Origin of the sequence: Methanofollis fontis, assembly GCF_004297185.1 — an archaeon.
GTDB classification, from domain to species: domain Archaea; phylum Halobacteriota; class Methanomicrobia; order Methanomicrobiales; family Methanofollaceae; genus Methanofollis; species Methanofollis fontis.
In genome coordinates this window covers 111,316-342,001 of sequence record NZ_PGCL01000003.1, presented here as the reverse complement: position 1 = coordinate 342,001, position 230,686 = coordinate 111,316, and the positions used below count along the sequence as shown (strand labels likewise).

Genomic DNA, 230,686 nt, shown 5'->3' with positions numbered 1-230,686 from the left:
CCGACGAAGAGTGTATCGCCCGGGAAGATGGCAAAGGGCTCATTGCCCCTGGAGAGGTCGGTGGCCACATAGGTCACGCCCTCAGGCGTATGCCCGGGGGTGTCGAGCACATCCATCCTGATCCCCCCGATAGAGAATTGTGCACCTTCGGCCACCGGTTCGTGCGCAAACGCACAGGCCCCGGCCTTCGGTGCATAGATCCGTGCACCCGTCGCTTCTGCAAGGTCCAGGTGGCCGGAGACGAAATCTGCATGCAGATGCGTCTCAAGGATATGCGTGATCGCAAGACCGAGGTCTGATGCGGCATCGATATAGCGCCCGACGTCCCGTGCGGGATCGACAATGGCGCATGTCTGCTCGGCGCCGATAAGATACGAACTGTGCGCAATGCCCGGAATAAAAAACTGCTGAACAACCATTTTTCCCCTTCACCCCATCTGTCTCTGGAGCAGGTAATCATACGAAGACCAGATAAATCCATCCTGAGACGATGATGAGATAGAGGATCGTCAGGATGCCGCCGGCCTTCAGATAATCCCGGTTGTGATAGCCCCCAGGAGACATGAGAAAGGCGTTCACCTGGTGGGTTGGCAGAATGAACGAGTTCGAGGCGGAGATTCCCACAAGAAGGGCCAGACCTCTGGGATCGATCCCGGTTTCGGCGCCGACCAGCAGCACGATCGGGACCAGGATGACGACGGCCCCCATATTGGACATGAACAGGGTAAATATGGTCGTCAGTGCACCGATGCCGATGAAGAGCAGGACCGGGTGGGCGCCCCCGATGAGCGAGAGCAGACTGGCCGCGATCAGTGACGCCGTGCCTGTATTGATCATCGCAATCCCGAGCGGGATGAGTCCGGCCAGCAAAAACACGGTCTTCCAGTCGATCGAGCGGTAGGCCTCATCGATCCCGAGCACACCGGTGAGAATCATCGCCAGGGCACCGGTAAGCAGCCCCATGGCGATGGGTATCCCGGTCAGGGTGAGGGCGATCCCGCCGATAAAACAGAGAAGGGCGATCGGCGCCTTCTCTTTCTGGACCGCCGGTTCATCGACCGGGGTGGAGAGCACGAAACTCGGGTCGCCGGCCAGAGCACGGATGTTGTTCCACGGGCCGAAGACCACGATGATATCGCCGGCCGAGAGGGGGACGTCAAAGAAGTCCATGCGCATCTCGGCGTCCCGGGAGGAGAGCAGGATGGGTTCCACGCCATAGGTCTTCCTGAAGGTGATCTCGCGGAGGCTTTTCCCGGCCAGCGGGGCGTGCGGCCTCACCAGCACCTCGGCAAAACCGGCGTTCTCTCCCCCCACCTCTGCGGAGAGGCGGGCCTGGTCGGGTCTGCGCACCAGGGAGAAGTCGGACGCAAACCTGGCGGCATCCTCCGTCTTTCCGAGGAGCGTGATGGACTGTCCGGCACGCAGGGGGGTGTGCCGCCACGGTGCATAGAACACATCCCTCTTGTCGGTGATGGCCAGGAGATGCAGGGCGTATTCGGCCTTCAGGCGCACTTCCTCACGTTCTTTTCCGTTGAGGGAGCTGTCAGGGGGGATATGGTAGTGGTGCATGCCGGTGGGGAGCTGCCAGGTTTCCACCAGGTCCTCCTGGCTTCCCGGCCTTCGCCCCTCCGGGCGGCCACCGGGGAGGACGTAGTCCCCGAGCAGGAGAAAATACAGGATTCCCGAAACCAGGAGGATGAGGCCCACGGGCGTCACGGCAAAGAACCCGAACGGTTCCAGACCGCTGGCGGCCAGAAGGTCGTTCTGGATGATGAGTGCGCTGGAGCCGATCATGGTGAGGGTGCCGCCCAGGATGGCGGAAAACCCCATCGGCATGACGAGCCGCGAGGGCGGAATTTTTGTCCTCTTTGATATCCGCATCAGGGCGGGAAGAAACAGGGCGACCGATCCGATGTTCTGCATGAATGCGGAGAGACCGCCCACGACAGCAGAAAATGTTGCCAGCAGCCGTTTTTCGTCTGTCCCGGCCACACCCACGATCGACCTGCTCAGGCGCCCCATTATCCCCGTGCGTTCGATGCCGCGGCCGAGTATCATGATCGAGATGACGGCGATCACCGCATTGCTGGCAAACCCCGAGAACGCCTCCACGGGAGTGACAAGCCCGAACCAGAAGAGCATAACCAGTACGAGAAGGGCGACGACGTCGACCCTGATCGCTTCGGTGATAAAGAGCAGGACCGTGACCCCGAGCACAAGGAGCATCAGAATGATCTCGGTCTCCATCCCCCCCTCCCCGGCATGCGGTCTACCCCTCCACCCCCGATTGATGCGGCCCTGACATTAAAGTGATCGGTGCCGGCGCCACCAGGGTGGGGGGAGACAGGTCCACCGGTCCACCCCCATCCGGGTGGGGTCTGAAGATTTCAGGGGCGATGATCACCCGAGCGTCCGGGTGAAGAAGTCCACCATCTCCCTGTATGCATCGTGCGCCACGGCACTCTCAGAAAGCATCCCCTCCTCGATCATGAAGCCGTGCGGTTCACCCTGGTAGACCTTCAGCTCAAAGTACACGTCTGCGGCATCCAGTTCTGTCGCATACCGGTAGATCTCCGCCACCGGGCTTGGCTGGTCGCGTGTGCCGTGGATGATCAGCATCGGGTCGGTGATCGTGCTGAGGAGGGTGGCGGGGACGGTCTCGTTGTTGAACCCGCCGGAATAGGGAAAGCCGTACCAGGCGACACCCGACGAAAACTCCTCAATTTGCGGTAGAAAGAGCATCGTATACCGGCCCCCGGCGCAGAAGCCGGTCAATCCGAGACGTTCGGTGTCGACATCCGTGCGAGTGCCCAGGTAGGCAACAGAATCACGGACAAGCTGCTCCACCACATCGTCGGACGGCGACTGCTCAAATGTCTGCCACTCCGGGGCGATCACCACAAATCCCTCGCCTGCAAAACGGTCCGTCATCTCCCTGTAGCCGGGTTCAAGCCCGTTGAACGAATGGATGAGCACGATGCCGGGATTTTGGCCGGTTTCCTGTGGTGCAGCGAGATACGCAGGGAAGGTCTGGCCCCCGCTGGTGATATTGACTGATGTATTCACCGACGCTCCCTCCTCCATGCCGTCGCCTGCTGCACCGCCTGAATTAACACATCCGGCCAGACAGACCAGCAGCACGATCATGCCGATACACAGTACCGATCTCATCTCTCCCTCCAGGGGGGGATGCGTCCCCCTCTCTCCTCCCCTGATAAATAGGTTCTCCGGAAGATTCCTGATAGGCGGATATGCCCTGGTGCCGGTCCTCGCGCTCTTCGCCCCTCTCCCCGGACCGCTGAGATTCAGGGCGGTTTCATACGGAATCGCGGGCACCTGCCCTTTGGGCGGGATTAATCCCCATTACCGCCATACTCGTATAGGGATGAGTTCGAGCATGAAAAAAACCATCATCACTGTCGTGGGAAAGGATGCGGTCGGGATCATCGCCAGGGTCTGCACCTACCTTGCAGACAACCAGGTCAATGTCGAGGACATCTCCCAGACCATCGTGCAGGGCTACTTCAATATGATGATGATCGTCGACACCGGCAGGTCACCCCGACCGTTCGGTGAGATGGTGCGTGATCTCGAGGAACTCGGTGATGAGATCGGCGTGCGGATCAGATGCCAGCATGAGGACATTTTTACAAAAATGCACCGTATCTGAGAGGAATCCGGATGATCAACATCTTTGAGGTGAACGAGACAAATACGATGATCGAGCAGGAAAACCTGGATGTCCGCACCATCACCCTGGGCATCAGCCTGCTGGACTGCTGTGACGCCGACCTGGACGTCCTGAACCGGAATATCTATGATAAGATCACCCGCCTTGCACATGACCTCGTCTCCACCGGCCGCGAGATCGAATGCGAATATGGGCTCCCGATCGTCAATACACGCATCTCCGTCACCCCGATAGCACTGGTGGGGGGTCGGGCCTGCCGGTGCCCGGAGGATTTCGTGACGATTGCACGGACGCTGGATGAGGCTGCACGGGACACCGGGGTGAATTTTCTCGGAGGCTACTCCGCTCTCGTCTCAAAGGGGATGACGAAGGCCGATCGAGACCTCATCCGCTCCATCCCGGGGGCCCTCTCGTCCACCGAACGGGTGTGCAGTTCGGTGAATGTCGGTTCCACCAGGACCGGCATCAACATGGATGCCGTCAAATTGATGGGCGAGATCATCAGGGAGACCGCAGAGGCGACACAGGAGAACAATTCCCTGGGGTGTGCAAAACTGGTCGTCTTCTGCAACGCCCCGGACGACAACCCCTTTATGGCCGGGGCCTTTCATGGCGTGACTGAGGCGGATGCGGTGATCAATGTGGGTGTCAGCGGTCCGGGTGTCGTCAAGCATGCCCTCGAGGGGGTCAGGGGGGAGAACTTCGAGGTGCTCTGCGAGACCGTTAAGAAAACGGCCTTCAAGGTCACTCGGGTCGGGCAGCTGGTGGCGCAGGAGGCCTCGGAACGGCTGGGTGTCCCCTTCGGCATCGTCGATCTCTCCCTGGCGCCGACGCCTGCCGTGGGCGACAGCGTGGCGGAGATCCTGGAGGAGATGGGGCTTGAGTCCGCGGGAGCGCCCGGGACCACCGCCGCCCTCGCCCTGCTCAACGACCAGGTCAAGAAGGGGGGTGTCATGGCAAGTTCGTTTGTCGGCGGACTCAGCGGCGCCTTTATCCCGGTCAGCGAGGACCAGGGGATGATCGATGCCGTCAACCGCGGCGCCCTGACGATCGAGAAGTTGGAGGCGATGACCTGCGTCTGCTCGGTCGGGCTGGATATGATTGCCATCCCGGGCACGACGTCCGCTGCCACGATCTCCGGCATCATCGCCGATGAGGCGGCGATCGGCATGGTGAACCAGAAGACCACCGCCGTCCGCCTGATCCCGGTGATCGGAAAAGATGTCGGGGATACGGTGGAGTTCGGCGGACTGCTTGGTCATGCGCCCGTCCAGCGGGTGAACCCGTTTGGCTGCGAGGATTTCGTCAACCGCGGCGGCAGGATCCCCGCGCCGATCCACAGCTTCAAGAACTGATGAGAGGGGACGGGCCGGTGCCCCTCTTATTCCAGCATCTCTGTTTTTTCCTCGGTCCATGCCGGATCGACGAAGGAGAGGATGGCCGATGTCGATTCTGCCGCATTCCGGTAATTTTTGACCTGATCGGATGGGATATAGGCGGCGCTCCCTGCCGGGACCAGAATGGATCCGTTCTCCGGCCAGAACACCTCGACCTCGCCGTGGATCACATAGATCACCTCTGACGAACCGTTGAGGCGGTTGTATCCGACCGAGCCATCGGTCTGGAGTTCTGCATATGCGAGGCTGTAGCCGATCGGGAGGTCCATCTCCGGCATCAGCACCGGGTTTGCCAGGGTATAGATCATCACCGTTCCATAGTCCCACTCGATCCCCTGCCCGGGATCGGGGATGACAATCGGCCTGCCGTCAGTCGCCGCCAGATCGTCCCCGGGCACCTCGATCGCCGGTGTGAAGGGGGGCTGGACCACATCGATGTACCGGAGGTCGTCATCGCCGGCGGCGGCGATCGACTGGAGCGCCCCTTCGGGCAGGATCACGGTCTCGCCCATCCGGGCGGTGAGCGTGCTGTTGTCGCACCGGATCGTCGCCTCGCCGCCGATCACGTGGAGCAGTTCCGTGCTCCCCAGAAGTCGGTGCGGGGGTGTCGCATTGCCCGCTTGAATGGTGATGATTGCCAGGCTGTAGTTTGCCGGGGCGCCCGGGCTATCCTTCCCGATGATCTCGGCACAGGTCGCCTGACCGTCAAAGATGGAAAATGGGTCCGCAGGCGTGAGCAGGCGGATGCCCGTATCCTCTGCCTTAGGGGAATCCGCCGAGATGCATCCGGCGGAGAGGAGGATGAGCATGATGGTAAAAAACAGGTGGGGAATCCTGTGCATGGATAGGAATCGGCGGAAGGAAAAATAAATCCGATTCTCTCCTGCCTGATGCATCGAAAGACGGCATCACCCGGCAGGATCGCCGTCCAGCCGCCTCCTGCACGCGGCAAGGAGCATCTCAATCTCCGTATAATGCGGCTCTTCCATCCCCCGTTTCTCGATCCCGCACGAGGTGGCGACGACATGCAGGTCCGGTTCAACGCCGAGCGCCTGCACCCTTTTCATCCCGCAACAGTCGCCGCAGCCGTCCAGCACAAAGATTTTTTCGGCGTTGTGCAGGCTATCTTCCAGCGACACCTTAGGTCGGGTCGCCGGGACGCACGCCTCGATTATCCGGCCGCAACGGTGCAGGAGCACCGCCCCGGTCTGCGCCGTCAGTCGCCCGGTGCTCGATACCCCGGAACAGACGACAAGGGTGAACCCCATTACACCGCCCCGAAGGTGCCGTCGATCCAGGCGGCGATTGCATCTCGGATCCGCCGCACCCCCTCCATGATCTCCTCCTCGCTGCCGCTGAGGCGGGCGGGGTCAGGGAAACTCCGTTGGACCGTTTCTTTCGCCCAGGGGAAGAGCGGGCAGGTACCGGCCTCGCAGACCGCCACCAGCACGTCCATCTCCTCTCCGGCAAAGGTCGAGATGTGCTTTGAGCGCTGTGCGGAGATGTCGATCCCGATCTCGGCCATTGCCCGGACGGCGCAGGAGTTCAGCCCTTCCCGCGGTTCGGTCCCGGCGGAACAGGCCTCATAACGCTCGCCGTAGCGGGCGTTCAGGTAGCCTTCCGCCATCTGGGAGCGGCCGGCATTGTGGGTGCAGACAAAGAGCACACGTTTTTTCACGTCTCTTCACTCCACCGCCCGCAGCGCCGCCCGCCTGATCAGGTCGGCGGGCACGGCCTCATGGCTCTCCTCCCCGCAGACGACCGCCCGGCACTCTGCATCGGTCCCGGTGATGCAGGAGCAGGAGACGCAGGGCGTCATCTCCACCCGCACCTCGTCGAGGAGGTCCTCGATGGGCACACCGTTGAAGAGGATGGTGTTGGACTCATCGATCCGCTCAGGCGGGAGCACCGTCTCTGTCACCCGCACCCGGATCCGCCGGGCCGAGAGCATGGGGCGGATCTCCTCCACCACCTCTGCAAGGGTCCGTCCGGTGGCGGCGCACCGCTCGCAGGTCGCCTCGACGCTCTCGCCGATATGCCGCCATTCAACAACAAGGGTACCGGGCATTCTCCCCTCCTTTCAGCAGCCCCCGCCGCATCCGCATCCACAGCCGCCTGTTCCCGGCTTCTTTCTCTCAGGAGCAGGCATTTTCCTGCCCTGCCCCTCCCAGGCCGCCGAGACGACCGTCTCGAGGTCGTCCTCGTCGACGGTCATATCGCCGATCTTTTCGATCCCGAGGTCGGTGATCACGATGTGCTGGTCGGGTTCGATGCCCGCCTCCGCGGCGATCTTTCCGGTGCATTCGACCGGGCATCCATCGATGACGACGATCTCGTCGGCGTCCCCGACCTTCTTCATCACGGAAGGGGTTATGATGGCCAGGGAGGCGGTGCAGGCCTTGCTCCCGAAGCCCTCCGCCGTGAGGGCGACCGCCGCAGCATTCGAGAGTTCGCCGACGTTTGAGGCGCCAGAGCAGGCGAAGATGATCCGCCTGGTCTCGATCTGGCTGCAGGTGCAGGTGCAGGTATCCGCCATTCCCATCACCCCTGCAGGATCTCCCTGATCTCCTTCACGTCGGCCACGCGGCCCGAGACCTTCAACTCGCCGTCGACGATCAGCGCCGGCGTCAGCATCACGCCCCTGTCCATGATGGCGGTGATATCCTCCACCTTCTCGATCTCGGCCGGGATCCCGAGTTCAGCAACTGCCTTCTCGACGTTCTTTGCCAGGCGCCTGCATTTCATGCAGCCTGTTCCAAGCACTTCAATCTTCATGATAGTCACCTCATTTCATATTCCCTGAGCAGGGCCGCGCGGTAGGCCGCTTCGGCCGCACCAGGGACGTAATTGTAGATTTTTATCTGTTTCAGGAGTTCGTCGGCGATCGAATCGGCGCTGTGGAGGTCCATCTCCCGCACCCCGTCGATGGTGTCGTCGAGCATGGCGAGGCCGACGACGATCCCGCCGACCTCGATCTGCCTGATACGCCGCATCGCTTCGGCGGCGCAGCATGGTCTGTTCTTTTCTGTCATGATCTGATCACCCGATAATCATGCCGTAGACAGAGCCGGCGAGGGCCGAGAAGAGGATCACGAGCACCGCATATACGGCGGTCTTCTTCGGGCCCATCACCCGCGATATCACCAGCAGGGAGGGGAGGCTGACGCTCGGCCCGGAGAGGAGGAGGGCGAGCGCCGGACCACCGGCCATCACGCCCGAGGTGTAGCCGAAGGTCGTCCCGATCACCGGCACCTCCAGCAGGGTGGGCATGTAGAGGACCGTCCCGACGACCGAGGCGAGCAGGGCCGACTGGAGAGAGTTCGTCCCGAAGAAGGGGCCGAAGGTCTCGGGCGGGAGGAAGAAGGCGAGCATGCCGAGCAGGAAGGTGCCGACCACGAGGATCGGGAAGATCTTCTTCGTGAGGTCCCAGGTCTCCCATCCCCACTCGGTCACCTCGTCCCGCTCGAAGAAGTAGATGAGCAGGACGGTGATCCCCAGGGTGAGGGCGTAGATGACCGGGAACTTGATCATCCAGTCGGCCTGGGCGGTGCCGGCGATCAGGATGCCGACCAGGAGAGCGAAGAAGAGCGGGAAGACCCAGCGCGGCCGCTCCTCGTCGCTCCCGGCAGGAGTCTGCGGCATCGCCGCCATCTTCTGTTTTGTCTCGGCGTCGTGGGAGCGGAAGAGCGTCGCCATGACCAGACCGATCACGATGGCCAGGACGATCGCAAACAGCGCCCTGGCGAGCCCGAGGTCGAAGCCGAGCACCTTTGCCGTATAGACGATCGCAAGGATGTTGATCGCCGGTCCGGCGTAGAGGAAGGTCGTGGCCGGCCCGATGCCGCTGCCCCGCTTGAAGAGCCCGGCGAACATCGGGAGGATCGTGCAGGAGCAGACGGCGAGCACTGTTCCCGAGACCGATGCGAGCCCATAGGCAACGCTCTTCTTTGCATCAGGGCTGAAGTACTTGAGGATCGCTTCCTTCCGGATGAACGCCGCAATGGCGCCGGCGATGAAGAACGCCGGGATCAGGCAGGTGAGCACGTGCTCGGCGAGATAGTCGAGCAGGGTATCCCAGCCCAGGAGGAGGGATCCGATGAGCATCTCGATCATGCTTTTTCTCCGTGTGTTGCTGGTGGTCGTTGTTCGTCTCTCTATTCATCGTTATGCCGGGAGAAGGATCCCGAATGCACACCCCGCAATGACGGCGATCCCGAGCACAGTGGCGACGAACGCCGCCACCAGCCGCCGCTCGAAGATCGCCGAGAGCAGGGTGATCTCAGGGATGCTCGCACCGGCACCGCCGATGATCAGGGCCATCACCGCCCCGACGCCCATCCCCTTCTGGAGGAGGACGGCGCTGATCGGGATGATCGTCTCTGCCCTGATGTACATGGGGACACCGATTGCCGCCGCTGCCGGGATGGCGAGGGGGTTCTCCGGCCCGGCAACCGATATGATGAGATTGGCGGGGACGAAACCGTAGATGAAGGCACCGATGCCGGCGCCCAGGAGGAGGTAGGGCAGGACCTGGCGGAAGAGGGAGATGGCGAAGTGCAGGGCCGACCGGAACCGCGGGGCGTGGCGCTCTCTGAACCCTCCGCCGGCGCAATCACAGGTAGAAGGCGCCTTCATACCCTCTATGGTTACCTCTCTGACATATTTCTCAAAGCCGAACCTGCTGAGGAGGATGGCAAGCAGTATGGCCGCACAGAAGGTGATGACGGCATATACCGCCGTCGGCACCGGTCCGATGAGGGCGGCGAGGAGGGAGAGGATCACCGGGTTGAGGAGCGGGGACGCGAGCAGGAATGCCATGCAGGCGGCGAAGGGGATCCCGGCGTTCAGCAGCCCCACCAGGATCGGGATGGTGGAGCAGGAGCAGAACGGGGTGAGCGCCCCGAAGAACCCGCCGAGCACGGTGGCCGTGCCCTCGCCCTGCCCGGCGAGGGTCCGCCGGATCCGTTCCTCCGGGACGTAGGCGTGGAGCAGTCCGACGAGAAAACTGATCCCCACAAAGAGCAGGAGCAGTTCGCCGGCGATCACGGCGAAGAACTGCCCGGCGGAGAGAAGCATCTCAGTGATTGCCATCGCCCTCCCTCCGCTCCGGTCCCGCCCTGCCGGTGTGCCGTCGCATTGCCATTACCCGGGCGTTGTCCGCTCAATCCTTCTCTTCAGGCTTCTTCTCTTTCGGGACGATCCGTACGCCCCCGCAGCAGCCGCATTCGCATTCCTTTCCGCCCATCGCGCGCAGGCGGGAGAGGAACCCGCCTTTTTTCTTCTCACACTCTTTTTCTGTCAATTTCATCACCGTGCCGCATTGTTTCAACTTTATTTGAACTAATGTGAGCGGCAATCGGATATATAGGTTTCCATTTCATCATTTTTTGAAATGCCCTTCCCGTGCGGTCGTGGAGGCAGACGCCATCGGACCGATGCTTATATACCCACAGCCATTTCACGACTGGATGAAACAGAGGAGGTCAGTCCCGTTTGGAAGAGTACACGAGATGCAGGGAGGAGGCCATGATCCTCCCCGAGGGGATCGAGGAGTCGCTCTGCCGGTGCGGCGGCATCGATGGGCTGGTCGAGCGCCTGCCCGGCGACGCGGAGATCGAGGCGAGGTGCATCCTCCACCGTGCGCTCGCCGATCCGAATCGGCAGAAGATCCTCTCCATGCTCGCCGTCCAGCCCCTCTGTGTCTGCGTGATCAAGGCCGTGCTCGAAATCGCTGACTCCAGGCTCTCCTACCATCTCTCGGTTCTGAAAAAGGCCGGGCTGATCCAGGGAGAGCAGCAGGGCAACTGGATCATCTACCGCCTCACTATTGAGGGGGAGCGGTGGATGTCGGAGAATCGGGATTAGCCCTGCAGGATGGATGGGGGCGCCCCTTCCGGTTAAGCAATCCTTATATCAGTAATTTTCGCCCGATCAGTCGATACATCGACCCCCACAGATGCCCTCAGACCGCCGATCTCGAGGTGGGCCTGCACGAACATCCTGTATAATTCCTGCCCCTCATATCGCCGCAATGGCCCCGTGATCCTGTCGTTTTGCAGTGATCGAAGCGACATTCTCCGTTTTATTTCATGGCCGAAATCCGCCCCTGGAAAAATCGGTTGAAATCAAAAAAGAACACTGATGTGCCCTTTTTTCAGGGCCGGGAGGGGGTGCCCCCTCACCCGCTCATTCCCATCCGGTCGTCGAGCCAATCGAACTTGGCGGCAAACGATTGGGCAAACGCCCCGAGCTGGCAGTGCGATCCGGCACCGTAGTCGTCGGAGAATACCATGAGGTCGCGCTCGCAGGTGAGGTGGTCATAGAGTGCCTGTGCCTGCACCCCGTCCGGGTCGAAGTGATCGGCCGCACCGGCGCAGACCAGCGTGGGGCACCGTATCTCTTCGGCGATTCCGGCGAGGGAAAACTCCATCCACTTCGCCCAGAACTCTGCCGGCGAGGCGGCACTGAAGACGAACATCCCGTTCTCGTTCAGCCAGCGGGTGCCGGTATCATGCGCCATGGCACCGAGGATGGCATCATTGAACTCCGCCGGATCTGTCTGCAGCCATTCCTGCAGGTCGTCTTCCGTCAGGTTCGCGGGCGCTCCGCCGCCTTCCTGCAGGTTCTGAAGCAGGTTCTGTCCGACGTCGTAGGTGCCTCCGTCCGCCACTAGCGCCGTGATCCGGGGCTCATATGCGGCACCGCGGGGGGCGAGGTAGCCCCCGAGCGATATTCCCCAGAGTGCGATCCGGTCCTCGTCGACGTCGGGCCGACCCGCCGCATAGTCCACGACAGGGGCGATCACGTTCTCCCAGTCGGCACGGAACGGGATGTGCTGGACCCGGATCACTTCGCCCTGGCCCGGACCCTCGAATGTCAGGACGTTGTAGCCGCGTCTGATCCCTTCCATTGCATATGGGTGGAGCTCCTCCTGGCAGCCGTCAAAGCCGGTCTGGACGATGAGGAGCGGCCTGGAAATGCCAGAGTCGTCGACGGTGTAGAAGTAACCCGGCAGCGTCGTGTTCTCGTACGGGATGGCGACGATCTCGTACGGGACGACATCGAGGGCGATGGCGTCTCGGAATGCGTCCCGGCTCTTGCTCCAGGTCTCCACGATGCGGGGGTCGGCGGGATTGCCGTGCAGGAAGAACTCGGCCGTGCGGTAATATGTTGCGGCCCGGTAGTATGCCTCCATTGCGGAAACCCTGTGCCCGGCCGCGAGGCTCCCGTCACCCGCGGCCCTGAAGGCGTCCGCCGTCCTGTTCCATTCGGTGTACCAGCTCTCGAAGTCTCCTTCCTGGATCCTGGATGCAGTGGCGAGGCACTCGCCGATATCGGCCTCTCCCGCATACGAGGCGCCGATCGTCCGCCTGAGCTCGAAGGCGAACTCCTGGTCCGTAAACACGAGTGAAGAGCCGTCAGCGGCAGGCGCGGTGACGGCAGGGGAAGCCGAAGGTTGCTGAACAGGGCCGGTGCAGCCTGCAGAAACGGCAAACAAAACAGTGATGAGAAGAGTGATCGTGATGGTGAGGGCTCTCCCGTGTTTCATGATGGTTCATGGAAACGTAGCGTAACAGGAATGATAACGGTTGCGGAAGTCCCGGGGGATTTTTATCTCATCGGACGCACTCATTCCAGGTGCCAGATATGTTGGCTGAGATGGAATTTTCTTAAAATCTTCTTCTCATCATATAATTCCATCTAGGTTCTGGTTTTGAACCTTCATGAATAATCATTCGTCACCAAGCATTTTCATAAAGGCCCTTATTGTGTATACGAGCTGCGGTGACTGCGCAATCACTCCTGTAACCGTTCCCTGCGTTTTTCCTATAAAAAAGCCCGTTGACTCATCTATTAACAGATTCATCTTGGCTTCGTGGACACCATAAACATTTTTTTCCATAGAGGTGACCTTTTCCATCATGGAGTACATTTTTTCTGGATATTCGGTCACTCTCAAATTGGTTCCTGCAAAATCATCTTTGTTTTTCGCATAGATCTCGATATTTACTCTCCGTTTAATTTTTTTTAATTCCGGCAGGATCCATCCGAGAAGGGAAGGGTCATAAACAAGAATAATAATCTCTCGGTCTGCACCCTGGATAAGTGTCTTTATTCTGTTTTTAATGCCCCATTCCGAGGAAATAGCCCATATGGGAGAGGGCGGTTTCGAGTTGAGATGAAGATTTGAAAGATATTCTATCGATTCATTTATTGAGTTATTCATCTCTGTCTTTAGTTTGTTGAGTATTGCGCCGGGATTATCGGCATAGAAATATGAAGGATTTCCGTTCTGGATTTCGATATAATTTTTGTCAGAGAGACTTCGTAATACCGAATAAATTCGTCCCTGCGGAACACCGCTGGTTTCATGAATTTCACGGGCGGTTGCCATTCCAAAACCCACGAGTGATATGTACGCCCTTGCTTCATATTCGGTAAATCCAAGCCTTCTAAGGGTTTTAATTGTCGTCTCTCGCATTTACAACTCCAAGAGTTTTAATAATCGTATTGGATCCGTATTGATATATAATTTCAGCAGCAGGACATTTGAAAAAGCGAAACGTTGCGATAGGCCCTTTGATTGGATTTTTAATTGATTTCCCCGGGGAAGTACAGAGGTGAACTATACTGCAATACCTGCTTTTATTAAAAAAATCCCTTTTTTACGATTTTTGGATCATAACTTCAGGAGTTGGACATCTATTATCATCTGACGGGTTGATTTTATGATGAAGTCCAGAGAAATCTGTTAGATTACAACTGGAATATATTTAATGTCGCAATTATGACGTTGAATGTTTATTCTGGTTATTTGTCAGGTTCTGGAAAACCGGATACGTTTTCGGCTTCTAAAATTGCGTTTTGGCTTAATGAGGTTTGTAATGAACACAGAAATGAGCGTCTGTAGCTGTCACCGTCACAGAGATGAAAAAGATCTGGAGACCAGAGGCATCTGGGATGATGCTGGCTTTAAACCTCCGCAGTTTTATGTGCAGCTTATTGAGTTCCTTCATCTTTCGTTTTTACATGGGGGATATGTCCCTTTCTCTTGCTTCGAAGCGACATTTGAGGATAAAGGTTCACAAACTGATACTGGCTTATTTCTAATCAACGACAGAAAAAGAATGTTCCGTTTTGCAGAAAGTATGGGTATTGACGGTTTCAAAGGCGATGATGACCTTGTTGCCGCCAGGATTACCCTGAACATAATCTCTGATTATATTCTGCCCGGAGATATCCCCTCTGCCACAGAGAGCATGAATTTTTCCAATTAATGACAGAATGACACGGGAATATTCTATTTTGAAGGTTTGAGACATGACGCCGGAATATGTACGATTCAGGTTGGAGGATGACACCATTGAAATCACCGCTTGAGTATATTGCAGAATCGATAAACAATAGGCCGTTTGTCGTTGTAGGTCTGATAATCACAGTGTTATTGCTGGGAGTATATGGCGCTACGATGATAACAATGGAGACGGGAACCGAGACGTACCTTGATACAGATAAGCCGGTCGGTTCTCTTCTCATGCATTACAGCGATGTATTTGGATCAGATGCTGTAGTATTGATGGTTGAAGGAGAAGATGTAACACGACCTGATGTATTGAATTATCTTGAGACCCTTGAAGAAGATCTCAGCGATGAAAGATATGTCACAGGTGCCTCGGGAATTGTTGATCTTATAAAAGCGTTTAACAATGGAGTTATTCCGAAGAATCAGGCAGAGATCGATGCTATTCTTAATTCGCTGCCTTCTGAGTATTTAGATGCTCTTCTTCCTTCAAAGATGATGACTCTTGTCAGTATTCCTCTTGAAGCAGGTATTCCTGATGCGGCACAGGAGGGAATTGTCAACAATGTGGATAATATCATCACTTCCTCGAATCCTCCGGCAGGAATCAAGGTGACTGCTACCGGGAGTCCTGCATTCAGTGTAGAGATGGAGGAGGACATGCAGAACAGCATGGGGACTCTCATCGCTCTTGCAATGATCTTTATGGTGATTGCAATGTTTCTCCTGTTTGGCCATGTCAGATACAGGCTCCTCCCTGTTTTTATCGTGTTCTGCGGTATTCTTTTAACATTCGGGGTAATGGGATTTGCAGGAATACCTGTCACTTCGATTGTCATTGCAGCATTTCCTGTGCTGATAGGTGTAGGAGTGGACTATGCAATTCAGTTCCAGTCCAGATTTGATGAAGAGATAAAAAAATCCTCAATGAAAGAGGCTGTATTTACAACAGTCACGAATTCCGGGCCTGCAATATTTTTTGCCATGTGTGCAACTGCCCTTGGGTTTGTTTCATTAATCATTCTTGCACCGTCACCGATGATTTCAGGCTTTGGAACAACATGTATCATTGGAATTGCATGCTGTTATCTTTCGGCAATGGTCGTCATTCCTACTTTTGCAACAGTCGTTAAATATAAGCCCAAGACGGGCGGGTTGAATCCTCTTGATCAGGCAGAGTCCTGTCAGCTCGACTGGAAGGGATGTGATCATGAGCCTGTTGTTACGCCTGGAACAAAAGGCTCTTTTATGGAGAAATATGATGTCGCAATCGGGAAACTTGCCGGGAAGATTGCACGAAATCCGGTCCCCCTTCTCGTTGCTCTCCTGATGCTTACTGCAGTCGGAATACAGCTTGATGAAACGATTATCATCGATACGGATGAGGATGCAATGGTACCGCAGGATATGCCCGCGATGATATCGATGAATAAGCTGAGAAGTTTCTTAGGTTCAACAAATACCATTACAACATTCGTCAAGACAGATTCTGTGCTGGACCCTGATACGTTGCGCTGGATAAATGATTTTGGAGAATATGAACTGTCGAAACAGGATCAACTTTCGGGTGTTAAAAGTATTGCATCATATCTGAAACTATACAACAACGGGGTTCTCCCGACAGAAGTTACTGAGATAGAAAGAGTCTGGAATCTTATTCCCGAGAGTACAAGAGAAAGATACGTAAACGGGAATATGGAGACTGTCATGGAATTTTCGATGGAGGATATCTCCATCCCTGCAGCCCAGGCACTCATCGCGAATATGCAGAAAGATCTGGATTGGTACACTCAGCATCCAGGCATGAGCGTCTCATATACCGGTCAGATGGTGATGTTTGCTGATCTTATCGATGGAATAGAAGAAACCAAGAACCCGATGACAGTTGTTGGATTTGGCCTGATTCTCCTGTTTTTAATATTATTGTACAGGAGATTCACCGCGGTCACGCCGCTTGTTCCGATTATAATGATTGTAGGCTGGAATGGGATTATCATGTACTCATTGGGACTTACATACACGCTTCTTACGGCATGTCTTGGTGCGATGACCATAGGTGTTGCGTCAGAGTACACGATTGTTATGATGGAGAGGTACCTGGAGGAAAAAGAGAAGGGACTGGATACGATAACAGCAATTCAGACATCTGTACAGAAGATTGGAGCAGCAGTTTCCGTATCTGGTCTTGCAACAGTCTGCGGTTTCTCTGCACTCACTCTGTCTTCGTCCCCGATTATCCTGAACTTTGGAATAGTCACTGTTATTGCAGTCGGGTTTTCGATTATGGGTGCAATTATTGTAATGCCTGCCGCAATATCATTATTTGAGTCGATAAATGAATTAATCGGAAATAGAAGCCTCAATCGAGCAGGGGACTCTCTCAGGCAGAATAATTGAGATTCCTGAGATGCAGCGGTGACTTGAACAAAATAATAATTATTTGATGTTAAATATCAATTTATTGTCCCTTCACGTTTTTTTTGAACTCAACCTTAAACAACTGACTTTTTCCCTCCAGGCGAGTGTGCCGCGACACATAGTCCTGTGATGAATATGTGTACGCCCGGTTAGTAGAGCGGCAATTTTTTGGGGTTTCTATAACCTGTGAAATGGGTGCGAGAGGCGGAGCCTGGCCCATGGGTGGCGAGCGAGGGGGCCGGCGAAGCCGTGGATTCCTGGACGGGCCCGGTGCAGCCTGCAGAAACGGCAAAAAATATGGTGATGAGAGGAGTGGCCGCAATGGTGAGGGCTCTCCCGTGTTTCACGGAAACGTAGCGTATCAGGAGTGATAACGGTTGCCAGGAGCATGAACAGCAGCAATCCAATCGGAAGGCGTGAATATGATGGTTCGCGCCCTCGGGTCTCACCGGAGAGACATGCATCCAGAGCAGGGCGGTCCAGATGTTCTTCAGGAGAAATATCGAGTTTTTTGCATGCTGCATGCGGGCAAGATATCCCGTGAACACATCATTAAGTTAGAAAAATGTGTGACTGGTACACAAAATACGTTGGAAAAATGTGTACCTGGGACACATAATGAGCATATCCCAAAAGTAAGTGCGGCAACCATCTTCTTCAGTACGCCTGATTTCATCAGGGTGTCGGGTATTCCAAAGGAGAGCGGGACGAAGATCCTTAAGGAACTGGCAGACAACGGCATTGTGGATATACTTCAACAAGGAAAAGGGAGAAAACCAAATATCTACGCATTTTATCGGCTCATGGCTATCTCTGAGGGGGGGCGGTTGTGAGTATTCTGGTACAGGTAAATCTGTTTGTGCGTATCAGGATGCCTATCCAATACGTGCAAGAGATGTTGTGCATACCACCATCCGCACAAAAGAGGTTGGAGGAACGGTTGTGAGACCTCCATGTCTCATAAAAAATCGTGTGCGACAGCGATGAGGGACAACGGCGTGCAGGAGAATGCCCGCCCCACACCCTCGCCAACGCCCTGGACCGGCGAGCCCGCCGGAAGGCCGGGATCGATCCTTTCGGACCAGGCACAGCGGTTCGACTTCGCCAGGGACACGATCGCCCGCGAGAGCGTGCGGATCACCTCGTATGAGGACGACGCCATCCTCGCCACCGTCGAGGCCCTGAACTGAGGGGGATCTTTCCCCTTCTTCTCCCGTGCCGCAATCTCTCTATTTTGGGCGTATTTTCCGATTTTGAGCGCTTTGATCTCGACAGTGCAGGCGGATTTTTGGATCCGGGAGTTCTGGCGATATTTTTGGATTTGAGGAGAAATTTGGGCATTTCATGTGGAGTTCTAGGGGCAGATAGTTGGTGTCAGGATCGATGGGTTGGAATGGTGGGGAGAGGGGACGAAAAGGGCGGGAAATCGGGCGGAAATAGGCCGGATCAGGGGGTGCATCAGGACGTTTGCGCCCGGGTTTCCGGGAAGATGTGTGCACCCCTGATGGTTGTCACGGTCTTCGGTGGGTTTCTGGCGTTGTCGTCCTTGTTTTGGTGGAACTGTTCTGCAACCAAACTTAACCCGGACGAAGGAGTTCGGGGCACTGGTGTTGCAATCCTTTTTTCGTGGAACCTTTCTGCAACCAGGGCAATTAGGGCTGCGAAAGAGGAGTATAGTATCGTTGCAATCCTTTTTTTCGTGGAACCTTTCTGCAACCAGGGGCGGGCGCTACCCCGTCCTCCCCACCGTCTCCACCGATCCGTCCCGCCCATAGCGGCGGACAAAGGAGGGGGAGCAGACCTCGACCTCCATCGGGTAGCGCTCGATCACCGGGAGCTGACTGAGCACCGAGGAGCCCTGGAAGGCCGAGAGGATGAGCTTGGGCCAGTTCTCGACCTGCCGGCAGCGCCCCCGGATCTCCTCCAGGCAATCGTCACTGGCAGCGTCCAGGGAGAGGCGTTCGCCGCCGATCCCGCCGATAGAGTCGTCGGCCAGCGCCACCACCCCCGGGTCCCTGATGACATGGTAGGCGATCATGACGAGGGCGTCCTCCAGGATATGGCCGGGCCCGCCGGGGATCCAGGTGATCCGGCGGTGCGGGTGTCGGCGGGGCCCCTCCTCCCCCCTGGGCGGGCGTGTGTGGAGGGGCGGTGCGAGCCCCGGGCGGGTGAGCACCCATGCGGGGCGGCTATTCTCGGAGAGGAAGACCTGGTGCGTCGGCATGAGCCCGTCGTGGTAGGGGTGGGGGCTCCCGACCAGGATCTGTGCGGTGATCGTTCCCATAGAGGAGGGAGGTGGGAGAGAGAGGATAAGGGTTGCGTTCTGGTGGTGCGGATGTTTCAGGGACGGCCCGGTTCTGCCCGCCGAATAGTCACATTAATCACGACATTCACAATATTCACGCAATTATATTCACATCTGTATCGGTAGACTGATCCATGCACTAGGAGAGAGATGCATGAGGACAACACTCCAGGGTTTGAATGGTAGAAAGGCCGGCTTCACCGCCGTGTTCTGGGCGTATGGCACCTTCCGGAGGGGCGGGACCACCGGGAAGACCATCCTGCTCAGGGACCTCCTCGGCCTGGACGGCCACCCCCTCGCCGACCACACGTGGATCAACTACACCGCCGGCTTCGACGCCGCCGGCACCTTCCGTCAGGGTGACATCGTGCAGTTCACCGCCACCGTCGGCGAGTATGTGCGGGGCTATCTCGGGCCGAGGATCGAGGACCGCCTGGCACGACCGCTCAGGACCGACTACCGGCTGAAGTATCCCCGGAATGTGCGGCGGATCGGCACCATCGACATCAGGGAGGTTCCGGCCTGATGGCAGGCCTCCCGGGTGCGACCATCGCCGGGATCGACCGTCTCCTCGCCGGGGTGGACCTGGCCAGGGAGTACCGGACCTACCGCTGGAAGGGCGACTCCTGGAAAGACGGGTTTGTGCAGATCTGCACCCTGGAGCGGAGACTCTCTGATGCGGCCCGGAAGAACAGCCTCGGCCAGTCCCACGCCATCAACGTAGCGGCATGGGGCGGCCTCCCCAATACCGCCGGGATCCAGTGCAGAGAACCACTCAACCTCCCGCTCTACAAACGCGGCCTGCCCGCCCCCTGGCTCCGGGACGGGGCAGAGAATGTGATGAGGATGCTGGAGGGCCAGATCCGGGGGTTCGGGCCGACCTATTGCAGCAAAATGCTGAGGTTCGCTGTCCCCTCGGTCTTCGGAGCCATCGACACCCGGATTGTCCGGGTCTTCGGCGCCGACGCCGAACACTACCGTCTCCTCGACCTCCAGGCCACCCGGTCCGGCCCGAGGTGGGCGATCCTCTCCGCCCAGGAGGCCTGGCCCGCCGACTTCGGCACCTGGACAATGGCCCTCCACCAGATCGCCGACCGCCTGAATGGCGAGGGCACCGCATGCCCGCACCCGCCCCTGATGGTCGGGCTGGGCCTGCGTGAACCCGGCGTCTGGCTCCCGGCCGATGTTGAAATGGCGATGTTTTCCTATGCCCTGGCACAAACGGGAGGGAAGTAACCGATGGAAGAGCAGAAAGAGCCCTGCCGCCCTCGGGAAGAGGAAAAAACCGGAAGATGTATGAATTGCAGAATATGAAATGCAACGTATACTGACAGAAGGCATGCACGATGAAGAATGAAAATGGAAACCCCCGGAACAGGCGTGAAGACAACCAGCACGGCACAGACGCCCCCATGCAGGGGAAGAAGGCCGGGGTGTGCCCTCATGCCGCTCCGACCTCGTATGGAGGGTGGCACAACAAACCGGAGAACTCTACCGGGGCTGCACCAACTATGACGGCGGCTGCAGGTACAATGACCGGAGCTATTGAGGGCAGACTGAGGGAGTGATTCGATGGCCCATAACGAGCGGTGCAGGGACTGCAAACAGACCGTGAGGGCAATGCTCGAACGGATCTACGGCACGGTCATATCAGAACATCGGGTGCATTGTGCAACCCTGCTGGAGGAATACCGGGACACGCCATTCTACCCGGCCCTCTCTGGCATTTACCGGTCGCTTCAGCACTACCGGAATGCTGAGGACTTTGTACGGGCGGGGTATGTGGATGTCGACTTCTATGTGCCGGAACCGGGTTTCGCCGTCGAGTTTGATGAGTCGCAGCACTTCACCCGGCCGCGGCACATCGCACTGGAGGCCTATCCCCCCCACCTGAAGGTCGGCTATCCGGTTCACCGGTGGAAGACCCTCTGTGAGGAGATCGATGCGCACGACAGCGACCCGCCCTACCGGGACGAGCAGCGTGCCTGGTATGACACGCTCCGTGATTTCCTGCCCGAGATCAAAGGATTTCTGCCGACTGTGAGGCTGTATGCGGGAGAGATGGCCTGGTGCGACCTCGACCCGGAGGACCCGGCAGATGTGGAGAGGTTCAAGGACCTGATGGCGAAGAAAAGCGGCTCATTGAAGATGGTTCAGGCAGTTGAGTCAATGAACAGGAACAGAAACAATGACTGGATTGCGACAGTCATCCTCAAGTCAGACCGGACCTTACAGGACGAAAAAGACCCAAAATACAACGATGTAAGAATCGCTGAACTGAAACCAATCATCAGCGAAATACTTGCTCAAACTAAAGGAGATGGTGTCATCCTCTTCCCCGCGGGGTGGATTCACACCGGCTTTGAACCTGCTGAATCGATTTATTCGGTGATCGAGCATGAAATCCAACCGGTGCTCAACCTGGATGATCGAAACGTTATCGTCTGTATCGGTGTCGATGGAAGGTTCGACCGGCCTCTGGCAGATAACCCATTTGATAAGGATCAGATCGCGGTCGCGATTGGTAAGGCTGGCGTCGTCGCAGCCGCTCGAAAATTCCATCCCACTAACGATGATGAACGAAACCACATCACGCTTGCAGATTCCTATATCAAGGAAGAGAATGGTTTTCCTAGAATCTTCAATCTGAACGGGACCAGATATTTCCTCTTTGTCTGTTATGATGTCTATGGTCCCAGAGCAGATCCCAAGAGATATCCCAATCCCGATGTCGACGTCGGCCTCAACCTTATCCACAGGTTCTGCCCTCCAAACGAAGGCCCCACTCAAGAAAATTACTTCCCGAGGAAGGGGTTTGCAGGTGCTTCAAAGACATGGGGAATCCCGATTTTCGGCACCGGCATCTTCTATCGTCGAGACATACCTTCTGCCTGGCCAACAGGGATCTACTGGAAACTCGGGGAACAGGCACACTGCACCTATGATGATATCGCGTTGCCGATGGATCGAAGCATCAGTCATATTCCCGTACCGGAGGGCCATGCTGAAGTCAGGCTGTTCACCGACATCTGGAATTCAATCGACGCAATGCGAGTTCCTGTACGTGCTAACACAGAAAAAAATCCGCAGAAACCAACCAAGAATAGGGTTAACACCCCTCAGCGAAACAAGAGAGATGAATTTGCGAATGCCCTGGTGGCATTTGAAGATGGAAATCATTTTCCCGGGGGTTTAAAGCGTGTGTTCTGCCGCAAGGATCAGTGTCGCTACTCCTTCCCGGCGTGGCATCGCATCGAGGGCACACCGAAAAAATATGTCTGCTATGAGTTTGACGACTGGATCAAATTTGGAACACCAGAAATCTCGGTCGAAGTTCATTTCGGCCTTGATGCGTTCAGGGACATCGCAGAAATTGTCCAGGCACATAAATTGGAAATCCTCGGGAAATTGACCGCCCCTGCCAGATTGAACTGGGACACCTCCACCAGCGGGTGGCTTCGGCTGCAGTATTATTTTCCAGATTCTGAAGCGCCAGAGACCTTTGCCCACTCAATGGCCATCCTCATCGAAGAAACCCGGGGGATAATAAATGACTGGCTAAAAGAGGAGGGCATGGATCACTATTAACCCAATGATTTGAGTAAATGCGGATCCTAAAAGTAATGATGGACATAACACCTCAAAATCTCCAGATCTGCATAAAATCCAATTTTTGATTAATTTTCACCACGAAACCCGTGTTGACGCACTGTGCTCCAAGAGATCTGAGATCTACAGTCGGGAGCGATCTGTATCGATCCCACACATCGCACACAGGAAGACCGCCCCCCTCCAGCAGGTGAGTTCGTGGAAGAGGGCGGCATAATAGGCCTCTCAGGAGGTGAAGCGCTCCGCCGGGGACATCCCGGGGTCAATGCTCAACCGGGCAGTGGGGGTGCTTGCCAGAGTGTTGCTTGATTATTGATGACGTACCCTATCCCGGCTCCTGAACGATTGTGATACGCTTTCACCGTTCTTCGATGAAATCCTTGATATACGCAGCCCGTGCAGGGCAGATTGTTGAGAAGTCCAACTGCAGTCCTCGAATGTATTTTTGAGGGCTTATTAGAGAGATAGGTCTTGTGGTGCTACCCCACACCCCATGTTTTAAAGTATTCAGGATTTTTCCCAGAAACTCTGCATGCTCTTCATCCTCTGTGTCGATGATTGCCTGTACCAGTTCTACCGGACCCCATCCAATGGTATACTTATTGAAAACAAAACAGAGCAGGCTGCAGAAGTGATTATGGAACTTCTTCAAATCAAATACCGCTATCTCGGACATATAGTGGCTCTGGTACTGTTGAACAACATCCTTCACCAAGTAGTAACTATCGGGATCGGTAAAATCGGTGCAAGAGAAGACATTTTTTAGAAACTGGGGGAGGCAATGCATATCGTAGCAGTAGTTTATCGTCAAGATATGGGCGAATAATGTGACCGTAGAAGATTGTGAACAATCCTCTCGCTTTACATGCTGGAGGTTATTCTCAAGAATATCCATGACCTGGTTCAGCTGCGGTTTCCCGATGAGCTGTGGGAATGATTTCATTGCCAGATTGATGAATGCTGACTGTGCCTCCACGAGGATATCATCGAGATTGTCCTTATCAGACTGATGGACCAGATGGAGCAGAATGTCATTCGTCTGGTTGATACACTTCTCAAACAGTCGCCTCCTCTTCTTATCCTCGGAGATCAATGTTTTTCTGGCGTGATGCCCTACAAGATTTTCTTCGATTTCTTCGGGTGTTGTGCTCTCGGAGGCGTGTTCCTCCCAGCGCCGGAGAATCATTGAATGATACAGCCGTTGTAACTGGCCGAGTGAACCTGCCATCCCCAGGCCAGATGTGCTCTTGCTCGGTTTTGGGATATGGCTGCTTGATGCCCGTTTCTTTGCAGGAGAGCCATCTTCACTCGTTTTTCCATCCTCGGATTTCCCATCAATCCGCTTCGAAAGCCCGATGAGGATTGCATGGATATCCGTGGTGTCCAGAGTGGCATCATGGGTTAACCGGTCCGCCATTTCTTTAAGAGGTTCTTTCGATCCGGGAATCGCGCGGATGTAAGCTTTCCGATCATAATAGATCCTCCTTCGGCCGGATTTTCTGTTTGATGAGATAAGAAGTTCTGTGGGAATTCCTTTGGGCAACGAGGTGATCGTGCATGTTCCGCTGCTCAGGTCGGACATATAATCGACCGGATTGGGGATTCCCTCAACCCTACAGTGTACAGATGTGTGTTCGGAGAGAGGTTCGGTATGGACCTCAATTGAATGTGAAAGATCGTTATAGGCAGCGGAGTAGATCCGAAGCACGGGGGGAAAACTATGGGATGGTTCGAACCCCTCCCCAGATGCAAGAAGGGTGTCGATATCAGCGACGGGTTTCTTCTCGATCCGATCGAGGATCTTCTTCGCCTGGATTCCCTTAAAGAGTATGGCACATTCCACATTTCCGTGATCTGCTGGTTCGAGGAGGGCGCTCTGGGTCATGTTAGGCGACCCGATCAAAAGATGCTGTTCTTTGCCTTTCAGGGAGAGTATCTTTGAGTGGAAGGTCCGCGAATAATTGTCCTTGAATGCCGCTTCGACGACCTCGTAGGGTATCCCACGCCTCGTGGAAAACTCGGTATACGGTGTGAGGTCTATCAGGTTGTGGTTGCCGTTCTGAAGGGCTATCTGGATCCGACTGATTGTTGCCTGATCTGCAATCGTCTGGAGAACACGTGCATCAGGCGCAAAAAAGGGGGCCAATAGGAACACTTCAGAAAAGGAGTCCTGATCAAGATTTTCAAGCATCAATGGCAAAATCGGCGACCGCATATTATGCAGAATAATGCAGTCGGCATTGGAGGCCTCATCGGCGGGTGAGGGCAGACTACCAAGCAGGTGCTGAATCGTGCTGACTGCTCTGGGATCGTGAATGTATTTCTGGTGAATAAGTTGCTGGAAGAAATCCTTCACAGATTCGATGGTCGAATCAACGTTTTCAGGGGAGTATTCCACCTTTGCAACCATCTCAGCATTTCTGGTAAAACCAGTCATGGTGAGATTGGCACTTCCGATGTATACCGTTGCTGTACTTTTCTCCGTTGAACCGAAGAGGAAGATCTTGGGATGGAAAACACCATGAGGAAGGTATATAGGGATGAGATGATAGTTCCGGCCCGTATCATTGGTGCTTCTTTCCATTGACTGAACATACTGTTGTCCGTCGACGAGGACGATAATCTCGGAAAACGGATTGTTTGAACGGATTTTGTGGAAGAGAAACTTATCGAAAAAGTATGGGTCGAAACAGAAAGTTGTGAGAACGATGATATCATTATGACGTTGCCGCTCAGTGAATTCGGCAATGAGATTTATTGTATCTTCTCGAGCCATTCCAATCCCTTCTTCGTCACTCTCAGATTTCCTTCGTCAGTCTGCTCAATGAATGCAAGATCCTGGAGAAGCGTTCGTATACTCTGCCACCGGTTATCTCTGGGAGTCATGTGAACAGGATCTCTTGTCGAATAGAGGCGGCCCTCTTCTTCGGTGAAAAGCCAATTCTTTGTCCCATATGCAAACCTTGAGACAGATTCCAGCATGTGTCTGTTCACAATCAAACGGCTGACATGCGACAGAAATGAAATGATATGAATATCTGAACCATTTGCCTCAATGTGAGCAAACAATGTCTCCATGTTGATTAGGTCCGGATTTGAATCATCATCACTGCTGAGATGTGAGTTTAACGGCGGGGTATGGCTGTATCTACGAAAGAGGAGCGAAAGCATCACTACGAAATCTGCAAAGAACTCATCATGCTCTTGTGTCCGTAAACGATTATACAGATCTGATTCGTTGATAGGGGAGTGAAGTGAGGACTTTACACCCGTCCCGTTCAGTTCGCCGGTTCTATCAATGACTTCTGCAAGTGTCGTCTCTTCATCAACCGGGAGGTGCAGCCAATCGCTGATATAAGAAAGGATTCCGCGGACATTCTGGCTATCAATGAGTCGGTTCTTCGGGATTCCCGCATTCTCAATTACAATTAGATGAATATGCTCGAGGAGCTTTTCCAGAGCAAAAACAAAGTACACCCGGAGTTGATGCTGTTCCCAGCAGTGCCGGATCTGGTCGAGTCTGCCAAAAGAAATCTCATCTTTTGTTTCATGGTCCTGGTTAAAGTACACTGCGTCCCAGAGATAGCGTCGCATCTCTCCCATAGGCGGAGAAGCTTCGTCTATGATTTTTAGGAAGAGTAAGAGGGTGTTTCTTCTCCGCAAGTTCTGCTGTCGTATTGTGTAATATTCTGGAGATGGCTCCTCTGTCAACCTATCAATGAAGGCAAGGTCCCCATTGCCCTGCACGTATGCCGCAAACTCTTCATCATCGATATCCCATGAGCACCCCTTCTCCGAAAAGAACCCGAAGAGCAGTTTGGACAGTATCTCCTGCTCGGCGGAGTTATGAGCGATCTGGTCGATACCGAATCCCTCGAAATACTCTCGAAGGTCTTCTTTTCGGAATTCGGTCCGCTTGAAATCGTTGGGATCCAGGAAAGAAAGTGTTCCAGCGAGCTTCTTATTTATGGGTGATATCTGAATCACGTCAAGTTCGTCGGTCCATGCGCATCTGAACACTTCCAGCTGCCGATTATAGTATGTCCGTCCAAATCCATTGATATCAAAATTCAGATTGAATGTCTGGATATCATCCCATGTGTCGGCAAATTTCTGATTATTGTACATGTGCCGGATATTTGGGGAATTGCAGTCTCCGTTGTTTTGGGTTAACTTGCCAGGATGAATATCTTCTCAAAATCGTAGGGATCGAAGTTGTCTTTGAACAGGTGTTGATAGTAATATGCCCAGATGGTGTAGTACCGGGCTCTCTGAGTGACCGATGTTATACCGCTGGTATGTTCGGCATCGAGGAAGATGTGGTGGCTCCATAAGCCGAGTGCATCACGGAGCATTGAGCTCGAAGGAACGCGCTCGGACCATGCAATGGATACCTTGTCAGTGTATTGCATGTCTAACGTGGGTATACTCGGTTATCATTAGTTAATTCTCCGAAAAGTGCCTGTAAATGACCCTGAAGCAAAAAAATAGATTATTGAAGGCTTTTTTCAATTTTTACTCAGTTATCCTTCGGAACACTATGAGTTGATTGAGCGGTAGAACCCCTCTGAGTATTCGTGTATGGGATGTGTTGACGGAGAGCGTTCAGCGGTCAGGAAATCCGCCGCCCCGCTGCGCATCCGTCGCCTCCCAACCCACCCCAGCGTTGGCAGGCCGCCTGGTTCTCCTGGAGCGGCGGCGTATCGGTCCCCCTGCTCGTTCACCTCCCGGCGGGACTCCTCCATCGACCAGAAGGCCACCATCCCGGCCGCACCTGGTCGTAGGTGCCCCACCAGGAGGATCCGGTTGATCCCCCGCCAAGACCCCCCCTCCATGGTGTAAAATGGAATGGTGCGGGGCGCAGATCCAGAATACCTTTTTTTTATCCGCCGCCTGAAATGTGTCCCTATGGCACCATCCGATATAGAAGAAAAAGGTCGGGAGTTCTTCGCCGCCGATTTATTCGCAAGGGAGAACGGTCTTGAACTTGTCGCCGTATCCTCCGGGCGGGCCACGGTCTCGATGCAGGTCGCTGACCGTCACAGGAACAGCCACGGGACGGTCCATGGCGGCGCCCTCTTCACGCTTGCCGATGTTGCGTTTGCACTTGCATCCAACTCCCACGGGATCGATGCTGCGGCGATAAATGCCCATATCACATATATGACCGCTGCAAAGGACGGAGTTCTTACGGCCGAAGCAGAGGAGTTCGGGCTCAACCCGAAACTTGCCTCTTACACCGTCACCATCACCGATGAGGAAGGAAGAAAGATCGCCATCTTCCAGGGTATGGTCTACCGGAGGACGCCCCGTCCCTCACCGGAATATCAATAGACCTGACATTTTTCGAATTGAACAGTCTCAATAGAATAGGGCGAGGGGTGGGATTCAGATCCACAGACCCCTTCGGGACGGGATCGAAAGCAATACACCTTCACCTGACGCGGTTTTCCATTCAATCCGGCGCGGAGGTAGTATCATGGACCAATATCTCGACCCAACCTCGACCCCGTCAACCGGGTCCATCTCAAACGCTACGTCCGGCATCTCGGACCCGGGCACCTCTCGCCGCGCCCCATCGAAAATTCGGCGGTCCTATTACTTCCTCCAGCCCAACGGCAGCCGGGCGCGTCTGACTTCGACCTGTCGCCGGACATGAGCCCGGTATATCCGGGCGGCAGGTCACGAAGACCCATTACGGCTTTACCATCAACCCCGCCACCGCCGAAGCCGCCAGTGGGCAAACCTCACTCTCCGACCTCTGGATCGACAACTCGCCCCAGGCACACGGCCAACCATGTGCCGAGGTCGAGATAATCAATCCCGCCACCGCTACCGCCCTGGACAATGGCCTCAAAACCATCATGGAATGGGGCCGGGGCAACCCTCCCCCCGCACAATCCGCCGCCCCATCCCCCATAGTCATCCAGCCCCTCGCACAAATCCAGGCTGAACTATCCGAAATCCGGCAGGCCCAAACACGGGTGCTATCCTCCGGTGGGGCGTAGGCCGCCCGCCCGTGAGTGGGGGTGAGGTTGCGCCCGCTACGGTGCTCACCGAGAAGTTGCATACACTCCGCCTTTTTTATCACATCTATGTCAATCGAACCTCAAGACGACTCAGCTGTACAGGAACATTCTGTATAAACACGGTGAAATGTCCCACGTAGTCTCAAGCAGGGTATCTTGAAATTCGGCTTTTCGGTATGGAATTGTTTCCAACAAAATTTGCGGCTTCTTTGGGTAAACGAGCCACTCCAATACGATAATGGTCCTCATTCCCCCCGTTTGGACACCCTTTTTAATTACAGTGATAAAATTTGATATGTCTGGCAAGAAATTGGATTGCGAACGTGGAAGGGATAAATCATGGACATGGATAAAGATGCTTTGCGATTAGAAGATTGGAAAATGACAAAGGACCGGATAAGCCATTTTGATGATGTAATTATACGGCTGAGAATTCAAGGAATCCCTATTGCATTATCCATAATGGTCTTGGGGGCGTTACTTTTACCTTTTTTGAGCAATGAAACAGTCCCCTTTCTCGGTTGGAATGCATCCAGTTTACCATTTCTAGCGGCTGCCTTGTATTTGTTTCCGATATGTCTTCTCGATATAGTTCACTATAAACTGCTTGTTCATGCCGTTCAACATGCACTTGACATCGAAAAGGAACCCCCATTTGAAGGCACCCTTCAAATAACCGGACAATTGACAAATCCGTGGTACACACGAATTCATACGACAGTTGCAATAATCATTTATCTAGGAGGTCATCCCAAAACCCGGTAGATCATGATGCCACATGCAAAAAGGACGAGTCCGATGAATGATCCCTCTTTTCGCTCATGCCTGGGGACTATTTTCTTAAACGCTTCAATCCAACTGAAAAATCGTTCAACAGCTCCCCTTTTCTTGTAAAGATCCAAATCGAACTGTTCCGCTCTTCTGTTCTCTGGATCTTTCGTGTTTCTTTTATTAATGGGAATGTTGGTTTGTATTCCGTTCTGGTTGTTGTATGTCCTTATTTCCAGCGTATCGTAGGCAGCATCTGCTGTTATCGTTTTTACCTTGAGTTCTTTTTCAGAAGGAGCAAATGCTTCGATGGTCGGTTTATAGAGCCTGGAATCATGAATATTTGCTGGAGATACAACACACGACAGGGGCGTACCGTTTTGATCGACCAGCACACTCAGTTTGTTCCCTTTTACTTTTTTATAGCCATCAAATCCGATGATCCCCCCTTTTTTGCAGGAATAGATTTTGTATCAACAAAACAATGAGAGAGATCAACTTTTCTTAGGTCGTATCCTTTTTGGAGGAGCTCTAGAAATATATCCTGGTAGATCCCATTTTCGCTAAGATAGTGATGAAATCTGTGTACCGTGGACTTTGTTCCATATTTTTTCGGAACATCGCTCCATGTACATCCTGTTGTAAGGACAAACAAAATTCCATTCATTAATTGACGAAGATCGGATCGCGGTCGTCCGGTATGAGGTTTCTGAGGCGGCAGATGGTTGCTGATGATCGCCCAGAGGTCGTCATCGATCTCGCTGAATGCCACGACACAAAGGTTTCATTGTAAATGTTTTATAATTATAGAATGAGACCCCAGCACTCACTTTTGGGATATGCTCTAGCAATAATTGTGATGGGTTTGAGTGTTTTTGGCTTTCTTTTGGACAGTCCCTCCGTCGAAGAGAACAGTGTAAATCTTACAGATTCAGGGAATTCAGATCTTCAAACTGTCTATTATCTTTCAGAGTCTTCCAAACCGATTGGCGATCAAAATGCGTCTGTGAATGTGGAAAACTACAAGAAAATCGTTCCAATTTTTCAGCAGTTTTTGCATAAGGGATGTTGAATCCCTACTCAGCATGAACTCGAATATGTTTTACAAAGAGTGGAATTCGGACATCCTCTATCCCGTGCCGGGCAGGTGGTGTGCCCACGGCTTGTCGTCCGTGGATTACCATCGCCCCACTGTTCACGAAAGCCATGAAGATTCGATTTAAGGCAGGATCACCTTTTTGTCGATATTCCCATAAGTTTTCTTAGAAAGTGCCGCAAATCGAATCTGTGAAGGTTATCGGTACCGTGCGGGTATGGATATCTCGCATTTTCGGACTTACTTTCAAAAATAGGTTAAATAATAGGGTTCTTTAAGCCCCAGGCGAGATTTGAACTCGCGACCTGCTGATTACAAGTCAGCCGCTATGCCTCTAAGCCACTGGGGCGCGATTGCATCACTCTGTTGGTTGTTTCTCATAAAAAATATGGCGATGGTGTTCTTCTTCTGCGACACCCGCCGGGAAGGATGGGCGCCAGAATCCTCACCGCTTTTTCCCCCGACCTGCCGGAACAGTCCCATATTCCGTGCACCTGACCGTCATCGGGTGGAACCCGCCCTTATAATACACCTGCACCTCGACCTCCTCTCCCCTGCCAAAGCGCAGGTTCTGCCGGTCGTATATCTTCTGAACATGCCTGAGATTGTTCTCCGAGAAATATGACCGGAGTCTCTCAAGAAATGCGATCTCCTGACCGAGAAATGCCTTTTCGTATTCAATCACGTCGTCGGCAATCGTTCGTGCCTCGCTGACATCGATCTCTCTTTCATATTCTCCGTGGAGGTTCAGACCGCTGATCTGTCTCCAGTCCACGTTCCCCTCTTCATCTGCCTCCCGGTGGAGCATATAGGGATAGATCCTGCAGATCTTCATCCGCCTCTCATAGATGGTGCAGCGGTTGTGCTGTAAAAAAACACATCCACCATCATCCCGGGTCCTGAGAGCATAACCCGGAGCGTAAAACCGACCATTCTGATCGCAGAACTCGAAATCCGGTGCAGGTACCAGTGCCCCCTCATCAATTGCCAGCACCCTCTCTGCATCATCATCAAGGAGAAAGACGTGATCATTGAATTCACGGGTGCAGCACCTGCCGCAACAGGTGCAGGAGAATCCGACATCCATTATAATGGCAATGAGTTCTTCCTCAGGGTAGGCTTCAAGCTCCTGGAGTTCAGAGGTATAGGATGCGATCAGAGAGGTGATCCTGTCGGCCTGCCGCACAACCATCCATTGTTCTTGTGTTTTGGATCACGTATTTGTATGCCTATGGTCATCTCTCCGGACCACACCGGGGATGATCCCGCTCCGCCGTATTGACCCGGTGGATGATCGTGAAGCGGAGAAGTATGTTGGAGCATTCTGACTCGCTTCCCGGCAGAAAGGTAACCGTTTTTCTTCAGTGCCTGAAGAGAGCCATATTCCTTTATCAACTCAGCAGATACGTTATCCATCTTCTATTTTCAGGTATGTTCTCCGGGCCGCAAGCAGGAAAAATATATATACTGGATAATCATTTAGGACATCCTGTAGTTGTCTGCATGACCCGGGGGGGAGAGACGGTCTCTGCACAAATGCGGTGAAATGGGGTTATCCTCCATTGGGTGTGCGTACTGGTACGAGTTTCCATAAATCCGGTTTATTGGGGGGGAAATACTATCATGAAGTCAGAAGCGGTTCTCTACCGCAATCCAGACTCACGGACACATTCACGTATCTTACTGAACCGGGCGGCGATCTGCAACGGAGGTCGTTCTCTTGCTGCCATCCCGTGTTTCAACGAATCCATCACAATCGGTACGCTGGTGATCAAGGCCCGACGGTATGTTGATGATGTCCTGGTTATCGATGATGGTTCAACCGACGATACCCAGAATATCGCCCGTGATGCAGGTGCTCTTGTGATCCGTCATCTGAATAATTCTGGAAAAGGGGATGCTGTCCGTTCAGCACTTGAATATGCACGGATTGAGGGCTACGATTATCTGATCCTTCTCGATGGTGACGGTCAGCACAACCCTGAAGAGATCCCTGACCTCCTGGCACCATTGAAATGCGGGCAGGCAGATGTGGTCATAGGGTCTCGTTTCCTCGATACAAAGAACGATATTCCAGTGTATCGGAGATTTGGACAGAGTATTCTCACTATGATGACGAATGTGAATTCTAATTCGACAATTACTGATTCACAGTCAGGTTTCAGGGCACTTGGAAAGAATGCAATCTCTCTCTGGGACGCCGACTCAGATGGATATAATATTGAATCAGATATGATTGCCTCAATTACCGGTCAGGGGCTATCAATCCGGGAGATCCCGATATCGGTAAAATATGACGTCCCGAACAAGCATAAAAAAAATCCTTTGACGCATGGACTCGGCGTATTCAAAAAAATTGTGTGTGATATCGGGTATCAGAGGCCACTATTTTCGTTTGGAATTGCCGGAGCCCTGCTTGTGGTTGCCGGTCTGTTCTCAGGCGTGATTGCATTGTCCTCGTACGTGGCACTGGACGCAATCCCGGTTGTGCCGTCGGTGTTCTGTGGACTGTGTATGGTCACCGGGCTGATGCTGCTGATTTCAGGGGTGACTCTGAATTATATCAGTCATCACTTCATCCAGAAATCACCGGTCGGACAGAAAAAAGTGTGAATAAGGACTCTTATACCGCTGCAAGGAGTGGTGAGTACCACTCCCTGTTCTTTGCATACCATGCGCAGGTCTGTTTTATGGCATCCATGAACGGGTAGTGCGGTTTCCAGCCCAGCTCCCTCATCCTGGAGCAGTCGAGGGCATATCTGAGATCGTGACCGGGCCTGTCCTCTACAAACCTGATGAGTGTTTCCGGTTTTCCCAGTATCTGGAGGATCGTCCGCGCGATCTCGAGGTTTGTACGTTCGTTGCCGCCCCCAATATTGTATATGCCGCCGTTTTTCCCCTTTTCAGCCGCACAGGCAATACCGTCGCAATTGTCCATGACATAGATCCAGTCCCGGACATTGAGGCCATTCCCGTAGATCGGCAGGGATTGATTCTGCATTGCCCGGAGGATCAGCACCGGTATGAGTTTTTCCGGGTACTGATATGGCCCGAAATTGTTGGAGCTCCGGGTAATGATGGTGTCCAGCCCATAGGTGGTATGATATGCCTGGACCAGCATCTCCGCCCCCGACTTGCTGGCCGAATAGGGGGAGGAGGGACTCATCGGGTCACCCTCTCGAGAAAACCCGATCCTGATGCTGCCGTAGACCTCATCGGTGCTCACCTGCACAAACCTTGACACCTCATGGTTCTGTGCATGTTCGAGGAGGGTATGGGTGCCGATGACATCGGTCCTGACGAACACCCCGGCATCGGTGATGGAACGGTCCACGTGCGTCTCGGCAGCAAAGTTGAAGAGGAGATCGCAGTCCCCGATCCGGGCCACATCCTCCTTTGAACAGATATCGCCTTTAATAAAGGAGATCCGGTCACTTACGTCTGCAAGATTCTCTTTTCTCCCGGCATAGGTCAGCTTGTCCAGCACCACGATCTCGCTGTCCGGACGGGTGTCAAGCATTTTCCGGACAAAATTACAGCCAATGAAGCCGGCGCCACCGGTAATAACTATTTTCATGGTCATTGTCTCCTGAATCAGATTATCACATTTGAATTGTCGCCGATAACGAACCGTCGTCCACCAGGAAGCCTTCCATCCCTCTCGATGGTCACATTCTTGCCGATCAGGCTCTCAACGATCCGGTCGGCATTCCTGATTACCGATCCCTCCATCACGATTGAGTCCTCGATCTCGGTATTCGAGAGAATTGAGCCGTTGCCGATGCTGGTATAGGGGCCAAGGTATGCGTTTGAGATGATACAGTCGTCTCCGATAATCACCGGCCCTTTAATGACGGAGTTGTCTTTAATCACGGTGTTTCGCCCGATCTTGCATCGGCCTGAGATGGTGCTGTTCTCCACGGTGCCGGGAGAGGATCCGTTTCCGTTCATCGATCCAAGGGTATCGAGGACAAGGCGGTTTGCATCGATAAGGTCTTCCGGTTTTCCGGTATCCTTCCACCACCCCTCCACAAGATCATAGGTGACCCTGTGTCCCTGCAGGATCAGCCAGTGGAGGGCATCGGTGATCTCCAGTTCCCCCCGCCATGAGGGGGCGATATTGTCAGATGCCTCGAATATTCTCGGAGACAACCCATAAATCCCGACAATACAGAGATTTGAAGGGGGGTTTTTCGGCTTCTCGAGAAGCTTGAGGATCACCTTCTTCTGTTCATCCACCAGAGCAACCCCATAATGTTCAGGGTTGTGGAGCTTTGTGAGCAGCAGACTGGCCTCTGCCGGGGATGTCCTGAAATCATCGACAAATCCCTGTATCCCTCCCCGGAGAATGTTGTCTCCGAGATACATGATAAAACGGTCATCGCCGATGAACGGTTGTGCGATCTTCACCGCGTGTGCAAGTCCCCTCGGTGAATCCTGTTCGATAAACTCGATATCCGCTTCAAAGCCATGGTTATTCACCTCATGCTGGATCTGCTCCTTGTTCGGGCCGACAACGATGCCGATGGAATGAATTCCGGCATCAATGAGATCCTGGATGCAGTAGAACAGGATCGGCTTGTTTGCTATCGGAATCAGTTGTTTCTGCTGCGAATAGGTCAGCGGCCGGAGTCTAACACCATGGCCGCCTGCAAGAATCAGGCCTTTCATGCGTCCCCCACTGCCAATACAGATCCATCTTATATATAATGTTATCTAATGGTGGCCGGTTTTGAAAGTCTGTTTCAACCGAATTTTTTTGAAAATAGACAGACTCTATAGATATCGTCCCTGGATGGTTTTTTTATACCCGGATGCACCGGGTGCTCTGAATCCCTCACCCTGAAATCAATTGACCAGGGATGAGTGTGACTAAAATAATAGCGATCCTTGAAAGCGGAAGTTCAAAAAAGGAGGCAAGTCAGTCTCAGAAAAAAGACACATGTTTACGGGGGGGACGTGTCGCTGAGACTCCTTTTTCCTCCTTACTATCAGTTGCATATACTGAAATATAAAGATTTGGGTTTGGCATGGATGGTTTAAAATAATAATTCCACCTATAATCGGTTTTCAGAAAAATTAGTTACTAAAATGATGAATATGTTATTTTCTTTCTCCTGCAGTTCTTCTACAGGATTATGCATACCCCGTAATCTCATAGTCAATTTCACTGCTGCTCCGTGCGCATCCCTCGCCATGTTTGAGGAACTCATCGATGTTTTTCTTGAGGAGTGCCGGAAATGCCGCTCCCACAAGTTCCTGAACCGGTTTTCCTGAACAGAAAAATTTGAACGTCGGTGTCTGACGGACGGCATAGCGTTCGACTGTCCAGGGATTGGTGGATACGTCCAGTCTGGCAAAAAGAATGCGTCCCGCATATTCTCCGGAAAAATCGCGGAAGTAGGGTTCAATCTGTTTGCAGAACGGGCATGTCGGGCTGTGAAACATCACAATCGAGGGGAGTTCACCCCTCTCGATCCGTGTCTCCCATGTGCTGTCTGTGAGGTCTTCTACAATCGTCGTCTCATCCATTGGGATCGAAAAATACAGTGCGCCGAATAATTTTAGTGTATCGGTGTCTCTTCGTGAATGAGATGATTGATGATACTCTCGCAGATATCTCCCGAATATTCCCCTATCCTGCGTATGCTGTCGGATATCGAGACCAGCGCCGTCGCCGTGGCGGCATCATAGTCGAGTGCATGGGTGTTGATCGCCCGCGCCTGTTCTTCGAGGTCTTCGACATGCTGGATGGTTGCGTTTGCCGTCTTGATATCCTGTGAGAAAAGCGATTCGATGGCCCGGTCAAATATGGAGGATGCAGTGGTGCTTGCATCGTCGATCATTGTGATGATATCACATTTCTGGTCTGTCATCGTAAGTCCGATGGAACTGCGTGCGATGCGGGTGCCGTGATCGCCGATCCGCTCGATGATCCGTGCAATCAAAAAATATGTCAGTGCCATCTGCGGACTGACGTTCATGCGCCGTGAGAGGTTGGCGTCGTTCAGCACCAGGTTCGCCTGCCGCGCAATCAACCACTGGAGGCGGTCGACATCATTGTCGCGCGCGATCACATCCTCGGCAAGCGCCGTATTGCCGGACTTCAATGCCTCCACGCTGTCCTGGTGCATCCCTCTCGCCAGTACCGCCATCCTGCGTATGGTGTTCTGGAAGGGCATCTCAGAGGGGTTGAGCAGGTCCTTGATCCGGATCGAGGTCTCGGTCTCCTCCACGACCTCCTGTCCAATTGCCATCTGGGTGAAATCGCGCACACGCATCCGGATTTTTGGGGGCAACCGCCCCTGTGCCGTCAGGGTGATCACCGTATAGCCCGCGATGTATGCGCTGATCAGGCATCGCAGAATGAATATCTGGTCGGTGGTTGCATTCACCTGAAACGTCTTTTCGCGTTGTACGGCTTCTACATCGATTTTGGGGGTGACCAGGAGTGTCCCGTCCTGCTGGACGATCAGTCCGACCGGATCGTTCTTCGCAATCTTCGAGGATTTTATCCATTCCTTGGGGAGAGAAACAATATATGATGAACCGCCCGTGATCTGAACCTTGCGGATTTCCATTACTACTCAATGGTGTGGTGCCGAGATATATACCTATTCAAAAACTATATACGAATCAATACTTTCTATCGAATATATTCCGAAACATAGTATAATTCGGTTTGAATTATACTGTCTCCGCCCGATTTTTACATGGTGAAAAACCGTGGAGAGTAGAAACCCCGGATTCCTTGCATTGCCAATACTTGCACTGGTAATTGTAGCCATTTTCTTTACCGGTTGCGTTGGAAACGGCGGTGACACGACACCGACGACTCAGAGTATCTCGGTCACCGGTTCGACCACCGTCCTCCCGATCGCCCAGATGGCCGCCGAGGCATTCATGGACGCCAACACCTACGCCGACATCCAGGTGAGCGGCGGCGGTTCGAGCGTCGGTGTCCAGGCCGTCGGTGAAGGCACCGCCGATATCGGTATGGCCTCCCGCGACCTGAAGGACTCTGAGAAGGAGAAGTACCCCGACCTTGTTCAGCACATCGTCGCCCGTGACGGTATTGCAATCATCGTCCACCCCTCCAACTCCGTCGATGTCCTCACCGAGGACCAGGTGAAGTCCATCTACCTCGGCGATATCACCCGCTGGAATGCGGTCGGCGGATCCGACCAGGCAATCGTTGTCGTCGGGCGTGACAGCGCCTCGGGCACCCGCGAATTCTTCCACGAGAGTGTCATGGACAGGGAAGACTTCACGCCCAACCAGCTCGAGAAGAACTCGAACGGCGCAATCCAGCAGACCATTGCCCAGACCCCCGGCGCCATCGGCTATGTCGGTCTCGGCTACATCGACGACACCATCAAGGCCGTGAAGATCGATGTCGACGGCACGCAGGTCACCCCCTCCGTCGAGACCGTTGTCGCCGGCGAATACCCGATCGCCCGCTCCCTGAACATGTTCACGAAGGGCCAGCCCACCGGGCTTGCACAGGACTACCTGGACTCCATCATGAGCGCCGGGGGACAGGCGATCGTCGCTGATGAGGGCTTTGTGCCGGTAAAATAGGTCTCCTGTCTATGGCAGAACATTTCAGGGGCCGGACGGGTTCTGGTCCAATGACACCCATTATTTTTCTTGTGCTGGTGAACGGTATATGACAGACGATTATCAGAACATATCCCGCTCCCTTGTGCCGACCTTCAGGAACGGGGGGATGAAGGAGACCATTATCCGTTCGATATGGTTTTTTACAGCTTCATTTGCCGTGCTTGCTGTGTTTTTCATCATCTTCTTCCTTCTGCGGGATGCGGTGCCGGCATTTGAGTCGATCGGGATATGGAACTTCATCAGCGGGAGCACCTGGAATCCGACCGGTGCCGAACCCGCATATGGTGTGTATCCCCTGATCGTCGGCACGGTACTGGTCACCATCGGGGCAATGGTGGTGGCGGTGCCGCTCGGCATCGGGAGTGCACTATTCATCGCAGAACTTGCGCCCTACCGGTTGCGTTTGATCGCTAAACCGGCGATTGAACTTCTGGCCGGCATTCCTTCTGTGGTCTATGGTTTTTTTGGCCTGATCGTCCTGACCAACTGGCTCCGCATCTCCTTTGATACCCCATCGGGCGAGAGCTGGCTTGCAGGTTCGATCCTTCTGGGCGTCATGGCGCTGCCGACGATCATCTCGGTATCCGAGGATGCCCTTTCGATGGTGCCGGCGGCCTTCAAGGAGGGCTCTCTGGCGCTCGGCGCCACCCACTGGCAGACGATCAGCCGTGTGCTCGTGCCGACGGCGCTCTCCGGGATCACCGCCTCGATCATCCTGGGGATGGGACGCGCCATCGGCGAGACGATGGCCGTGATCATGGTCTGCGGCAATGCGGCGATCATCCCCGACCCGATCACCAATGTGCTCTCGCCCGTGCGTACACTCACCGGCACCCTGGGTATCGAGATTGGTGAGGTGGCCGTCGGGAGCATGCACTATCATGCACTCTTCGGCGTGGCCGTCGTGCTCCTCGTGATCACCCTCATCGTCAATCTGGCCGCCGTCGCAATCATGAAGCATATCAGGTCTCGCCAGCAGGCGGTGAGCCGGGCAAAGAAGAAATCGGTCATGGATTCCGAGAACGTGCGCCTGGCGTTCCGGGCAGTCCTGGTGATTGCCGCCGTGCTGTTCGTCTTCCTGCTCCTGCCGCCGGCGGTCGCAGCTGCCGTTATCGTCCTGCTTGCCGGGATATACTTCGTCCGGGACCGCCTCCCGGCAAAACATTCACAGTCGGTTGCATTCGCCCTGATCGTGCTCTCGATCGGGCTGGTGCTCTGCGCCCTTGTGATCATACTCTCCTATATCATCGTCAACGGTCTGCCGGCCATCTCCTGGGAATTTTTGACCCAGCCCCCGCGTGACCTCGGGCGGTCAGGCGGCATCTTCCCGGCGATCGTCGGCACGCTCTATCTGGTCGCCGGTGCGATCGCCTTCGCCCTTCCCATCGGCATCGGGGCTGCGATCTATCTCTCCGAATATACCCGCGAGGGCCGGATCACCGGGATCATCAGGACCGGCATCGACCTCCTGAACGGCATGCCCTCGATCGTCTTTGGTCTCTTCGGGTTCGCCTTCCTGGTGCTCTTCCTGAACTTCGGCGTCTCGCTGCTGGCAGGCATGATCACCCTGGGGCTGATGATCCTCCCGACGGTGATCAGGACCACAGAGGAGGCCCTCAAGAACGTGCCCGGATCGATCCGTGAGGGAAGCCTGGCCCTCGGGGCGACGAAATGGCAGACGATCCGGCGTGTGGTGCTCCCGCCCGCCCTGCCCGGCATCCTCACCGGCACGATCCTCTCCATCGGCAGGGCGGCGGGCGAGACCGCTCCGATCCTCTTCACCGCCGTGGTCTTCTCAAAACGCTTCCTGCCGACATCGGTGTTTGAACCGGTGATGGCCCTGCCCTATCACCTGTTCATCCTCTCGACCAATGTGCCGGGAGCGCAGCAGAACCAGTACGGCACGGCCCTCGTCCTCCTGATCCTGGTGGTGGCCATCTATGCGATCGCCATCGGCGTCAGGAGTCGCTATCAGAAAAATATGAGGTGGTGATTTTCCAATGACCGAAACAGCAGTCATCAGCACACGAAACCTGAACCTGTATTACGGCGAGCATCATGCCCTGCAGGACGTCGATATCTCCTTCGCACGCAACCGGGTGACCGCACTCATCGGTCCGTCCGGGTGCGGCAAATCCACCCTCATCCGCTGCCTCAACCGGATGAACGACCTTGTGGACAATGTTCGTATCGAGGGCGAGATCCTCTTCGAAGGGGCGAACATCAATACCCCGCAGACCGATGTGGTCAGCCTCAGGAAAAAGGTCGGCATGGTCTTCCAGAAACCGAATCCCTTTCCAAAGTCCATCTATGAAAATATCGCATATGGACCGAGAATACATGGGATAAAGGATAAAAAAATCCTTGACGGGATCGTGGAGCAGAGTCTCCGCGATGCCGCTCTCTGGGATGAGGTCAGCGACCGACTCCATGCCTCGGCCCTCGGTCTTTCGGGCGGTCAGCAGCAGCGCCTCTGCATCGCCCGCACCCTTGCCGTCGGGCCCGAGGTGATCCTGATGGACGAACCCTGCTCGGCCCTGGACCCGATCGCAACCGCAAAGATCGAGAACCTGGTCGAGGAACTGAAGAAGACCTATACCGTGATCATGGTCACCCATAACATGCAGCAGGCGGCGCGGGTGAGCGATTATACCGGGTTTATGTACCTCGGAAAACTCATCGAGTTCGGGGAGACCACCGGGATCTTCGAGGCACCGCGGGAAGAACTGACAGAGAACTACGTGACGGGAAGATTCGGATAGGTGCAGAAAGCATGAGCGATAAATTCCACGAAGAACTCAAACTACTACGGCGAGAATTCACCGATTACAGCAAATTTGCGGCAGATATGCTGAAGGACGCCATGAGGGCGCTCCAGGACGCCGATAGCAATCTCGCCGCCGACGTCAACGCACGCAAGCGCAGACTCTCCGACCTCTCCGATCACTTCGACGAGCGTCTGCTCACCCTCATTGCCCTCTATCAGCCGATGGCGCACGACCTGCGGACGATCGTCTGCACCCTCAAAATGAACGTGGGCTTCTACCGGATCGGGCGTTATGGAAAGGACGTCGCCATCCTCGTGCCCGACTTCGCCTCCGGGCATCTCGGGCGGATGCTCAACCTGCCCCATATGGCCGAAATGGTGTTTTCAATGATCGATGACGTGATTGCCGCCTATGAGAGCGGGGATGTCGCACGCCTCGACGATTTTTCGACCAGGGACGACTGTGTCGACGATATGCGCTACTCGGCCTTCAGGGAGGGCGTCACCTACATGATGGAGGACCCGAGAAACATCAACCGCTGCATGGACTACGTGATGGTCGCCCGCTACCTGGAACGGTGCGGCGACCACTGCTGCACTATGGCCGAACGGATCCACTATATGGTCACCGGTGAGCGGGTGGAGATCAGCTGAGGCTTTGCCCTCCCTTTTTTGAACTCAGGTCTCTGACAACTATCCCGCCGGAACGGCAAGGAATATGCTGAGCACGAGCAGGATGGCGATGAGCACGATCACGAGCAGCGCCGTCCTGATGATGAAGCGCCGGGCCGCCACCTGCTCATAGTACTCCCTGGGCCCGATCTGAAGGGTGAGGGTGGCGATCAGCGCTCCGGCCACCATGCCGATGACGTTCTCCAGCACCAGCACCGTCGAGGGGAGGAGGAACTCCTGCATCATGACAAGGGCGATGCCCATCACGGCCGTCGGGGGAAGGAGGGCGGCGGCGATGGCGACGCCGGCGATGAGGTCAGACATCCCGCGGGCCAGGGCGAGCACCGATGCAAACCCCAGGAGGATCGCCATGATGATGTAGATCGGGCTGACCACCGTGCGTGAGAGGATCTCCGGTGTGATCACAAGGTCTGCAAACAGGCTGAACAGGAAGGTGCTGAGTGCCGAGAGGAGGAATACGCAGAACAGCAGTGTTGCGAGCACTCCAATGCTCTGTATGGCCTCTTTTACCTTCCCGATGGCGATATTGATCGCAAAACCGTAGATCGGTCCCAGGATGGGGGAGAGGAGCATCGCCCCGATGATGATCGCCACATTGTTCAGAAACAGCCCCGTCAGGGCGATGATCCCGGCAATCGAGGTCAGGATGATCTTACCGGTGTCCAGGCGCTGGTAGGGCTTTGTGCTGTCCAGAAGCTCTTCTATCGGTGTTTTTTCCGGTGTTTCGGTCTTCTGTTCGACGCGTTTGAGGTAGGGGGAGATCACGAAGTCAGGGGAGGAGACCTCGATGAGGTTGTCCCGGTAGCGGAGGTCGATCACCGAACGGATCTGATCGATAAAGGGGTCCAGGTCATTGTCAGGGAGGAAGAGTTTGATCTGGTAGATCGTGTCCTCGTGGACGACCACATGATAGACCTCTTCGAGCACCGGCGCAAGCCGTTCGTAATCGTCCTTCCGCGCATTGATCAGTACTTTCTTCATCGCTCTCTCTCCTTCTCCTCTCTCAGAGCCATCCCCTCCGCCTGAAATAGACGAGCATGCCGGCGGCGACCGCCGCCATCAGGAGCAGGGAACCGTAGTAGCCGTAGCCCCATTCGAGTTCGGGCATATGCCGGAAGTTCATGCCGAAGACGCCCGCAATAAAACTGAGCGGGATGAAGATGGTGGCGATGATCGTGAGCACCTTCATCACCTCGTTCATCCGGTTGCTCGTGGAGGAGAGGTAGATGTCCAGCATCCCGGCGGCCATATCGCGGTAGGTCTCCAGGGTGTCGATCACCTGGACGGTGTGGTCGTAGACGTCGCGGAGATAGAGGCGGGTCTGCGGCTGGATCAGGGAGTGTTCGGAGCGCTCGAGGGCCGAGGCCATCTCCCGCATCGGCCACGCATGCTTGCGCAGGGCGATGAGGTCGCGCCTGATGGAGCGGATCAGCCCGAGCACCTGTGGATCGCTTTCGTCCAGGATACGGTCGTCGATCTCCTCGATCCGCTCGCCGAAGGCCTCGATCACCACAAAATAGCCGTCGACCAGGGCATCGATCAGGGCGTAGGCGAGGTAATCGGCGTTCAGTCTGCGTGCCCGCCATTTCGGCTGCCGGATCCGCTCCCTCACCGGGTCGAAGAGGTCGCCGGGCTGCTCCTGAAAAGAGAGCACATAGTTCTCCCCGAGCACCAGACTCACCTGCTCATCCACCAGGTCCCCCGCCCCGTCATATCTGACCATCCGCAGGATGGCAAAGATCGTTTCGTCATAGTCCTCGAGTTTCGGGCGCTGCTCGGTGTTCAGGATGTCTTCGAGCACCAGGGGGTGGATGCCGAAGATGCCGCCGATCCGTTCGATGACCGCGGTCTCGTGCAGCCCGGTCACATTGATCCAGGTGATCGAGTCCCGGTCCCGGTATTCCTCAAGGGCGGTCGGATCAGATATCGTCCGCTCTTCCACGCTCTCCCAGGTGTAGTCGATGAGGTCGACGACGGTCCGTTCGGCGGTGACGTCGCCGACATACACCAGGGAACCGGGTGGCATCCCGGCCTTATCGGATCGCCGTGAAAAATGCCGGTTCATCGGCCCTCATCCCCCGCCCCTGAGTGCCGGTGCTCTTTCGCCGCCAGTGCGTGCCCCACCGCCCTGAAGGCGTCCTCGATCTCCGGGAAGTTCGGGATGGCGCGTGCCTTCAGGATCTTCACCGCCGCCGCCATGCTCTCGCCGCCGAGCATGCAGGAGACGATCATCTTTCCGGTCTTTCCGGAGAACCTCACGATCTCATGGGCGAGTTCCACGGGATTGAGGAGGGCGGAGGGGACGGTGACCACGAAGGCCACGTCCCATTCGTCCTGACGGTCGATCAGGATGTCGAAGACGCGTGCATACCGCCCCGCCCCGCCGTCGCCGATGATGTCCATCGGATTGGCATGGTTCCAGATGGGCGGCAGCACCAGGTCGAGGTCGGCACGCATCCCCTCAGGGAGTGGGATCAGCGAGACACCATATTTTTCGGCGTAATCGGATGCGAGGACGGCGTAGCCGCCGGCGCCGGAGACCACCACAGCCCGTTCTCCTGCCGGATACCCCTCGGATGCCAGGAGTTCGCCGATCTGGAAGGCCTCCTCCATGGACCCGGCCCCGATGATCCCGGCCCCCTCGAATGCGGCCGCATATATGGCGGCAGAGCCTGCAAGAGACCCGGTGTGCGAGGCCGCCGCCTGTTTGCCCCGTTCTGATACCCCGGACTTGACGGCGATCACCGGCACCCGCCACCCGATCTCCCGTGCCGCCGCCAGAAAACGTTCGCCGTCCCGGATCTCCTCGATGTAGAGGATCACCGCCCGTGTTCCCGGCACATCCGCCACGGCAGGGAGCAGGTCGGCAAAACCGAGATCGCTGCTGTTGCCGACACTCACCACGGCCGAAAAACCGATCCCGGTGCCGGCCGCCCAGTCAACGGCCGTGGTGATCACCGCACCGCTCTGGGAGAGAAATCCGATATGGCCCTTCAGGGGCGTGATCGTGTCGAAGGTGGCGTTGATGCGGTGCCCGGGGAGCATGATGCCCAGACAGTTCGGGCCCAGGATGCGGATCCCGTGACGGTGTGCGACCTCCAGCACCTCCGCCTCCAGTTTTTCCCCGTCGGCGCCGCTCTCCCGGAAACCAGCCGAGACGATGACGGCAAAACCGATCCCCGCCCGACCGCATTCCTCAAGGACGGCCGGAACGATTGGAGCGGGGACGGCGATGACGGCGCAGTCGATTGCACTGCCAATGGAGAGGACCGAGGGGTATGCCTGCAGCCCCAGGATCCTCCCCCGCTTCGGGTTCACCGGATAGACCGCACCGTTGAACGAGAGGAGGTTGCGGAGGACGGAGTATCCGACCTTCGTCGGATCGGCGGATGCACCGATGACGGCGACGGAGGTAATCTCGGGGAAGCGGAAGGGTGGGCGCTCAGGCGGACGCGGCTGCTGCGGCCGGGCCGCCACGAACCGGGCGTCGACGGCGCAGAGACCGTCTGGATAGAGGATGAGGGGGTTGATGTCGAATTCGGAGATTTCCTCATTCTCAAACAGGGCGGCGGCGGCACGGAGGGTTTGGATGAGCGCCTCCTCGTCGAGGGGCGGCAGATTGCGGTAGCCGCGGATGAGCGGATACCCCCGGATCCGCCTGACCATCCCCCTGATCTCCTCCTCATCGGCGGGCAGCACCGTGAAAATGGTGTCGTCGAGCAGCTCCACGAGCACGCCCCCGCTCCCGAATGCGAGCACCCGACCGAATGCGGGATCGGTGGTGCCGCCGACGATGAACTCCCGTCCGGGCGGGAGGTGCTCCTCGACGATCACGCCCTCGACCGCCGCCCCCGGATGGGCGGAGCGGACCGAGGCGACGATGGCGTCGTACGCCTCTTCGGCCTCTCTGATGTCGGCGATCCCGGTCCGCACCCCGCCGGCGTCCGACTTGTGGATGATGTCGGTGGATACGATCTTCATCACCACCGGAAACCCGATTTCTGTTGCTATCTGTCCTGCTTCCCCACGATCTCCGGCTATTTTGTATTTCGGGACACGTATCCCATATTTTTCCAGAAGAGCATACCCCTCCGCCTCGGAAAGCCGCCGGGACATCATCGCATCACAGCAGGATTTCAGGTTTCCGGCTATAAACACCTATCGCAGAGCGCCCGGATTTCCGCTTCTCCCCGAACCATTATCCCGCTGCCGGACAACTGATGATCATGGCAAACCTCACTGTGGCGGTAATCGGCCCCGCAGGGTATGCAAAGGACCTTGGCAAGAAAGGGACGAGCACCGATATCACCTTCTATAACCTGAAAAAAGGGCACAATACGGTGACGATCATCGAACCCACGCGGTATCCCGAGCGCCTTGCACCCCTGTTCTTTTCGGTGTCGCTCGCTGACGCTGCAATTGTCGTAGTGGATGAACTGAACGCCGCATTCGGCGAATGCCTCCTGATGCTCGGGGCAGCCGGCATCACGAAGGGCTATCTGGTGCTGCGGAATTACCTGAGCCCGGATCAGGTGAAACCGCTGCTGAAGGGCACCGCCCTCGAAGGCTACGCCTTTATCGAGGACGACGCAATCGCCCTCAGGGAGGAACTGCTCGGGGCTGTGGAGCAGATGGACCAGGCCCCCCCTGCCGACGGGAAGACCTGCATCGTCCCGATCGACCACTTCTTCAATGTCCGCGGCATCGGAACGGTGATCCTGGGATCGGTGGCCGCGGGTCGCCTGAAGAAACATGATTCGCTGACGATCCAGCCGATCGGGAAGACGGCCCTGGTGCGCTCCATCCAGAAGCACGACGACGATGTGGACGATGCATATGCCGGCGACCGCGTCGGACTCGCCCTGAAAAACGTGGATTACGAGGACCTCGACCGGGGATATGTGCTCACCAACGACCCGGCCATCGCCAGCGGAACGGCGATCACGGGCAGACTCGACCTGGTGCCCTTCTGGAAGGCCCCGATCACCGAAGGGATGGTGCTCCATATCGGATACTGGATGCAGTACCAGCCCTCCCGCGTCCTCTCGGTGGAGGGGAGCACGCTCACCATCGAGATGGAGAAGGACCTGGTCTACCTGCCGGGCACGACGGCGGTGGTCACCTACCTGGAGGGGGGAGCGCTCAGGATCGCCGGCACCCTCACCCTCTCCTGATCTCTTTATTTCAGGTGCGCCTGAACATTCCGGCCAGTTCGTCGGTTGAATAGGTGATGATCGTCGGTCTGCCGTGCGGGCAGGTATAGGGCTGTTTTGTATAGGAGAGCTGCTGTATGAGGCGGCGCATCTGTTCCATCGAGAGGTCTTCGCCGGCCTTGATCGCCGCCCTGCAGGCGACCCTCCGCCGGATCTCCTCCCTCTTCCCGACCGGGTCGGCCGGTCCCTCCCGCACGAGCGCCGAGACCAGGTCACGGATCACCTCGGCCTCCTCGAGTTTTCCGAGGATGACCGGGATGGCGTTGACGGCATAGGTGACGGGCCCGAACTCCTCGACCGCGAATCCTTCGTCGGACAGCGCCGGGAGGGCCTCGCGCATCAGTTCGTCCTCCTGCGGGGAGACGGTGATGAGCACCGGGATGATCAGTTCCTGCGACCGCCCTCCCCCGCTGTCGCGCTCGCTCACCTGCTCATACACAATCCGCTCGTGGGCGGCGTGCTGGTCGATGATCACCAGGGAGCGGTTTTCGGCCTCCCCGATGATATAGGTCCGGTCGACCTGTCCGATCACGGTGATCTCGGGAAGACGGTTGCGCTCTGCACCGGCGAGGGGGAGTTCGCTCTGCCTGAGTCGCCGGTCGTTGAGCACGAACGGGGCGGCTGGTTCCCGGAAACCGGGGATCTCCCGCTTTTTCTCTATGAAGTGGGAGATCGCCGTGGTCGCAGGTCCGCCATGGAAGGGCGCCGCTCCGCTCTGCCCGCCATTGTTCAGGGCCGTTTGCACCCCCTCCCGCACAATATCACAGATCTCGGCCTCGTTGCTGAACCGGACCTGCTTTTTTGTGGGGTGGACGTTGACGTCGATGCGGCCGCCGTCGATCTGCAGGTGGAGAAATGCGACCGGGAAACGGTCTTTCGGGAGGAGGGTGCCGTAACCGTCGCGGATCGCCCGCACGATCGGGAAGGACGAGATCGGACGCCCGTTGACCGAGAGGAAGATCTGGTAGGGGTCGGCACGCGAGAGGGCCGGGCCGGAGACGTAGCCGCCGATCCGAACGGCCGGTGAGGACGCCGAGACCGGGACAAGTTTTTCGGCCGTTGACGCCCCGAAGAGTTCGGTGACCGTCTCCTTCAGGTCGGTTGCGGGATGGGTTGCGATCCGTTCTCGACCGTTATGGATGAGGCGGAATGCGATATCCGGCCGGGAAAGAGCGGTGCGTTCGATCACGCCGCTGATATGGGCAAGTTCGGTGTGCAGGGACTTCAGGAACTTACTTCGGGCCGGGGTGTTATAGAAGAGGTCGTGCACCTCCACGCTCGTGCCCTCAGGTGCACCGGTCTCTGAGACCTCGGGCGCCGCACCGCCCCGGATCCTCACCCGCGTCCCGGCGATGACGTCTCCGCCCCGCGGCCGCGTGACCAGGGCGACCTCGGCGACCGATGCGATGCTCGGCAATGCCTCGCCGCGGAAACCGAGGCTGAGGACGCTGTCGAGGTCGTCGATCGCCCGGATCTTGCTGGTCGCATGCTCCTTAAAGGCGAGGACGGCATCCCCCCTTCCCATGCCGATACCGTCGTCGGTCACCCTGATGCCGGTGATGTGCCGGCGGTCGCTGTTCACCTCCACCCGGATCAGGTGCGCCCCGGCGTCGATGGCGTTCTCGACGAGTTCCTTGACCACCGATGCCGGTCGTTCGACCACCTCACCGGCGGCGATCTGGTTGATCGTCCGGGTGTCCAGCACGTGGATGGCCCCGTCGTCCCCGTTCATTCTGATCCCTCCTCGTTTCCGGCGAGTTTGCGCAGTTCATAGATCTTCTCGAGCGCCTGGCGCGGGCTCAGGGTGTCGGGATCGATCCGGCGCAATGCCTCGACCGCCGGATTGTGCACCGGGGGCGCCGGATTGTCGGATATCAGGAGCATCTGCGTGTATTTCGGCCCCCCCTTGCCCGAGGAGGCGGCGCCGTTCCCGATATCACGGATGATCCCTTCGGCACGCTTCGTCACCTTCGCCGGCACGCCGGCAAGACGGGCGACATGGACGCCATAACTCTTGTCGGTGGCGCCGGGGATGATCTTCCTGAGGAATATCACCTCAGATCCCGTCTCCTTGACGGCGAAATGGAAATTTCTCACCCTCTTCAGGCTCCCCTCCACCTCTATGAGCTGGTGGAAGTGGGTGGCGAAGAGGGTGCGGGGCCCCTGCCGCCCGCTCCCGTGCAGGTACTCGAGCACGGCCCTGGCGATCGCATACCCGTCGATGGTGCTCGTGCCCCGCCCGATCTCGTCCAGGACGACAAGACTCCGGTCGGTCACATTGTTCAGGATGTTGGCGCACTCCTGCATCTCGACCATGAAGGTGCTCCGACCGCTCGCAAGGTCGTCGGAGGCGCCGACCCGCGTGAACACCCGGTCCACGAGACCGATCGAGGCGTAGGAGGCGGGCACGAAACTCCCGATCTGCGCCATGATGGTGATCAGGGCGACGGCCCGCATGTAGGTGGATTTTCCGGCCATGTTGGCCCCGGTGATGATCAGCACCTGGTCGCCTCCCCCGTCGATGAGGGTGTCGTTCGGGACGAAGGCGCCGGGCGTCATCTCCTCGACGACCGGGTGGCGCCCGTCCCTGATGATGGTCTTTGTGTTGTCGGTGATCTCAGGGCGGGAATAGGCGTTGTGAAGGGCCACCCCGGCGAGCGCCGCATGGACGTCGAGCACGCCGACGGCCCGCCCGGTCTCCTGGAAGCCGCCGGTGTATCCGGCAAGGGTCTGGATCAGTCCGGCAAAGAGTTCGGCCTCCAGGGAGAGGAGGCGTTCGTCGGCATTGGTGATGATCGTCTCCTTCTCCCGCAGGGCGGGCGTGGTGAAGCGTTCGCCGTTTGCGGTCGTCTGCCGCCGCTCGTACTCCGGCGGGACGAGGTGGAGGTTGGGTTTTGTCACCTCGATGGAGTAGCCGAAGACCCGGTTGTACTTCACCTTCAGGGACTTGATGCCGGTCCGCTCCCGTTCCGACTGCTGGAATTCGGCGATCCATGAACGCCCGGAACCGGAGAGGCCACGCAGTTCGTCGAGGTCGGGGCTGTATCCCCCCCTGATCACCCCGCCGTTCTTGAGGTTTGCCGGGGGCTCATCGACGATGGCCCTCCCGATCAGGTCGATCACATCGGAAAAATCGCCGAGGGCGCCACAGGCGTCGGCGATCTCGGGCGGGACGTCGTCCGGGAGAAAGGTGCGGATCCCGGAGACGGCATCGAGCGAGGTCATCAGGTTGATCAGGTCCCTGGGCGTGGCATTGCCGTAGGCGATCCGCCCGGCAATCCGTTCGATATCGGCGCATCCGCGAAGGAGATCGCGAAGACCCGTGCGGACGGCGGTGTTGCCGCAGAAATATTCGACGGCATCGAGACGGCGGTTGATCCCGGCGACCGAGAGAAGGGGGTTGACGAGGCGGTCCCTGAGGGTCCGGCTTCCCATCGCCGTTTTTGTGCGGTCGAGCACATGCAGAAGGGTGCCCTCCTTTCCCTCGCCGCGGATGGTCGCCGTGACCTCCAGGTTTTTGAGGGTGATCGCATCAAGCGCCATCTGTTCTGCCGGCAGGCGGACCGAGAGGCCGGTGATATGGGAGAGGGCGGTGAACTGCGTCTCGGTGGCATAGATCAGCGCCGCACCGGCGGCGCGGACGGCGGTGTCCATGCCCTCCTCGCACCCGAACCCCTCGAGGGAATGGGTGCCGAAATGCTCGAGGAGGGCGGTGCGGGCCCGTGCAGGCTCAAACGCCTCCTCCCTGAAGGTGGTGACCACCACGCCCTCCTCTGAAAGGCGCCGCTCCAGGGCAGGGGGGACGGATACGGCAATGCACTCCTGCGGGCGGTAGCGCTCCACCTCGGAGAGCACGACGCCCATATCCTCCCCGTCGGCGTCCCGCTCCTCCACAAAAAATTCCCCGGTGGAGATGTCCAGGAATGCCATGCCGACCCGCCGCCGCCCACCATCCTGGCAGAGCGCCATCAGGTAGCGTGCATGCGCCGATCCGATCATCGATTCGTCGATGACGGTGCCGGGCGTGATCACCCGCACCACGTCCCGCTTCACGATCCCCTTCACCTTCTTCGGGTCCTCGATCTGCTCGCAGACCGCTACCCGGTGCCCCTTCGAGACGAGGCGGGAGATATAGGTCTCGGCCGCATGGTAGGGCACGCCGGCAAGGGGCATCCGGTTCCCCTCCCGGTCCTTGCCCCGGGCGGTCAGCACGATGTCGAGGTCCCGGGCCACCACCTCGGCGTCATGACCGAATGTCTCGTAAAAGTCTCCCATGCGGAAAAAAATGATGCAGTCCGGATGCTTCTCCTTCATCGTATAGAACTGCCGCATGGCGGGTGTCATCTTCCCGGTCATCCAGTATGAAATCCGCTGCCCGGGTATAAACCAGTTGTTTCCTGCCCGGTCAGGAGATCGGGAATGTCACCAAACAGCACGGAAATGCGGATCAGGGTGTGGCTAATGGAGACCTGGAGAGGTATGATTTCTGCCGGCGGGAGAAGAGGTCTGCACAGTCGCAATGTCGGAGCAGACAGATCCTCGATGTCTCCCTCTGCCGCCCCGCTTTCTCTCCCGACCCCAGGAATCCTCATTCCGGACCCCCCTCACAGTATCAACGGAACATCTTCTCCTTCAGGATCTCATATGCCTCGCCGGCGATCTCACGCACATTCTCGTCCGGATCCCTGAATGCCGCGAGCAGTGCCCGCTGCCCCCGTGCATCGCCGATCTGCCCGAGCGCCCATGCCGCCTTCTTGCGCACCCGTGGGTCGGGGTCATCCATGGCGGCGATCAGCGGGTCCACCGCACGGGCGTCCCGGAGTCTGCCGAGGGCGTCCGCCGCACCCCAGCGGTATTCCGGGCGTTCGTGGGAGAGTCGGGCGAGGAACTCCGCGAGCATCATCTCGTGCTGCTGTTTGCGCAGGTCGTCATCAGTCGTCATGGCACAGGGACGCATACGGTGCCGGCAGATGATGATGGTTGTGCAGAAGAACTATCCCTTCATCCATCGATGAAGAGATGATTTTTATGACAGACCATCCTGCAGGAACCGGGATCGTCCTCCACACCACGGCGGGCGACATCACCATCCAGCTCTATGGCGATATGCCGATCACCGCTGGCAACTTTGAGAAACTCGTCAGGGAAGGCTTCTACAACGGCGTGATCTTCCACCGCGTCATCGACGGCTTCATGATCCAGGGCGGCGACCCCTCCGGCGACGGCACCGGCGGACCGGGATACCACATCCCGGACGAGTTCACCGCTGCCAACAACAACCTGAGGGGGACGATCTCGATGGCGAATGCGGGCCCGAACACCGGCGGTTCGCAGTTCTTCATCAACCTGGTGGACAACACCTATCTCGACCGCAACCACCCGGTCTTCGGGAAGGTGATCGAGGGGATGGACGTCGTCGACGCCATCGGAAAGACCCGCACCACTCCCAGGGACCGCCCGGTCAAGGAGGTCAGGATCCTCTCGGCCGAAGCGGTCGAATAAACCTTTTTTTTTAAATTGGGCATCTGTTCGCGCCCCCTGCCGATCGGCAGGGATGATTGGAATTGAGAATAATTCGCATCCCTCTCCGCCTCCTTTGTGATGCTGGTGGGCCTGCCCGGATGTCCCCCATCCATGCCCTTATGAACCCGCCGACGAGAGAGTACTCCAGAGCTATGGATGTCAACTTCAAGCGCTACGGCCTCTACCTGATCCGCTGGCAGCTCTCCACCCCCATCCTTGCCGGGGTGCTGATCGTCCTCTCCTCCATGGACCCCCTGTATGCCACCATCATCGCCAACCTCATCGGCGGTCTCATCTTCTTCTGGGTGGACCGCTTCATCTTCACCTCAAAGGCGCTCGACGCCCAGTGGGAGGTGCGCGAGAACATCAGGTGCGTGGACTGCGGACGGATCTGCCGGGGTTACCGCCTGGTAAAAACCGACAACTACGACAAGACCGACGACAACGAACCCGAATTCCGGTGCGAGGAGTGCTCGCAGAAAAAATCCGAAGAGCTCAGGAAACGCGGCGTCAGGCACTGATGCCCACCCTTTATCTCCCCGCTCTTCCATTTTCGATCTGATGAGGCTTCTGTCATGGAACGTGAACGGCATCCGTTCGGTCCATAAGAAAGGGTTCTGCGAATGGTTCAGGGACGAAACATTCGATATTCTCTGTATTCAGGAGACGAAGGCGCAGGAAGAGCAGGTCCCGGATGACCTGCTCTCCCCTCCCGGGTATCATGCCCTCTTCTCCTCTGCCGAACGCCGCGGCTACAGCGGCGTCGCCCTCTACACCCGGGAAAAGCCGCTCTCCTACCGCCGTGATTTCGACGGACGCTTCGGCGAGGAGGGGCGGATCATCATCGCCGAATACCCCGGGTTCGTGCTCTTCGACATCTATTTCCCGAACGGCAAGATGTCCCAGGAGCGTCTTGCCTATAAGATGCACTTCTATGACGCCTTTCTCGAATCTGTCGGAGCCTGTATGGAGACCGGGCGCGGCGTCATCGTCTGCGGCGACGTAAACACCGCCCACCGCGCCATCGACCTGGCGCGGCCCGCCCCAAACCGCAAGGTCTCCGGATTTCTCCCTGAGGAATGCGCCGCCCTCGACCGCTGGATCGACCGCGGGCTTGTGGACACCTTCAGGCTCTTCGAGTCCGGCGGGGGCCACTACACCTACTGGGACCTGAAAAGCCGGGCGCGGGACCGGAATGTCGGATGGCGGATCGATTACTTCTTCGTGAGTTCGGACCTCGCCGGGCGGGTGAAGGACGCCTTCATCCTGCCTGAGGTGACGGGGTCTGACCACTGCCCCATCGGCATCGAGATCGACCTCTAATACCTCCCGGTGCGCGCCCGCGTGGTGCCCCCGGCGGAGCCGCACATATCCGCCCGGATCTGGCAACCGGCGCCATATCATCCTGCAAGCAGGAGATAGATTTATGAGCGGCCGGGAGAATCTCCGGATCATACAGATACGGAGGTGATTCATCTCATGCCATACGAAAACCAGAAGCGCACCCCGGCAAAGGGAAAGGAAGCCGGAGCCGAGAAGGTAAACGCAAAGGAAAAGAAGAGCACGAAGTCCAGCAGGCTGTGAAGGCGATAAACCCGCTTTCCCGTCCAATCAACCAGAGGGAACCAGGACCTCTCTCATTTTTTGTCTGCTGAATATTTACCTCCGCACCTCCCCTTCTGTTCATGGATTATTACGACCTCATCACCATCTCCACCCGGTTCATGGCGATCATGAACCCGACCACGCCCGAAAAGGTGGTCCGGGCCGGCGAGATGGCTGCCCTCACCGCGGGGGACCGGGTGATCGAGTTCGGGTGCGGCTACGGGACGATCCTCTCCCTCTGGGGGGAGCGTTTCGGTATCAGTGGTCGGGGCATCGACCTCAGGGAGGAGGCATGCCGCAGGGCGGCAGAAACAATTGCGAGTGGCGGACTTTCTGACAGGATCGCCATCACCCGCGGCGACGTCCTTGAGGAGATGCCCGACGCTTCCTATACCTGCGCCGCCTGCATCGGGTCCTCGCATATCTGGGGCGGGTTCTGCGGGGCGCTGGAGGCGATGGGGGAATGGATCGGCGATGCCGGCAGGATCGTGATCGGGGAGCGCTACTGGGAGCGGGCATCGGTCCCACCCGAGTTCAGCCGAGAATGGGGCGACGTGCTCACCGAATACGAGATCCTCTCGGCGGCGGGTGAGGCCGGATATGAGGTGAGGGGCGTTCTGAGGGCGACGGCAGACGACTGGGACGCCTACGAGTCCGGGAACTGGGGCGGACTCCTGGCATGGATGGCGGAAAACCCGGACGATCCCGCCCTGCCCGGGGTCAGGGACTACCTCCACCGCATCCAGGACGAATATGCCGGATATGGTCGGGAATATATGGGATTTGCCCTCTTTGTGCTCGTGCCGGCCTCTCCTGCACCATGAATTTATGTCGGCTCCGATCAAACCTTATTTCTGATATGGTGGCGCAGGACGAGAAATTCTCCTTTATTGCCCGTATGCCCGACAGTCCGGGCTCTCTCCAGCGTGCGGCAGCGATCATCAAGCGCTATGGGGGCAATATCAACCGGATTCAGTACAGCAGATGCATCGATCCCTCCACGGTCTTCTTCGAGGTGACGGCATCCTTTCCCGATTACCTCTCGATACAGGACGAACTCGCCGCCATTGGCTACCTCCAGCGTCGCCTTCCGGCGATCAGTTTTCTCCGCTTCAATGTCCAGCTCCCCCACCACCCCGGCGCCCTCGCCGATTTCCTCGAGATGACCACCGATGCCGGGGCAAATATCGCGCATGTCGATTTCGACGACTCCGGGAAGCACCCGGACCGTTTGACGGTGAGCCTCAGTCTCGAGGAGAGCGAGAACGTCGATGCCCTCCTGAACGCCCTGAAGTCCCGCTATCCCCTTGAGATCCTGGACTATGACACCACCGGCGAGAGGCTGGACGACACGGTCTTCTATGTCTGCTTTGCCCAGCGCCTCAGAACGCTGATCGGATCGGCGGAGGACCCCTTCCTGCTCCACCTCCTCCAGGAGATCAACCATATCGTCCAGGAGCTCACGAACCGCGGTGAAGACCCCCTGCAGGTGTTTGCGAGCATCACCGAGACCGGCGAGACCCTGAAAAGGACGTCAGGAGAGGAATTTTATGCCGACGTCCAGCGTATCGACGTCGGCGCCGGGATGACGCTGATCTGCTTCCAGCTGCCGGGCGGCGGGAACATCTATGTGTTCGAGACGGCAGACGAGGCGATGATGGTGGATACCGGTTACGGCATCTATTATCCGGACGTGATCGAGATGTTCCGCCATTACGGGGTGGCCGACGGCACAAAACTCCGCCGGGTTGTCATCACCCATGCCGACGCCGACCACTGCGGGGCCGGCGGCTTCTACCAGGCACCTGCCTTCCTGCACCGCGGCACCGAGGCGATCATCCAGAGCCAGAACCGCGCCACCGGTTCGCCGGTCGAGTCCTCCATCCTTGAATCGGTATATACGACGATCATCAACCTCTTCTCCCGGTTCACCCCGCCTGAGGACTACACCCTCTTCCCGGAACCCGATGGCGAGATGCGCGGGATCTTTCCGGTGCTCGATCGCTTCACCTTCGCGGGGATGGAGTTCGAGGTGCTCGAAAGCCTGGGCGGTCACCTCCATGGCCTGGTCTATCTCTTTTGCCCGGAGGCGGGGATACTGCTCACGAGCGACACCGTGATCAACTTCGGGAGCCTCACGGAGGCGCGGAGACGCTACAGTTCCCTGGCAGATTTCCTGGTCACATCGGTCAATGTGAATTCGGACGTGGCCAGGACGGAACGGCGGGCGCTGCTCGAGATTGCGGCAGATGTGGACCGGGCGCTCGCCCCCTCATCCCGCCGCTGTCTGGTCTGCGGCGGCCACGGGGCGGTTTCGGTGCTGGAAAACGGCAGGCTCTCGGCCTACGGCGAGATCGAGCACTACACGCGGGGAAAAAAAGAGGGCGGACCTATTTCTTGAGGTCCTCGATCATCTCCTCGACTTCACGGGCGCCTTTCTCGTAGTAGCCCGCTTCGTCAGGAGCGAGCTCCTTCAGCAGCCTGAGAAACTCGCCGGCATGGACGATCTCCTCCTCGGCGATGTCATAGAGCACGGCCTTTGCAAGGTCGTTATCGGTGGACTCGGCGAGCTGCTGGTAGAGCTGCACTGCCTCATATTCGGCAGCAATCTGGAACCTGATCGCACGTACAAGCTCGATATCGGTCAGCTTTCTGCTGTTGGCGTTTCCTGCAAAGGGATTGGTGAATTCGGGCATTTTAGTCACCTCATGTTTCCTCTCCTACGCTGTAGGATTTATAGTTTATCGACGCTTCGGGCAATGGTCCCATCGAACAGCGAACGGAGGGGGCCGGTTGAAGGCGCAGCACGATTGTGATCGGCAGGACCATAGTCCTGACCACCCATGCCGGTGTGAACCGGATGCTGTCCGAAACCGGCACGGAAGAGGCCTCCATCACCTCACTGATCGCCGCCGCCAGATCTATTCGTAGTTAATTATAAATATCGCGGCCTGTTTTTTCCCACCTGAAAGGGAGAGAGCATGAGAGCTGAAGCAGTCTGTGTGATTGTCCTCGTCCTGGGATGCATCTGTGCGGCAGGATGCACGGCGACATCCGGGGAGAGCGGGGCGACCGTGGTCGTCGGTGGAAAGACCTTTAACGAACAATATATTCTGGCGGAGATGATCGCCCTTCTCCTTGAGGACCGGGGCTATGACACCGAGGTAAAGACGAACCTCAACGACGCCACCCTGTTTGAGGGCATGAAAAAGGGGCAGATCGATGTCTATGTGGAGTACACCGGCACGGCCTATTCACAGCTCCTCAAACTGCCGCCGATGGATGTCTGGGAACCGGATGCGGTCTATGAACAGGTGAAGGAGGGGCTGGCGGGAGAGGGGATCACCGTGCTCTCCAGGATCGGCTTCAGGGACGATTACACCATCGCCGTGCCTGAAGCATGGGCGGTTGAGCGCAATGTGACGACGATCACCGATCTCGCCCCATATATCGGCGACATGACGCTCGGCACCGATTATGTCTTCCCGAACCGCGAGGACGGTCTGCCGCAGCTGCAGCGGGTCTATAACTTCACCTTCGCCGACTCCCGTCAGATGTCCCCCACCCTGATGTACGACGCCATCAGGAGCGGGGAGGTGGATGCGATCACTCCCTACACCACCGATACGCGGGTGGACCTCTACGACCTCCGCATACTGGAGGACGAACGCTCGGCCTTCCCGCCCTATCATGCGATCATGCTGGTGAACGACCGGATCGCCGGTGACCAGAAGGCGGTCGAGACCCTGGACCTCCTCTCCGACCGGATCGATACCGACCGGATGCGGGAGCTGAACGCCGAGTTCGACCTGGAAAAACGTGAGGCGAGAGAAATCGCACAGGAATATCTCGTTTCCGAAGGACTGATCCAGGGATAAATCCCCCTTTTTTTCCTGTCCATGAGCGAACAACGCCTATTCGAACGGATCGACCGGATCGCTCTCACCGGGGTCACCAAACGTTACGACGGTCGGGCGGCGGTCGAGGATCTCGACCTCAGTGTCGAAGGGGGCGAACTGCTGATCCTGATCGGCGCCAGCGGATCCGGGAAGACGACGACCCTCCGGATGATCAACCGGTTGATCGAACCGGACAGCGGCGAGATCCGGATCAACAACACCGCCATCGCATCGGTCGATCCGGTTGCACTGCGGCGGAACATCGGGTATGTCATCCAGCAGATCGGGCTCTTTCCCCATATGAGCGTGGGGGAGAATGTGGGTCTGGTGCCGCGGATCGAGGGATGGACGGGCGAACGCATCAGGGAGCGGGTCCAGTACCTGCTGGAACTCGTCGACCTCCCACCCGAGACCTATTATGACCGCTACCCGAGGGAACTCTCCGGCGGGCAGCAGCAACGGGTCGGTCTGGCCCGCGCCCTTGCAATGGACCCGCCGTTGCTGCTGATGGACGAACCCTTCGGCGCCCTGGATCCGATCCTCAGAAAACAGTTGCAGGACGAGTTCTGCCGGATCAAGGAGGAACTGGGCAGGACGATCGTCTTCGTCACCCATGACATCGACGAAGCCTTCAGGCTCGGCGACCGGATCGCCATCATGCATGACGCCCGCCTGGTACAGGTCGGGACACCGGAAGACCTGATCCTGCACCCGGTTTCCGGGATCGTGGCCAATATGGTCGATGCCGACCGAAAATTCCGGCACCTTGAGACATTGAGCGTCCGTGACCTGATGACGCCGGTTCTCAGACGCTACTTTTTTTCCGCCTCTGCCGGCGTGCAGGAGGGGTTGTGCACGATGATGGACGAGGATACGGGGGTGGCGATCGTCAAGGAGGGCGAACAGGTGCTCGGCACCGTCAGGCGTCGCGAGGCGTTTACACGCCGTCATGAAGCCCTGACGATGGGTGATATCGCCGCGCTCCCGCCGGTCTTCGCCCTCGACACTCCCGCCTCGGAGGCGCTTCAGGTCCTGAAGGAGTCAGGAGGTTCCTTTGCACTGGTGATGGACGGAGAAAAACCCGCAGGACTTTTTCTCTGCGATGAGGTCCTGAGAAGGCTGATCTGATGGACCTGATCGCCGAAACGGTCACACTCTGGCAGACCTACCAGATGACCGCCCGGACCGTCGAGCACCTGAGCATGTTCGCCGCCGCCCTGAGCGTCTCTGTCGTCATCGGGATCGGACTCGGCATCCTCCTCTACCGGCGGCAGCGGTATTCGGGGAGCGTGTTCGCACTGCTCAATGTGCTTGAGACCTTCCCCGACCTTGCACTCCTTGCCCTCCTGATCCCGTTTGTCGGCATCGGAGCCATGCCGACCGTCATCGCCTCCATCCTCTACTCGATCCTGCCAATCGCCCGCAATGCCTATACCGGGCTGATCAGTGTCGGCCGGGAGCAGATCGAGGTTGCAACGGCGATCGGACTGACTGAACATGAGGTGCTGACGCAGATCCGTATCCCGCTTGCCCTGCCCCTTGTGGCCGGGGGGATCCGGATCGCCGTGGTGTTCACGATGGGCATCGTCACGCTCGGCGGTCTCATCGGTGCCGGCGGACTGGGTGTGCCGCTCCAGACGGGCATCTTCAACAATATCCCCGAGATCATCCTGCTCGCCGGGGCATGGGTCGGTCTGCTCGCCGTCATCCTGGACGGTGTTGCAGGCCTCATCGAGAAACGCTTCCAGAGGAGGTACGGCGAATGGTAGCTGTCGAGGTGCTGCTCGGCGCCACCGCCCAGCATATCGTGCTTGCCTATGCAGCCCTGGTCATCTCGATTGCGATCGCCGTCCCCCTCGCGGTGCTCTCCCTCTCCTCGCGCCCGGTGGCGTCGGTGGTGATGACCGCCGCAAACCTCGTGCAGGCGATTCCGAGTCTTGCAGTCGTCGCATTCGTCGTCCCCCTCCTCGGGATCGGGTTTTATCCCGCTATCATCGTGCTCGTCTTCAGGGCGTTTCTCCCGATCGTCAAGAACACCTGGATCGGGCTCTCGACCACGGATCCGACCTCGGTAGAGGCGGCCCGGGGCATCGGCCTGACCAACGGACAGATCACCCGGTATATCCGGTTCCCCCACGCCTACCCGGCGATGTTTGCCGGGATCAGGTTTGCCGCCATCCTGACAAACAGCGTGGCCGTACTCACCGCCATCATCGGGAGCGGCGGACTCGGCACCCTGATCTTCGAGGGGATATCAGGGAGCAACATCGCAACGCTGCTCTCCGGTGCGGTGCCGGCGATCCTGATCGCCGTCTGTGTCGACCGGGCCCTTGGAGAGGTCGAGGCCCGGATACAGAAGTAAAAAAAAAGTCAGAGGTTTTTCAGCGCCACGATATCGACGACGCCGGTCAGTTTCCAGATGTTGGAACGCTCTTCAGAGGCGATTGACTCAACGGGGTCCTCAGGCTTATGCCCGAGGGCGGCAAGGATGTTCCTGGAGAGTTTGCGCTCCTTGATCATATTCACAAAACGTTCCCTGATGATCTTCTTCTGGATGGCGTCCTCCTCCTGCTGGAGATATCCCTGCATGGTCACGAAGGTGTAGCAGGAGAGGTCCTGGGTGTACTTCTCCACCTCCACCGAGACATGCGGACTCTGCCTGAAGAGATCGTTCTTTCTGCCGTATTTTGTGGAGAGGAAATACAGGAATTTTCCATCAAATACATACAGAAACGGAGCAATATAGGGATATTTGTCCCCCTGGAACGCAATGCGAGCGATATATCCCTCCGCAATGAGTGAATCGTATTCTTCCTTCTCCATTCTTGGAATCTTTACAATCTCCATGAATTACCTCCCATCTGCCTTTTTCTTATTCTTAATAAAATATTTTGCGATTTGAACCTGTTACTCTTTAAATTTTACCCCTTTCCAGAAGGCGATATAATTGCGAATCTGTTCTGCGGCAGGTTTTGGTTCAGGATAGTACCATGCGGCGTCCCTGTTCTCGTCCCCCTTCACCACAACCGAATAAAAGTGTGCCTCTCCCTTCCACGGGCAGGTGGTGCATGTGGACGACTCCCGCAGGTACTCATGATGGACGGATTCCGGAGGAAAATAGACATTTCCTTCGATCATCCGGACCTCACTGCTTTCTGCGAGAATTGTCCCCTTCCATTCTGCTTTCAGCATCCTCTCCCCGCACGTCCGCTTGACGCACCAAAATATAAGGTTTTCCTCCACACCAGAATGTCCCATTCTGGTGCCGGAGGTGCGATAGCATTATACCTCGATATTGGAAATAACAAATCGATAGATAAATAATTGCGATACTATTTTATAATATAAATCCAAGTGAGGGGTGGTGATGTCAATGGTGAAAAATATGTCTCGTTCATCTGCAGTTCTTGTGACGGGGCTTCTGGTGGTGTTGATCCTCTGCATGTCCATGGTTGCAGGGTGTTCTGACTCTTCAGAATCAGATGCGGTCCCGACCACGACCACCGCCCCGCAGGAGACAGAAAATGGTGGTGATGGGGAGACTGCTCCATCGTCGGTGTCTGCCGTTCACTACACCGAACTGATGGCGTTCCTGCCTTCTGCAACCGCAAACTGGGTGGAAGGAGAGAAGACCGGCATGATGATGGCGTCGGGTGGTCAGCAATGGAGCTGGGCTGAGGCCACCTATACCCAGACCACAAATCCGGATGTCGAGGTGACGGTGATCATCCAGGACACCGCAGGTATGAAGGAGGGCTACTGGGCGATCTGGGACACGGCCACCATGGTCGAAACACCTGAGTTTTCATGGAAGTCAACATCAGTCGAGGGATATCCTGCATGGGAGTTCACCGACAAGATCGATGAAGAATATATTCTGTACGTGGGCATCGATGACCGATTTATCGTTTATATCGATGTCGCAAATGGTAAAAAGGATATTCTGACCGTTTTCAGCAACATGATTGATTACGGTGGTATTGCGGCGCTCTGAAGGTGTCGCTCTCCAGATGTCCTTTTTTTATCCCCATCACAAGCGTTAATGCCCTCGCCCAACAGAGATGATTGCAGATGTTCATCAGGTGCGGTGCACCGGATGTGCGGGGGACGGTACATGAAACAGATACTGATAGTTCTAGCGTTCGCACTCCTGATCACGGTCCCGGCGGCGGCGATTGAAGACAGAAACGGATCTCTGGTGAATGTCGGCCTCGGGGGACGGGTGGTCACAACCTCGTTCAACGATGACGCCACGGTCATTGCTGCCGGTACGCAAGGAAAGGGCGGCGTCTCCATACTCTCGGAGAATGGTTCGCTCCTCTGGGAATATCCCACAGGGTGTCCGGTCTATCAGGTTGCCGTTTCAGGAGACGGGCAGAGCATTGCGGTGGCCTCAGATAAACTCCGTATATTCGGGCGGAACGGCGACCTGCTCCAGCAGTTTGAATCAGATTATTTTGCGTTCAGCACGGCCCTCTCTGCCGATGGCGAGTATATCGCCGGTGGGTATGACGATTCCACGCTCAGTCTCATGACAGCTGGCGGTCAGCGCCGGTGGACCCGGAGTCTTGAAGACGACGCCGTCAGTCTGTCGCTCTCATCAGACGGTTCTCTGCTTGCGGTCGGTTCAAAGGACGAGAAGGTTCACCTCTATAACGGGCAGGGAACCCTTCTCTGGTCGTATGAGACCGGAAACACCGTCTGCAGTGTGTCCATATCGCCAGAAGGAGACTATGTGGCCGCTGGTTCATATGACAAGGTGTTGTATTTCTTCGATCGCAACGGGACCCTTCTCTGGAGGCATGTTGCGGGATCCCGGGTGCTGGGTGTCGATGTCTCCGCTGAAGGCGAATATGTTGCGGCAGCATATGGAAAACAGGTCGTGCTGCTCAACGCCCAGGGCGAGGTGACCGGGGAGTTCCCTGCCTCCGGCATTGCTGAGAGCGTGGCGATCACCCCTGACGGAAGGTATGTTGCCGCCGGCATCGGCGGCGGATCGCCGAGGGTGCTGGTCTTCGAGCATATCGGGGCGCCTGTTGCCGAAGAGTCCGATGATGGGACAGCGGAGAACCCGGCGGTCGCCATGGGGAATGAGGGCAGTTCTGATCTCCTGAAGGCGTTCGTGCTGGAACCGACCGGAGAGGTGCCCGAGATCGCCCATATCTTCAACGGCGTCTCGGTCATCAGTGTGCTGCTGGAAACGCCCGATCCGTCATCTCCGGCCAGCGTGCGGATGAGCGTGGACGGGGCATGGGTCGAGGACCATGGCGGTGCGGATAATGTAACGATCGTTGCGGCCACGCCTGAAGGGGTGCATCAGGTCCCCGCTCATGCGGAGATCGTCGAAACCCGGTTCATCGGCTATGATCCGGAGGGGCGGATGGTGTTTGAAGGCCACCTTCCGTTTGGCCCGACCGCCTATGGGGTGATCGCTGTGCCCGAGTGGTATCGTGCGGAGAACAGTGCCGGTCCTCTTCCGGCCCTTCCCCGTCTCCCGGGACTGGCAGGCGCTACGTGATCCGGTAGTTTCCGCCCTCTTCCCTGACAAAACCCTCTTTTTTCAGTCTTTCGAGAATTTGTTTCCCTTTTTCGGGATCGACGCCGGCGCCGGCATAGAGGGCTCCGGGTTCAGACACCCCCGTTTCAAGGAGGATGCGGAGTATTCTGCCCCGGACCTGCCGGTCCGAACCCTCGAACCGTGACTGTCGGGAGTAGGAGGCGCTCCTTCGGTTCGGGTTCGGGTAGCGTTTCTTCAGCATGGTCCCATAGTCCATGATCCCCCAGTAGAACTCCCGCGGGTGCTTCCGGTCGACGGTCATCTCCACGAGCGGCAGGATTTCGGCATCGCTGATCCCGTCCTCATCCCTGAAAAAAAAGTGGATGAACACCCGCCTGATATTCGTTTCAATGAAGACCGTGGGTCTGTTGAAGGCGAAGGCGGCGATCGACGAGGCGGTGGCATGCCCGATCCCGGGAAGACTCTCGAGGTCCCTGACCTCCCCGGGGAGTTGTCCGGAAAAACGCTCCATCACCTCCTGCGCCGCACCCCGGAGGGCGAGGGCCCTCCGATTGTAGCCCAGGCCCTGCCATTCATCAAGGATATCGGCTGTCTCCGCAGCGGCCAGCGATGCAAAGTCGGGGAAACGGCTGATAAACCCGGGATATTTCGATTTTACCCGTTCCACCTGTGTCTGCTGGAGCATCACTTCCGAGACGAAGATCCGGTAGGGGTCGGTCGTCTCTCTCCATGCCATCTCCCGGCCCTGATGCCGGAAAAAATGGCAGATAACCTCTCGCAGTGCGATGCATGCAGCTGCAGACCGTCCGGAATCCGCAAAAACCTCCTGGAACCTCCGGATCCGGGTGGCATGCTCCTCGTGAAAGGGCTGTTTCTCTGCTTTCACCGTAGATCGGGGGGGCCCTCCTGAGAAATACTTTGAGGTGGTCACACTCGCCGCATATATTTATAGAGGATGATACTATTCCCATTCCCGAACGGGGGGAACAGCAGATGAAGATGGAAGAGTACAGGAAGATAATTGCGCAGGCGATCGACAAGGAGGTCGAGGCCTTTGTCTTTTATCGGTCGGTCTATGAGAAGGTGAAGGACGAGAACCTCAAGAAGATTTTTTCCGAACTCGCGGATGAGGAGAAGGAGCACAGACAGATCCTGGAGGGCTACCTCTCGGGCGGTGCGGAGGCGCTGCGGTTCGATGAGTCACGGGACTACAAGATCTCACAGACCATCGAGCGCCCAAATCCGACGGTGGACATGAAACCCATCGAGGGGATTGAAATGGCCATCAAGCGCGAGGAGGACGCCATGGAGATGTACGAGCAGTTCGCGGATCTCAGCATGGACGCCGACCAGAAAAAAGTGTTCACCGAACTGGCGAATATGGAGCGGGGTCACAAGGCGCGGCTGGAAGATCTCTATACCGGGATGGCGTTTCCCGAGGTCTGGTAACACCCTGCCGGTGTGGTCGGGCAGGGTCCCACCCTTTTTTTACCGGTCCGACTGCGTTCGGGGTCGAATTTTCGTTTCAGGCCTGATGCTGTCATAGGGCAGACCGTACCGGATATGGGGCGCTCCTTCCACGGGCGGTCATGTTTTCCAGAGCACCGGGCGACCCCGGCATATCCGGAGGGGCCGTCTCTATCACTCCACCCAATTGTCAATCAGGTGGGGGCGCCCCTGTCCGACCTCAGGCAGAGGGCGATCAGCAGGGAGAGGAGGGAGAGCAGGAGCACCGCCTGAAAGATCTGGAGAAAGCCTTCGGCCGCGGGGAGCGGGACGTCCCACCCGGGCACCTCCACAGAGTGCATGCCCAGGATCGCACCGGCGATCACCGGTCCGCTCATCCCCCCCATGTTCTGGGCGGTATGATAGACGGCGGTCCAGGTGGCGGTCTCGGCGGCGACCGCCTCCCGAACGATGATGATCGTGTTTCCGGTGAGGGTTGCCGACATTCCGGCATTGAAGAGGATCCCTGCAAGAATAAGGCCGGGGACCGAACGTCCGGCCAGGACATACCCGACCGCGCCTGCGAGCAGGACCGCCGACCCGATTATCATCGTTATCCTGATCCCCTTTCGGGCCGCCAGAATACCCGCGAGCGGACCGGCGATCATGTCGGCGAATGACCCCGGTATCAGGATGAGGCCGACTGCAACACTCGAAAGCCCGAGCCCGGTCGGGCTCTCGATCAGGAAGGGCATGGTCTGGATGACCATGAAGGTGGCCATGACGATGATGATCCCGAGGGCCAGGGCGATGAACACCGACCGCCTCCGCACCATCGAGAGGTTGAGCATGGGCTGCGCCGCCCGTCGTTCGACCTCCCTGAGGACCAGCGCACAGACCGGCACCATGAGGGCGAGCAGGATCACGATTGGGTCGGTCCACCCCATCTGACCGCCGAGGGTGAGCATCAGCACCAGCGCCAACAGGGTTGCGGTGAACGCCGCCATCCCCGGCAGGTCGAGAGACGCCGCTCTGCGCGGTGATGGGACGACGACCAGCGCAATCAGCAGGATCAATACGATAACCGCCGGCATCACGCTCTGGAAGGTCATCCTCCACCCCCAGTGCTCGACGATCCAGGACCCTGCAAATATGCCAAGCAGGGTCCCCGCCCCGAACATGGCGGCGATGGTCCCGATCGAGACGGCGACCCGATCTTCAGGGAACTGTTCCCTGATCAGGGCATATCCGAGCGGGAATATTCCCATGCCAAAGCCCTGCATGGCCCTGAACAGCAGGAGGGCAGGGAGAGACGGGGCCCATCCGCCGCCGACGATGCCGAGGATATAGATGATCATGCAGACCGTCAGCACCCGTTTTTTGCCATAGATATCCCCGCATGTCCCGATGATCGGCGTGATAATGGCACCGACCAGCAGCACCATCGCGAGTATCCAGGCATTCCAGACCGCGGGTGTGGCGAATTCCACCTGGATGAGGGGGAGGGCGGGCGTCAGCATCGCCTCGGTGAACATCACCAGCGCTACGGCAATGCTCAGGATGGCAAGCACACTCCGGCAGTATGCACGCTCCTGGAGGTGAATGAGGGGCTTCACGGCACTTCCTTTCCTTTCCTGATCTATTCTGTCGTGGAGGGGCATCAGCCTTGCTGGAGTGACCCGCAAAACTTTGATAACCTCTCCCTCCGGAGGGGGGCATATGACCTCGAAAATCTCAGTGGAGATCGCCGTCCTGAAACTCCCGTACGACTATACCTGCGACGGAGCGGACCGCTCGCCTGCCATCACCCTCGGCGGGGTCGATCCCGCGGTGACAGAAAGCCTTGCAGTGATCGTCAACGACCCCGACGCCCCTGGCGGCGGAGACTTCACCCACTGGCTGATATGGAACATCGAACCCGTCCGGATCATACCGGAATCGATCCCGAAGGACCCGGAGATCGCCTTTCCCTTCAGCGCACGGCAGGGCACCAATTCCTTCGGGAGAGTCGGCTACAGTGGGCCGTGCCCGCCCCATGGTGAGGAGCACCGTTACGATTTCAGGGTCTATGGGCTGGACACCGCACTCGACCTGCCCGCCGGGTCCTCGAAAAAAGACCTTCTCGATGCGATCCACGGCCACGTGGTCCAGTACGGCGAGACCTATGTGGTCTATGGGCGATAAAGAGATGCCGGTAGTGTAGAAGGAGAGGAAAACAAGGACGAACCGGTTCGGCCCACAGATTGATATGGCGCGGCGGTGCTGATAGCCTGATGACCATGAGCGGTGCAGGATCGAAGGGGGGGACGACAAACCGCCTCATCCATGAAAAAAGCCCGTATCTGCTGCAGCACGCCCACAATCCGGTGGACTGGTATCCCTGGGGCGAAGAGGCGTTCGAGCGGGCGCGACGCGAGAACAAACCGATATTTCTCTCGATTGGCTACTCCACCTGCCACTGGTGTCATGTCATGGCCCGAGAATCGTTCGAAGACCCGGAGGTGGCGGCACTCATCAACCGGACCTTTGTTCCGGTCAAGGTGGACCGGGAGGAGCGGCCTGATATCGATGCCGTCTATATGCGGATCTGCCTGGCCCTCACCGGCAGCGGGGGATGGCCCCTCACGATCATCATGACCCCTGATCACCACCCCTTTTTTGCCGCAACCTATGTTCCGAAAAGGAGCGGGTTCGGAATGAAGGGGCTGCTCCAGGTGATCCCCGAGGTGGGGGACCTCTGGGCGTCGCAGAAGGAAGAATTGACAGCAACCGCCCGTGATATCACCAATCGGCTCCGATCCGTTTCGGCCGGGGGAGGCGCTCCAGCCGACGAAGAGGTGCTGATCCGCCGCACCCTCTCTGAGATGGAACGGCGTTATGATCCCGAATACGGCGGTTTCGACCGTACGCCGAAGTTCCCGTCCCCCCATATGCTACTGTTTCTTCTCAGGTACCACGGGCTGACCGGAGATGCAGGCGCCCTCGAGATGGCCGAACAGACGCTCCGCCGGATCCGCACCGGCGGCATCTTTGACCAGGTCGGCTATGGCGTTCACCGCTATGCAACCGACCGCGAATGGCGCACCCCGCATTTCGAGAAGATGCTCTATGACCAGGCCCTGCTCGCCTGCGCCTATACAGAGGCCCATGCCGCCACCGGCGATCACCTCTACCGCCGCTGTGCTGAAGAGATCATCGAATATGTGCTCAGGGATCTCGCCTCGCCGGACGGTGCCTTTTATACGGCAGAGGATGCGGAGAGCGAGGGTATCGAGGGGCGGTTCTATCTCTGGGATGCCGACGAGGTCAGAACAATCGCCGGAACAGAGGAGGGTGATCTCTATGCGATGGCGTATTCGCTGTCAGGCGGCGGGAGAGACGAACCCCGTGCCGGTGCGAACATTCCCTTCCGCTCCGGCACGACCCCTGAAGGGGGGGACATCGCGGAGCGGCTGGAGGCGACACGACAGAAACTCTTTTCTGTGCGGGAAAACCGGGTGCGCCCGCACCGTGACGAGAAGGTGCTTCTGGACTGGAACGCCCTGATGGTCGTCGCCCTCGCCCGTGCGGCGCGGATCTTTTCGAAAGACGAGTATTCTGAGGCGGCGAACCGGGCGGTCCGATTCATCCTCTCCTCTCTCCGCCACGGCGACGGGCGTCTGCTCCACCGGTATGCGGACGGCGAGGCCGCCATCAACGGCATGCTCGCCGACCATGCCGCCCTTGTCTGGGCGCTCGCCGAACTCTACCAGACCGACTTCAATCCCGACCATCTCCAGAACGCCGTCAGGTATGCCGACGAAATCCTTGAACGGTTCGCCGATCCACAGGGCGGGGGGTTCTATACCGTTGCGGCCGACGGAGAGGAGTTGATCCTCAGGGAAAAAGACCTCTATGACGGGGCGATGCCCTCGGCAAATTCGGTTGCGGTCCACGCCCTGCTGATCCTGGCCAGACTGACCGGGTCGGTGCGCTACCGGCAGGCGGCGCACGAGGCACTCCGTGTGTTTTCCGACGAGGCCGGGGAGCACCCCTCGGCATATGCCTGGTTGATGACCGCCCTGCTGGAGGAGCGCCACCCCACCTGCGACCTGGTCGTGGCCGGACGGTCCGGAGATAGGGTGACAGAAGACCTGATCGCCGCATTCCGGTCGCTCTATCTTCCCGGCGCAACGGTCCTGCTCAAATCCCCGGAGAGCGCCGGACGCCTCGATACGCTCGCACCCCATACGGCGGCAATCGAGGTGCCGGCGAAGGGGGGTTCCGCCTGCCTCTGCCATGGCAGCGCCTGTGAACTGCCGGTGAGCGATCCTGCAGATCTCCTCCGTCTCCTGGGGCAATGCGCCGGGAGAGAGTCCTGATCAGGCGGCACCGTCCTCGACCGGGAGACCCGCCTGTTTCCAGGCGGCCATTCCGCCGAGCAGGTTGGTGACGTCGCTGTAGCCGTGTCTGAGCAGCACCGAGGCGGCAAGACTCCCCTTGAACCCGGCGTCGCAGTAGACCAGGACCGGGCGATCGGCCGGGATCTCGGCGAGGTGCATCTCAATATGGCCCGTATATACATGATGGGAGCCCGGAATGGCGCCCATCGAGCGGCGGTTGTTGATGTCCCTCACGTCCAGAATGAACTGCTCCGGGTCGCCTGGGTCCACGTCCGTGACCGAACAGGTGCCGCACCGCCCGACCGCACCGCCAGCCCGGTACCATGACCCGATCCCGCCGTGCAGGTAACCCGCCACACTGTCGTAACCAAGCCTGAGGGCCTGGACCTCCGCCGACGGCAGATTTTCATTGAAGTCGTCGATGAACAGGATTGGCCGGTCATATGCGGCGAAGTAGCCAAGAAACGCCGACAGCCCATTTTTCCAGATGTTCAGACTCCCGGGAATATGCCCGCCTGCAAATCCTGCCGGCCCCCTGAGATCGATGGCCAGCGCCCCTGCCGATATGACACCATTGACCTGTTCCGGGGAGAGGGCGTCCATGCACCGCCGTTCTGAGAGTGAGGGCGCACCGTTCTGGTTGTAGTGCTCCATCATCCTGAAATAGGGGGGGATATAATGGTGCTCTGCGATTTTCCGCCCGACAAACTCATCCCTTCCGTTCTGGAGCAGAGGGTTTGTCTTTCTCTCGTACCCGACTGTCGTGAACGGATGATCGCTGATATCGCCGCCGCAGACCGAACCGGCGCCGTGTGCGGGATAGACAATCACGCCGTCGCCGAGGGGCAGGATCTTCGTTACAATGGAATCGTAGAGTTTGCCCGCCATCTCTTCGAGCCTGTCCTTGAAAAAGTCGGTCCTCCCGACATCCCCGGCAAACAACGCATCCCCGGTGAAGACACAGAGGGGTTCGGACGAAACGGCCGAATCGATCACCACGAGCGAGATGCTCTCGTCGGTGTGGCCTGGTGTCTCCTTTACCCCTATCCTGAGCGATCCGATGGCGAATTCGTCGCCGTCATAGGCCGGATTGCCATAGGCAAACGGGAGGTGCGCCCCATGAAAGATCCAGGCCCCCGTCCTGCGGGACAGGTCGATCGAACCCACACAGTAGTCCTCATTTCTGTGCGTCTCGAAGATGTGGGTGATGGTCAACCCATTTTTTTCTGCGATCTCACAATAGATCCCGATATCCCGCCGCGGGTCGATCACCGCCGCAGCGCTGCCGTCACCGATCAGGTATGAGTTGTGCGACAGTCCCTCTGATACAATCCTCTCAATCATCATCGGCATCACCGCTCCCGCCATGCGGCAGGCATGTGTCCCCATCTCGGCGGTGCGGCATATAATACTGCGCCGGTACCCCTCCACCCGTTGATATGGACGAAATTTTTAGAACCGATCGCAATCTCTATGGCACAAGCCCCCAATGCCGGAAGCATGCATGGCGTCATGAGGGGTCAATATCCGATCCGATGGATTCTCATTATCATCGGGGCGGTTCTGGCCGTTGGGTGCGTAACAACCGATGAAGGGACGACGATCAGCGGTACCGGCACGGTCCGATATATCGACCTTGAGGGAGGATTTTACGGGATTGTCGGCGACGATGGTGCGGACTACCTGCCCCTGGACCTGGACCCTGCATTCCAGCAGGACGGGCTCCGGGTCAGATATTCCCTTGAAAAGGCAGATGTCGCCACCATCCAGCAATGGGGGACCCCTGTGAGGGTTGTTGCCATCGAGCGGATCTGAACCCCTGTAACACCAATTCTCATTTTGTATTTTTTTCTTCCCACTCGATGGCGACATGGTATTTCATGATCATACGAAATTTCGAATGGGTAATATTAAATGTGGAGAACGCAACAGAATTGACTATAGCCATACGTGATGTCGCATGAACAGGAATTTATATTGCGGGATTATCTGTGCCTGCCTGCTTGCGGGATGTATCCTGATCTCGGGCTGCACCGGAGGTTCGACGACTGTTACCGACGGGGCATCCCCGACCGTCACCATCACCGATGCCATGGGGCGATCGGTGGAGGTGCCGGCAGAGATCGACAGCGTCGTCTGTTCGGGGTCGGGATGTCTGCGCTATCTCACCTATCTCGGGGCTGAGGACCTGATCGTCGGCGTGGACGACATCGAGCATCGCGTTGAACCGATGGACGCACGCCCCTATTTCATGGCCAACCCGCAGTTCAGGGACTATCCCCTCATCGGCGAGTACAGGGGACTGGACGACCCGGAGAAGATCCTCGCCCTCCAGCCCGATGTGATCTTCAAGACCTATCCTGAGATGGGCTATAATCCGGTTGAACTGCAGGAAAAAACCGGCATCCCGGTCGTAACACTCAATTACGGCGATATCGGCCTTCACCGGGACGATTTCTACACCTCGCTCAGGACGATGGGCGCGGTGCTCGGGCGCGATGAACGCGCCGACGAGGTGATCGCGTTCTTCGATGCGGCCATCGCCGACCTCGACAACCGCACATCCGACGCCGCCGACGGCACCACCGCCGTGTATGTGGGCGGCATCGCCTACAAGGGTGCGCACGGCCTTCAGTCCACCGAAGCCGCCTATCCGCCGTTCCTGTTCATCAATACGGAAAACGTCGCATATGACGCATCGAAGGGAGTGGACGGGCAGATCACCGGGGCCACCCCGGTCGCAAAGGAAAAGATCCTGGAATGGGACCCTGACGTGGTCTTCATCGATCTCGCCACCCTGCAGCTCACCGACGGTTCGAACGCCATCGACGAACTCAAAAACGATCCCGCATATGCAGGCCTCTCGGTCAGAGAGAGCGGCGAAGTGTATGGCGTTCTTCCCTACAGCTGGTACAGCCAGAACCAGGGATCCATTCTGGCCGATGCCTATTTCATCGGCAAGACCCTCTACCCGGACCGCTTCTCCGACGTGGACCCGGCAGTGAAGGCGGACGAGATCTACTCGTTCCTGGTCGAAGAACCGGTCTTCTCTGAGATGAACAGCGAATTCGGGGGCATGGCCTTCACCCGCCTCTCCCTCCAGTAAACGAGACTCAGCACGGAGTAACTATGCACCTGGCACACGGTGAAATACCCGAAGAATATCTCCGGTATACCGGACGGAAGGTTGCAGTGATCTGCGGCGGTTTCGTCCTCCTCCTCCTGGTCTTCATCTACTCCATCGCCGTGGGCGCCGTCGGCATCCCGCCCGCCGACGTGGTCTCGGTCCTGGTCTCGGGAATGCTGGAACGTCTGGGTCTTCCCGCCCTCGCTGCCTCCGCTCCCGCCATGTATGACCGGATCATCTGGGAGATCAGGCTGCCGCAGGCGCTTGCCGGTGTGATCGCCGGTCTCGGTCTCGCCGTTGCCGGCGTGGCCATGCAGTCGATCCTGAGAAATCCGCTTGGTTCTCCCTCGACCCTCGGCATTGCCAATGCGGCGGCGTTTGGTGCCGCATTCGCCGTGATGGTCCTGGGCGCCGGGACGATGCAGAGTACCGGGGCGACGGCTGTGACGATATCGAACCCCTATATCACCACGACGGTCGCCTTCGTCTTCTCGATGCTGGCGACCTTTGTCATCCTGGGCATCTCGCGTATCAGGCGCGCCTCGCCCGAGGTGATGGTGCTCGCCGGCGTCGCCCTCAGTTCGCTCTTCACCGCCGGCACGATGTTCCTGCAGTTCTTTGCCGACGACACCCAGCTTGCCGCCATGGTCTTCTGGACCTTCGGCGACCTCGGTCGGGCGAGCTGGAGCGAGATCTGGATCATGGGGGCGGTCGCCCTGCTCGGGGCCGTCTACTTCTATGCCAACAGCTGGAACTACAATGCCATCGATGCGGGCGACGAGACCGCAAAGGGACTGGGCGTGGGGGTTGAACGGCTCCGCCTCGCCGGCATGCTCGTTTCCTCCCTGCTGACGGCGGTGATCGTCGCCTTCCTCGGCGTGATCGGGTTCGTCGGGCTGATCTGCCCGCATATCATGCGGAGGATCGTGGGCGACGATCACCGTTTCCTGATCCCGGCCACCTGCATCGCCGGCGCCGTGCTCCTGATCGCCTCGGATACCGCCGCCCGCCTGATGCTGGCGCCGCATATCCTGCCGGTCTCGATCCTGACGGCCTTCATGGGTGCGCCGGTCTTTCTCTATCTTCTGATCCGGGGGTATACCAGATGATGATACAGGTTTCCGGGGTCGGTTTCGAGTACCGATCGATCCCCATCCTCAGGGATGTGGCGTTTGCCGTCGACCGCGGTCAGGTGGTCTCGATCATGGGGCCGAACGGCGTCGGCAAGACGACGCTGCTGAAGTGCATGAACGCCATCCTCCGGCCGCGTGCCGGAACGGTGATGGTGGGTGAGGAGGACGTGCTCTCCCTCGACCAGATCGAGATCGCAAAACGGATCGGCTATGTGCCGCAGCGGTGCGAGACCGGGCGGCTGACGGCGTTCGATGCCATTCTGCTCGGGCGAAGGCCGTACATCAGGTGGAGGGTGGACGAGAAGGACCTCAGGATCGTGGATGCGGCGATCAAGAAACTCAATCTCGGCGACCTCTCGCTCCGGTTCATCGACGAGATGAGCGGCGGCGAACTCCAGAAGGTGAGCATTGCGCGTGCCCTCGTCCAGGAACCGCAGGTGCTCCTCCTCGACGAACCGACCAGCAGCCTGGACCTGAAAAACCAGATCGAGATCATGTCCACGGTGCGCGAGGCCGTCCATTCCCACAATGTCGCCGCCGTGATCACCATGCACGACCTGAACACCGCTCTGCGCTACTCAGACCGGTTCGTATTCCTCAAGGACCGGACGATCCTGGCCGCCGGGGGCCGGGAGATCGTGACGCCCGATGTGATCTCCGAGGTCTATGGCGTGCCGGTCGATGTCGAGACCCACCGGGGCTATCCCCTGGTCATCCCGGCGATCTGATCGCAACCTCTTTTTGCCTGCCGGGAATACCTCCAGCCATGCCCGGAGGAGATGACTCGCCGGCGGCGTATATCACCTGTGCAGGCCGTTCCGGATGGGCCATGCTGAACACCTACCACGCGGTCCTGAAGGGCACGGCCTTCCGGCCACGCCAGGTCCATATCCTTGCCGACCCCCTGTGTGCCGATGCGGTGCCGCTCATCATGGGCTTTGAACTGATATCAGGGCGCTACGGGATCGATGCCCCGGTCACCATCCATGAAACGGCCCCCGACGACCACAGGGGCGCCGGGATGCTCGTTCTCTCCCTGGTCCGTGACCTGATCGCAGAAGGGTATACCATCGGCATCGGGATCACCGCCGGCAGAAAGGCCACCATCGCCGCCATATCCTTCGCCCTTGCACGGGAGGGGATCATGCCCGATCACCTCTATTATCTCGGCCTGAAGAAAGGGGAGGGGATCGCCCGCCCCTATCCGATGATCCCTCTCCACCTGCAGGCCCTCCATGATCTGGCGGAGGGATGGGAATGACGCAGACAGAGGTCCGGAGCAGTGAATTGTGCATCCTTGCAAACCTGTTTGAAGGACAATTTACGCTCTCCTACCCGATATACGACATCGAACTCCTCAGGGTCGATACCGACAGCAATGGATACCGGGTTGAGTTTCCGGCGACCGAGGCGGATTTCTCATCCGGAATGGGAATATTCGGCGAATATGGCTTTGAAATGCCGACATACGGGGACTTTGAGGAATGTCTCCTCGCTTCCGGCGCCACGACTTACGAGAACCTCGACGCCTTCCTCCAGCAGGGGGAACTCTACCATGGCCTGAAAAAAGACGTCAGGTTCGGGCTGGACACCAACCTCCTCTATCATCGTTTTGCCACGGTCACCGGCGCCGTCCGACCCGAAGAAGTGATACTCCTGGACATCGTCAAGCAGGAGATCGAGTTCGCCCTGAACCACAAGTATTCGGGCCGCCTGATCGGGCATCTCAGCCGGGCCGCACCGGATGGAGCGGGGATCATCGCGGAGTTCGAGAACAGAAAGAAGAAAAAATCCCGGAAAGCAGCCCACCTTGCGATGGCCGAATACCGCGCCCTCCGGGACCGCGCCCTCCTCCTGGACACCGACGGGCATGCGGCCCATGCGACGCATGAGAACGACGACCTGATCGTCCGTGCACTCCGCCACTTCGAGGAGGAGCGGTCCGAACTTCCTGTTCTCCTGACGGCCGATGCGGCAATGGCGGATCTCTGCGATGCCGAAGGCGTGGAATATTATCTCTTCAGGGCACCCTTCAGGGTCAGGCCGCACCACCTCTCTCCCTGGACGCTGTTCAGGCTGATCACCACCCTATCAGTTGTCTTCGGGGTGATCTCGATCGATTCGGTGCTGGTCTTCAGCGAATACGGCGGCAAGGGCAACGAGGCGGATGCCTTCAGGCTAACGTTCATTGACGAGGACCGGCATACAGAGTTTGCGAGGGACGTCGAGGTATGCAGGAAACTTCTTGCACTGGGGATCGAGCGGTGAAGGCCGTGCTCTTTGACATGGACAACACCCTCTGGGACTTTGTGGCGGCCAAGAGGGAGGCGTGCCGGGCGGTGGTGGAGCATGCGGGAAAAGGCGACGCCGATGAACTCTTCTCTTATTTTGGTCGTCCGGGCGTCGGATTCGAGGACCCCGGCAATGTGATCGAGTACCTGCTTGACATCGGCGCCAACGGCTCCTGTGTCATGCCGTGCTGCAGGGTCTATGAACAGGTAAAACTCGCCTCGATCCACCTCTATCCGGGCGTGGACGAGACCCTTGAAACCCTGGTCTCTGCCGGCCTATCGCTGGCCGTGGTCACGGACGCCCACTCATCACAGGCGCGGGCGCGCCTCTCGAAGGCCGGCATCATCGAGCATTTCGCCTGCATCGTCACCCCGGACATCTCAGGCGGGAGAAAACCGGATCATGCCTCGTTTCTTCATGCGCTGCGCACCCTTCCTGCCCATCCCGGGGACGCCATGGTCGTCGGCGACAGCATCAGGAGGGAGATCGAACCGGCCCATGCCCTTGGTATGCGGACGGCCTATGCCCTCTACGGAGACCGGAGTGAGACTGGTGCCCCGATATGCAGGCCCGACCATGTGCTCGACGATATCAGGGACCTGATCGCCATTCTCACCCCCTGAATCAGTCGAGCGTCAGGTCCACGGCCTCCCGACTCAGGAAATACCCCAGGATTGTCCTGATGACGACGACACTCCCGAGGAGTATCAATTCATCCTGAGTCGGCTGGATGAGTGTCGAGAGAATGTCGGCTGCAATAAAAAATTCGAGGCCGAATACAATTTTTCCGGTAAAGTCCAGCCTGATATGCGTATACCTGATCGCCTTTTTCAGCACCTCCTTCTGGACCGTCATGACGGCGGCACGCAACCCCCCGTAGATGATCACGATGGCACCGGCCAGGCTGAATATCTCTGCCGCTACCCCGTATATCTCCAGGAGCATACACCCACATGATCCTTCGGGTGCATCAACCTTCTGGCACCCGGAAGGCGGCCGAAATCATTATGGACAGGGAGTGCCACGTGCTCATCCAATGGAACTGGTTCATGTAGACGGCCAGGACCGCGGAGAGGTGGTGCTCTATGCCCTGAGCACCTGCGGGTGGTGCGGCAAGACAAAGAACCTCCTCACGTCCCTGGACGTCGCATTCGATTATGTGTATGTCGATCTGCTTGAGCGTGATGAGATGGAGCAGGTATACGCCGAGATGATGCAGCGTTACAACCCGAGCGGCTCGTTCCCCACGCTGGTCATCAACGGTACGGTGATCGTCGGTTTTCAGGAGGACGAGATCAGGGAGGCGCTTGCCTGATGCCGGAGATCACCGACGATCTCATCGAGACGGAGCAGAAACGCCTGGAGGCCGAGACCGAAGCCGGCGGCTATCACCTCAACCCGGACAGGGAGTTCGTGGCGACACTGGTCCGCGGCCTGCTCGAGAATGAGGGGCGGTACGGCTACCGGGCATGCCCGTGCCGTCTGGCCTCCGGAGACCGGGAGAGGGACCTGGATATCATCTGCCCCTGCGACTACCGCGACCCCGACCTCACCGAGCATGGCGCCTGTTATTGTGCCCTGTATGTTTCTGGCGCCGTGGTTGCCGGGGAGCGGACGGTCAGGCCCGTCCCGGAGCGCCGCCCGCCTGGAGGGCCGGAGCGGAGGGAAATCTCATCGAGCGGCATCGGTGCCCTGCCGCTGCCGGTATGGCGTTGCCGCGTCTGCGGCTATCTCTGTGCTCGTGAACAGCCGCCAGAGGTCTGTCCGGTCTGCCGGGCCGCAAAAGACCGGTTTGAACGATTCATATAGTCTGAGGTGCCGGTCCCGTTCCCCCCCGGGAATTTTTGCTGCACCGGGCGGTCATGTTCGGGCATTCTGGTTGTACGATATTCTAATGTATCTGGCACGACCACCCTTCCTGTTGATTATGGAAAATCATGAAGTGCAGGATATGATGCGGTTGATGGCGTCGAAAATCGCCTCAATTGCAGATAAAATCGCCAATTCCGAGGTGGAGCTCTTTCTCCACGAACTCCTCTGTGCAAAGCGGGTCTATGTCCTCGGCGCCGGTCGCTCCGGCCTCGTGGCAAAGGCGTTTGCGATGCGGTTGATGCATCTCGGGCTTCAGTGCTTTGTCGTCGGGGAAACGGTCACGCCGGCCATGGCCGAGGGTGATGTGCTGGTGGTGCTCTCGGGTTCGGGCAAGACAAAGACCGTCGCCGAACTGGCCGAGACCGCCAAGGAGATCGGAGGCAGGGTCTGCCTGATCACCTCCAATCCTGACTCACGGATCGGCAAAATTGCCGACTGCATCGTCGAGATCGAGTCTCACCGCGATGAGGTCAAGGACGAATCGGTGGAGTTCGAGATCAGGCAGATGATGGGCGAACACAAGTCCTTCGCCCCCCTCGGCACGATCTTCGAGACCACGACGATGGTGTTCATCGATGCGATCGTCTCCCGTCTCATGGAGATCACCGAGACCGACGTCGAAGACCTGAAATGCAGGCACGCCAATATCGAGTGATTGCGATTATGGCAGAGGAGAGGTTTGCACGGAGGGTCACCGGGATCGAGATATCGGGGATACGCCGGATGTTCGAGGGCGCAGGAAAGGACGCCATCAATCTCGGCATCGGCCAGCCGGATTTTCCGACCCCCTCGCACATCGGCGAGGCGGCGGTCCGGGCCATCCGTGAAGGAAAAACAGGCTACACACCGAACGCCGGTATCCCAGAACTGAGAGAGGCGATCGTCTCAAAGTTCGAGCGGGAAAACGGCCTGAACTACTCGAACGATCAGGTGATCACCACGGCCGGGGCGAGCGAGGCCCTCCACATCGTGATGCAGGCGATGGTGGATGCCGGCGACCGGGTGCTCCTTGCCGACCCCGGATTCGTCTCCTATGCCGCCCTTGCAACCCTCGCCGGCGGGGTGCCCGAAGGGATGCCGCTGGACGATGGCCTGCACATCGACATCGACGCCGCGCAGGAGCGGATGACGGGGGCGCGCCTGCTGGTGCTCAACTCTCCGGCCAACCCCACCGGCATGGTGGAGAGCCCGGAATCCATCCGGGCGATCGTCGAATGCGCCGAGGACGCCGGTGTCACGGTGGTCTCGGACGAGGTCTATGAGCATTTCACCTACGGGAAACCGCATGTGAGTGCGGCCCGCTTCGGTGAGAACGTCGTGACCATAAACGCCGTTTCAAAGACCTATTCAATGACCGGGTGGCGCATCGGGTGGCTTGCAGCCAGCACAGAGATCGTCGAGGAGTGCCTGAAGGTGCACCAGTACTGCCAGGCCTGCGCCACGTCCATCGCCCAGTATGCCGCCCTCGCCGCCCTCACCGGCGACCAGTCCCCGGTGGCGGCGATGCGGGACGAATACCGGCAGAGGCGCGACCTGCTCTGCGGGGGGCTGCGAGACCTCGGCTTCACCTTCCCGATGCCTGAAGGTGCGTTCTACGCATTTGTCCCGATGACATCCGCCCTCATTGAAGCCATTATCCAGAACGGTGTGGTGGTCGTGCCGGGTTCGGCATTCGGATCCCGCGCTCCGGACTATGGCCGCATCAGTTATGCGGCATCGCAACAGGATCTGCGCACGGCCCTGGAGCGGATCGCCGCCGCCGTGGCCGAGAATTAATGCATCAGAAGGACAACGGAAGATACCATGGTGAAGGAACTGCTGAAAAAACTCTCGGATGCCCATGGCATCTCAGGGAGCGAGGGGAGCGTCGCCGCAGTGATCAGGGCCGAGGTGGAGCCCTATGTCGATGAGATCACCGAAGACCGGATGGGGAACCTGATCGCCGTGAAGCGGGGGGACGACTTCTCAGTCCTGCTCGCCGCCCATATGGACGAGATCGGGATGATGACCAAATACATCGATGAGAAGGGGTTCGTCAGGTTCGTGACCGTCGGCGGATGGTTCGATCCGACCCTGTATGCCCAGCGCGTTGTTCTGCATGGTGCAAAGGGTCCGGTCTACGGTGTCATCGGCGGCAAACCTCCCCATGTGATGAAGGAGGAGGAGCGGAAAAAGCCGCTGAAGGTGGACGATATGTTCATCGATGTCGGCGCGGAATCAGCCGAGGAGGCGGAAGCCCTGGGGATCGAGGTCGGCACACCGATCAGCCTGGACCGGGAGTTTCGGGAGCTCTCCGGCCACCGGGTGACCGGGAAGGCCTTCGACAACAGGGCCGGGTGCGCCATGCTGATCAAGATGCTCCAGACCGTCTCGTCCCCGCACACCATCTACGGGGTCTTCACGGTGCAGGAGGAGGTGGGGCTGAAGGGGGCCCGCACGGTTGCATACCGTCTGAAGCCCGACTGCGCCATCGCAACCGACACCACCATCCCCGGCGACCATCCAGGTGTGGAGCGCAAGGACGTCTCCCTCCTGATGGGGGCGGGCCCGGCGATCACCATCCTGGACAGCAACGGACGGGGCCTGATCGCAAACCGTCGCATGGTCGCCTGGCTCCGCGAGGCCGCACGCACAACCGATATCAGCGTCCAGCTCGAGGTCGGGAAGGGCGGGACCACGGACGCCACCTCGATCCATCTGGAGAGAGGAGGCATACCGAGCACCACGCTCAGCATCCCGACCAGATATATCCACTCTCCCGTGGAGGTCGTGGACCTCAGGGATATCGAGGGCGGCGTTGCCCTGCTCGTTGAGGCCCTGAAGACCCGGCCCGAATTTTAATTTTTTTTGGACCCGAAATTCGGGTCGAGAGGATCAATAGATGGATCATCTCCTCCGCCGGTGGCCGAGATATGCTGCCGATGCGATCACAACAATCCCCGCTGCAAGGGCATAGAGCGGCGATGCGGTGTCGGTAAGCCCCGTAAACTTCAATGAGAGATAGGACTCCTCTTTTACCGCTGCCGCCGGCATCGTTGAAGCGGTCAATTCCTCCGAGACGTTCTCTCCGATGTTTTCAATGGTCTCGATCACCGCTGTCGGTTCCGGTTCCGTCGGTTCCGGTTCTGTCATCTCCTGTGTGGCCCGCTCATACAGGATGAGGTGCTGGTCCCCGTTTCCGGTGCCGGCTACAACAACCGATCCATCGGACGAAACATCCACATCATTGATATGTCCGGAGGTCTCTGTTTCAAGGATCCGGTCGCCGTCACCGTTGATGATATAGAGATGATCGTCGTGCGATCCGGTGACGACATCCCCGTTCTCTGATAGTGCAACCCCGAACACACGGTTGTTGGTCATATACCTCCACAGGATCTCTCCCTCCTTTGATATGAGGTGAGAACGGTAATCGAGCGTGCCGGCAGCAATGGAGGTGCCGTCCGGTGCTATCGCAACCGACTGGACCCCTTTTCCAACATCGATCTCCCACACCAGCTCGCCGTCACCATCGAGGAGGTAGACCTGTCCGTCTGTTCCTGCAACCACATACTGCCCGTCGGCGGAGAGGTCCACGCAGGTCGGATCGTCCGGGAGTTCATACCGCCAGATCTTGCCCTCGCCATACTCGAGGAGGGTGACGCTCTTATCGTCACTCCCGACGGCGATATATGCTCCATCAGGGGTGATCGCAACACTGTAGGCAAAATAGCCGGAATCCCACTGCCACTCGATCTCACCCTCCAGGTTGAACACCCGCACATATTCGGAGCCCATGACAATGTATTCGCCATCCGAAGAGACCGCCGAACCAAAGACGGAGCATCCGGTCGGATGGGTCCAGAGATGTTCTCCGTCCCGGGAATAGAGGTGCAGACCCCCGACACTCGCTGTTCCGACCGCAATATACGATCCTTCTGGAGAGATGGAGACCGATTTTATCTCGCCGCCGATCCCTTCTGACCACATCTCGTTCATATCCCAGGCGCCGACCGGGATGCATAATATAAAAATCGCTGTCACTACTCCGGCACAGAGGTGTATTCTGTTCATGTGTCCCCCCACATTACAGGCTGTTCCTGGTTGGGACAGCCAGGGGCTTGGTTCTTGATTTTATTATATATACTTTTGCATCGTCTCCGGGCAATGCCCGATCCTGTACAGGCATTTTGAGGACCTCGGCCATCCGGATCAGGACTGAATAATTAATATATGTCGTAAATCATACAATCCGCCATATGATCCGCCCGGACGCCGACGACAACGGCGCCATGAACGTCCAGGCCATTATGGTCCTCCTCCTGCTCACCGTTCTTCTTGTCGCAATCCTATTCGCCGCCCTTTCCCATTTCATCAGGTTCCCGTTCGATCCGGGCATGCAGACGACGGACCGCATCTTTGAGATCACTGCAGTCCGTCACTACAGTGAAGACGGGGTCACCATGAATTATGACAGTCGCCTCACCCTCTGGTACAACGATTCGCCGGATACCTTCGATATCGGCGACCCTGCAGACCTCCTTGCGGTCTATTGCGGGTATTCCAGAGATAACCCGGACCGGACCAGACAATATGTAAAAGACGATCTCACGGCGCAGTTCTACTGCAACGGCGAACCGGTCTATGCCGTCATCGGCACCCTCGACGCCCACCTCTTCATCCCGACTCATCACAACGGCGTCCAGTACATGACCGGTACCGGCAGTGTCTGGTGCCCGAACGCCAAGATCACCATTGATTTCAGGGACGGCACCTTCAGGCCCGGCGATGTGGTGCGGGTGGAGGTCCGCTCAAAATCCGCCGGAAGGGTTATTTCGGCAGACACCGCCACCGCATGACGGCCCGTGCGGCAAGGCGCGCCACACGGAGGGGTTCTGGCACCCGTCCGGCAAGGGTGAGGGCATCGATCATCTGGCACGCCGCCTCATGCTCGATCCCCTCGGCCCGATAATAGAGCGTGTGACCCGTGCCCGGAGTAAAAGCGCTTCTCTCGCCAAGGCGCCGGTAGGCTGCCAGCCGTTCGGTGTCGTCAGGGAAATGGGTGCTGATATCGTCCTCAAGCCCCTCCGAATCCTCATAGGTGACGACGATCACCGGGCACCCGGTGGCCTGACTGACCCGTGCCGGTTCGATGATATTGTACCATGCGATCACGCACCCGGAGAGCATGATCAGGTTGATGTCCCGCCGCCCGAGGGACTCATAGAGTGCGATCACGGCATCCGTGGCATCCATGCCGCCAACACTCGCTTCAGAATAGGCGATGCCGTCGATGAGCAGGTCCTTTCGCATCACAACGCCGGCAAGAACCGAAGGACCGCCGCCGACAAAACTCTCGGCAACACCGAGTGTGCGCAGTCCCGTCTTCCCCGTATGCATGGAAGCACTTATGATTGAAGGCCAATTTAATAATATGTAAATGGAGATCGAGAAGGACCGTGTCTGCATCCTGATCCCGACCCTGAACGAGGCGCCGACAATAGGCGATCTGGTCAGGAATTTCCATGATCGGGGTTTTCCCCATGTCCTCGTCATGGACGGGAACAGCACCGACGGGACTGCAGAGCAGGCACGGAGTGCCGGTGCCGATATCCGCCTGCAGAGCGGGAAGGGAAAGGGCAACGCCATTATTGAGGCGGCGGAGATCATCGACCTCCCCTATGTGCTGATGCTCGACGGTGACGGCACCTATCTCCCGGACGATGCAGATAAAATGCTCAGACCGCTTTTCACCGGCAGCGACCATGTGATCGGCGACCGCCTCGCCTACCCGGATTCAGGCGCCTTCACCAGGCTGAACCTGACCGGGAACTACCTGATCAACCATTTCTTCAAGGTGGCCCATGGCCGCGACCTCCATGACATCCTCTCGGGCTACCGGGCCTTCAGCCTCCGCTCGCTGCGTGAGATGAATCTCCGGGAATCCGGGTTTGAGATCGAGACCGAGATGGCGGTCCAGGCGGTAAAATTCGATCAGCAGGTGGCCGTAGTGCCGGTGAAATATGTGAAGCGCCCGGGAACCGATACGAAACTCAACCCCGTCCAGGACGGCTTCAGGATCGTCTCCACCATCTACCGTCTGGCGCGGGTGAACAACCCCCTCTTCTATTTCGGGCTGATCGGGGTGATACTCGCCCTCCTCGGCGGTGTTCTCGCCGTTTATGTGCTCATCGAATGGCTCAACCACATCGAACACATCCCCCTGACCATCCTCACCGTGCTGCTGATCGTGGTCGGCATCGAGATCTTCATGTTCGGCGTGATCAGCGATATGCTCCTGGCCTTTCACCGTGAGGTGATCCGGGAGATTCAGCGGTTGCAGCCGCCGAAAAGACCGGAATAGGCAAGCACACGGCAGGCGTGCTCTGCAAGCGAGGTGTAGAGGTAGGCCTCGTCCAGGGTTTTTCCGGCCGCAAATGTGCCATGGCCCCTGGCGATCACCAGGTGTGCATCCACGAGGGCACCGGCGACGGCGTCGGCGAGTTCCTGTGTCCCAGGCGCCCCGCCGACGACCCGGATCTCCGGGCAGAGCATCTCGCCCTCAGAATCAATCGGTCTGATGAGGGAGAGGGCGCAGGAGGCGGCCACCGCCATCGGGGGGTGGGCATGGACGATCGCATCATGCCCGCTCGTCCGATACACGGCCTGATGCACCCTGTACTCGCTCGAGGCCCCCTCCGGCGCCTCGCCCTCGAGCGGCACCTCGACCAGTTCGCCGGGGTCGTCCAGATACGTGCCCGTGCCGGTGACCACAAACCCGTTCTCTGTCCGCATGCTCATATTGCCGAAGTTGCCGCCCACAAGCCCTTCCTGAAACAGTCTCAGTCCGATCCTGACAAACTCACGATCCTGCATTCGTTGCACCTCTTTTTACCGCACATTTCCTTGGCATATTCGACGATCCATGCATGGGCCAGCGCTCTGGCCTCCGTATCCGTCGGGATCACCTCCTCGAAGAGGGCCTTGAGAACCCCGTATCTCCCGGTGATCCCCATGCACCCGCAGATGCGTTTCGTATAGGCATCCACCACAAAAGAGGGGCGCCCGAGGGCATAACAGAGGATGCTGTCGGCCGTCTCCTCCCCCACCCCATGGATAGAGAGGAGAAAATCCCGGAGGTCGGGATCAGGCATCCTCTGGAGCGCCGGAATCCCCCCTGCATCGAGAACGGCACGGCAGAGCGCCTTCAGCCGCCCCCGTTTGATCCGGTAATAGCCGGCAGGACGGATCAGGTCTTCGATCTGCCTGTCAGGGGCAGCGTCGATCCCTTCAAGCGAACAGAGACCCGCCTCCCTGAGGCGGGAGAGGGCCGCCTCCACATTCTCCCACCGCGTCTGCTGTGTGAGAATGGCACCGATCATCACCTCCTCAGGCGGGGCGTCCCACCATCTGATGGGACCGTAACGCTCCTCCAGGATCCCGAGGAGGGCTGATATTGTGTGTTTTCCTCTCACTCGTCGATCAGGGGCCTGAGGATCGACTCGAGGGTATCTGCACGGGTGACCCCCTCGAGTTTCTGCATCACGATGCCGTCTTTTTCGATGATCAGCGTCGGGACAACCCTGATCCCGTATTTCATTGCCGCCTCCATATTCTGGTCGACGTCCACCTTCCTGATCTCTATCGCATCGCCCAGTTTCTTACCGAGCTCCTCGAGGATCGGCGTCTGCATCTTGCAGGGGCCGCACCATGTCGCAAAAAAATCAGTTAATACCGGTTTGCTCATTATTCTCCCTCGATTATGCATGATCATCTCTCAGAGAAGTTAAAATGGTTTCGAGGGTCCCGGCATCAACGACCGTTTCGAAGCGTTTGACCTCCAATCCATCGGATTCGATCACAATCGTCGGTACGGTCACAAGGCGGTATGCCCTGATCAGGTCGCGGCGTTCCCCGATATCGATCGTCCTGATCTCCACCGCATCGCCCATCCTGGCGGCGACCTCTCTGACGATCTCGGTCTGGCGCCTGCACGGTTCGCACCACTCGGAGTAGAAGTCGATGAGCACCAGCCGTCCCATATGCAGATTATACGAAAAAAGGGAGGGATAAAGTGATCCCTATTTCGAGAGGATCGCCATGATGATCTTGCCGTATGCCGGTCTGGTCACCAGCACACCCACGAGCACACCGAGGATCGTGATGATCGCAAAGCCCCGGAGGGTCGAGAGGTCCATCACGGCCAGCGGGAGCATGGCGATGAAGGTGGTGGACGCCGCAACGGCGATGATGCCGAGAGCACGGGAGAGGCGTTTGAGATAGACGCTCGGCGAGGGTACGCGGCCCTCGTGGAGCACCTCGTCGGTGATCACCACCAGCTGGTCGATCCCTGTACCCATGACGGCGATGATACCGGCGATCGAGGCCAGGTCGAGCTGCTGGATGAAGCGTGCGATCCCGAGCAGGATGATGATCTCAGAGAGGTTGATTGCAACCATCGGCAGCACGATGCTCGGTTCGCGATACCGGTAATACACCACAATCCCGACGACGATCAGTGCCAGGAGGGCAGCGGCGAAGCTGAGCATCTTGAAGTAGTCGCCGAGGGTGGCCGAGACCGATCCCGATCCCGCCACGGTCACATCGACCGGAAGGGCGCCTGCCCGCAGGTGGATCTCGAGGTTCAGGGCGTCCTGCATCCCTGATTCACCGGTGCCGGTGGAGGCGCTGAGCTGGCGGACCTCCTCCACCTTCAGCTTTGCCGCCAGGTCCGGGGAGAGCGGGGCCGAATACACCGTATCATTGTCCAGGAGCATCACGAGTTCATGGTTCTCCGGATCGTTCACGGCATTGGAGGAGATGGCCGCCTGCCTGAATGCAGTCGCCCCGGCATCGCTGAGGGTGAAGCCGACGCCCCACTGACCGGTCCGCGGATCCTTTTCAGGCAGACTGACGCTGGTGATGGCGTCGCCGAAGAGCACATGCTCCGTCTGGTTTCCGGTCGTCTGCACCCGGATCTCGAACTTGCCCTGCTGGCCGACGATCTCGTTCGCCGTGGCCATGTCCACGCCGGCAAGCTCGACACGCACATAGCGGGTGATGCCGTTCAGGCCGGTCAGGATGTTCACGCGGGCGTCCTTGGTGCCCAGGCTGTTGACCTTGTCCTCCAGGATCCGTTTCACGTCCTCGGCGGTCTCCTTCGAGACGCCCGGGTTGTAGGTGACGATCGTCGCCCCTTCCTCTGCCAGGATCGGTTCGAGGTCTTCACGCGAGATGGCCTTTCTGATCTCAATCTGGTCGCTTGCAACGGCGAGCACCTCGGTATCCAGGTCTTCAGCAAGGTTCGCCGCCAGTTCATCGATGGGGACATCGGTCTGGACGGTGAGCACCTCGGCCTGGAACTCCATCTGGAGCCACGAGCCCTCCTGCAGGTCGAGGCCGTACTGGAGATTGGTGGTGAACTGTCCGTCCTCGAAGTGCGGTCCGATTGCAATGATCGATCCGGCCACAAGGATGATCAGGAGCAGCACCTGCCAGTCGGAGACCATTTTCTTCAGGGTGTCGCGGTTCATGCACGCCGCCCCCTGCCCATGAGATACCCCTTCAGGATGCCCGCATTGAGCACCCAGGTGTTCATCAGGTCCACAAACAGTCCGATGAGGAGGACGGCAGCGATCTGTGCGATGACCTCAACCTGCCCGATGGTGGTCACCAGGAACATCGCCACGACGGCGGCGATGGTCGTCGTCGTCATGATGATGCCGGTGCGGTAGGCGCCGGCCAGTTTCTCCTCGGTCTTCCCCTGCCGTTTCAGGAGGCGGGTGGTGAGGAGGATGTCGCTGTCCACCGAATAACCGATGAGCATCAGGAGGGCGGCTGTCGTCGGCAGGGTGAGGGGGATGCCGACGATGTCCATGATCGCCGCCGTGATGGCGATGTCGGAGAGGGCCGAGAGCACGACGGCCACCGAGGGGACAAAGGACCTGAAGGCGATGAATACGACGATCGCCATACCGACAAACGAGAACAGCAGGGCGATCAGGGCCTGCTGCTGGAGGGTGGCGCCGAAGGCCTCGCCTATCTGGTCGATCTTCGCCTCAGGATAGCGGTCGCCGACCATGACGGTGAGGTCATGGTACTGGTCATCGGACATCGGGCCGAATTTGATATATTTTCCGCCGCTCAGTCCTTCGCCGACACTTTCAAGGGGGAATCCGGAGAAATATGCCGTTATCTCTTCGGTGGTATCGGTGGTGATGATCGTCACCGCCGTCCCGCCCGCAAAATCTATCCCGGGCGTCACCGGCATCCCCGTGCTCGCCCAGTTCACGGCGAGGAGCACGAGTGCCAGAAGAAGCACAATGAGAGGCACCGCCACCATCTGCTTCGGGGGATATTTATTGACATCATAGGTGACAAAACCCATATTATCATAATCTGCCGTAGAGGGGATTAAATATTTGTATTCCAGTATCCGCATCTTTTTCCATGCCTTTTTCTCCGGGATCCGATCAGGCCCCTCTGGTCAGAGACCAATTTTAGGTACAATGCCCTGGATGAATTGAAGCAGAATCGAAACCTATATATGGTGTTCTGAACTACATTCCGGTATGCGGTCCCCGGCCGATATAAAGAGGGAGATAGAGGCCCGCCTGAAAAAATATCTCTCCAGGGACAATACAGGAATCCGTCACGAGGTTCTTTCTTTATTTGTCAGAGTCCGATCGACGACGATCCCTGAGATACATGCACAGGTCTCGCGAACATTCTCGGTCAGTTATCATTCCATCGCCTCGATGGTCGGGATCATCGCCGCACGGATCGGCATCCTCCACGTGCGGAGGGAACAGGAAGGGACCAACGCCGTCTATCAGATCAAGGACGAATACATCGGCATGGTCACCCATCTGCTCAAGTGCGGTTGACCCGGGCAATCACAACTGTTTTACCTTTTCGGCGGTTCACGTATAAGGGATGATACGGACCCGGAGGGATCGTTTTGCGGAGAGGATCCCGGTTTCTGATGATGTTGTTTCATATGTTGAGAAGCGGGCCTGTGACTTCAGGGTGTGCACATCCTGTGGAGGTCCGATTCTGCTTCCGGTGTCGGTGAAACCGGCGAAAAATACCGATATTCAGCTGCAGGCCGGTCAGCACCGGATCTATGTTTCCATGTATCAGGCGCCCTATCTTGACGCCGTTGATCTCAGGCTTATCCCGTCCTACGATATAGAGTGACATGCCGTTCTTTGAGGTTCCCCATCAGGCCGATGTGAAGGTTCATGTTGAGGCGGATACCTGCGGCCATCTCTTCTCAGAGACGGCCCGGGCGATGTTTTGCCTGATGTACTGCCGGTGTGAGGAGGGGGGGGTCGAGCGCCGGGTCAGCGTCACCTCAACCGACCGCCACAGCCTGATGATCGACTTCCTCTCAGAACTGCTCTTTATTGCAGAGGTGGAACGGCTTGTATTCAGTTCCTTTGATGTAACCGTCACGGATACCGCTCTTGAAGCCGTTGCACGGGGTGAACGCTTTGATCCGGCAAAACATCGCGGCGGGATGGAGATCAAGGGCGTCTCCTACTCCGGCCTCAGGATATTCCGTGACGGAAATTTGTTCTGCTGTGAGATTCTCTTTGATGTATGAGGTGGTCTGATGCTTGCGGGGATACAACAGATTGACGAGGTGGAGTGGGAGGTTCCGGTTGGCTACGTGCCCGGCATGCGTGTTCCGGGCAGATTTTTCCTCTCTGACGATCTTGCAGAGACGCTGGAGCCCGATGCCGTCCACCAACTGGCAAATGTGGCCTGTCTGCCGGGTATCGAGAGATATTCGCTTGCGATGCCGGATATCCATTCGGGCTACGGATTTCCCATCGGCGGGGTGGCCGCCTTTGACGCGGAGAGCGGCGTCATCTCGCCGGGAGGGGTCGGGTATGATATCAACTGCGGGGTGCGCCTGATCGCCACCCCCCTGCGGGCAGACGACATCACCCAGCCGCGGGCGCTGATCGAGGAGCTCTTCAGGACCGTGCCGACCGGCGTCGGTGCGGAGAGTTCGTTGCGTCTTTCCCACCACGACCTTGCGGCGATGATGACCGAGGGTGTGCGGTGGGCCGTGGAGGCGGGGTATGGCGTTGAAAACGATATCTCCCATTGCGAGGAGTCGGGCAGACTGGATGCGGCCGATACGGCGCCGGTCTCGAAGAAGGCCTTCCAGCGCGGCATGCCGCAGGCCGGAACCCTCGGTTCGGGCAACCATTTTCTCGAGATCCAGGAGGTGGATGCAGTCTTTGATCCGGAGACCGCAGAGGCATTCGGGCTCTCGCCGGGCCAGATCTGTTTTATGGTCCACTGCGGTTCGCGCGGCCTTGGCCACCAGGTCTGCACCGATCACCTCCGTGTGCTGGAATCGGCGCACAAACGCTACGGCATCTCCATCCCTGACCGGCAGCTTGCTTGTGCGCCCCTCTCCTCTCCTGAGGGCGAGGCCTATTTCGGCGCCATGGCCGCAGCGGCCAATTATGCATGGGTCAACCGCCAGGTGATCACGCACCAGGTCAGGCAGGTGCTGCAGCGGATGTTCGGCATCGCCTACGAGGAGATGCCCCTTGTCTATGATGTGGCGCACAATGTCGCCAAGATGGAGGAGCACAGTTCAGAAAGGGGGCGCCGTCGTTTCTGCGTCCACCGCAAGGGGGCGACACGGGCCTTTGGCCCCGGACTGCCCGAGGTGCCGGCGGCCTACCGTTCCGTCGGCCAGCCCGTGATCATACCAGGGAGCATGGGAAGCCATTCCTATGTGCTCCACGGCACGGCGACGGCAATGGAGCGGACCTTCGGGAGCACCTGCCACGGGGCGGGGAGGGTGATGAGCCGGACAAAGGCGAAAAAGGCCACGCCGGGAAGCGAAGTCAGGAAACACCTGCTTGAGCAGGGGATCGTGGTCCGTGCAACGAGCGATGCCGCCATCGCCGAAGAGGCCCCGGAGGCCTACAAGGAGAGCGACAAGGTCGTGGACGTGGTCAGGCGTGCCGGACTCTCCCTGCCGGTCGTCCGCCTCCGCCCCCTGGGGGTGATCAAGGGATGATCACGAAGGCCACCATCCTCTGGGACCAGCCGGGCACCTTCAACCGCTATGTGAATGAGTGCTGCAATGTCTGCTGCGACCATGCCACCCATCACATGATCGCCGCCCCCTTTTACCGGGCACGGACCGTCGCCCTGATCGTTCCGACCGGTTTCGCCAACTCCACCTATTCGAGCCTCCTGCCGGGGCTGCGTGCCTCTTCACGGCGGATACGATCCTTCGTCGAGAAAGGAGGGAGACTTCTGGTTTTTGGTGCGATGGACTATCGTGCGGGCGCCTATGACTGGCTTCCATTTGCGGTGGAATACCATCATGAGTTCAAACAGAGGCCGCTGCTCTTTCCCGAAGAATCCGGATATGCCTCCCTCATCGACGGCTATGACACCTCGGCGGTCGAGACCGACGGCTATTTCAGGGATTATGATGCCGACGTCGTGGCAGAGACCCCGGATGGCGAAGCGGTGATCATATCACGCACGGTTGGCGATGGTGTGGTGATCGTTACCGCCACCCACGAGTACCCCTCGGTGCCATTTATGGGCGCATTCTGCACTGCGGAAAGAGAAACCTTATTTTAGTGAAACGTGATGGAGTGTACAGGTGATCATATGGACCAGTATATTCTTTCAGCCTCCTCCTCATCCGCCGATCTGGTGCCGGTGGTCATGGCGGTCCATGGCCTGCTGAACAGGCTTCCCGTAACAGCCCGGTCCAGGGACGGACCCGGCGTGCGTGTGGAGGAGGGGAGGGTGATCGATGATCGGTATACCGGTCCCGTGCTCGAGGCAGCAATACAGACAGCCTCCCTCCAGAAGACGGTCTCCCCTTCGGGCCCCTATGCGGGTGTTCCCGTGGTGGTTTCCCCGGTCCTGAATGATGAGGGTGTTGCAATCGCCGCCATCGGTGTCGTCGATATCACCGGTATCTTCGACCTTGCGACACTGATGGAGCACCAGTCCGCAATTCTCCAGCAGGTCTGTGGAAAGGATCCCTGCCCGCTCCCGACAGAGTCCATCTCTGCGAAAAGGTAATTGCCATGAACGACGTGACACAGAAGGTCCTCAGCATGCTTGAATCGGCTGAAGGACCGGTGACAGTCGAGGAGATCAGCAGGACACTCGATATGCCGAGGTCCATGATCTCCCGTCATATCAAGGAGCTTCGTGAGAACGGCCATGATATCGAATCGTCACTTGAATCCGGATACCTGCTCATCAGGAGCAGCGGCCCCATAACGCCGGACGCCATCACACGGGTGCTCAGGACGACCTTCATCGGAACTGACATCAGGTACTATGAGAGTGTCGGTTCGACGAACTGGGCGGCCAAAAAACTCTGCCTTGAAGGGGACCCGCAATCGCTCAACGGTACCGTGGTGGTCGCCGAGGAGCAGACCGGCGGATTCGGTCGGCTCGGGCGGGCCTGGGCGTCGCCGCAGGGCGGGATCTGGGCGAGCGTGATCCTGACGCCAAAACTGCCGGTGGACTCGCTCTTCATGCTGATGATGGCCGCCTCTATTGCCGTTGCCCGGGCAATCCGCCGGAAATATGATCTTGGCGCCCTGATAAAATGGCCCAATGACGTCTATATCGGTGACCGGAAGGCGGCGGGGCTGCTGCTCGAACTCTCGGCAGACGGCGACGATATCCATTACTGCCTCCTCGGGATCGGGATCGACGCAAATGTCGACGTCTCACAACTCTCGCCCGACCTCCAGAGGAAGGTCACCTCGATCCGGACCGAACTCGGGCACGAGATCGACCGTGCCTCCCTCCTCGCCTCGGTCCTCAGGGAATTTGAGAGCAGATATATGATCCTGGAGAGCGGGGAGTACGAACCGATCCTCAGGGAGTGGAAGAGTCTCTCCCTCACCCTCGACAACCGCGTCTCGATCCGGACGGTGCGGCGGTCATTCGAGGGCACGGCGATCGATATCGACCAGCATGGCGCCCTGATCATCAGAAAAGACAACGGACGGATTGAGAAGGTTGTCGCAGGCGACTGCGCCCATCTCTAGGAACCGGCATGTATGGTGACGAGCGGCGCTCCCGGCTGATTGCAGAGTCCGCCGGCTTTCTCGCCCTGATCGCCGCCGGTGCCTGGGTGTCCATCCCCTTTGTGCCAATCCCCTTCACCCTCCAGACCTTTTTTGTGCTGCTTTCAGGGGTCGTGATGAAGCGCCGAGCAGTTGTGCCGGCCGTGCTCTATCTGGTGCTCGGGGCGATCGGTCTTCCGGTGTTTCACAATGGCACCGCCGGACCGGGTGTGCTGCTCGGTCCGACCGGCGGGTTCATCCTTGGCTTCATCCCTGCGGCCCTGGCGGCAGGCATCGTCTATGAACAGCGCTCCGAGGTGGGGCGGATCGCCGGTCTGGCGGTGGCCACGCTATTGATCTATCTCTTCGGTGTGGGCTGGCTGGCCATATCCACGCCCGACTTCTCGCACCCGATGGGCCTTGTGCCGGCGGCGACGATCGGCATGCTCCCCTTTCTCCCGGGCGACATCATCAAAACGGCGGCCGTATATATGATCGGCAGACGGCTACCATGATCGACTTCTCAGGCGTATCACAGGCAATCGTCCGTATCCCGTCCCTCTCCCTCGCTCCGGGGACAACGGTGATCACCGGCCCCAACGGGAGCGGGAAATCCACGTTTCTCCGCCTGTGTGCCGGCCTCGCCCTCCCTGAATCCGGGTCGGTCGGGATCGACGGGCGGACGCCGAGGGAGACGGAGGTGGGGTGGGTGGGGGAGTTCCCTGACCAGAACCTGCTGTTCAGCCGTGTCTATGACGAGATCGCCGGACCCTCCCTGTTTGCCGGGGCACCGTGCGATGAGACCCGGCGTCTGGTCGATGATGCCGCACGCCGCCTCGGGATCGTCGATCTCCTGGACCGGACGGTCCGGTCCCTCTCTGGCGGCGAACGCGCGCTGGTCGGGGTTGCGACCGCCCTCTCCCGCCATCCGCACCTGCTCGTCCTCGATGAATTCGATTCGCATCTCGACCGGGAGACGGCGGAGATCGTGGCGGAGGCCCTCGAACGATGCCCGTGCCGTTACCTGATCCGGTGCACGCAGGATATGGAGACGGCGGCGCTGGCAGATACGCTGCTCTATTTTGAGAAGGGGGTAATCGTCCATGCAGGCAGCCCGAAAGAGGTGTTTTCCGCCCTGCAGGGGACCTGTTTTTATCCTGAATCATGGGGGGGCTGAGGGGTGCAGGTCAGGCTTGAGGGGGTGTGCGCCAGGCGGGGGCGGTTCAGTCTCCGGTGCACCGGCACCTTCGGAGAGGGGGTCCACCTCTGCACCGGCAGGGTGGGGAGCGGCAAGTCCACCCTCGCCCTGCTGCTTGCGGGCCTCCTCACGCCCGTTGCCGGCACCATCCGGAAGGAGGGGATCGGATCGCATTCCCTCTCCCTCCAGAACCCGGAGTACCATGTCACCGAACCGACGGTGGGCAGGGAGATCGCCTCCTATGGTGTCGATCCGGCTGACGTCGCCCGGTCGTGCGGACTTTCGGAGAGGATGGAGGCCGACCCCTTTGCCCTCTCCCGGGGTGAGCTGAAACGGCTCCATCTTGCCTGCCTCATGGCCGGCACCTATGACCTCCTGGTCCTGGACGAACCCTTTTCCTCCCTGGACTGCATCAGAAAACGCTGGCTCTGCCGGGAACTGTTGAACCGCCGTTCCGGCGTCACGATCATCTTCACCCACGAGCGGCGTTTCCTGCCGCACGCCGATTACCTCTGGGAGGTCGCAGACGGCGAGGTGTCGTGCATCGGCACGGACGAAACAGGGAGGACCCGCTGATGGAGATCCGCCTCAGGGTCCTCTCTATCTGTGCACTCTCGGTTGCTGCCTTCCACTCGGTCGCCGGGGCCGTGATGGTCATGCTCTGGTGGGGGGTGTTCTCCCGTCGTCTCCGTTCCCTCCCGTCTCTAAAGGCCGTGGCGAGTGTGTTCCTGCTGCTCATCGTCGCCGCACTGGCAGCAGAACTCACCACCGGAGGGGGGGCGTCATATCTCGTCAGGATGACGGCGGTATTCCTGATCGCCTTCTGGGCGTACGGCGAACGGGTGCCCGGCGAACTGATCCGGTTCGGCGTCTCCGTTTTCGGGCGACGGGCAGGCTTTGATCTCGGCCTTGCCGGTGAGATGGGGATGGAGGCGCTCGATTCATTGCGGGACGATATCGCCCAGATCCGGGCCGCGCTTCGCCTGAAGGGGAAGAGGCTGGGGCCGGGAACGATTGCTGGATTCGGTATCTCGGTGATACACGCGCATATTCGTCATTCAGATGAGCGTGCGGCTCTGCTTGCCATCCGGGGATATCTCGGAGGGGGGACGGCATGCCCGGACCGGGAAGATGGGAAAGGAGGGGCAATGGCGGCAATATTGGCCGTATTCATCGTAATTCTCTCGTTTGTACCCCTTGGTGATGTATTTATATGATCAGAATGAAAATTTGAGAGGCTTGTCAATATTTCTAAGCCCCGAGGTATTCAGATGAGTGCTGCCAATCCTAAACGAGTTCATATTACCGATACAACGCTCAGGGATGCCCATCAGTCGCTCATCGCCACCAGAATGAGGACAGAGGACATGATTCCTCTGGCCCGTAAGATGGATGATGTGGGCTTCTTCTCTCTGGAAGCATGGGGGGGTGCAACCTTTGACAGTTGTATCCGGTTTCTCAACGACGACCCGTGGGAGCGCCTCAGGGATCTGAAGGCCGAACTCTCGCGGACACCGATCCAGATGCTGCTGCGGGGGCAGAACCTGGTGGGTTACCGCCATTATCCCGACGATGTGGTCGAACGTTTTGTGGACGCCGCCTATAAAAACGGCGTCGATATATTCCGGGTCTTTGATGCCCTCAATGATATCAGGAATATGGAAAAGGCCTTTTCAAGCGTGAAGGCCGCCGGTGCACATATTCAGGGAACGATCTCCTATACAACGAGCCCGGTGCATACGACCGCAAAGTTCGTCGAGATGGCAGAAGAACTCTCGGCGCGGGGGTGCGACTCCATCTGCATCAAGGATATGGCCGGGCTGATCATGCCGGACGCCACTCGGGACCTGATCTCCGGTATAAAGGAGCGCATCGACCTGCCGGTGTGTCTCCATTCGCATTCCACGAGCGGCATCGCACCGATGAGTTATCAGGCGGCGATCGAGGCGGGCGTCGATATCCTGGACACGGCGATGTCGCCGTTTGCCCTCGGCACCTCGCAGCCGCCGACCGAGAGTGTGGTGGCCGCGCTCGCGGGCACGCCGCAGGACACCGGCATCGACCTCCATGCCCTCAGGCGGGTGCGTGACCTCTGCCTCAGGCTCAGGGAGAAGTACGGCGGTCTGCTCGACCCGATCTCAGAACGGGTCGATTCGGATGTGCTCGTCTACCAGCTGCCGGGCGGGATGATCTCCAACCTGGTCTCGCAGCTCAAGGAGCAGGACGCCCTCAACCGCCTCGAGGAGGTGCTCGAGGAGATCCCGCGGGTGCGGGCGAACCTGGGATACCCGCCGCTGGTCACCCCGACCTCGCAGATCGTGGGGACGCAGGCCGTGCTGAATGTGCTGATGGGCGGCGACCGCTATTCCAATGTCACCAAAGAGGTGAAGGACTATGTCCGCGGCCTCTACGGCCGATCGCCGGCCCCGATCACCGACGAGATCAGGCACCTGATCATCGGGGACGAGGAGGTGATCACGGTCAGGCCCGCCGATCTCCTGGAGCCCGCCTATCAGAAGATGCGCGAGCAGGCGGAGAAGGAGGGGCTCGTCAGGAAAGAGGAGGATGTGCTCACCTACATCCTCTATCCGGCCATCGCACCGTCGTTCCTGAAGGGCGAGAGAAAGCCCGAACTGATCCCGGAGCGGCGGGCCTCCGCACCTGCATCCCCGGCCGACATCCCCTCGTTCATGGAGGTGGAGGTCGACGGCGAGATCTTCTCGGTGCGGATTGTATCGGTCGAGGGGAGCGCTGTCGAGTCGGCGTCCTCGGGCGGCGCACGCGAGATCCCGCGCGGCGAGATCACCGGCGGGATCAAGTCCAATATGCAGGGCATGGTGCTCGAGGTGAAGGTGGGCGCCGGTGCCGAGGTGAAGAAGGGCGATGTGCTGCTGGTGCTCGAGGCGATGAAGATGGAGAACCCCATCTATGCCCAGCGCGACGGCAGGGTCTCGGAGATCTTTGTCGATGCCGGGGACGTCGTCCAGAACGGGGACGTGCTGATGGTGGTCGAATAAGGCGTGTGGGGGTCCTATGAGATATTTTGAGAAGGTGCTCATCGCCAACAGGGGCGAGATCGCCATACGGGTGATGCGGGGGTGCCGGGAACTGGGCATTGAGACGGTCGCCCTCTATTCCACCCCGGACAAAAACGCCCTCCACGTGAAATATGCCGACGAGGCCTTTTTTGTGGGCGAGGCCCCGCCGCAGAAGAGTTACCTCAATGTGGACCGGATCATCGAGATCGCCAGGAAGTCCGGGGCGGAGGCGATCCACCCGGGCTACGGTTTTCTGGCGGAGAATGCAGGTTTTGCCCGCCGCGTCGAGGAGGAGGGGTTCACCTTCATCGGGCCCTCCTGGCGGACCATCGAGATGATGGGGTCGAAGATCGAGAGCAAGCGGACGATGCGGGATGCGGGCGTCCCGGTGCTGCCCGGCACGCCGGGCGGGATCTCGAGCATCGATGAGGCGGCCCGGGTGGCCGAGGAGATCGGCTACCCGGTGATCGTGAAGGCGAGTGCGGGCGGCGGCGGTATCGGGATGCATATCGTCAACACCCCGGAGGAACTGGAGGCGGCGATCACCGGCAGCATGAAGATTGCCGAGTCGGCCTTCGGGGACGCCACGGTGTTCATCGAGAAGTACCTGGTGAAGCCCCGCCATATCGAGTTCCAGGTGCTCGCCGACAACTACGGGACGACGCTCCACCTCTATGACCGCGAATGCTCGATCCAGCGTCGGCACCAGAAGCTGGTCGAGGAGGCGCCCTGCCCGATCATGACCCCGGAACTGCGTGAGCAGATGGCCGATTCGGCGGTGACGGTGGCGAAGACCTCGGGATACCGCAATGCCGGGACGGTGGAGTTCCTCTACTCGGGCGGGGAGTATTATTTCATGGAGATGAACACCCGCCTGCAGGTGGAGCACACGATCACCGAGATGATCACCGGGATCGATCTCGTCAAGCAGCAGCTCGCCATCGCCGCCGGGCAGGACCTCTCCTTCGGGCAGGAGGACGTCTCCATCCGCGGGCATGCGATCGAGTGCCGGATCAACGCCGAGGACCCCACGAACAATTTCATGGCCGATCCGGGCAAGATCGTCAGGTACCGTTCGCCGGGCGGGCCCGGGATCCGGGTGGACTCCGGCATCCACATGGGCTATACGATCCCGCCGACCTATGACTCGATGATCTCCAAGCTCTGCGCCTGGGGCCAGACGCGCATGGAATCGATCGAGCGGATGCGCCGGGCGATCTTTGAGTACGTGATCCTGGGGGTGAAGACCACCCTTCCCCTCCACCATGCCCTGATGCACAACCGCGAGTTCGTGCAGGGCAACACCCACACCCATTTCCTCATGGAGGAGCATATTGCCCAGAGCCTCCGGCGCGCCCTGCGCGAGGAGGAGGCGAGGATGGGTACACTGGCCGATTCCCTGCGGCAGGGGAAGGAGATGGCGGCCATTTCCGCCGCGGTCAATGTCTATATTAAAAGCCGGAACCGCTGAGCATCTCCGGCCACAACAACCTTTATTAGTGAATCCATCATTGTTATACTGCACTTAGGTGCAAACACCTGCGCTGCGGTGGCCTAGCTGGTTAGGGCGCCAGACTCATAGGGTTTTGAGCAACAACGAAGCGCCCAGATCTGAGATATCTGGAGGTCGGGGGTTCGGATCCCCCTCGCAGCATCTTTTGTGTTTTCAATGGTGAGACGCCTACGTCTCTGTTTCATTATACCCAAGCACGGTAACATCTTCAGGAGTGCGAATTGGATCGCCTGAGGGGGGTGGTTGCAGGGTGATAATTGTACATAGAGGGGATTGTTTGAAACCCTGCCGGGGACAGGACTCTGAAGGATCTGAAGACAGAAATTGCCGATTTATCGTAATTGTTCTTTTATCGATGGCTTGAATAAAACCTTTCCCGGACCTTCTTCTCCTGTGGTATCAGAACCGTACAATCTCTGAGTGGTTTGGAAAAACTGGTTTTTGCTCTGTTGTGCGGACATCCGCAGATCTCCCATGCAGTGGTTGTCTGCGGGCAGGGAACCTCAGTGGCGGCATCCAGATCCACCGTTGTGCAAGGGTGTTTCGCGAATGCCGCTGTAATACCTGTTATGGCGGTCTTCATCCTCTTGCCCCTTCTCACCATGTATGCCCGCCACCTCCCCTGCTGATGTGAAAATCCATATTGATCATATTTTGAAAAAAATAGTCTTCCAAAAAGTATAATTTAAAAATAAAGGGATATTATTGCATATAATATTAAAAAAATCCCGTGGAGATAGAACGACTGCTGCTGCCAATCTCTACCCCAAACTTTTCATCATTTAGGGAATATGTTGAGTTCAAGTTTCTCCGTTATCTCCCGGACCTGCTCAGGAACCCTGGTGATCATCTTTTCCTCCCCCAATATTTCCCTATCGAGAGCGGGATTATATTGAAAAGGAGATCAAGGGGTTGGAGAACGAGGTGGAGGTTCTCGGAGGAACATGACATGATGCGCCTAATTTCGCCGGGAGGCCGGGCTCAAAAAGGCGACATTCATATTTTTCTGCCTATCATACCTGAGAAAAAATGAAAAAACATCTATATGGGGAATGACATTATTTTGTTTGTTGAACTATGCTTGAAATATTAATTATTGTATTGATTGTACTGATTTTATTTGGGCTATTCCTCTTCATTTTCTTTCGTGCTTTGCAGACTCGGGCCAGGAAAACATCTCAGAATCCAGAAAACCCTGAAAAAACCCAAAAAGACTGGGGAACCAAAACACCTCCTCTTACAGCAGATGATCGAACAGATGATCCCGTTTTTTCGTCTGGAACCAGAACAAGATCAGGTGTTGGCCAGACAAAAGAAGAAGCACGTACAGAAATTGCAGAAACTTCACAGAAAAATGTCCTTCTCTGGGCCGGGAAACAAACGTCAATCACTGTACAGGGTTACACAATCGAAGATCCCCTCACCTACTGGTCCCACGGCACAGTATCGCCTGATGAGGCTTCCTGTCTGGACATAACTCTCCCAACAGGTCAGTCGAGCGATTCAAATACTCCTTCTCTCCCTTACTGGCCATGCTACTCTCAGCTCACCCCTGATCAGAGGGCAAATTACCTTTCATGGCTCTCGACAGGCAAAGACAAAGATCTTGGTGAGATCGGCTATGCCTTTATCTACTTCTATGGGCTTGAAAGGCGGGCACTCATCGAAAAAAAGGACATCGATCTGGTCGTACACGAAGTGCGACGTCTTCTCGACAGATACCAGACCTCACATTCATTCACTACCTATCTGGAGGGTTTTCTTGGCTACATTGTGGCAATGCACCTGGACACCATGACCCAGGAAGACCTCACGCTCTACTTCCCGGACCTGACTGAACTGAATGAAACAACTACCTTGGTTGCACTTGCTTGGTTTGCTCTGAAAGGAGAACCGATCCCTTGGAAACTTGCATACAGTGTCGCACGTCACTATTCTGGTGCCTCTGTTCCGTCTGCAATAAAAAAAGAGAATTCATACTTTAAAACATTATTTCAGAAGCGCTATCTCTCCATGTTTGATAATGGTCTCAGGGTCGTCCCGGCAAAAAATCCATATAAACTAGAATATCGTCCGGCCAGCCCAAGCCTTCTCTCATCATCTTCCAGTGCCGCTCCTGTACCCTGCTTCATACCTCATCCCCTCAGGCGGAAAAAACAATTCAATGGCCTCTTTTCCCTCTGGGAGGGTTGTATACATGACATCAGGCCGTTTATAAATCAGTTCTCAAAAAGTGGAGGGACCATCACCTGGAAAGCCTATGGCTGCATGCCAGAAGAACTGAGGGCCGTAACCTCCCACCCGGATCAGGACGCATGGGACCACCTCTTCAGGGAGCACAGAAAGGATAACCCTTGGGCACGTGTCCCGGTCTCCTCCCTTGCCGAAGTGATCGGGATCGAAAGGCGTCATCGACTCACCCCTGTGCAGAGTCGGAATCTCTCCAGGACGGTGCATGACGGGGGATATGTGCTCCTCCCCCACATACAACATGCAGGGAACGGATATCAGTGGGATGAGGATCTTATGATTCTTCCCGTCGATGATCAGAATGCCCTGAGCCCTTCTTTTGCGTCTTATGCCCTTATGCTGGAATTGGGGATCGGCATTGCTGCCTCTGACGGTCACGTCGATCCTGAAGAACGTGAACATCTACACACATTTTTCAAGGAGACCTTTTCACTCTCTCCTTTTGAGTATCAGTGTCTTGATGCACTTGAAGATCTCTATATTCAGACGCCCCCTTCACTGACACGACTTGGCAAAAGACTGAATGAGGGGCTCGATCCTGACGCCCGTCTTCTGGTTGCTCAGTTCCTTGTTGATATGGCCACCGCTGATGGAACCGTTGACCCGAAAGAAAAAAAGAACCTCAACCGGATCTTCAAGGCGATGGATATCGAAGAGGGATACCTGCACTGGCTTCTATCTCATGCGGAAAATGTGGATGCTGCTGATGTCCCTGTCGCCGTTCACAGTGGAGTAATGTTCACACAAGGAGAGAATCTCCCGCCACCTGTTGTAGAAACCGCTCCATCACCTGTTGTGGAGCCTCCTTCGCTGCCTGCTGTAGAAACTCCCCCTGTATTAACCATCGATAAAGGAGCGGTTTCCAGGATCATGGATGAGACCAGAGACGTCTCAGAGATCCTCGGTGAGGTTTTTAAAAGGGAGGAGACCGAGCTTGGGGTCTTTGTATTCGAGGGAGAGGAGAGCACGGAGGAGATCACAGCGAAGGAAACGCCACGTTCTGACCATGATGGCATTGAAGGTCTTCAGTCCCGTTATGTGCCGATCCTTGAAGAACTTCTCACCACTGAAGTATGGACGCGGGATGAGTTTATCCGCCTGGTTCAGTGCCATCATTGCATGCCCCAGGCGACGATCGAGGCGATCAATGTCTGGTCAGAAGAACACTTGGGTGATTTTATTCTGGAGGATGATGAGGGCTCGGTGATCGTGGACCAGAGCATGATCCCGCTTTAAAGGATGATTATGATGGCTCAAATAAAAAAACGTGAAAGAAATGCGATTTTTCAATCTTTGCGCGCGGGGGTCGTTCCGAGAATTGGCCTTCAGCATATCCAGGTCGGAAGAAAGGATGAGATCAATGCCATCCTGGATGACCTCGGACAGATCAAAGACAATGGAGCAACAGTCCGTTTCATTATTGGTCAGTATGGATCAGGGAAGAGTTTCTTTCTGAATTTATCCAGGCAGGTTGCACTGGAAAAACGCTTTGTGGTGGTTCAGGCCGACATCACCCCTGACCGACGCCTCTATGCCACAGGAGGGCAGGCCAGAGCGTTGTATGCTGAACTGATGCACAACATGGCCACTCGAGCAAAACCTGAGGGTGGAGCTCTTGCCAGCGTTGTTGAGCGCTGGGTTTCAGATCTTGATTACCGTCTCAGGCAGGATGGAAAAGGAGATGATGAAATCGTCCGCGCCATCACCCAGGAGCTGCGGTCCCTCCAGGATCTGGTACATGGATATGACTTTGCAACCGTGATCGGCCGGTATTATGAAGGTTTTCAGCATGGCGACGAGCCCCTCATGTCATCGGCCCTCAGGTGGTTGTCTGGCGGGTATGAGACCAAGACTGAGGCCCGCATGGATCTTGGTGTCCGGATGATCATCGGCGACAGTGACATCTATGATTACTTCAAGGTCTGGGCTTCATTTGTCAGAATGGCAGGGTATTCAGGACTCCTTGTCAACCTCGACGAAATGGGTGTCTTATCTCACCGTCTCAGCAATACACAGGCACGAAACACAAACTATGAGATGATCCTGCGTATTGTCAACGATTGCCTGCAGGGAAATGTTTCTGGTATCGGGTTCATCTTTGCCGGCACAGATGAATTTTTTTCAGATCCTCGCCGGGGGATCGCGAGTTACGAAGCTCTGGCATCACGACTCCGCGAGAACGAGTTTGCGATCCATGGGCTGAAAGACTTCTCAAGGCCAGTTATAAGGCTGGAAAACCTCACCGCCGAGGATCTCTTTGTCCTCTTCCATAATATCAGAAAGGTCTTTGCCATGGGGGATGCATCGGCATATCTCATACCTGATGAGGGGGTCACGCAGTTTATGGAGTACTGTTCCGGGATACTGGGGGCAGAGTTTTACCAGACACCTCGTGATGCCGTGAAACGGTTTGTCGGACTCCTCTCTGTGCTCGAACAGAATCCGGAAGCCCGATGGGAGGAACTGATCTCCAGGCCGTCTGCAACTCCTTCCAGCAGGGGAGAGGAGGAGGGACAGACTGTAACCGGCGATGACGAACTCCGGGCCTTCAGGCTATAAGGGGGGAAGTGGTGGTGGCTGGCGCCTTTTCTCTCCTTCACCCTCTGGTCCAGAAAGAACTGTACAATATGCACTGGACTGAGCTGCGTTCGATCCAGGTCAATACCATCGCTGCGTTCAATGAAGGGCCAGAAGATTTGATCATCTCTGCGGCGACTGCAGCGGGCAAGACTGAAGCAGCATTTCTTCCAATACTCTCGGATGTAGTACAGAAAAGAAGCAATGGTGTCAGTGCCCTCTATGTAGGACCACTCAAGGCTCTCATTAATGACCAGTTCAGGCGGCTTGAGATTCTCTGCAAGGCGATGGATACCCCGGTCTTTAAGTGGCACGGAGACGTCGGGAGTGCAAGAAAAAAACGATTTCTTTCCAGACCTTCAGGTGTACTTCTCATCACTCCCGAGTCGATCGAGTCGCTCTTTATCAATCGTTCCTCTTGGTTGCCATCCCTCTTCCAATCTCTCCCCTATGTTGTCATCGATGAGATCCATGCCTTTATCGGCACAGAAAGGGGTATGCACCTGAAAAGTCTTCTTTCAAGGATCGCGCAGATCAGTGCAGTACAACCCCGCGTCATCGGTCTCTCGGCGACTCTGGGTGATTATTCTGCAACGCAGAGGTGGTTGTCGCCCCGAGAACCAGAAGGGGTGCGGATCGTTTCAGACGAAGGAGGAGGGCAGGATATTTCTTTTCTGATCAAAGGGTATCTCTTTGACACGTCAGGAGATGATGAGAATGAGGATCCAGCCCTGATAAAACTCTCTGAAGATATTATCAATCATTTTTATGGAAAAAACAGTCTGATCTACATCAACAGTCGCTCAAACCTGGAACTCTATACCGATCAGGTGAACCGGTCTCTCACTGGGGCGGGGTTGCTCAATCCCTTCAGGGTTCACCATGGTTCTCTCTCCAGAGTTGAGCGTGAAGAGACTGAGATGGCCCTGAAATCCAGCCATCCGACCGCAACATTCTGTTCGAGCACGCTTGAACTTGGCATTGATGTCGGGGATGTTTCACGAGTCGGGCAGATCGGGGCCCCGTGGTCTGTGCACTCTCTTCGCCAGCGTCTTGGTCGAAGCGGTCGGCGGGAGGGAAACCCATCTGTCATGATCATGTTCATCCCTGAATCGCACGGGGGTGAGGGAGACCTTGTGGACCAGCTCTATCCCTCGCTTCTCCGTGCCACATCCCTCTTCGAACTCATGCTTGAAGGGTGGTGTGAACCTCCAAGGGTTGGTCTCCCTCATTACTCCACTCTTGTCCAGCAGGTTCTGAGCGTCATCACCGAGCGGGGCGGTGCTCACGCGGCCACAATCTATGATGTACTCGTGGGGCAGGGGGCGTTTGCCTGGGTGACGCCGTCAGCATTCACCCGTATTCTCCGAAGTATAGCGAAAGCGGATCTGATTGAGCAGGCATCTGAAGGATTACTTATTCTGGGCCTTCAAGGGGAGCGGATAGTACGTCGTTTAGATTTTTATGCCTGTTTCCCGACAGAACAGGAAATAAAGGTGAAATGGAAAAGTAAGCAGATAGGAAGCATTGCACCGACCTTTGGTATAGAGAATCAAGAATATCTGATCCTTGCAGGCCGCCGATGGGAGGTGCTCATGGTGGACCTGGACCGCAAAGAGATGTCAGTTCAACCGTCAAAAGGCGGCAAAGTGCCATATTTTCCAGGGAAAGGTGCAACGGACATTCATCCGATGGTCCACCAGAAGATGCATGCCATGCTCCTCTCAAACAGGGTTCCGACATATCTTGACACCGTCGGGAAATCTCTCCTCACCTCTGCCAGATCCGTTGCCAGGTCAACCGGCGTCCTGGAGTTTGATCTGATACCCCTTTCAGACGGCACATTCTGGTTTCCCTGGGCAGGGTCGGCTGCCCTGCGCACGCTCACGATCCTTGGGTCATGCTGGGGGGACTTTGATGTTCGTGACAGAGATATTGCGCTTTTCTTTCATGGGGCAACTGCAGATGAGGTCATGGATTTTTATACCGATATTCTCACTCATTGTCCCTCAAAAACTGATATTGTACAACAATATCCTGATCTGGTCCAGGAGAAGTATGACCGCTACCTGCCTGAGGATCTTCTGGCAGAAGGTTTTGCTGCAGGATATATCAATACCGACATTGTTGCGCCAGAAAATGTTGCTCCTTTTCGTCCCCGGGACTAAATGCCGTGGACACAGCCGTGTTTTCCAGAACGTATCGAAAACAACAACCTTCATCACCCCTCCACCCCCATCCCCTCCTGAAAAGACCATGCTCCTCACCCTCCACCCCATCCTTCCCGCCTGAAGCATTGAGTAAATCATCTTTTATCTTGACCCCTCTATCGTGCAACATCGCCTCTACTCCTGATTTATTCAGTGTTCCCAGCATAATTTATTTTGACAGAGGATTGAGAACCGATGAGATCGCAGCAATCCCACCATTTTTGCAGGAGAGCATAATTCTGATGACAGTATCCCTGTTGCAGTCATGGATCTCCTTGTAGTCATAAGTATCTCTGGAGAAAAAGTTAGTAATATCAATTAATTTTGGATGGAAACCTGGTTTTTCCGGTTTTTTTCGTAATGACCCCTCATAGATCAGGTCTCTCATCTCTTCGGCCGGGTTTGTGATCAGAATGAGACAATCAGGTTCTTGTGCAATTTTGAGAATGCTGGCATACCGGGAGACATCAACCGAAGAGACCAGGACAAAGGGGACAGTCTTTTGTCCGAGTAAGGAACCGATCAACCTTTTTTTATAGCAGATCTCCTCGTGAAAGGTCTTCAGGTCCATTGCTGAGGTGATCACCTCGACAAAGCCCATGTCCCCGTGTTTGTCTACAAACAGGAGGTCCATCTCAGCGATGGTCTGACCATTTCCCCTGATGGTCAGGTTGCCTTTTTCAGAGTAATAAATCCGTTCTGACCGGGTTGCATCCTGATATAGGGGGCGGGAGTATCATCTCCTTTTTTGACGATGTGCTGTATTTAGTCGGTCTGCAAAGAGAGATCAAGCATAACCTCATACACGAGAAATTCGTACCAACGCCCTTCAGAAGCCCGTTTTATTACATAGTCTTCAGAAAATAGGTTCCATTTTTCATGATAATTCATATGACGAAGTGCCTTCTGTGCAATTTTTTCATTATAAAAATCACAGGGAAAATTGTTTTCTAACCAATTGGACAACTCCATTTTCAGATTAGGGGATAACTCTAGGGGTATATTACCGTTTCTGTTTTATCGGCAATTTTTTGGCATACCCGGAATGTTCTGGACCAGACCAGAAATATTTTTAATTGTAGGTTCCCGAAAAATCGAAAATCATCCAGTCAGGCAGATCCATTCTGGACACAATAGGGCTGTTCCATGTCCCCCGACCAGAACCCCCAGACTGGAGGGATCATTAACCCTCCCCTGATGAAGGGCAAGTTAGTAATGAGTCCATTCCCCTCAGGAAGGATATTATCACCATTTTTCACTGGCTATTGAAATAATAATGTTTTTCGTGCCTTACGCCAAGCATCCATCTACGAACAATGAATTTGAGGCATAGCATGACACAACCCCCGAAAAAAACTCGAAAAATATCTCCAGACACACTTACCTTCATCCACACCGCAGACCTCCACCTCGGCAGTCCACTCACTGGCATCAGGGCTATGGATGAGAATATGGCCGAAAAACTTACCCAGGCATCATACCGTGCCTTAGACCGGATCGTTGACCTGGCGATCAGGGACGAGGTCGATTTCGTCCTGATCGCAGGCGATCTGTATGACAGTAAGAGGCAGCAGATCTATGAGCAACTCAAACTCCTCCACGCCCTTGAGAGGCTTGATAGTCACGGTATCCTGGTCTACATCGCCTGCGGCAACCATGATCCACATAGCGCCTGGTCCCGGTCTCTCAAGTGGCCCAAAAATGTTCATATTATGGCAGAGGATGGTCCCGAGGTTGTTTTCTTCGAAAAAGATGGAGAAAGGAAGGCGGCCATTGTGGGGGTGAGTTATCCTAGGTCTTCGGTCTGGGAGAACCTCGCTGCGACGTTCCCGGAGAAAGAAGACGACTGGCCCTTCACCATCGGTCTCCTACACGGCACGCTCGGCAGCAGTACTGGCGAACACGTCTCCTATGCCCCCTGCTCAGAGGAAGATCTGGCCGCGAGGGGCTATGACTATTGGGCCCTCGGTCACATCCACAAACCTGCGGTAGTCCACCAGACCTACCCAACAATCGTCTACCCTGGCATCCCACAGGGGCGTGACATTGGGGAGTCTGGTCCACGGGGGTGCTACTATGTTGTGGTCAGACCAGATGGCACCATCGAGCCCACCTTTGTGGAGACTGCAGAGATCTGCTGGGAGGATACCATCCTCTCTATTGAAGGCATCGAAACGCTCGACGAACTCGACTCCGCCATCCTGGAGGCTCTCGACGAGATACGGGAGGAGAGGGGCGGCCGTCAGGTCTGCTGTCGCCTCACCCTCACCGGCCGGGGAGAGGTCCACCGCCCTCTCAGGGAGAAGAAAGCGGCCGAAGGCCTTGCCGACCATCTCAGGGAAGTCGAGCCAGAGGTTTATATCGACCGGATCACCGACAACACGGCCCTGCCCATCGACCGCGAGACGCTCGTCCAGCGGGAGGACCTCGTCGGGGATATCCTGCGGATCTCTGACGGCCTCCAGCAGAACCCACATGCTGCAGAGACTCTCAAACCCCTTTTTCAGGATCTGTTCACTGATAAGAGAGGAAAAAAGTGTGATCCCGTCAGTCCTGAAGAGATCCCCGACCTGTTCAGAGAGGCCGAAACCTATCTCCTCGACCTCCTGAACCCGGAGGAGGAGAAAGCATGAAGATCGAGGAGATCTACGTCGACGGCTTCGGCCACTTTCATAACACAAAGTTGGATGTATTGTCCCCTCATCTCACCGTCATCACTGGACCGAACGAGGCGGGAAAGTCGACCCTACTTGAGTTCATCCGCCGGATGTTATTTGGGTTCCCCTCCAGGAAACAGGGCCAAAACTCTTACCCACCTCTGAACGGTGGGGATATGGGAGGGTGGCTGCGACTGACCACACCCGAAGAGGGGACCGTGCTCCTTGAACGCTCTGATAAGCGTGCCGAACCCTCGCTCGTCTCTGTCGACGGAAGTCCTGCTGGCTGTACCCTGCCCGACCTCATCGGCACAGCAGACCGGCAGTTCTTCGAGAATGTCTATGCCTTTGGCATAGGCGAACTGAACGACATCAAGAGTCTCTCTGCTGGATCGATACAGAGCAGGGTGATGAGTGCCGGGATCGGGATCACCAGAGGCTCAATCGCTGATGTCCGGGCGCAGGTTCATAAGGACCGTGATGCACTCTTCAAACCTGGAAGGGCCTGGAAAGATATCAGGATCAAGGAGATCTTCTCAGAGATTACTGGCCTGGAGAAGACCCTGCGCCAGTGCAGAGGGACGCAGGAGGAGTACGACTGTCTCCAGATCGAACTGAAAGAATTAGAGAGCACTCTTGCCGACCTGAAAAAAGAGGAGAAAAGGCTCAGGCAGAAGATGCAGGACGCCGAGAACCTGCTCTCGGTCTGGGAGGACTGGGTCGGCTATACCGAGACGAAGAGACGTCTGTCTGATCTTCCGACGGTTGCTCCCATTCCCGAGGGGGGTGTCCAGATCCTCAGGGGCTTCGACGAGAAGGCAGAAGAACTGGAGGAGGAACTGAAGGCGTGCCGCCGCAATCTCCAGCAGGACGCTCAGGACCTCGAAGGATGCACTGTCGATGAAGTGGTCTGTGTCCATGCCGACGCGATCCATGAACTGGAGAACGGCCTGAAGAAGTATCTCGCCGATCTTGGCGCCTATGACGAGGCCGTCCGGGAGACAGAAAAACTCACGCAGGAGGTTGACGCCCTCGCCAGGCAGGTCGGCCTGCAGGGTGAGGCCCTCGCTTTTTTCGATGTTTCTGCCCGAACCCGCCAGCAGGTCGAAGATTTCCGGACCCATTTCTCCGACCTCAACGAGGAGGCCAGAACCCAGACGTCTGAGGGAGATCGCCTTGACGGGGAGAAGAGGGGGGTGCAGGCAAAGATACAGACAGACGAGGCGACTCTCTCCGCCCTCTCCGTCACCGGGACCATGGATGGGGTACAGAAGAAAAGAGCGGCCCTCGACGACCTGAGTGTCGAGGTCCCGGCATGGTCGAAGGCAAAGGACGAACTCGACCGTCTCATTGAGAAGGAGGCCGAGATCGGGACGCGGCTAAAACAGGACGCGGCAGCCCGCGGGGTCTCTCTTCCCCGCTGGCCGGCCCTGATGATCGTGGCGGCAGGTGTGGTCGCTCTTGTCGGTGGCGTAATGATGGACTCAATCATCGTCGGTGGCGGCCTCTTCCTCCTGATGCTGGTGATTGCCGGGATTTATCTTCGGGGTGTCACACGAGAAACACCTGTCGACATTCCAGCAGGCGATGACGTTCTGGACATGGCCAGAGTACGGCAGGGAAAGGAGACGGATCTTGCCGAACGGGAGGTGACTCTCAGGAATAAGGCAAAAGAGTGCGGATTCTCTACCATTCCCGATCTCTCAGCGATCAATACCATGCGATCCAAGCTGGACGGCGAGGTGCACACCCTCCAGGAGAGGGAGAGACTGGAGAAGGCCCTGCAGGTTTCTCGCAAGACGTATGCCGATCATGTCGCAGATCTTGAGCGCGTACAGGCCGACATTGATGCAAATGCAGAGGAGAAAAAGGAAACCCTGAAGGAGTGGCAGGCATGGCTGGAGGCTGTCTCCCTCGACACCTCGCTCACACCTGAAGTCGTCCTTGATATCATTCCCACAATTGAGAAGGCACAGGACAGGATCAGGGCTCGGGATGCGGCTGGGATCAGGTGTGCCGACCTGAAGGAGACGATTGTAGCGTATGATACGGCGGCGGGGGAGGTCGCTGTCGCAATCGGGGCAGACCCTGCCCCCTCGGTCGAGGTGCAGGTGCAGAACGCGGTGGCATCACTCAAAGAGCAGATTGAGCGCAAGAGGCAGCATGATACTCTGGTAAGAGACTATGCCAGGATACAGAAGGACGAGAAGTCAATCATTGAAAAAATGGAGGATGTGGCCAGGAAACGGGCCGACCTCTTTTCTGGGGCATCAGTAACAGACGAAGAATCGTTCCTGAACCATACCCGGATCCAGGGGGAGAGAATCAGGCTCGCGAAAGAGGAGGCAGATGCCGAACTCCGCCTGAAGAAGGCGGCAGGCGGAGAACGGGCTTTCCCGGCCTTTGTTACACTCCTGCAGAACACCGAACGCACCGACCTTGCAGAGACGGTCAAAGAGTGCAGGCAGCGCCTGGATGAAATCACACCTGAAGGGGAGAAGAAAAGAGAAAGACGCGGCCGCCTCCTGAAAGAGATCGAGGAACTCGAAGAGGACAACCATACGGCCGCCGAAGAAGCAAAATTGCGGTGTCTCCACGAAGACATTACTGAGGTCTCCCGTGCATGGGCGGTAAGGGTGATCGCGGACCACCTCCTCAATCAGGCGATCGAGAAGTACGAGAAGGAACGCCAGCCAGCGGTCATCTTGGAGGCGACCAGATATTTCAGCGGGATCACCGGTGGGCGCTACCAGAAGATTTACCGGCCGATCGATGCCGAGGCCGTCGTCGTTGAAGAGAGGAATGGAAAAAGGAAGGAAATCTCCGACCTGAGTCTTGGGACGGCGCAACAACTCTACCTTGCGTTGCGGTTCGGCTATATCACTGAGTTCAGCAAACACGATGCCGTCCTCCCTGTCGTCTTCGATGACGTGCTGGTGAACTTCGACCCGGTGAGGAAGAGGAGGGGATGTCAGGCGATCGCTGACCTGGCTGGTAAGACGCAGGTTCTGTACTTCACCTGTCACCCGGAGACGGTCGCCCTCCTCACTGAGGCGCGGCCTGATGTTCGGATTATTGACCTAGGTAAAATAGGATAAAGGAATGTTTTCCTTCTTTCGTGAAATTGAAATTTTCTGAAAGACTGAGGTGAATATATCGTCTTTATCATAGAGACGTTTTCAAGACGTCCCCAAAATTTTATTATTCTCGAATATTATTTTGTTTAATTGATTAAAACGGCATATTTATTTGGGAAAAGATAATTACGTAGCGTAGATGGGAACTAATATGATAAAACCCCTTTTTAAAGTAGGAGATAACGTTAAAATTGGTAATAGCGAAAAAATTGGTACTGTAAACGAAGTAATTATTCGGAACAATTCTGTTGGGTACCGTGTGACTTTTGATGGAACTACAAAAGCGATTCAAGAAAAATTCCTTTCCAAAATTATTGATGAAGAGCATGAAATTATTCAATCATTCTATTCAGATGATATCGGAGATGGTGATGATTTTCATCTTTTTCAGACTTGGTTCCGTCTAAAAAAACCTATAGAAGGCAATTATTATAGCTATCTTGCAAGCAAGACAATATTCAACCCGTACCAATTTAAACCCCTGATCAAATTTGTAGCCCCTGGTTCAGATGGACGATTATTCATCGCTGATGAAGTTGGTGTTGGTAAAACAATAGAAACCGGTATTATCCTGATTGAACTCTTATCCCGCAATCGAATCGATCGAAAATCTCCAATTCTAATCGTGTGCCCTCACTCTTTAGGACCAAAATGGGTTAAAGAGATGAAACAACGTTTTAATTTGCAATTTCATCTCCATGATAGCAAGTCGCTTCGAAACTTTTTTGAATACGCGAAAGATGGTATAATCCCGGATGGTATGTTCTGGTCAATTGTCAGTCTACCATTGTTGCGCAATGAAACTCATTTCAAGAATCTCCAAGTGTTAAACACTTCAAGAGAGACGCCATTGTGGTCTATGGTTATCATTGACGAATCCCATCATCTAAGAAACGCATCTACATTGAGTTATCAAATTGGCTGTATGCTGAGTAATTTGACTGAAATGATGGTAATGCTCTCTGCAACGCCACTCAACCTAAGAGATGAGGATCTCTTTAATCAATTGAATATTCTGAATCCATCGCTGTTCCCGGATTTTCAAACCTTTAATGCTATTTTATCCCCTGTAAAATCGATTAATCGCTGTCGTCGACTTCTGGTTGAACGATCGGCGAGTGTAAATTCAAAAATATTGAAAGAAATCCTGGAAATGAAATCTGGAATCCTTGGAGAAGCAATTTCCAATCATCCTGGGGTTAAAAAATTTGAAAAAAGGCTATTAAATGGAGGATTACTAAATTCAGAGGAAATTGCCAATTTTGATAGAATTTTGGGTAATTTAAGTCCTTTAGATAATTCATTCACTCGGACATTGAAACGAGAGGCACTCAACCACCGTGTTATCCGAGAACCGATAAATATTCCAATTAAATTGACTCCTGAAGAAACGAAATTTCACAATGGAGTTATCGAATTATCCAAAAAGATGTATCTCGAAAGAGGAGGGGACCCAGCGGCTCTAGGTTTTATTACCAATATTCCACGCAGAATGGCAAGCAGCTGCATCCCAGCAATGAAAGAGTACCTGAATTGGTGTATTGTAAATAATTCAATGCTTATTGATAATTCTGCGAGTGAGGACGACCCTGATGATGATCAAGGATTGAATGAAACATCTCTTACACCAGATTTAAGGAATTGCTTAATCCAATTACGTTCTGAAGCAGAAAGAATTGAAGGCATTGATACAAAATATGATGAATTTCGTAAGCTCATCGAAAAAATTCAACAAACACATGTAAATCCTCAAATAATTGTTTTCTCCTTTTTTGTAAGAACATTGAAGTATCTCCAAAAAAGGCTTGCAGAGGACGGTTATAGTGTTGGATTAATTTATGGAGATACTCCGAGTTATCCAGATGGCAATAACCAGACACGTTATCAAATAATGGAGTCCTTCGAAAAAGAGGAGTTTGAGATCCTTTTATCCAGCGAAGTAGGTGGAGAAGGTCTGGACTTCCAGTTCTGTCAGACAATCATCAATTATGATCTTCCCTATAATCCAATGAGAATTGAACAAAGAATAGGAAGAATCGATCGTTTTGGACAAAAAGGGGACAAGATCTTCGTCGCTAGCATGTATATTCAGGATAGCATTGATGAAAACATATATTCAGCACTCTATGAACGAATAAATTTAGTTGAAGAGAGCGTCGGCGCTTTAGAACCCATATTGGGAACAAAACTTGCAGATCTTCAGAATGAAATTATTAATGGAGCGCTTTCAGAAGAACAGTTACAGCGACGGATTCAAGAGATTGAAATTGCAGTCGAGCATGCAAAACTTGAGATGGAAAAATTTGAGCAGAATCGGATCGAATTGATGGGAGAAGACAAATTTGCTCAGATAATTCAGAATCTTGATTCGGGCACAGAGTTCATTCAACCAATAGATGCACTTTGGCTGACAAAAAAATGTCTACATTCATGGGATAAGTGTGATTTCAACGAAATTGATGAAAGTTCTGGCTATATCACTCTATCCAAACAGGTTGTCACACAACTGGAGCAATATTGCCGAAAACCTGGTTCTGAAGGGAGTTTTGTGGAATTATCTCGAATAATGGAACTGAATTATCCAATTGAGGTTGTATTCAATGGTACAGTTGCTATTCAAAGAAACCAGGCCGTTTTTCTTCCACCATGTGGATTCTGGATCAAATTTTTGCTGCAGGAATTGGAAAAAAGTGAAAAAATCCCCAGAGTCTTTTCGATCTCTGGAGAATCTAACAATATTGGATTGAGTCCTGGAGATTACTTTGTTCCTTTTTTTGAAGTAATGCTAGAAGGTTTTACAACAGAAATCACTCTCTCGGCTGTACCGGTAGATGTCAATAACAGAACTTGTGTTAAATGTGACTATCGAACATTTTCAAGATTATTAGCGAAAAATGTACTTCCTTCGGACCATCGAGTAACATCAATCAATCCAAGAGAGGCAATCGAGACTGCACAAATTGATCTTGAATCACAGATTGAAATAGAAATGAGAGAGTTGAAAGACAGGAATGCCTATAGAATTCAATCACGTATAAATTCAATCGATAAAACAACCGAATCACGTATAATCCAACTCAACAGCCGAATTCATGAGCATTATAAAAAGGTCATTAGCGATGGGAAAGAGCCAAGTTCAAAATTTATTCGTTTGATTGAGTCGCAAAAGGAGAATGTAAGAAAAAAAAGGGAAGAATTTATACAAAAAATTCGAAATCAGGACGATCTGGTAATGACCTTGAGGCTGGTTGCCATTGCTTCACTAAGGGTTAATCAATAAAAGGAGTCTACAAATGGCGACGAATATCAAACAGGAAAGGAATGAATTGCTACAACAGATACGAACTCTGCCTCCTTCCAAGGCACAGGAAAAACTTCGTTATTTAAGGAAACATTACGATTGGGAAATTCCGGGTTACAGAAATAGTCTAAATATTCTCAGTGACACTGCGTACCAGGATAGAAAACACTTCTTACTCGAACTGATACAAAATGCAGATGATGCGCAATATGCCGAAAAAAATCCAAAAATACGTTTTATTATCGAAACCTCTGGAATAACAATTCAATATAACGAAGATGGTTTTTCTGTTGAAGATATTATTGCTATTACCGATACGGGATCATCTACAAAAATTCAAGCAAACAGATTTTCTCATGGATTTATTGGAGAAAAGGGAATCGGATTTAAATCGGTGTTTGCTCTGGCATCCTCTGTTGAGATTGACAGTCCTCCCTGGCACTTCATTTTGAACAAAGACGAGTGTATTGTCCCACATCCCTTGAATGGCTCTTCATTGACTCAAGATGGAAAAGGTACCCGACTTAAAATTACCTTTACAGAATCTGAAAGCATTGACATTATTGCAGATGAACTTGTAAAGATTGTCAGTGGTGAGTTAGAGTCATTTCTTTTCTTGCAACAATTATCTGAATTGGTCGTTGAGGATCATCGTAGAAAGCCCGATATCATTTACTCGTTAACTGTAAGACCAGTAGATAGAGGATCTGACCAGATAGAGATTTTATCTTCGCACAGCAGAGTAACGCGAAGGTATTATTTATACTCGAAAGACGTGGAATTTACCCGGGAACTTGTCCAGAAAAGATGGGATAACGTAGACATTAAAGGAAAGTCGCTGAAAAGAAGGGTTATTGCCGCGTTTCCTCTTCCGATTGAACAAAGTATACTCCCTGATGGTAGATTGTTCTGCTACCTCCCAACCCTTGTAACTCTGCCCTCGCCTCTGTTTCTTCAGTTAGATGGACAAACAACAGCCGATCGAGAAAAATTACATGATCCCGAACAAAATGCTTGGAATAAACACCTTCTTTCAGCACTGCCAGAAATTCTTGTTGAAGCGGTCATATCACTAAAAAAAATATCTATCACCGCCAAGCGTCTGCTAGATTACCTTCCTGCCACCGCCGGGGATCAACAACTCGCGCCCCAATTTGCTCAATTGATGAGTTTGCTCAAGGAAGAGTGCTGGGTCCGTACATATTCATCAGGAAAAGATCAATGGGTAAAACCAGAAGATGCTATCATTCCATCAGAATTTTTAGAATCCCTGATTACTGCTGAACCTGCATTCCGGCATCGAGCAGAAAAATATTTGAGTAAAAAATTTGTCCATCCAGATTGGCTGGTGAAAACCGAATGGAAGACTAAATTATGTGACTATGGTGTTAGTCAAATTGATGAGGATACATTTATCAGATTAGTATCGTCCATCTCAATCCCACATCGATGGCTAAAAAATACTGATAATCTTATTTTTCTTTATTCTAACATAGAAGAATGTCCTTGCATCAAATATAGACATTCAAATTCTTATAAATCCACCTATTATCAATATCGCTCCATATTGCTAAACGCTCCGATCTTCCCTCTTCCAAAAAAAGGATTTGGACCATTAATTGGCCAAAAAAGAGAGGGTAAGATATTCTGGGTTTCATCACGATCCACAAGAGAGACTGGTCTTGAAAATAGTGTTGATTATACGATTGTCAGTACCGAATATACATATCACCCAAAAAGCAGCGGCGACAATAATCTAGAAAAAGAAAATTTTGAGCAGAAAGTAAGAAGAAACAGTGCAGTCCGTGATTTGCTAAAATCTCTGGAAGTACCCGAATTAAATGATGAGAATATATTGCGGGAGTTACAGATACCCTATCTTATCGAGACCCTACCTACAAAAAAAACAGAGTATATTCGATATAATGTCCTCTTCTCAATATTTCAAAAATATAGGGGAAAACGTACAAAAAATGAGTCCAAATATGATGAATTCATTGAAACACTTTCTGGTCTGTCAGATGTAGAATTCCTATCGACATCAGGAGATCCAGTTAAAATTTCCGATTTACTTCTTCCACGAGTTTTGAGGCTATATCCTGAGGATCACTTGTTTGAAGATATAGGATTGCCTACTTTATATTTCCCAAAAAAATATTGGACTCCTCCAAACACAAAAAATGACGATGATAACAACAAAAAGAGTGTTGAAAGAACCAGGAGGTGGAAAGAGGAATGGCGAAAATTTCTTATATTGTGTAAAATTCGGAATGAACCCCAGTTTAGATTATATAATGTCAAATACAGTGATGTTTCGGATTTTAGTGGGTGTGATCATCTTCGATTTGAAAAATGGGTCAATAGTATAAATAATGATTATACGTCCAGCAACCCTGTTGATGTCCTGGTAGTTGATCTTGATCCTTTGACGCAGGGGATAATAAGGAATGAATCAAATGATGTCGGTAAATTTGCCCTTCCTTTGTATCAGTCGTGGCTGAAAAATAAGAATGGTTTTGATCTTGAAGCATATGATATCTGGAATAATAAACTCATAATTGGCAATTATTATGTCAGATATTTCCGGCATACTTTGAGAGAGAAATGTTTGCAAGACATAACATGGGGCGGTATTCCAAGAGATCTCATTCCTTTACAAGATATAAATGGCAATGTTGCTCGTTCCAGAAACTGTATAAAGGTTTATTCATCCAGTATTTTGCATTTAAAGAAGGCAAAAAAATATCTTCACTTTGTTCAGGCTACCACAGATATCCAAAAAGGCAATGGATACCACCCTGAGTACCTTGAAGCACTTCAGGTTAATAATTACAGCATTCATCAGGTCAATGCCCTCTGGGAGATGATAAATCCTGATAATTATAATGATATTTTAGAGATTGCACTCGAGTACCATGCTATTGGAGCAGATATATCTCAGCTTAAGATTTATGATCGATCTTCCAGAAAATTAAGGGCAGCAAAAGATTTTTGCCTTGGTTTCAAAGTGCCTGACGATACTCCTTTAATTGAAGAGCAGTATGGGAAAATTGGAAAACAAGTCGGAGAAATAATTGGGTTAAAAGAGGGAAACAGCCCGAGTGTTTATTCAGGGTTATTTGAAGTAATCTTTCATTCTCGACGTGTATCAAAGAAAAATACACAGTTACTGGGAGATCTTCTAAAGCATTATCATTCCTGGACTTTTATTGACCAAAGACGCATCATAGATGACTTTAATACAGCAATTGAAAAATTCCATAAAAATCAGGCTGTTTTGGTTTTCAATGATGATACCACCTTCCAGAGTCTCTACGATTCAAAAATATGGGTTGTTCTTCTTGAAGCCACTGAAGAAGATCTTTTTAATATGCAAGAAGCGGCCCAGTCAATTGGCTTTGCACTTCCACAAGATGTTGGAAAACTCATAATAGAAGATGAATCCTCTTTGAATAATGAGGAAACAGAACATCTTGCTGTTATATTTGATCTCTATAAAAAAAGTCTATTGCCAAGAACTCGTTCAAAATTGCAAGGAAAATTAAGATCGTTGGGGATAATTGATATCAAGATGGCTATTATCTTCCGTGTAAAAACAATTTATCAGATTATTGGACCTGAGATCAATAGATTACTTACCCCCCTTCCTCACTTTGATCATCAAAGTAAAGCCATGTATGTAGATCAGAATATGAATATAAGTGAAATATTGTGTTATCTTTTAGAAATCTCAGATTATGGTAATTTTGAAGATTTGATTCAAATAATGAGAGATATTGAAGATCGGTATCAAAAATCATCAAGTGGCGTGATTTATGACAATGCCAAAGATGATCGAATATCTGATCTTGACGGGGTAGATGTAGAATCCATTCGAACTAATATTGCTGAATGTTTAAAGCGTGATCGAAAGCCAGTCCATTCGGAAGATACTGTTTTAGAGTGGAAATGTGGACCAGATCCATTCTTGGAGATCAAATTACATGACAATATCAGGAATCGAGTGAAAAACAATATTGCACAGGGCCCTGAACAGTATAATAAGAGAGTTCGAAATCACATTAAAAGATCGAGAGTTAAAGCAATTAGTGATGGTCAAAAAATAATAGATCCCCATGGTATAGATTCAAAGTCATTCTTCTCCAATGAATATCAGGAAAGATGTCAGATCTGTGGGCTACAGATAAAACTGCAGACGGGTCGTTTCTATAGTGTTACTTACCACATTCAAGAAAATCGAGACGGTGCAATCTGGTGGAATAATCAACCATTCAATATACTCTGTATGTGCCCGAATTGCCACGCCATTGCTAAAGAAGGTGGATGTGATATGAGGGCCATTTTTGATGCTGCTGAAGAATATGAAAAAGGAAACCTATTCCCTGTTGAAGTTTCAAAGTTTCACGGCGAATATTACCTCATAGATATTGAAATGAATGGAGAATCTCGAAATTTAGTTCTAAGTCCTCTTCATATGATTTATTTTGCCGCACTTGTGACTCCAAAAGAATAAAAGATATTGGAATTCGTCTTCTCCAACATTTCTCATTCTATCCAGAAAAAATTAATATTCTTTCCCCTGGGCACACCAGATCCAAACCAAAAACCCAACCCTTATCCTCCCCCCCGCGAAACACCCACATCTGATGCACCCCCAAAAGACCATCGGAGCCGCACCATGCCTTTGAACCCCCGCCAGATGGAGGCGGTGACCAGTTCCGGCAGGCAGCTCGTCCTCGCCGGCCCGGGTTCGGGAAAGACCCGGGTGATCACCGAGAAGGTCCTCCACCTCATCGAGAGTGGACAGGCAGATCCCGAAGAGATCCTGGCCCTCACCTTCTCTGACCGGGCCGCACGGGAGATGCAGGAGCGGATCGACCGGGCCGGCGATTGTGCCGCCGGATGCACCGTCCAGACCTTCCACTCCTTCTGCCACTCCCTGCTTCGCGACCATCCCCTCGAGAGCGGGCTGAACCTCACAAACGGCCTCATCAGCCGCACGAACCAGATCGTCTGGGGGCAGCGGCACATCGACGACTTCGATTTCGAGTACATCGAGGTCGGGAACAATGCCGCTGGCGTGATCGAGTCGATCATGGACGGGATCAGCAGTTTCAGGGACGAACTGATCACCGCCGACGACCTCGAGCGGTACCTTGCCGAACGCTTCATGGATGCCGACGACCCGGAGGACGACATCGAGGCCCTCCGCCTCGCCGACCTCCTCTCGGTCTACCGGGCCTATGAACGCTATAAGCGGGACGAACGGCGGATCGACTTCGACGACATGATCCATGAGGCGGTCACCCTGCTGGAGCGCCGCCCCCCGGTGCGGGAGAGTCTGGTGCGGCAGTATCCCCATATCCTGGTGGACGAGTTCCAGGATACCAACTATGCCCAGCTCGCCCTGGTCAAGGCTATGGCAGGCGGCCACCTCTGCGTCGTCGGCGACGACGACCAGTCAATATACCGGTTCAGGGGCGCCTATTTCGGGAACGTCAACGACTTCGCCGCCACCTATCCCGACCACTCCCTCACGGTCCTGAACCAGAACTACCGCAACTCGGCCACCATCCTTGCCCTCGCCCGGGAGTTCATCGAACAGGCGCCCGACCGCACCCCAAAGGACCTCCGCACCGACAACCCCGACGGCGAACCGGTGGTGGTTGCGGAGTGCGAGAACGAGGCGGCCGAGGCGGTGTATGTGGCCGACGAGATCCGGGCCCTGCTGCAGAGCGAGTTCACCCCCAGAAAGGAGGAAGGACCGCGACGGTTCCGCTGCGGCGACATCGCCATCCTCTGCCGGCAGCGGGCCCAGGGGAAGAAATTCTACCGGCAGCTCTTCAACGACGGCATCCCCTGCGAGTTTGTGGGCGAGGAGGACTTCCTCCGTTTCCCGGCGGTGCGTGACCTGATCGCCGTGCTACAGGCGGCAGACGATCCCCTGAACGCCGGGATCCCGATCAACCGCCTGCTCCGCCGGGCCGGTGTCTCTGAGGTGACGGTGCAGGGGATCAACCGGGCGGCCAGAAAGCACGCCGACACCGGAGAGGACACCGACGGTGTTTATGAGGTTCTTCTCCAGCATAACGGCGATGCGGCGGTGCAGGAGGTCGCCAGCCGGATCGGCCGCGCCATCGAGCAGAAGACAGCCCTCTCCTTCCCGGATTTCATCCATAGCCTGATGATGGAGAGCGGTGGTCTCTATGCCGCCGTCCTCAGGGAGGGCAACGAACGGGAGCGGCGGGTGCTGGACCGGTTCTACCGCCTCGCCACCGAGTACGCCGCCCTCAGCCGTGAACCCACAATCGCCGACTTCCTGCTCTACCTCGACCAGGTGCAGGAGATCGCCGTGGATACAAAAGGGGAGTCCGGCGAGGATGCAGTGCAGATCATGACGATCCACCAGAGCAAGGGCAAGGAGTTCCCGGTCGTCTTCCTTGTCGATCTCTCTGAAGGGCGGTTCCCGGTCCGCTACCGCGCAAAGCCCTTTTCAGTGCCCGGAGACCTGGCCAGGAGCCTCCTCCCTGATGAAGACGAGCGCGAACTCTTCAGGCAGGAGGAGCGCCGCCTCTGCTATGTGGCGATGACCAGGGCCGAGGAGCGCCTCTACCTGACGAGGGCGGTGATGTACGACGGGCGAAAGACCGAGGCAAAGCCCTCGCCCTTCCTGAATGCCCTGCACTATACCGAGCACCCCCTCATCAGGCTCGTCCGTGTGCCGGCCCCGGAGACGGTGGCAGACGGCGTGATGCTCTCTGACCTCGAACAGGCGCAGCAGCGGCTCCAGGGGGAGGCGATCCGGGCGGTGGCCGAGATGCGCCTCTCCACGGCCCTGCAACGCTTGATGGACCTGGAACGCTGCCGGCTCCTGGCGGCCGGGGACGATCCGGCCTCCTTTGACCGCAATGCCTTCCTCTCGGTGGCGGCCCCGCCCTTCGACCTGGAGGTCAGGGCCGGCGTGCGGTCCGAACCCGGTCTGACCGACGACATCCGCCTCTCGGCCTCTGCCCTCTCCACCTACGATGACTGCCCGCTGCGCTTCAAGTTCGGGACGGTGCTACGGGTGCCGACCCGGCCAAAGACCTACTTCTCCCTGGGGACGGCGGTGCACGCCGTCTGCGAGGCGATGGCCCGCCGGAAGATGGAGGGGGGGAGCGTCGGCCTGGACGACGCCCTCCTGGCCCTGGAGCAGGTCTGGTCCCCGGTCGGTTATCCCTCCAGGAAGAAGGAGGAGGAAGACCGGGAGAAGGCCAGCGAGATGGTGGCGACCTATGCGGCATGGGAGGAGGCGAACAGGAACGAGGTGGTGGACGTCGAGCGGTGGTTTGAGTTCAGCATCGACGGCGTGCGGTTCGTCGGCTCCATCGACCGCCTGGAGCGGACACCGGAGGGGCGGTACGTGGTGGTCGATTACAAGACCGGCAATTCAAGAGCGTTCACGAAGAAGGCCCTCCCCGAGAACATCCAGCTCAACCTCTACTCCCTGGCGGTGCAGGAACTCTTCGGCGAACTCCCGGAGCGGGCGACCTTCTTCTTTGTAAAGGACAAAAAGGAGTTGAGTTATGCCCCCACAGAGGAGACGGTCGCTGCGTTCAGGGAGCGGGTGTCCGGCTATATCCAGCGGATCCGTGCCGGCGAGTTCCCGGCCGTGACCGGCTACGGGTGCAAACATTGCGATTATCGGATGCTGTGTGATGGGATGGAGGGGGACCGGACCTGATCATGGTATCATTGGATAGAACTCGGACCATTCTGACGAAAAATTTCAAGATTCAATAATTTTTCTGGCAGGTGAGAACCATGGCGCGGCACAATCCTTATTACTAATCCATATTAGTACTAATCATGATTAGGGCATTCGTCGACAGGGAGGAGGAGCGGCGGATCCTCGATGAGGAGTGGCAGAAAGCGGGCGGACAGATGATCATCCTGTACGGTCGGCGCCGTATCGGGAAGACCAGGCTCCTCACCGAGTTCATACAGGGAAAACAGGGCATTCTCTCCTTTTCTGAAGATGTCGCTTCCTCAATTCAGATCAAACAGTTCCAGACAGAATGTGCAGCCTTCTTCGATGACGATCTCCTCGCTTCCCTCAGGATTGAGACCTGGGACCAGATCTTCACCTACCTCGCCCGAAAGCCTCTCCAGAAGCGGGCCTATCTGGTCATCGATGAGTTTACGTACCTGATCAAAAACGATCCCTCCATACTCTCCGCCCTTCAGAAGGCCTGGGACACTGCCCTTTCCAGCTCGAACTGGTGCATCCTCCTCTGCGGTTCGATGCTTGGCCTCATGAGCGACCTCGCCCTCTCGGCCACCTCACCACTCTATGGTCGGCGGACAAGGGACATGCTCCTTGAGGGCCTGCCCTTTGTCCATGCGAAAAAATTCCTCGACCAGCCCTTCCCCGATGCCCTGCGGACTTACCTCACCATCGGGGGCATCCCCGAGTACCTGCTCAAGGCGGCGGACTACGTCTCATTTTCTGAATTTGTCGAGAGGGAGTTCTTCTCACGCTTTGGCTACTTCTACCGTGAGCCCTACTTCATCCTCTCGCAGGAGTTTCGGGAACTCAAGACCTATCAGTCGATTCTCAATGCCATCGCGGAAGGAAACACCGCACCGGGTGCCATCGCACAGTTTTGCAGCATGGACGCACGCCGCATCTATCCCTATCTTGGGGGCATGACCCGCCTTGGCATCGTGGAGCGCGAGCTGCCGATCCTGGTGGACACCAGACATGGCGTCTACCAGATCAAAGATACCGTCTTTGACTTCTGGTACTCCTTTGTATTCCCGAACAGGGAGGCGATTGAGACCAACGCTTTCCGCCCTTCTGCTCCCGCTATGGACCGTTACTTCGGCAAACGGTTTGAGAATTTTGTACGCCGGGAGTTTGTGCTCCGGATCCTGCCGGGAAGCCGGGTTGGCCGATGGTGGTGGAAGGGTGAGGAGATTGACGTCGTCGCTGTCGACGATCAGGAGGGCAGTATCGTCTTCGGGGAATGCAAATGGGGCGCTCTGGATCGGCGTGGAGCAAGAGGGGTACTCACCCGCCTGGAGGCGAAGACGGAGATGGTCAGGCACGATCGATACCCAAAAGAGCGCTATCTCCTCGTCGCGGGCATTGTGGAAGGGAAGGAAGATCTGCGTAACGAGGGCTATTTGGTGTACGATCTGGCCGACATCGAGGGTTTCGTGAAGGGGGAATGATAGACCTGAAATACCGCTACCGCAGTTCTCTCCTCGGTCTTGCCGTCGGTGATGCCCCCGGTGCAACACTGGAGTTCAGGCTGCCCGGGACATTTGATCCGATCACCGATATGGTAGGCGGCCTCCTCGTCGGGGCGGTGCAGGGCGCATCAAAGGAGGACCTCCTGGCCGAGCGTTATTGTCCGCTGTCCGGTTACCGGGACGACCCCACCCCTCTGCCCTCAGGTGGATGCCGTCGCCGCCGGTTATCCGGGGGAGCAGCGATGTCGTCTCCTGCCTTGAGGCCGCACTCCGGGGAGGAGGGGATCCCCCTGAGTGGCGGGGGCGGATCGAGGGAAAGGCGGAGGGCTGTTCGAACACAGCGAATACATTGGTAAGCCCTGATATTACCCGGACCTGCCGGTTGTGAAGGTCCATATTACCTCTTGCCGATACCGTTCAGACTGGCACGATTGGGTGGGGCCTGACCGATGCTGGTGTCTGTGATGCTACCCGTTGCGGCTGATCCACCACATTCCGCAGCACACCGGAAACGAAGGCGCGGCGCTCGATGTGCAGATCATGAACCGGCACAGGTCGGCCAGGCGGCGATTGTTTGGTAATCTTCCCTCCTATAGAACGATCGGGTGAATGACCTGAACGGAAGGAGGTGACCTTAATCGCTCACGTCTTCTTGAACATTGCCCGTGCCATGGCCACTCTCTCTTCAAACCCTGGCCCTTCCAGTTCTTCCACGACAGATTCGAGCACTACCGGAATGTCAATGTGCTGGGGGCATTTTTCAACGCACTCGCCGCATTGGACACACAGGGATGCATACTCGGGTTTCCCGAGGGCGACGGCGCCGCCAAGCCGTGCAGCATACATGAATTTTTCCTCATCGGGATTATCGACCAGGTACAGGTTGTTGTATTCCTCGAAGCAGAGGGGAATGTTCACCCCGGCCGGGCAGGGCATGCAGTACTGGCAGCCGGTACAGGCCACTTTCAACAGCTCGCGATACCTGCTCTCCACCCGTTTTACCAGCTGCAGTTCTGCTTCTGTCAGCGAGTCCGGGTATGCCTGATCGGCAATCCTGAGGTTCTCCTGGATGTGCGCCTCCTCGTTCATGCCGGATAGGACGACCGTGACTTCCGGGTGGTTCCATACCCAGCGGAGCGCCCATTCCGCAGGAGACCTCTGTACCGGGGCTTCGTCCCAGATCTCCTTAACGGCCTGAGGCACGGTTTTTGTCAGGTTCCCTCCGCGGAGAGGCTCCATGATGACGACGCCAAGACCTTTTGAGGCGGCGTATTCAAGGCCCGCGGTCCCTGCCTGGTTCTTTTCGTCCAGGAGGTTGTACTGGATCAGGCAGATGTCCCAGTCATAGGCGTCCACGATCCGGTTGAAATCCTCGTTTGCGCCGTGGAAGGAGAAACCTGCATTCCCGATGCGACCGTCGGCTTTGGCCCTGTCAAGGAAATCAGCCAAGCCCAACTTCTCAACCTTATCCCACAGGTCACCAACGAGAGCGTGGACCAGATAGTAGTCGATGTGGTCTGTTTTGAGTTTCTCCAGCTGGGCATTCAGGAACGTATCCATATCCTCCCGGCTCTCGATAAGCCAGGAAGGAAGTTTTGTTGCGATTTTTACCCTCTCGCGGTATCCATCGGCAAGGGCACGGCCCAGGAAAGGCTCGCTCTCTCCCATATGATAGGGCCATGCCGTATCAACATAATTCACACCATGATCAATTGCATAGCGTACCTGCTTTGTGGCCTTCTCTTCATCTATCGAACCATCTTCTTTCACCGGAAGACGCATGCATCCGAATCCGAGGATGGAAAGTTCGTCTCCGTTTTTTGGAACTTTTCTGTATAACATCTCTATTCCCCTTTTTTTACGATTTTGATATTCAGCAGTGCTTTTCCAGGATGGCCGGAGATTTACTGCTCTTTTTTCATCCCGAGTCTCTGCAGCCACCCGGATACCGCGTTCTGCGCATTCCTCACGTCTCCGCCCCGGATGGCAAGGCCCTCCAGGACGGTCGACTTCGGGCACATTTTTCTGATATCCGAAACACTTCGCCCGAGACCGCTCCCCTCGTGCGTGCAGAACGGAACGATCGTTTTTCCGGAGAGATCAGATCCCTCAAGGAAGGTAAACACCAGCATCGGCATCGTTCCCCACCAGTTGGGGTAGCCGAGGAAGATCACCTCAAAGGAAGCAATGTTTTGCAGGTGGCTGGCAAGTTCCGGCCTGGCATTAGTGCGCAGTTCCTGCTGTGCCACCTCGGTGGTTTCTGTATAATCTTCGGGATACGCATGCACCGGTTCGATGTGAAACAGATCGCCTGCAGTCATCTCGTGGATCATCTTTGCTATGACTTCCGTGTTGCCGACCGGGAGGTCCACGATGGCTCCACTGACATAGTTGCTGCCGGGGCGCGAATAATATGCGATCAGGCATTTTTCATCATTTATTTTCATGTTCCTCACGGTCATGGATGCTTTCCTCCATGGGAATCTCAAGCCGCGGATCGATTGCAGGACATATAGGTGACGTATGGCATAAATGTGGCGTACAAACAAACATGTTACATACTGACATTATTGATACTGTGAGGGGACGCTCCTCCAGGACGGATTCCGGGTACAGGTCTGGACCCGATCCGTACGGCTGGTTGCGCTCATGTGAATCCCTCACAGGAAGAGGTTGATCATAAGTCCTGTTGCCATGGAAAAGACGCAGAAGGTAGAATCGCGAAGCTCTTCTGCGCCAGGGACGATCTTAATAACCCCGAGATAGGTGATCTCTGTCGCCGACCCGACAATCATAAATGCTCGTCCCGCTCTGCAGCCATTCTGCTGGTAGAGGGATTGTTTCTCTGCCGCACCCATAGAGATGAACGCCGATTATCCACTAACTTGAATGATTCCAATAGAAATTGTTGACGTATGACACATATATGACGTACAAACAAATATGTTACATACATACAGGATTGATACTAATGGGTGAGACGCCGCAAAAATACAAGTACAGCTGGGGAATCGAAGCGACTCTGGATGTGATCGGGGGCAAATGGAAACCACTGGTCATATATCAACTCAAGGACGGAACGTTGCGTTTCAGCCAGATCATGGCTCGGGTACAGCCCAGGATCACCCAGAGGATGCTTACAAAAGAGCTTCGCGAACTTGAGAAAGACGGTCTCGTCAACAGAAAGGTGTACGCCCAGGTTCCGCCGAAAGTGGAGTATTCGCTCACGGAAAAAGGATATTCTCTGATTCCGATTCTCGATCAGCTCTGTGATTGGGGGTATGAACACATGGGGGACGACATCGAGTTCCAGTGTGAAGAATGAACTGGATCATGAAACCATGTCGGTGGATGACGGGGATCAGACAAACCGGAGTTCGCTCAGCCTCTTTCCCCCGATCTCCCTCTTCTCCAGGTGCTCGAGTTCGTGGGCGAGGCCGTACGCCGGGGAGCCCTCGAAGCGGATCTCTGTTATGCCCACATCCCCGACCCTGATCTCGCCGGCGAGGGGGTCGACCGTCATCTTCAGGATCCGATCCGCCCGGGCCCTGACCCGGTAGGGGCGCTCCACGATAAGGCGGGCGGGCTGATCCCCGCATTTTTCGAGCCTGCGGACACTCCCCTCGCTCTCGATGATCTGCGGGTTCACCAGCAGATAGATCTCCTCCACAGAGGCGCCCATCTTCGTCTCCTCGTCATAGACCGAGGTCTTCTTCATCACCGATATGCTCCTCCGGTCCCCGAGCGCATAGCTCCAGTCGCCCCCGAACCTGAGGGAGAAGACGAGGGGGAGGAGGATTTCGGAGGGGAGTTCGAAACGTGCGGCAAGGTCCTTTTCGACCGCCAGGAAGGCGAGGTCCCTGATGATGTCGGCAGGTTGCATCGCTCCCTCCTCTGCCGTCCCGGGGATAAGGGTTGGGGGCCGACCGAATGGACAGCCTGAGATGTGCGGGACGTTCACGTGCGACGGCGACAGTTACCCTGACAGAGTCGGCATCTCATTTTTCCGTCGGGCGCTATTCCGGACCATCCTGGCATTCCATATTGCCAATGCGACAAGCGCCACGCTACATATAATCCGTTAAATATAAATGATGGAATGGTGTTTGTTAGCCCATGAGCCACGAAAAAAATCTGCTCGAATCTCATGTAGAAGGGTTTCCGGGATTCATATCATTTTTTGTATTCATGTTTGGATTTCTTTTTCTGGTGCTGATACCTTTTATGCTGCTCATATGGGAGACACCGACATTCAGTGGATTTTTTCTCTCTGTTCTGCCCGGTGCACTCATAAGTTACATCGGATTTGGATTTATTGCGCTATCTGATATGATGTATGATCGTCATTTTTCTCCCTTACGAAAGGCGTTATTATCAATTTTTGTTCCTGGTCTCGGGCAATTTTACCTCGGCGATGTAACCAGGGGGATCGGTCTGTATTCAATCTGGATATTTGGGCTTCTTCTCAACGTCACACACATATTTCTTCTCGCCGATGTCGGGCTTCTGATAGGTTTCGGTGCCTGGGCATTCGCAATATATGATGGCTACAGGACAGGGAAGGGATACTGACCGGAAGAGTCTCCCTGAAGATCTTTTTTTGTTCTTGTTGAAAATATTCGCTATAAAACGATTGCACGCGCTCAAACTGCCTCTTCACAACAGCCGCGTGAGGGTGAACACGATCACGAACAGCCCCCACGAGAGGTAGAGGCGGCGGATCTGGGTCCGGCCTTCCGCGATCGTCCGGCTTCTCATCAGGCGCATGCTGCAATGGATCATCCAGAGATCGAGGACGGCAACGAGGATCAGATAGTCATGGCCGAGCCAGCCCATCAGGAAGGGCAGCGGCGTCAGAAGAAAAAAGACCGCCAGCCATATGCCGGAGATCCGCAGCGCATGGGCCCTTCCCCGTGTCTGGGCGAGGCTTCTCCCTGAACGCTGCCGGTCACCTTCCGCATCCATGGTATCGGCAGCGATCTCCACACCGAGGTCAAAGAAGAACGCCAGCGCCGCAAAGGTCAGCACCACACCGTTCAGCCTGCCGACCGTGATCCCCCCGAGGATGATGGTCATCCCGATACAACCCGCCACGATGAGATTGCCGGTAAATCCCGCATCCTTGAGAGTGATGTTGTAGGCAAGGGCGATGCACCAGAAGAGGATCACCAGCGCCAGTACGAGCGGCCCGAGGAGTGCAGCGCAGATCATACCGGCCGCAGTGAACAGAGAGAACAGGACCCAGAGTCCGGCGACGGAGATCCGGCCCGAGGGAAGGGGCCGTGACGGCAGGTTGATCCGGTCGACCTCCCGATCAAAGTAGTCGTTGGAGATGTTCGCCGACCCGGAGATGAAGAACAATGCCAGGAATCCCGGAACCACCAGATGCACCGGGGGCAGACCGCCGTATGCGAGAATTTCACCGGCAACAAAGAAAAATCCGGCTCCCAGTGCAAGGTCCAGACGGATGAGTTCGGCAGATGCCCGGAGTCTGGTGGCGATGGTCGACGTCATGATGCCGATGAGTGGTCCGGAGTGTGTGCTGAAATACTCACCGGTGGACGGCATGCAGTTCTCTAGTCGCCCGGGGTGTACGGGGGGCCTGTGTTCAGGTGCGCCCCCGTGTCATCGCCCACTTGAAGGCCTCCATCCCGATCACCACCCCGGAGGCCAGGGCCAGGAGCACGCCCCAGGTCGCCGGACCGACCGGCCCGATCCTGAGCAGGTCCTGCATGAGCGGGTTTGTCATGGCAGCGATATGGACCCCCTGGGCCACCAGGATGCCGGCGATCAGGTAGTAGTTGTCCCTCAGCGGCACCCGGAAGAGCGATCGGTATTCGGAGCGGCAGTTCAGGGCGTGGAGGTTCTCGAGCAGCACCATCAGGAGCATGAGCGTGCTCCGTGTGGCGGACTCGTCCGCCCCTCCGGCGATGAGCCAGACATAGGTGGCCGAGGCGATCGCCCCCATCAGAAACCCGGAAAGCATGGTCTCCCGGATCATGAGACGGTTGAAGATCCCCTCATTTGGGCGGCGGGGGGGACGCCGCATCGTCCCCGCCTCCCCGCTCTCGAAGGCGAGGGCGACGTCCTGGATGCCGTTCGTGACCAGGTTGAGCCAGAGGAGCTGCACCGCGAGCAGGGGGAGGGGGAGACCGGCGGCCAGGGCGACGGTGAAGAGCACGATCTCGGCGAACCCGGTGGAGATGAGCAGATAGGTCACCTTCCTGATGTTGTCGTAGGCGTAGCGCCCCTCCTCGATCCCGGCCACGATCGAGGAGAAGTCGTCGTCGGTGATGATCATCGAGGCGGTGTCCTTTGCCAGGTCGGTCCCCGAGCCCATCGCCACCCCGATATTCGCCCGCCTGAGCGCCGGGGCGTCGTTCGCACCGTCCCCGGTCACGGCCACGAAGTGCCCGTCCCTGACCATGGCGTCGACGATCTCGAGCTTCTGGAGCGGGCTCACGCGGGCGAAGATTCGCCCGGACCGCACCCGGTCGAAGAATTCCGGGAGGTCCGGGGAACCGATGGCCTCGAGGTCGGGACCGGTCACCACCTCCCCTCTCTCTGAGGCAAGCCCGATCTGCCTCCCGATGGCCAGGGCCGTCTCCGGGTGGTCGCCGGTGATCATGGCGACCTCGATCCCCGCTTCCCTGCAGCGCTCCAGGGCCTCGGGAACGTCCGGGCGGACGGGGTCGATGAAGCCCGCAAGCCCCAGCAGGTTCAGGGGGGGCCGGCCCTCCTCCAGGCCCAGATGGGTTGCCGGAACGGCCCCGATCTCCCCTTCGGCGACGGCGAGCACCCGGTAGCCGTGGGAGGCGAGGTCGGCGAGGGCCGCCTCGATCCGAGAACGCTCGAGGGGCACCCGTCCCTCCCCGGTCTCCATGGTCAGGCAGTAGGGGAGGAGCGTTTCAAGGGCGCCCTTTGCCGCCACCATGATCCTGCCGTCCTCGTCCCGGTAATAGGCCGCAGAGTACCTCAGTTCCGGCTCGAAGGCCACGCTCCCGATGATCCTGACCGCCTCCCGCACCGCTCCCGCATCGATCCCCAGGTCCCGGGCAAACGAGAGGAGGGCCACGTCCATGGCGTCCCCGTGATGCACCCATTCCCCCTCCTCCATGACGATCTCCCCCTCGTTGCAGATCACGGCGGTGCGGGCGAGGGCGTGCAGGCGGGGGAGGGAGGCGGGATCCGGAACGGCGCCGTCCGCCACCGCATACCCTGTTCCGTCCGGGAGGATGACCCGGCGGACGCTCTGGCGGTTGAGGGTGAGGGTGCCGGTCTTATCGGTGGCGATCATCGTGCAGCTCCCCAGGCTCTCGACGGCGGCAAGGCGCCGGACGATGACATTGCGCCGGGCCATCTTCGACGAACCGATGGAGAGGGCGACGGTGATTGCTACCGGCAGACCCTCCGGGATCGCCGAGACGGCCAGGGCGACGGCGAGGAAGAAGACCTCGGTGAAGGGCGTCCCCCTGCCCAGGGCGACGGCGGCCATCAGCGCCGAGGCGCCGAGGACCAGGATGCCGATGGTGCGGGAGAAGCGCTCCATCCTGATCAGGAGGGGGGGTTTTGAGGCACCGGTGGCCGCCACCGCCTCGGCGATCCGCCCAACCTCGCTCTTCAGCCCGGTTGCGGTCACCACCCCGACGGCCCGTCCGCTGACGACGGTGGTGCCGGCGAAGGCCATGTTCGTGCGGTCCCCGACGGCGGCATCCAACCGGACCGGCGCCAGGTCCTTTTCCGCGGCGAGCGTCTCCCCGGTGAGGGCGGACTCGTCGATCCGACACCCGGCGGCATGGACCAGGCGGAGATCTGCCGGGACGCGGCCGCCCGATTCGAGGAGGACGATGTCGCCGGGGACGATGACGGCGGAGTCGGCGGTGATGTGCCGCCCCTCCCGCCTGAGGTGCGCCGTCCTGGTGAGCAGGCGCCTGAGCAGGCCGGCGCTCTGTTCGGCCCGCCACTCCTGCACCAGCCCGATGGCGGCGTTCAGGAGCACGACGGCCAGGATGAAGATCCCGTCCCTGACGTCCTGGAGGGCAAAGGAGATGAGGGCGGCGGCGAGGAGGATGAAGATGAGCGGGCTGCCGAACTGGTGCAGAAAGATGGCGACGATTCCAGGCGGCTTCCGGGCGGGGAGGGTGTTCGGGCCGTAGTGCTGCAGACGGTGTGCGGCCTCGTCGTCGCCGAGTCCTTCCGGGCCGGAGCTGAGCTTCTCGTAGACCTCGTCGAGCGGCAGGGCGTGCCAGGGTATGCCGGTGTCGGGTTCGAAATCGCTCGTCATGGGTGCGTGCGGGGAGCGGTATCAGAATCTCGCCGGCCGATATAAAGGTCCCTCCGCATGGTGACGCCCATCGGGTTTGCCGGATGAACCTCCCGGTTCAATAAAAGTTCATATGACCGGGTAAAACGCTATGGCATGTCAGAAAACCGGACAAATATGCAGACCGGCCCTCCTTCCAGACGGGACAGGAAGACGAGGGTGCGGCGGCACATCCAGGTCGCCCCCATTATCTTCTGCATTCTGCTGCTGACGGTGTCCACGGCCACCGCCGCCGAAGCAAATCTGTATGGGGGTGACCGGACGACCGTGAGCACGGACAATTCGGCGGCGTGGAACGGCACCCCGGGTAGTGGCGCACACGTAGAATCTGCGGTGTCCCTCCCGGACCCCGGAGAGATCAGGGAGCAGCATTTCGTTCGTTACGTGGAGGACAACAGGAGTGCAGACCACGGCGAGGGCGTTCGCCAGATCCGGGCCAGTATCATGCGGCAGATCGCGGACCTCGAGACCAGAGGCTGCGACGTCGCCGACCTCAGGTCCGCTCTCGAAAGCGGGAGCGAGGAGGCGGTGAAGGAGGCCCTCTCCCGCATACCTGAATCTATGACTGGAACGCGATGATCACCTTACTCATCTTTTCAGCGGGTTCGTTCAGGATCGCAAAACAAAAAGAGAATAAATTATCCCTTCAACGCAAAACAGGCATCTCGCAGCCCCACATTATACTGGGCGATGAACAGGGCGTCGCCCACCTCGATCACGCCGTTTGCGTGGACGTCGGCCCTGGTAAATGCGTCTGATTCTGCCGCGGGCTTCGCGGCGAGACCGACCACCTGCCGCAGCACCCGCAGGGTGTCGGCCTGGTTCACCGTTTCGTCACCGTTTGCATCGCCATAGAGCACCGGCGTGACGGTGATGTATGCGGTGTGTGTGCAGGTGTCCACGCCCCCGTTCACCGAGAGGGAGACGGTGAAGTCGCCGGCGGCGGTGTAGGTGTGGATGGGGTTTTGATCGGTGGAGGCGGCGCCGTCCCCGAAGGACCAGGACCAGGAGGTCGGGGCGCCGTCTGAGGTGTCGGTGAACTGCACCGTCAGGGGCGCCACGCCCGAGGTCTGATCGGCGACAAAGGAGACGTTGCACGGCAGGACAGGGGCAGTGAACCCGATCGCCGCCTGTGCATACGGGACGCCGTCAAGGTCTGCGAGCGCCTTCGGCTGCGGGGCGGCGTAGAGGGTATAGGTGCCCTCCTGGAGCGCCCCTCCCCACACGGAGGCGGTGTCCCAGCGGTAGTCCCAGGTCTCGTCGATCTTTACGGCGACAATGGTGAAGGTCGACGGATCGTCGCTCTCCACCGCTGCCGAGAGGTTCATGAGGTTGACCCCGGATGCCGGCAGCCCCGGACCGGTGAGGAAGAGATAGGTCATCGCACTGTCGGTGTTCGTTCCTGAGAGCGTGATTTCGTCACCTATGGTGGCGTTTCCATCTCCGGATGCATTGACGGTGACGGTTCCGTGTTCGACGGTGATGAGGCGCTGGCAGATCGTCGAGATGATCTGGTCGTTCAGTGCGGTGTGCCAGGAACATGTCAGATCTGATCCGAATGAAACGGCGTTCACCCCCGTGGGCAGGCATCCGTCCGGGAGGGTGAGCGTGGAGCCCTCGGATGCACCGGCGCTCGTCTGGTTCAGCACCTCCCAGATGCAGCATTTCGGGGCATAGGAGAACATCCCGTTCGGGGTGACCGCCAGGTCACAGGAGATCTGGTAGGTGCGCCCCGCCTCGATCTGGCTCTGGTCGAGGGAGAACTGCACCGTGTTTCCTTTCTGCATCACCGATTGCAGCGGTGCGTCTGTCTGGAAGGTCGAGAGGATCGGTATCGCCCGGACCTCGGCGGTATCGGTGCCCACGATCCGCCCCCAGAGGTTGACTGCGGGGACGGGGTCGCAGGTGAGGGTGAGGGTCACCCGCTGACCTCCCGCCGCAGTGAAAGTGCTCCTGTTGCAGGAGCGCTCCATCGTCAGACCCGAGGTCCGGTTCTCGGTCCGCGATGTGCTGGCTCCCGCCGAGATCTCTGCCCCTGGCGGAACGGTGCGGGAGGGCGGGAATGTCCAGGTGACGCGGGTATCCTGAACTATTGCATACTCGGGGGGTTCGACATCAGACACCCCCTCTGTGTCCAGGACGAAGGTGATGTTCGTCATGGTGCAGGCGGGATCCTCGGCCCAGTTGACTGCGGTCATGAAATAATCCTGCAGACAGGAACAGGTCCCGCCCTCGATCCGGTCGCCGTCCACCCATCTCAGGGAGTTCTGGTTCAGGATGAAGTAGGCATGGGCAACCGGTACGGCAACCGAACCACTGCCCTCCAGTTTCACCACCCAACCATCAGAGTCGCCATGGTTTCCGCTGACATCGCCGTCGTTTGAACAGGTATAGCTGGCGACCACATACCCGCCGTCAGAGATCTGCTGGATGCTAAATGCAAGATCAGAGGATGTCCCTCCGAAACACCGCTGACACACCATGCTGCCGGCAACGTCCAGTTTCACCATCCAGCCATCAGAGTCGCCATGGTTTCCGCTGACATCGCCGTCGGTTGACCAGGTCCCGCCGGCGACGACATATCCGCCGTCCGACGTCTGCTGGATACTGTATGCAAAGTCTCTGGATGACCCCCCGAAACACCGCTGCCAGACCTGGTTGCCGGCAGCGTCCAGTTTCACCACCCAGGCATCACTGTCGCCATGGTTTCCGCTGACATCACCGTCGATTGAACCGGTCTCCCCGGCGACGATATACCCGCCGTCTGAGGTCTGCCGGATACTGTATGCATAGTCCCGGGATGACCCCCCGAGGCACCGCTGCCAGACCATGCTGCCGGCAGCATCCAGCTTCACCACCCAGGCATCACTGTCGCCATGGTTTCCGCTGACATCGCCGTCGGTTGACCAGGTCACCCCGGCGACGACATACCCCCCGTCTGCCATTTGCTGGATACTGAGCGCACGGTCGTCAGATGCCCCTCCGAGACCCCGCTGCCAGATCCGGTTGCCGGCAGCGTCCAGTTTCACCACCCAGGCATCATAGCTGCCATGGTTTCCGCTGACATCGCCGTCGGTTGAGTAGGTATAGCTGGCGACGATGTAGCCGCCGTCTGCTGTCTGTAATATATTGAATGCACGGTCGTCAGATGCCCCTCCGAGACACCGCTGCCAGACCCGGTTGCCGGCAGCGTCCAGTTTCACCACCCAGATATCAGCGCCGCCATGGTTTCCGCTGACGTCGCCGTCGGTTGAGTAGGTAAACCCGGCGACGATATACCCGCCGTCTGAGGTCTGCCGGATACTCTCTGCATAATCTCCGGATGAACCCCCAAGACACCGCTGCCAGACCCGGTTGCCGGCAGCGTCCAGTTTCACCACCCAGGCATCTTCGTTGCCATGGTTTCCGCTGACATCGCCGTCGGTTGATTCGGTCACCCCGGCGACGACATACCCGCCGTCTGAGGTCTGCTGGATACTGTATGCATAGTCCCGGGATGACCCCCCGAGGCACCGCTGCCAGACAATGGCCGACCCGTCCGGCTCGGTTACTGAGATGAAATCGGTCTTTGTTGTAGTATCCTGCCAATTCGCATTGTCCACCGTCAGGCTCACCGTGTACGTGCCTGCCGCCGTATAGGTGTGGGTCGGGTGTTGATCGGTGGAGGTGTTCCCGTCGCCGAAAGACCACTCCCAGGAGGTCGGGGCGCCAGAAGAGGTGTCGGTGAACTGCACCGTCAGGGGGGCGGTGCCGGAAGTACCATCAGCCGTGAAGTCGGCAATCGGCGCGGGATCTTCTGTCCGGGTGGTGAAGGTCCAGACCTGACTCTCCGTCCTGTCCTGTCCGTCGTCGGCCACCACCTTCCAGAAGTATTGCGTATCGGGACTGAGGTCCTGCCAGAGGATATAGGTGAGTTCCCGGTCCTCATCGATGCACTCCAGCGCCGAGGCGGAGAGCCCGATGTAGACATCATAGGTGAGGCTGTCCCCGTCCTGGTCCGTGCACGTCCAGCTCAGGGTAGTAAAGCAGACCACGTCGGTCTCCCCGTCGGACGGGTAGTTGGGCTGCGGTGGGTCAGGCGGATTGTTCTCGACGGCGGCATCATTGACATAGAGATAATGCTCGCAATACACCTCCCGGTTGTTGGTCTCGTCGAATTCATTCACCTGATCGTCCGGGTCGATGATCCACCCTGCAAAGTAGGTGCCGGCGGGTACGCTCTCCGGAAACGTCCCTGACCAGGTACACGTCCCGGACTGGAACGGCTCTATCGGCGAGAGGGAACCCGTGGCAATGAGATGGTCGGTTGCGTCGATTGTCAGGTCGGGCGAGGCATAGAAGGCTACCGAGCAAACGGGCGATTGTGCGGTTCCGATATTGCCGACGTTGCAGTGGATCTCAAAGTCCGTCTCGTCCCGTATGGCGATTATCGGTGCAAATCCTGCCTGTGTCTCACCGTTGTCGATCAGGTCGGGCTTATCCTGGGGGGCGTCGTCGCGGGCGGTCCATTCCGCCACACTCTCAAGTCTGAGATCGCACAGGCGGGTTCCCATATTCCTTTCAGTTCCATCAATGTCGGGTGCCGTGTGAACCGAGAGGATGTAGGGATCGCCGTCCTGCATGTACCAGACGGGAGAACCGCTCATGCCCCCGTAGGTGTCCATATAGTACCAGTGGTTGTAATATGAGGCTTCGCTGCCGAGGTTGTCGTCCTGGTACATCACATACCCCCGGTCCAGGTCCCCCGGATACCCGGCCACGGAGAGTTCGCCGGCGTAGATGTCACTCCAGTAGTAATCGTTGGTCATCCCCATCCAGCCCGTGTACCTGCCGATACTCCGGTCCAGCGTGATCACCGCCCAGTCGTGACGACTATCCCCCTCTTCCATCCATTTCTCAACGGTAGTCATCAGGGTTGCCTTCGCCTGTCCGAAGGGCATGAGGATCCGCCCGGCCTCATCGGTGGTCTGGCCCGGTATCACCTCTATCGATTCTGCCCATCCCAGTTTGTCTTCCCGGTCATAGACGTTATGCCCGGCGGTGAGCACATGAAAATCATCGATAATGGCGCCAGATCCGATATAGGTCTTTTCAGACCCTGGATAGGTCATCAGGAGATTGCAAATCGTCCTCCAGGGATACTGCGTGGTGTCGGCGACTCTGAAACGGGTATCTTCGCCCCATACAGATTGGATCGAACTGGAAGGGAGGGAGAGGATGCCCGTGCTGCCGGGGATGAGACCGGTCGTCTGATCGTCCATCACCACTGCGGGTTCGCGCACGGCGGTGTGCGATCCCACGTCGTAGACGTAGACCCCTTCCAGGGTCTCTTCTGCGGAGATCTCCGATATGTTCTGATATTCCGGTGCCGCCACCGCCACCTGGTCGGGATCGGCGTCCATCCTGATCGAGGGACTGTCGAGGATCGAGGGATCGTAGGCATACGATGCCCCTGCCGCTGCCGGGGCGATCATCGCCGCCACGACACAAAGCACCACAAGAGAGAGTATCTGTTTCACCATAACCACCAGAAGGATGTCTCGCCGCTGTCGGAACTCCGCCTGCGGAAAAAACGAGGGGGGAATATGAGCGTGTTCCGTATCAGAACGCCTGAACCGTTCTTCAGGTTCGTGCCGGTGTGTGGGTGGCAGTCGGTGAATTACATCTCGTCAGGGGGGGGCAGGTAATGAGGGTGCCGGGCAGCATCCGATCGTATTCGATCAGTGCTCAACAATCGAGTATAAATATTGTGTTTTTCATGCCGCGTGTTCCCATTATCATTCATTGAAGAAATTCCAATAAGGGATCATTCTGGAGAAATAGACGTTTAAGAGCCCGGAAGAGCGACCATCTTCCCCCCAGGAAGTCCGCCCGCCCCGCTCCAGAGCGTGAACTCGTGGAAGAGTATTGCAGAGGAGGCCTCAGGGGGCGTTGGTCTGAAAGGAGCATGGGCGAAGACAAACGCCAATATTCATAGGAGAAAAATCAGTGCGTGGATGAACGAAGTACTGAGACGATAGAAGCAATATGATTGATAGAACGATCCGGTGACCAATTAACCGGACATTTCAAAATACATTACTGAACTGCCAAAAAAGGAGAGAATAATATTCATTCCGTCTTTTTGATAATAGAATCAAGAGTAATTGTAAACTGGAGATCTTTTCCCACGAGCGGCTTGTTCATATCAACAGTCACCGAATCTTCAGTTATGTTCGTAAACAGATATCTCACGTATTTCCCTTCCGGAGGCAGATATTCGATCATCGGACAGGGATAACCGGGAATAAACGATATTGTGATATTTTCCTTATCCATGCTGTTTATCAGATCAATTGCTTCATTCAATGGAATTGTTTTTACAAGGGTCTCATTTCTCTCCCCATAGGCCTCATCTGGTGTTAAGATGACCGTTTTGGTCTCACCCGGAACCATTCCATGTATTGCCTTGTCGAATCCGGAGATCATGGCTCCGCTTCCGAGTGTGAAATTCAGGGCTGTTCCGTTTATATTCGATTCAAATACAGCACCTCCGGGAAAAGAGAGCGAATAATATACGCATACCTGATCTCCGGATTTTGCAGGCGCATCTTCATCCATTGCATAGCTTCCGGCAAGCGACAATCCTACAACTATCGCTGTCGACAGCACTAAGGCAATAATTACCAGTGAAAGAAAAACCAACCGTGAGGACCGAATTCCATTTTTCATAGAGTAATAACTCACGTAAAACCTCATAATGATTGCCCATTTCTTCAGAATTGCGAAAAATAGAGAGCATCATTGGATACGTGAGACGAAATTAACCCATGGAGAATTCAGGAGGATTATTGAGCAATATCAAACAGATTATATAAAATTGATGTATGGTGCCAAACGAGTCAATTATTGACTTGAATTAATTTTTCATTCAATATGTGTCCACAACGGAGTAACACATGGATCTCAATGAACATCAGACGCGGAAACAAAAGATTGATGTCCTGCTCAGGGAGCAGGGCCGGGATGTAATCGTTCGCATGTCATCCCGGAGGTTGATACAAAGCAGTCTGATTTCAATGCCTGCGACTACAATACCGTAACCGACTCTAAGGTGCCAATCATTTGATGAAATATTTCTACCAGGAATGAGTGAAATTCAAAAGTGGCGTTTTTCACGACTAACTAAAACCCGAAAGATCAGTGCGAGGGGAGGGATTCGAACCCACGAACTCCTGAGAGAATGGATCTTAAGTCCATCGATTTTGGCCAGGCTTATCTACCCTCGCTCTCCTACTACATGGACGGTGGCAGACAAAAAGATGATGGGCTACTTCAGTGCCTGCTCCACCGTTTCCGCCACCGTCCGCAGGCATTTGACCCGGGCGTAGCGCTTGTCGTTTGTGGAGATCACGGTCCAGGGGGCGGTCTTCGTGTCGGTCCGCTCCAGCATCTCGGCGACCGAAGCGGCATAGATGTCCCAGCGACTGCGGTTGCGCCAGTCGTCGGGGGTGATCTTCCACTGCTTCTCCGGGTCCTCCTCCCGGTCGATGAAGCGGTGGAGCTGCTCGTTCCTGTCGATGTGCAGCCAGAACTTCACGAGAAGGGCGCCCCAGTCGGTGAGCGCCTCCTCGAACTCGTTGATCTCATTGTAGGCCCGTTCCACCTCAGAGGGGGAGGAAAGTCCTTCCACCCGTTCGACGAGCACCCGCCCGTACCAGCTCCGGTCGAAGACGGCGATATGCCCCTTTTTCGGGAGGTCGCGCCAGAACCGCCAGAGATAGTGGTGCCGGGACTCCGCCTCGTTCGGCGGCCCGATCGGTTCGACCTGACAGATGCGGGGGTTGAGGCGGCGGGTGAGGCGCATGATCGCCCCCCCCTTTCCTGCGGCGTCCCATCCCTCATACACCACGATGAGGGGGAGGCGCTCCCGGTAGAGGGAATATTGCAGTGCGGTGATCTGCTCGCCGTATTGGTTGATCGCCTCATGGTATTCTTTCTTTGAAAGGGCGTGTTTCGAGGGGTCGGGCAGGTCGAGGAGTTTGTTCGAGGGTGGCTGCAGGGGTGCCGGATAGCGCGGCACCACCGTCGACCGCCGCTCCTCGATGGCGCGTTCGAGGGCGTGCACCACCGTGCTCATCCCCTTGATCACCGTGAAGTTCCGGTCGTGCGCCTCGACCACCGTCCAGGGTGCATTCGGGGTATCGGTGGCGGCGATCATCCCCTCAAACACCGGGAGATAGAGTTCGTAGTGCTCCAGCCTGACCGTTTCATGCCCGTCGATCAGCACTGCCGCCGCCGGTTCCTGTTTGATCCGCTCGATCCGTTCTGCCTGCTCGTCTCTGCTGATGTGGAGAAAGAGCTTGATGATCACCGCCCCGGCGTCGGTGAGGTGCCGCTCGAAACGGGTGATCTCCCGCAACGACCGCTCGGGTGCCCCCCCATCCCCGGGGTGGATACGCTCTGCGGTCAGGCGGGAATACCATGAACGGTCGAAGATGGCCATCCTGCCGGTCGTCGGGGTCCGCAGCCAGAACCGCCAGAGAAACGGGCGGTCCGCCTCTTCTCGTGTCGGCGTCGATGCGGCATGGTAGGAGTAGAGGCGGGGGTCGAGGGCGAGGACGAACTGGTGGAGCATTGTCGAGATGCCGGAGAGGTTCCAGCCGTCGGCGGTGATGATCACCGGGAGGTCGAGATCCCGCGCCTCCCTCTGGAGACGACTGAGGTGGGCTGCAAGATCCGGGAAGATCGCTTTATAGTCCTCGTCGCTCACCTGTTTGGTCAGGTCATACTGCTCGAACATGGGACAGGGAGATCAAGGGGAGGGGAGGAGAAAAACGATCCGGAAAAAAAGGGGATGAACATCGGCCCCTCTATGCCGTCTCCTCGGCCGCCGGCTGCAGCACCATGTCGATTACGTGGACCACGCCGTTCGTGCACTCGATGTCGGCCGATATCACCGTTGCATCGTCGATCATCAGGCTCTCGTTCATCTCGTCCCAGGTGATCGTCGTCTCCATGCCGTTGAGCATCATCAGGCTCTCCATACCCATCAGGTCTTCAGCCATGTATGTGTCGGCCGCCGCATGGTAGAGCAGGACGTCGGTGAGCGCCTCTGTGTCGTTGAGCAGACCGTCGAGCACCCCCTCGGGGAGGGCGGCGAAGGCGTCGTTCGTCGGGGCGAAGAGGGTGTAGTCGTCAGAGCCGTTCAGGGTCATGTCAAGCCCGGTCATTTCGAGAGCGGCCGCCAGCGTGGTGAAGTTCTCATCCCCTCCGACGGTTTCGGCGATGCTCATCCCTCCGGACTCCTCCTCGACCATGATGTAGTCCATCTTCATCTCGGTGTAGGTGTGGCCCATCTCATCGGTGACGGTGAGGCTCACGTTATAGGTGCCGGCCTCATGGTAGGTGAAGAGCGGGTCCTGGCGGGTGGACATATAGCCGTTCCCGAAGTCCCAGTAGTATTTTGTGATATTGGCGATGGTGGTGTTCACCGTGAACTGCACGTCGAGCGGTGCCATTCCTTCGGTTGGTTCGGCCGAGAAGTCAACGGCCCCCTCGACCGGCGGGACGAGCACCGCATCGATCACATGGAAAACCCCGTTCCTGCAGAGGACGTCGGAGACCATGATCAATGCGTTGTCGACCATCACCCCCTCCTCGGTCACCGTGATGGTGAGGTTTGTGCCCTGCAGACTCTGCACCTCTCCCATCATGGTGAGGCTCTCTTCGTCCATGTAGCCGTCCACCACATGGTAGAGGAGGACGTCGGTGAGCGCCGGTGTGTCATTGAGCAGGCCGTCGAGCACCCCCTCGGGGAGGGCGGCGAAGGCGTCGTCTGTCGGGGCAAAGAGGGTGTACATCTCGGTGCCGTTCAGGGTCTCGTTCAGGCCGGTGGCGTCCAGGGCCGTCACCAGTGTGGTGAAGTTGTCGGCCATGCCGAGTGTCTCGTAGATGGTGTAGTCCGGTGTGCCGGGCGGTTCGAGCACGGTGTCGATGACATGGATGACACCGTTTGTGCAGGTGACGTCGCTCTGGATGATGAGTGCGTCATTCACCATGATCCCGTCGTCGGTGACCGTGAGGTTCACGTCCATGCCCAGCATCGTCCCGAGGGTGTCCATCTGCTCCAGGTCGGCGGCATAGTAGGTGCCGTTGACGAGATGATAGGAGAGCACCATCTCCAGCATGACGGTGTCGTTCATGAGCAGGTCCAGGACGTCCTCGGGGATTTCGTTGATCGCCTCGTCGGTCGGGGCGAAGAGGGTGTAGGATCCTTCGGCGCTCAGGGTCTCGTTCAGTCCGGTCAGGTCGAGGGTGGTCACCAGCATCGTGAAGTTGCTGTCGCCGGACAGCGCATCATAGATGCTGAGGTTCCCGCCTTCAATGCCGGTGAGGTAGGTGTCCTCCCCGGCGGCAATGCCCGTTATTACCAGGATGGCAAGAAGGAACAGGCTCATAACCTTGATTGCATTCATATTTTCACCTCGTTCATGGGCGTGTGCCGGGACGGTGCGGTCCGTCATTTCCATCCGTCTCTCCCGGTCAGGTCTCCCGACACACCGTCACGAATGGATCAGGGGCGCACTGGGTCAGCATGATTAATATATTTTCTCCATTATTTTTGTGTTAGATGATATTTTGAGGAGATCTGGATCCGGGCGAGGAGTGGGATTTTATAAGGATCGGTTTCCGGGATTTTTTGGAGAGGGCGATCACCGTTGCAGAGAGGGGTTCTGATGCCCGGAACAGGTTGTTTGTGCTCCGGGGGAAGTCGTGGAATGGCCCGGGGGCCAGAAGAGTGCGCCGTTTCACCTTCGTTTCTTTCGGGATCGGATCGAACTACTAATTTTACACACATTAGTAGTTCGTTAGTAGTTCGTGGTCGGGGAGGGACGTGGCGTGTGAACTGGCATTCTTTTTCCTGTGCCTCCCCGTATGCGGCCCCCGCCGCTTTGAAGAGGAGGTCCGGATCTCCCACGTGCCCGGTGGAGCGACTGGAAGGACCCGGCAACCGATCACCTGGCCGACGCATGCACATCCTTAATCGAGATCAGGGGCAATGAGGCATGGGCGCCATGACCTGTCCATTCTGCAACCCCGAACCCCCGGAGGTCGTGCTTGAAAACGACCTCTGCTATGCCCGCTGCGACCGCTATCCGGTGAGCCCGGGCCACCTGCTGATCATCCCGTTCCGGCATTTCGCAGACTTTTTCGAGGCCACCGCCGGGGAGGAGGAGGCATTGCTCGCCCTGGTCCGGGAGGCGAAACGCCACCTCGACCGCGAGTTCGGTCCCGACGGCTACAATGTCGGCGTGAATATCGGTGCGGCGGCCGGGCAGACGGTGATGCACCTGCACGTCCACCTGATCCCCCGGTATGAGGGGGATATCGAGAACCCGCGGGGCGGGGTGCGGGGAGTTATACCGGAGAAGAGGGTGTATTGAGGGGCATCCCCAAATGGTCTAGCTGGATCGCCTCCGCCGCAGCACGGCGGAGGTTCTGAGTTCGAATCTCAGCGGGCTTATGAATTACATTCCTTTTCGCTATTTATGATATTATTTGTAGTTTTATGCAGTTAGTGAGCTTTAATGCGGTTTAATCATAAATAGGGAGGATTTGTGCGTTTACAGAGCATTTTATGCATCTCTTGTCCCATACGTCTGATGCAGTTGTTTATTCGTGCCCATTGTGCACTTTTTTCGGCATTGTCTCACCATAATCATCCCTGATTCTCGTGTCATGACAGTTATATATCTGCCCGTACAGTTTCGGGTTATACTAACTTTCAGGTGGGGCGGGGATGATATGGAGAGAGTAACAACCCGCGGTGCACCCCCAGAGAGGACATCTTCCCATGCTGGAGATGGGATCGATCCCGCGTGGGGTGTGACGAATGGTTTCTCTCTGAGGTCCTCGGTATGGAATTTCAATCCACACACCCGCGTGGGGTGCGACTTATGTGACCTATCCACCGTATAGCGCTATCGATATTTCAATCCACACACCCGCGTGGGGTGTGACGGGACGAGGCGTAGAGGTTCACGCGGTTCTGTATTTCAATCCACACACCCGCGTGGGGTGTGACGATGTGTATATAGCGTAGTTTTTCAATACATGAATTTCAATCCACACACCCGCGTGGGGTGTGACAACAGATCGTGGCGATTCTCTACGGCAGTGGGAAATTTCAATCCACACACCCGCGTGGGGTGTGACATCGACGACACCATTCGCAAGCGCGGTCTGGATGTCATTTCAATCCACACACCCGCGTGGGGTGTGACCTCCAAGGGATCAGCGGATACAGCGGCGATCATTATTTCAATCCACACACCCGCGTGGGGTGTGACTGCCCCAGGTGCGGGGCGATCTCACCGGCAGGAGCGATTTCAATCCACACACCCGCGTGGGGTGTGACTTACGGCGCAAGGCGGTTCTCTGCGAACAAAGACGATTTCAATCCACACACCCGCGTGGGGTGTGACTTTATGAGCAGCACATCGAACATCGAGATGATCCAATTTCAATCCACACACCCGCGTGGGGTGTGACAGATGAGGATTTTAACGTCATAATGGAGTAATTATTTCAATCCACACACCCGCGTGGGGTGTGACATCCGAATGGGTAAAAACATACTATCGGGTTATCATTTCAATCCACACACCCGCGTGGGGTGTGACGTCCCCGAAAGGATGTATATGTCGTTTGTGGCCGATTTCAATCCACACACCCGCGTGGGGTGTGACTCCGCTTCCGGTCAATCCCCCGTTCGATAGGGTATTTCAATCCACACACCCGCGTGGGGTGTGACCGACTCACTGACGTTGAGCGCAATTGTGCTGGTGATTTCAATCCACACACCCGCGTGGGGTGTGACGGCTGCGCCGGTTCCGCCTCGAGTACCTCCAGGGATTTCAATCCACACACCCGCGTGGGGTGTGACGAATACTTCCCGCCGGGGATTATCGTGATTAAGATTTCAATCCACACACCCGCGTGGGGTGTGACGAATATACAACTAAGAATGGTCTTGCGGAACTTATATTTCAATCCACACACCCGCGTGGGGTGTGACAACTACAGTTGTGAGCATAAGGACAAAGACATTGAATTTCAATCCACACACCCGCGTGGGGTGTGACTGAGTCCCAGGACCGGGACCGGCACCTCTGCCAATTTCAATCCACACACCCGCGTGGGGTGTGACAGCACCTCCTGAGAGCCCCCCATCCCGAGATCGTTATTTCAATCCACACACCCGCGTGGGGTGTGACCCCATACACAAGGTCAGGGAAGAAATCGGAGATTTCAATCCACACACCCGCGTGGGGTGTGACTCCTGGAGGCGGTGAAAAATCTCCGATTGCAGGCATTTCAATCCACACACCCGCGTGGGGTGTGACCCCTGGCGTCATCGTTAAACCTGGTGCGGTATGGATTTCAATCCACACACCCGCGTGGGGTGTGACAAAGTTCGCGAGGCACTGAATAGACCTGAAAACATTTCAATCCACACACCCGCGTGGGGTGTGACTCAGAGGGGGGGTGGGCCACCCTGGACCATCTGATTTCAATCCACACACCCGCGTGGGGTGTGACTCCAGCTTGGCCGGCGCCGGAAACCGTTCGATGTATTTCAATCCACACACCCGCGTGGGGTGTGACATAATATTCCTCCATATCGTCAGTCATGCGGAAATATTTCAATCCACACACCCGCGTGGGGTGTGACACATGGCAAAAATCATAGATGAACTTCTATCCATTTCAATCCACACACCCGCGTGGGGTGTGACGGAGACCCCCGTATATCCGGTTTTGGATACGGTATTTCAATCCACACACCCGCGTGGGGTGTGACAACTACGCCGAGAAAACAGAACCGAGGCGGTACGATTTCAATCCACACACCCGCGTGGGGTGTGACCACCACACCCCATTTTCCGTGATGAGGTGGTGTATTTCAATCCACACACCCGCGTGGGGTGTGACTTTGATAGCGAATTCAATATTTGGGATATATTAATTTCAATCCACACACCCGCGTGGGGTGTGACGGAGGATCGAGTCACCCGAGAGAACCAGAGAGAATTTCAATCCACACACCCGCGTGGGGTGTGACTAATTCGATAGGGTTGTTAATTATCGTGCTTTTCAATTTCAATCCACACACCCGCGTGGGGTGTGACAACCACGGGGCATTGCCTGATTTGACTTCGGATAATTTCAATCCACACACCCGCGTGGGGTGTGACGACCATCATGCAATGGTAGCCGAAACCCTTGAAATTTCAATCCACACACCCGCGTGGGGTGTGACCCCCTACGGCGGCGACGGTGCGCATGCGGGCGCAATTTCAATCCACACACCCGCGTGGGGTGTGACCCCCTTCGTCACCTCGATGACTAACCTCCCCATGTATTTCAATCCACACACCCGCGTGGGGTGTGACAAGATCAGCCATGACTTCAGCCCGACTAACGAAATTTCAATCCACACACCCGCGTGGGGTGTGACAGACGCTAGGATTGCCTACAATCGATTTTCGATATTTCAATCCACACACCCGCGTGGGGTGTGACGGCAACATGGGGCCATACGGTCTCTGTTTGGTCTATTTCAATCCACACACCCGCGTGGGGTGTGACCACCTGCACCTATCCAGACGGCTCGACCGCCTCTATTTCAATCCACACACCCGCGTGGGGTGTGACGAGGCGCAGAGGATGACCGTTTCCTCTGGCCGATTTCAATCCACACACCCGCGTGGGGTGTGACATCCCCGACCTCACCAAGAGGTCGAACGTCTTCTATTTCAATCCACACACCCGCGTGGGGTGTGACTGAACAGGCCCCAGAGGGAGTCGAGCGCCGCCTTATTTCAATCCACACACCCGCGTGGGGTGTGACCAAACTCACCACCCGCGATGATCGCCGATACCAGATTTCAATCCACACACCCGCGTGGGGTGTGACCACGATACCAACCCTTCGCCGACGGTGTAGGATATTTCAATCCACACACCCGCGTGGGGTGTGACCTTCTTTGGCGGTTTCGTGGCCAAAGAGAGCATATTTCAATCCACACACCCGCGTGGGGTGTGACCTCAAAAAAGGGTGGACAGTGTTAATCCTGCTTGGATTTCAATCCACACACCCGCGTGGGGTGTGACAGACTGCATTAGTCACCTTATCGACCTGCCTATATTTCAATCCACACACCCGCGTGGGGTGTGACATTGTTCTTGGCGACAATCGCCAAAAACTCTTTAATTTCAATCCACACACCCGCGTGGGGTGTGACGATAGGGGATTCGTTAGAACCTATCATGCTTCTCATTTCAATCCACACACCCGCGTGGGGTGTGACCTCCGTTTCGGATTTAAGAAGCATTTTGATAGCATTTCAATCCACACACCCGCGTGGGGTGTGACCTCGTTTCGGTTTCTTTTGCTCCGAATACGGAGTATTTCAATCCACACACCCGCGTGGGGTGTGACATCCCCCAACCCTAAATCCTGCACTCCTTTCTCTATTTCAATCCACACACCCGCGTGGGGTGTGACTTCGACCGCAGGCCGAACACTGCCGTCAGCCAGTAATTTCAATCCACACACCCGCGTGGGGTGTGACGAGGTTGACGAAAGCAACCTGACAAGGTGCAAGATTTCAATCCACACACCCGCGTGGGGTGTGACAGGATAGAGGTCGATGGGCTCCGCTCCCGGAATGATTTCAATCCACACACCCGCGTGGGGTGTGACGGTCACATCACTTTCTGAGTCTTGATGTACTTCTATTTCAATCCACACACCCGCGTGGGGTGTGACCCAGCCTGAGCGTCACTGGAAAGATGCCCCCCTCTCATTTCAATCCACACACCCGCGTGGGGTGTGACGGTGCCAAATTTATAGAAATAATGAATTACAATATTTCAATCCACACACCCGCGTGGGGTGTGACCGATTGGATCCTGAGATGGAGAGGATCCTATCTGAATTTCAATCCACACACCCGCGTGGGGTGTGACTCGAATGTGACAGTCGTCATCGTATTCCCCTCTATTTCAATCCACACACCCGCGTGGGGTGTGACTCAGGGTGACGACCTCGGCGGATGCCGCCGGGGCCAATTTCAATCCACACACCCGCGTGGGGTGTGACGTAGTTTCGGCCCTGGCGGCATCCACGGTGAGGAATTTCAATCCACACACCCGCGTGGGGTGTGACATTACCAGAGACCGCTTCGTAAGCCCCATCAAGGGTATTTCAATCCACACACCCGCGTGGGGTGTGACGTTGCCAGCCTGCGCCGTTGCCATGGGCGAAGAATTTCAATCCACACACCCGCGTGGGGTGTGACTGTCGAGGTCACACAGATAGCAGACGACGGCACGAATTTCAATCCACACACCCGCGTGGGGTGTGACATCCCCGACCTCACCAAGAGGTCGAACGTCTTCTATTTCAATCCACACACCCGCGTGGGGTGTGACGCGGTGCGGTCCCCGTAGCGGGAGACCCCCCACCGATTTCAATCCACACACCCGCGTGGGGTGTGACCGCAGCTGCGCGGCCTCTTCGGGGATGGATAAATATTTCAATCCACACACCCGCGTGGGGTGTGACCTCTCGCGGGTCGAGGACCCCCAGAAACCGGAATTTCAATCCACACACCCGCGTGGGGTGTGACGATATTGCTTGGTATGCGCTTAACAGTATGGAGATTTCAATCCACACACCCGCGTGGGGTGTGACGGCTACAGCACCCCTGCCTCACCATCGCCGGAATCATTTCAATCCACACACCCGCGTGGGGTGTGACGATGGTCCAGGGTGGCCCACCCCCCCTCTGAGAATTTCAATCCACACACCCGCGTGGGGTGTGACCTCCCCGCGGCACGGTCATCCTCCGGTGTTCCATTTCAATCCACACACCCGCGTGGGGTGTGACCACCGACGCTATTGATATTATGCCCGCCGCCGTATTTCAATCCACACACCCGCGTGGGGTGTGACGACTTTCAGATGTGCCGGATCGAGGAGTTCCCAATTTCAATCCACACACCCGCGTGGGGTGTGACCTCTTTCTGATGATGTGGTCTCCCAGATATATCAATTTCAATCCACACACCCGCGTGGGGTGTGACGGCGTTCAAGCATTCCCGGATCACCTCCCTGGTATTTCAATCCACACACCCGCGTGGGGTGTGACCGTTGCGGCCATCTGGCACGCCATCGCCGAGGCTATTTCAATCCACACACCCGCGTGGGGTGTGACGGTACGACCCGAATGCTGATTGTCCTCTGTGGAAATTTCAATCCACACACCCGCGTGGGGTGTGACATCGAAAGACGCCGCAAGAGGGAATCTGGACGAATTTCAATCCACACACCCGCGTGGGGTGTGACTGGCATAATCGGTTGTGATGACATCTCCGGCGAATTTCAATCCACACACCCGCGTGGGGTGTGACTTCCTCCTCCCTTGAGCGCCTGCAATACATCGGGATTTCAATCCACACACCCGCGTGGGGTGTGACGTAATTTCGAGATACATATTTTTGGCGTGGTGATTTCAATCCACACACCCGCGTGGGGTGTGACCGGTACGACCCGAATGCTGATTGTCCTCTGTGGAAATTTCAATCCACACACCCGCGTGGGGTGTGACATGGTGAGGCAGGGGTGCTGTAGCCGGACAACACGGATTTCAATCCACACACCCGCGTGGGGTGTGACCAGGAAGAGTACGACCGCATAATAAACAAAGGGTTGAATTTCAATCCACACACCCGCGTGGGGTGTGACTCAGAGGGGGGGTGGGCCACCCTGGACCATCTGATTTCAATCCACACACCCGCGTGGGGTGTGACCACGCCCCGGCATGAAGATCACAGTAGCACGGGAATTTCAATCCACACACCCGCGTGGGGTGTGACGTATATGTGCGCACATGCGTGCATGATCACATATTTCAATCCACACACCCGCGTGGGGTGTGACCGTGGTCTGGACATCATCGGCCATCGAAAATACATTTCAATCCACACACCCGCGTGGGGTGTGACGGGGAGAGGGCCGCCATTACGACCGCCCCCAGGGATTTCAATCCACACACCCGCGTGGGGTGTGACCGCACAACCTATGAGTTGCGCAACACCATTATTATATTTCAATCCACACACCCGCGTGGGGTGTGACCTCTGCAATAAGCCATAGGTCCGCACATGATCTATTTCAATCCACACACCCGCGTGGGGTGTGACGGTGCGGCTCCCTGGGTGTGAAGGTGGATGGCAATTTCAATCCACACACCCGCGTGGGGTGTGACAGATACCAGATCGCCAAAAACCCATATCAGAATCATTTCAATCCACACACCCGCGTGGGGTGTGACGTGTTTCGATTGAATACATGATAGGGGATTCGTTAATTTCAATCCACACACCCGCGTGGGGTGTGACAATTAATGGGGGTATTTGGGCTCCGATTGGGAAAAATTTCAATCCACACACCCGCGTGGGGTGTGACACAGTGCAACAAACCGTTTCCTATTGATGGATCAAATTTCAATCCACACACCCGCGTGGGGTGTGACGTGTATTTTCCGCCCGACCATCCGCTTGGTGCTGATTTCAATCCACACACCCGCGTGGGGTGTGACTTTCGGGAGACAGCAAAACATCCACTACTTTGAAAATTTCAATCCACACACCCGCGTGGGGTGTGACCTCAAAAAAAGGTGGAGTGGTTAATCCTGTTTGGATTTCAATCCACACACCCGCGTGGGGTGTGACCACCGTATAGCGTTACTGTCTAAAATAGATACCGTATTTCAATCCACACACCCGCGTGGGGTGTGACCGCATTAGCGAGCGCGCCGAACGGCGTAGCAGAAGCATTTCAATCCACACACCCGCGTGGGGTGTGACCTCAGATTTTCCCGCAAGGGTCTTTTGCGCAAATTTCAATCCACACACCCGCGTGGGGTGTGACCGCAAATTCATCCAGATCATGCTTCGACTTATTTGAAAGACTCAGCATAGAACATAGACAAATGGCATCTATTTTGCCGAATGATAGATATTATTTTCGGATATCATCGGATAAATGGGGTTATTCCCAAAACTTCGAATTACTCTGGTCCATCTTTCCAGGTAAAACAGATTTTTTTGGAAGTTTTCGATTCTGAAGGCTACTAAGACAAATTCACCAAAACTATAAATATGACATCTTGATTTCCCCTGCGAACCCCCCAGAGAAACTATGTTCACTACAGGTTCGCAGAAACTACATCACTAATAAACCTTCGGGATCGTAGCCTTTTTTAGCACCAAAGTGCTCCACGCGATTTTTCCAGTTTTTACCCAGATAATAAAATCTGAGACTATCTTTTTCCTCATCGATCATATTGCATAAAGAATGTTTAAGTTGCGCAAACTGAGCCGGATCAACGAGGCATTCAAAAACGGAGTTCTGCACCCTCTGTCCGTAATTCACGCATTCTTTCGCCACCTTTCTCAGTCTGCTTTTCCCACCGTCCGATTCCGTGCTCACATCGTACGTTACCAGTACCATCACTTCAAACACCTCAATTCATAAAAAATGGCGGGTACCCATCAATATCTCCCCGCAGATACCGCGCCAGCAACATCGCCTGCACATACGGAAGCAATCCAACTGATATCTTCTCATTTAAATAGGGATGAGTAATCTTATCCTGTTTTCTCTTTTGCCAGGCTGCCAGGATTTCTTTCCTTCCGTCATCAGTCATGATAACACCGCCATTTTCCTTCCGGAAGAAATCTTTACCACAGATCTGCCTGAGGTTGACCATATTCAATGCAAGGCGATCGGCCATGAATGGACGGAGTTCCTCCATCATATCAAGTGCAAGGCTTGGCCTTCCAGGACGATCGGTGTGGAAAAATCCAACATACGGATCAAGCCCGACAGTTTCTAATGCCGACTCAACATCATGGGCGAGCAACGTATACAAAAAAGACAGCAACGCATTCATGTTGTCAAGCGGAGGTCTCCGATTCCTCTGAGTGATGAAAAAATCGTCCTTCTGCTTGAGAATCAACTCGTCCAGTACGCCAAAGTAAAATCTTGCACAATTCCCTTCGATACCGCGAAGCGAATCCGAATTTAAACAGGAATCAATGCTCTGGAGATTTTCAATCAGTAAAGAGTCGATGAAACGAATTTTATCGAGATCAATCACATCACCATGGTCACGAATGCTTCTTCCAAGAACCGTCCTGCAGTTGACGATTTTCCCTATGATGAAACATCTGGCGAGATCCAGTGACTCCTCTTCATTGTCAGCTTTTCGATACTGAGTACGCCGCAAGAGCACATTGCCCCGGATTCGTCCATGAACGCGCCCCAGGAATTTTCCATGCGGCGTCAAAAATGAGAGGCCAACATTATTGTCAGTACACAGTCGCATCAACTGAGGGCTGGCCCCCATATAGCCAAAACAGACTATACCCTCAAGATTATGTATCGGAATACGAAATTTTTCAACATTGTTTATTTTAATGACAACATTCTCCCCCTCTCGGAGAAGATATGATTCGGGAGTTGTGACATATAATGTGTTCAGTAATTTTTTCATAGATGGAAAGCCCTTAAACTAAAAATACAACTTCAAAAATATAAATTCTTCTGGAAAAAACGAGAATTTTAGAGATCACCTACACATGCATCGCTCACATGTTTGGTGACATATTTACGGGCAGAAACTGATTTTTTCGTCAGTTTTGGGACACAAACATCAACAAGAGAACAGAATCTGCAATTCTGAGATCTTTCAGCCGGAGGGGTGATTCCCTTCTTAAAGAGGTCATGCATTTCACCAGCCAAAGAGATCACAAGATCTCTCAATTCTTCCGTTATTTTAAGATGAATTCTTCTCCGAATTTCATTATAATAAAAGTCGGCGGAGGATATGTGTACATCGAACATCTCTTCAAGGCACATCACCTGAGCACAGAGCTGCACTTCATCGCGCTCATCAATCTTCGGTTTGCCCCTTTTGTATTCTACAGGATGCATTTTCCATAAACCGTCGCAGCCCGGAAGAGAAACACCGTTCTCCGAACGGACGTACTCAACAACATCAGCCACGCCATACAGGCCAAGACGATATGATACCAGCGGAAAAGCTCTCGATATCATAACATCGCCTCTGCTTTCTCTCAGGAACGGATCATCCACACGCTCATGAAGAAAATGGCCTTCTGTCGTCCGAAGATTATCCTCCCACTGGCGCTCGATATGAATCAAGGCCCATTGACGCTTACAAAATCGAAAATGTTGTATGCCGGACAACGAGAGCAACTCGTCTTCGGCATATCTTTTTTCGGTCATAATTTTTCAATCATCTCAACGCCCTTCGGGATGTCGTCAAAGATGGTGACTGTGTAATCTGCAAAAGAGCGAGGAGGGAGATCACGGGATAGGCGTTCCACCTTTACGCAGTCAAAGAGGACGTGAGACTGACAGTTGCCGAGTTCGCTGTCATGCTTGAACACGATCAGTTTCCGTGCTGACATTTTCCCCCGGGCCGCCGAATGGTCGTGCTCAAACATATTGATCAGGCTATCCCAGAGCAGGTTCAGATCGTCCTCGTTAAATCCAGTGGTCTTTTTCGCCAGATGCGCTGAGATGTATCCTTCGGCACGATACAGGCCATAGGGCACAATCTGTTTTTTGCCCATCGTCTGGCCTTTTTCAGCGTCTCTCTCGTTTGTGACGGCACAACGGGTGACCGTTACTTCCTGCTGGAAGATCGGATCCGCACTGCGGGCAAAACCGAACTGCACAGGCCCTCTGACCTGCCCACAGTTGACCTCCGTCGTCATCACAGCACCGAAGGCCCGGATGTCAAAGAAATTCTGGCACATGAACTTCGTCAGTTCGTCATCCTTCGGTTTCTTCGAGTCTGGTTTTATCCCAAGATAATCATAGGCTTTCTTGTTCTGATCATTGAGGACGACACCGGACTTGACGTAGATATCGTAACCTGCTTCTCCGCCTTTTACAAGGTCAACATAATCCCTGATCTTTCTCTTGAGGCAAACATCGGTGACGATGCCATGACCGGTCTGCGGATCGACCCTGGGCATATTCCCCATATCGGGATCGCCATTCGGATTTCCGTTTTCGACATCGAACAACAACACAAATTCGTACCTATTCTTGACAATTTCACTCATAATTACGCCTCCTCACTTGAAACGGCCTCTTTCTTCTTGTAAAACGCCTTCCGCTGATGATAGTAGCCAAGCATGAACATGCCCTGATCTTCAAGATTCAGGTACGCGGGAAACTCATCCACGCCAGCGAGAATCTGTTCAATCGACTGACTGGATTTGAACCCCCAGTCAGACTTGGCGATGTGGTGCTGTGCAAGTTTTAACAGAACTGGAAATACTACAGCGGGAGTCGATGAAGCACTGCTGAAGTACTTGCTGTTAATGGTGCTCTTCATCTCTCTGTTCGTATCACTCTGTACCTTCTCAAGAACGGCAAACAACCTTCCAAGGCGATACGGCACGTTTGAACTTTCTTCGTTTAGACTCATGGTAATCACTTCCTCTTTGAGATTCGTTAATCCTGATCTGCTCAATCTGAGCAGATAGGCTTTGATGATTCCAGCCCGGACATAGTTGATCGACCCCTCGACCTTCACACGGCTCAGGATTGCGCTGTACAACGGCATGGGGTAGGTGCTCCCAGTCAGGATAGACCGCATAATCAGACCGCCAAGAAGTGGTGAAACCGCTTTTTTGTCAGAACTCTGAGGGACAGTTTCATTCAACAGGCGGTAGATTGAGACATATCTCGGACCAGAATCGTCCCGGACGATCTCCATGTCCAGATGGTGGCGGGCAACCTTTGCGATCAGATCCCTAACTGTGTCGACATACCAGAAGCGGACGGCAAGCCGTGCATTGTTCGGAGACAATCCTAGGATATAGAAATTCGTCTCAGGGTCCGTCCCGACGTCCTCTTGATTTATTTTTGTGCCGGAGCGGACTTTGGTGAGAATATCTCCAATCTGCTTGATCGCCCCTGTGTCTTGTATCCGAGAATCCTCGGCCTCATGACCTTCATTCTTCTCTGCCTCCTGAGGATCAAAAAAGAACCTCACAAGATCTTCACAGGATTTTTCACCTGTCTCGGCCCAGAAAACCACTGTCGCATCGGCAATACGAATCCTGTTGCTCTGGCCTGCAAGAAGGTGATTCAGGGCAGTCGTGTACTTGAACATCGACGATTCGCTGATGGGAGAATTAAAACTTTGTTTTTTCCCATACGAGAGGAATGCATCGTTGTTGAAGCCGACAAGAGAAGCCCCTGCCGACTGAGCCCCGACAACACCCTTTATTTTTTGATGGACCCGAGAAACCGGCTCCACCTCTCCGGTCACCAGACACTGGGCAACAAATGCATCGCCAGCCTCATTCTGAGAGTAAGTTTCCCAGGCGTTTCTTACCGCACCTTTCCGATGGAGAAAATCCCCGTTGCATTCAAATACACAGTTGCCACCGGCGAGAAGGTCATCTTTATACTGTCCGGTCGTTGGATTTATCAGGAACTCTTCCGGATTCCACCCATCCAGAAAAGCAAGGAATCCACGGACGCCGGGATCATCCAGGCCGTCCAATATGCCATGCTGAAGGGCCCTGAACTCCTCAAAGCATTTCCTTGAACGTTGGTGAATAAGAGTAACATCCTTGTCGCTCTCCTCCAGGATCGTATACCCGGCAGGATCGTCCACGAGCAAATGAGGGTGAAATTTCTTCTCAAAATCCCCTCTTTTCATCTTTTCAACGCCGAAAACATACTTTGCATTATCGCAGACAAAATACGGCGGCGCACTTATCCCAGAACGAGCCTTCTGGATAGGAACATCCATATTCTGGGGTATCGGTTTCTTGTCATCGCTCCTGAGATCGACAATATGCGAAAGAACACCATCGGGCGAAATGACAAGGGCAAATGAAACCTTCGCGCTGCTGTACCCCCACCGTGGAATGTCGGCATTCTCATCCCCCTCCAGAATATCATAATGGCGACAGAGGGACTGGATGATCATGATACGCCCCCGTAACACAGGCACTTCTGAATGTCAATTACCCCGTCCACCATACTGGCGCGGAAAAAGACCGCTTTCATATCGTCGGTAAAATCAATATCATAGAGCATGAACCCGAGATCACGCTCTCCTCCAGTTTCACCACGATAACAGGACGCAGGGACTTTCCCTTCAATCAATTCAAATTGAACCGGAAATTCACGACAGCCGAAATATGGGTGATGGAAGCACTGGCCTTTTCTCATTCGCCGAAGGGCAACATTGTAATGCTTTTCGGCGGTGTCTTCAGGCCCTGCACGGTCTGTCATCTCAAAATGCGCCTCGATAGCATAACAGACATCACGGAGGACAAGAGAGGCTCTTTGCACCGTATCCTCGGTGGAGTCCTGATAGAGGGCAGCATCGCCTCCCTTGAAAGCCGTTTTCACTTTACCTGTTGATATTTTTCCAGGCCTCTCATTCCTGCGGATATTGTCAAATCTGATCGGGTTCAGGACGTGGATTTTGTCAATCTTCCAGGAAATTGCAGGCTTCCAGTAAATCGCTTCAAGAATCCCTCGGGCTGCTGAGGGAGTTATGACATCATAACTGACGCGCTCAACTTTCATCTCTGGTCGCGTGAAGCAGGCATAATCTCCCCATACTTTCAATTTAATTCCAAATCCGATTGCAATCACCTCCTTAAATAATGAATAATGAATTTTCATCAAGATTATATTTTCGGTTTAAAAGACCAATATTTTCAGAATAAAAATCCTCTCCGCCCCTCAATACAAAAAATCTATCACCGATAGAGGAGATCGCATTGGTTTTTTCTAGGTGCCTGAACTCTTCAAGATAAATGCTCACCGTATACCCCTGCAAACTTCGAACATATCTCCCGGGAAATCCAGCGCGCTCGATGTCTTTAATAATGGACCTGGCATTTTCATCGTACGGGATAATGACGTCTCGCGTATTATCCTCGATAAGGTTGAACCGACCTGCCACATCCTCAAAGGGAAACGCAATACTTTTCAGTCTCTCTTCAAAAGACAGCAATATTCTCTTATTATCCAGCCCATCGTCCTCATAGGAATACAGTTTCTCGAAATATCGATCCACGGCAGGCAGCGACAGGGGATCATCAGATTCATCAAAGATCATCCTGCCTATTTCGGCAACGCGGTTCTGCCAGTGTGTCGCCCTGCCATACTCTTCAGTTGATCGAAAAACGAACACCTCTCCGAAGTCCATTTTTCCTTCACGGTTGCATCTTCCTCCAGCCTGACAGACAGAGTCAACACCAGCCATCGCCCGGTATACGGTCGGAAAGTCGATGTCAACGCCAGCCTCGATCAGTTGGGTGGAGATGACACGGCACTCCGCGCCGGTTCTCAGAAGCTCTTTGATCTCTTTCAACTGCTTTCTCCGGTGGACCGGACACATTCGCGCACTCAGGTGATAGCAGTTTCCGGATTCAGCGATCTGTTCGAAGAGTTTTTGTGCGTGTTTCCTGGTGTTTACGATACACAGAACCTGGTTGTGCGCCATTAATCTGGCTGAAAGATCAGCATCATCCAGGTCGCCGAGATCGGTAACATGAACTCGCCTGAATACTTTGTACAACTCCTGTGGGGAGTGCATAATCTCCACTGGCCTGACACGCTCGTCCAGAAGTCCATTGAGATTTGGCTGAGTCGCCGTGCAGATAACGACCGTCGATCCGTAATTGACCACCAGCTCGGAGAGTGCAGCAAGGCACGGCTTCAAAAAACCCGTAGGCAACATCTGGGCTTCATCGAGGATAATCACACTCCTGGAGAGGTTATGCAACTTGCGACATCTGGATACACGGTTGGAAAAGAGAGATTCAAAAAATTGAACATTGGTTGTGACGACAATCGGAATGTCCCAGTTCTCTGAAGATAGTTTTAGTTTATCCGCAACAAGATCAGTGTTTTCGGAGGTTTCGTTCTTAGGATCGTAGTTGCTGTGGTGTTCGAGGACATTTTGATTTCCAAAGATTTTTCGGAATACATCGGCATTTTGTTCAATGATGCTCGTATAGGGGATTACATAGAAAATTCTATTCAGATTGTGTTTTTTCAGATGGGCGAGAGCAAATGCCATTGAAGAGAGGGTTTTTCCTCCTCCTGTCGGGACGGTCAGGGAGAACATTTGCGGCGGCAATTCGGCTTTTTCTTTGCATTGTTCATAGATTTGTCTTCGATATCTATTTATCGGATTATCTTCGGCGGTTGAAAGCATTGCGTCCATGTGGTCATCGAATTTTCTGGAAAGCGTGTCGAATGACTCATATTGCCCCCTGAGAGAGGATTTATCAGGGGACATGAATCCTTCCGTGTCGAGAAAATCCGCATCAACGAGACATGAAAAGAGCATGCGGATGTAAAACGAAATCGAAAAACCCATTCGTTTATTGATTGGTGTAAGACAGGGACGTATATCCTTCAGATCCGGGATTGAAATTTCATTTTTGTATGCCGAGTAGTCCGGCAAATCAGGTTTTGAGAGACGCTCCAGGAGTCCAGACTCAGCACTCCCATAATTGAGAAGGCCACCGTGGTGTCCGGTTATGATATATTCCAGGATACGGCCTTGAAAACCACCATAGAATGTTCCAGACTCTTTTGCCCCTGCAGTAGAATGATCAACCCTGATATTGGCGCCACTGAGACGCCTCTGAAATTCGGGAGAATACTTCCCGATATCATGCAACAATCCCCCGACATATCCTAATCGCTCCGCATTGAAGTCAAGAGCAAATCTGGAGGAAATATTCGCTACATTTTCCAGATGAACTTTCAGAAATTGCCAGTTATTCTTATCCGAGTCATCCGTAGAATGGGCATGATACATGGGATTTCACTGTGTTAGCATCCTTATATCTCCCCATAATCCTTACGATTTGATACCGAGGCAGTTATTACTTCAAAAATGAATTTTCAGAGGGAAATGCTAAGACCACAGAGTATGAAGTGATTTAAGACCTGAGCAGGAGAAGAGATTCAGGCTCCCCAAAAGATGATACACGACATAATACTGGAGGAACAACCCAAGGATGCACGCTGCGGTTCAAACATTTTTAAACTCCCATCTGTAGTGCTCATAGAGATCGTTAAACGTCTTGAATTGTTCTTCGTTTATCGAGTGCTCCCTAATCTGGAATTTGTCACGAATAGTCCTCGATTCTTCGCTTTATTCTCCATCAGAATTTATTAGCTCGTCTTTTTCATGATTAGTCACCTTCAAATGGCGATATCATGACGGGCTGGACCATCAGACAGGGCAACAATGGGTGCGGTGAAATCCAGGAATCACTCCCCATTCCTCACCAATTCCATCCCCGAACAGACCTCATCTAGAGAGTATCCTCTCCTCTCCTCTCCTTCTCATCAGACCCGGCACGCTTCCCCGTGCCATTGCCCTGTGCCTCTGTTATCCCGCTTCTCGGCTTTACGGCGATGGTCATCTCGACAGGCCCGGTATCGAGGGGTTTGTGATGACCTATTCCCTAGACTTCGTGCGGTTTGTCTTGCCGGCAGCCGCCAGGATTTCGACCATAGACGTTTCCGTCATGCCGCACGCAAAGACTCGACACTCTCCTGATCTTGGTCCCGACCTGGTTCCTCTTGCCTGAACACCTACCCTGCAGCATCCCTCCCCCCATTCCTCACCCCCACCTCCGCCTCACGCCCGGCAAAACCCAAACAAACCACCACATACGGGTTCACCCCCCACCCCCCCTCCCACCTTTGCACCCCCGCACCGTTTCGCACCCCCCTGCACTCTCAAAGTGCCTCCAATCAGGGCGATATCCCGCCCTTGATCTCACATCCCGGCCCATTCACCCCCATTGTCCCCGGCATGTGCACCTGAACACCGATCGCACACACACACACCCATACCCCCCTGGACCGGGTGCGCTGTGTGCCTCCCCTTTTTGGTGCATATTACTATGATGAGAGAGAGAAATCTCTCTCCTCTCTCCAGAATATACGATCCACCCTCCCTCCTCGCTCCCCGGTTTTTGCACCTTTCCGGTGCCATCCCGGTGCAATCCGGGTGCAATCCGGGTGCAACAGTGCCAGAAGACATGCAGGCACTTGACCCCCCTCCTGATCCCCCCGACCAACCGCATTCCGGCCGCATTTCAGGGGGAAAAACGGGCAACACGGCCGCATTTTCAAAAATCCGTGCATCTCCCCCTGATGGCCAATCTCACTGAATGCCGGGGGGCAGCGTTGCGCACACATGCCCTCCCCGGGAGGAGGCGATGGAGATGCCGGCGGGAGGGAAGGGAGGGGAGGAGAGGCATTCCATGCCGCCCCCCGGAGGGCCCGAATACTACGGATATCCGTAATATTTATTGCCGCCCCGATATCATTGGATGGCCATGGGTATGCCCGCCATCGCACACATCCGCCTCTCGCTCGGGATGGTGCAGATCGCCATGAACATGCTCCGGGAGGTCGACCGGGGCCGGAAGAGCCCGCTCTCCCCTGCGGCAACAGAGATCCTCTACTCCGCCTACTTCTCCAGGATCTGCATGGGCGATGTCGCCGGCATGCTCGGCGTCTCCCGGAGCACCGCCACCGGCCACATCGACCACCTCGAGAGGGAGGGGTACGTCCGCAGGGCCAGGGACCCGGACGACCGGCGCTCCTACCGCATCCTCCCCACCCGGAAGGGGGAGGAGTGGATCCTTGCAATAGAGGGGCGCCTCTTCGCCTACCTCGAGGAGGGGATGGGGCGGCTGACACCCGAGGAGGGGCAGGAGTTCGCCCGCCTCTGTGCACAGTTCACCGGCGTCCACGACGAGGCGTCGTTTTCGAGCGTGCTCCGGGACCTGAAGAGATCGCGGGAGCGGCTGCACGTGCCGATGACCGTCGAGCGGGAGGGCAGGCTGCTGCGGCTCGAGGAGGTGGCCGACCGGCGCTACCATAAAGAACAGAGCGATCAGGTGAACCAGATGTTTGAACAGAGAATACCGGAGACCGACGACGGCATCCAGGACAGGACGACCGTTGCCGTCTATGAACAGATGCAGAAAAACCTGCGGGACGCCGGGCACCTGCCCGTGGCCACGCTCCAGGAAACAGGGATCCGGTCGGGCACGGCCCTCGAGATCGGCCCCGGCCCCGGCCTGCTCGGGCTCGAGTGGCTGAAGGCGACCAACGGCACGCGGCTGGTCGGGCTCGAGATCAGCCCGGCCATGATCGCCGTTGCAGAACAGAACGCCGCCGGCTACGGGCTTTCCGAGCGGGCCAGGTACCGGGAGGGCACCGCCCTCGCCATGCCGTTTGAGGACGACGCCTTCGATGCGGTCTTCTCGAACGGCTCCCTCCACGAATGGGAGTCGCCGGGAAGGGTCTTCGACGAGATCCACCGGGTGCTCAGGCCGGGCGGACGGTTCTGCATCACCGATCTCCGCCGCGACCTCTCGCCTGAGATCTACCGGCAGATGTACGACTCCTGCGAGCCCCCGGCCATCAGGCCCGGTTTTGAGTCCTCGGTGCGGGCGGCCTATACGGAGGAGGAGATCCTGGACCTCATCGAACGTTCCCCTCTGAAGGGGAGCAAGGTGATCGCCCACCCCTACGGGCTGGTGATCTGCGGCGAAAAACGCTGAAGGGCGGGGATCGGTTCCTTCATCCCCTCCCCGACACATCATCTCCCATGGACCCAAACTTCTGCCGCTGCTATGTCGGCGACGGCACGCCCCCGACAAACCGCTACTGCCGGTCGTGCCCCCATGCGGCGGTAGCCTGCGACCGGCTCTGGGAGCGGGTGCGTGAACTCGCCGGATCGAATGGCGGCGAACCGGTCCCCCTTCCCGGGACCCGCGCCTTTCTCTCGCCGCATTCGCGCAACCCCGACTTCGTCAGGCTGCAGGTGAACTGCCGCTGGGCCCTCGGGAAGGAGGATTTCCTGCACTATATCGCCACCGGCCACGCCGGGATGGGGCGAAAAGGGCGGCGCACCGATCCTTCCGCCTCGCCGAGCATGACGCGGCAGGAACCCTATGTGGGGGCGATCCTGGACCTCCTGGGCGGCCGGGATATCCCGGAGATCAGGGCCGTGCGGCGGGTGCAGCAGGAGGGGGCGCCGCCCCGCTGATCCCGTTCACTCCCGCTGCCCGACCCGCAGTGTCCGCAGCCGGTTGATCGCCGCCGCCAGTTCATAGGGGCGGAAGACTGCCAGACCGCCCGAGGGGTGGGGGGTGAGGGCGTCCGGGCCGTCCCGTTCCACCTCGGCCATCACACCCTCGACCACCTCCCGCAGGCTCCGCCGCCCGTCCATCAGGCGGCGTGCCCGCAGGATCGCGTGGGCGATCGCCGTCGTCTGGGCCGGATCGACCACCTGCGGCACCGCCGAGAGGTCGATCTCGTGCACCCCGAAACGGATCCCCCGCACGCCGTCGGCCGCCACCTTCGCCTCCCGCCGCCCCTTGCTGGCGTCGATGGAGGCCGCCTCCGGGATGCGGTGCCTGAACGCCCCGAAGCCGTCCTCAGTCGGTGCGGTACGGCCCGACGCATACCTGCCGGCGATCGCCGCCGCCCGTTCGGTGGCGTCTTCAGGGCGATAGGCCGCCATGCAGACGACCGTATCGGCGATATCGAAATAATCGCCCGACCCCCCGATGACGAGCACCGTCGAGACCCCGAGGTCGCCGTAGAGCGCCTGCGCCCGGTCGATGAAGGGGGTGATCGGCTCCATATCGTCGGCCACCAGGTCCTGCATCCGCCGGTCGCGGATCATCATATTCGTGGCGGCGGTGTCCTCGTCAATGAGCAGCACGCCCGCCCCCATCTCCAGCGCCTCCATGATGTTCGCCGCCTGCGAGGTGCTCCCGCTGGCGTTCTCGGTGGAGAAGGCGCGGGTGTCGCGCCCGTCCGGCAGACCGGCGATGAAGGGCGAGATATCGACCCCCTCCACCCGCCGCCCGTCCTCGGCCCGGATCTTTACCGTCGAGGGTGCGGCGGCCACGTACTCGCGGCCGTCGCCCGGGATATGGGTGTAGACCCCGCGCTCGATCGATCGGAGGAGCGTGGATTTGCCGTGGAACCCCCCGCCGACGATCAGGGTGATCCCCTCGGGCACTCCCATCCCCGTGACCCGACCGGCATTCGGGAGGTCGATCTCGACCCGCAGGGAGGGGGGCGACTCGAAGGGCACGGCGCCCTCCAGGGGGCGCTCGTCCACGCCGCTCCGCCGCGGCAGCACGGCACCGTCGGCCACGAAGGCGACGAGTCCCAGGGGGGTGAGGGCCTCACGCAGGGCGGCGGCGTCCTCGGCGACCGCAAGGTGGCGGTCGAGGAGATCGGCGTCGATCGATCCGTACAGCAGGGCCGCGGTGACGAGCGCAGGGATATCTTCAAAGAAGATCGCCTCCGCCTCCCGCCCGAGCACCGTCCGCCCCCGGGCCGGCAGCCCGACGAGAATGCGCACCTCGATATCGCCCTCCGCCGTCAGCACCACCGAGGAGCGCTCCAGGACCTCCTGCCCCGGGCGGGCGATGGCGATCTCACCGCTCTTTCCGCTTCCCCGCCGCCTGCCGCCATGGCGCCGGAGCGCACCCGAAACCGAGCGGGCGAGGAAGTCGCGGAAGGCCACGGCCCGTTCCGGTGTGCCGGAGCAGTGCGCCGGGAACCCGGCCCTCGAGGCCGGGATCCGCACCCGTACGCGGCTCGGGGCGGCGAAGGGGTCACCCTGCACATGGTCGATGAACAGGGTATGCCCCTCGAAGGCGTACGCCCCCGCGCAGTCCTTATATGCCCCATACCCCCGCCCGTCGATCCTCCTCAGGGTCGCCCTCAGGTCTGCCGCCGTTCTCACCGTCATTCCTCCATCACCATCCGGGCCCGGACAAAATGAGTGTTTCCCGCCCGGGCGGCGGAGGTGTTATATAGTGCCCCCTCAGAACCCCGAATACCCGTGGGGGGATGAAATGAAAGCAGGATATCTTTATGGAATAGCGGTGCTGCTCATTGTTCTGGCCATCTGTGCCGGCTGCACCGACACCGGCGGCACGGAGACACCGGCGCCGACGACCGCACCTGAAACGACGGCGATGCCCACAACCGAAGCGCCGATGACCATCGTCGAGACTGCCGCCGCTGACGGGCGGTTCACCACCCTGGTCGCCGCCGTCGATGCGGCCGGCCTCACCGACACCCTGAACGGTCCCGGGCCGTTCACTGTATTTGCACCCACAGATGACGCCTTTGCGGCCCTGCCGAACGGGACCATTGCAGCCCTCCTCGAAGATCCCGAAGGGCTGCTCACAGAGGTGCTCACCTTCCATGTGGTGAGCGGGAGATACATGGCGGCCGACGTGGTGAACCTCGACGCCGCCCCGACCGTCCAGGGCGCCAACCTCACCATCACCGTGGAGGATGGGGATGTCATGGTCGACGGGGCGCGGGTGGTGGTCACCGATATCGAGGCCTCGAACGGCGTGATCCATGTGATCGATGCCGTCATGCTCCCGCCGACCTGTCACCTGACGGTCGGGACATCTGAGGGGGCGCCCGACCACCAGCATGTCTGGTGCGAGGGTGCGGCCGAGACACTGCCCTTCTGCAACGACATGGGGGCGTGCCATACCCACCCGATCGATGAGGGCGGCAACATGGCCGAAGCGGCGGGTGCGGGTCCGCACACCCATGACCTGACCTGAACCCTTTTTTTCGCGAGAGAACGGCAGGTTCATGCACCGCCGCCGCACAATTCTCATTCAGATGAACCATAGCGGCGATGCCGACCTGGAGGCGGCGCTTGAATCCGGTAATGAGGACGCCGTCTGCGCCGCCCTCCAGGACATGCTGATATTTCGATCGGCACACCCCCTCTCCCCTGCGGACCTGGACGCCGTTGCCGGGGTGCTGGAGGGCGGGGGGCGGGCCGGGCGGCTCGCCCTGCAGGTGCTGTATGTGGCGGCCGTGCGGCAGGGGATGCTGCCGGCGGATACGGAACGGGCGGCAGAGGGGATCCGGAGGATCCTCGGAGAGTGCGGGGACGACCGCACCGTCGTTACCCACGCCGTCCGCCTGCTGGGCGCCATGGACCACCCGCTGGCGATCGAGCGCCTGCGATCTGGCCGGGAGCGGGTGAAAACGGAGGACTACTGCCACCCCATGATGGTGGACTACCTCAGACGGCACGACGCCGACCTCGCCGCCCTGCAGGGTGCCCCTGGAAAGAACCTAAGAGAGATCCGGGCATATGCACGGGATCCGGCCGCCCATGAGGAGCGGGTGCAGATGGAGCAGGAGGACGAGGTCGAGATCCTGTAGTGGGCCTCAGATCCGCCCCCGGTCAGGCCCGCCCGGATGACATAGGTGTCCTCGGCCGTGCGGGCGGAATAGCAGGTCCATGATCCCGCCCCCTTCCTCCGGACAGATATATCCCTGACCAGCAGCAGACAGGATTACCATGCCGTTTTTCTGTGTCATGTGCGGGGAGTGCTGCAGCCAGATGGGCGATGTGCATGTCGTGGAGGAGGAGTACGGCCAGGGCCGGTTCCTGATGCTGAACCGCTACACCGGCGAGAGGCACAGGGTGGAGATCGACCCGGCGCTCGCCCGCCTGTATCCCGACCGCCGCATCTATGAGCGATGGCCCGGGGCGTGCCCCTTTCTGAGGGAGAAACCCCGAACCGGGGAAAACGTCTGCATCATCCACCGCACCCGCCCTGATATCTGCCAGGAATACCGCTGCTGGCGCCTGCTCATCCTGAACGAGGAGGGCGTGCGGGCCGGTCGGGTGATGGAGCGCCGGCACCTGGCGGCAGACGATCCGGCGCTGAAAGAGTTCTGGGAGCAGACCGTCGCAGTCATCCGCGAGGACGACATCGCCCGCTGGGACGAGCGGGTGACCGGGCTGCTGGAGCGTGCAGGGTATACCGTTCGCCGCTGAAATCGGCCATATTGTGTCTATTTCGACAGTATTGCAGACAAAAGGGGGTCGAATTGGAAACAGGGCCGTCCGACACCTGAGTTCGATCTCAAATTATTTATTTCTGTAAATAGTTCTATGTTCCTGTGGTGCATTCACGTGAAGACACCGTCACGAGTGTTCTGATCGTCGACGACGAACCCTCGCTCGGCGCGATCTGCAAGGTCTACCTTGAAGAGATTGGCGGTTTTTCGTGCGACACTGCCCCCTCGGGAGCAGAAGCACTGAAGATGGTCTCCACCTCCCCCTATGACGCCATCGTTTCCGACTATCAGATGCCCGGGATGAACGGGATAGAACTGCTCAAGGATCTCCGCAGAAGCGGGAAGGACACGCCCTTCATCATCTTCACCGGCAAGGGGCGCGAGGCGGTGGTGATCGAGGCCCTGAACAGCGGCGCAGACTTTTATCTCCAGAAAGGGGGCGATCCCGAGGCGCTCTTCATGGAACTGGCCTCCAAGATCCGTCAGGCGGTGCAGCAGAAACGAACCGAAGATGCGCTTGTCAGGACACGGTTCTCGATTGAACACTCTCCAGAGGAGTATTACTGGATCGATTGCGATGGATTCCTCCTTGATGTCAACGAGCAGTCCTGCTCCGTGCTCGGCTACACGCGCCAGGAACTCCGGCACCTGCGGGTAATCGATGTTGACGCCCTCTATGGGGAGGACGAATGGCGCACCCTCTGGCAGCGGCTGAAAGAAGAACGCCACTTCAGGATCGAATCGGTCCACCAGAAGAAAGACGGCACATGCTACCCGGTGGAGATCTCCCTCGCCTATCACAAAATGGGTGAGAAGGAGTTTATGTGCGCCTTTGCCTATGACATCAGCGAGAAAAAGAAGGCAGAAGAGGAGGCGCATCTCTCAGAGGCAATGAAATGGGCGATCTTCGAGACTTCTGAGGAGGCATCGGCTGTCTTTGGTGAGGACACCATCTTTCTGATGGCGAACAAGGAATGGGAACGGCTTACCGGCTATCCTGTCGAAGAACTGGTGGGGAAGAAGAGCTGGACGGAGTTCGTCTATGAGGAGGACCGGGAACGGTTGCTGGAATATCACCGGATGAGGCGAAACAACAACGTCCACGCCCCCCGACGCTACGAATTGCGGTCGGTCGACAGATATGGCGGGGTCAGATCCCTCAGCGCCGTAGTTGACACAATCCCGGGGACGACATTGAGGATCGCCTCATACCTTGATGTCACCGAACGCAAACAGGCAGAAGAGGCGCTTCGAAAGAGTGAGGAAAACCTCCGCTCTTTCATGAACGCCCTGCCCGAACCTGCCCTGCTGCTGGGTGTGAACGGTGACGTCCTCGCCGCAAACGATGCCATGATCGAGGTCTACGGGGCGAAGGACGGGGCGATGATCGGTTCACATCTCGGCGATCTCTACCCGAAGATATTCAGCATTCTGAAAAAGCCCATCGAGAGGGCGATACGGGAAAAACGGTGCACCGATCTGGAGTGGTCCTCTCAGAACAGGTGCATCAGTGTGAAGATCTGTCCGATCGCCGATGGGGACGGCGATGTCGTATCTCTTGCGATCTACGGGATGGATGTCACTGATCAGAAGAACACCAGGGTTGCCCTGAAAAAAGCCAACAAGAAACTCAACCTCCTCTCCGGGATCGACAGGCACGACATGTTCAACCAGATCACCGTGGCGCTGGGATCGCTCTCCCTGGCATCACGAAAGGCTCCAGGGGGGGAAATCAGGGACAGAATTGAAAATGCGCTGAAATCCTTGAAAATCATTGAAAAAACCCTTGAATTCACAAAGGACTATCAGGACATGGGGATGAATGCACCCGAATGGCAGTGCCTGGACACAGTGGTCAGGGAGGCGGCGGCATCTGTTCCTCTTGAAGGCGTCCGCCTTGATCTGCAGACGGACGGTATGGAGATCTTTGCCGATCCGATGCTGGAGAGGGTGTTTGCAAACCTCCTGGACAATGCCGTGCGGCACGGCGAAGGGGTGACGGCGATCCATGCCTCGTTCCATGAACAGGATGACGGAGGCGGCGCCATTGTCGTCGAAGACAATGGCATCGGAGTCTCCCGGCAGTTGAAGGAGCGGATATTTGAGAGCGGTTATGGGAGGCACACAGGCCACGGCCTCTTCCTTGTGCGTGAGATCCTGGATATCACCGGCATATCCATCGCTGAAACAGGAGAGGAGGGGAAGGGGGCGCGGTTTATGATCACCGTTCCCCCCGGGGGATGCCGCCCGGGCACTGCGGCGCCGACGTGACCCTGCACCCGCGGTTGCCGTGGCGGCATCACCTACAAGTCCCTTCCCGACCAACATAAGAGGTCACATGGATATCCCCGTTGTCTGGCTCTACTGGGTCGTCAGCCTCACCATCGTCACCTATGCCTCGGCGTATATCATCAGGCGCCACCGGGAGTACGGGTATGCGGCGCTCGTCGGCTTCTATGTGGTCTATCTCGCCGCCTCGCAGATCATCGCCACCCGGATCGTCGAATTCGACCTGGGCATCGCCGTCTTCTTCGCCCCGGCCGCAGTCTTCATCTATCCCTTCCTCTCGCAGGCCATCGACATGATCAACGAGGTCTACGGGGAGAAGAAAACCCAGATCGCCATCGCCATTGCCTTCATCTCGCAGGTGCTCCTGGTGGTTTTCATCACCATGACCAACTCCCTCCCGGCGGCGCCCTTCTTCGCCTACGAGGAGACCTGGCAGGAGATCTTCTCCCTGGGGATCCGGATCGTCGTCGCCTCCTGGATCACCTTCCTGATCACCCAGACCATCGACGCACGGATCTTTGCACGCCTCAAGGAGCGCTATCCCGACCGCATCCTGCTGCGGAGCGTTTCGAGCGACCTCGTCGGCCTCACCCTGGACAGCGTGATCTTTGTCACCATCGCCTTCGCCGGGGTGGCCCCGCTCCTCCCCCTGATCATCGGGCAGATCGTGGCCAAGAACATCATCGGATTCCTGGACACGCCCTGGTTCTGGTGGTACAAGAAATATCTCCAGGGGGAGCGGGCCTGAGATCTCTCCCTCATGTTTTCGTCCGGCAGATGGTTCGCCGCTCCTTCAGCAACCTTATTCTTTAAAGAAAGAGAAATAACGCCCGTATGAAAACGCCCCTGCACATCATGATCATCCCGACGCTCGGCTGCCCCTCCAACTGCGCCTACTGCTGGAGTTCGGAGGAGGGATCGCCGGTCATGACGATGGAGACCGTCAGGGAGACGGCCGAATGGCTGCGGGGCTACCGGGACGATCCGGTGACGATCACCTTCCATGGGGGCGAACCCCTCCTGGCCGGGGCGGAGTTCTACCGGGAGGCGCTGCCCACCCTCTCCGAGGGCATGGACGACCGGGGGCCGTTTTTTGCGCTGCAGACCAACCTCTGGCGGATGACGCCCGAAATGGCCGACGTGCTGGCCGCCTATCATATCCCCATCGGCTCGAGCATCGACGGGCCGGAGGCGATCAACGATTCCCAGCGCGGGGACGGCTATTTCAGGAAGACGATGGCCGGATACCGGACGGCGCGGGAGCACGGGCTGGACGTGAGTTTTATCTGCACCTTCACCCGCCAGTCCGTGGAGCACCGGGAGGAGATCTTCCAGTTCTTCCTTGAAAACGGCTTCACCCTCAAGCTCCACCCGGCCCTCCCCTCCCTGCGGAGCGCCGAACCCGAGGAGTGGGCACTCTCCCCGGAGAAATACGGCGAACTCCTCGTCTATCTCCTGGACCAGGCCCTCGAGCACATGGGCGAGATCGAGGTGATGAACATCAATGACCTCTGCCGGTGCGTCTTCTCCCGCCACGGCACCGTCTGCACCTTCGCCGACTGCATGGGCAACACCTTTGCCGTCGGTCCGGACGGCGGCATCTACCCCTGCTATCGCTTCGTGGGGATGCCGGAATGGGTGATGGGCAATGTCCGCGATCGCCCGACCGAGGAGGACCTGGCAGAGTCCGACGCCTGGAAACGGATGCACCGCTTCAAGGAGTACGTGGACGGGGCGTGCGCGGAGTGCAAACACATCCGCTACTGCCGCGGCGGCTGCCCCTACAACGCCATCGCACCGACCGACGGGGAGATCCAGGGTGTCGACCCCCACTGTCCCGCCTACAAGCGGATCTTCGACGAGATCACCGACCGCCTGGACCGGGAGATGTTCGAGAGCCCGATGATGGGCATGGGCCCCTTCGGCTCCGCCCCGAGGAGACGGGCACGGCCTGGTGTCATGGCGCTGATCCAGCAGATCGTCATGCGGCGGTAGGCAGGATCAATTCCCAAAGGAGATATCCTACCTCCTCCCAGTACCATTCAGGGTTATTGGATGGACCGTTTTTCAAATTTATCTGGAACATTGCAGTCCCTGCTTATTGTCGGGGCGATCCTGGTGATTGTCATCGGGATGCAGTACACGTCATATGTCGTCAACCTCCTGCTCATATCATTGATCCTGACGATCCTTGCCCTCCCGGCAATGGAGATGCTCACGCGGCGGGGGCTGTCAGATCTCGCCGCCCTGGGGGTGATCTCAATCGTCGCCGCCGTCGTGCTCATCGTGATGGTGGTGATCACCGTGCACTCGTTTGAGATCCTCATCAGCGACCTCCCGACCTATCAGGAAGACCTGCATATGCGCCTCTCCGAACTGACGGCCGCGCTCGCTGAATTCGGCATTGATACCTCCCTGATCTCTCCCTCGTCGTTCAACCTCGGGGATGTCGTCACCGCCATCGAACCCTATGCCATCGGGCTCGGGAACGCCCTGATGTACCTCTTCTTCATCCTGATCACGACCATGTTCGCCGTTCTCGAGATCCCGAAGATCACCGAACGGCTGAAGCACAGTCCTGTGCTCAAACCCGGGCAGTTCGTCGGCATCGGCCGGATGAGCAAACTCATGATGGACTTTGTGATCGTCAGGACCGAAGCAAACATGATCCACGGCTTCCTCTTCGGCCTCTCCCTCTCCCTGATGGGGATCAACTCCGCCGTCCTCTGGGGGGTGCTGACATTCATCCTGGCGTTCATTCCCTATATCGGGCTGATCATCGCCGCCATTCCAGCGATCTTCTTTGCCTGGCTCCAGTACGGCCTCTGGGGGGTGGCGGCCGTGGTGGGGATCGTCATCCTGCTCAATGCGGTCGTCGAGAATCCGGTCTATGCCAAGATCGCATCAAAACGGTTCGAACTCCCGCCACTGGTCGTGATCCTCTCGCTCATCGTCTGGGGCTGGATCCTGGACCTGCCCGGCATGATCTTCGCCGTGCCGATCACCCTGCTGCTGCTGATCCTGATCCAGTGCAGCGACGAGTTGCGGTGGATCAATACACTCCTCGGCGTCTCCGGCATCTTCGGCGAAGAGGGGGGCGCCGCAGAAGAGGAGTGAGTGCATCCATGCCCGTATTTTTTCCGGGCCGGGGCCCCACCTTCTCCTGGTAGATGTGATCCAGATGAATTCGTCCATCATCGATCTCGTGTTCCTCTATGTCCTCCTGAACCTGGGGGCGGCGCTCCTCTATTATGCTGATAAGAGACGGGCGCAGCAGGGGACATGGAGGATATCAGAGCGGGCGCTGCTGGCCTCCGCGGTTCTCGGGCCGTTCGGCGCCCTTGCAGGGATGCGGCTCTTTCGGCACAAGACGCAGAAGACGAAGTTCCTGCTCGTGCCACTCTGCGCCCTGCTCCATCTTGCCGTGATCGTCCTCTTAATCATCAACTCTATCGGGGGAGGTGCATGGACCGTCCTGCCGTGGTCGTGATCGGCGGCGGACCGGCCGGCCTCTTCTGCGCCCTGCGTGCGGCGGAGGGGGGGCTGGATGTGCTGCTGCTCGAGAAAAAACCGTTATGCGGCCGAAAACTCCTGGTCACCGGTTCCGGGCAGTGCAACCTCACCCATGAGGGGTCGGTCAGGGACTTTCTCCCCCATTACGGCGACAACGGGGCGTTCCTGAAGCCTGCCCTGATGAACTTCACCAACCGGGACCTGATCACCTTCTTCGAGGAGCGCGGGCTGCCCACCGGGACCGATGCAGGGGGAAAGATCTTCCCCGCCTCCCGGCGCGCCGCCGACGTGCTCTCGGTGCTGCTGGAGGGGTGCCGGCGGGCCGGTGTGGAGATCTGCAGCGGCGCGGCGGTGCGCGCGGTGGGCCGCGACGAAGACGGCTTTGTGGTGGAGACGGAGAGCGCCACCATCCATTGCGACGCACTGGTCGTCGCCACCGGCGGCGCCTCGTATCCGGCGACCGGTTCGACCGGGGACGGCTACGGGTTTGCACGGGCGTTCGGCCACACCATCGCCCCCATCGGGCCCGCCCTGGCCTCGATCGAGGTGGAGGAGTATCCATTTGCCGGGTGTGCCGGGATCTCGTTTTCGTCGGTCACGCTGGCACTCTTCAGGGGTGGAAAAAAGGTCAGGGAGGTGAGCGGCGATCTCCTCTTCACCCATACAGGCCTCTCCGGCCCGGCCGTACTCCACCTCTCCCGGTATCTTCTCGCCGGCGACGGGGTGCGGGTCTCATTCCTCACGCCCGCCGACGGCGAACGGCTTGCACAGGCCCTTGTGGAGGCCTCCGCCGCCCACGGCACCCGTCAGGTGAAGACGGTCCTGGCCGGCTTCCCCCTGCCGGAGCGTTTTCTGCGGCAGGTGCTGCTGATGGCGGAGATCGATCCGGCCCTCCCCTGCGCCCACCTCTCCAGGGCGGCCCGGAACCGCCTGATCGCCCTCCTGACCGGATGGACCTGCGGGGTCGCCGCCGTCGAGGGGCTGGATACGGCGATGGTGACCAGGGGCGGGGTCTCGCTTGCGGAGGTGAACCGGAAGACGATGGAGTCCGGGCTGGTGCCGGGCCTCTTCTTCATCGGCGAGGTGCTGGACATCGACGGAGATACGGGAGGATACAACCTCCAGGCCGCATTCTCCACCGCCGCCCTCGCCGCCCGCCGCCTCATTGAGGTACACCGAACCGAATAGACCCCCCCCTTTCTGGTCAGGCATATATTTATGCTCCTGAAATTATTGTATGGGGAGGACGTATGGAATCAAGCAGATTGTATGTCGGAAACCTGACCTATTCGGTGACAGAAGATCAACTCAAGGAACTCTTCTCTCAATACGGCAGTGTCCGCAGCGTTACTATCATCGGTGACAAGGGATTCGGATTCGTAGAGATGGAGAGCGTCGAGGAGGCAGAGAAGGCAAAAGATGCCCTGAACGAGACGGTATTCGAGGGACGCACGATGCGTGTGGACGAGGCCAAACCGCAGCGTCCACGCGGCGAATACCGCCGCTACTGAGGGCAGATCTGCCCTCCTTTTTTTGGTCTGGCCCTGCTGCCGCCAGGTATTAATGCTCTCATACCCATTCCGCTTCTGGTATCAGGGGGGATCACGGAATGGCAATCGCCGGGGGCAAATGGGGCATCCTGTATGTGGTCTGCATGGCGGTCTTCATCATGGTCATCGATACGACCATCATGAACGTCTCCATCACCGCACTGGTCATCGACCTCGACACCACGGTCCCGGCCATCCAGGCGGTGATCGCCATCTACGCCCTGATCATGGCCTCGTTCATGCTCGTCGGCGGACGGATGCAGGACGTGATGGGGCGGCGGCGTGCATTCCTCTTCGGCGTCGTCCTCTACGGCATCGGCACATTCGTCGCATCGATGAGCTGGAACATCGGCGTGCTCCTGGTCGGGTGGTCGGTGCTGGAGGGGCTGGGGGCGGTCTTCATGCTGCCGGCCACGGCCACCTTCATCACCGATGCCTATGAGGGGGCCGACCGGGCCTTCGCCTTCGGCATCTGGGGCGGGATCGGGGCGGCCGGCGCCGCTTTCGGCCCGATCATCGGCGGATATCTCACCTCCTTCTACTCCTGGCGATGGGCCTTCCGCCTGGAACTCCTGGTCGTGGTGGTGATCCTCCTCCTCTCCCCCCTGATCCGCCCCTCGGCGCCCACCGCATCATGGCGGGAGATCGACACCGTCGGCACCCTCCTCTCGTTCGGCGGTCTCTCCCTGATCGTCGCCGGCATCCTGATGCTCAGGAGTGTCACCCTCTGGGAGGTCATCCCGGTGGTGATCGGCAGCGGCCTGGTGCTCCTGGGCATATTTTATCTCTGGCAGAGGCGCCGGATCCGGCAGAATCTCCCGCCGCTCACCGATATCGCCCTCTTCGGGAACCGCACCTTTGCCCTGGGCAGCGGGATCAACGCCGCCCTGACCGTGGTCCTGGCCGGTTTCCTCTTTATCATCCCGATCTTTCTCCAGTCGGTGACCGGCGTCGGGGCATTCGAGACCGGTCTCGCCCTCCTCCCCATGTCCCTGAGCGTGTTTGCCCTCTCGATCGCCGGTGCGCGGCTCTCGGGAAGGATCGATCCGAAGTACCTGGTGCTCGCCGGCTCTGGTGCGGCCATCGCCGGGGCGGTGATGATGCGCGGCATCTTCGGCATCGGCACCGGCATATGGGATATCGTGCCCGGTTCGGTCTTCTTCGGCCTGGGCGTCGGGCTCATCCTCTCGCAGGCCACCAACATCACCCTCTCCGCTGCTTCGATGCGGCAGCAGAGTGATGCCTCCGGCATCCTGAACACGGCAAAACAGATGGGGACCTCCCTTGGAACGGCCCTGATCGGCGTGGTCCTCCTGATCGTCATCTTCTCCGGGCTGGTGGGGGGGCTCGCCGCCTCCGGGCTGGCCGGAGACCTCACGGACGAGGAGATCGCCCTCCGCCTGCAGGAATGGATCGAACGGATGAAGACCGATGGGGAGGCGACGGTCCCGGACGATTACCTGCCGCATGCAGAGGAGATCGCCGATGCCGCCATCGGAGAGGGGATGATGCGCTCCTTCGACGCCATTACCGTCATCCTGCTGCTGGGGGGCTGCCTGGCCCTCTTCCTCCCGCCGGCCAGACGGGAGGGGGGATGATCTCTCTCAATGGACCCGGTGGTGCGGGAGGGTTCACCTGCCGGATGGGATGTGCCGCACCGCCGCCCCGAGCGGGCCGAACGCCTCCGGCTTCAGCCGCCCCTTCTTCCCCACCACCTCCCGCACCCGGATGGTGCACGGGTGGACGGTCAGCACATAGCTCTCGTCGAAGAGATCGAGCCCGCCGCTCACAAAATCGTCGAGGGCGATGGGGTGCACCGGGGCATCGCCCGGCGCCCTCGAGGAGACCGGGCAGACGACGATCGTCCCCTGCTCTGCCGGTCCGATGACGACGGCCGGTCTGACCTTGTCCCCGCCGTTGCCGAGACCGAGGCGCGCCAGCACCACGTCTCCGGCCACATACCGCCCCATGCCGATCAGGTGGGCGGCGGCGACCGATAAAAGGATAGATCGGTGTGCCGCATCCGTTCGCCGGGGCCCAGGATATGGACCACCGTCCATCCCCGCCGGTGGAGGGCGCCGGCGATCAACCAGCGGTGGCACCGCCATGGTTCGGCCTCGGCGCAGCAGATCGCCGTCCGCATTCTGGCGGCCCGCTCCTCCAGGCTGCAGAGAGCGTCGCGGAAGGCGGCGGTCTTCATATACGCCTCATAGCCCTCGTCCCTGAACCCGCCGAGCGCCGCCCCGAGCCAGAGGTATTCTATACCCGCATCCATGCAGAGACGGGCGAGGTTCTCCTTTCTGAATTGGTCCAGAGCAGACCACGGCACGCTCCGCACATCGGCGAGAACTGCGATCTCCTCCTCCCTGAGGAGATCGATAAACTCCCCGGCACGCCGGTTTGCGGTGCCGATGGTGAACACCTTCCGATTCTTCATGCGCCTGTTGTCCGATCGATATCTGGCCCCCTCGGCGGAAGAGGGTTTCTCCCCAAGCCTTAATGGGGGCTCCCCCCTATCCTGACCTGATATGGAAGATGCACAGCGACCTGTCGTTCTGATCCTTGGTGCCGGTGCCGTCGGCCTCGCCCTTGCCGGCAAACTGGCCGATGTCGCCGACGTATATGCGGCGTGCCGCCATCGGCATGCGTCGGCAATCCGGGAAGGCGGACTCGTCATGGACGGGATCTGGGGGGACCGGACGGTCGGCACCCTCTCCTGTATCACCGGTCCGGCGGAACTGAGCGTCGATCCCGACCTCGTCGTGGTCACCGCCAAGGGCACCGATACGGAGTCGATCTGCAGGGAGTATGCCGCGGTGATGGGGGGGCGGAGCGTGGTGACCCTCCAGAACGGCATCGGCAACGAGGATAGAATCGCCCGCTACACCGACAGGATCATCGGCGGCACCGTCACCACGAACTTCGCCGTCGTCGGGCCCGGTCATGTGCGGGTCTCGAGCCAGAGCGCCCCGGTGGTGCTCGGCACCTGGTCGGGCCCTGCCGACCTCCTCCCGCCGGCGATCGATCTCTTCGAGCGGGCCGGCATACCGGTGGCCGCAACGGCTGATATCAGGGCGGAGAAATGGGCGAAGTCCCTGCTGAACATTGCGGTGAACCCCCTCTGCGCCCTGCTCTCGGTCCAGGTCGGCGCCGCCGCCAGTCCGCACCTGAGGGGGGTGATCGAGGGGCTGATCCAGGAGACCTATGCGGTCATGGAGGCAGAGGGGATCAGGGTGCGCTGGAGGAGCGCCGACGAGTATCTCGACCACCTCTTCGGGGTGCAGGTTCCGGATTTCAGCACGGTGTACCCGTCGATGTATTATGATATCCAGAACCGGCGGAGGACGGAGATCGACCTGCTCAACGGCTATGTGGTCGCCCTCGGGGAGCGGCAGGGGATCCCGACGCCGTATAACCGCTGCATCGCCGGCCTGATCCGCTTCAGGGAGGAGGGGCGCTGATGCCGCCGTCGACGGGCATCGTTCTGCTCTCCCCATCCACGGCGAGGGTGTCTCCGTTGAAGCCCTTGCGGGGCAGGAGCGGCTGCATCCCCCCGCTGTCGCCGGAGCGCCATGCGGTCTGCTGGATCAGGCCGCTCCGGCCGGTATGAAGCCGTCGCAGGGTCTCCCGGTCTGGAGATGCGGTGCACCAAAGGGGTCGCTATAGGGTCATGGCGCTCTGGCAATGGGATCTATTATCTGACCGGGCTATGGGCCGCCCCGATCGACGAACTGCTCTCATGGACCGTGACGCCATCCGGCGTGGCGATCGAGATCGAGATCCAGACAACCCCCCCCTCCTCCCTGGGGACCGAGATCTGAATCGGGTTCGAGGCGCTGATCCCCTCAAACCGTTTCTCCGTAGCAGAGGCACGGGTGGTGCCGTCCACCCGCACCTCATAGGTCACCAGATACTCCGAGACCTCTGTCCCGGTCGGGATGAAAGTGAAGATGACCCTGTCCTCGAACGCCCCGGCCGTCTCGTAAAACGGCCCGATATCACCGGTCTCGAGGTCCACCTGCACCGGCGTCCCGGGCGGCGGGGTCGGCGACGGTGTGTCGGCACACCCGGCAATGAGGGAGACGGCAAGAATGCAGGCAAAGAGGAGGATCGTTCCGGGGAGGGGTTTCATCACATCATATGCTTTTGCGGTGGGACCATAAAGGTATGTGAGGGCATTCCCTGTTCCCCGCTCGTTCCAGGGATAACCATCCCCTGCATGTGGTGACGGGGAGACTGGAAGATCCGTTCACCCCGGCGCCGCCGCCACCTCCTTCTTCCGTGCCCGGTAGTCCTCGATCGCCTTATGGAGGGCGTCGGCCGCCAGATTGGAGCAGTGCATCTTCACCGGCGGCAGCCCCTCCAGTTCGTCGGCCACATCCGATCTGGTGATCCTCTCCGCCTCCTCGATCGTCTTTCCCTTCGCCATCTCCGTCACCATGCTTGCGGTGGCGATCGCCGACCCGCACCCGAAGGTCTTGAACCTGACATCGGTGATCACATCGTCCTCGACCTTGATCGAGACCTGCATCAGGTCGCCGCAGACGGGGTTGCCGACCGTGCCGACACCGTCCGGGTCTGCAAAATCCCCCACATTCCTGGGGTTCATGAAGTGGTCCATCACCTTTTTTGAATATCCGATCTGTGGTCTGTCTTCCATGGTATCCCTCCTACAGCGGGGAGATCGATCTCAGCCGCTCGACCGTCCGCGCCATCGCATCGGCGACCACCGGCACGTCCGCCTGTGTGTTCTGGCGCCCCAGGCTCATCACCACCGACCCATGCGCCTCCTCGTGGGCAAGACCGATGGCGAGGAGCACATGCGAGGGCTCCAGGGTCCGGGACGAACACGCCGATCCGGTCGCCACCTGGATCCCGAAGAGGGTGTCCAGGTTCAGCAGGATGCTCTCCCCCTCGATCCGGGAAAATCGGAAACTGGCATGGTTGGGCAGGCGGTCCGTCGGGTGCCCGGTGAGATACGACTCGTCGATGGTCAGCACCTCGCGGACAAGGGCGTCCCGGATCGCCTGCTCCCTCGCCATCTCCTCCGCCATCTCCGCCCCGGCATACCGTGCCGCCTCGCCCATGCCGGCGATGGCAAACAGGTTCTCGGTCCCGGATCGCAGTCCCCGCTCCTGACCGCCCCCCGGCATCACCGATGCGATCCGCACCCCCGGAGCGATATAGAGCGCCGCCGCCCCGCGGGGACCGCCGAGGTCGTTGGAGGAGAGGGTCAGCAGGTCGATCCCGTCCCTGACAACATCGATCGGAACCCGTCCGGCGGCGGCGGTGGCGTTCATGTGCAGGTAGCGCCCCTGTTCATGGACGATCCGGCTGATCTCCCGCACCGGTTCCACGGTCCCGATCTCGTCGTTGGCAACATTGATCGAGACCAGCGTCGTCTCGGCTGAGACCGCCTCCTCCAGGAAGGCGGCGTCGATGACGCCCTCCCCGTCCACCGGTGCGACCGTGAGGTCGAATCCCGCCTTCTGGAGGTCCTTCATCGGGTTCATGACCGAGATATGTTCGATGGCGCTGACGATCAGGTGCGTCCCCTCCTTTCTGTTCCTGAGCGCCGTCCCCCTGATGGCCAGGTTATTGGACTCGGTGGCGCTGCCGGTGAAGACGATCGATTTCGGGCTCTCCGCATGGATCAGGGCGGCCACCCTCTCCCGCGCCTCCTCGAGCGCCTGCCGTGCGGAGAGGCCGAGCGAATAGAGGGCCGAGGGGTTGCCGTAGTCCCCGGCAAGATAACGGCTGCAGAACGCAAGCACCCGCGGATCGACCGGCGAGGCCGCCGCATGATCCAGGTAGACCATCCCTCCTCACCTCAGAACGTCAGCACGGCATCGGCATCGAGCGCCAGGTCGTTCAGGGTCGCCCCCCCGGCGATCGTGCCTTCGGGGATGAAATCGCCCCTCGGTATGCCCAGGAGCTGCGTGCTCTGCTCGCAGATATAGATCCGCACCCCGGCGTCCAGCGCCTGCCGCATCACCTCTGAGAGCGGGGGAAAGGTCCCGATCCTGATCTTCTCGGCCTCCCCGGCCCTGACGGCGGTGACCCCCCTGATCATGAAGAATATCGTCGCCTCGATATCCATCGCCGCCGCTGTCATACCCAGGATAAACGGCGCATAGAGGCGTTCGGGCGTGTCGGTCCCGCTCGTCTGCACATAGAGTATGCCCGCCATTTTACCCCCTCACCGCAATCTCCTGATATAAAAGGTCAATATTCCCTCCTCCTTCTCGAACTTCACGATCTCATGGCCTGCACGGCGGGCCCACCGCAGGATGTCCTCCTCGGCGGCAGGATCGTCGGCCTCGACCCTGAGCACCTCGCCCACCTCGATCTGCTCGATCTCCTCTTTCGTCACCGCGATCGGCATCGGGCAGTAGAGCCCGATGCAGTCGACCTCACGTGACGGTGTGATATCGCCGCTCATCCCGTCCCCCCGGTGATGGCGAAATCCGGTTGACACCCTATAAAGGTATCTCAGGGGGCGTCAGCCACCCCCGGGCGGCGCAGGGATCGTCGGTGGCGAACCCGTCCGCTCCCAACCTCCCGGCCTTCGCCACCTCATCGGCAGAATTGAGCACCCAGGGGATGACGATGAGGCCCCTGTGATGCGCCCTGCCGACGAGATCCGCAGTCAGGAGGTCCTTTCCGGGGAGAACGGCGTCGGCGCCGATGGCGGCGGCCGTCTCCACCGGGTCAGGATCAGACCGCGAGGAGATCAGACCGGTCCGGAGCCCGGGCAGCAGTGCCCGCACCCGCTCGATGCTCTCCCTGTGGAACGAGACCACAACGATCGTGTCGAGCGGATGATCCCTGAGGGTGCGGCAGACCGCCTCCTCGCTGCCCCTCTCCTTGATCTCCACGAACAGACCAGCGCGTCCGGCGGCGCATGCGACCGCCTCCTCGAGGAGGGGAATCTTCTCGCCCTCCCCGGCATCGAGACGGGCGAGTTCGTTGGCCGTAAACCTCCCCACCGCCCCCCTGCCGTCCGTCGTCCGCTCCAGCGTCGCGTCATGGATCACCACCGGAACCCTGTCCCGGCTCAGACGGACGTCCACCTCGACAACATCCGCACACCCGATCCCCCTCTCCAGTGCCCGCAGGGTGTTTTCGGGGGCACGGGCGCGTGCACCCCGGTGTCCGACAATGAACATGGCGGAGCAATCGGACTTTCAGAATAAAAACCTGGTCTTCACGGCCCAGTGCAGGGCCGGTATGTCTGATCCGGTTCAGAGAAAAAAGGGAGAGATCCCGGGAGGGATCACTCCATGTTGTACTTCTGGATTGAGCTCCTGCCAGCAGGGATCTACCATCAGGGCATCGAGACCGTTGTTGACCTTGTTCCGGAGTTCGGCGTCGTCCTTCCTGACGGCGATGCCGAACTGCTCGTTGGTGAACACCGATCCGATCTTCTTGATCGTCTTGCCCGCGATGATGCCGGTTTCGATGAGGTTCTCCTCCATCCAGATCTCGGCAGTGCAGCCGCGCTGGCATAGACGTCGTCCATCGTCAGGGCGAGTCTTCGACCACGATCACGGTCTGGTTGACCGTCCAGCAGGGGTGTGAGAAGTTCACCTTCTCCATGCGCTCCTCGGTGATGGTCATGCCCGAGTAGACGAGGTCGATGTTCCCGGAAAGCAGGACCGGGATGATGCCGTCCCAGGAAACCTGCTTGAACTCGACGTCGAAACCTTCCCTGTCGGCGATCCACCGCATGGATTCGACATCAAAACCGGTCGCCTCGCCGTACACTTCGATTTGGATCTTTACAAGAAAAGGGGAGCTATTGAACGATTTTTCAGTTGGATTGAAGCGTTTAAGAAAATCATCCCCGGGCATGAACGAAAAGAGGGATCATTCATCGGACTCGTCCTCTTTGCATGTGGCATCATGATCTACCGGGTTTTGGGATGACCTCATTAAGATTTACAGGGGGTACACTCTCTCGGAATCGATTTTTGGCGGCTCGAGTGCCCTATATTCCTGTTTCATGCGTAGCATGGATTTTTCATCTCCTGTCGATCGCTGCAGACAGAATGCGAATGTTCTTCCAATCTGAACTCCAATAAATTGTTTCAGAGGTCCCCCTCAATGTACTCAGTGCTCCTTGTCGATGATGAACCGGCCCTCTGCGAGATCGCCAGAGTTTTTCTGGAGCGGGACGGTGATATCAGTGTCACAACTGCACTTTCAGGAGAAGATGCCCTCTCTATATTCCACGCCGGTCACTTTGATGTTGTTGTTGCCGATTTTGAAATGCCCGGCATGAACGGCATCGATCTCCTGAAAACCCTCAATGCGGAGGGTTCGGATGTCCCGCTGATCATCTTCACCGGACGGGGCCGCGAGGAGGTGGTGATCGACGCCCTCAACAACGGCGCCGCCCACTATCTCAGAAAGGGGGGGAGTCCAAATATCCAGTTTGCAGAACTCAGGCATATCATTCTGCAGGTCGTGAAGAAAAATCAGGCTGAAAAGCAGCTTGAACGGCGGGAAAACGAGTATCTTGACCTTTTTGAGCATATGCTCAACGGTTTCGCTCTCCATGAACTGGTCTTCGACGACGCCGGGACACCGATCGATTACCGTTTCCTTGCAGTCAATCCTTCGTTTGAAAATCACACCGGCCTGAGGGCGGACGAGATCATCGGCAGAACAGTCCGGGAGGTGCTCCCTGATATCGAAGGGACATGGATCGAGGATTATGCGCGGGTCGCCATGACCGGTGTTCCGGTCCGTTTTGAACGATATTCCCGGAGCCTCGGCCGCTGGTTTGATGTCTCGGCTTTTTCCCCGGCATTGAATCAGTTCGCCACGATCATCGATAACATCACCGAACGGAGAACTGCCGAGAGCGGGCTTCGGTCCCGTCTTTCCGCTCTCACCAGACCTGCCGCTGATCTCGATGAAGTGACCTTTCCTGACGTGATCGACGGCGAGGGGGTCATGGAGGTCCAGCGGAACCTGTTTGACCTGATAGGGATCCGGTCGATGATCCTGGGCCCGGACAGGGCACCGGTTTTTGAAGCACTGGAAAGGAGCGATTTTTGCAATATCGTGTCCGGATCAGGTGCCAAAAAACCGTTTCCCTTCATGGACTTTCTTGAAGATATCGGTGATTCTCTCTGTATCAAGCAGGATCTCTGTTTTGAAGGCACGATTGTCGCCGCTGCCCCGTTTATTATTGAAGGACAGACGATGGGTTACTGGGTGCTCTGCCCCGCCACCACCGCCGCCCCTGACCCGGATCAGGTGAGGGCGTATGCCCGTTCGATCGGGGTGGACGGAGAGGCGCTCATTGCCGCCGCAAACGCCCTTCCGCGTGTATCCCTGAGGACGTTTTCCATGGCTGCCGGATTTCTCGCCTCTCTTGCAGCCCGGTTCTCGGATCTTGGCATGAAGGTGCTGCTCCAGGGGCGCCTCCTGAACGAGCTCGAGCATGTGGAGGCAGCGCTCAGGGATAAGGACGAAATGTCGTCCATTATCTTTTCCAATGTGCCTGCCGGGGTCTATCTTCGCGACACGGACGGAAAATACCTCTCGGTGAACCCGGCGTACGCCGCCATCGTCGACCTCGATGAGGCGTCCATCATCGGAAAAACCGTATATGATCTCTTTGATCGAGAATTTGCATCGGTGTTTGATGAGGCGGACCGGCGTGTCATTCTCACCGGACGCCGTGACCTCTCGGTGGAGATGAAGGCCCGGACACCCTCGGGCCGTTCGTTATGGTTTACCGCATCCAGGACACCGATCCATGGTGCCGGCGGGAAGGTGATCGGCGTCGTGGGCCTGGTATTCGATATCACGGCACAGAAAAAGGCCCGTGAGGCGGTCATCGACAGCGAGATCAGGTACCGGGAGATCTTCAATAACATGCGAAGCGGCATGGCCATCTTGACGATCGACGACGGCGAGGTGATCGTCCAGGACCTCAACCTCGCTGCCGAACGGATCGACGGCATCGATCGCGACAAGGTGATCGGCCGGCACCTCGACCAGGTCATGCCTATGGCTCGTGAATTCGGTCTGATTCAGGCGATCCAGCGGGTGCATCAGACCGGCATCCCCGAACATATCCCCTTTGTCAGAAAGGACAGGGGAAATATTGTGTTCTGGCGGGAGGGATACTTCTTCCGCCTCCCCTCAGACACCGTCGGGGTGGTCTATGACGATCTCACCACCATCAGGCAGGCGGAACTGGACCTGAAGACCAGCGAAAGGACCTACCGGACGGTGATCGAGGACCTGCAGGATGTGTTTCTCAGGACGGATTTCTCGGGTCGTCTCCTGATGATCAGTCCATCGGGTGCCTCCCTCTTCGGGTTCTCGTCCCCTGAATCGATGGAGGGGATGAACATCGTCGATCGACTCTTCCCTGATCCCGGCATCTGGGACCAGATGGTGGCGGAAATCCGCGCAAAGGGATCGATCACCGACTGGGAGTTTGAACTCATGACCATCGACAGACGACCGATCAAGGTCTCGGCGAGCTGTCATCCCTGGACGGACGACGATGGTGTGGCGGTCGGCGTTGAAGGGATGATCCGGGATATCCGCTGGAAGAAGAAGGTCGAAGAGGAGCTGCGGTCCTCAAAAGAACTCCTGGAAGGTGTGATCGATGCCATTCAGGACGTTATCGCCGTCCAGAAACCGGATCATACGATTGTCCGTTATAACCGGGCCGGCTACGACCTCCTTAATATCTCCCCCGATGAAGTGGCGGGAAGACGGTGCTATGAGTTGCTCGGGCGCTCCCGGATCTGTGACCCCTGTGCCACGGTTGCAGCGCTGAAAAGCAAAAAAATTGCACAGGTCGAGCGCTACATCCCGGAGATCGGGCGGTATTTCATCTGCCGGAGCAACCCGGTCGTCGGCCCGGACGGCGAGGTGCGGCTGATCATCGAGCAGCTCACCGACATCACCGGTCGAAAAAGGATGGAAGAAGCGCTCCAGCAGGCAAACAAAAAACTGAACATCCTCAACAGCATCACCAGACACGACATCCTCAACTGGCTCACCGCCCTCCTTGGCTACATCGAGATCGAGAAGACGACCATCACCGATCCGTCGCACCTGGAGATCGTCGGCAAGGAAGAGCTGGCCGCCTATAACATCCGGCGCCTGATCACCTTCACCAAGGAGTACCAGGACATCGGGGTGAAGGCCCCGGTCTGGCAGGACATCGGGGGGGTGACCCGGAGTGCGGTGGCCCATGTCGGATCAAAAGACCTTGAGGTTACAATTGACCTTGAGGGTTACGAGATCTATGCCGATCCGATGCTCATCCGGGTCATCGAGAACCTGATCGATAATTCCCTCAGGCATGGCGGGCATGTGCACCGTCTCAGGTTCTCGGCCAAACAGGACAAAGGAGACCTCAGGATCATCTATGAGGATGATGGCGTCGGCATCCCCGACAATGAAAAGCCGCTGCTTTTCAAGCGTGGCTATGGGAAAAACACCGGATTCGGGCTCTTCCTCTCCCGTGAGATCCTCTCGATCACTGGTCTTTCGATGACCGAGGAGGGCCGGGCCGGGGAGGGCGTGCGGTTCGTGATCACGGTCCCCCGGGTCGCCTGCCGCGAAATTTCCCGGTAGATACCCCGGCAATCATCATATAGGGGGCGGGGCCCACTATTCCTGGTGCAGACCCTTCCCGCCATTGCGATCGTGCTGGCGCTGCTCGCCGTGGCGACAATCAGGTTCCGTCTGAACCCGTTCATCGCCCTGTTCTCGTCCGCCGTGCTCTATGGTCTGATGGCAGGACTGCCGGCGTCTTCGGTGGTCGCCACGGCTGCACAGGGTGCAGGAACAATCTTTGCTCTTCTCGGTCCGATCGTGTTCGCCGGTTCGGTCATCGCCGTGGTTGTCGGGCGAGAGGGCAATCGGGAGCGGATCCTCCAGGACATCGAGCGGTTCACCCGCCGACCGTCGGCGATCGGAGGAATTGCGGGGTTCCTGTTTGCGGTCCCCTTCATGTGCTGCATCACGGCGTTCATCGTCGTATCGCCCCTCCTCTCATGCCTTCAGGATCGAAGAACGGCGATGTATGCAGCGGCTATCGGCAGTGTGCTCTCGTTCACGCTGATTTTCCCGACGCCGGTGACCCTCGCGGTCGCCGGATCTGTTGCCGGTTTTGATGCCGTGTCCTACAGTGCCGTCTGCATCCCCCTCGCCCTCGCCCTGCTGGCAGTGATCGTCTGGATGGGCGGTGCACCCCGTGGTTCCCCCGGAGAGGAAACGGCGGTTTCCGGTTCTGGACGGTCTGCATGGCTGACGATCCTGATCCCGCTCGGCTGTGCGGCACTGGCGGTGGTCCATCCGGTGTTTGGATCAGAGTCCGTGGCCGCATTTCTTCTCATCGGCATGGGTGCAGCCCTTTTCCTTGTCCCTGGAGATTTGAGGGCGGATATGCTCGGAAAGGGTGTCCGTCATGCCGGGATCATCATATATGACCTCTGCGGGGCCGGTGCCTTCGGGGCGGTGATCATCGCCAGCGGTCTCCCGGTGGAGGTCGCCGCCATTCCTCAGGGGATGATACCGCCATTCATCCTCCCGTTCTGTATTGCCGCCATTGTGCAGGCGGCACAGGGATCGAGGGTCGTGACAGCCGTCATCACTGCCGAGTTCATCTCTGCGTCCGGTTCTGTCTGGAGCGGATCCCCTGCGTCGCTCGTGCTGCTGGTCGCCGCCGGATGCCTCTCGGTCTCGGCGTTCAGTGATCCCTATTTCTGGCTGATCCGCCGCACGACCAACGATCCGGCAGAGATGGTGCTGAAACACTACTCGCTGCCCCTCTTCCTGGTTTCCTGTGTGTGCGCCGGTGCCGCCTTCCTGATTGCCGGACTTTGAACGGGAACCCGGAATCCGGGAGGGCGTGGAAAAAAATGTGCCGGGCCTGGTCAGATGGCCGGCGGAAAAATTAGAGAGATTTTGAGGTTTTCGGTATTTCTGCAATGTTTTCATAGACCTGCTGACTGCCGTCCGGGAAGGTGATCACGGTCACGGCCGGTGAGAAATCGGCATCGATCAGCGGGGCGAACCAGTAGTCCTTCAGGGCCTCCTCAGACTGCGTGAGGTTGATCGACGGCGTTGTGTATATGGTCTCATTGCCCTTTTCGGCGATATGCACAAACGATTCGACGCTGAAGGTCGCCGAACGGTCGCTCACCGAGACCACATCAACACTGCGGCCTGAAAAGGTCTCGAGCGCCGATTTCAGTTCGTCCGCCGGGTCCGCAATCCTGAAAAAGACGGCGACGTCCTCGATCCACGAGAGGGTGTAGTCAAAGGTGATCGTCGCCGTACCGTTCTCCTCGATCGCAATGTCAAGACGATCGGCGGTAAACGCCCCCGCTGGCAGGGCCAGGGCGGCGATGACAAGGAGTGCGGCCAGAATACGGATTCTGTTCTTCATACTCTCATCTCCCAGCTATACATCATTTTTTGCTCATATAAATATACTGAACCGGATGTGCGACCAGGCGGGGTTTGAGTAATATTTTTATACGAGAACCTGCATCGTGGTGTTGATGGGCTGTCCGAAGAAACAGTATGCAGCGGGGGGGCTGATGGGATGGCTGTTTGCCGTGGTTTTTGCGCTTGTGCTTGCCAGGAACATCGACATCACGTTCTTCTTCGTACTCGCATCCATTGGATTATTCATCCTCATCGAGGTGATGAACACCTCCTCTGCCCGTCCCTCCCACATCATGTACCTCAGATATCTCGTCGCAGCGGGTTTTGTGGTCTTCGGCGCCGCCATTGTCGATAAGATGGTGAGAGTTGTTATGTCATGAAACGGGTTTATATCAAAGCACTTCTGATCGTTGTCTCTATCGGCATCATCGTCATGCTTTTCGCCATTCTCGATTCTCCGCTACTGTATTCCGTACAGAACACCTCTTCAACGCTTTCGCATGTAAATCCGGCAAAATATGATGTGATCTCTGGCGATCCGGCAGGATCGGTTATTCCTGCGATGGGCGATCTGATGGATCGGTCGGGAACGATCGTCGTGCATATCAGGAACAAGGACTATGTTGCGGCGCAGGAGGAACTCGAACAATATGCAGCTGCATCCAGATCTTTCAACAACATGATCATCAATCTCGACATGACCGAGAGCGAGATGAAGGAGTTCGGGGATCGCAACAGGGAGAGTGTGGATGCACTTGCGGTCCTTCTGGAAGACAGTCGACGTTTTGATGAATTATCAAGTCTTGAAATCCAGTATCGGGACGAAAATAATCCTGAATATCTGTATTCTGTGACATATGAGGGTGATGCCCTCAAATTGAAAATGGAAGAAGCCTATGCAAAATATTCTACACAGCAGTCGCGTCTCGTCAACATCAGCGGCCGTTATGGTGTCGAATCCTCCTCATATGAACAGAGCACTGATACATTCTCCAGGGTGGTCGAGGGCGTTGCCGCCGCTCAGGAGGAGAGAACGGCACAGATAACACTCAATCCGCTCTTTCCAATGACGCTTGGCATCGACACCGATACAGCGCGTTTCGGCGAGAGCATCATCATGGCCGGAACACTCTATCGAAGTCCATACACCGATGTCTCGATCTATATCGACAGTACGCTGCGGGGAACGGTACAGACCGATATCGACGGCAGGTACATTGCCGAATATCCCGCAGGTGACCTGAAAGCCGGCAGACACCTTGTCTATGCCACTCACGGCAGCAGATATTCCCGCGTGATCGAGTTTACCGTTCTGCCCTCGGCAGCAGATCTCACCCTCTCTGTCCGGATGATCACCGAAGATGAAGCAAATGTTGCCTGCAGTGGAACACTCACCTGTCATGACATGCCGGTCTCGGGTGAACGCGTCACTATTGTTTCTGACGACGGCAGAAGCGTTGAGACCATCACGGATGAATCGGGATCATATTATTGTACCGGGCAATTTGAGCCCGGTATCCGGAGTGTGTATGCCTCTGTCGACGGAGAAACCCATCCACTTGAATATACCACCAGCGAGATTGTCACACTTGAGATACCTCCTCCGGCCGCAACGATCACCTCCCTGATACTCAAGATTGCCGCAGTTTTGATCGCCTGTCTTGTGGGGGCGGCAATTTTAAGGGATGAAATGATGCGGAAAACATGGAGGAACGCATCGCCGGTGCCCAGGCGAACAGCCTCTCCGGGTCTGTTTCATCCAGAAACACCGGAATGGCCCCGTCCTCTCCCGGCTCCAGAGGAGATCGCACAGAGGTACGCTGATCTTGTCGGCGGGAACCGATATGGTGATGCAGTCCGTCTGCTCTATTGCTCAATAGCAGCCCGGATAGCCCGAAAAGCACAGATCAGCAATTATCCGGCATGGACTCCCCGGGAAATACTTGGAGCGGGTGCAAAAGGCCCTGATGATGGGCTCAAACACTTTATCGGCCTCTATGAGGAGGCGAGATATGGGTCAGACAGCCCGACGGCCGATACAGCACGACTGGTGTTCTCCTCCTATGACACTGTGGTAAAGGACTTCGGGGGTGTGAACGATTAACCGGGTCCATCTTGTATCCACCGTGCTGGCAGTGGCGGTGGTGTTCATCCTCCTTGTTCACCTCTCCGCAAATGACCTCGAGTACAGCAGATACAACCTCGAGTGGAATGGCACCTCGATCGTCAGGGGGGTGCTGGACGGGCACGGCGCCTCGGTTCTGGTGGACTCGGACGATCTTCTGTCCTGTTCCGATACTCTCCTTCTCATGATCGCCCCCACGACCTCTGCCGGCGATGGTGAGGTCAACGACATCCGGGCATTTCTGTACGGTAACAACACCCTCTTCATCGCCGACGATTCCGGCATTTCCAACTCACTCCTTGCGGGCATCGGTTCGAAAATGCGGATCGCTCCCGGCAATATCACCGGGCTGGATACCGCCTACAGGGATCCATCCTTCCCGAAGGGGTATCAGGCAACCGATCACCCCCTGGTCAGGGGTATTGAATGGGTGGCGTTCAACCGTCCGGCACAGGTACTGGATGGGGAACCCCTCCTCTCATCCGGACTGTTCAGCTGGTACGACCTTGACGGGAATGCCCTGATGGACCCGGGAGAACCCTCAGGAACATTCGTTTTCATCGCCAGGGAGGATGTGGGCGGAGGAGAGGTCATCGTCTGCGCGGACCCGAGTATCTTCATCAATGCGATGCAGAAGCATACAGCACCGGAAGGGAATCGAGCGTTTGTTGAAAATCTGGTTTCTTTGAAGCAGAATGTCCTTGTTTCTGGAGACAATTCGGCAACTGAGCGGACCAGTGCCTTTGGATCCGGTTTTGTTGCCCTGAAATGCAGCCCCTATCTTCAGGCTGCGGTATTGTGCGCTGTCCTGGCGGCAGCTGCACTGGTGTGGACGAGGAAGATTGCCAGGTGATATCATGGCTCAGGAAAGAGTATCCAATGATCTGAAGGCATTATCAGAAGCCTATGCACAGATTTCCAGTCAGATCGAACGTTTTGTCGTCGGGAACCGTCCGCTCATCGAGATGATGTATGTGGGCATGCTCAGCGGGGGGCACATACTCCTTGAGGGCGTCCCCGGGACGGCGAAGACGGTCCTTGCAAAAACGGTGGCCCTGCTCTCAGGGTGTGAGTTCCGGAGGATCCAGTGCGCCGTTGACATGCAGCCCGCGGACATCCTCGGTGTGCGGGTCTACGATCCTGAAAAACGGGATTTTATCTTGAAAAAGGGGCCGATATTCGCGAATTTTGTTCTGATCGACGAGATCAATCGTGTCAGTCCTCGGACGCAGAGCGCCTTTATTGAGGCGATGAGTGAGCGGCAGGCTACGATAGACGGCATTCGCAACCGTTTTTCCGATCCCTTTTTTGTGATCGCCACCCAGAACCCCTATGAGTTCGAGGGCACCTTCCCGCTGATCGAGGCACAGAAAGACCGGTTCATGTTCAGTGCACATCTCCAGTATCTCAGTGCGGATGAAGAACTGGAGATTATCAGAAGGGAGAGCACCGGATATCTGGACTGGGAGGCATTCAGCGAAGAGATCCGTCCGGTGCTGGCCCCCTATACCATCCAGCAGTATGTCCGGACGATCCAGAAGATCCGGGTCGAAGGACCGATAATGCACTATATCAGGGACCTGATCCTCGAAACCAGGAGTCATGACCATATCTGGCTCGGTGCGAGCCCGAGGGCCTCAATTGCCTTTGTCAGAGGGAGCAGGGCCCTTGCCGCGCTCAACGGCAGATCATATGTCATTCCGGACGATGTGAAAAATATTGCCAGGTACGCTCTTCCTCACCGCCTGATTCTCCGGCGTGAGGCCGACATCGGGGGGATCACGACGGCAGATGTGACCGAAGAAATTCTGGCTGCTGTCGAGGTGCAGTAGTGGAGGTCGGTCGGGGCGCAGAGATCACGGGCGCATGCATTCTCATACTTGCCGCTCTCGCCGGTATTGCCGGGAGTGTGCCTGCGTTGATCGGTGCAGGCGCTCTCAGCGTCTTTCTCCTCGCCCGTTACGCATATATGTCCCTCGTCTTCGGGCAGGTGGCGGGCAGTCTCGTCGTCGAAAGGGACGTCGGGAAACGGATCGCTCGCTCGACGACCGATATCGATGTCGATCTCGAGATCCGGGCAACAATTCCCCCGGGAATACGGGCCCTGATCAGGGATATCCCGCCTGAGGGTGGGGAGGTGATCGAGGGGGACCCGGCCGTATGGCTGAACGGACCGCTGGATGACGCATATCATCTTCATTATCGGATGAACGTTCCGGTAACCGGCAGCGTACGCTTCGGGGGTGTGTCTCTTTCAGTTGCTGACCCCTTTTTCCCCTGTTCAGGAACACTATCCGCTGAATCCATGCGTCTGCCCTCGGTCCTGATGAAGCCGAACCGTTTCTTCCTCTCCAGCAGAGGGGGAGGGATGCATAACGGTGCAGAGGATCGTCGCCGGATATCTGGAACGACCGGCGTCGTGCGTTCGATCAGGGAGTATGTGGAAGGAGATGCGGTCCGGAATATCGACTGGAAGATCTCTGCGAAGTATGGTTCCCTGTATGTCCGGGAATATGCTGCGGAGGATCAGGAACCGCCTCTTCTGGTTCTCGATGTGCCGCAGGTGATGGTGACCGACAGTGATCGTTCTGCTCTCACCGGTGCTGTGATGTCGGCGATTGCCACCTGGATGCAGGAAACCGGGAATGTCTCGCTCATGATCGTCAGGGGAGCGGGTGTCATTGCCTTCCATCCGCGTGAACCGGATTATGGGGCGATTCTTGCCTCGATTTCTGCATCCTGGTCGGCGAGACAGGATACCTGGTTCTATCGGTCCCGTCCATTCACCTCTATCCGACGGGATATCGCGGCCCTCAATTCTCGCGGGGGTGCCGGCGCCAATGGGGGAGACGGAGCCCGTGAATACGTTGCGTCGCTCGCATCGGTCTATGGCGCCGTTCTGGAGGAACGCCCGGTCACCGTGTTTGAACGGCAGGTTTCAGAGGCGGTATCGAAAGTTCGTCCCGGAAAAATCTCAATCTTCTCCTGTTTTGCGGGTGATCTGAGCCATCTGGCATTGGTTGCCGATATCGCCGCCAGGTTTGATGTGGGCGTCGATATATGGACGGAGAAGGACCAGGACCGCCAGCAGATCCTGAAGCGGGCAGGCATCAGCGGAGGTCTGGTGGAGGTGAAGGCTGCATGAAGGTCGGCATCGCCGTTCCGGGTATTGTTCTGCTTCCCGCTGTGCTCGCAGGTGCATGGAGTATTCTCTCTGGAATCGATCCGGTGTATCTTCTGTTCATTCTACTCTATGCTGTTTCAGTCCTTTTTTCATTCAGGATGGGGAGCGATGGATGGATTGCCATCATTGTGGGCGGCGAACCTCTTGTTGTCGCCTCCGGGGCTAACAATATCGCTGTTTTTATCCAGGTCACGGTGATCTGGGCGGCAATGCTCTCTGCATGGGTGGGAGGGGAGATGCGCTCAACCCTTGCATGGGCAGGAACAGTCGGAATTGGCATTCTGATTATTGGATGGGGGATTCTCATCGTTAACACCCTCATCGCCTCTCTGGTCATTATTGCGGTCCTCTGTCTTGGGGCGGCGAGCATAGTGTGGTATGGGGACTCCAGGATGAGGAAACGAATCGGGGTTCGATGATGATGAACGAGCGTTACAACAATTATTTTGGTGCCGGTGCGGTGCTCATCGTAACGGCGGCACTGATCCTCTTTGTCGTTGTCCTGACCGATAGGGGAGATCTCACGAGTGCAACTCTTGTGTTGAGCGGCATCGGCTGTTTTGTAGGCGGAATCTTTGTGCTGACCCTTTCTAAAGGTGAACCAGTCGATCAGGCCGTGATCAGTGCGTTGCCGGTGGCCGGAACAATCAACCTCAGCAGAGTGGCCTCAGACCTGGGTCTGATGGGTGATGGTGTCTACATCCCTCAAAACAACGGATCTCCGGCTGTGATGCAATTCATCCCTGCCGGAACATATGAACATGCGGTCCTGCAGAACGATTTTTCGTTTGCGATTGGGAAGAATTCGACCGGACTGGTGTTTGTGCCGCAGGGCCTCCCCCTCTTCGATCATCTCTGCAGGGAAACCGGACTTATATTGGCGTCCGATGAGTCGGAACTCCTGGTTTCGGTGGGTGAGGTCTGTTCGGATGTGCTCGAAGTGGCCGATAGTGCGAATGCCGTTCGCAGCGGTGACAGCATTGTCGTGACCCTCAACAATTTTCGACTGTATTCCGGGTGCAAGATGGTGAGGGCCGAATCCCCGAAGTGCTGCACCATGGTCGGATGTCCGGTCTGCAGCTGCATCGGCTGCATGCTCGCTGCCGCCACCAGCACCCCCTGCTCACTGGTGGATGTGAGTGTTGATGACCGGAAACAGTCCATTGCCCTGGTCTATTCCTATCACGCCGATGCAGGGGTATGAAGCCCTTTTCAGCTCTATTTTTCCGTCCTGAACATTGGTCGGGAAGCCGGCGGTTCTCTGCCTGAAGATGCGAACGCCCCCGCCATCACCGGCAGAGTGACATCTGCCGGTCGACACCTCCCCGCTCCGGGGCTTCGTGCAGGAGTTCGTGCCGGGTGTGACGTCCGGATAAAAGAGAAAATCATCCTGATAGACCGTGCCGGCGCACGGTCGGCAACGCTGCAAAAAAAAGCAGTTACTTTCCTGCTCTTCTGAGCAGGAACATCACCGCGAAAATGCTGAGCAGGACCGCACATCCCAGTGGTGTCTGTTGCGGTGTCGTCGGTGGTTCAGTTGTCGCCGGTGTTGTAGCCGGAACTGTTGTGATCGTCGTCGCGGTTTCAGAGCTGGCAAACTGCATCGGGCAGAAGACGCCGGCACCTGAGATATCAGCACAGACCATTCCCTCCTCGATTCTGCTTGGCAGGATCCCCCATACCTCATCAGTATAATCTGCAATAAAGACTAGAGCCGAACTGCTCCTGAGTTCGGGCGGCAGGGCAAACCGCAATGTGGCAGGTTCGTCGAAATATGCCGAATCGGGCAGGATCGCAACAGCATGCCCGACTGACATCCACCCCTCCGGTATACTGATGATCGGTGCCTCTTCCAGAGAGATGCAATCAGTGGAGCAGACATCCAGGCAGCACCCCAGATCGTCGGACCAGATCCGCTCCCCGTTCTCCGGTTCGGGTATGGTTGTCGTAAGTGCCCCTCCTGAACTGCCGGAGGATCCGCTGCTCCCTCCGGATGAAGATGTTGGATTGGTGGTTGGTTCGGTTGTGGGTTCTGTCGTCGTCCCGGGTTCGGTTGTTGGTTCGGTTGTGGGTTCTGTCGTCGTCCCGGGTTCGGTTGTTGGTTCGGTTGTGGGTTCGGTTGTGGGTGGTGTTGCACCTGATCCCTCCCCGATGGTCACTATCGTGTCCAGCTCGGTGTTTCCTCCGATGGTGATCACGATCCTGCTCGTCCCGTCTGTGATGCCGCCAACCGTAAAGGTGATCGAACCGTCCGCAGGACCGGTCTTTGTCCCGGTCAGCCTGAACTGGGTGACAACCTGAGAAGCGTCCGGAAGGGACTGACCCTCCAGCCTGAAGTAGTCATAGGTTCCGGCCGGTATATTCTGCTGGCGAGAAAAACTGAAGACGCCGTTCTTTGACGGACCGCCGACATTGATTGTGCTCCCGTCGATATAGGTCGAAAGTGTGGTATACAGCGTGTTCTCCGTCGATGCCGAGATCCACCCGCCACTCAGAGAGATTGGTAAACGATAATTCTGTACCTCATACACAAAGCGTTCATTCCCGCCGATGGGAAATCTACCCTCCACGAGGATCGCAAACGCCGTGCCGTCGGGCAGACCGGTCATGGCAATGGTGATTTCGTCACCGGCATCGATCGCATCAGGCGTTACAGTAATTCCTGTTGCGCCGCATCCCATCGGCACACATGTACACACCAGTATCAGGGCAAATACAGCAATTCTTGTATGCAAATTCCCGTCCCCCCAGGGTACGACAGGTAGTAAACATTATATATTATAAATGTTACTTGGGATACGGGGGGAACGTAATGGAAGCGACCTCTAGGTTTAGAGTAAGATTAATGCGTATTATGCTCCTTTTTGTTCTGTTTCTCGGGATGACGGCAATCGTCTCTGCAACGAGTCCGGTTGTCACTGTTTCGAGTGATCAGACCTTTTCCTATAAAGGAGTTGAGGTTTCAACAATCGCTGTGATCGATCTGCTGGACCCATCGATAACCGATGTCGAGCTCTCAGCAACAGGCGAAGACAGCCTGAAATCGATCCTTGGACCATCAATCAGGTACATCATACGGGACTACCCGACACGGACCATCAACCTGGATGGGGCGACCATCTCGGTGAATGAGGTCGGCGATGTTGATTGGTCGGGAATGAACACCTATCATGTGTATACATCCCCGGTTATCCCGACGATCATGGCGGATGTACCGGGAGAATCCGGCAACATCATGCTGATCAGGTGTCCGCACTCGATGGATTCGTCAAATCTGATGGATCTCAACGGTCTGATGGCGGCAACCGATTCCCTGTATATGTACACCGATGACGGCATCATTCACATCGATCCGCAGACAAACACCTACACGTTGTGGGGCGGTTTCGATCCCGGGGACTATAACCCCGACGACTTCGGTGCGACACTGGCCGCCACCGAGGTCGACCTCGATGCCTTTGTCGGCGATGCGTCCCTCGGCGAGATGATGGGGACGGTCTACCCTCAAACACTCCCTGAAGCCGGCGAGTATGTCTGCTATATCATGAGGTATGAGCCGGAAACGTCAACAATTGTCATACTCGGCATGGCGCCCGTGATCATCATGGACGGTGACCGCAGTCTGACCTGGAATGGGAGCACTGATCCCGGCACCTGGGATGAGGGAGATGCAATGCTCGGGTTTGAGGGAGGCAATAATCTTGTGGCGTGTGCCTACCTGATCGTCAAAGAGAATGCTGTCTTCGACTGTGTCATGTCCATCAATGAGGATAATCTGGCCGCCCTCAAGGACCACCCGATGCCCACCGTCTCATGTCTCATCGACTTCCTGAAGCAGCAGGTGCCTGGCCATACGTATGCAGAGAGCCCGATCATCATCTCGCTCATCGTTGACGGCGAGGAGCAGACGCCCGGCGACCTCAATTCCATGATCCCCATATCCACCGGGTATGGCGTGGCAGGCGCGGACACCGGCAATGAAGTCGTTGTCCCGGCATCTGTGCTCGGCGGGCTGAACGACGGCACCTATCTGGTCATTCTTCTCGGTGTCGGGGCCAGTGGCGACGTCGTCGCCCTCGATCAGGCAGTGGTCGGCATCGGTTCGACAACCGTTATTGATGATGAGCAGTCGGCAACGGTTGCCAACGAGGGTGGTGATGACCCCTACTGGTCACGTATCGGCGGCGGTGAGAAAGGCCTCATCACCATCGATGATGGGGCCTCGCTGGCAGAGATTGAAGGTTCGGACTCCTCTGATGAGAACGGAGCCGGGACGGTCACGGCAACCGGAGCGGCCTCGGTCAGGGATATCAATGGAGGAACCGAAGCGGCTGCAGCAGCCGGTGCTGCGCCAGCTGATACCGTGATTCCCTCTGATGCGGGAGGCAGCAGCTCTGCCGCAGTGGGATACACCCTGGTCGGGCTGATCGTCCTGGGTGCTGCCGGTCTGACCCTCAACAGGTACCGGTTCAGATAAGGCGGACTGATCCGCCACTTTTTTTCGTCACCTCTTTTCCGTCCACAGCATTTAACCCTCTGGACAATGAATACAAAAGACGATGGCTCATCTGACCGTGGATATCGGCGGACGGCCCGGACGGGACTGCCGCGGCTTTTGTGAATACTGTTATTTCAGGCATGTGGGTGAGGTCGCCCCGTTCGGGTGCAGGTATTGCATGCCGTTCTCGGTCGGATGCGATTACTGCACCCGGGGGGTGAAAGAGCAGTATTCTGGCTTCAAACCGCTCTCCACGGTTGCGGACGAGACGCTTGCCACGCTCCAGATGATCACGGACGACATCAGCCGGATCACGATCAGCGGCGGCGGTGATCCCAGCTGCTATCCGGAGTTTCGCGACCTCGTGGAACTGCTCGGGAGCATGGAGGTGCCGCTGCATATCGGATATACGAGCGGGAAGGGCTTTGACGATCCCGAAATCGCTGATTTTCTCATCGAGAACGGCATGGCCGAAGTGTCCTACACCATCTTTTCTGCGGATCCCGAAAAACGGCGGCGCTACATGCATGATCCGACCCCGGAGGCATCACTGGCGGTGATGCGCCGCCTCTGCGAGGAGATCGACGTGTATGCCGCCGCTGTCGTGATGCCCGGCGTCAACGACGGTGAGGACCTCGAGAACACCTGTGCATGGCTGGAGGACGCCGGGGCACAAGGGCTGATCCTGATGCGGTTTGCGAACACCACTGAACAGGGCCTGATCCTCGGCAATGCACCGTTGATTCAGGGCCAGCCCATCCAGTCGGTCGAATCCTTTGATGCTCTCGTCAGGGAGATGAACGACCGTTACTCCCTGAAGATCAGCGGCACGCCGCTCGGGGATCCCTCGATCGGATCACCCTTTGCCATCCTGGACGAACCCGACCTTCTGGAAAAACTCCCCCGTATCCGCGCCCATGCCTCGGTGATCACCGGGAGCGTGGCCGCACCCTTCATCAGGCGGGTGCTCGACGCCTGTGGCGGCGGATGCGATGTCGTCGGGGTTGAAAAGGAGATCGCCTGCCTGATCACCATTGACGACCTGCGCTCGATCGATACCGCCGACCTTGCGGAGACGGTGATCATACCCGGACGGGCGTTTGTCCATGATCGTCAGGCCGCTGAGGTGCTCGGCATGGACGGGACCGCACGGAGAGTGCTGCGCGGGCCCGAGACCCTCACCGCCGACGCCGAGACCTCGATGGGGATGCGGCGTGAAGAGGTGCTCATGATGGAAATGGAGGGTTTTTCCTCCCTCATACACCTGATCAACCAGAACGGAGAGAGAAAATAGGGAGTATTTAGTCTTCCTGGGCAGCGCTGTTGAAGCGCTCCATCTCGAGGTCGCGGAGCACATTTCTCCGGATCTTGCCGGAGATCGTCTTTGGCAGTTCGTCCACAAACTCGATCGCCCGCGGATACTTGTACGGGGCGGTCGTCGCCTTCACATATTTCTGGATATCCTTGATGAGTATGTCCGAGGGCTCATAACCGGGTGCAAGCACCACAAACGCCTTGACGATCATGCCGCGGATCACGTCCGGCGATCCGACGACGGCGCATTCCTGTACGGCCGGGTGCTCCATCAGGGCCGACTCCACCTCGAAGGGCCCGATCCGGTATCCGGAACTCTTGATCACGTCGTCCGCACGGCCGACAAACCAGAAATAGCCGTCGTCGTCCATATAGGCCTTGTCGCCGGTATAGTACCAGCTCCCGCAGAAGGCCTCGTCGTTGGCCGTTGGATTGTCGATATAGGACATGAACATGCCGGCCGGCTTCGGGTCCGCCCAGATGGCGATCCGGCCCTCTTCACCGGGCGCCGCCGGACCGCCGTCGTCGTTGTGGAGTTCAATCCGCCACCCGGGTGCCGGTCGACCCATGGACCCGAACTTCGGCTCCATCCCCGGGAAGGTGCCGATGCAGAGCACTGTCTCGGTCTGGCCATATCCCTCGTAGATCGTCAGCCCGGTCCCCTCCTTCCAGGCCCGGATCACCTCGGGGTTGAGGGGTTCGCCCGCACTCACGCAATGCCGGAGCTGGGAGAAATCGAACTTCTCGAGGTCTGCAAGGATGAGCATCCGGTAGACCGTGGGGGGGGCGCAGAAACTCGTCACCTCATAGCGCTCCAGCACCGGCAGGAGTTCGGTGGCCTTGAACTTGCCCCTGATGTCATAGACGAGGGTGCATGCCCCCTGCATCCAGGGCCCGAAGAACTTCCCCCATGCGGCCTTTCCCCATCCGGTGTCGGCCAGAGTGAAGTGGAGATCGTTCTGATTGAGATCGAGCCAGAACCGACCGGTGATGATATGCCCGATCGGATAGGCCTGGTTGTGGAGCACCATCTTCGGTTCGCCGGTGGTGCCGGACGAGAAGAAGATGAGCATCGGATCGCTCGAACGGGTCTTCTTCATTCCGGGGAGTTTGATCAGCTGCGACGACACCGGTGCCGGGTAGTCCAGCTCGACCGGGTAACTGATCCATCCGGGGAGGTCGCCGTCGACCACAAAGCGCGAGACCAGACTCGGGCATTTGGAGCAGATCTCGTCGACCTTCCAGGCGTTCTCCATATCGGTGACGACCATTTTTATCTTGCCGGTGTTCACCCGGTACTCCAGGTCCTTGGGGGTGAGCATGGTGGGCGTCGGGCAGAAGACGGCGCCGAGCTTAATGGCCGCAAGCGAGACGATCCACCATTCGGGAATCCGGTGGAGCATAATGATGATCCGGTCACCTTTTTTAATCCCGTATTTGAGGAGCATGTTTGCCGCCTGGTTGGAGAGGTTCATCAGGTGGCGGAAGGTGTAGAACTTTTCATGCCCCTCCTGGTCTGTCCAGATCATCGCCAGGCGATTGCGGTCCTTTTTTGCCCACATGTCGACGACGTCGAAGCCGAAGTTAAACGACTCGGGCACCTCCTGAACAAAGGAGGCGCAGAGGTCCTCGTAGGCGTTGGGTGTATGCTCGGCGTCCTGCATAGCGGTACTACATGGAGCGCTGGCAATAAAAAAGGGTGTGTGACCGGAACAGAAAGGAGATTCAGGTGGGCCGATGCCCGGTCTCGGGTCCGTTTTCGCTCTCGAACCGCTGCATCTCCATCATCTTCAGTTCTTTGCGTTTAATTTTTCCCGACATCGTCTTGGGGAGGTCGTCAACGAATTCGATGGTTCGAGGGTATTTGTAGGGGGCGGTGGTCCGCTTCACGTGTTTCTGGAGGTCCTTGACGAGGAGTTCGGAGGGTTCGAAACCGGCGTTGAGGACCACGAAGGCCTTGACGATCAGCCCGCGGATCAGGTCGGGTGATCCGACGACGGCGCACTCCTGTACGGCCGGGTGCTCCATCAGGGCCGATTCCACCTCAAAGGGTCCGATCCGGTAGCCCGAACTCTTGATCACGTCGTCGTCCCGCCCGACAAACCAGTAATACCCGTCATCGTCGCGGTAGGCGCGGTCGCCGGTGAAGTACCAGCCGTCATGGAACGACTCGGCGTTTGCCTCCTTGTTGTCGAGGTATTCGACGACGAGACCGACGGGACGCGGATCGAGGAAGACAGCGATCCTCCCCTCCTCAAAGGCCTCGCAGGCCTTCCCCTCGTCGTTGAGGATCTCCACATGCCAGCCCGGCGAGGGTTTGCCCATCGACCCGTATTTCGGTTCCATGCAGGGGAACGAGGCGATGGCGCAGACCGTCTCGGTCTGGCCGTAGCCTTCCCTGATGGTGAGGCCGGTGCCTTCCTGCCAGATGCGGATCACCTCGGGGTTGAGGGGTTCGCCGGCGCTGGTGCAGTGGCGCAGTTCTCGGAGGTCGTATTTCTTCAGGTCGGCCAGAATGAGCATCCGGTAGATGGTCGGCGGGGCGCAGAAGGTGGTCACCTCGTATTTCTCCAGGAGGGGGAGGACCTCGGTGGCCGAGAACTTGCCCCTGATGTCATAGACGAAGATGGCGGCGCCGCAGATCCACTGCCCGAAGATCTTGCCCCAGCCGCACTTCGCCCACCCGGTGTCGGAGAGGGTGAGGTGGAGGTCGTGCTCGTTGAGATCGTGCCAGTATTTCGCCGTGATGATGTGCCCGAGCGGGTGGGCGTTGTTGTGAAGCACCATCTTCGGTTCGCCGGTCGTGCCCGAGGTGAAGTAGATGAGCATCGGATCGGTGGACCTGGTCTTCTTTGCCACCGGCATCGAGACGGTGCGATGGGAGACCGGTGCAGGATACATCAGTTCGTACGGGAAGTTTGCCCATCCCTCGAGTTCGCCGTCCGCCAGGAACCGCACCTGCAGTGACGGACATTCCTGACAGATCTCATCGACCTTCCAGGAGTTCTCCAGGTCGGTGATGACCATCTTGAACCGTCCCACCTTGATCCGGTATTTGAGGTCCTTGGGGGTGAGGAGGGTGGGGCAGGGACAGTATACGGCGCCGAGTTTGATGAGGGCGATCACAAAGATCCACCATTCCGGGATCCTGGGGAGGAGAAGGAGTACACGGTCTCCCTTGCCGATGCCGTATTTCAGGAGAATATTTGCCGCCTGGTTGGAGAGGTTCATCAGGTCCCTGAAGGTGAACTTCTTCTCGTTGCCATTCTGGTCTGCCCAGATCATGGCGAGGCGGTTGCGGTCTTTTTTTGCCCATGCGTCGATGACGTCGAACCCGAAGTTATAGTGTTCGGGGACGTCGATAGAAAAGGACGCACAGGTCTCTTCATAGTTCTCCATGTTGTGCTCTGCCATGGGGATCGATCCGTATAGGTATGGTCTGTCAGCGAATTTAAGGTGTCCGCTGGAGGAGGTGCTGGATCTGCCGCCCGGTCTAGGGCGCCCCGAGACGGTCGAGAAAGATCTGCTCGATCTCGTCTTCGATGATCGCATGGATCGGCACGCCACTGTCGGGCATGCGGCTACGGATCTCGATTGGGAGCGGCGTCCGGACGTCCATGGCGGTGATTGGCCGGATCTTTATTCGTAATGGATAGACCTCGTTTTCGTTTTCGAAGAGGGGGATGCGGTTCATATAGGGATCGGATGCGACCTCTGCTGCCCCGAGAAGGGAACGCTCCGGATCCTCATCCAGGAAGAACACGGTATCACCGATCTCGGTCTTGCTGACGGTATCCCTGTGACGCTCGGCAAAGGCCAGCATCTGTTTTTCCCTGAAGGTGCCCCATTTTTCAGCACCAATCACCGCAATCCAGCAGGTCATGGATGGTGATTGGTGATGCTCTATTAAAGTCTTTCGAGGTGCGGCGGGAGGACCCAAATCTATATATGCGATCTCCCCGAGAGTGCCCGTGCGGGAGGGAGATCAATCATGCCATACCGTTGGACAAGCAATCAGGATGTCGATGAGGCCGTTGTTGTGATCATGAACGCCCTGGAGGAGGGCGGGGCATTTCCGGAGTGGTTGAGGCGGACGTTGCAGGCGGCGATCGACGACTCTGATCCGGCCTATGTGCGATATTTCTACGACGAGATCAAAAAATTTGCACCGAAATCCCTGAAACTCTTCGGCGAGACGCCGGTCGTATAGGTGAACAGGGATTTTGAGACCTTTCCCCTTCGACGGCGACGGGGGATCCCCCCATATCATTATTGGCCGCCAGAGGGCATTTCGGGTGAGGTTTTCGGGCTCGATGTTTTGTTCCTGCCCCTTCTGGGACTCCTTCTACTCTTCTGTTTCGTCTTATTCTCGGTCGTGCCGTTGCCTGCAATAAAATATTTCAGCAGTGTACGGGTCATCTGTGCCCCGAGCGACGGTTTCGTGCTCTCGAGCCAGAGGAAAAAACCGGCCATATGGGGGGTCCGGCGGCTTTCATACTTGAAACCGCCGCTCTTTGAGGGCACCATCTTGAAGTACTCCTTCTTCTTGCGTGACCTGAAATAGAGGATCGGTTTGAGTTCTGGCAGGTTTACGGCCACGATCACCTTTGAAAAATCTTTCATGATGCTCTCATAGGTGAGGCTCTCTCCCTTGATGGTGATCTCGGTCCTGCTGCAGAGAAGGCGGATCGACGGCGGGTAGAGGGCACCGAAGACCACCTTCTTGACAATCGGCGGGACCTCATCGGGATCGGTCAGGGCATCCGACGGAACACCGTTTCCCATCAGGTCGAGCATCCGTTGTTTGCGCTCGTCGTGGAGGGCCCGATAATCAAAGGGGCGTTTGGTGTGGACGTCCTCGAGATGGAGGAGTTTCGGGTGAGCGATCGGTTTTCTGGGGCGATATCTGATCTCACGCGGATTGAGCGCCCTTTTTATCTGCTCGCAGGAGGCGGTGATGATCAGCACCGAATCGGGCTCCTTCATCAGGCGCTGGACGACCGAGTTGCGCGAGATGTCCACCGACGATATGAGCACGAAGGGGACGATCGGCTGGCCGAAGAGGTAACCGATCAGGCGCTTCTTGAAGATGATCTCCGCCTCGAACTCCTTGAGATCTGAGGGTGAAGTGACGATCTCGCCAAAACCCACGGTGTTCTGCCGGTCCACAAACATCAGGTCCACTTCGGCCAGGTCCTGACCGTTCCCCCGCACCTTGATGTCCCCGTAATTTGAATAGAACATCCCGTTCTGGTTCTGCGTGATCTTCTGCCTCACATAGGGGGCGTCCGCTCCTTTTCTGATGATCCCCTTAATGAGATCGCATTCTTTGACCACTTCGAGGAGCATCTCATAGATGAGACCCTCGTACCACCGCCCCTCGGCGGTGCGCATCAATGAAATATCTTCGGAAAAAAGGTATTTCTTCTCGGATTTGCGGAGATGACGGGTCGCCTTGAGGGATAGGTTGCGCGTGGGCTTCACGGTGACTAAATTCGTGCGCATCCACTCTATCATCTCCACGCCGTTGTTCAACGCCATTTTTCTGTCCTGTTTCTTATATGATGATTGGCCGGTCCAATCATCCTGTGACGGGTTTTTTCTTCTCCAGCACAAGGATCCGCCTGGTGAGGCTTTTATGAACCCGCTGTTCATGAAACTGGAGGATGGTGAAGTGGTGCCGTGCAATCTCCCTGATATCGAGGTGGGTGATCACGACGGCACGCCGTCCTTCCTTTAATATTCGGTCCATTTCCACCATGGCCCCTTCATAGAGGCGGGTGAGCGTGTCTGCCCGGATGCAGACCGACTGGCCGTACGGGAGATCGGTCACCACCGCCTCCACGCTCCTGTCCCTGAGCGGCAGGGCGGTGGCATCGGCAAGCATCAGGTCGGCAGCGGGAACGTTGAGGCGGGAGCCCCGGATCATTTCCCGGTCGAAATCGCTTCCGATCGCCCGGACGCCGATCCATCCTGCTTCTTCCAGCATTCCGCCGGTGCCGCAGAAGGGATCGCAGAGCACCTCCCCGGGCATGACGCCCGAGAGGTTCAGCATCGCCCTGGCCATCCGCGGCATCATTACGCCGGGATGGAAATACGGGCGTGTTATTGGCCTTCTGTTTTCATATGGGCCGCGAAGGTCGGCATACATCACACGTCCAAGGTAACATCGGTCCTCTGAGAGGATCGCCCGGTAGACGATCTCGGGCGACCTGAGGTTGACCGGACCGGAGATGAGTCCGCCAATCAACCGTTCGAGGTCGAGCTGCGACGGACGCGCCAACGGTCCGGGGATCACCTTCACCCGCGCCGCGAAGGGGCGGTCTGTGGTGATCGAGAGGTTTCTGAGGAGCGCCGAGATCCCTGCAGCGGTCGGTTCGCACTCGCCGAGATATTCCATGACGGTATGGGTGAGTGCGAGACGGGTTGTTGCCGCAGGGTCCGGGCATTCTGCCACACCGACCCGTTCGCGCCGGTCGATGATCCGGCCGACACATTCGATCTCTGCGAACGGGAGGTCTGGATGCTCCCCGGAAACCTCAAAGAGCAGTTTCATGGCTACCCATTAATAGGTGACGATCAGATATATAGTGACGTGAGAGTTCCGGGAAAAACAACGATATCTTCTCTTTCTGAGGGGCGACAGATGGATACGGTCCCTCCTTTTTTCAGGCCAGAGTTTGAGGAGGCGTATCGGTTCGTCATCGACCATTACCGGGTGCCGAACCGCAGAATTGCCCTTTTTCTGCCCTGTTCGGTCCACAAACCCTACTCGGACAGTCCAAGTCATCGGCGGTTCGACGGCGTGATCGATGCCGTCCTCCCGCCCTCGAGCGTCCACCGCGTGGTCTTTGGCACCTGCGGCGTCGTCCCTCGAGAACTGGAGCGGATGTATCCCTATGCCACCTACCGCTATATGCTCGGGCGGTGCCCGGACCCGGCGGTCCACCGTTCGTTTCTGCGCATCGAGACGGCGCGGGTGGCGGCGTATCTGGAGAAAACACGGGACGTGTATCGGTATCGTGTCGCCTACTGCCTTGGCGAGTTCAGGCAGGCGATGGCGGCGGCGTCTGAGCGGACTGGCATCCCGGTGACGCTGGTCCCCGATGAGCGGACGATCGATGCATGCCGGGACCCCACGTCGAGGTTCCCGGACGGAAGCCTGAACACTCAGGTCTATCTGGCAGACCTTGCGGCGGCACTCGCCCTGCAGCGTGACCTGATGGAGGGGGAGGGGTTCACTCCTCCTGCCCCATCACCTTGTCCACAAAGTCCTTGAAAAAGCCTTTCTTCCCGGGCCCTTTCTTTTTCTCGATCTCGAGGAGACGCTCGTAGAGTTCCTTCTCCTCGTCTGAAAGGCTCTTTGGAACGACGATCCTGACCCTGACCAGCAGGTCGCCGGGCTTCCCGCGCCGTCTCACACCCTCGCCCGGGATGCGGAGGGCGGTGTTGTGCTGGATGCCGGCCGGGATCTTCAGCTCCACCGTGCGGTCGTCGATCGTCCTGATCTCGGCCGTCGACCCCACCGCCGCCTGGGCGGGGGTGATCTCCACCGCGGTCTCGAGGCTGTCCCCGCTCCGGCTGAATCTCGGGTTCTCCTCGACCAGGATCTCCACATAGAGGTCTCCGACCGGGGCGCCATAGTCGCCGGCCTCGCCATAGCCCTCCATGCGGAGGCGCAGGCCCGTATAGGCGCCTGCCGGAACATGGATGCTCACCTTCCGCTTCACCCGTGCATGCCCGCTCCCGTTGCAGGTGCGGCAGGGCTGTTCAGGGGTCTTGCCGCGGCCGCCGCACTCCGGACAGGGCGACATCCTGACGAACTGCCCGAAGAGCGACTGGCTCACCTGCCTGATCTGACCGCTTCCGCCGCACTTCGGGCAGGTGTGCACCTTCTTATTGGTGCTGCCGGTGCCGTCGCAGTCCGGGCACGACTCGGTGTGGAAGACCTCCACCTCCCGATCGGTCCCGAAGACCGCATCCTTCAGCGAGACCGAGAGGCGGAGGAGGAGGTCGGCGCCCGGCCGCGGGCCGCGCGGTCCCCCGCCGCCGAAGAAGGTGTCGAAGATGTCTCCGAAACCCGAGAAATCGGACTGGAAACCTCCGAATCCGCTGCCGCCCGAATACGACCCCTTTGAGGCGTTGGTGAAGGCGTCATGCCCGATATTGTCGTACTGGGCCCGTTTCTGGGGATCGGAGAGGACCGAATAGGCCTCGTTGATCTCCTTGAACCGGTCCTCTGCGCCCTCTTCCTTGCAGACATCTGGGTGGTACTTGCGTGCAAGGTTGCGGTACGCCTTCTTGATCTCCCCTTCGCCGGCGTCCCTGGAGACACCGAGGACATCATAGTAGCTTCCCGCACTCATCCCGAATCACTCACTCTTCTTGTCGTCCTTGACATTGAAGTCTGCATCGACAACATCGTCATCCTGTTTCTGGCCGCCTGCTGAGGCGCCCGCTTCGGCCTGGGCCTTCTGGGCCTCTTCATAGAGCTTTGAGGTGACGGCGAAGACGGCCTCGGTGAGGTCCTCCATCTTCTTCTTGATCTCCTCGATGTCCTCGCCCTCAAGGGCCGTGCGGAGGGCGTTTGCGGCCTCCTCGATCTTCGTGCGGTCGGCGTCGTCGATCTTGTCGCCGCTCTCCTTCAGGGTCTTTTCGGCGGTGTAGACCGCATTATCGGCGGTGTTGCGGATCTCGATCTCCTCGCGCTTCTTCTTGTCCTCCTCCTCGAACTGCTGGGAGTCGTTGACCATGCGGCTGATCTCGTCCTCGGAGAGGCCCTTGCCGCCCTTGATCGTGATCGTCTGCTCGTTGCCGGTCCCGAGGTCCTTGGCCGAGACATGGACGATGCCGTTGGCGTCGATATCGAAGGTGACCTCGATCTGCGGGATGCCGCGGGGCGCCGGCGGGATGCCGGTGAGCTGGAAGCGCCCGAGGGTGAAGTTGTCCTTTGCCAGGGCGCGTTCGCCCTGCATCACATGGATCTCGACGCTCGTCTGACCGTCTGCGGCCGTCGAGAAGATCTGGCTCTTCTTGGTGGGGATGGTGGTGTTGCGCTCGATCAGCTTGGTGTCGATGCCGCCCAGGGTCTCGATGCCCAGGGAGAGGGGCGTGACGTCGAGCAGGAGGACGTCCTTGGTCTCGCCGGTGAGCACACCGCCCTGGATGGCGGCGCCGAGGGCCACGCACTCGTCCGGGTTGATCCCCTTGTCCGGGTCCTTGCCCAGGATCTTCTTCACCGTCTCGACGACCAGGGGGACGCGGGTCGAACCGCCGACCAGGAGGACATGGTTGATGTCTTTTGCGGTCATGTTGGCGTCTGAGAGCGCCTGTTTCACCGGTTCGACGGTCTTCTCGACCAGGTCGCCGACGAGCTGCTCGAACTTTGCCCGCGAGAGGTCCATGTCCAGGAACTTCGGGCCCGAGGCGTCGGTGGTGATGTAGGGGAGGTTGATGTTCGTCTTCTGGGTGGTCGAGAGTTCCTTTTTGGCGTTTTCAGCGGCGTCGCGGATACGCTGCATTGCCATCGGGTCCTTTGCGAGGTCGATGCCCTCCTTTGCCTTGAACTCCGCCACGATCCAGTCCATGACGCGCTGGTCGAAGTCGTCGCCGCCGAGATGGTTGTTGCCGGCGGTGGACTTGACCTCGAAGACGCCGTCGCCGAGTTCGAGGATGGATACGTCGAAGGTGCCGCCGCCAAGGTCGTAGACGAGAACGGTGGCCGCCTCCTCTTTGTCGATGCCGTAGGCCAGGGCCGAGGCGGTGGGTTCGTTGATGATCCGCATTACCTCAAGCCCGGCAATCTTGCCGGCGTCCTTGGTGGCCTGGCGCTGGGCGTCGTTGAAGTAGGCCGGAACGGTGATGACGGCCTTCTCGATCTTCTCGCCCAGGTATGCCTCGGCGTCGAGCTTCATCTTCTGGAGGATCATCGCCGAGATCTCCTGTGGGCTGTATTTTTTGTCGTCGATGTCGACGGTCTCGCTCGTGCCCATCTTCCGCTTGATCGAGATGATCGTCCGTTTCGGGTTGGTGATCGCCTGCCGCTTTGCGACGTTGCCGACCAGACGCTCCCCGTCCTTGCTGAAGGCGACGATCGAGGGGGTGGTCCGCCCTCCCTCTGCATTGGCGATGACGGTGGATTTTCCGCCCTCGATGATGGCCATGCATGAGTTCGTCGTCCCGAGATCAATACCAAGTACCTTCTGTGATGCCATGGTGTTATTCCTCCTGTTCCTTGTTTTTTGAAACGGCAACTTTTGCATGCCTGATGACCCTGTCGTGCATGCAGTAGCCGCGGATGAATTCTTCAACAACTGTACCTTCGGGTTTGTCGGACGGCACACAGACCATCGCCTCGTGCTCCTCAGGGTTGAACTCGCAGTCGAGGCAGTCCAGTGGGGTTATGCCGTTTCGTTCCAGGATCCCGATGAACTGTTTCTGGATGCTCTCGAGTCCTTCCCGGAGCGAGGCATCATCTGCCTGCAGGGCCCGCTCGAAGTTGTCGGCGACCTCCAGCAGATCGGCAGCGAACGCCTGGAGGGCAAATTCCCTGATCTCTGCGATCTGCCGGTCGGTGCGTTTTCTGAAATTTTCAAAATCGGCTGCAAGGCGGAGATACCGTTCGTTCAGGTCTGCATTGGCCATTTTCAGGTCCTCGTTCTCTTTTTTGAGATTGTCGACGGTGTCCTGGGGCACGTCCTGATCCGGACCGGGTTGATCTGAGGCCGGTTCATGTCCCGGCACCACCTTTTCTTCTTCCGCCGTCATGCATATCCTCGCAAATATGTGTTACAATATCAATTGCAATGTAGTTCTATATATATGTTGCGCATGGCGCAGGCGGAAGGGGCACAATATGGCACTCAATTAGAGATCAGGTCAAAATATGGTGTTATTCAGCCACTCCGCCGTTTTTTCGGGATGCTGATCCCTTCCTGTGCCGCCAGTTCCCGCATCTTCGGCGGGAGCTCCTTCCAGCGCCAGAGGCCGAGTTCGATAAACCGGTCGCTCACCCGTTCTTTTCTGGCCCATTCCCCCAGATAATGCTCCCAGCGGGCGGCGAGGTCGGGGTGGATCTCCCGGGTACGCGCCTCCTCGCTCCCGAGCATGGCCGGGCAGTTCCAGCACCCCACCCGTTCGAACCCCATCTCATAGAGGGGGTTGCAGGGCACCTTTCGCCACCAGATGTAGAGGAAGACCTCCAGTGCCCGCCAGTTCCGGATCGGAGAGATATTCAGCTGGAGGGGATTGAACGGGTTTTCGACGACCGGAGGGAGGGTCGACCTGACAAAGGACTCATACCAGCGGTTGCCCTGCACCGTGACACAGGCACCCTCTCGCTCGCACCATTCCTTGACCGGCGTGAGCTTCAGCCGTTCGCAGCACCAGCGGTCGTCCTTTCTCGGCAGCCCGTATTTTTTTACGTCGTGCCAGAAGTCACCGGCGCGGAGGTGTGTCTCGATCCCGCACTCCTTCACAAATTCCACGGTTTCGGGAAACTCCATGCCGGTGTTCACGAAATAGGCCTCCTTGATGCCGGCGCGGCGTGCCAGCTCCCAGACGACGGTGCTGTCCTTTCCGCCTGAAAAGGAGATGTTGGCGCGCGGGCGGTCGTGCATGTGCTGCCTGATGAAACGGACGGCGGTCCTCTCCATGTTCTTCAGGGCAGGCACATTCACCCGGATCGCCTCCCCCCACGGGGGGTCGGGGAGGGTCCGCGGCGTGACCGCCCCGACCTGCCTGACCCTGACCGCCCCGTCCCGGAGTGTCCCGGTGCCGTGGAGGTCGCCCATCCTGACGACCACCGGACCGTCGGAGAGGTCGGTGCTGACCGCCAGTTTTTTGCCGCCGATCCGGCGCCGGTCGTCGGGGGCGTCGATCTCCACGATCCCTCGCGTGATAGAGGGGAGGAGGGTGGTCAGTGCATCGAGGGTCAGGTCAAGGGAATAGGAGGCGGTTGGCGGGTTGTAGGCGAGGCGGCCAAACAGAACCCCGTTGGCAATGATATTCTCCGTGCGGTCGACACCGCCGATCTTGTTGAAGAGGACGATCTGCGGCAGGCGGTCGGTGCCGTAGCGCTCCATGAGGAGGGAGCGCAGCACCTCCATGTCGTGGGCGAGGGCCGGACGAACGTCATAGGGTTTCTGGAGTGTGATTTGCGCACCGGTGGCGCCGCACCGGCAGGTCCTTCCGACCAGGGGAAGGTTGCAGCGGCTGCACCAGTAGAGGGTCTTTTTGACCGCGGGTTCCCGCATATAATCAGGTGCGGCGTGGAGGCGGATAAGGGGTGTGATCGTCCCCTTGAAAGATATAAGATGTCTGCATGCCATACCGTGATCATGAAATGGGCACTTCTCTCGGTCTGGGACAAGACGGGTATTGCTGACCTTGCGCAGACGCTTGTTGAGAACGGCTATCGCATCATCAGCTCCGGGGGGACAGGAAAAACCCTGAAAGAGGCAGGGATCGATTTTGTAGAGGTTTCAGAGTATACGGGTTCGCCGGAGATCATGGACGGTCGGGTGAAGACCCTGCACCCGCGCATCCACGGCGGTCTCCTCGGGCGCCCGGAGATCGACGGTGCGGTGATGAAGGACCTCTCGATCAACCCGATCGAGATCGTCGTCGTCAACCTCTATCCCTTCGAGCAGATGGCCGGCGAGGACCTGGACCTCGACCGCCTGATCGAGTTCATCGATATCGGCGGTCCGGCGATGATCCGGGCGTCGGCAAAGAACTTCAAGTATGTCGCCGTCGTCGTCGATCCGGCCGACTACCCGAAGGTGGCCGAAGCGGCGGCACACGGTGGGTTCACCTATGAGCAGCGGCTTGCCCTTGCACGGAAGGTCTTTGCCCGCACGGCCGCCTACGATGCGGCGATCGCCAACTACCTCTATTCTCTGGAGGGCGAGTTCCCGGAGACCTACTCGTTCCAGTTCAGGAACGGGCGTTCACTCCGCTACGGCGAGAACCCCCACCAGCGGGCCGCCGTCTATGGCGAGACCGGGATTGCCGGGCAGGTGCCCCTGCAGGGCAAGGAGATGTCCTACAACAACTACCTGGATGTGGACGCCGCCGTCTCCCTGCTGCGCGAGTTCGAGGAGCCCGCATCGGTGATCGTCAAGCACAACAACCCCTGCGGCGTGGCCCTCGGCGAGGATGTGCTGGAGGCCTATATCGCCGCACGCGAGGTCGATCCGGTCTCGGCCTATGGCTCGATCGTGGCCGTGAACCGTGAGGTGGATGCGGCGTTTGCCGGGGAGATCTGCGGCACCTTCGTCGAGGTGATCGTGGCCCCGTCTTTTTCGCCCGATGCGATCGAGACCATGCGGAGCAAACCGAATATGCGGGTGCTCGTCCTCCCGGAGCGAACCGAGGCCGACGAGGTCAGGAGCATCGACGGCGGCGTGCTCGTCCAGCGCACACCCGTGCCTGAGGAGGACTGGCAGGTGGTCTCAGAACGCGAACCCACCGAGGAGGAGGTCAGGGCGATGCGGTTTGCGATGAAGGTCTGCAAGCACACCAAGAGCAATGCGATCATCTATGCGACCGGGCGTGCGGTGGTCGGCATCGGGGCGGGCCAGATGAACCGCGTCGATTCGGCCAGGATTGCGGTCGAGAAGGCCCGCTCCCCGGTCACGGGCACCGTCGTGGCCTCAGACGCCTTCCTGCCCTTCCCTGACACCATGGAGGTGGCGGCGGCGGCCGGTGCCACGGCCCTCGTCCAGCCCGGTGGTTCGATCAGGGATGCAGAGGTCATCGAGGCCGCAAACCGCCTGAATATCGCAATGGTCTTCACCGGCGTGCGCTATTTCAGGCACTAAAGAATATCAGGGTTTTTCGGGGAATTTTCCCCGTTCTGTTCTCTTTTTTCCGGCAGATATATATCAGGGCACGTTTACATCGGAATATACACCCTGGAGGTGGTTTACTGTGGATTACGGTTCAATGCTTGGCAGCTCCTTTGAGTACACAAAGGAGGCCATATGGGGTAAATGGATGAAATGGGTCCTCCTGATCATCTGCTCGATCATCTTCCCCCTGATCATGGGATATATGATGGAGATCTATCGCGGCAAGGATCCGGCGCCAGAACTTGAGAACTGGGGCAAACTCTTCATCGACGGCCTGAAGCTCTTTATCGCGGAACTGATCTATGCGATCCCCCTGATCATCGTGGCGCTCATCTTCTTCGGCGGGGCGTTCGCCGTTGCGATGAGCGGCGGCGGCTCTGATGCGGTGATTGGAGCGGCATTCGGCACGGCGCTGATCGGTCTGCTCATCATCATTGTGCTGTCAATCATCATCGGGCTGATCGCCATCTTCGGCGGTATCCGGCTTGCACGCACCGGTGCGTTCGGCGAGGCCTTCAACATCTCGGCGATCATGGCGCATATCGGTTCGATTGGCTGGGTGGACTACATCATTGCCGTGATCGTGCTCTATGTGGTCCTCTTCGTGGTCAGCCTTGTGTTCGGCATCATCCCGTTCATCGGCTGGCTCCTGAGCATCATCATCACGCCGGCATTCTCCATCCTGGCCGCCCGCTACGTGACCATGATCTATGACAGCGCTCCGGCGCCTGCCTGATCTTTTTTTCTTTTTGTGTCTGAACGCTGCAAATTCTTTGTAATTTTTCTATTGCATGGTTAATTTACCTGCATTTACCCGGATGAAACCGATGCGCTTAAATTCTGCCGTTGTGTATCCTCACCTGTTCGTTGTGTGGTGAATTCAATGGAATTTGGAAAAATGCTCGGTGACTCGTATGAGTACACCAGAAACGGCCTCTTCGGCCAGTGGGGTAAATGGCTGCTGCTGTTCATCAGCATGATCATCTTCCCGCTCTGGGGAGGATTTCAGTGGAAGATCTATAAGGGCGAATCAACGCTTCCCCCGCTTGAGAACTGGGTGGAGATGTTCGTCAATGGTATCAAGCTGTTCATCGTCGGCATCATCTACTTCCTGATTCCCATGATCATCTTCATGTTTCTGGGCGGCGCCGGGGCATTGATCGATGCGGGCAGCGGTGCCGGATCGGCAGCGATGGACCTCGGCATGATCATCGGGTTTATCCTGTTCTTCCTGTTCTCGCTCGTCGCCATGATGGCGCTGATCCGGTTTGCGAGGACCGACAGTTTCGGCGAGGCCTTCAATATCAGTGCCATCATGGCCCATATCGGCAGGATCGGATGGGTAAACTACATCCTTGCCCTCATCATCATGTGGATCGTGCTCTTCGTTGCGATCATGCTCTTCCTGATCGTCGTGACCATCATCTCGGTCGCCCTGGCCCTGATCCCGGTCGTCGGCTGGATCCTCTCGATGCTGCTCATCCTGATCGTTGCGGTGCTGATCGGGCCCTTCCTCGGGGTCTTCGAGGCGCGCTACTTCACGCTGATCTATGACAGTGCTGAGGCGTGATTCGGTCATTCCCCTTTTTTATAGGGTTCCGGCATTGTGATTAATTGATCCGGGCTGCTGTTATTGCCGGAAATATCTGTCCAAAGAGCGTTTTCACCCTTCCTGAACTCCCCTCTCGCCTGCGGTTCGCCTCCGCCGGGAGGGGAGCACCCCCCCGAAGGACAGGATTGATGCATGGACCGGGAGAGGAGATGCGGGCGGTGTTCTGCCGCCCCCTCTTCGTGGTGAGTACGATCAGAGGAAAACCCCTTCCCATCACAAATCTTTTTATGCACTCGCCGTCGATATGATGACGGTGGTATCACTATGAGTGATTGCTTTATTTGTCGATAAGATCCGCTTTTTTGACACGACCTTACGGGACGGCGAACAGACACCCGGCGTCTCGTTGAAACCTGATCAGAAGGTTGAAATTGCATCGATGCTCTCCGATCTCGGCGTTGCCACGGTTGAAGCCGGTTCTGCCGCTGCATCGGACGGCGAGCGCACGGCCCTGCGGATGATCGCCGATGCCGGACTCTCTGCCGAGGTTGCGACATTTGTGCGAGCCCTGCCGCTGGACATCGACCACGCCGCCGACAACGGCGCCGACTGTGTCCACCTGGTGGTGCCGGTCTCCGACCTGCACATCAGCGCCAAACTCAGGAAGAGGCGGGAGGATGTCATGGAAATGGCGTTGACGGCCGTTGAGTATGCAAAGGAGCGCGGGCTCGTCGTCGAACTCTCCGGGGAGGACGCCTCCCGCGCCGACCCGGCGTACCTCGCCGACCTCTTCAGGGAAGGGGTGGAGCGTGGGGCGGACCGCCTCTGCTACTGCGACACCGTCGGCATCCTGACGCCCGAACGGGTGGCGGAGGCGGTGCCCCCCCTCCTCTTCGCCCCCCTCTCCATCCACTGCCACGACGACCTGGGGATGGCCCTGACCAACACCCTTGCGGCGTTGAAGGCGGGAGCCTCGTCGGCCCACGTGACCGTGAACGGCCTCGGGGAACGGGCGGGGAACACCCCCCTCGAGGAGATGGTGATGGCCCTGGAGACCCTCTACGGGGTCGATACCGGGGTCAGGACCGAAGGGCTCTACGCCCTCTCGGCGGCGGTCTCGAAGATGACCGGCGTGCCGCTCCCGGTGAACAAGGCGATCGTCGGGGAGATGGCCTTCACGCATGAGAGCGGGATCCACGCCCACGGCGTGCTCAGGAATGCCAGCACCTACGAGCCCATCAGGCCCGAGCAGGTCGGGCGGACCCGGCGCATCCTCCTCGGCAAACATTCGGGGAGCGCCTCGGTGCGGGCCGCCCTGCAGGAACTTGGCTATGCCTGCACCGACGCACAGGTCGGCGAGATCGTCTCCCGCGTCAAGATCATCGGCGACGAGGGGCGGCGGGTCACCGATGCCGACCTGATGGCCGTCGCCGACGCCGTCATGGAGATCGTGCGCCATCCGGTGATCACCTTAAAACAGGTGACGGTCATATCTGGTAGCAATGTCATCCCGACGGCATCGGTCACCCTGACCGTCAAGGACGAGGAGGTGACCTGTGCTGCCACCGGCAACGGCCCGGTGGACGCCGCCGTCGAGGCGCTGCGCAGGGCCGTATCGGACGTGGCCGCCATCAGGCTCGAGGACTACCGGGTGGACGCCATCACCGGCGGCACCGATGCACTCGTCGATGTCTCGGTCTGCCTGAGCAGGGAGGGGCGAATGATCACCTCCCACGGGGCGCGGACCGATATCATCATGGGGAGCGTCGAGGCGATGGTGTCCGGGATGAACAGACTGCTTGAGGAGAAGAGATGAAAACAGGAGCGAAACTGCTGATTGAGGGCCTGCAGCGCGAGGGGGTCGAGACGATCTTCGGCTACCCCGGCGGCTCGGTCCTGCCGGTCTACGACGAACTCTACGATGCACCCGTGAGGCATGTTCTTGTACGGCACGAACAGGCGGCCGCCCACGCCGCCGACGGGTATGCACGGGCGTCCGGCCGGGTCGGTGTATGTCTCGCCACCTCAGGCCCCGGCGCCTGCAACCTGGTCACCGGCATCGCCACCGCCTATATGGACTCGGTGCCGCTCGTGGCCATCACCGGTCAGGTGCCCACCTCCATGCTCGGCAACGACGCCTTCCAGGAGTCGGACATCACCGGGATCACGATGCCGGTGACCAAGCACAACTATCTGGTGAAACGGGCTGAAGACCTGCCGCAGACGGTGCGCGATGCCTTCTTCATCGCCGGCACCGGACGGCAGGGGCCGGTGCTCATCGATATCCCCAAGGACGTCATGACCGCCCAGCTCACCGAGGCCCCGCCGGTCGGCAGCCACCGCCTCCGGGGCTACCAGCCGACCTATGAGGGGCACGCCCTCCAGATCGAGAAGGCAGTCGCCCTCATCGGCGAGGCCGAACGCCCTCTCCTCTATGTCGGCGGGGGCGTGATCGCCTCCGGCGCCTCGGAGGAGGTGAGGCGGCTTGCCGAACTGATGGTGATCCCGGTCACCACCACCCTGATGGGGCTCGGTGCGCTCTCCTGCGACCACCCCCTCAACCTCGGCATGATCGGGATGCACGGCACCGAGGCGGCGAACTATGCCGTCACCGAGTGCGACCTGCTCATCGCCGTCGGCGTCCGGTTCGACGACCGGGTCACCGGGAAACTCGATGCCTTCGCCCCGAATGCACGGATCATCCACATCGATATCGATCCGGCCGAGATCGGCAAGAACAAACCGGCCGATATCCCGATCGTCGGGGACGCCCGGCGGATCCTGGAGGCGATCACCCACCGCCTTGCAGGACAGGACGGGCGCGACGGCTGGCTCGAACGGGTGCACCGCTGGAAGGCGTCCGCTGCCGCCCATTCCGACGGGGAGGACACCCTCTCTCCCGCATATATCCTGCAGGAGATGAGCGACCTCCTCGGGAGTTCGGGGATCATCGTCTCCGAGGTCGGGCAGAACCAGATGTGGGCGGCGCAGCACTACTGTTTCCGGCGCCCTCGGACCTGGATCTCGTCCGGCGGACTCGGCACGATGGGCTATGGCTTCCCGGCGGCGATCGGTGCCCATTTCGCCCGACCGGAGGAGACGGTCGTGGACGTGGCCGGGGACGGGAGCATCCAGATGAACATCCAGGAGCTCGGCACGGTCGCCCAGTACCGCATCCCGGTGAAGATCGTCATCCTCAACAACATGTACCTCGGGATGGTGCGGCAGTGGCAGGAGCTCTTCTATGACCGGCGGTATTCCTACACCGAACTCCCGCCGGTGGACTTCGTCGGCATCGGCCGCGCCTATGGCGTCGACGGTATCCGCGTCGAGGACCGCCAGGATGTCCGTCCGGCCCTGCAGGCGGCGTTCGAATCGGACGGGCCGTTCGTCCTGGACTTCAGGATCGACCGGGAGGCGAATGTCTTCCCGATGGTGCCTGCCGGAGCGGCGATCAACGAGATGATCGGGAGGAGGCAGGCATGAAGCCCCATACGCTCCATGTGCTGGTGGAGAACCGGGCCGGCGTGCTCTCACGCGTCGCCGGCCTCTTCTCCCGCCGGGGCTTCAATATCGAGAGCCTCACCGTCGGCACCTGCGAGGAACCCGGCATGAGCCGGATGACGATTGTGGTGCTCGGGGACGACGCCGAGGTCGAGCAGGTGAAGAAGCAGCTGAACAAGCTCATCGACATCATCAAGGTCTCAGATATTACGGAGCGGAGCACGGTCGAGCGTGAACTCGCCCTGATCAAGGTGACGGCCGAACCCGGTGAGAGCCGGGCAGAGGTGATGCAGATCGCAAGCATATTCCGGGCCCATATCATCGATGTGGGGGCGAAGAGCGTGATCCTCCAGGTGACTGGCGACAGCGACAAGATCGATGCCCTGGAGGGACTCCTGCGCCAGTACGGGATCCGGGAGTTCGTGAGGACCGGGAAGATCGCCCTGATCCGGGGCTCGAAGTCCTCGAAATCCCAGAATTAGGGGTTTGTGTGGGGGGGAGACCCCTCCCTCTCAGAGTCGCTGTGAGGACCGTTCCGAGCGCGGGTGCATGGGTGATGGTCCCGGGCACGGCGGCGGATCGCCGGAGGAATGCCGGAAGGCGCCCACAAAGAGTGCCTCACGACGCTGATGACGCCCATCCCTGATCCCGTCCTGCCATATGGCTGAGAGGGGATCTGCCGATCATGTTATATGTTGGCATGACACACATTGTCATGGTAGTATGATCGGCTTACCCTGTGAAACCTGTTACATCGTTGGAACCGCCTTCCTTGGAGTCATCATTGCCCTTTTTGCATGGGCGCTCGTATTCAGGGAGGGGGGTGAATGATCGAGCCGGTGACGGCGGCCATCGTTGCACTCTACTTCATCACTCTGATCGTCATCGGGGCATGGGCATCCCGTAAAATCCACAATACTGAAGATTATATCGTTGCCGGGAGATCCCTGGGGTTCTGGGTCTTCACCATCCTGATGATCTCGTCGGTCTGTTCCGGGATGACGCTTCTCGGGGTGAGCGGGCTTGGTTTTAATGCCGGGTGGCCCTCCATCTGGGAGCAGCTCTTCGTGCCGCTCGCCGCCTCCTTCTGCATCATCGTCTTCGGGGTGAAGCTCCATCGTATCGCCCGGAAAAACAACTACATGACGGTCGAGGACTATTTTGCCAACCGGTTCGAGAGCCCGAAGGCGATGCGCAGTCTTGCCGCCGTTGCAGGCATCATCGTCTCTCTCATCTACCTGATCGGGCAGTACACCGCCATATCCATCGTGCTCGTCTGGCTCTTCGGGATCCCGCACTGGCAGGCGCTGCTGGCGGCCGGGATCATCATCACCGGATACACCGTCGTGGGCGGACTCTATGCCGTTTCGTGGACGACGGTGATCCAGGGCGGTCTCCTGATCGTCGGGGTGCTCGCCATCGCCCCGCTCCTCATCGCAAAGGCCGGCGGGCTCACGCATATCAATGAGGTGATGGGCGGGATCGATCCGGCCCTGGTGCAGCCCTATCTCACCACCGGGAACACCTTCACTCCGGCCTTCCTCCTCTCGTTCGGGCTGCTGCTCACGGTCGGGCTCGCCTGCGCCCCGCACGTGATCAACAACGTGCTCGCCGCAAAACAGGAGAGCTACTTCAGGTGGTCGCCGCTCATCGCCTTCGCCGTCTACGCCGTGGTCATCGTGCTGGTGAAATTCGCCGGTTTTGCCGGTCGGGTGCTGGTCGAGGAGGGGAGCATCGTCCTGCCCGATGTCTCGAACGCCTCGGACTTCATCTTTGTCTCGGGCATCGAGTACGCCATCCCGAACCTCTGGGTCTGGTCGTTCTTCGCGGTGATCGTTCTCGCCGCCGTGATGTCGACGACCGACCGCCTGATGCTCACCGTGGGTTCGATGTTCGCATGGGATATCTGGAAGAACGTCTTCAGACCGTCGGCAGACGACCGGGAGGTGCTGCTGGTCTCGCGTGTCTCGGTGGTGATTGCCGCCGGCGGGACCCTGCTGCTCGCCGTCAACCCGCCAGATATGCTTGCATGGCTGATGTGGTCGGGCATCGGGATCATGCTCTCCACCTTTGCCGTCCCCCTGCTGGCCGGTCTCTACTGGCGGGGTGCGACGCGGGAGGGCGCCCTGGCCTCGATGGCCATCGGCCTTGTTTCCGGGGGTGCGCTCGGCTACTGGTACTACGTGGTCGAGAAACTGCCGGTCCACTTCAGCCTGTATGCGGTGATCCTCTCGGCGGTCGCCATGGTGGTGGTCAGTCTGGCGACGCAGAAGACCGACCACCGGGTGCTCGACGCCACCCTCACCGGCGGGTTTATCCAGCCCAGATAACTTTTTTTCACACGACCGTATCCAGGATCACCCGATCGGTGCCGTTTCTGAAGCAGGCGGTCACCAGCACATGAGTGCTCTCTGCCGTGGCGCCGGGCGGGCTTTCATAGACGAACTCCGCTCCGGGCTCCTGCTGTGCGCCTGACAGCGTCTCATTTTTGCCGTTTGAAAACTGCCATGAGATCGAGCAGACGTTAGCGCTCTCCGCACCTCCTGCATAGAGGAGGCAGAGGCGATCATCATCGATCCATGCCTGTGCCGATGCCGCCCGATCATCCGGCAGAATCGTGCTCCATTCCAGTGCGCCATAACCCATCAGCATGGCGACGATGAGTGTCAGGGCAAACACTACCGAAACCGTTGTCGATCTGATGATCCCATCTTCATTCAGCACGCTCTGCCCCCCACAATGATAAATGGTGCAGAGCATATATTATTATATAAATATTTTGGCGATCTCTTCGGACAGGCGAATAGTATTAAGGGGGAGCTGCATCCCTTACCCTGGAGGAAAATGTCATGACCGGCGACATGGCAAAACCGCACTGCATCAACCGCCTTCCGGCCCGCATCCTGATCAAGGACATCTCACCCGAAGAGGCGAACGAATACATCAGAACGCGGGTGCGCGAGCACTATGAACTCCCCCCCGACTATGCGATACGCGATGTGGTCATTCTTGGAAAACCCCCGATGCTGGTGGGAATTCTGTCCAGGAAAAAGAAAATCATCTTCCAGTTCACAAAACCGTGCTTTGGAACGGCACTGATGGAGATGGACGCCCTTCCCGGGGACATCGAACAGATTCGTGCAGACCTGGCGCCTGCAGAGGAGGAGGTGTCCTGACCGGGAGATATCCCGCGCTTTTTCCTTCCCGTGCAGGCACATGCACACCTCCCCGGTCACCCTGCAGGGTACCCGATACAATGGATAAATATGCAGGAGAACGAATAGTATAAGAATGGAATCTCCAACACTATTTTCGAACTTTCCCATATCTCCCGATATCCTCAAGGCCATTGAAGACATGGGCTTTGAGGAACCGACACCCATTCAGACCCTTGCGATACCGCCGATTCTCGAGGGCCGCGATGTGACCGGTCAGGCGCAGACCGGGACCGGAAAAACCGCCGCATTCGGCATCCCTGCAATCGAACTGGTCAATGCAGGGGACAGAACGACGCAGGTGCTCGTGCTCTCGCCGACCCGCGAACTGGCCATCCAGACGGCCGAGGAGTTTGGACGCCTCGCCAGGCACCGGGGGGCGGTGTCGGTGCTGCCGGTGTACGGCGGTCAGCCGATCGAGCGCCAGTTCAGGGCGCTCCGCCAGGGCGCCCAGATCGTGGTCGGGACGCCGGGACGGGTCATCGATCACCTCGACCGCGGCACCCTCGACCTGAGCGGGGTGAAGATGGCGATCCTGGATGAGGCCGACCAGATGCTGGACATGGGCTTCCGGGACGACATCGAGGCGATCCTGAGCGCCACACCGGCGGAACGCCAGACCGTCCTCTTCTCGGCCACCATGCCAAAACCGATCCGCGAGATCTCCCGGCGCTTCCAGAGGAACCCGGAGTTTGTGAGGGTGCAGCACCGCCAGCTGACCGTGCCGCAGATCGAGCAGTCCTATCTTGAGGTGCGGCGGGGCGACAAGATGGAGATCCTCTGCCGCATCCTGGACATCTACGACCCGTCCCTTGCCCTGGTCTTCTGCAACACCAAGCGAGGGGTGGATGAGGTGACCTCGGGCCTCCAGGGGCGGGGCTACTTTGCCGAGGGGCTCCACGGCGATATGAAACAGGTGCAGCGCGACCGTGTGATGGCAAAGTTCAGGGCGGGCAGCATCGACGTGCTCATCGCCACCGACGTGGCGGCCCGCGGGATCGATGTCGATGACGTGGACACGGTCATCAACTTCGATGTGCCGCAGGACGTGGAATACTATGTCCACCGCATCGGCCGCACCGCCAGGGCCGGGCGCACCGGACGGGCGATCACCTTCGTCGGCCCGAAGGAGATCTACAAACTCAGGACGATCCAGAAGTTTGCGAAGATCCGGATCGGCCGCATCCCCCTCCCGACCGCCGAGGACGTCGCCGAGTCCAAGACGCGCAACCTTGCCAATAAGGTGAAGGAGACGATCGATGAGGGCGGCATTGAGCGCTACACCGAGGCCGTCGAACGCCTGATGGTGGAGGAGTACACCTCGCTGGAGATCGCCGCCGCCCTGATGAAGATCCAGCTCGACACCGGTGCAGAGCCCGAGGCCGCCCCGGAACTGTCCAGGGACGAGTCAGGCGGGGAACCAGGAATGGTCCGCCTGATGCTGAGCGTCGGGAAGCGCCAGCAGATCCGGCCCGGCGATATCGTCGGCGCCATCGCCGGCGAGACCGGGATCCCGGGGCGCTCGATCGGTGCGATCACGATCCGCGAGAGCCGCACCTATGTGGATATCCCGGCCGAGATGGTGGCGCAGGTGATGGAGCGGATGCGCGGCAAGAGCGTGCGCGGCTTCCCGGTCGATATCACGCCGGCCTCGGGCCGCGTCGAATGACGGATCCCTCCCGCTTTTTTCTTATTTTTTCCGTCCTGCCCGGATCCGTTCTGCCGTCTGGGCGGCGTGCACCGCTATCGAGGGGATGGTATAGGGGAGGAACCGCCAGGATATGGCGCACCCGGCGATCACCTTGACGAAGCGGTTCGTCTCCTGCCCATACACGCGGCTCCGGCGTGCACGGACCTCCTCGATGAACTCCTCAGCCGTCTCCGCACGGCAGCAGGTGAGCGTGCCGCCGATCTGCGAGAGGATATGGGCGTCGGTGCCGCCGGTGATGCCGCACCCATTTTCCGCGGCATATTCCGCCGCCCTCCTGTTCAGGGAGCGGTTCATGCCGCCGCAGATCGCCTCGACCCCGTCGATCGCTTTGAGGACGTCCCGGTCCAGCCGCCCGTTTTCGACGCATTTGAGCACCCCGCGGTCCAGGACGGCATAACCGAATGGGTGGGCGGCAACCCTGAGACAGTCGTAGCCTTCCGCTGCCGCCAGCAGGTCGGTGGTGGAGCGGGATATGGCCATATAGGGGCTCATTCCCCGGCGATCCCGGATCTCCTCCCTGAAAAAATCCTCGAGTCCGCGGACCGAGGGAAAATAGAAGAGCAGGTGCGGCCCGTCGGCGGCGCTCACCTCGATCCCGGGTATCACCAGCAGACCGGAGCGGTGTTCGGCCGCCGCCCTGACGCCCCCGGCCTCGTTGTGATCGGTGACGGCGCACCCGATCCCGAGATGCATGGCATGCTCCGCCACACGTTCCGGCCGGTAGAGTCCGTCCGAACGGGAGGTGTGGACGTGGAGGTCGGCGACCGCCCATCCGTCACGCCTGAGGGCGCTGAGATCAGGGGCCTGAAAGAATACCCGGGGGGATAACGATTTCATGTATGGCGCGCTTCTCACGCCATCTTTGATCCGGGAGGGCATAATGGTGCCTTCTCTCGACGAAACAACAACAAAAAATAACGACGCCCCGGCCGGGACTTGAACCCGGGTCGAAAGCTCCGGAGGCTCTCAGGATATCCACTACCCTACCGGGACCTGCCTATATACATTGGATCGGCTTGTTAAAAAGGATTGTGCCGCCCCCTCAGAGATGGCGGACATGGTAGAGGTTCCAGATCTTGCATGCGCCCTCATGACTGACCATGCAGGGCCCCACCGGCGTCCTCGGCGTGCAGACCTTCCCGAAGAGGGCGCAGTCGGTGGGTTGCGCCACGCCGCGCAGCACGCGGTCGCAGATGCAGCCCCGCGTCTTCTCGACGTGCTGGATCTCGATATCGAACTTTTTCTGTGCGTCGTAGCACTCGTATTCCGGTTTCAGCCTCAGCCCTGATGCCGGGATCACCGGGAAGCCGCGCCACTCCACATCCGACGGCTCGAAGACCCCGTACATGATCTCCTTCGCCTTCCGGTTCCCCTCCCGGCAGACGGCGCGCGGGTAGGCGTTCTCGACCTCACAGCGCCCCTCCTGCACCTGCTTAACCAGCATCAACAGGCCAAGAAGGATATCCTCGGCCTCGAAACCGGCGACCACCTGCGGCACCGGAAACTGTTCGTACTCCTCATAGCCGGCCACCACGCAGACGTGACCGGGCAGCATGAAGCCGTCGAGGGAGGCCTCGCCCTGCTCGAGGAGCCATTGCATCGCCGGCGGGACCAGGCGGTGGCAGGAGAGGATGGAGAAGTTCTCGGGCGGGCGCCCCATCAGGGTGGCGGCGACGGTGGGCACGGTCGTCTCGAACCCGACCGAGATGAACACGACCTCTTTGTCGGTCTTCTCAGCGATCTCCACCGCCTTATGAATCCCCTGCACCACCCGCACGTCGCCGCCGCTCGACTCCAGCGAACCCCGTGTGCCGGGCACCCTGAGCAGGTCGCCGTAGGTGGCCACGATGCAGTCCTTATCGACAAACTCCAGTGCCGCATCGATCTCCCCCTGGGGGGTGATGCAGACCGGACACCCGGGCCCCATCACGATCCGCAGTCCCTCGGGGAGCACACTGCGCAGGCCGGTGCGGGCGATGGCCGCCTCGTGCGTCCCGCAGATATGCATAAATGTATAGGGGCGGTCCACGGATTCGCGGAGCGCCGCTGTCAGTTCATCTCCTGTTGCCATGCAATCCTTATAGTTAATATATCTGCCACCGCATAAGAGTAATCATGGGAAACGCCCCTTACGCTCTCCTCCTCCTGTTTATCGGGCTTTTCGGATCGATCGCCCTCTACTGGATCTACCGCTGGCTCCTGAAGCGGGCGGATTCCACCGAGTCGAAGCTGGACGACATCATGCTCGCGGCCATCGGTAAACCCCTCATCATCGCCGTCGTCGTGATCACCCTCTATTTCTCCGTGGTCTTCTCCGGCCTCATTCCACCCGAATACGACTACGTCCTCGACTCAAAATACCTCAATGCATTCTACATCATCATCGGGGGTTGGATCGCCTCCAGTTTCTCGTACAATTTCATCAGCATGTACGGCCGGTGGATGGCGGCGAGGACCGAGAGCGAGATCGACGACCGCATCATCGGTGTGCTCGAGCTCGGTGTGAAGTATGTGATCTGGTTCATCGTATTCCTCCTGGTGCTCAGCACGCTCGAGATCAATATCACGCCCCTGCTCGCCGGTGCCGGGATCGCCGGTGTGGCCGTGGCCCTTGCGGCGCAGGACATCCTTGCGAACTTCTTCGGCGGTGCAATGATCGTGATGGACAAGCCCTTCAAGGTCGGCGACCGCATCAAGATCGACGGCTATCTGGGCGACATCGTCACCGTCGGACCGCGTTCCACCCGCCTCCAGACGCTTGACTATCAGCTCGTCACCATCCCGAACTCCAAGATCGCAAACTCGGTCGTGATCAACTACGCCCTCCCGGAGGTGCGGCTGAAGGTCAAGATCCCGGTCTCGGTCGCCTATGGCACGGACGTAAAACGGGTGAAGGAGATCCTGATGGAGATCGCCCACGAGGCGATCGAGCACTCGGCCTGCGTGCTCCACTATCCGCCGCCGAGCGTGTATTTCCTGGAGTTCGCCGACTCGAGCCTGAACTTCGTGTTAATCGTCTGGGCGAAGGCCTTCAATATGGCATGGGACGTTCAGGATTTCATCAATACCCGGATCGACGAACGCTTCAGGGAGGAGGGGATCGAGATCCCCTTCCCGCAGATGGATGTGCACCTGAAAAAGGACTAACCCTTTCTGGGGAGGAAAAACGATCCCCGTTCTTCTTTTTTCACGGTGATCTCCCCCTCTTCGAGGAGGTACTGGATGTACTTGTTCACCTCGTTTGTGTGCAGCCCGGTGGCGCGGGAGATGTCCATCACCGTGGCGGGACGCCGCCTGACGAGCGTCATGATGAACCCGACCACCTCGTCGTGGAATGCGGCCATCGTGGCGCGGGACGGGAGTCTGCCCACGATCTCGACCGGGGCGCCGGTGATCCGCCCGGCAATCCTGTCGAGGGCGTCGTCGTCGGCCGGTGTGACCCAGGGGACGGCGCCGGGACGGTCGAGGGTGTTCAGCTGCACCTTGTCGGGGGCGATGGCGCGGATCTCGGCATCGATCCGGTCGATCTCCTCGTCGGAGTCGTTGATGCCCGGGACGATGAAGACCTCCAGCCAGAGGGCCCCAGAATAGTCGGCGGCGAACTGCCGGATCCCGGCGTTCACCCCCGCCGCCGTCAGGTCCGGGTACGGACGGCAGATCCGCCGGAACGCCTCCTCGGAGACGGCATTGAGGGTGGGTATCACCAGGTCGGCCGGCATGATCTCCTCCCGCACCGCCGGGTCGGAGAGCAGGCTGCCGTTGGTGAGCACGGCCACCCGGTACGCCGGGAACTCGTGCTTGAGGAACCGGATGATCTCGCCGATGCCGCTGTGGAGCGTCGGTTCACCGGACCCGGCGCAGGTGATGAAGTCGAGGGCGGGCGCCCCCCCAAGAAACCTGCGCAGTTCGTCTATTACGCCGGCGGTCGGCACGTACTCCCGCCGCTCCAGGGTCAGGTCTGTGGTGCGCCCGCACTCGCAGTAGATGCAGTTGTAGGAGCAGGTCTTGAGGGGCACCAGATCGATGCCCAGCGAGGCCCCAAGCCGCCGGGACGGCACGGGACCAAAGAGATATTGGTAGGTCATGGTGGTGGATCACCTCTCCTCTGGGCCGATGCGATATATGCCCACCGGGCATTTCGCCTGATCGCACCCATGTCAGCGTCACAACTATAATGTGCGCATATGAGTAATTCTCTTCGGTGATTCTATGAAAATCTGTATTACTGCAAAAGGGAACGACATCAACTCGCCTGCTGAGGACCGCTTCGGACGTGCGCCGGTCTTCCTGATCGTCGACGACGAGAGCGGTGCGGTCACGCCGATCGTCAACGACAATGCCGGCGGTGCCGGCGGTGTCGGCGTGAGGTCTGCCCAGATCATGGTCGAACAGGGTGTGTCCGTGGTGATCACCGGTCAGGTCGGCGGGAACGCCAACTCCGCCCTGAAAGGAGCCGGAATCGAGGTCTACACCTTCCGCGGCGGCACGGCGAACGAGGCCCTTGCAGCGTTCAAGGCCGGCACGCTGACCCGGATCCTCTGAGGACCGTCGGAATGAAGATCGCGGTTGCGAGCGGAAAGGGCGGAACCGGCAAGAGCACGGTGGCGGCGAACCTGGCCTGGACATGCGCACAGAGGCGGGCGGTGACGCTGGCGGACTGCGATGTGGAGGAGCCCAACCTGCACCTCTTCTTCCCCGCGCCCGCTGCCGAGACCCCGGTGACCCGGATGGTGCCGGTCTTCGACGAAGAACTCTGCACCCACTGCGGTGATTGCTCTCATTTCTGCCGGTATGGTGCGATCGTCGTGATGAAAGACCGTGTGATGCTCTTTCCCGAACTCTGCCACTCCTGCGGCGGGTGCATGCTCGTCTGCCCGGAGGGGGCGATCACCGAGACGCCGGTGCAGATCGGCAGGACCGAGGAGCGGACCCCCATGGAGAACCTCCGGCTCATTTCGGGTGTGATGAACGAGGGGGAGGCAAACGGCATCCCGGTGATCCATGCGGTGAAGGAGGCGATCTCCGGTGACGAGACGGTGATCATCGATTCCTCTCCGGGATCGGCATGCCCGGTGATCGAGACGGTGAAAGAGACGGACTTTTGTGTTCTGGTCACCGAAGCCACACCCTTTGGCATCCATGACCTGGAACTGGCAGCCGATGTCGTGGAGGCCCTGGGCGTGCCCTCCGGTGTCGTGATCAACCGGAGCAGCGGCGACGATGCCGAGACCGAGGCATTCTGCCGTGAACGCAACCTCCGGGTGCTCATGAAGATACCGTTTACCCGGGAGATTGCCGCCGTCCAGAACCGGGGAGGGCTCATCGCCCGCGATCTCGAGGGCTGGGAGGAGGCGTTTGCCGATCTCTATGAGAGTGTGTGTTCGGAGGTGGGAGCGTGAAGCGCCTTGCGGTTGTGAGCGGGAAGGGCGGGACCGGCAAGACGGTCGTGACCGGCGGGTTTGCGGCGTGCGCCGCGCGAACCATGCGCTTGACAATGGCCGATTGCGACGTGGACGCCGCCAACCTCGCCCTGCTCTTCGATCATACGGTGCGCGATTCAAAGCCGTATTTCGGGATGCAGTGCGCCGCCATCGATTCTTCTCTCTGCATCGAGTGCGGGATCTGCGCCGAGAAGTGCCGCTTCGGGGCGATCCACCTGGAAGAGGACGGTTACCGGGTCGACCCGATCGAGTGCGAGGGCTGCGGGGTCTGCGCCCATGTCTGTCCGGCTGGTGCGGTCTCCCTCAGGGACTTCCGGCACGGAGAGATCTTTTACTCTGAGACCGGGATCGGACCCCTCTTCCACGCCCGCCTGACGCCCGGTTCCGGGACGACCGGGCTGCTGGTCACCGAGGTGAAGCAGTGGGCGCTCGAGGTCGGGGGGGACGCCGATCTCCTGCTCATCGACGGTCCGCCCGGCATCGGCTGCCCCCTCATATCCACGGTGACCGGGTGCAATGCCGTGCTTGCCGTCACCGAACCGAGCATGTCCGGCCTCTCCGATCTGGGGCGGCTTGTCCGGGTCTGCGAGGGGTTTCCGGTCAGGATCTTCTGTGCGATTAACCGGTATGACCTCGAGGAGGGGATCACAGCCGAGATCGCCGCCTACTGTGCAGAGCAGGATATCCCGGTTCTCGGCCTCATTCCCTTCGACCCGGCGGTCCCCGGGGCGGTCAGGAGCCGGACGCCGGTCACCGCACTGGACACCCCGGCGGGTGAGGCGGTCCGCGGCGTCTGGGAGCGGGTCAGGAGCGAGCTGGACCTCCCATGAACGCCGAAGGGAACGGCCGGTGCGGCAGGGGAAGGCGGAGGTCGGAGCGGATCATCCGCGGCGAGACCGGATATTCCTGCCTCTCCCCGATGTGCGGGGGGGAAAACCCCGGATCGGTCGTTCTCAGGCCGGACGAGATCGAGGTGCTGCGCCTCGTGGACCTGCTGGGCATGCAGCAGGAGGAGGCCGCACAGGCGATGGGGATCTCCAGAAAAACGCTCTGGCGGGACCTCCATGAGGCCAGAAAAAAGGTGGCCGGGGCGATCGTGAACGGCCATGCCATTCTCATCGAGGGCTGCAGCCAGAACGGCGGGCGGCGCTGCGGCTTCGGGCGGCGCAGCCCAGACTAAAAACCCCATCCTTTTGTAGGGGAGATGCAGTACCCCTTTCTATGTACGGCATCTCCACCTATGCCCTTCACACCCTGCCGCTCGGCAATGCGCTCGACATGATCTCTGAGGTCACGCGATATGCAGAGGTGATGGACGATGGTTGCCATTTTCTCAGCGATGCAGAACCGCTCCAGTCCCACTCGCTCCGCTATACGATCCATGCCCCCTCCCGGAGCGTGAATATCGCCAGCACGCTTGAACCGATCCGGCAGGCCTCGGTGGAGGTGATCGATGCATGTTTCGCGATCGCCGCGGAGGTGAATGCCGGTGTCGTTATTCATCCGGGGTATTGCGCATGGCAGACCGAACGGGAGCGGTCGAGAGGCCAGCTGATGCGCTCCATCGCCGACCTCGCCGCGATGGCGGAGGAGCGCTCTATCCAATTTTCGGTGGAGAATATGGCATGGGAGTACTTCTTCCTGCTGACGCCCGACGAACTGCCCCTGCCCGAGGGGGCGGGATTTGCCCTCGATGTGGGCCATGCCCATATCATGGGGTGCCTGCCGGCGTTTCTGCAGGAGCGCATCGATCATATCCACCTCCATGACAATGACGGTACAAACGATACCCATTCTGCGGTCGGCGCGGGCACCATCGACTTCGTGCCGGTGATGGATGCGGTGAGAAAAAACGGGATCACGCCGGTGGTAGAGGTGGGGAGCATCGAAGGGGCGCTGGAGAGCATTATTGTCCTTGACCAGATTTCCTGAGAGAATTCGGCAGGATTATACTGATAGTAATATTTTGGCGGCTGTACTGCAGAAACAACACCGTTTTATAGGAGATACGCCCACTATTGTAATGCATCTGTGCCTCAGTGGCTCAGCCGGCAGAGCGCGTCCTTGGTAAGGACGAGGTCGCGAGTTCAAATCTCGCCTGAGGCTCTAAGACCCTATTTTCTTAATTTCTTCTCAAATAAATCACCCATACTGTGATCTTTCAACCAAAAATAATCTCAATATTTTAAACGGGGATGCACACCCCCTAATGGCCCCCATTTGATGGAATCGCTCCTCTCCAATTGGTATCGCATGGACCAGTTTCACCAATAACCCGACACCATTCTGGCCGATCTGCGGGGCGCACCTTCGAGCTGCGCGTCGCCCCCTCTTGGGGGGAGAGAGTGGCGCAGGATGACCACCATGCACTATCCAGAATCCGGCCATTTTGGCATATGGCAGGTAACAAACTTACCTGCCTTTTCATGGTCTGGAATGAATGCCGGTGTTTATATTCGCCCATGCTCGCTTCAGACCAATGCCCTCCTGTTCGTAGGCTGCCCGCACCAGGACACCCACCGGGGGTGGCGAGAACGGCGTCGTCCTCGTACGAGGTGATCAGCACGCTCTATTGAAAAAATGCCGGATAAAATTTCTATTTCTGGCGATTCACGACGCCGGATATGCCATCAGGTATCTCCTCTTTTTCCCTGGCTCTCCATGGCTCCCAACTTACAGCTATTTAGTAACCAATAGTTATAATATAACTGTGAGTTAAATCCTTCTTGTGAGATTCCCTCCGGACAGAATCCTGGAGGGACCGATCCATGGGAGAGGAGTGAGCGTGGAATCGAATGAACGGCGTTATGTGTAAAACTCATACCAAATTGACGGAGTAAGTGAAATGAAAACGGAATCGGTGAAACTGGTATATTTTTCACCCACGGGAACGACGAAAGCGGTTGTCCAGGGCATTGCACGCGGCATTGATCACGGCAGCCTGGAGGCGCTGGATCTCACCCGCCCGGATGCGAGAGTCCGGCCGCTGCGAACATCGGAACAGGACCTGCTCATTATCGGTGTGCCGGTGTATATGGGGCGGGTGCCGGCCCTCCTGACCAAATGGCTGCATGCAATTTCCGCCCGGAATACGCCTGCGGTATGTGTCGTCGTCTACGGCAATCGCGTGTATGAAGACGCACTCATCGAGCTGAAAGACATTCTGGTCCGGTGCGGGTGCAGACCGATCGCCGGTGCGGCCTATATCGGGGAACACTCATTCTCCACCAACGAGACAC

At 57.4% G+C, this 230,686-nt stretch carries 210 protein-coding genes, 5 tRNA genes and 1 CRISPR repeat array (2 of these 216 running past the window's edge); of the genes, 120 read left to right on the top strand and 95 right to left on the bottom strand.

The features are described 5' to 3' along the window. The 3 genes from CUJ86_RS08530 to CUJ86_RS08520 form a co-directional block, all read right to left on the bottom strand. On the bottom strand, nucleotides 1-419 hold the 5' end (the start) of the coding sequence (locus CUJ86_RS08530) for an MBL fold metallo-hydrolase (protein ID WP_130647144.1). 946 nt of this gene lie to the left of the window's left edge; only the first 419 of its 1,365 coding nucleotides appear in the window; the start codon lies at nucleotides 417-419; its stop codon lies off the left edge, out of view. Nucleotides 420-456: 37 nt separating this feature from the next. Continuing rightward, a complete protein-coding gene (locus CUJ86_RS08525) occupies nucleotides 457-2,247 on the bottom strand; it encodes an SLC13 family permease (protein ID WP_130647143.1) in 1,791 nt (596 codons plus the stop codon). Between the two features lie 153 nt (nucleotides 2,248-2,400). Then, nucleotides 2,401-3,171: a dienelactone hydrolase family protein gene (locus CUJ86_RS08520; protein WP_130647142.1), complete on the bottom strand. Its 771-nt coding sequence runs from the start codon at nucleotides 3,169-3,171 to the stop codon at nucleotides 2,401-2,403. 226 nt (nucleotides 3,172-3,397) lie between these two features. Between CUJ86_RS08520 and CUJ86_RS08515 the strand changes: the two genes are divergently transcribed. Continuing rightward, complete coding sequence (locus CUJ86_RS08515; protein WP_130647141.1) at nucleotides 3,398-3,670, top strand: ACT domain-containing protein; 273 nt, start codon at nucleotides 3,398-3,400, stop codon at nucleotides 3,668-3,670. Between the two features lie 11 nt (nucleotides 3,671-3,681). Beyond that, nucleotides 3,682-5,046, top strand: a complete 1,365-nt coding sequence (locus CUJ86_RS08510) for a PFL family protein (protein WP_130647140.1) — start codon at nucleotides 3,682-3,684, stop codon at nucleotides 5,044-5,046. A gap of 26 nt (nucleotides 5,047-5,072) precedes the next feature. On the opposite strand, the gene CUJ86_RS08505 is transcribed toward CUJ86_RS08510, so the two are convergent. From CUJ86_RS08505 to CUJ86_RS11845, 10 genes are all read right to left on the bottom strand, one after another. After that, on the bottom strand, nucleotides 5,073-5,930 hold the full coding sequence (locus tag CUJ86_RS08505; RefSeq protein WP_130647139.1) for a cupin domain-containing protein: 858 nt from the start codon (nucleotides 5,928-5,930) through the stop codon (nucleotides 5,073-5,075). A gap of 66 nt (nucleotides 5,931-5,996) precedes the next feature. Continuing rightward, on the bottom strand, nucleotides 5,997-6,356 hold the full coding sequence (locus CUJ86_RS08500; RefSeq protein ID WP_130647138.1) for a putative zinc-binding protein: 360 nt from the start codon (nucleotides 6,354-6,356) through the stop codon (nucleotides 5,997-5,999). Continuing rightward, nucleotides 6,356-6,766: an arsenate reductase ArsC gene (locus tag CUJ86_RS08495; protein ID WP_130647137.1), complete on the bottom strand. Its 411-nt coding sequence runs from the start codon at nucleotides 6,764-6,766 to the stop codon at nucleotides 6,356-6,358. Before CUJ86_RS08495 ends, CUJ86_RS08500 begins: the two co-directional genes overlap by 1 nt. Nucleotides 6,767-6,772: 6 nt before the next feature. Next, nucleotides 6,773-7,156 (bottom strand): DUF2703 domain-containing protein, encoded by a 384-nt coding sequence (locus tag CUJ86_RS08490; protein ID WP_130647136.1) that lies wholly within the window; start codon nucleotides 7,154-7,156, stop codon nucleotides 6,773-6,775. A 12-nt stretch (nucleotides 7,157-7,168) separates the two neighbouring features. Next, the gene (locus CUJ86_RS08485; RefSeq protein ID WP_130647135.1) at nucleotides 7,169-7,624 is read right to left on the bottom strand and encodes a putative zinc-binding protein; all 456 of its coding nucleotides are present in this window, start codon (nucleotides 7,622-7,624) and stop codon (nucleotides 7,169-7,171) included. A 5-nt stretch (nucleotides 7,625-7,629) separates the two neighbouring features. Continuing rightward, the gene (locus CUJ86_RS08480; protein WP_130647134.1) at nucleotides 7,630-7,863 is read right to left on the bottom strand and encodes a thioredoxin family protein; all 234 of its coding nucleotides are present in this window, start codon (nucleotides 7,861-7,863) and stop codon (nucleotides 7,630-7,632) included. A 5-nt stretch (nucleotides 7,864-7,868) separates the two neighbouring features. After that, nucleotides 7,869-8,120, bottom strand: a complete 252-nt coding sequence (locus tag CUJ86_RS08475; protein WP_130647133.1) for a hypothetical protein — start codon at nucleotides 8,118-8,120, stop codon at nucleotides 7,869-7,871. 7 nt (nucleotides 8,121-8,127) lie between these two features. Then, nucleotides 8,128-9,201: a permease gene (locus CUJ86_RS08470; RefSeq protein ID WP_130647132.1), complete on the bottom strand. Its 1,074-nt coding sequence runs from the start codon at nucleotides 9,199-9,201 to the stop codon at nucleotides 8,128-8,130. 51 nt (nucleotides 9,202-9,252) lie between these two features. After that, entirely contained in the window at nucleotides 9,253-10,179 is a 927-nt protein-coding gene (locus tag CUJ86_RS08465) for a permease (protein ID WP_235855626.1), read from the bottom strand. A gap of 70 nt (nucleotides 10,180-10,249) precedes the next feature. Next, nucleotides 10,250-10,396: a hypothetical protein gene (locus CUJ86_RS11845; protein ID WP_207231400.1), complete on the bottom strand. Its 147-nt coding sequence runs from the start codon at nucleotides 10,394-10,396 to the stop codon at nucleotides 10,250-10,252. Nucleotides 10,397-10,614: 218 nt separating this feature from the next. Here CUJ86_RS11845 and CUJ86_RS08460 point away from each other — a divergent pair, with 218 nt between their 5' ends. Next, the gene (locus CUJ86_RS08460; RefSeq protein WP_130647362.1) at nucleotides 10,615-10,953 is read left to right on the top strand and encodes an ArsR/SmtB family transcription factor; all 339 of its coding nucleotides are present in this window, start codon (nucleotides 10,615-10,617) and stop codon (nucleotides 10,951-10,953) included. Between the two features lie 313 nt (nucleotides 10,954-11,266). On the opposite strand, the gene CUJ86_RS08455 is transcribed toward CUJ86_RS08460, so the two are convergent. Then, nucleotides 11,267-12,637 (bottom strand): alpha/beta hydrolase family protein, encoded by a 1,371-nt coding sequence (locus tag CUJ86_RS08455; protein ID WP_130647131.1) that lies wholly within the window; start codon nucleotides 12,635-12,637, stop codon nucleotides 11,267-11,269. Nucleotides 12,638-12,820: 183 nt separating this feature from the next. Beyond that, the gene (locus tag CUJ86_RS08450; protein WP_130647130.1) at nucleotides 12,821-13,570 is read right to left on the bottom strand and encodes a TrmB family transcriptional regulator; all 750 of its coding nucleotides are present in this window, start codon (nucleotides 13,568-13,570) and stop codon (nucleotides 12,821-12,823) included. Between the two features lie 403 nt (nucleotides 13,571-13,973). On the opposite strand from CUJ86_RS08450, the gene CUJ86_RS08445 reads away from it, so the two are divergent. The 4 genes from CUJ86_RS08445 to CUJ86_RS08430 all read left to right on the top strand — a co-directional run bounded on the left by CUJ86_RS08445 (nucleotide 13,974) and on the right by CUJ86_RS08430 (nucleotide 17,997). Beyond that, nucleotides 13,974-14,366 carry a hypothetical protein gene (locus tag CUJ86_RS08445; RefSeq protein WP_130647129.1) on the top strand — a complete coding sequence of 131 codons (393 nt, stop codon included), beginning with the start codon at nucleotides 13,974-13,976 and terminating at the stop codon, nucleotides 14,364-14,366. A 56-nt stretch (nucleotides 14,367-14,422) separates the two neighbouring features. Continuing rightward, complete coding sequence (locus CUJ86_RS08440; RefSeq protein ID WP_130647128.1) at nucleotides 14,423-16,786, top strand: efflux RND transporter permease subunit; 2,364 nt, start codon at nucleotides 14,423-14,425, stop codon at nucleotides 16,784-16,786. A gap of 479 nt (nucleotides 16,787-17,265) precedes the next feature. Beyond that, complete coding sequence (locus CUJ86_RS08435) at nucleotides 17,266-17,640, top strand: hypothetical protein (RefSeq protein ID WP_130647127.1); 375 nt, start codon at nucleotides 17,266-17,268, stop codon at nucleotides 17,638-17,640. 120 nt (nucleotides 17,641-17,760) lie between these two features. Then, nucleotides 17,761-17,997, top strand: coding sequence for a hypothetical protein (locus tag CUJ86_RS08430; RefSeq protein WP_130647126.1), 237 nt, complete (start codon nucleotides 17,761-17,763; stop codon nucleotides 17,995-17,997). 539 nt (nucleotides 17,998-18,536) lie between these two features. Here CUJ86_RS08430 and CUJ86_RS08425 read toward each other — a convergent pair. Next, complete coding sequence (locus CUJ86_RS08425) at nucleotides 18,537-19,091, bottom strand: hypothetical protein (RefSeq protein WP_130647125.1); 555 nt, start codon at nucleotides 19,089-19,091, stop codon at nucleotides 18,537-18,539. A 175-nt stretch (nucleotides 19,092-19,266) separates the two neighbouring features. On the opposite strand from CUJ86_RS08425, the gene CUJ86_RS08420 reads away from it, so the two are divergent. The 3 genes from CUJ86_RS08420 to CUJ86_RS08410 all read left to right on the top strand — a co-directional run bounded on the left by CUJ86_RS08420 (nucleotide 19,267) and on the right by CUJ86_RS08410 (nucleotide 22,700). Next, nucleotides 19,267-19,638 carry a hypothetical protein gene (locus CUJ86_RS08420; protein WP_130647124.1) on the top strand — a complete coding sequence of 124 codons (372 nt, stop codon included), beginning with the start codon at nucleotides 19,267-19,269 and terminating at the stop codon, nucleotides 19,636-19,638. Beyond that, nucleotides 19,638-20,348, top strand: a complete 711-nt coding sequence (locus CUJ86_RS08415) for a hypothetical protein (RefSeq protein WP_130647123.1) — start codon at nucleotides 19,638-19,640, stop codon at nucleotides 20,346-20,348. The genes CUJ86_RS08420 and CUJ86_RS08415 overlap by 1 nt, the downstream gene beginning before the upstream one ends. A gap of 336 nt (nucleotides 20,349-20,684) precedes the next feature. After that, nucleotides 20,685-22,700 (top strand): hypothetical protein, encoded by a 2,016-nt coding sequence (locus CUJ86_RS08410; protein ID WP_130647122.1) that lies wholly within the window; start codon nucleotides 20,685-20,687, stop codon nucleotides 22,698-22,700. A gap of 379 nt (nucleotides 22,701-23,079) precedes the next feature. Here CUJ86_RS08410 and CUJ86_RS08405 read toward each other — a convergent pair whose 3' ends face one another. The 4 genes from CUJ86_RS08405 to CUJ86_RS08390 form a co-directional block, all read right to left on the bottom strand. Further along, on the bottom strand, nucleotides 23,080-25,497 hold the full coding sequence (locus CUJ86_RS08405; RefSeq protein WP_130647121.1) for a phospholipase D-like domain-containing protein: 2,418 nt from the start codon (nucleotides 25,495-25,497) through the stop codon (nucleotides 23,080-23,082). Further along, nucleotides 25,476-26,849, bottom strand: a complete 1,374-nt coding sequence (locus tag CUJ86_RS08400) for a hypothetical protein (RefSeq protein WP_130647120.1) — start codon at nucleotides 26,847-26,849, stop codon at nucleotides 25,476-25,478. The genes CUJ86_RS08405 and CUJ86_RS08400 overlap by 22 nt, the downstream gene beginning before the upstream one ends. A gap of 41 nt (nucleotides 26,850-26,890) precedes the next feature. Then, a complete protein-coding gene (locus tag CUJ86_RS08395) occupies nucleotides 26,891-27,076 on the bottom strand; it encodes a hypothetical protein (RefSeq protein ID WP_130647119.1) in 186 nt (61 codons plus the stop codon). 183 nt (nucleotides 27,077-27,259) lie between these two features. After that, complete coding sequence (locus CUJ86_RS08390) at nucleotides 27,260-27,556, bottom strand: hypothetical protein (protein ID WP_130647118.1); 297 nt, start codon at nucleotides 27,554-27,556, stop codon at nucleotides 27,260-27,262. A gap of 73 nt (nucleotides 27,557-27,629) precedes the next feature. Here CUJ86_RS08390 and CUJ86_RS08385 point away from each other — a divergent pair, with 73 nt between their 5' ends. Both CUJ86_RS08385 and CUJ86_RS11840 read left to right on the top strand, forming a co-directional pair. Then, nucleotides 27,630-28,055, top strand: coding sequence for a PaaI family thioesterase (locus CUJ86_RS08385; RefSeq protein ID WP_130647117.1), 426 nt, complete (start codon nucleotides 27,630-27,632; stop codon nucleotides 28,053-28,055). Between the two features lie 1,034 nt (nucleotides 28,056-29,089). Next, nucleotides 29,090-29,515: a hypothetical protein gene (locus CUJ86_RS11840; RefSeq protein WP_165394841.1), complete on the top strand. Its 426-nt coding sequence runs from the start codon at nucleotides 29,090-29,092 to the stop codon at nucleotides 29,513-29,515. Here CUJ86_RS11840 and CUJ86_RS08380 read toward each other — a convergent pair. The 4 genes from CUJ86_RS08380 to CUJ86_RS08365 all read right to left on the bottom strand — a co-directional run bounded on the left by CUJ86_RS08380 (nucleotide 29,497) and on the right by CUJ86_RS08365 (nucleotide 31,806). Continuing rightward, a complete protein-coding gene (locus tag CUJ86_RS08380; protein ID WP_165394840.1) occupies nucleotides 29,497-29,913 on the bottom strand; it encodes a transposase in 417 nt (138 codons plus the stop codon). The two genes, CUJ86_RS11840 and CUJ86_RS08380, sit on opposite strands and share 19 nt — an antisense overlap. A 17-nt stretch (nucleotides 29,914-29,930) precedes the next feature. Further along, nucleotides 29,931-30,290: a transposase gene (locus CUJ86_RS08375; protein ID WP_130647115.1), complete on the bottom strand. Its 360-nt coding sequence runs from the start codon at nucleotides 30,288-30,290 to the stop codon at nucleotides 29,931-29,933. Nucleotides 30,291-30,891: 601 nt separating this feature from the next. Then, nucleotides 30,892-30,963 (bottom strand) — tRNA-Thr (locus CUJ86_RS08370). A 96-nt stretch (nucleotides 30,964-31,059) separates the two neighbouring features. Then, nucleotides 31,060-31,806, bottom strand: a complete 747-nt coding sequence (locus CUJ86_RS08365) for a YkgJ family cysteine cluster protein (RefSeq protein WP_130647114.1) — start codon at nucleotides 31,804-31,806, stop codon at nucleotides 31,060-31,062. 374 nt (nucleotides 31,807-32,180) lie between these two features. Here CUJ86_RS08365 and CUJ86_RS08360 point away from each other — a divergent pair, with 374 nt between their 5' ends. Next, nucleotides 32,181-33,227: a glycosyltransferase family 2 protein gene (locus CUJ86_RS08360; protein WP_130647113.1), complete on the top strand. Its 1,047-nt coding sequence runs from the start codon at nucleotides 32,181-32,183 to the stop codon at nucleotides 33,225-33,227. A gap of 10 nt (nucleotides 33,228-33,237) precedes the next feature. Here the strand turns inward: CUJ86_RS08360 and rfbB are convergent, their stop codons facing one another. The 4 genes from rfbB to CUJ86_RS08340 all read right to left on the bottom strand — a co-directional run bounded on the left by rfbB (nucleotide 33,238) and on the right by CUJ86_RS08340 (nucleotide 37,195). After that, nucleotides 33,238-34,191 carry a dTDP-glucose 4,6-dehydratase gene (gene rfbB, locus CUJ86_RS08355; RefSeq protein ID WP_130647112.1) on the bottom strand — a complete coding sequence of 318 codons (954 nt, stop codon included), beginning with the start codon at nucleotides 34,189-34,191 and terminating at the stop codon, nucleotides 33,238-33,240. A 17-nt stretch (nucleotides 34,192-34,208) separates the two neighbouring features. Next, on the bottom strand, nucleotides 34,209-35,285 hold the full coding sequence (locus CUJ86_RS08350; protein WP_130647111.1) for a glucose-1-phosphate thymidylyltransferase: 1,077 nt from the start codon (nucleotides 35,283-35,285) through the stop codon (nucleotides 34,209-34,211). A gap of 465 nt (nucleotides 35,286-35,750) precedes the next feature. Further along, a complete protein-coding gene (locus CUJ86_RS08345; RefSeq protein WP_130647110.1) occupies nucleotides 35,751-36,146 on the bottom strand; it encodes a thioredoxin family protein in 396 nt (131 codons plus the stop codon). 32 nt (nucleotides 36,147-36,178) lie between these two features. Beyond that, nucleotides 36,179-37,195: a phosphate uptake regulator PhoU gene (locus tag CUJ86_RS08340; RefSeq protein WP_130647109.1), complete on the bottom strand. Its 1,017-nt coding sequence runs from the start codon at nucleotides 37,193-37,195 to the stop codon at nucleotides 36,179-36,181. A gap of 145 nt (nucleotides 37,196-37,340) precedes the next feature. Here CUJ86_RS08340 and CUJ86_RS08335 point away from each other — a divergent pair, with 145 nt between their 5' ends. The 4 genes from CUJ86_RS08335 to phoU all read left to right on the top strand — a co-directional run bounded on the left by CUJ86_RS08335 (nucleotide 37,341) and on the right by phoU (nucleotide 41,658). Continuing rightward, nucleotides 37,341-38,195 carry a phosphate ABC transporter substrate-binding protein gene (locus CUJ86_RS08335; protein WP_130647108.1) on the top strand — a complete coding sequence of 285 codons (855 nt, stop codon included), beginning with the start codon at nucleotides 37,341-37,343 and terminating at the stop codon, nucleotides 38,193-38,195. A 148-nt stretch (nucleotides 38,196-38,343) separates the two neighbouring features. Then, complete coding sequence (gene pstA / locus CUJ86_RS08330) at nucleotides 38,344-40,230, top strand: phosphate ABC transporter permease PstA (protein ID WP_235855639.1); 1,887 nt, start codon at nucleotides 38,344-38,346, stop codon at nucleotides 40,228-40,230. A 7-nt stretch (nucleotides 40,231-40,237) separates the two neighbouring features. Further along, the gene (gene pstB / locus CUJ86_RS08325) at nucleotides 40,238-40,999 is read left to right on the top strand and encodes a phosphate ABC transporter ATP-binding protein PstB (protein ID WP_130647106.1); all 762 of its coding nucleotides are present in this window, start codon (nucleotides 40,238-40,240) and stop codon (nucleotides 40,997-40,999) included. A gap of 11 nt (nucleotides 41,000-41,010) precedes the next feature. Continuing rightward, on the top strand, nucleotides 41,011-41,658 hold the full coding sequence (gene phoU, locus CUJ86_RS08320; RefSeq protein WP_130647105.1) for a phosphate signaling complex protein PhoU: 648 nt from the start codon (nucleotides 41,011-41,013) through the stop codon (nucleotides 41,656-41,658). A 39-nt stretch (nucleotides 41,659-41,697) separates the two neighbouring features. Here the strand turns inward: phoU and CUJ86_RS08315 are convergent, their stop codons facing one another. Genes CUJ86_RS08315 through CUJ86_RS08305 form a run of 3 tightly spaced genes read right to left on the bottom strand, consistent with a single transcriptional unit; the run spans nucleotide 41,698 to nucleotide 45,813 of the window. Beyond that, nucleotides 41,698-42,678 (bottom strand): TIGR00341 family protein, encoded by a 981-nt coding sequence (locus CUJ86_RS08315; protein ID WP_130647104.1) that lies wholly within the window; start codon nucleotides 42,676-42,678, stop codon nucleotides 41,698-41,700. A 22-nt stretch (nucleotides 42,679-42,700) separates the two neighbouring features. Continuing rightward, on the bottom strand, nucleotides 42,701-43,723 hold the full coding sequence (gene corA, locus CUJ86_RS08310; protein ID WP_235855625.1) for a magnesium/cobalt transporter CorA: 1,023 nt from the start codon (nucleotides 43,721-43,723) through the stop codon (nucleotides 42,701-42,703). 35 nt (nucleotides 43,724-43,758) lie between these two features. Next, a complete protein-coding gene (locus CUJ86_RS08305) occupies nucleotides 43,759-45,813 on the bottom strand; it encodes an acetate--CoA ligase family protein (RefSeq protein WP_207231408.1) in 2,055 nt (684 codons plus the stop codon). 110 nt (nucleotides 45,814-45,923) lie between these two features. Between CUJ86_RS08305 and CUJ86_RS08300 the strand changes: the two genes are divergently transcribed. Then, nucleotides 45,924-46,871, top strand: coding sequence for an EF-Tu/IF-2/RF-3 family GTPase (locus CUJ86_RS08300; RefSeq protein WP_130647101.1), 948 nt, complete (start codon nucleotides 45,924-45,926; stop codon nucleotides 46,869-46,871). A gap of 10 nt (nucleotides 46,872-46,881) precedes the next feature. Here CUJ86_RS08300 and mutL read toward each other — a convergent pair whose 3' ends face one another. From mutL to CUJ86_RS08285, 3 genes are all read right to left on the bottom strand, one after another. After that, nucleotides 46,882-48,642: a DNA mismatch repair endonuclease MutL gene (gene mutL, locus CUJ86_RS08295; RefSeq protein WP_130647100.1), complete on the bottom strand. Its 1,761-nt coding sequence runs from the start codon at nucleotides 48,640-48,642 to the stop codon at nucleotides 46,882-46,884. Next, nucleotides 48,639-51,266, bottom strand: coding sequence for a DNA mismatch repair protein MutS (gene mutS, locus CUJ86_RS08290; RefSeq protein WP_130647099.1), 2,628 nt, complete (start codon nucleotides 51,264-51,266; stop codon nucleotides 48,639-48,641). The genes mutL and mutS overlap by 4 nt, the downstream gene beginning before the upstream one ends. A gap of 256 nt (nucleotides 51,267-51,522) precedes the next feature. After that, on the bottom strand, nucleotides 51,523-51,852 hold the full coding sequence (locus CUJ86_RS08285) for a HEAT repeat domain-containing protein (protein WP_235855624.1): 330 nt from the start codon (nucleotides 51,850-51,852) through the stop codon (nucleotides 51,523-51,525). A gap of 86 nt (nucleotides 51,853-51,938) precedes the next feature. On the opposite strand from CUJ86_RS08285, the gene CUJ86_RS08280 reads away from it, so the two are divergent. The 5 genes from CUJ86_RS08280 (at nucleotide 51,939) to CUJ86_RS08260 (ending at nucleotide 56,439) form a co-directional block, all read left to right on the top strand. Beyond that, nucleotides 51,939-52,412, top strand: coding sequence for a peptidylprolyl isomerase (locus CUJ86_RS08280; RefSeq protein WP_130647098.1), 474 nt, complete (start codon nucleotides 51,939-51,941; stop codon nucleotides 52,410-52,412). Nucleotides 52,413-52,531: 119 nt separating this feature from the next. Further along, a complete protein-coding gene (locus CUJ86_RS08275) occupies nucleotides 52,532-52,954 on the top strand; it encodes a hypothetical protein (RefSeq protein WP_235855623.1) in 423 nt (140 codons plus the stop codon). Between the two features lie 40 nt (nucleotides 52,955-52,994). Further along, entirely contained in the window at nucleotides 52,995-53,756 is a 762-nt protein-coding gene (locus CUJ86_RS08270; protein WP_130647097.1) for an exodeoxyribonuclease III, read from the top strand. A gap of 362 nt (nucleotides 53,757-54,118) precedes the next feature. Next, complete coding sequence (locus tag CUJ86_RS08265) at nucleotides 54,119-54,862, top strand: SAM-dependent methyltransferase (protein WP_130647096.1); 744 nt, start codon at nucleotides 54,119-54,121, stop codon at nucleotides 54,860-54,862. 35 nt (nucleotides 54,863-54,897) lie between these two features. Further along, nucleotides 54,898-56,439: an MBL fold metallo-hydrolase gene (locus CUJ86_RS08260; RefSeq protein ID WP_130647095.1), complete on the top strand. Its 1,542-nt coding sequence runs from the start codon at nucleotides 54,898-54,900 to the stop codon at nucleotides 56,437-56,439. On the opposite strand, the gene CUJ86_RS08255 is transcribed toward CUJ86_RS08260, so the two are convergent. After that, entirely contained in the window at nucleotides 56,429-56,734 is a 306-nt protein-coding gene (locus CUJ86_RS08255; protein WP_130647094.1) for a ferritin family protein, read from the bottom strand. The genes CUJ86_RS08260 and CUJ86_RS08255 overlap by 11 nt on opposite strands. Before the next feature lie 116 nt (nucleotides 56,735-56,850). On the opposite strand from CUJ86_RS08255, the gene CUJ86_RS12290 reads away from it, so the two are divergent. The 5 genes from CUJ86_RS12290 to CUJ86_RS08235 are packed head-to-tail and all read left to right on the top strand — an operon-like array spanning nucleotide 56,851 to nucleotide 60,299. After that, nucleotides 56,851-56,973 carry a hypothetical protein gene (locus CUJ86_RS12290; protein WP_268878246.1) on the top strand — a complete coding sequence of 41 codons (123 nt, stop codon included), beginning with the start codon at nucleotides 56,851-56,853 and terminating at the stop codon, nucleotides 56,971-56,973. 46 nt (nucleotides 56,974-57,019) lie between these two features. After that, on the top strand, nucleotides 57,020-57,916 hold the full coding sequence (locus CUJ86_RS08250; protein ID WP_130647093.1) for a glycine betaine ABC transporter substrate-binding protein: 897 nt from the start codon (nucleotides 57,020-57,022) through the stop codon (nucleotides 57,914-57,916). A 21-nt stretch (nucleotides 57,917-57,937) separates the two neighbouring features. After that, nucleotides 57,938-59,065, top strand: a complete 1,128-nt coding sequence (locus tag CUJ86_RS08245) for an ABC transporter ATP-binding protein (RefSeq protein ID WP_130647092.1) — start codon at nucleotides 57,938-57,940, stop codon at nucleotides 59,063-59,065. Then, a complete protein-coding gene (locus tag CUJ86_RS08240) occupies nucleotides 59,065-59,706 on the top strand; it encodes an ABC transporter permease (RefSeq protein ID WP_207231399.1) in 642 nt (213 codons plus the stop codon). The genes CUJ86_RS08245 and CUJ86_RS08240 overlap by 1 nt, the downstream gene beginning before the upstream one ends. After that, nucleotides 59,700-60,299: an ABC transporter permease gene (locus CUJ86_RS08235; RefSeq protein WP_130647091.1), complete on the top strand. Its 600-nt coding sequence runs from the start codon at nucleotides 59,700-59,702 to the stop codon at nucleotides 60,297-60,299. The genes CUJ86_RS08240 and CUJ86_RS08235 overlap by 7 nt, the downstream gene beginning before the upstream one ends. Before the next feature lie 8 nt (nucleotides 60,300-60,307). Here the strand turns inward: CUJ86_RS08235 and CUJ86_RS08230 are convergent, their stop codons facing one another. Continuing rightward, nucleotides 60,308-60,784, bottom strand: a complete 477-nt coding sequence (locus tag CUJ86_RS08230) for a pyridoxamine 5'-phosphate oxidase family protein (protein ID WP_130647090.1) — start codon at nucleotides 60,782-60,784, stop codon at nucleotides 60,308-60,310. 60 nt (nucleotides 60,785-60,844) lie between these two features. After that, a complete protein-coding gene (locus CUJ86_RS08225) occupies nucleotides 60,845-61,129 on the bottom strand; it encodes a DUF427 domain-containing protein (RefSeq protein WP_130647089.1) in 285 nt (94 codons plus the stop codon). A gap of 193 nt (nucleotides 61,130-61,322) precedes the next feature. On the opposite strand from CUJ86_RS08225, the gene CUJ86_RS08220 reads away from it, so the two are divergent. Further along, nucleotides 61,323-61,931 carry a hypothetical protein gene (locus CUJ86_RS08220; RefSeq protein WP_130647088.1) on the top strand — a complete coding sequence of 203 codons (609 nt, stop codon included), beginning with the start codon at nucleotides 61,323-61,325 and terminating at the stop codon, nucleotides 61,929-61,931. A 120-nt stretch (nucleotides 61,932-62,051) separates the two neighbouring features. Beyond that, nucleotides 62,052-63,455, top strand: a complete 1,404-nt coding sequence (locus tag CUJ86_RS08215) for a WD40 repeat domain-containing protein (protein WP_165394839.1) — start codon at nucleotides 62,052-62,054, stop codon at nucleotides 63,453-63,455. Here CUJ86_RS08215 and CUJ86_RS08210 read toward each other — a convergent pair. Further along, complete coding sequence (locus tag CUJ86_RS08210; RefSeq protein ID WP_207231398.1) at nucleotides 63,448-64,191, bottom strand: HhH-GPD family protein; 744 nt, start codon at nucleotides 64,189-64,191, stop codon at nucleotides 63,448-63,450. The genes CUJ86_RS08215 and CUJ86_RS08210 overlap by 8 nt on opposite strands. 257 nt (nucleotides 64,192-64,448) lie before the next feature. On the opposite strand from CUJ86_RS08210, the gene CUJ86_RS08205 reads away from it, so the two are divergent. Next, complete coding sequence (locus tag CUJ86_RS08205; RefSeq protein ID WP_130647085.1) at nucleotides 64,449-64,904, top strand: ferritin-like domain-containing protein; 456 nt, start codon at nucleotides 64,449-64,451, stop codon at nucleotides 64,902-64,904. 212 nt (nucleotides 64,905-65,116) lie between these two features. Here the strand turns inward: CUJ86_RS08205 and CUJ86_RS08195 are convergent, their stop codons facing one another. Then, on the bottom strand, nucleotides 65,117-66,517 hold the full coding sequence (locus tag CUJ86_RS08195; RefSeq protein ID WP_165394838.1) for an MFS transporter: 1,401 nt from the start codon (nucleotides 66,515-66,517) through the stop codon (nucleotides 65,117-65,119). Between the two features lie 103 nt (nucleotides 66,518-66,620). Here CUJ86_RS08195 and CUJ86_RS08190 point away from each other — a divergent pair, with 103 nt between their 5' ends. Beyond that, complete coding sequence (locus tag CUJ86_RS08190; RefSeq protein ID WP_130647082.1) at nucleotides 66,621-67,085, top strand: YbhB/YbcL family Raf kinase inhibitor-like protein; 465 nt, start codon at nucleotides 66,621-66,623, stop codon at nucleotides 67,083-67,085. Nucleotides 67,086-67,174: 89 nt separating this feature from the next. Continuing rightward, nucleotides 67,175-69,262 (top strand): thioredoxin domain-containing protein, encoded by a 2,088-nt coding sequence (locus CUJ86_RS08185; RefSeq protein ID WP_207231397.1) that lies wholly within the window; start codon nucleotides 67,175-67,177, stop codon nucleotides 69,260-69,262. On the opposite strand, the gene CUJ86_RS08180 is transcribed toward CUJ86_RS08185, so the two are convergent. Then, nucleotides 69,263-70,672: an MBL fold metallo-hydrolase gene (locus tag CUJ86_RS08180; RefSeq protein ID WP_235855622.1), complete on the bottom strand. Its 1,410-nt coding sequence runs from the start codon at nucleotides 70,670-70,672 to the stop codon at nucleotides 69,263-69,265. Between the two features lie 84 nt (nucleotides 70,673-70,756). On the opposite strand from CUJ86_RS08180, the gene CUJ86_RS08175 reads away from it, so the two are divergent. The 7 genes from CUJ86_RS08175 to CUJ86_RS08145 all read left to right on the top strand — a co-directional run bounded on the left by CUJ86_RS08175 (nucleotide 70,757) and on the right by CUJ86_RS08145 (nucleotide 76,458). Next, the gene (locus tag CUJ86_RS08175; RefSeq protein ID WP_130647081.1) at nucleotides 70,757-71,098 is read left to right on the top strand and encodes a hypothetical protein; all 342 of its coding nucleotides are present in this window, start codon (nucleotides 70,757-70,759) and stop codon (nucleotides 71,096-71,098) included. 145 nt (nucleotides 71,099-71,243) lie between these two features. Continuing rightward, entirely contained in the window at nucleotides 71,244-72,389 is a 1,146-nt protein-coding gene (locus CUJ86_RS08170) for an iron ABC transporter substrate-binding protein (RefSeq protein ID WP_130647080.1), read from the top strand. A gap of 23 nt (nucleotides 72,390-72,412) precedes the next feature. Next, complete coding sequence (locus CUJ86_RS08165) at nucleotides 72,413-73,519, top strand: FecCD family ABC transporter permease (protein ID WP_130647079.1); 1,107 nt, start codon at nucleotides 72,413-72,415, stop codon at nucleotides 73,517-73,519. Next, the gene (locus CUJ86_RS08160) at nucleotides 73,516-74,271 is read left to right on the top strand and encodes an ABC transporter ATP-binding protein (protein WP_130647078.1); all 756 of its coding nucleotides are present in this window, start codon (nucleotides 73,516-73,518) and stop codon (nucleotides 74,269-74,271) included. Before CUJ86_RS08165 ends, CUJ86_RS08160 begins: the two co-directional genes overlap by 4 nt. Nucleotides 74,272-74,309: 38 nt before the next feature. After that, nucleotides 74,310-74,804 (top strand): hypothetical protein, encoded by a 495-nt coding sequence (locus CUJ86_RS08155; protein WP_130647077.1) that lies wholly within the window; start codon nucleotides 74,310-74,312, stop codon nucleotides 74,802-74,804. Beyond that, nucleotides 74,801-75,811 (top strand): PIN domain-containing protein, encoded by a 1,011-nt coding sequence (locus CUJ86_RS08150; RefSeq protein WP_130647076.1) that lies wholly within the window; start codon nucleotides 74,801-74,803, stop codon nucleotides 75,809-75,811. The genes CUJ86_RS08155 and CUJ86_RS08150 overlap by 4 nt, the downstream gene beginning before the upstream one ends. Further along, nucleotides 75,808-76,458, top strand: a complete 651-nt coding sequence (locus CUJ86_RS08145; protein ID WP_165394837.1) for an HAD family hydrolase — start codon at nucleotides 75,808-75,810, stop codon at nucleotides 76,456-76,458. Before CUJ86_RS08150 ends, CUJ86_RS08145 begins: the two co-directional genes overlap by 4 nt. A 1-nt stretch (nucleotide 76,459) precedes the next feature. On the opposite strand, the gene CUJ86_RS08140 is transcribed toward CUJ86_RS08145, so the two are convergent. Next, on the bottom strand, nucleotides 76,460-76,780 hold the full coding sequence (locus CUJ86_RS08140) for a DUF1622 domain-containing protein (protein WP_130647074.1): 321 nt from the start codon (nucleotides 76,778-76,780) through the stop codon (nucleotides 76,460-76,462). A gap of 91 nt (nucleotides 76,781-76,871) precedes the next feature. On the opposite strand from CUJ86_RS08140, the gene CUJ86_RS08135 reads away from it, so the two are divergent. The 5 genes from CUJ86_RS08135 to CUJ86_RS08115 all read left to right on the top strand — a co-directional run bounded on the left by CUJ86_RS08135 (nucleotide 76,872) and on the right by CUJ86_RS08115 (nucleotide 80,548). After that, the gene (locus CUJ86_RS08135; protein WP_130647073.1) at nucleotides 76,872-77,150 is read left to right on the top strand and encodes a glutaredoxin family protein; all 279 of its coding nucleotides are present in this window, start codon (nucleotides 76,872-76,874) and stop codon (nucleotides 77,148-77,150) included. Further along, complete coding sequence (locus tag CUJ86_RS08130; protein ID WP_130647072.1) at nucleotides 77,150-77,644, top strand: ferredoxin-thioredoxin reductase catalytic domain-containing protein; 495 nt, start codon at nucleotides 77,150-77,152, stop codon at nucleotides 77,642-77,644. Before CUJ86_RS08135 ends, CUJ86_RS08130 begins: the two co-directional genes overlap by 1 nt. Nucleotides 77,645-77,762: 118 nt before the next feature. Further along, entirely contained in the window at nucleotides 77,763-78,362 is a 600-nt protein-coding gene (gene hxlB, locus CUJ86_RS08125; RefSeq protein WP_130647071.1) for a 6-phospho-3-hexuloisomerase, read from the top strand. A gap of 8 nt (nucleotides 78,363-78,370) precedes the next feature. After that, nucleotides 78,371-79,483 carry a pyridoxal phosphate-dependent aminotransferase gene (locus CUJ86_RS08120; RefSeq protein ID WP_130647070.1) on the top strand — a complete coding sequence of 371 codons (1,113 nt, stop codon included), beginning with the start codon at nucleotides 78,371-78,373 and terminating at the stop codon, nucleotides 79,481-79,483. Nucleotides 79,484-79,510: 27 nt separating this feature from the next. Continuing rightward, a complete protein-coding gene (locus CUJ86_RS08115) occupies nucleotides 79,511-80,548 on the top strand; it encodes a M42 family metallopeptidase (protein WP_130647069.1) in 1,038 nt (345 codons plus the stop codon). A 45-nt stretch (nucleotides 80,549-80,593) separates the two neighbouring features. Here the strand turns inward: CUJ86_RS08115 and CUJ86_RS08110 are convergent, their stop codons facing one another. After that, the gene (locus CUJ86_RS08110) at nucleotides 80,594-81,685 is read right to left on the bottom strand and encodes a WD40 repeat domain-containing protein (protein ID WP_165394836.1); all 1,092 of its coding nucleotides are present in this window, start codon (nucleotides 81,683-81,685) and stop codon (nucleotides 80,594-80,596) included. A 260-nt stretch (nucleotides 81,686-81,945) separates the two neighbouring features. On the opposite strand from CUJ86_RS08110, the gene CUJ86_RS08105 reads away from it, so the two are divergent. Beyond that, nucleotides 81,946-82,545, top strand: coding sequence for a hypothetical protein (locus tag CUJ86_RS08105; RefSeq protein ID WP_130647067.1), 600 nt, complete (start codon nucleotides 81,946-81,948; stop codon nucleotides 82,543-82,545). Here the strand turns inward: CUJ86_RS08105 and CUJ86_RS08100 are convergent. Continuing rightward, the gene (locus CUJ86_RS08100; RefSeq protein WP_130647066.1) at nucleotides 82,517-83,086 is read right to left on the bottom strand and encodes an endonuclease dU; all 570 of its coding nucleotides are present in this window, start codon (nucleotides 83,084-83,086) and stop codon (nucleotides 82,517-82,519) included. The genes CUJ86_RS08105 and CUJ86_RS08100 overlap by 29 nt on opposite strands. A gap of 40 nt (nucleotides 83,087-83,126) precedes the next feature. Here CUJ86_RS08100 and aglJ point away from each other — a divergent pair, with 40 nt between their 5' ends. Further along, entirely contained in the window at nucleotides 83,127-84,050 is a 924-nt protein-coding gene (gene aglJ, locus CUJ86_RS08095; protein WP_130647065.1) for an S-layer glycoprotein N-glycosyltransferase AglJ, read from the top strand. On the opposite strand, the gene CUJ86_RS08090 is transcribed toward aglJ, so the two are convergent. From CUJ86_RS08090 to CUJ86_RS08065, 6 genes are read right to left on the bottom strand one after another with little or no spacing between them, the layout of a single operon-like run. Then, nucleotides 84,017-84,562, bottom strand: a complete 546-nt coding sequence (locus tag CUJ86_RS08090; RefSeq protein WP_130647064.1) for an aldolase — start codon at nucleotides 84,560-84,562, stop codon at nucleotides 84,017-84,019. The two genes, aglJ and CUJ86_RS08090, sit on opposite strands and share 34 nt — an antisense overlap. After that, nucleotides 84,529-85,161 carry an endonuclease III domain-containing protein gene (locus CUJ86_RS08085; protein ID WP_235855621.1) on the bottom strand — a complete coding sequence of 211 codons (633 nt, stop codon included), beginning with the start codon at nucleotides 85,159-85,161 and terminating at the stop codon, nucleotides 84,529-84,531. The genes CUJ86_RS08090 and CUJ86_RS08085 overlap by 34 nt, the downstream gene beginning before the upstream one ends. Beyond that, nucleotides 85,158-85,433 (bottom strand): thioredoxin, encoded by a 276-nt coding sequence (trxA, locus tag CUJ86_RS08080; RefSeq protein WP_130647063.1) that lies wholly within the window; start codon nucleotides 85,431-85,433, stop codon nucleotides 85,158-85,160. Before trxA ends, CUJ86_RS08085 begins: the two co-directional genes overlap by 4 nt. Before the next feature lie 13 nt (nucleotides 85,434-85,446). Further along, entirely contained in the window at nucleotides 85,447-85,728 is a 282-nt protein-coding gene (locus CUJ86_RS08075) for a thioredoxin family protein (protein WP_130647062.1), read from the bottom strand. Between the two features lie 39 nt (nucleotides 85,729-85,767). Then, on the bottom strand, nucleotides 85,768-87,219 hold the full coding sequence (locus tag CUJ86_RS08070; protein ID WP_130647061.1) for a preprotein translocase subunit SecD: 1,452 nt from the start codon (nucleotides 87,217-87,219) through the stop codon (nucleotides 85,768-85,770). Continuing rightward, the gene (locus tag CUJ86_RS08065; RefSeq protein ID WP_130647060.1) at nucleotides 87,216-88,073 is read right to left on the bottom strand and encodes a protein translocase subunit SecF; all 858 of its coding nucleotides are present in this window, start codon (nucleotides 88,071-88,073) and stop codon (nucleotides 87,216-87,218) included. Before CUJ86_RS08065 ends, CUJ86_RS08070 begins: the two co-directional genes overlap by 4 nt. Nucleotides 88,074-88,257: 184 nt before the next feature. Here CUJ86_RS08065 and CUJ86_RS08060 point away from each other — a divergent pair, with 184 nt between their 5' ends. The 18 genes from CUJ86_RS08060 (at nucleotide 88,258) to CUJ86_RS07975 (ending at nucleotide 105,516) form a co-directional block, all read left to right on the top strand. After that, on the top strand, nucleotides 88,258-88,572 hold the full coding sequence (locus tag CUJ86_RS08060; protein ID WP_130647059.1) for a DUF2551 domain-containing protein: 315 nt from the start codon (nucleotides 88,258-88,260) through the stop codon (nucleotides 88,570-88,572). A gap of 178 nt (nucleotides 88,573-88,750) precedes the next feature. Further along, nucleotides 88,751-88,885 carry a hypothetical protein gene (locus CUJ86_RS12285; RefSeq protein ID WP_268878245.1) on the top strand — a complete coding sequence of 45 codons (135 nt, stop codon included), beginning with the start codon at nucleotides 88,751-88,753 and terminating at the stop codon, nucleotides 88,883-88,885. Between the two features lies 1 nt (nucleotide 88,886). Continuing rightward, nucleotides 88,887-89,294: an archease gene (locus tag CUJ86_RS08050; protein ID WP_130647057.1), complete on the top strand. Its 408-nt coding sequence runs from the start codon at nucleotides 88,887-88,889 to the stop codon at nucleotides 89,292-89,294. A gap of 9 nt (nucleotides 89,295-89,303) precedes the next feature. After that, nucleotides 89,304-90,737, top strand: a complete 1,434-nt coding sequence (locus CUJ86_RS08045) for an RtcB family protein (RefSeq protein WP_130647056.1) — start codon at nucleotides 89,304-89,306, stop codon at nucleotides 90,735-90,737. Next, nucleotides 90,734-91,315, top strand: a complete 582-nt coding sequence (locus CUJ86_RS08040) for a type 1 glutamine amidotransferase family protein (RefSeq protein ID WP_130647055.1) — start codon at nucleotides 90,734-90,736, stop codon at nucleotides 91,313-91,315. The genes CUJ86_RS08045 and CUJ86_RS08040 overlap by 4 nt, the downstream gene beginning before the upstream one ends. 30 nt (nucleotides 91,316-91,345) lie before the next feature. Beyond that, complete coding sequence (locus CUJ86_RS08035) at nucleotides 91,346-91,768, top strand: DUF2111 domain-containing protein (protein WP_165394835.1); 423 nt, start codon at nucleotides 91,346-91,348, stop codon at nucleotides 91,766-91,768. Between the two features lie 5 nt (nucleotides 91,769-91,773). Further along, nucleotides 91,774-92,754, top strand: a complete 981-nt coding sequence (locus CUJ86_RS08030; protein ID WP_130647053.1) for a biotin--[acetyl-CoA-carboxylase] ligase — start codon at nucleotides 91,774-91,776, stop codon at nucleotides 92,752-92,754. Between the two features lie 8 nt (nucleotides 92,755-92,762). Then, nucleotides 92,763-93,287 (top strand): biotin transporter BioY, encoded by a 525-nt coding sequence (locus CUJ86_RS08025; protein WP_130647052.1) that lies wholly within the window; start codon nucleotides 92,763-92,765, stop codon nucleotides 93,285-93,287. Continuing rightward, on the top strand, nucleotides 93,284-93,949 hold the full coding sequence (locus CUJ86_RS08020; RefSeq protein ID WP_130647051.1) for an energy-coupling factor ABC transporter ATP-binding protein: 666 nt from the start codon (nucleotides 93,284-93,286) through the stop codon (nucleotides 93,947-93,949). The genes CUJ86_RS08025 and CUJ86_RS08020 overlap by 4 nt, the downstream gene beginning before the upstream one ends. A gap of 3 nt (nucleotides 93,950-93,952) precedes the next feature. After that, nucleotides 93,953-94,546, top strand: coding sequence for an ATP-binding cassette domain-containing protein (locus tag CUJ86_RS08015; RefSeq protein ID WP_130647050.1), 594 nt, complete (start codon nucleotides 93,953-93,955; stop codon nucleotides 94,544-94,546). Continuing rightward, entirely contained in the window at nucleotides 94,546-95,187 is a 642-nt protein-coding gene (locus CUJ86_RS08010; RefSeq protein ID WP_130647049.1) for a hypothetical protein, read from the top strand. The genes CUJ86_RS08015 and CUJ86_RS08010 overlap by 1 nt, the downstream gene beginning before the upstream one ends. A 54-nt stretch (nucleotides 95,188-95,241) precedes the next feature. Next, the gene (gene oadA / locus CUJ86_RS08005) at nucleotides 95,242-96,987 is read left to right on the top strand and encodes a sodium-extruding oxaloacetate decarboxylase subunit alpha (RefSeq protein WP_130647048.1); all 1,746 of its coding nucleotides are present in this window, start codon (nucleotides 95,242-95,244) and stop codon (nucleotides 96,985-96,987) included. A gap of 16 nt (nucleotides 96,988-97,003) precedes the next feature. Then, the gene (locus CUJ86_RS08000) at nucleotides 97,004-98,479 is read left to right on the top strand and encodes an acetyl-CoA carboxylase biotin carboxylase subunit (protein ID WP_130647047.1); all 1,476 of its coding nucleotides are present in this window, start codon (nucleotides 97,004-97,006) and stop codon (nucleotides 98,477-98,479) included. Between the two features lie 72 nt (nucleotides 98,480-98,551). Continuing rightward, nucleotides 98,552-98,662: transfer RNA gene (locus tag CUJ86_RS07995), tRNA-Met, on the top strand. Between the two features lie 589 nt (nucleotides 98,663-99,251). After that, nucleotides 99,252-99,554 carry a hypothetical protein gene (locus CUJ86_RS07990; RefSeq protein WP_130647046.1) on the top strand — a complete coding sequence of 101 codons (303 nt, stop codon included), beginning with the start codon at nucleotides 99,252-99,254 and terminating at the stop codon, nucleotides 99,552-99,554. A gap of 44 nt (nucleotides 99,555-99,598) precedes the next feature. After that, a complete protein-coding gene (locus CUJ86_RS07985) occupies nucleotides 99,599-102,007 on the top strand; it encodes a tellurite resistance TerB family protein (protein ID WP_130647045.1) in 2,409 nt (802 codons plus the stop codon). A gap of 3 nt (nucleotides 102,008-102,010) precedes the next feature. Next, nucleotides 102,011-103,330 (top strand): ATP-binding protein, encoded by a 1,320-nt coding sequence (locus CUJ86_RS07980; protein WP_328590964.1) that lies wholly within the window; start codon nucleotides 102,011-102,013, stop codon nucleotides 103,328-103,330. A gap of 14 nt (nucleotides 103,331-103,344) precedes the next feature. Then, entirely contained in the window at nucleotides 103,345-105,516 is a 2,172-nt protein-coding gene (locus tag CUJ86_RS07975; RefSeq protein WP_235855620.1) for a DEAD/DEAH box helicase, read from the top strand. Nucleotides 105,517-105,727: 211 nt separating this feature from the next. Here CUJ86_RS07975 and CUJ86_RS07970 read toward each other — a convergent pair whose 3' ends face one another. Then, nucleotides 105,728-106,192 carry a hypothetical protein gene (locus CUJ86_RS07970; RefSeq protein ID WP_130647043.1) on the bottom strand — a complete coding sequence of 155 codons (465 nt, stop codon included), beginning with the start codon at nucleotides 106,190-106,192 and terminating at the stop codon, nucleotides 105,728-105,730. Nucleotides 106,193-106,874: 682 nt separating this feature from the next. On the opposite strand from CUJ86_RS07970, the gene CUJ86_RS07965 reads away from it, so the two are divergent. The 7 genes from CUJ86_RS07965 to CUJ86_RS12080 all read left to right on the top strand — a co-directional run bounded on the left by CUJ86_RS07965 (nucleotide 106,875) and on the right by CUJ86_RS12080 (nucleotide 124,246). Further along, the gene (locus CUJ86_RS07965) at nucleotides 106,875-108,191 is read left to right on the top strand and encodes a metallophosphoesterase family protein (protein WP_130647042.1); all 1,317 of its coding nucleotides are present in this window, start codon (nucleotides 106,875-106,877) and stop codon (nucleotides 108,189-108,191) included. Further along, nucleotides 108,188-111,313, top strand: a complete 3,126-nt coding sequence (locus CUJ86_RS07960; RefSeq protein WP_130647041.1) for an ATP-binding protein — start codon at nucleotides 108,188-108,190, stop codon at nucleotides 111,311-111,313. Before CUJ86_RS07965 ends, CUJ86_RS07960 begins: the two co-directional genes overlap by 4 nt. Nucleotides 111,314-111,491: 178 nt before the next feature. Continuing rightward, complete coding sequence (locus CUJ86_RS07955) at nucleotides 111,492-114,632, top strand: DEAD/DEAH box helicase (protein WP_130647040.1); 3,141 nt, start codon at nucleotides 111,492-111,494, stop codon at nucleotides 114,630-114,632. 13 nt (nucleotides 114,633-114,645) lie between these two features. Continuing rightward, nucleotides 114,646-119,166, top strand: a complete 4,521-nt coding sequence (locus tag CUJ86_RS07950) for a sacsin N-terminal ATP-binding-like domain-containing protein (RefSeq protein ID WP_130647039.1) — start codon at nucleotides 114,646-114,648, stop codon at nucleotides 119,164-119,166. A 165-nt stretch (nucleotides 119,167-119,331) separates the two neighbouring features. Further along, nucleotides 119,332-122,376: an ATP-dependent helicase gene (locus tag CUJ86_RS07945; protein ID WP_130647038.1), complete on the top strand. Its 3,045-nt coding sequence runs from the start codon at nucleotides 119,332-119,334 to the stop codon at nucleotides 122,374-122,376. Nucleotides 122,377-122,501: 125 nt separating this feature from the next. Further along, the gene (locus tag CUJ86_RS07940; RefSeq protein WP_130647037.1) at nucleotides 122,502-123,869 is read left to right on the top strand and encodes an ATP-binding protein; all 1,368 of its coding nucleotides are present in this window, start codon (nucleotides 122,502-122,504) and stop codon (nucleotides 123,867-123,869) included. Further along, entirely contained in the window at nucleotides 123,866-124,246 is a 381-nt protein-coding gene (locus tag CUJ86_RS12080; protein WP_207231396.1) for a hypothetical protein, read from the top strand. The genes CUJ86_RS07940 and CUJ86_RS12080 overlap by 4 nt, the downstream gene beginning before the upstream one ends. A gap of 286 nt (nucleotides 124,247-124,532) precedes the next feature. Here the strand turns inward: CUJ86_RS12080 and CUJ86_RS07930 are convergent, their stop codons facing one another. Both CUJ86_RS07930 and CUJ86_RS07925 read right to left on the bottom strand, forming a co-directional pair. Continuing rightward, entirely contained in the window at nucleotides 124,533-125,732 is a 1,200-nt protein-coding gene (locus CUJ86_RS07930) for an aldo/keto reductase (RefSeq protein WP_130647036.1), read from the bottom strand. A 62-nt stretch (nucleotides 125,733-125,794) separates the two neighbouring features. Beyond that, nucleotides 125,795-126,337 carry a flavodoxin gene (locus CUJ86_RS07925; RefSeq protein ID WP_130647354.1) on the bottom strand — a complete coding sequence of 181 codons (543 nt, stop codon included), beginning with the start codon at nucleotides 126,335-126,337 and terminating at the stop codon, nucleotides 125,795-125,797. 524 nt (nucleotides 126,338-126,861) lie between these two features. Between CUJ86_RS07925 and CUJ86_RS07920 the strand changes: the two genes are divergently transcribed. Then, nucleotides 126,862-127,215, top strand: a complete 354-nt coding sequence (locus tag CUJ86_RS07920; protein ID WP_130647035.1) for a winged helix-turn-helix transcriptional regulator — start codon at nucleotides 126,862-126,864, stop codon at nucleotides 127,213-127,215. 36 nt (nucleotides 127,216-127,251) lie between these two features. Here CUJ86_RS07920 and CUJ86_RS07915 read toward each other — a convergent pair whose 3' ends face one another. Then, complete coding sequence (locus CUJ86_RS07915; protein WP_130647034.1) at nucleotides 127,252-127,773, bottom strand: putative ATP-dependent zinc protease; 522 nt, start codon at nucleotides 127,771-127,773, stop codon at nucleotides 127,252-127,254. Between the two features lie 233 nt (nucleotides 127,774-128,006). Here CUJ86_RS07915 and CUJ86_RS07910 point away from each other — a divergent pair, with 233 nt between their 5' ends. After that, nucleotides 128,007-128,462: a hypothetical protein gene (locus tag CUJ86_RS07910; RefSeq protein WP_130647033.1), complete on the top strand. Its 456-nt coding sequence runs from the start codon at nucleotides 128,007-128,009 to the stop codon at nucleotides 128,460-128,462. A gap of 84 nt (nucleotides 128,463-128,546) precedes the next feature. Here the strand turns inward: CUJ86_RS07910 and CUJ86_RS07905 are convergent, their stop codons facing one another. Beyond that, complete coding sequence (locus CUJ86_RS07905; protein ID WP_235855618.1) at nucleotides 128,547-129,458, bottom strand: UbiA family prenyltransferase; 912 nt, start codon at nucleotides 129,456-129,458, stop codon at nucleotides 128,547-128,549. A gap of 40 nt (nucleotides 129,459-129,498) precedes the next feature. After that, nucleotides 129,499-132,174, bottom strand: a complete 2,676-nt coding sequence (locus CUJ86_RS07900) for a cation-translocating P-type ATPase (RefSeq protein WP_130647032.1) — start codon at nucleotides 132,172-132,174, stop codon at nucleotides 129,499-129,501. Between the two features lie 135 nt (nucleotides 132,175-132,309). Between CUJ86_RS07900 and CUJ86_RS07895 the strand changes: the two genes are divergently transcribed. Beyond that, nucleotides 132,310-132,792, top strand: coding sequence for a hypothetical protein (locus CUJ86_RS07895; protein ID WP_130647031.1), 483 nt, complete (start codon nucleotides 132,310-132,312; stop codon nucleotides 132,790-132,792). 59 nt (nucleotides 132,793-132,851) lie between these two features. On the opposite strand, the gene CUJ86_RS12180 is transcribed toward CUJ86_RS07895, so the two are convergent. From CUJ86_RS12180 to CUJ86_RS07870, 6 genes are all read right to left on the bottom strand, one after another. After that, complete coding sequence (locus CUJ86_RS12180) at nucleotides 132,852-137,735, bottom strand: PKD domain-containing protein (RefSeq protein WP_130647030.1); 4,884 nt, start codon at nucleotides 137,733-137,735, stop codon at nucleotides 132,852-132,854. A 305-nt stretch (nucleotides 137,736-138,040) separates the two neighbouring features. Next, the gene (locus tag CUJ86_RS12060) at nucleotides 138,041-138,181 is read right to left on the bottom strand and encodes a hypothetical protein (RefSeq protein ID WP_207231395.1); all 141 of its coding nucleotides are present in this window, start codon (nucleotides 138,179-138,181) and stop codon (nucleotides 138,041-138,043) included. Nucleotides 138,182-138,324: 143 nt separating this feature from the next. Further along, the gene (locus tag CUJ86_RS07885) at nucleotides 138,325-138,924 is read right to left on the bottom strand and encodes an FKBP-type peptidyl-prolyl cis-trans isomerase (RefSeq protein ID WP_130647029.1); all 600 of its coding nucleotides are present in this window, start codon (nucleotides 138,922-138,924) and stop codon (nucleotides 138,325-138,327) included. A gap of 472 nt (nucleotides 138,925-139,396) precedes the next feature. Beyond that, nucleotides 139,397-139,481: transfer RNA gene (locus CUJ86_RS07880), tRNA-Leu, on the bottom strand. 41 nt (nucleotides 139,482-139,522) lie between these two features. After that, complete coding sequence (gene pap / locus CUJ86_RS07875; RefSeq protein WP_130647028.1) at nucleotides 139,523-140,995, bottom strand: polyphosphate:AMP phosphotransferase; 1,473 nt, start codon at nucleotides 140,993-140,995, stop codon at nucleotides 139,523-139,525. Between the two features lie 70 nt (nucleotides 140,996-141,065). Continuing rightward, complete coding sequence (locus CUJ86_RS07870; protein WP_130647027.1) at nucleotides 141,066-142,724, bottom strand: fasciclin domain-containing protein; 1,659 nt, start codon at nucleotides 142,722-142,724, stop codon at nucleotides 141,066-141,068. A gap of 546 nt (nucleotides 142,725-143,270) precedes the next feature. Here CUJ86_RS07870 and CUJ86_RS07865 point away from each other — a divergent pair. Beyond that, nucleotides 143,271-143,639, top strand: coding sequence for an HIT family protein (locus CUJ86_RS07865; protein ID WP_130647026.1), 369 nt, complete (start codon nucleotides 143,271-143,273; stop codon nucleotides 143,637-143,639). 479 nt (nucleotides 143,640-144,118) lie between these two features. Beyond that, nucleotides 144,119-151,198: a CRISPR direct-repeat array (repeat unit 32 nt; unit sequence ATTTCAATCCACACACCCGCGTGGGGTGTGAC). A 294-nt stretch (nucleotides 151,199-151,492) separates the two neighbouring features. Here CUJ86_RS07865 and cas2 read toward each other — a convergent pair. The 7 genes from cas2 to cas3 form a co-directional block, all read right to left on the bottom strand. Further along, nucleotides 151,493-151,780, bottom strand: a complete 288-nt coding sequence (gene cas2, locus CUJ86_RS07860) for a CRISPR-associated endonuclease Cas2 (RefSeq protein WP_207231394.1) — start codon at nucleotides 151,778-151,780, stop codon at nucleotides 151,493-151,495. A 13-nt stretch (nucleotides 151,781-151,793) separates the two neighbouring features. Beyond that, entirely contained in the window at nucleotides 151,794-152,825 is a 1,032-nt protein-coding gene (gene cas1c / locus CUJ86_RS07855; protein WP_130647025.1) for a type I-C CRISPR-associated endonuclease Cas1c, read from the bottom strand. A 68-nt stretch (nucleotides 152,826-152,893) separates the two neighbouring features. Continuing rightward, nucleotides 152,894-153,580, bottom strand: a complete 687-nt coding sequence (cas4, locus tag CUJ86_RS07850; protein WP_130647024.1) for a CRISPR-associated protein Cas4 — start codon at nucleotides 153,578-153,580, stop codon at nucleotides 152,894-152,896. After that, nucleotides 153,577-154,428 carry a type I-C CRISPR-associated protein Cas7/Csd2 gene (cas7c, locus tag CUJ86_RS07845; protein WP_130647023.1) on the bottom strand — a complete coding sequence of 284 codons (852 nt, stop codon included), beginning with the start codon at nucleotides 154,426-154,428 and terminating at the stop codon, nucleotides 153,577-153,579. The genes cas4 and cas7c overlap by 4 nt, the downstream gene beginning before the upstream one ends. A 2-nt stretch (nucleotides 154,429-154,430) precedes the next feature. Continuing rightward, nucleotides 154,431-156,314, bottom strand: coding sequence for a type I-C CRISPR-associated protein Cas8c/Csd1 (cas8c, locus tag CUJ86_RS07840; RefSeq protein WP_130647022.1), 1,884 nt, complete (start codon nucleotides 156,312-156,314; stop codon nucleotides 154,431-154,433). Continuing rightward, nucleotides 156,311-157,021, bottom strand: a complete 711-nt coding sequence (cas5c, locus tag CUJ86_RS07835; RefSeq protein ID WP_130647021.1) for a type I-C CRISPR-associated protein Cas5c — start codon at nucleotides 157,019-157,021, stop codon at nucleotides 156,311-156,313. Before cas5c ends, cas8c begins: the two co-directional genes overlap by 4 nt. After that, nucleotides 156,996-159,176, bottom strand: a complete 2,181-nt coding sequence (gene cas3, locus CUJ86_RS07830) for a CRISPR-associated helicase Cas3' (protein ID WP_130647020.1) — start codon at nucleotides 159,174-159,176, stop codon at nucleotides 156,996-156,998. The genes cas5c and cas3 overlap by 26 nt, the downstream gene beginning before the upstream one ends. A gap of 1,543 nt (nucleotides 159,177-160,719) precedes the next feature. On the opposite strand from cas3, the gene CUJ86_RS07825 reads away from it, so the two are divergent. Continuing rightward, nucleotides 160,720-161,949 carry a methyltransferase domain-containing protein gene (locus CUJ86_RS07825; RefSeq protein WP_130647019.1) on the top strand — a complete coding sequence of 410 codons (1,230 nt, stop codon included), beginning with the start codon at nucleotides 160,720-160,722 and terminating at the stop codon, nucleotides 161,947-161,949. Between the two features lie 47 nt (nucleotides 161,950-161,996). Next, nucleotides 161,997-162,437, top strand: a complete 441-nt coding sequence (locus tag CUJ86_RS07820; protein ID WP_130647018.1) for a hypothetical protein — start codon at nucleotides 161,997-161,999, stop codon at nucleotides 162,435-162,437. 6 nt (nucleotides 162,438-162,443) lie between these two features. Here CUJ86_RS07820 and CUJ86_RS07815 read toward each other — a convergent pair whose 3' ends face one another. Next, nucleotides 162,444-164,162 (bottom strand): ABC-ATPase domain-containing protein, encoded by a 1,719-nt coding sequence (locus CUJ86_RS07815; RefSeq protein ID WP_207231393.1) that lies wholly within the window; start codon nucleotides 164,160-164,162, stop codon nucleotides 162,444-162,446. Between the two features lie 106 nt (nucleotides 164,163-164,268). Here CUJ86_RS07815 and CUJ86_RS07810 point away from each other — a divergent pair, with 106 nt between their 5' ends. The 11 genes from CUJ86_RS07810 to CUJ86_RS07760 all read left to right on the top strand — a co-directional run bounded on the left by CUJ86_RS07810 (nucleotide 164,269) and on the right by CUJ86_RS07760 (nucleotide 175,211). Further along, nucleotides 164,269-165,000 (top strand): fasciclin domain-containing protein, encoded by a 732-nt coding sequence (locus CUJ86_RS07810; protein WP_130647017.1) that lies wholly within the window; start codon nucleotides 164,269-164,271, stop codon nucleotides 164,998-165,000. A gap of 61 nt (nucleotides 165,001-165,061) precedes the next feature. Continuing rightward, on the top strand, nucleotides 165,062-165,616 hold the full coding sequence (locus CUJ86_RS07805; protein ID WP_130647016.1) for a hypothetical protein: 555 nt from the start codon (nucleotides 165,062-165,064) through the stop codon (nucleotides 165,614-165,616). A gap of 139 nt (nucleotides 165,617-165,755) precedes the next feature. Continuing rightward, nucleotides 165,756-166,238: a YkgJ family cysteine cluster protein gene (locus tag CUJ86_RS07800; RefSeq protein ID WP_130647015.1), complete on the top strand. Its 483-nt coding sequence runs from the start codon at nucleotides 165,756-165,758 to the stop codon at nucleotides 166,236-166,238. A 128-nt stretch (nucleotides 166,239-166,366) separates the two neighbouring features. Further along, a complete protein-coding gene (locus CUJ86_RS07795; protein ID WP_165394832.1) occupies nucleotides 166,367-168,532 on the top strand; it encodes a response regulator in 2,166 nt (721 codons plus the stop codon). 67 nt (nucleotides 168,533-168,599) lie between these two features. Further along, nucleotides 168,600-169,298 (top strand): queuosine precursor transporter, encoded by a 699-nt coding sequence (locus CUJ86_RS07790; RefSeq protein ID WP_130647013.1) that lies wholly within the window; start codon nucleotides 168,600-168,602, stop codon nucleotides 169,296-169,298. Nucleotides 169,299-169,384: 86 nt separating this feature from the next. Continuing rightward, complete coding sequence (locus CUJ86_RS07785; RefSeq protein ID WP_130647012.1) at nucleotides 169,385-170,545, top strand: TIGR04083 family peptide-modifying radical SAM enzyme; 1,161 nt, start codon at nucleotides 169,385-169,387, stop codon at nucleotides 170,543-170,545. A gap of 60 nt (nucleotides 170,546-170,605) precedes the next feature. After that, the gene (locus CUJ86_RS07780) at nucleotides 170,606-171,667 is read left to right on the top strand and encodes an AI-2E family transporter (RefSeq protein ID WP_130647011.1); all 1,062 of its coding nucleotides are present in this window, start codon (nucleotides 170,606-170,608) and stop codon (nucleotides 171,665-171,667) included. Nucleotides 171,668-171,731: 64 nt separating this feature from the next. Further along, the gene (locus CUJ86_RS07775) at nucleotides 171,732-172,040 is read left to right on the top strand and encodes a DUF1294 domain-containing protein (protein ID WP_130647010.1); all 309 of its coding nucleotides are present in this window, start codon (nucleotides 171,732-171,734) and stop codon (nucleotides 172,038-172,040) included. Beyond that, nucleotides 172,016-173,251 carry a BaiN/RdsA family NAD(P)/FAD-dependent oxidoreductase gene (locus tag CUJ86_RS07770; RefSeq protein WP_130647009.1) on the top strand — a complete coding sequence of 412 codons (1,236 nt, stop codon included), beginning with the start codon at nucleotides 172,016-172,018 and terminating at the stop codon, nucleotides 173,249-173,251. The genes CUJ86_RS07775 and CUJ86_RS07770 overlap by 25 nt, the downstream gene beginning before the upstream one ends. Before the next feature lie 62 nt (nucleotides 173,252-173,313). Further along, nucleotides 173,314-173,574: an RNA recognition motif domain-containing protein gene (locus CUJ86_RS07765; protein ID WP_130647008.1), complete on the top strand. Its 261-nt coding sequence runs from the start codon at nucleotides 173,314-173,316 to the stop codon at nucleotides 173,572-173,574. A 98-nt stretch (nucleotides 173,575-173,672) separates the two neighbouring features. Next, the gene (locus tag CUJ86_RS07760) at nucleotides 173,673-175,211 is read left to right on the top strand and encodes an MFS transporter (RefSeq protein WP_130647007.1); all 1,539 of its coding nucleotides are present in this window, start codon (nucleotides 173,673-173,675) and stop codon (nucleotides 175,209-175,211) included. 33 nt (nucleotides 175,212-175,244) lie between these two features. Here CUJ86_RS07760 and CUJ86_RS07755 read toward each other — a convergent pair whose 3' ends face one another. Continuing rightward, nucleotides 175,245-175,583 carry a type II toxin-antitoxin system PemK/MazF family toxin gene (locus CUJ86_RS07755; RefSeq protein ID WP_165394831.1) on the bottom strand — a complete coding sequence of 113 codons (339 nt, stop codon included), beginning with the start codon at nucleotides 175,581-175,583 and terminating at the stop codon, nucleotides 175,245-175,247. Between the two features lie 5 nt (nucleotides 175,584-175,588). Continuing rightward, complete coding sequence (locus CUJ86_RS07750; RefSeq protein WP_130647006.1) at nucleotides 175,589-176,050, bottom strand: DUF488 domain-containing protein; 462 nt, start codon at nucleotides 176,048-176,050, stop codon at nucleotides 175,589-175,591. Nucleotides 176,051-176,141: 91 nt separating this feature from the next. On the opposite strand from CUJ86_RS07750, the gene CUJ86_RS07745 reads away from it, so the two are divergent. Next, nucleotides 176,142-177,074, top strand: coding sequence for a ketopantoate reductase family protein (locus CUJ86_RS07745; protein ID WP_130647005.1), 933 nt, complete (start codon nucleotides 176,142-176,144; stop codon nucleotides 177,072-177,074). A gap of 233 nt (nucleotides 177,075-177,307) precedes the next feature. On the opposite strand, the gene CUJ86_RS07740 is transcribed toward CUJ86_RS07745, so the two are convergent. From CUJ86_RS07740 to CUJ86_RS12170, 8 genes are all read right to left on the bottom strand, one after another. Next, nucleotides 177,308-177,745, bottom strand: a complete 438-nt coding sequence (locus CUJ86_RS07740; RefSeq protein WP_130647004.1) for a hypothetical protein — start codon at nucleotides 177,743-177,745, stop codon at nucleotides 177,308-177,310. A 117-nt stretch (nucleotides 177,746-177,862) separates the two neighbouring features. Beyond that, nucleotides 177,863-178,273 (bottom strand): Fe-S cluster assembly scaffold protein NifU, encoded by a 411-nt coding sequence (gene nifU / locus CUJ86_RS07735; protein WP_130647003.1) that lies wholly within the window; start codon nucleotides 178,271-178,273, stop codon nucleotides 177,863-177,865. Nucleotides 178,274-178,283: 10 nt separating this feature from the next. Continuing rightward, nucleotides 178,284-179,432, bottom strand: coding sequence for a cysteine desulfurase family protein (locus CUJ86_RS07730; protein WP_130647002.1), 1,149 nt, complete (start codon nucleotides 179,430-179,432; stop codon nucleotides 178,284-178,286). Between the two features lie 11 nt (nucleotides 179,433-179,443). Next, the gene (locus CUJ86_RS07725; RefSeq protein ID WP_130647001.1) at nucleotides 179,444-179,803 is read right to left on the bottom strand and encodes a DsrE family protein; all 360 of its coding nucleotides are present in this window, start codon (nucleotides 179,801-179,803) and stop codon (nucleotides 179,444-179,446) included. Nucleotides 179,804-179,812: 9 nt separating this feature from the next. Beyond that, entirely contained in the window at nucleotides 179,813-180,055 is a 243-nt protein-coding gene (locus CUJ86_RS07720; protein WP_130647000.1) for a sulfurtransferase TusA family protein, read from the bottom strand. A 37-nt stretch (nucleotides 180,056-180,092) separates the two neighbouring features. Next, nucleotides 180,093-180,782, bottom strand: a complete 690-nt coding sequence (locus tag CUJ86_RS07715; protein ID WP_130646999.1) for a glycerophosphodiester phosphodiesterase — start codon at nucleotides 180,780-180,782, stop codon at nucleotides 180,093-180,095. 75 nt (nucleotides 180,783-180,857) lie between these two features. Continuing rightward, on the bottom strand, nucleotides 180,858-181,091 hold the full coding sequence (locus CUJ86_RS12175; RefSeq protein ID WP_235855617.1) for a type 2 periplasmic-binding domain-containing protein: 234 nt from the start codon (nucleotides 181,089-181,091) through the stop codon (nucleotides 180,858-180,860). Nucleotides 181,092-181,137: 46 nt separating this feature from the next. Continuing rightward, entirely contained in the window at nucleotides 181,138-181,380 is a 243-nt protein-coding gene (locus CUJ86_RS12170; RefSeq protein WP_235855616.1) for a transporter substrate-binding domain-containing protein, read from the bottom strand. A 339-nt stretch (nucleotides 181,381-181,719) separates the two neighbouring features. On the opposite strand from CUJ86_RS12170, the gene CUJ86_RS07705 reads away from it, so the two are divergent. Next, nucleotides 181,720-185,229, top strand: a complete 3,510-nt coding sequence (locus tag CUJ86_RS07705; protein WP_130646998.1) for a PAS domain S-box protein — start codon at nucleotides 181,720-181,722, stop codon at nucleotides 185,227-185,229. A gap of 45 nt (nucleotides 185,230-185,274) precedes the next feature. Continuing rightward, nucleotides 185,275-186,483 (top strand): GntP family permease, encoded by a 1,209-nt coding sequence (locus CUJ86_RS07700; RefSeq protein WP_130646997.1) that lies wholly within the window; start codon nucleotides 185,275-185,277, stop codon nucleotides 186,481-186,483. Between the two features lie 70 nt (nucleotides 186,484-186,553). On the opposite strand, the gene CUJ86_RS07695 is transcribed toward CUJ86_RS07700, so the two are convergent. After that, nucleotides 186,554-187,048, bottom strand: coding sequence for a hypothetical protein (locus CUJ86_RS07695; protein WP_130646996.1), 495 nt, complete (start codon nucleotides 187,046-187,048; stop codon nucleotides 186,554-186,556). A 115-nt stretch (nucleotides 187,049-187,163) separates the two neighbouring features. Here CUJ86_RS07695 and CUJ86_RS07690 point away from each other — a divergent pair, with 115 nt between their 5' ends. The 7 genes from CUJ86_RS07690 to CUJ86_RS07660 are packed head-to-tail and all read left to right on the top strand — an operon-like array spanning nucleotide 187,164 to nucleotide 193,563. Continuing rightward, a complete protein-coding gene (locus CUJ86_RS07690; RefSeq protein WP_130646995.1) occupies nucleotides 187,164-187,430 on the top strand; it encodes a hypothetical protein in 267 nt (88 codons plus the stop codon). Next, the gene (locus CUJ86_RS07685; protein WP_130646994.1) at nucleotides 187,427-189,154 is read left to right on the top strand and encodes a DUF4129 domain-containing protein; all 1,728 of its coding nucleotides are present in this window, start codon (nucleotides 187,427-187,429) and stop codon (nucleotides 189,152-189,154) included. The genes CUJ86_RS07690 and CUJ86_RS07685 overlap by 4 nt, the downstream gene beginning before the upstream one ends. Nucleotides 189,155-189,176: 22 nt before the next feature. Next, on the top strand, nucleotides 189,177-190,028 hold the full coding sequence (locus tag CUJ86_RS07680; RefSeq protein WP_130646993.1) for a DUF4350 domain-containing protein: 852 nt from the start codon (nucleotides 189,177-189,179) through the stop codon (nucleotides 190,026-190,028). Between the two features lie 4 nt (nucleotides 190,029-190,032). Then, complete coding sequence (locus CUJ86_RS07675; protein WP_130646992.1) at nucleotides 190,033-191,007, top strand: AAA family ATPase; 975 nt, start codon at nucleotides 190,033-190,035, stop codon at nucleotides 191,005-191,007. Continuing rightward, nucleotides 191,007-192,320, top strand: a complete 1,314-nt coding sequence (locus CUJ86_RS07670; RefSeq protein ID WP_130646991.1) for a DUF58 domain-containing protein — start codon at nucleotides 191,007-191,009, stop codon at nucleotides 192,318-192,320. Before CUJ86_RS07675 ends, CUJ86_RS07670 begins: the two co-directional genes overlap by 1 nt. Beyond that, complete coding sequence (locus CUJ86_RS07665) at nucleotides 192,317-192,778, top strand: hypothetical protein (RefSeq protein ID WP_130646990.1); 462 nt, start codon at nucleotides 192,317-192,319, stop codon at nucleotides 192,776-192,778. Before CUJ86_RS07670 ends, CUJ86_RS07665 begins: the two co-directional genes overlap by 4 nt. Continuing rightward, entirely contained in the window at nucleotides 192,775-193,563 is a 789-nt protein-coding gene (locus CUJ86_RS07660; RefSeq protein ID WP_130646989.1) for a hypothetical protein, read from the top strand. Before CUJ86_RS07665 ends, CUJ86_RS07660 begins: the two co-directional genes overlap by 4 nt. A 235-nt stretch (nucleotides 193,564-193,798) precedes the next feature. Here the strand turns inward: CUJ86_RS07660 and CUJ86_RS11835 are convergent, their stop codons facing one another. Next, entirely contained in the window at nucleotides 193,799-195,040 is a 1,242-nt protein-coding gene (locus CUJ86_RS11835) for a hypothetical protein (protein WP_165394815.1), read from the bottom strand. 200 nt (nucleotides 195,041-195,240) lie between these two features. Between CUJ86_RS11835 and CUJ86_RS07645 the strand changes: the two genes are divergently transcribed. Both CUJ86_RS07645 and mmp10 read left to right on the top strand, forming a co-directional pair. Continuing rightward, nucleotides 195,241-196,836 (top strand): hypothetical protein, encoded by a 1,596-nt coding sequence (locus tag CUJ86_RS07645; RefSeq protein ID WP_130646986.1) that lies wholly within the window; start codon nucleotides 195,241-195,243, stop codon nucleotides 196,834-196,836. A gap of 82 nt (nucleotides 196,837-196,918) precedes the next feature. Continuing rightward, a complete protein-coding gene (mmp10, locus tag CUJ86_RS07640; protein ID WP_130646985.1) occupies nucleotides 196,919-198,151 on the top strand; it encodes a methyl coenzyme M reductase-arginine methyltransferase Mmp10 in 1,233 nt (410 codons plus the stop codon). A 7-nt stretch (nucleotides 198,152-198,158) separates the two neighbouring features. Here the strand turns inward: mmp10 and CUJ86_RS07635 are convergent, their stop codons facing one another. The 3 genes from CUJ86_RS07635 to CUJ86_RS07625 all read right to left on the bottom strand — a co-directional run bounded on the left by CUJ86_RS07635 (nucleotide 198,159) and on the right by CUJ86_RS07625 (nucleotide 202,054). Beyond that, nucleotides 198,159-199,835: an AMP-binding protein gene (locus tag CUJ86_RS07635; protein ID WP_130646984.1), complete on the bottom strand. Its 1,677-nt coding sequence runs from the start codon at nucleotides 199,833-199,835 to the stop codon at nucleotides 198,159-198,161. Between the two features lie 61 nt (nucleotides 199,836-199,896). Continuing rightward, nucleotides 199,897-201,585 (bottom strand): AMP-binding protein, encoded by a 1,689-nt coding sequence (locus CUJ86_RS07630; protein ID WP_130646983.1) that lies wholly within the window; start codon nucleotides 201,583-201,585, stop codon nucleotides 199,897-199,899. A 79-nt stretch (nucleotides 201,586-201,664) separates the two neighbouring features. Beyond that, nucleotides 201,665-202,054 carry an EVE domain-containing protein gene (locus CUJ86_RS07625; RefSeq protein WP_130646982.1) on the bottom strand — a complete coding sequence of 130 codons (390 nt, stop codon included), beginning with the start codon at nucleotides 202,052-202,054 and terminating at the stop codon, nucleotides 201,665-201,667. A 108-nt stretch (nucleotides 202,055-202,162) separates the two neighbouring features. Here CUJ86_RS07625 and CUJ86_RS07620 point away from each other — a divergent pair, with 108 nt between their 5' ends. After that, nucleotides 202,163-202,381, top strand: coding sequence for a hypothetical protein (locus CUJ86_RS07620; RefSeq protein WP_130646981.1), 219 nt, complete (start codon nucleotides 202,163-202,165; stop codon nucleotides 202,379-202,381). 59 nt (nucleotides 202,382-202,440) lie between these two features. Here CUJ86_RS07620 and CUJ86_RS07615 read toward each other — a convergent pair whose 3' ends face one another. Then, nucleotides 202,441-203,712, bottom strand: coding sequence for a hypothetical protein (locus tag CUJ86_RS07615; protein WP_235855615.1), 1,272 nt, complete (start codon nucleotides 203,710-203,712; stop codon nucleotides 202,441-202,443). Nucleotides 203,713-203,752: 40 nt separating this feature from the next. Then, nucleotides 203,753-204,727 carry a methyltransferase domain-containing protein gene (locus CUJ86_RS07610; protein ID WP_130646980.1) on the bottom strand — a complete coding sequence of 325 codons (975 nt, stop codon included), beginning with the start codon at nucleotides 204,725-204,727 and terminating at the stop codon, nucleotides 203,753-203,755. Nucleotides 204,728-204,817: 90 nt separating this feature from the next. On the opposite strand from CUJ86_RS07610, the gene CUJ86_RS07605 reads away from it, so the two are divergent. Next, nucleotides 204,818-205,450 carry a DUF5591 domain-containing protein gene (locus CUJ86_RS07605; RefSeq protein ID WP_235855614.1) on the top strand — a complete coding sequence of 211 codons (633 nt, stop codon included), beginning with the start codon at nucleotides 204,818-204,820 and terminating at the stop codon, nucleotides 205,448-205,450. Here the strand turns inward: CUJ86_RS07605 and dnaJ are convergent. The 4 genes from dnaJ to CUJ86_RS07585 form a co-directional block, all read right to left on the bottom strand. Then, nucleotides 205,410-206,537: a molecular chaperone DnaJ gene (gene dnaJ, locus CUJ86_RS07600; RefSeq protein WP_130646979.1), complete on the bottom strand. Its 1,128-nt coding sequence runs from the start codon at nucleotides 206,535-206,537 to the stop codon at nucleotides 205,410-205,412. The genes CUJ86_RS07605 and dnaJ overlap by 41 nt on opposite strands. 6 nt (nucleotides 206,538-206,543) lie before the next feature. Beyond that, a complete protein-coding gene (gene dnaK / locus CUJ86_RS07595) occupies nucleotides 206,544-208,385 on the bottom strand; it encodes a molecular chaperone DnaK (protein ID WP_130646978.1) in 1,842 nt (613 codons plus the stop codon). 4 nt (nucleotides 208,386-208,389) lie between these two features. After that, nucleotides 208,390-208,938 carry a nucleotide exchange factor GrpE gene (locus CUJ86_RS07590; protein WP_130646977.1) on the bottom strand — a complete coding sequence of 183 codons (549 nt, stop codon included), beginning with the start codon at nucleotides 208,936-208,938 and terminating at the stop codon, nucleotides 208,390-208,392. Nucleotides 208,939-209,066: 128 nt separating this feature from the next. Beyond that, nucleotides 209,067-210,425, bottom strand: a complete 1,359-nt coding sequence (locus tag CUJ86_RS07585; protein ID WP_130646976.1) for a phosphoadenosine phosphosulfate reductase domain-containing protein — start codon at nucleotides 210,423-210,425, stop codon at nucleotides 209,067-209,069. A gap of 84 nt (nucleotides 210,426-210,509) precedes the next feature. On the opposite strand from CUJ86_RS07585, the gene purH reads away from it, so the two are divergent. From purH to CUJ86_RS07550, 7 genes are all read left to right on the top strand, one after another. After that, nucleotides 210,510-211,994: a bifunctional phosphoribosylaminoimidazolecarboxamide formyltransferase/IMP cyclohydrolase gene (gene purH / locus CUJ86_RS07580; RefSeq protein ID WP_130646975.1), complete on the top strand. Its 1,485-nt coding sequence runs from the start codon at nucleotides 210,510-210,512 to the stop codon at nucleotides 211,992-211,994. A 175-nt stretch (nucleotides 211,995-212,169) separates the two neighbouring features. After that, nucleotides 212,170-212,760 carry a DUF4013 domain-containing protein gene (locus CUJ86_RS07575; protein ID WP_235855613.1) on the top strand — a complete coding sequence of 197 codons (591 nt, stop codon included), beginning with the start codon at nucleotides 212,170-212,172 and terminating at the stop codon, nucleotides 212,758-212,760. A gap of 147 nt (nucleotides 212,761-212,907) precedes the next feature. After that, complete coding sequence (locus CUJ86_RS07570) at nucleotides 212,908-213,594, top strand: DUF4013 domain-containing protein (protein ID WP_130646973.1); 687 nt, start codon at nucleotides 212,908-212,910, stop codon at nucleotides 213,592-213,594. Nucleotides 213,595-213,904: 310 nt separating this feature from the next. Further along, complete coding sequence (locus tag CUJ86_RS07565; RefSeq protein WP_130646972.1) at nucleotides 213,905-215,392, top strand: 2-isopropylmalate synthase; 1,488 nt, start codon at nucleotides 213,905-213,907, stop codon at nucleotides 215,390-215,392. After that, nucleotides 215,389-217,062 carry a biosynthetic-type acetolactate synthase large subunit gene (gene ilvB, locus CUJ86_RS07560; RefSeq protein ID WP_130646971.1) on the top strand — a complete coding sequence of 558 codons (1,674 nt, stop codon included), beginning with the start codon at nucleotides 215,389-215,391 and terminating at the stop codon, nucleotides 217,060-217,062. Before CUJ86_RS07565 ends, ilvB begins: the two co-directional genes overlap by 4 nt. Continuing rightward, nucleotides 217,059-217,562: an acetolactate synthase small subunit gene (gene ilvN, locus CUJ86_RS07555; protein ID WP_130646970.1), complete on the top strand. Its 504-nt coding sequence runs from the start codon at nucleotides 217,059-217,061 to the stop codon at nucleotides 217,560-217,562. Before ilvB ends, ilvN begins: the two co-directional genes overlap by 4 nt. A 345-nt stretch (nucleotides 217,563-217,907) precedes the next feature. Further along, complete coding sequence (locus CUJ86_RS07550; protein WP_130646969.1) at nucleotides 217,908-219,410, top strand: sodium:solute symporter family protein; 1,503 nt, start codon at nucleotides 217,908-217,910, stop codon at nucleotides 219,408-219,410. Nucleotides 219,411-219,417: 7 nt separating this feature from the next. Here the strand turns inward: CUJ86_RS07550 and CUJ86_RS07545 are convergent, their stop codons facing one another. Continuing rightward, nucleotides 219,418-219,804: a hypothetical protein gene (locus CUJ86_RS07545; protein WP_130646968.1), complete on the bottom strand. Its 387-nt coding sequence runs from the start codon at nucleotides 219,802-219,804 to the stop codon at nucleotides 219,418-219,420. Nucleotides 219,805-219,929: 125 nt separating this feature from the next. On the opposite strand from CUJ86_RS07545, the gene CUJ86_RS07540 reads away from it, so the two are divergent. Both CUJ86_RS07540 and CUJ86_RS07535 read left to right on the top strand, forming a co-directional pair. Next, on the top strand, nucleotides 219,930-220,256 hold the full coding sequence (locus tag CUJ86_RS07540; RefSeq protein WP_130646967.1) for a DUF1894 domain-containing protein: 327 nt from the start codon (nucleotides 219,930-219,932) through the stop codon (nucleotides 220,254-220,256). 115 nt (nucleotides 220,257-220,371) lie between these two features. After that, nucleotides 220,372-221,964 carry a DEAD/DEAH box helicase gene (locus tag CUJ86_RS07535; protein ID WP_130646966.1) on the top strand — a complete coding sequence of 531 codons (1,593 nt, stop codon included), beginning with the start codon at nucleotides 220,372-220,374 and terminating at the stop codon, nucleotides 221,962-221,964. Between the two features lie 21 nt (nucleotides 221,965-221,985). On the opposite strand, the gene CUJ86_RS07530 is transcribed toward CUJ86_RS07535, so the two are convergent. The 3 genes from CUJ86_RS07530 to hypD all read right to left on the bottom strand — a co-directional run bounded on the left by CUJ86_RS07530 (nucleotide 221,986) and on the right by hypD (nucleotide 224,077). Further along, nucleotides 221,986-222,843 carry a PHP domain-containing protein gene (locus CUJ86_RS07530; RefSeq protein ID WP_165394828.1) on the bottom strand — a complete coding sequence of 286 codons (858 nt, stop codon included), beginning with the start codon at nucleotides 222,841-222,843 and terminating at the stop codon, nucleotides 221,986-221,988. A gap of 84 nt (nucleotides 222,844-222,927) precedes the next feature. Beyond that, a tRNA-Arg gene (locus tag CUJ86_RS07525) sits at nucleotides 222,928-222,999 on the bottom strand. A gap of 49 nt (nucleotides 223,000-223,048) precedes the next feature. After that, nucleotides 223,049-224,077: a hydrogenase formation protein HypD gene (gene hypD / locus CUJ86_RS07520; RefSeq protein ID WP_130646964.1), complete on the bottom strand. Its 1,029-nt coding sequence runs from the start codon at nucleotides 224,075-224,077 to the stop codon at nucleotides 223,049-223,051. A gap of 44 nt (nucleotides 224,078-224,121) precedes the next feature. On the opposite strand from hypD, the gene CUJ86_RS07515 reads away from it, so the two are divergent. Continuing rightward, nucleotides 224,122-225,153 (top strand): mechanosensitive ion channel family protein, encoded by a 1,032-nt coding sequence (locus CUJ86_RS07515; RefSeq protein WP_130646963.1) that lies wholly within the window; start codon nucleotides 224,122-224,124, stop codon nucleotides 225,151-225,153. Here CUJ86_RS07515 and CUJ86_RS07510 read toward each other — a convergent pair. Next, nucleotides 225,150-226,091, bottom strand: coding sequence for a radical SAM protein (locus tag CUJ86_RS07510; protein WP_130646962.1), 942 nt, complete (start codon nucleotides 226,089-226,091; stop codon nucleotides 225,150-225,152). The genes CUJ86_RS07515 and CUJ86_RS07510 overlap by 4 nt on opposite strands. 124 nt (nucleotides 226,092-226,215) lie before the next feature. Here CUJ86_RS07510 and CUJ86_RS07505 point away from each other — a divergent pair, with 124 nt between their 5' ends. The 7 genes from CUJ86_RS07505 to CUJ86_RS07475 form a co-directional block, all read left to right on the top strand. Next, nucleotides 226,216-226,548, top strand: coding sequence for a NifB/NifX family molybdenum-iron cluster-binding protein (locus CUJ86_RS07505; RefSeq protein ID WP_130646961.1), 333 nt, complete (start codon nucleotides 226,216-226,218; stop codon nucleotides 226,546-226,548). Between the two features lie 11 nt (nucleotides 226,549-226,559). Next, on the top strand, nucleotides 226,560-227,405 hold the full coding sequence (locus tag CUJ86_RS07500) for an ATP-binding protein (protein WP_130646960.1): 846 nt from the start codon (nucleotides 226,560-226,562) through the stop codon (nucleotides 227,403-227,405). After that, nucleotides 227,402-228,277, top strand: coding sequence for an ATP-binding protein (locus CUJ86_RS07495; RefSeq protein ID WP_130646959.1), 876 nt, complete (start codon nucleotides 227,402-227,404; stop codon nucleotides 228,275-228,277). The genes CUJ86_RS07500 and CUJ86_RS07495 overlap by 4 nt, the downstream gene beginning before the upstream one ends. Then, nucleotides 228,274-228,627, top strand: coding sequence for a DUF134 domain-containing protein (locus tag CUJ86_RS07490; RefSeq protein ID WP_130646958.1), 354 nt, complete (start codon nucleotides 228,274-228,276; stop codon nucleotides 228,625-228,627). Before CUJ86_RS07495 ends, CUJ86_RS07490 begins: the two co-directional genes overlap by 4 nt. Before the next feature lie 41 nt (nucleotides 228,628-228,668). Continuing rightward, nucleotides 228,669-229,379 (top strand): sugar phosphate isomerase/epimerase family protein, encoded by a 711-nt coding sequence (locus CUJ86_RS07485; protein ID WP_130646957.1) that lies wholly within the window; start codon nucleotides 228,669-228,671, stop codon nucleotides 229,377-229,379. Between the two features lie 101 nt (nucleotides 229,380-229,480). Next, nucleotides 229,481-229,553, top strand: a tRNA-Thr gene (locus CUJ86_RS07480). A 739-nt stretch (nucleotides 229,554-230,292) separates the two neighbouring features. After that, nucleotides 230,293-230,686 carry the beginning of an EFR1 family ferrodoxin gene (locus CUJ86_RS07475; RefSeq protein ID WP_130646956.1) on the top strand. Its footprint extends 407 nt past the window's final position, so 394 of the gene's 801 nt are visible here — the first part of the coding sequence; it begins with the start codon at nucleotides 230,293-230,295; the stop codon falls past the right edge of the window.

Coding starts and splice junctions, on each gene's coding strand:
- CUJ86_RS07590 (WP_130646977.1), bottom strand. CDS start 208,938: ATGACGGCGGAAGAAGAAAAGGTGGTGCCGGGACATGAACCGGCCTCA.
- CUJ86_RS08470 (WP_130647132.1), bottom strand. CDS start 9,201: ATGATCGAGATGCTCATCGGATCCCTCCTCCTGGGCTGGGATACCCTG.
- CUJ86_RS08090 (WP_130647064.1), bottom strand. CDS start 84,562: ATGCAGGATCGTGAGTTTGTCAGGATCGGACTGAGACTGTTTCAGGAA.
- CUJ86_RS08190 (WP_130647082.1), top strand. CDS start 66,621: ATGACCTCGAAAATCTCAGTGGAGATCGCCGTCCTGAAACTCCCGTAC.
- cas2 (WP_207231394.1), bottom strand. CDS start 151,780: ATGGTACTGGTAACGTACGATGTGAGCACGGAATCGGACGGTGGGAAA.
- CUJ86_RS08475 (WP_130647133.1), bottom strand. CDS start 8,120: ATGACAGAAAAGAACAGACCATGCTGCGCCGCCGAAGCGATGCGGCGT.
- CUJ86_RS08300 (WP_130647101.1), top strand. CDS start 45,924: ATGGCAAACCTCACTGTGGCGGTAATCGGCCCCGCAGGGTATGCAAAG.
- CUJ86_RS07885 (WP_130647029.1), bottom strand. CDS start 138,924: ATGAAAAATGGAATTCGGTCCTCACGGTTGGTTTTTCTTTCACTGGTA.
- CUJ86_RS07905 (WP_235855618.1), bottom strand. CDS start 129,458: ATGCCGTCCACCGGTGAGTATTTCAGCACACACTCCGGACCACTCATC.
- CUJ86_RS07750 (WP_130647006.1), bottom strand. CDS start 176,050: ATGAAGAATCGGAAGGTGTTCACCATCGGCACCGCAAACCGGCGTGCC.
- CUJ86_RS08040 (WP_130647055.1), top strand. CDS start 90,734: ATGATCACGAAGGCCACCATCCTCTGGGACCAGCCGGGCACCTTCAAC.
- CUJ86_RS07575 (WP_235855613.1), top strand. CDS start 212,170: ATGAAATGGGTCCTCCTGATCATCTGCTCGATCATCTTCCCCCTGATC.
- CUJ86_RS08115 (WP_130647069.1), top strand. CDS start 79,511: ATGGTGAAGGAACTGCTGAAAAAACTCTCGGATGCCCATGGCATCTCA.
- CUJ86_RS12080 (WP_207231396.1), top strand. CDS start 123,866: ATGATAGACCTGAAATACCGCTACCGCAGTTCTCTCCTCGGTCTTGCC.
- CUJ86_RS08210 (WP_207231398.1), bottom strand. CDS start 64,191: ATGGCATGGAGAGAGACGACCGACCCCTACCGGATCTTCGTCTCGGAA.
- CUJ86_RS07755 (WP_165394831.1), bottom strand. CDS start 175,583: ATGGGGCGGTATGTGGCCGGAGACGTGGTGCTGGCGCGCCTCGGTCTC.
- CUJ86_RS07980 (WP_328590964.1), top strand. CDS start 102,011: ATGATTATGATGGCTCAAATAAAAAAACGTGAAAGAAATGCGATTTTT.
- CUJ86_RS08445 (WP_130647129.1), top strand. CDS start 13,974: ATGAACACAGAAATGAGCGTCTGTAGCTGTCACCGTCACAGAGATGAA.
- CUJ86_RS07490 (WP_130646958.1), top strand. CDS start 228,274: ATGAACGCCGAAGGGAACGGCCGGTGCGGCAGGGGAAGGCGGAGGTCG.
- CUJ86_RS07780 (WP_130647011.1), top strand. CDS start 170,606: ATGGACCGTTTTTCAAATTTATCTGGAACATTGCAGTCCCTGCTTATT.
- CUJ86_RS08265 (WP_130647096.1), top strand. CDS start 54,119: ATGGATTATTACGACCTCATCACCATCTCCACCCGGTTCATGGCGATC.
- CUJ86_RS08345 (WP_130647110.1), bottom strand. CDS start 36,146: ATGGATGAGACGACGATTGTAGAAGACCTCACAGACAGCACATGGGAG.
- CUJ86_RS07630 (WP_130646983.1), bottom strand. CDS start 201,585: ATGGCAGAGCACAACATGGAGAACTATGAAGAGACCTGTGCGTCCTTT.
- CUJ86_RS08025 (WP_130647052.1), top strand. CDS start 92,763: ATGTATGGTGACGAGCGGCGCTCCCGGCTGATTGCAGAGTCCGCCGGC.
- CUJ86_RS08035 (WP_165394835.1), top strand. CDS start 91,346: ATGGACCAGTATATTCTTTCAGCCTCCTCCTCATCCGCCGATCTGGTG.
- CUJ86_RS07725 (WP_130647001.1), bottom strand. CDS start 179,803: ATGGCGGGCATACTCTATGTGCAGACGAGCGGGACCGACACGCCCGAA.
- CUJ86_RS07775 (WP_130647010.1), top strand. CDS start 171,732: ATGAATTCGTCCATCATCGATCTCGTGTTCCTCTATGTCCTCCTGAAC.
- CUJ86_RS08160 (WP_130647078.1), top strand. CDS start 73,516: ATGATGATACAGGTTTCCGGGGTCGGTTTCGAGTACCGATCGATCCCC.
- CUJ86_RS07720 (WP_130647000.1), bottom strand. CDS start 180,055: ATGAGCGGCGATATCACACCGTCACGTGAGGTCGACTGCATCGGGCTC.
- CUJ86_RS08260 (WP_130647095.1), top strand. CDS start 54,898: ATGGTGGCGCAGGACGAGAAATTCTCCTTTATTGCCCGTATGCCCGAC.
- CUJ86_RS08385 (WP_130647117.1), top strand. CDS start 27,630: ATGGCACCATCCGATATAGAAGAAAAAGGTCGGGAGTTCTTCGCCGCC.
- cas4 (WP_130647024.1), bottom strand. CDS start 153,580: ATGACCGAAAAAAGATATGCCGAAGACGAGTTGCTCTCGTTGTCCGGC.
- CUJ86_RS08060 (WP_130647059.1), top strand. CDS start 88,258: ATGCGGTCCCCGGCCGATATAAAGAGGGAGATAGAGGCCCGCCTGAAA.
- CUJ86_RS07635 (WP_130646984.1), bottom strand. CDS start 199,835: ATGCAGGACGCCGAGCATACACCCAACGCCTACGAGGACCTCTGCGCC.
- mutS (WP_130647099.1), bottom strand. CDS start 51,266: ATGACCGGGAAGATGACACCCGCCATGCGGCAGTTCTATACGATGAAG.
- CUJ86_RS07945 (WP_130647038.1), top strand. CDS start 119,332: ATGCCTTTGAACCCCCGCCAGATGGAGGCGGTGACCAGTTCCGGCAGG.
- cas1c (WP_130647025.1), bottom strand. CDS start 152,825: ATGAAAAAATTACTGAACACATTATATGTCACAACTCCCGAATCATAT.
- CUJ86_RS08455 (WP_130647131.1), bottom strand. CDS start 12,637: ATGAAACACGGGAGAGCCCTCACCATCACGATCACTCTTCTCATCACT.
- mutL (WP_130647100.1), bottom strand. CDS start 48,642: ATGAACGGGGACGACGGGGCCATCCACGTGCTGGACACCCGGACGATC.
- CUJ86_RS07970 (WP_130647043.1), bottom strand. CDS start 106,192: ATGGACCTCCTGTTTGTAGACAAACACGGGGACATGGGCTTTGTCGAG.
- CUJ86_RS07585 (WP_130646976.1), bottom strand. CDS start 210,425: ATGCGGGAACCCGCGGTCAAAAAGACCCTCTACTGGTGCAGCCGCTGC.
- CUJ86_RS08170 (WP_130647080.1), top strand. CDS start 71,244: ATGAACAGGAATTTATATTGCGGGATTATCTGTGCCTGCCTGCTTGCG.
- CUJ86_RS08245 (WP_130647092.1), top strand. CDS start 57,938: ATGAGCGAACAACGCCTATTCGAACGGATCGACCGGATCGCTCTCACC.
- cas8c (WP_130647022.1), bottom strand. CDS start 156,314: ATGATCATCCAGTCCCTCTGTCGCCATTATGATATTCTGGAGGGGGAT.
- purH (WP_130646975.1), top strand. CDS start 210,510: ATGAAATGGGCACTTCTCTCGGTCTGGGACAAGACGGGTATTGCTGAC.
- CUJ86_RS08065 (WP_130647060.1), bottom strand. CDS start 88,073: ATGGGTTTTGTCACCTATGATGTCAATAAATATCCCCCGAAGCAGATG.
- dnaK (WP_130646978.1), bottom strand. CDS start 208,385: ATGGCATCACAGAAGGTACTTGGTATTGATCTCGGGACGACGAACTCA.
- CUJ86_RS07770 (WP_130647009.1), top strand. CDS start 172,016: ATGGACCGTCCTGCCGTGGTCGTGATCGGCGGCGGACCGGCCGGCCTC.
- hxlB (WP_130647071.1), top strand. CDS start 77,763: ATGGAAAATCATGAAGTGCAGGATATGATGCGGTTGATGGCGTCGAAA.
- CUJ86_RS07695 (WP_130646996.1), bottom strand. CDS start 187,048: ATGAAGAACAGAATCCGTATTCTGGCCGCACTCCTTGTCATCGCCGCC.
- CUJ86_RS08460 (WP_130647362.1), top strand. CDS start 10,615: ATGATCCTCCCCGAGGGGATCGAGGAGTCGCTCTGCCGGTGCGGCGGC.
- CUJ86_RS08430 (WP_130647126.1), top strand. CDS start 17,761: ATGTCTCATAAAAAATCGTGTGCGACAGCGATGAGGGACAACGGCGTG.
- CUJ86_RS07865 (WP_130647026.1), top strand. CDS start 143,271: ATGACCTGTCCATTCTGCAACCCCGAACCCCCGGAGGTCGTGCTTGAA.
- corA (WP_235855625.1), bottom strand. CDS start 43,723: ATGCCACCCGGTTCCCTGGTGTATGTCGGCGACGTCACCGCCGAACGG.
- CUJ86_RS08515 (WP_130647141.1), top strand. CDS start 3,398: ATGAAAAAAACCATCATCACTGTCGTGGGAAAGGATGCGGTCGGGATC.
- CUJ86_RS12180 (WP_130647030.1), bottom strand. CDS start 137,735: ATGGTGAAACAGATACTCTCTCTTGTGGTGCTTTGTGTCGTGGCGGCG.
- CUJ86_RS07870 (WP_130647027.1), bottom strand. CDS start 142,724: ATGGAAATGACGGACCGCACCGTCCCGGCACACGCCCATGAACGAGGT.
- dnaJ (WP_130646979.1), bottom strand. CDS start 206,537: ATGAGTGCGGGAAGCTACTATGATGTCCTCGGTGTCTCCAGGGACGCC.
- CUJ86_RS07965 (WP_130647042.1), top strand. CDS start 106,875: ATGAATTTGAGGCATAGCATGACACAACCCCCGAAAAAAACTCGAAAA.
- CUJ86_RS08270 (WP_130647097.1), top strand. CDS start 52,995: ATGAGGCTTCTGTCATGGAACGTGAACGGCATCCGTTCGGTCCATAAG.
- CUJ86_RS08500 (WP_130647138.1), bottom strand. CDS start 6,356: ATGGGGTTCACCCTTGTCGTCTGTTCCGGGGTATCGAGCACCGGGCGA.
- CUJ86_RS08285 (WP_235855624.1), bottom strand. CDS start 51,852: ATGACGACTGATGACGACCTGCGCAAACAGCAGCACGAGATGATGCTC.
- CUJ86_RS07625 (WP_130646982.1), bottom strand. CDS start 202,054: ATGACCTGCTGGATTGCGGTGATTGGTGCTGAAAAATGGGGCACCTTC.
- CUJ86_RS07535 (WP_130646966.1), top strand. CDS start 220,372: ATGGAATCTCCAACACTATTTTCGAACTTTCCCATATCTCCCGATATC.
- CUJ86_RS08180 (WP_235855622.1), bottom strand. CDS start 70,672: ATGGGGACACATGCCTGCCGCATGGCGGGAGCGGTGATGCCGATGATG.
- CUJ86_RS07925 (WP_130647354.1), bottom strand. CDS start 126,337: ATGAAAATAAATGATGAAAAATGCCTGATCGCATATTATTCGCGCCCC.
- CUJ86_RS07610 (WP_130646980.1), bottom strand. CDS start 204,727: ATGAAACTGCTCTTTGAGGTTTCCGGGGAGCATCCAGACCTCCCGTTC.
- CUJ86_RS08485 (WP_130647135.1), bottom strand. CDS start 7,624: ATGGCGGATACCTGCACCTGCACCTGCAGCCAGATCGAGACCAGGCGG.
- CUJ86_RS08505 (WP_130647139.1), bottom strand. CDS start 5,930: ATGCACAGGATTCCCCACCTGTTTTTTACCATCATGCTCATCCTCCTC.
- CUJ86_RS07745 (WP_130647005.1), top strand. CDS start 176,142: ATGGAAGATGCACAGCGACCTGTCGTTCTGATCCTTGGTGCCGGTGCC.
- CUJ86_RS08435 (WP_130647127.1), top strand. CDS start 17,266: ATGCATCCAGAGCAGGGCGGTCCAGATGTTCTTCAGGAGAAATATCGA.
- CUJ86_RS08415 (WP_130647123.1), top strand. CDS start 19,638: ATGGCAGGCCTCCCGGGTGCGACCATCGCCGGGATCGACCGTCTCCTC.
- CUJ86_RS07540 (WP_130646967.1), top strand. CDS start 219,930: ATGACCGGCGACATGGCAAAACCGCACTGCATCAACCGCCTTCCGGCC.
- CUJ86_RS07800 (WP_130647015.1), top strand. CDS start 165,756: ATGCCGTTTTTCTGTGTCATGTGCGGGGAGTGCTGCAGCCAGATGGGC.
- CUJ86_RS08000 (WP_130647047.1), top strand. CDS start 97,004: ATGAGATATTTTGAGAAGGTGCTCATCGCCAACAGGGGCGAGATCGCC.
- CUJ86_RS07530 (WP_165394828.1), bottom strand. CDS start 222,843: ATGAAATCGTTATCCCCCCGGGTATTCTTTCAGGCCCCTGATCTCAGC.
- CUJ86_RS07815 (WP_207231393.1), bottom strand. CDS start 164,162: ATGACGGTGAGAACGGCGGCAGACCTGAGGGCGACCCTGAGGAGGATC.
- CUJ86_RS08205 (WP_130647085.1), top strand. CDS start 64,449: ATGAAGATGGAAGAGTACAGGAAGATAATTGCGCAGGCGATCGACAAG.
- CUJ86_RS07715 (WP_130646999.1), bottom strand. CDS start 180,782: ATGTTCATTGTCGGACACCGGGGTGCACGCGCCCGTGCCCCCGAAAAC.
- CUJ86_RS08135 (WP_130647073.1), top strand. CDS start 76,872: ATGGAACTGGTTCATGTAGACGGCCAGGACCGCGGAGAGGTGGTGCTC.
- CUJ86_RS07785 (WP_130647012.1), top strand. CDS start 169,385: ATGAAAACGCCCCTGCACATCATGATCATCCCGACGCTCGGCTGCCCC.
- CUJ86_RS08120 (WP_130647070.1), top strand. CDS start 78,371: ATGGCAGAGGAGAGGTTTGCACGGAGGGTCACCGGGATCGAGATATCG.
- CUJ86_RS08410 (WP_130647122.1), top strand. CDS start 20,685: ATGGCCCATAACGAGCGGTGCAGGGACTGCAAACAGACCGTGAGGGCA.
- CUJ86_RS08315 (WP_130647104.1), bottom strand. CDS start 42,678: ATGAAGAAAGTACTGATCAATGCGCGGAAGGACGATTACGAACGGCTT.
- CUJ86_RS08225 (WP_130647089.1), bottom strand. CDS start 61,129: ATGCTGAAAGCAGAATGGAAGGGGACAATTCTCGCAGAAAGCAGTGAG.
- CUJ86_RS08340 (WP_130647109.1), bottom strand. CDS start 37,195: ATGGAAATCCGCAAGGTTCAGATCACGGGCGGTTCATCATATATTGTT.
- CUJ86_RS07810 (WP_130647017.1), top strand. CDS start 164,269: ATGAAAGCAGGATATCTTTATGGAATAGCGGTGCTGCTCATTGTTCTG.
- CUJ86_RS08070 (WP_130647061.1), bottom strand. CDS start 87,219: ATGAACCGCGACACCCTGAAGAAAATGGTCTCCGACTGGCAGGTGCTG.
- CUJ86_RS08150 (WP_130647076.1), top strand. CDS start 74,801: ATGACGCAGACAGAGGTCCGGAGCAGTGAATTGTGCATCCTTGCAAAC.
- CUJ86_RS08305 (WP_207231408.1), bottom strand. CDS start 45,813: ATGTCCCGGCGGCTTTCCGAGGCGGAGGGGTATGCTCTTCTGGAAAAA.
- pstA (WP_235855639.1), top strand. CDS start 38,344: ATGAAGGAGACCATTATCCGTTCGATATGGTTTTTTACAGCTTCATTT.
- CUJ86_RS07690 (WP_130646995.1), top strand. CDS start 187,164: ATGGGCTGTCCGAAGAAACAGTATGCAGCGGGGGGGCTGATGGGATGG.
- CUJ86_RS08230 (WP_130647090.1), bottom strand. CDS start 60,784: ATGGAGATTGTAAAGATTCCAAGAATGGAGAAGGAAGAATACGATTCA.
- CUJ86_RS07660 (WP_130646989.1), top strand. CDS start 192,775: ATGATGATGAACGAGCGTTACAACAATTATTTTGGTGCCGGTGCGGTG.
- CUJ86_RS07940 (WP_130647037.1), top strand. CDS start 122,502: ATGATTAGGGCATTCGTCGACAGGGAGGAGGAGCGGCGGATCCTCGAT.
- CUJ86_RS07910 (WP_130647033.1), top strand. CDS start 128,007: ATGAGCCACGAAAAAAATCTGCTCGAATCTCATGTAGAAGGGTTTCCG.
- CUJ86_RS07900 (WP_130647032.1), bottom strand. CDS start 132,174: ATGACGAGCGATTTCGAACCCGACACCGGCATACCCTGGCACGCCCTG.
- mmp10 (WP_130646985.1), top strand. CDS start 196,919: ATGGCTCATCTGACCGTGGATATCGGCGGACGGCCCGGACGGGACTGC.
- CUJ86_RS08105 (WP_130647067.1), top strand. CDS start 81,946: ATGATCCGCCCGGACGCCGACGACAACGGCGCCATGAACGTCCAGGCC.
- CUJ86_RS08280 (WP_130647098.1), top strand. CDS start 51,939: ATGACAGACCATCCTGCAGGAACCGGGATCGTCCTCCACACCACGGCG.
- CUJ86_RS07915 (WP_130647034.1), bottom strand. CDS start 127,773: ATGCAACCTGCCGACATCATCAGGGACCTCGCCTTCCTGGCGGTCGAA.
- CUJ86_RS08525 (WP_130647143.1), bottom strand. CDS start 2,247: ATGGAGACCGAGATCATTCTGATGCTCCTTGTGCTCGGGGTCACGGTC.
- CUJ86_RS07930 (WP_130647036.1), bottom strand. CDS start 125,732: ATGTTATACAGAAAAGTTCCAAAAAACGGAGACGAACTTTCCATCCTC.
- CUJ86_RS08440 (WP_130647128.1), top strand. CDS start 14,423: ATGTACGATTCAGGTTGGAGGATGACACCATTGAAATCACCGCTTGAG.
- CUJ86_RS08240 (WP_207231399.1), top strand. CDS start 59,065: ATGGACCTGATCGCCGAAACGGTCACACTCTGGCAGACCTACCAGATG.
- CUJ86_RS08050 (WP_130647057.1), top strand. CDS start 88,887: ATGCCGTTCTTTGAGGTTCCCCATCAGGCCGATGTGAAGGTTCATGTT.
- CUJ86_RS07760 (WP_130647007.1), top strand. CDS start 173,673: ATGGCAATCGCCGGGGGCAAATGGGGCATCCTGTATGTGGTCTGCATG.
- CUJ86_RS08450 (WP_130647130.1), bottom strand. CDS start 13,570: ATGCGAGAGACGACAATTAAAACCCTTAGAAGGCTTGGATTTACCGAA.
- CUJ86_RS08275 (WP_235855623.1), top strand. CDS start 52,532: ATGTCCCCCATCCATGCCCTTATGAACCCGCCGACGAGAGAGTACTCC.
- CUJ86_RS08510 (WP_130647140.1), top strand. CDS start 3,682: ATGATCAACATCTTTGAGGTGAACGAGACAAATACGATGATCGAGCAG.
- CUJ86_RS11845 (WP_207231400.1), bottom strand. CDS start 10,396: ATGAAATTGACAGAAAAAGAGTGTGAGAAGAAAAAAGGCGGGTTCCTC.
- CUJ86_RS08155 (WP_130647077.1), top strand. CDS start 74,310: ATGCCCGGAGGAGATGACTCGCCGGCGGCGTATATCACCTGTGCAGGC.
- CUJ86_RS08185 (WP_207231397.1), top strand. CDS start 67,175: ATGACCATGAGCGGTGCAGGATCGAAGGGGGGGACGACAAACCGCCTC.
- CUJ86_RS07570 (WP_130646973.1), top strand. CDS start 212,908: ATGGAATTTGGAAAAATGCTCGGTGACTCGTATGAGTACACCAGAAAC.
- ilvN (WP_130646970.1), top strand. CDS start 217,059: ATGAAGCCCCATACGCTCCATGTGCTGGTGGAGAACCGGGCCGGCGTG.
- CUJ86_RS08480 (WP_130647134.1), bottom strand. CDS start 7,863: ATGAAGATTGAAGTGCTTGGAACAGGCTGCATGAAATGCAGGCGCCTG.
- CUJ86_RS07645 (WP_130646986.1), top strand. CDS start 195,241: ATGACGGCAATCGTCTCTGCAACGAGTCCGGTTGTCACTGTTTCGAGT.
- CUJ86_RS07805 (WP_130647016.1), top strand. CDS start 165,062: ATGAACCATAGCGGCGATGCCGACCTGGAGGCGGCGCTTGAATCCGGT.
- CUJ86_RS08490 (WP_130647136.1), bottom strand. CDS start 7,156: ATGCCCGGTACCCTTGTTGTTGAATGGCGGCATATCGGCGAGAGCGTC.
- CUJ86_RS07790 (WP_130647013.1), top strand. CDS start 168,600: ATGGATATCCCCGTTGTCTGGCTCTACTGGGTCGTCAGCCTCACCATC.
- CUJ86_RS08220 (WP_130647088.1), top strand. CDS start 61,323: ATGTCTCGTTCATCTGCAGTTCTTGTGACGGGGCTTCTGGTGGTGTTG.
- CUJ86_RS07920 (WP_130647035.1), top strand. CDS start 126,862: ATGGGTGAGACGCCGCAAAAATACAAGTACAGCTGGGGAATCGAAGCG.
- ilvB (WP_130646971.1), top strand. CDS start 215,389: ATGAAAACAGGAGCGAAACTGCTGATTGAGGGCCTGCAGCGCGAGGGG.
- CUJ86_RS08130 (WP_130647072.1), top strand. CDS start 77,150: ATGCCGGAGATCACCGACGATCTCATCGAGACGGAGCAGAAACGCCTG.
- CUJ86_RS08250 (WP_130647093.1), top strand. CDS start 57,020: ATGAGAGCTGAAGCAGTCTGTGTGATTGTCCTCGTCCTGGGATGCATC.
- CUJ86_RS07665 (WP_130646990.1), top strand. CDS start 192,317: ATGAAGGTCGGCATCGCCGTTCCGGGTATTGTTCTGCTTCCCGCTGTG.
- cas3 (WP_130647020.1), bottom strand. CDS start 159,176: ATGTATCATGCCCATTCTACGGATGACTCGGATAAGAATAACTGGCAA.
- trxA (WP_130647063.1), bottom strand. CDS start 85,433: ATGAGCAAACCGGTATTAACTGATTTTTTTGCGACATGGTGCGGCCCC.
- CUJ86_RS07485 (WP_130646957.1), top strand. CDS start 228,669: ATGTACGGCATCTCCACCTATGCCCTTCACACCCTGCCGCTCGGCAAT.
- CUJ86_RS07550 (WP_130646969.1), top strand. CDS start 217,908: ATGATCGAGCCGGTGACGGCGGCCATCGTTGCACTCTACTTCATCACT.
- oadA (WP_130647048.1), top strand. CDS start 95,242: ATGAGTGCTGCCAATCCTAAACGAGTTCATATTACCGATACAACGCTC.
- CUJ86_RS08175 (WP_130647081.1), top strand. CDS start 70,757: ATGGCACAAGCCCCCAATGCCGGAAGCATGCATGGCGTCATGAGGGGT.
- CUJ86_RS07950 (WP_130647039.1), top strand. CDS start 114,646: ATGGCGACGAATATCAAACAGGAAAGGAATGAATTGCTACAACAGATA.
- CUJ86_RS07605 (WP_235855614.1), top strand. CDS start 204,818: ATGGATACGGTCCCTCCTTTTTTCAGGCCAGAGTTTGAGGAGGCGTAT.
- CUJ86_RS07515 (WP_130646963.1), top strand. CDS start 224,122: ATGGGAAACGCCCCTTACGCTCTCCTCCTCCTGTTTATCGGGCTTTTC.
- CUJ86_RS08235 (WP_130647091.1), top strand. CDS start 59,700: ATGGTAGCTGTCGAGGTGCTGCTCGGCGCCACCGCCCAGCATATCGTG.
- CUJ86_RS08140 (WP_130647074.1), bottom strand. CDS start 76,780: ATGCTCCTGGAGATATACGGGGTAGCGGCAGAGATATTCAGCCTGGCC.
- CUJ86_RS08405 (WP_130647121.1), bottom strand. CDS start 25,497: ATGGCTCGAGAAGATACAATAAATCTCATTGCCGAATTCACTGAGCGG.
- cas7c (WP_130647023.1), bottom strand. CDS start 154,428: ATGAGTGAAATTGTCAAGAATAGGTACGAATTTGTGTTGTTGTTCGAT.
- CUJ86_RS08100 (WP_130647066.1), bottom strand. CDS start 83,086: ATGCATACGGGGAAGACGGGACTGCGCACACTCGGTGTTGCCGAGAGT.
- CUJ86_RS08400 (WP_130647120.1), bottom strand. CDS start 26,849: ATGTACAATAATCAGAAATTTGCCGACACATGGGATGATATCCAGACA.
- CUJ86_RS12175 (WP_235855617.1), bottom strand. CDS start 181,091: ATGGAGGAGAACCTCATCGAAACCGGCATCATCGCGGGCAAGACGATC.
- CUJ86_RS08465 (WP_235855626.1), bottom strand. CDS start 10,179: ATGGCAATCACTGAGATGCTTCTCTCCGCCGGGCAGTTCTTCGCCGTG.
- pap (WP_130647028.1), bottom strand. CDS start 140,995: ATGTTCGAGCAGTATGACCTGACCAAACAGGTGAGCGACGAGGACTAT.
- CUJ86_RS07500 (WP_130646960.1), top strand. CDS start 226,560: ATGAAGATCGCGGTTGCGAGCGGAAAGGGCGGAACCGGCAAGAGCACG.
- pstB (WP_130647106.1), top strand. CDS start 40,238: ATGACCGAAACAGCAGTCATCAGCACACGAAACCTGAACCTGTATTAC.
- CUJ86_RS11835 (WP_165394815.1), bottom strand. CDS start 195,040: ATGGGATGCGGCGCAACAGGAATTACTGTAACGCCTGATGCGATCGAT.
- phoU (WP_130647105.1), top strand. CDS start 41,011: ATGAGCGATAAATTCCACGAAGAACTCAAACTACTACGGCGAGAATTC.
- CUJ86_RS08420 (WP_130647124.1), top strand. CDS start 19,267: ATGAGGACAACACTCCAGGGTTTGAATGGTAGAAAGGCCGGCTTCACC.
- aglJ (WP_130647065.1), top strand. CDS start 83,127: ATGGAGATCGAGAAGGACCGTGTCTGCATCCTGATCCCGACCCTGAAC.
- CUJ86_RS08020 (WP_130647051.1), top strand. CDS start 93,284: ATGATCGACTTCTCAGGCGTATCACAGGCAATCGTCCGTATCCCGTCC.
- CUJ86_RS08165 (WP_130647079.1), top strand. CDS start 72,413: ATGCACCTGGCACACGGTGAAATACCCGAAGAATATCTCCGGTATACC.
- CUJ86_RS08395 (WP_130647119.1), bottom strand. CDS start 27,076: ATGCTCCGTGATGCACTCGGCTTATGGAGCCACCACATCTTCCTCGAT.
- CUJ86_RS07955 (WP_130647040.1), top strand. CDS start 111,492: ATGGGAACTAATATGATAAAACCCCTTTTTAAAGTAGGAGATAACGTT.
- CUJ86_RS07825 (WP_130647019.1), top strand. CDS start 160,720: ATGCCCGCCATCGCACACATCCGCCTCTCGCTCGGGATGGTGCAGATC.
- CUJ86_RS08365 (WP_130647114.1), bottom strand. CDS start 31,806: ATGGTTGTGCGGCAGGCCGACAGGATCACCTCTCTGATCGCATCCTAT.
- rfbB (WP_130647112.1), bottom strand. CDS start 34,191: ATGAAAATAGTTATTACCGGTGGCGCCGGCTTCATTGGCTGTAATTTT.
- CUJ86_RS11840 (WP_165394841.1), top strand. CDS start 29,090: ATGGACATGGATAAAGATGCTTTGCGATTAGAAGATTGGAAAATGACA.
- CUJ86_RS07765 (WP_130647008.1), top strand. CDS start 173,314: ATGGAATCAAGCAGATTGTATGTCGGAAACCTGACCTATTCGGTGACA.
- CUJ86_RS07685 (WP_130646994.1), top strand. CDS start 187,427: ATGAAACGGGTTTATATCAAAGCACTTCTGATCGTTGTCTCTATCGGC.
- CUJ86_RS07705 (WP_130646998.1), top strand. CDS start 181,720: ATGTACTCAGTGCTCCTTGTCGATGATGAACCGGCCCTCTGCGAGATC.
- CUJ86_RS07510 (WP_130646962.1), bottom strand. CDS start 226,091: ATGACCTACCAATATCTCTTTGGTCCCGTGCCGTCCCGGCGGCTTGGG.
- CUJ86_RS07620 (WP_130646981.1), top strand. CDS start 202,163: ATGCCATACCGTTGGACAAGCAATCAGGATGTCGATGAGGCCGTTGTT.
- CUJ86_RS08045 (WP_130647056.1), top strand. CDS start 89,304: ATGCTTGCGGGGATACAACAGATTGACGAGGTGGAGTGGGAGGTTCCG.
- CUJ86_RS08010 (WP_130647049.1), top strand. CDS start 94,546: ATGGAGATCCGCCTCAGGGTCCTCTCTATCTGTGCACTCTCGGTTGCT.
- CUJ86_RS07505 (WP_130646961.1), top strand. CDS start 226,216: ATGAAAATCTGTATTACTGCAAAAGGGAACGACATCAACTCGCCTGCT.
- hypD (WP_130646964.1), bottom strand. CDS start 224,077: ATGGCAACAGGAGATGAACTGACAGCGGCGCTCCGCGAATCCGTGGAC.
- CUJ86_RS07675 (WP_130646992.1), top strand. CDS start 190,033: ATGGCTCAGGAAAGAGTATCCAATGATCTGAAGGCATTATCAGAAGCC.
- CUJ86_RS08520 (WP_130647142.1), bottom strand. CDS start 3,171: ATGAGATCGGTACTGTGTATCGGCATGATCGTGCTGCTGGTCTGTCTG.
- CUJ86_RS08215 (WP_165394839.1), top strand. CDS start 62,052: ATGAAACAGATACTGATAGTTCTAGCGTTCGCACTCCTGATCACGGTC.
- CUJ86_RS08390 (WP_130647118.1), bottom strand. CDS start 27,556: ATGGAGGGGGGGTCTTGGCGGGGGATCAACCGGATCCTCCTGGTGGGG.
- CUJ86_RS07895 (WP_130647031.1), top strand. CDS start 132,310: ATGTCAGAAAACCGGACAAATATGCAGACCGGCCCTCCTTCCAGACGG.
- nifU (WP_130647003.1), bottom strand. CDS start 178,273: ATGGAAGACAGACCACAGATCGGATATTCAAAAAAGGTGATGGACCAC.
- CUJ86_RS08425 (WP_130647125.1), bottom strand. CDS start 19,091: ATGGGAACGATCACCGCACAGATCCTGGTCGGGAGCCCCCACCCCTAC.
- CUJ86_RS07615 (WP_235855615.1), bottom strand. CDS start 203,712: ATGGCGTTGAACAACGGCGTGGAGATGATAGAGTGGATGCGCACGAAT.
- CUJ86_RS07985 (WP_130647045.1), top strand. CDS start 99,599: ATGCTTGAAATATTAATTATTGTATTGATTGTACTGATTTTATTTGGG.
- CUJ86_RS08350 (WP_130647111.1), bottom strand. CDS start 35,285: ATGAAAGGCCTGATTCTTGCAGGCGGCCATGGTGTTAGACTCCGGCCG.
- cas5c (WP_130647021.1), bottom strand. CDS start 157,021: ATGAAAATTCATTATTCATTATTTAAGGAGGTGATTGCAATCGGATTT.
- CUJ86_RS07740 (WP_130647004.1), bottom strand. CDS start 177,745: ATGAAACCCCTCCCCGGAACGATCCTCCTCTTTGCCTGCATTCTTGCC.
- CUJ86_RS07960 (WP_130647041.1), top strand. CDS start 108,188: ATGAAGATCGAGGAGATCTACGTCGACGGCTTCGGCCACTTTCATAAC.
- CUJ86_RS07820 (WP_130647018.1), top strand. CDS start 161,997: ATGGACCCAAACTTCTGCCGCTGCTATGTCGGCGACGGCACGCCCCCG.
- CUJ86_RS08030 (WP_130647053.1), top strand. CDS start 91,774: ATGAACGACGTGACACAGAAGGTCCTCAGCATGCTTGAATCGGCTGAA.
- CUJ86_RS08110 (WP_165394836.1), bottom strand. CDS start 81,685: ATGAACGAGATGTGGTCAGAAGGGATCGGCGGCGAGATAAAATCGGTC.
- CUJ86_RS07730 (WP_130647002.1), bottom strand. CDS start 179,432: ATGGTCTACCTGGATCATGCGGCGGCCTCGCCGGTCGATCCGCGGGTG.
- CUJ86_RS08075 (WP_130647062.1), bottom strand. CDS start 85,728: ATGGGACGGCTGGTGCTCATCGACTTCTACTCCGAGTGGTGCGAACCG.
- CUJ86_RS08255 (WP_130647094.1), bottom strand. CDS start 56,734: ATGCCCGAATTCACCAATCCCTTTGCAGGAAACGCCAACAGCAGAAAG.